Annotated in this window: 164 protein-coding genes, 1 tRNA gene and 2 riboswitches; of the genes, 94 read left to right on the top strand and 71 right to left on the bottom strand. The window is 67.4% G+C overall.

All coding sequences use genetic code 11. The annotated features are described in order from the left end of the window. Positions 1-71: 71 nt before the first annotated feature. The 3 genes from BA899_RS08270 to clpB all read right to left on the bottom strand — a co-directional run bounded on the left by BA899_RS08270 (position 72) and on the right by clpB (position 3426). Positions 72-458, bottom strand: a complete 387-nt coding sequence (locus BA899_RS08270) for a type II toxin-antitoxin system VapC family toxin (RefSeq protein ID WP_159300314.1) — start codon at positions 456-458, stop codon at positions 72-74. A 3-nt stretch (positions 459-461) separates the two neighbouring features. Then, a complete protein-coding gene (locus BA899_RS08265; RefSeq protein WP_110882492.1) occupies positions 462-731 on the bottom strand; it encodes a type II toxin-antitoxin system Phd/YefM family antitoxin in 270 nt (89 codons plus the stop codon). A 73-nt stretch (positions 732-804) separates the two neighbouring features. Continuing rightward, positions 805-3426, bottom strand: a complete 2622-nt coding sequence (gene clpB / locus BA899_RS08260; protein WP_159300313.1) for an ATP-dependent chaperone ClpB — start codon at positions 3424-3426, stop codon at positions 805-807. A 159-nt stretch (positions 3427-3585) separates the two neighbouring features. On the opposite strand from clpB, the gene BA899_RS08255 reads away from it, so the two are divergent. Continuing rightward, a complete protein-coding gene (locus tag BA899_RS08255) occupies positions 3586-4791 on the top strand; it encodes a glycosyltransferase (RefSeq protein ID WP_159300312.1) in 1206 nt (401 codons plus the stop codon). Between the two features lie 121 nt (positions 4792-4912). Continuing rightward, positions 4913-5737 carry a hypothetical protein gene (locus BA899_RS08250; protein WP_159300311.1) on the top strand — a complete coding sequence of 275 codons (825 nt, stop codon included), beginning with the start codon at positions 4913-4915 and terminating at the stop codon, positions 5735-5737. 84 nt (positions 5738-5821) lie between these two features. On the opposite strand, the gene pgeF is transcribed toward BA899_RS08250, so the two are convergent. Together pgeF and BA899_RS08240 are read right to left on the bottom strand one after the other, a co-directional pair. Next, positions 5822-6664 carry a peptidoglycan editing factor PgeF gene (pgeF, locus tag BA899_RS08245; RefSeq protein WP_235013336.1) on the bottom strand — a complete coding sequence of 281 codons (843 nt, stop codon included), beginning with the start codon at positions 6662-6664 and terminating at the stop codon, positions 5822-5824. Beyond that, positions 6652-7764: an RluA family pseudouridine synthase gene (locus BA899_RS08240; RefSeq protein ID WP_159300310.1), complete on the bottom strand. Its 1113-nt coding sequence runs from the start codon at positions 7762-7764 to the stop codon at positions 6652-6654. The genes pgeF and BA899_RS08240 overlap by 13 nt, the downstream gene beginning before the upstream one ends. A gap of 64 nt (positions 7765-7828) precedes the next feature. On the opposite strand from BA899_RS08240, the gene BA899_RS08235 reads away from it, so the two are divergent. Beyond that, the gene (locus BA899_RS08235; RefSeq protein ID WP_159300309.1) at positions 7829-8692 is read left to right on the top strand and encodes an outer membrane protein assembly factor BamD; all 864 of its coding nucleotides are present in this window, start codon (positions 7829-7831) and stop codon (positions 8690-8692) included. Between the two features lie 42 nt (positions 8693-8734). Here the strand turns inward: BA899_RS08235 and BA899_RS08230 are convergent, their stop codons facing one another. The 4 genes from BA899_RS08230 to sucC are packed head-to-tail and all read right to left on the bottom strand — an operon-like array spanning position 8735 to position 12828. Beyond that, entirely contained in the window at positions 8735-9073 is a 339-nt protein-coding gene (locus BA899_RS08230) for a P-II family nitrogen regulator (protein ID WP_110882487.1), read from the bottom strand. 36 nt (positions 9074-9109) lie between these two features. Continuing rightward, positions 9110-10756, bottom strand: a complete 1647-nt coding sequence (locus BA899_RS08225; protein ID WP_159300308.1) for an NAD+ synthase — start codon at positions 10754-10756, stop codon at positions 9110-9112. Continuing rightward, positions 10753-11625, bottom strand: coding sequence for a succinate--CoA ligase subunit alpha (gene sucD / locus BA899_RS08220; protein WP_110882485.1), 873 nt, complete (start codon positions 11623-11625; stop codon positions 10753-10755). The genes BA899_RS08225 and sucD overlap by 4 nt, the downstream gene beginning before the upstream one ends. A gap of 33 nt (positions 11626-11658) precedes the next feature. Beyond that, positions 11659-12828, bottom strand: a complete 1170-nt coding sequence (gene sucC / locus BA899_RS08215) for an ADP-forming succinate--CoA ligase subunit beta (RefSeq protein WP_110882484.1) — start codon at positions 12826-12828, stop codon at positions 11659-11661. A 214-nt stretch (positions 12829-13042) separates the two neighbouring features. Between sucC and BA899_RS08210 the strand changes: the two genes are divergently transcribed. From BA899_RS08210 to BA899_RS08185, 6 genes are all read left to right on the top strand, one after another. After that, entirely contained in the window at positions 13043-13519 is a 477-nt protein-coding gene (locus tag BA899_RS08210; RefSeq protein WP_159300307.1) for a pilin, read from the top strand. 30 nt (positions 13520-13549) lie between these two features. Further along, positions 13550-14296 (top strand): TadE family protein, encoded by a 747-nt coding sequence (locus tag BA899_RS08205; protein WP_159300306.1) that lies wholly within the window; start codon positions 13550-13552, stop codon positions 14294-14296. A 160-nt stretch (positions 14297-14456) separates the two neighbouring features. Further along, on the top strand, positions 14457-15473 hold the full coding sequence (gene dctP, locus BA899_RS08200) for a TRAP transporter substrate-binding protein DctP (RefSeq protein ID WP_159300305.1): 1017 nt from the start codon (positions 14457-14459) through the stop codon (positions 15471-15473). A gap of 93 nt (positions 15474-15566) precedes the next feature. Next, positions 15567-16151, top strand: coding sequence for a TRAP transporter small permease (locus BA899_RS08195; RefSeq protein ID WP_148121647.1), 585 nt, complete (start codon positions 15567-15569; stop codon positions 16149-16151). Between the two features lie 3 nt (positions 16152-16154). After that, complete coding sequence (locus BA899_RS08190; protein ID WP_159300304.1) at positions 16155-17438, top strand: TRAP transporter large permease; 1284 nt, start codon at positions 16155-16157, stop codon at positions 17436-17438. Between the two features lie 9 nt (positions 17439-17447). Next, entirely contained in the window at positions 17448-17897 is a 450-nt protein-coding gene (locus BA899_RS08185; protein ID WP_144347164.1) for a universal stress protein, read from the top strand. A gap of 27 nt (positions 17898-17924) precedes the next feature. Here the strand turns inward: BA899_RS08185 and ampE are convergent, their stop codons facing one another. Beyond that, positions 17925-18788 (bottom strand): regulatory signaling modulator protein AmpE, encoded by an 864-nt coding sequence (gene ampE / locus BA899_RS08180; protein ID WP_159300303.1) that lies wholly within the window; start codon positions 18786-18788, stop codon positions 17925-17927. Further along, on the bottom strand, positions 18785-19372 hold the full coding sequence (gene ampD / locus BA899_RS08175) for a 1,6-anhydro-N-acetylmuramyl-L-alanine amidase AmpD (protein ID WP_110882578.1): 588 nt from the start codon (positions 19370-19372) through the stop codon (positions 18785-18787). The genes ampE and ampD overlap by 4 nt, the downstream gene beginning before the upstream one ends. Positions 19373-19459: 87 nt before the next feature. Here ampD and BA899_RS08170 point away from each other — a divergent pair, with 87 nt between their 5' ends. After that, positions 19460-21466 carry a thioredoxin domain-containing protein gene (locus BA899_RS08170; RefSeq protein WP_159300302.1) on the top strand — a complete coding sequence of 669 codons (2007 nt, stop codon included), beginning with the start codon at positions 19460-19462 and terminating at the stop codon, positions 21464-21466. 99 nt (positions 21467-21565) lie between these two features. Beyond that, positions 21566-22648 carry a porin gene (locus BA899_RS08165; RefSeq protein ID WP_235013334.1) on the top strand — a complete coding sequence of 361 codons (1083 nt, stop codon included), beginning with the start codon at positions 21566-21568 and terminating at the stop codon, positions 22646-22648. A gap of 76 nt (positions 22649-22724) precedes the next feature. On the opposite strand, the gene BA899_RS08160 is transcribed toward BA899_RS08165, so the two are convergent. The 3 genes from BA899_RS08160 to BA899_RS08150 are packed head-to-tail and all read right to left on the bottom strand — an operon-like array spanning position 22725 to position 25287. Next, positions 22725-24281 carry a deoxyribodipyrimidine photo-lyase gene (locus BA899_RS08160; RefSeq protein WP_159300301.1) on the bottom strand — a complete coding sequence of 519 codons (1557 nt, stop codon included), beginning with the start codon at positions 24279-24281 and terminating at the stop codon, positions 22725-22727. Next, positions 24278-24406, bottom strand: a complete 129-nt coding sequence (locus BA899_RS08155; RefSeq protein WP_159300300.1) for a DUF2256 domain-containing protein — start codon at positions 24404-24406, stop codon at positions 24278-24280. The genes BA899_RS08160 and BA899_RS08155 overlap by 4 nt, the downstream gene beginning before the upstream one ends. Then, the gene (locus BA899_RS08150; protein WP_235013333.1) at positions 24406-25287 is read right to left on the bottom strand and encodes an NAD-dependent protein deacetylase; all 882 of its coding nucleotides are present in this window, start codon (positions 25285-25287) and stop codon (positions 24406-24408) included. Before BA899_RS08150 ends, BA899_RS08155 begins: the two co-directional genes overlap by 1 nt. A gap of 105 nt (positions 25288-25392) precedes the next feature. Here BA899_RS08150 and BA899_RS08145 point away from each other — a divergent pair, with 105 nt between their 5' ends. The 3 genes from BA899_RS08145 to BA899_RS08135 are packed head-to-tail and all read left to right on the top strand — an operon-like array spanning position 25393 to position 27970. Continuing rightward, positions 25393-26613, top strand: coding sequence for a Bcr/CflA family multidrug efflux MFS transporter (locus BA899_RS08145; protein WP_235013332.1), 1221 nt, complete (start codon positions 25393-25395; stop codon positions 26611-26613). A 3-nt stretch (positions 26614-26616) separates the two neighbouring features. Beyond that, positions 26617-27279 carry a hypothetical protein gene (locus BA899_RS08140; RefSeq protein WP_157809040.1) on the top strand — a complete coding sequence of 221 codons (663 nt, stop codon included), beginning with the start codon at positions 26617-26619 and terminating at the stop codon, positions 27277-27279. Beyond that, the gene (locus BA899_RS08135; RefSeq protein ID WP_159300298.1) at positions 27266-27970 is read left to right on the top strand and encodes a phospholipid-binding protein MlaC; all 705 of its coding nucleotides are present in this window, start codon (positions 27266-27268) and stop codon (positions 27968-27970) included. Before BA899_RS08140 ends, BA899_RS08135 begins: the two co-directional genes overlap by 14 nt. On the opposite strand, the gene BA899_RS08130 is transcribed toward BA899_RS08135, so the two are convergent. From BA899_RS08130 to BA899_RS08120, 3 genes are read right to left on the bottom strand one after another with little or no spacing between them, the layout of a single operon-like run. Then, on the bottom strand, positions 27964-29121 hold the full coding sequence (locus BA899_RS08130) for a lipocalin-like domain-containing protein (RefSeq protein WP_159300297.1): 1158 nt from the start codon (positions 29119-29121) through the stop codon (positions 27964-27966). The two genes, BA899_RS08135 and BA899_RS08130, sit on opposite strands and share 7 nt — an antisense overlap. Next, positions 29121-31613 carry an FtsX-like permease family protein gene (locus BA899_RS08125; RefSeq protein ID WP_159300296.1) on the bottom strand — a complete coding sequence of 831 codons (2493 nt, stop codon included), beginning with the start codon at positions 31611-31613 and terminating at the stop codon, positions 29121-29123. The genes BA899_RS08130 and BA899_RS08125 overlap by 1 nt, the downstream gene beginning before the upstream one ends. After that, positions 31610-32275, bottom strand: a complete 666-nt coding sequence (locus BA899_RS08120; RefSeq protein WP_144347153.1) for an ABC transporter ATP-binding protein — start codon at positions 32273-32275, stop codon at positions 31610-31612. Before BA899_RS08120 ends, BA899_RS08125 begins: the two co-directional genes overlap by 4 nt. A 74-nt stretch (positions 32276-32349) precedes the next feature. Between BA899_RS08120 and BA899_RS08115 the strand changes: the two genes are divergently transcribed. After that, positions 32350-32892: an NUDIX domain-containing protein gene (locus BA899_RS08115; RefSeq protein WP_159300295.1), complete on the top strand. Its 543-nt coding sequence runs from the start codon at positions 32350-32352 to the stop codon at positions 32890-32892. Next, complete coding sequence (msrA, locus tag BA899_RS08110) at positions 32893-33444, top strand: peptide-methionine (S)-S-oxide reductase MsrA (RefSeq protein ID WP_159300294.1); 552 nt, start codon at positions 32893-32895, stop codon at positions 33442-33444. It begins immediately after the preceding gene. On the opposite strand, the gene BA899_RS08105 is transcribed toward msrA, so the two are convergent. Then, positions 33420-33728, bottom strand: coding sequence for a DUF2288 domain-containing protein (locus BA899_RS08105; protein WP_159300293.1), 309 nt, complete (start codon positions 33726-33728; stop codon positions 33420-33422). The genes msrA and BA899_RS08105 overlap by 25 nt on opposite strands. A gap of 124 nt (positions 33729-33852) precedes the next feature. On the opposite strand from BA899_RS08105, the gene BA899_RS08100 reads away from it, so the two are divergent. Then, positions 33853-34740 (top strand): DMT family transporter, encoded by an 888-nt coding sequence (locus BA899_RS08100; protein WP_159300292.1) that lies wholly within the window; start codon positions 33853-33855, stop codon positions 34738-34740. Positions 34741-34759: 19 nt separating this feature from the next. Here the strand turns inward: BA899_RS08100 and BA899_RS08095 are convergent, their stop codons facing one another. From BA899_RS08095 to BA899_RS08060, 8 genes are all read right to left on the bottom strand, one after another. Continuing rightward, the gene (locus BA899_RS08095; RefSeq protein ID WP_159300291.1) at positions 34760-38008 is read right to left on the bottom strand and encodes a DEAD/DEAH box helicase; all 3249 of its coding nucleotides are present in this window, start codon (positions 38006-38008) and stop codon (positions 34760-34762) included. A gap of 45 nt (positions 38009-38053) precedes the next feature. Further along, positions 38054-38299: a MoaD/ThiS family protein gene (locus tag BA899_RS08090; RefSeq protein WP_144347147.1), complete on the bottom strand. Its 246-nt coding sequence runs from the start codon at positions 38297-38299 to the stop codon at positions 38054-38056. Positions 38300-38314: 15 nt separating this feature from the next. Further along, on the bottom strand, positions 38315-38860 hold the full coding sequence (locus BA899_RS08085; RefSeq protein ID WP_159300290.1) for a GNAT family N-acetyltransferase: 546 nt from the start codon (positions 38858-38860) through the stop codon (positions 38315-38317). 15 nt (positions 38861-38875) lie between these two features. Further along, positions 38876-39133, bottom strand: a complete 258-nt coding sequence (locus BA899_RS08080) for a hypothetical protein (protein WP_159300289.1) — start codon at positions 39131-39133, stop codon at positions 38876-38878. A gap of 289 nt (positions 39134-39422) precedes the next feature. After that, positions 39423-39496: transfer RNA gene (locus tag BA899_RS08075), tRNA-Gln, on the bottom strand. Between the two features lie 9 nt (positions 39497-39505). Then, on the bottom strand, positions 39506-39898 hold the full coding sequence (gene rpsI / locus BA899_RS08070; RefSeq protein WP_110882460.1) for a 30S ribosomal protein S9: 393 nt from the start codon (positions 39896-39898) through the stop codon (positions 39506-39508). Between the two features lie 19 nt (positions 39899-39917). After that, the gene (gene rplM / locus BA899_RS08065) at positions 39918-40346 is read right to left on the bottom strand and encodes a 50S ribosomal protein L13 (RefSeq protein WP_110882459.1); all 429 of its coding nucleotides are present in this window, start codon (positions 40344-40346) and stop codon (positions 39918-39920) included. A gap of 62 nt (positions 40347-40408) precedes the next feature. Beyond that, positions 40409-40852, bottom strand: a complete 444-nt coding sequence (locus tag BA899_RS08060; RefSeq protein ID WP_144347145.1) for an OsmC family protein — start codon at positions 40850-40852, stop codon at positions 40409-40411. 113 nt (positions 40853-40965) lie between these two features. Here BA899_RS08060 and crp point away from each other — a divergent pair, with 113 nt between their 5' ends. After that, entirely contained in the window at positions 40966-41604 is a 639-nt protein-coding gene (gene crp, locus BA899_RS08055; RefSeq protein WP_144347144.1) for a cAMP-activated global transcriptional regulator CRP, read from the top strand. On the opposite strand, the gene trpC is transcribed toward crp, so the two are convergent. Genes trpC through BA899_RS08040 form a run of 3 tightly spaced genes read right to left on the bottom strand, consistent with a single transcriptional unit; the run spans position 41605 to position 44016 of the window. After that, positions 41605-42411 (bottom strand): indole-3-glycerol phosphate synthase TrpC, encoded by an 807-nt coding sequence (gene trpC, locus BA899_RS08050; RefSeq protein WP_159300288.1) that lies wholly within the window; start codon positions 42409-42411, stop codon positions 41605-41607. Next, on the bottom strand, positions 42408-43436 hold the full coding sequence (gene trpD, locus BA899_RS08045) for an anthranilate phosphoribosyltransferase (protein WP_159300287.1): 1029 nt from the start codon (positions 43434-43436) through the stop codon (positions 42408-42410). Before trpD ends, trpC begins: the two co-directional genes overlap by 4 nt. Further along, positions 43393-44016, bottom strand: coding sequence for an aminodeoxychorismate/anthranilate synthase component II (locus BA899_RS08040; RefSeq protein ID WP_144347141.1), 624 nt, complete (start codon positions 44014-44016; stop codon positions 43393-43395). Before BA899_RS08040 ends, trpD begins: the two co-directional genes overlap by 44 nt. 183 nt (positions 44017-44199) lie before the next feature. Here BA899_RS08040 and BA899_RS08035 point away from each other — a divergent pair, with 183 nt between their 5' ends. Genes BA899_RS08035 through BA899_RS08020 form a run of 4 tightly spaced genes read left to right on the top strand, consistent with a single transcriptional unit; the run spans position 44200 to position 47027 of the window. Continuing rightward, positions 44200-45234, top strand: coding sequence for an ABC transporter substrate-binding protein (locus BA899_RS08035; protein WP_235013331.1), 1035 nt, complete (start codon positions 44200-44202; stop codon positions 45232-45234). After that, entirely contained in the window at positions 45227-45991 is a 765-nt protein-coding gene (locus BA899_RS08030; protein WP_235013330.1) for an ABC transporter permease, read from the top strand. The genes BA899_RS08035 and BA899_RS08030 overlap by 8 nt, the downstream gene beginning before the upstream one ends. After that, complete coding sequence (locus tag BA899_RS08025) at positions 45979-46731, top strand: ABC transporter ATP-binding protein (RefSeq protein ID WP_144347139.1); 753 nt, start codon at positions 45979-45981, stop codon at positions 46729-46731. The genes BA899_RS08030 and BA899_RS08025 overlap by 13 nt, the downstream gene beginning before the upstream one ends. Next, positions 46728-47027, top strand: a complete 300-nt coding sequence (locus BA899_RS08020) for a hypothetical protein (RefSeq protein ID WP_159300285.1) — start codon at positions 46728-46730, stop codon at positions 47025-47027. Before BA899_RS08025 ends, BA899_RS08020 begins: the two co-directional genes overlap by 4 nt. 10 nt (positions 47028-47037) lie before the next feature. Here BA899_RS08020 and trpE read toward each other — a convergent pair whose 3' ends face one another. The 5 genes from trpE to moaB are packed head-to-tail and all read right to left on the bottom strand — an operon-like array spanning position 47038 to position 51012. Further along, the gene (trpE, locus tag BA899_RS08015) at positions 47038-48528 is read right to left on the bottom strand and encodes an anthranilate synthase component I (RefSeq protein WP_110882449.1); all 1491 of its coding nucleotides are present in this window, start codon (positions 48526-48528) and stop codon (positions 47038-47040) included. Further along, positions 48525-49205, bottom strand: coding sequence for a phosphoglycolate phosphatase (locus tag BA899_RS08010; protein ID WP_159300284.1), 681 nt, complete (start codon positions 49203-49205; stop codon positions 48525-48527). Before BA899_RS08010 ends, trpE begins: the two co-directional genes overlap by 4 nt. Further along, positions 49202-49876 carry a ribulose-phosphate 3-epimerase gene (gene rpe / locus BA899_RS08005; RefSeq protein WP_159300283.1) on the bottom strand — a complete coding sequence of 225 codons (675 nt, stop codon included), beginning with the start codon at positions 49874-49876 and terminating at the stop codon, positions 49202-49204. Before rpe ends, BA899_RS08010 begins: the two co-directional genes overlap by 4 nt. 27 nt (positions 49877-49903) lie before the next feature. After that, positions 49904-50503, bottom strand: coding sequence for a TetR/AcrR family transcriptional regulator (locus BA899_RS08000; protein ID WP_159300282.1), 600 nt, complete (start codon positions 50501-50503; stop codon positions 49904-49906). After that, entirely contained in the window at positions 50500-51012 is a 513-nt protein-coding gene (gene moaB / locus BA899_RS07995) for a molybdenum cofactor biosynthesis protein B (RefSeq protein ID WP_159300281.1), read from the bottom strand. The genes BA899_RS08000 and moaB overlap by 4 nt, the downstream gene beginning before the upstream one ends. A 68-nt stretch (positions 51013-51080) precedes the next feature. Between moaB and BA899_RS07990 the strand changes: the two genes are divergently transcribed. Genes BA899_RS07990 through BA899_RS07975 form a run of 4 tightly spaced genes read left to right on the top strand, consistent with a single transcriptional unit; the run spans position 51081 to position 55718 of the window. Then, positions 51081-52367, top strand: coding sequence for an NAD(P)/FAD-dependent oxidoreductase (locus BA899_RS07990; RefSeq protein WP_159300280.1), 1287 nt, complete (start codon positions 51081-51083; stop codon positions 52365-52367). Further along, complete coding sequence (locus BA899_RS07985) at positions 52364-53146, top strand: DUF1365 domain-containing protein (protein WP_159300279.1); 783 nt, start codon at positions 52364-52366, stop codon at positions 53144-53146. Before BA899_RS07990 ends, BA899_RS07985 begins: the two co-directional genes overlap by 4 nt. Further along, on the top strand, positions 53143-54357 hold the full coding sequence (locus BA899_RS07980; protein WP_110882442.1) for a cyclopropane-fatty-acyl-phospholipid synthase family protein: 1215 nt from the start codon (positions 53143-53145) through the stop codon (positions 54355-54357). Before BA899_RS07985 ends, BA899_RS07980 begins: the two co-directional genes overlap by 4 nt. Continuing rightward, positions 54354-55718: an MFS transporter gene (locus BA899_RS07975; protein ID WP_255425114.1), complete on the top strand. Its 1365-nt coding sequence runs from the start codon at positions 54354-54356 to the stop codon at positions 55716-55718. Before BA899_RS07980 ends, BA899_RS07975 begins: the two co-directional genes overlap by 4 nt. Here BA899_RS07975 and BA899_RS07970 read toward each other — a convergent pair. Both BA899_RS07970 and BA899_RS07965 read right to left on the bottom strand, forming a co-directional pair. Next, positions 55655-56083, bottom strand: coding sequence for a nuclear transport factor 2 family protein (locus BA899_RS07970; RefSeq protein ID WP_159300278.1), 429 nt, complete (start codon positions 56081-56083; stop codon positions 55655-55657). The two genes, BA899_RS07975 and BA899_RS07970, sit on opposite strands and share 64 nt — an antisense overlap. Then, positions 56080-56856 carry an SDR family oxidoreductase gene (locus BA899_RS07965; RefSeq protein WP_159300277.1) on the bottom strand — a complete coding sequence of 259 codons (777 nt, stop codon included), beginning with the start codon at positions 56854-56856 and terminating at the stop codon, positions 56080-56082. The genes BA899_RS07970 and BA899_RS07965 overlap by 4 nt, the downstream gene beginning before the upstream one ends. 97 nt (positions 56857-56953) lie before the next feature. Here BA899_RS07965 and BA899_RS07960 point away from each other — a divergent pair, with 97 nt between their 5' ends. Then, the gene (locus BA899_RS07960) at positions 56954-58444 is read left to right on the top strand and encodes a deoxyribodipyrimidine photo-lyase (RefSeq protein WP_159300276.1); all 1491 of its coding nucleotides are present in this window, start codon (positions 56954-56956) and stop codon (positions 58442-58444) included. 1 nt (position 58445) lies between these two features. Beyond that, entirely contained in the window at positions 58446-59342 is an 897-nt protein-coding gene (locus tag BA899_RS07955; protein WP_159300275.1) for a phosphoribosylaminoimidazolesuccinocarboxamide synthase, read from the top strand. On the opposite strand, the gene pyk is transcribed toward BA899_RS07955, so the two are convergent. From pyk to tkt, 4 genes are read right to left on the bottom strand one after another with little or no spacing between them, the layout of a single operon-like run. Continuing rightward, complete coding sequence (gene pyk, locus BA899_RS07950; protein ID WP_159300274.1) at positions 59323-60765, bottom strand: pyruvate kinase; 1443 nt, start codon at positions 60763-60765, stop codon at positions 59323-59325. The two genes, BA899_RS07955 and pyk, sit on opposite strands and share 20 nt — an antisense overlap. A 14-nt stretch (positions 60766-60779) precedes the next feature. Next, a complete protein-coding gene (locus tag BA899_RS07945) occupies positions 60780-61949 on the bottom strand; it encodes a phosphoglycerate kinase (RefSeq protein ID WP_159300273.1) in 1170 nt (389 codons plus the stop codon). Further along, complete coding sequence (gene gap, locus BA899_RS07940) at positions 61949-62959, bottom strand: type I glyceraldehyde-3-phosphate dehydrogenase (RefSeq protein ID WP_159300272.1); 1011 nt, start codon at positions 62957-62959, stop codon at positions 61949-61951. The genes BA899_RS07945 and gap overlap by 1 nt, the downstream gene beginning before the upstream one ends. A gap of 14 nt (positions 62960-62973) precedes the next feature. Continuing rightward, a complete protein-coding gene (gene tkt / locus BA899_RS07935) occupies positions 62974-64974 on the bottom strand; it encodes a transketolase (RefSeq protein WP_159300271.1) in 2001 nt (666 codons plus the stop codon). 132 nt (positions 64975-65106) lie between these two features. On the opposite strand from tkt, the gene metK reads away from it, so the two are divergent. The 10 genes from metK to atzF all read left to right on the top strand — a co-directional run bounded on the left by metK (position 65107) and on the right by atzF (position 78470). Then, positions 65107-66267: a methionine adenosyltransferase gene (metK, locus tag BA899_RS07930; protein WP_110882433.1), complete on the top strand. Its 1161-nt coding sequence runs from the start codon at positions 65107-65109 to the stop codon at positions 66265-66267. Between the two features lie 19 nt (positions 66268-66286). Beyond that, positions 66287-66370: riboswitch (S-adenosyl-L-homocysteine riboswitch) on the top strand. 17 nt (positions 66371-66387) lie between these two features. Continuing rightward, the gene (ahcY, locus tag BA899_RS07925) at positions 66388-67800 is read left to right on the top strand and encodes an adenosylhomocysteinase (protein ID WP_144347125.1); all 1413 of its coding nucleotides are present in this window, start codon (positions 66388-66390) and stop codon (positions 67798-67800) included. A 19-nt stretch (positions 67801-67819) separates the two neighbouring features. Next, positions 67820-68524, top strand: coding sequence for a 16S rRNA (uracil(1498)-N(3))-methyltransferase (locus BA899_RS07920; RefSeq protein ID WP_235013329.1), 705 nt, complete (start codon positions 67820-67822; stop codon positions 68522-68524). 209 nt (positions 68525-68733) lie between these two features. Continuing rightward, positions 68734-68835, top strand: a riboswitch (guanidine-I (ykkC/yxkD leader). Between the two features lie 51 nt (positions 68836-68886). Further along, on the top strand, positions 68887-69975 hold the full coding sequence (locus tag BA899_RS07915; protein WP_110882430.1) for a putative urea ABC transporter substrate-binding protein: 1089 nt from the start codon (positions 68887-68889) through the stop codon (positions 69973-69975). A gap of 67 nt (positions 69976-70042) precedes the next feature. Next, complete coding sequence (locus tag BA899_RS07910; protein ID WP_110882429.1) at positions 70043-70864, top strand: ABC transporter permease; 822 nt, start codon at positions 70043-70045, stop codon at positions 70862-70864. Then, positions 70861-71655 (top strand): ABC transporter ATP-binding protein, encoded by a 795-nt coding sequence (locus tag BA899_RS07905; RefSeq protein WP_110882428.1) that lies wholly within the window; start codon positions 70861-70863, stop codon positions 71653-71655. The genes BA899_RS07910 and BA899_RS07905 overlap by 4 nt, the downstream gene beginning before the upstream one ends. Next, positions 71655-72395: an urea amidolyase associated protein UAAP1 gene (locus tag BA899_RS07900; protein WP_144347121.1), complete on the top strand. Its 741-nt coding sequence runs from the start codon at positions 71655-71657 to the stop codon at positions 72393-72395. The genes BA899_RS07905 and BA899_RS07900 overlap by 1 nt, the downstream gene beginning before the upstream one ends. An 11-nt stretch (positions 72396-72406) precedes the next feature. Further along, complete coding sequence (locus tag BA899_RS07895) at positions 72407-73048, top strand: urea amidolyase associated protein UAAP2 (RefSeq protein ID WP_110882426.1); 642 nt, start codon at positions 72407-72409, stop codon at positions 73046-73048. 2 nt (positions 73049-73050) lie between these two features. Beyond that, positions 73051-76677: an urea carboxylase gene (gene uca / locus BA899_RS07890; protein ID WP_159300270.1), complete on the top strand. Its 3627-nt coding sequence runs from the start codon at positions 73051-73053 to the stop codon at positions 76675-76677. Next, a complete protein-coding gene (gene atzF / locus BA899_RS07885; protein WP_159300269.1) occupies positions 76677-78470 on the top strand; it encodes an allophanate hydrolase in 1794 nt (597 codons plus the stop codon). The genes uca and atzF overlap by 1 nt, the downstream gene beginning before the upstream one ends. A 31-nt stretch (positions 78471-78501) precedes the next feature. Here atzF and BA899_RS07880 read toward each other — a convergent pair whose 3' ends face one another. Continuing rightward, positions 78502-78738 (bottom strand): plasmid stabilization protein, encoded by a 237-nt coding sequence (locus tag BA899_RS07880; RefSeq protein WP_159300268.1) that lies wholly within the window; start codon positions 78736-78738, stop codon positions 78502-78504. 133 nt (positions 78739-78871) lie between these two features. Between BA899_RS07880 and gshB the strand changes: the two genes are divergently transcribed. The 14 genes from gshB to BA899_RS07810 all read left to right on the top strand — a co-directional run bounded on the left by gshB (position 78872) and on the right by BA899_RS07810 (position 89599). Beyond that, positions 78872-79828 (top strand): glutathione synthase, encoded by a 957-nt coding sequence (gene gshB / locus BA899_RS07875; protein ID WP_159300267.1) that lies wholly within the window; start codon positions 78872-78874, stop codon positions 79826-79828. Between the two features lie 6 nt (positions 79829-79834). Further along, complete coding sequence (locus BA899_RS07870; protein WP_159300266.1) at positions 79835-80410, top strand: energy transducer TonB; 576 nt, start codon at positions 79835-79837, stop codon at positions 80408-80410. A gap of 16 nt (positions 80411-80426) precedes the next feature. After that, positions 80427-80840, top strand: coding sequence for a Holliday junction resolvase RuvX (ruvX, locus tag BA899_RS07865; RefSeq protein WP_159300265.1), 414 nt, complete (start codon positions 80427-80429; stop codon positions 80838-80840). Further along, positions 80837-81349: a bifunctional pyr operon transcriptional regulator/uracil phosphoribosyltransferase PyrR gene (pyrR, locus tag BA899_RS07860; protein WP_144347113.1), complete on the top strand. Its 513-nt coding sequence runs from the start codon at positions 80837-80839 to the stop codon at positions 81347-81349. The genes ruvX and pyrR overlap by 4 nt, the downstream gene beginning before the upstream one ends. Further along, entirely contained in the window at positions 81346-82314 is a 969-nt protein-coding gene (locus tag BA899_RS07855; protein ID WP_144347112.1) for an aspartate carbamoyltransferase catalytic subunit, read from the top strand. Before pyrR ends, BA899_RS07855 begins: the two co-directional genes overlap by 4 nt. Next, the gene (locus tag BA899_RS07850; protein WP_159300264.1) at positions 82311-83594 is read left to right on the top strand and encodes a dihydroorotase; all 1284 of its coding nucleotides are present in this window, start codon (positions 82311-82313) and stop codon (positions 83592-83594) included. Before BA899_RS07855 ends, BA899_RS07850 begins: the two co-directional genes overlap by 4 nt. Beyond that, positions 83591-84277, top strand: coding sequence for a hypothetical protein (locus BA899_RS07845; protein WP_110882416.1), 687 nt, complete (start codon positions 83591-83593; stop codon positions 84275-84277). The genes BA899_RS07850 and BA899_RS07845 overlap by 4 nt, the downstream gene beginning before the upstream one ends. A gap of 70 nt (positions 84278-84347) precedes the next feature. Continuing rightward, entirely contained in the window at positions 84348-85058 is a 711-nt protein-coding gene (locus tag BA899_RS07840) for a YggS family pyridoxal phosphate-dependent enzyme (RefSeq protein ID WP_159300263.1), read from the top strand. After that, positions 85055-85882, top strand: coding sequence for a pyrroline-5-carboxylate reductase (gene proC, locus BA899_RS07835; RefSeq protein WP_159300262.1), 828 nt, complete (start codon positions 85055-85057; stop codon positions 85880-85882). Before BA899_RS07840 ends, proC begins: the two co-directional genes overlap by 4 nt. 2 nt (positions 85883-85884) lie before the next feature. Then, entirely contained in the window at positions 85885-86463 is a 579-nt protein-coding gene (locus tag BA899_RS07830) for a YggT family protein (RefSeq protein WP_110882413.1), read from the top strand. Between the two features lie 2 nt (positions 86464-86465). Further along, positions 86466-87620 carry a homoserine O-acetyltransferase gene (locus BA899_RS07825; protein WP_159300261.1) on the top strand — a complete coding sequence of 385 codons (1155 nt, stop codon included), beginning with the start codon at positions 86466-86468 and terminating at the stop codon, positions 87618-87620. A gap of 5 nt (positions 87621-87625) precedes the next feature. Beyond that, on the top strand, positions 87626-88219 hold the full coding sequence (metW, locus tag BA899_RS07820; RefSeq protein WP_222103839.1) for a methionine biosynthesis protein MetW: 594 nt from the start codon (positions 87626-87628) through the stop codon (positions 88217-88219). 11 nt (positions 88220-88230) lie between these two features. Continuing rightward, on the top strand, positions 88231-88671 hold the full coding sequence (locus BA899_RS07815) for a DUF4426 domain-containing protein (protein ID WP_110882410.1): 441 nt from the start codon (positions 88231-88233) through the stop codon (positions 88669-88671). A 4-nt stretch (positions 88672-88675) separates the two neighbouring features. Continuing rightward, entirely contained in the window at positions 88676-89599 is a 924-nt protein-coding gene (locus BA899_RS07810) for a histone deacetylase family protein (protein WP_159300260.1), read from the top strand. Positions 89600-89819: 220 nt separating this feature from the next. On the opposite strand, the gene zapE is transcribed toward BA899_RS07810, so the two are convergent. Beyond that, the gene (gene zapE, locus BA899_RS07805; protein ID WP_144347104.1) at positions 89820-90920 is read right to left on the bottom strand and encodes a cell division protein ZapE; all 1101 of its coding nucleotides are present in this window, start codon (positions 90918-90920) and stop codon (positions 89820-89822) included. A 133-nt stretch (positions 90921-91053) separates the two neighbouring features. Between zapE and ilvD the strand changes: the two genes are divergently transcribed. Continuing rightward, positions 91054-92745 carry a dihydroxy-acid dehydratase gene (gene ilvD / locus BA899_RS07800; protein WP_159300259.1) on the top strand — a complete coding sequence of 564 codons (1692 nt, stop codon included), beginning with the start codon at positions 91054-91056 and terminating at the stop codon, positions 92743-92745. A 21-nt stretch (positions 92746-92766) separates the two neighbouring features. Here the strand turns inward: ilvD and BA899_RS07795 are convergent, their stop codons facing one another. From BA899_RS07795 to BA899_RS07785, 3 genes are read right to left on the bottom strand one after another with little or no spacing between them, the layout of a single operon-like run. Continuing rightward, positions 92767-93369, bottom strand: a complete 603-nt coding sequence (locus tag BA899_RS07795; RefSeq protein ID WP_110882406.1) for an SCO family protein — start codon at positions 93367-93369, stop codon at positions 92767-92769. Then, complete coding sequence (locus BA899_RS07790; protein ID WP_110882405.1) at positions 93362-94180, bottom strand: cytochrome c oxidase assembly protein; 819 nt, start codon at positions 94178-94180, stop codon at positions 93362-93364. The genes BA899_RS07795 and BA899_RS07790 overlap by 8 nt, the downstream gene beginning before the upstream one ends. Next, positions 94177-94488 carry a hypothetical protein gene (locus tag BA899_RS07785; RefSeq protein ID WP_148121600.1) on the bottom strand — a complete coding sequence of 104 codons (312 nt, stop codon included), beginning with the start codon at positions 94486-94488 and terminating at the stop codon, positions 94177-94179. Before BA899_RS07785 ends, BA899_RS07790 begins: the two co-directional genes overlap by 4 nt. A 92-nt stretch (positions 94489-94580) precedes the next feature. On the opposite strand from BA899_RS07785, the gene sohB reads away from it, so the two are divergent. Continuing rightward, complete coding sequence (gene sohB, locus BA899_RS07780) at positions 94581-95585, top strand: protease SohB (RefSeq protein ID WP_148121599.1); 1005 nt, start codon at positions 94581-94583, stop codon at positions 95583-95585. On the opposite strand, the gene BA899_RS07775 is transcribed toward sohB, so the two are convergent. Continuing rightward, positions 95557-95805, bottom strand: a complete 249-nt coding sequence (locus BA899_RS07775; protein WP_148121598.1) for a sulfurtransferase TusA family protein — start codon at positions 95803-95805, stop codon at positions 95557-95559. The two genes, sohB and BA899_RS07775, sit on opposite strands and share 29 nt — an antisense overlap. Before the next feature lie 68 nt (positions 95806-95873). Between BA899_RS07775 and BA899_RS07770 the strand changes: the two genes are divergently transcribed. Both BA899_RS07770 and lipA read left to right on the top strand, forming a co-directional pair. Next, positions 95874-96059 carry a hypothetical protein gene (locus tag BA899_RS07770; protein WP_159300258.1) on the top strand — a complete coding sequence of 62 codons (186 nt, stop codon included), beginning with the start codon at positions 95874-95876 and terminating at the stop codon, positions 96057-96059. Between the two features lie 19 nt (positions 96060-96078). Next, positions 96079-97086 carry a lipoyl synthase gene (gene lipA / locus BA899_RS07765; protein WP_148121597.1) on the top strand — a complete coding sequence of 336 codons (1008 nt, stop codon included), beginning with the start codon at positions 96079-96081 and terminating at the stop codon, positions 97084-97086. Positions 97087-97093: 7 nt separating this feature from the next. On the opposite strand, the gene BA899_RS07760 is transcribed toward lipA, so the two are convergent. Then, on the bottom strand, positions 97094-98821 hold the full coding sequence (locus tag BA899_RS07760; protein WP_200833079.1) for a cation:proton antiporter: 1728 nt from the start codon (positions 98819-98821) through the stop codon (positions 97094-97096). A gap of 57 nt (positions 98822-98878) precedes the next feature. Here BA899_RS07760 and BA899_RS07755 point away from each other — a divergent pair, with 57 nt between their 5' ends. Continuing rightward, complete coding sequence (locus BA899_RS07755) at positions 98879-99724, top strand: universal stress protein (RefSeq protein WP_159300257.1); 846 nt, start codon at positions 98879-98881, stop codon at positions 99722-99724. A 1-nt stretch (position 99725) separates the two neighbouring features. Here the strand turns inward: BA899_RS07755 and cyoE are convergent, their stop codons facing one another. From cyoE to BA899_RS07735, 4 genes are read right to left on the bottom strand one after another with little or no spacing between them, the layout of a single operon-like run. Beyond that, positions 99726-100679 carry a heme o synthase gene (cyoE, locus tag BA899_RS07750; RefSeq protein ID WP_159300256.1) on the bottom strand — a complete coding sequence of 318 codons (954 nt, stop codon included), beginning with the start codon at positions 100677-100679 and terminating at the stop codon, positions 99726-99728. Beyond that, positions 100676-101683 (bottom strand): heme A synthase, encoded by a 1008-nt coding sequence (locus BA899_RS07745; protein ID WP_159300255.1) that lies wholly within the window; start codon positions 101681-101683, stop codon positions 100676-100678. The genes cyoE and BA899_RS07745 overlap by 4 nt, the downstream gene beginning before the upstream one ends. Further along, a complete protein-coding gene (locus BA899_RS07740; protein WP_144347095.1) occupies positions 101680-102273 on the bottom strand; it encodes a hypothetical protein in 594 nt (197 codons plus the stop codon). The genes BA899_RS07745 and BA899_RS07740 overlap by 4 nt, the downstream gene beginning before the upstream one ends. Then, a complete protein-coding gene (locus BA899_RS07735; protein ID WP_159300254.1) occupies positions 102270-103034 on the bottom strand; it encodes an SURF1 family protein in 765 nt (254 codons plus the stop codon). Before BA899_RS07735 ends, BA899_RS07740 begins: the two co-directional genes overlap by 4 nt. Positions 103035-103091: 57 nt before the next feature. Here BA899_RS07735 and BA899_RS07730 point away from each other — a divergent pair, with 57 nt between their 5' ends. Further along, on the top strand, positions 103092-103307 hold the full coding sequence (locus BA899_RS07730) for a twin transmembrane helix small protein (protein ID WP_144347093.1): 216 nt from the start codon (positions 103092-103094) through the stop codon (positions 103305-103307). Positions 103308-103312: 5 nt separating this feature from the next. Here BA899_RS07730 and BA899_RS07725 read toward each other — a convergent pair whose 3' ends face one another. The 5 genes from BA899_RS07725 to BA899_RS07705 all read right to left on the bottom strand — a co-directional run bounded on the left by BA899_RS07725 (position 103313) and on the right by BA899_RS07705 (position 108359). Then, positions 103313-104173, bottom strand: a complete 861-nt coding sequence (locus tag BA899_RS07725) for a cytochrome c oxidase subunit 3 (RefSeq protein ID WP_144347092.1) — start codon at positions 104171-104173, stop codon at positions 103313-103315. A 148-nt stretch (positions 104174-104321) separates the two neighbouring features. Then, positions 104322-105896 (bottom strand): cytochrome c oxidase subunit I, encoded by a 1575-nt coding sequence (gene ctaD, locus BA899_RS07720; RefSeq protein WP_159300253.1) that lies wholly within the window; start codon positions 105894-105896, stop codon positions 104322-104324. Between the two features lie 28 nt (positions 105897-105924). Beyond that, positions 105925-106794, bottom strand: a complete 870-nt coding sequence (gene coxB, locus BA899_RS07715; RefSeq protein WP_159300252.1) for a cytochrome c oxidase subunit II — start codon at positions 106792-106794, stop codon at positions 105925-105927. Further along, positions 106791-107372 (bottom strand): DUF2244 domain-containing protein, encoded by a 582-nt coding sequence (locus tag BA899_RS07710; RefSeq protein WP_159300251.1) that lies wholly within the window; start codon positions 107370-107372, stop codon positions 106791-106793. The genes coxB and BA899_RS07710 overlap by 4 nt, the downstream gene beginning before the upstream one ends. 90 nt (positions 107373-107462) lie before the next feature. Continuing rightward, a complete protein-coding gene (locus BA899_RS07705) occupies positions 107463-108359 on the bottom strand; it encodes a methyltransferase domain-containing protein (protein ID WP_159300250.1) in 897 nt (298 codons plus the stop codon). Between the two features lie 86 nt (positions 108360-108445). Between BA899_RS07705 and BA899_RS07700 the strand changes: the two genes are divergently transcribed. After that, positions 108446-109168 carry a ComF family protein gene (locus tag BA899_RS07700; RefSeq protein WP_159300249.1) on the top strand — a complete coding sequence of 241 codons (723 nt, stop codon included), beginning with the start codon at positions 108446-108448 and terminating at the stop codon, positions 109166-109168. Here BA899_RS07700 and ubiA read toward each other — a convergent pair. The 7 genes from ubiA to gmk form a co-directional block, all read right to left on the bottom strand. Next, on the bottom strand, positions 109165-110046 hold the full coding sequence (ubiA, locus tag BA899_RS07695) for a 4-hydroxybenzoate octaprenyltransferase (protein WP_110882389.1): 882 nt from the start codon (positions 110044-110046) through the stop codon (positions 109165-109167). The two genes, BA899_RS07700 and ubiA, sit on opposite strands and share 4 nt — an antisense overlap. After that, positions 110043-110594, bottom strand: coding sequence for a chorismate lyase (locus tag BA899_RS07690; protein ID WP_159300248.1), 552 nt, complete (start codon positions 110592-110594; stop codon positions 110043-110045). The genes ubiA and BA899_RS07690 overlap by 4 nt, the downstream gene beginning before the upstream one ends. Before the next feature lie 12 nt (positions 110595-110606). After that, on the bottom strand, positions 110607-112685 hold the full coding sequence (gene recG, locus BA899_RS07685; RefSeq protein WP_159300247.1) for an ATP-dependent DNA helicase RecG: 2079 nt from the start codon (positions 112683-112685) through the stop codon (positions 110607-110609). A gap of 3 nt (positions 112686-112688) precedes the next feature. Next, on the bottom strand, positions 112689-113081 hold the full coding sequence (locus BA899_RS07680) for a RidA family protein (RefSeq protein WP_110882386.1): 393 nt from the start codon (positions 113079-113081) through the stop codon (positions 112689-112691). 32 nt (positions 113082-113113) lie between these two features. Continuing rightward, on the bottom strand, positions 113114-115282 hold the full coding sequence (locus BA899_RS07675) for a bifunctional (p)ppGpp synthetase/guanosine-3',5'-bis(diphosphate) 3'-pyrophosphohydrolase (RefSeq protein ID WP_159300246.1): 2169 nt from the start codon (positions 115280-115282) through the stop codon (positions 113114-113116). Between the two features lie 10 nt (positions 115283-115292). After that, positions 115293-115607 (bottom strand): DNA-directed RNA polymerase subunit omega, encoded by a 315-nt coding sequence (rpoZ, locus tag BA899_RS07670; RefSeq protein WP_144347085.1) that lies wholly within the window; start codon positions 115605-115607, stop codon positions 115293-115295. 110 nt (positions 115608-115717) lie between these two features. Then, positions 115718-116356, bottom strand: a complete 639-nt coding sequence (gene gmk, locus BA899_RS07665; RefSeq protein ID WP_159300245.1) for a guanylate kinase — start codon at positions 116354-116356, stop codon at positions 115718-115720. A gap of 61 nt (positions 116357-116417) precedes the next feature. Here gmk and rph point away from each other — a divergent pair, with 61 nt between their 5' ends. Genes rph through BA899_RS07645 form a run of 4 tightly spaced genes read left to right on the top strand, consistent with a single transcriptional unit; the run spans position 116418 to position 119068 of the window. Continuing rightward, positions 116418-117134, top strand: coding sequence for a ribonuclease PH (rph, locus tag BA899_RS07660; protein ID WP_110882383.1), 717 nt, complete (start codon positions 116418-116420; stop codon positions 117132-117134). A 1-nt stretch (position 117135) separates the two neighbouring features. Further along, on the top strand, positions 117136-117750 hold the full coding sequence (gene rdgB, locus BA899_RS07655) for an RdgB/HAM1 family non-canonical purine NTP pyrophosphatase (RefSeq protein ID WP_144347083.1): 615 nt from the start codon (positions 117136-117138) through the stop codon (positions 117748-117750). Beyond that, positions 117735-118886: a radical SAM family heme chaperone HemW gene (hemW, locus tag BA899_RS07650; RefSeq protein WP_148121587.1), complete on the top strand. Its 1152-nt coding sequence runs from the start codon at positions 117735-117737 to the stop codon at positions 118884-118886. The genes rdgB and hemW overlap by 16 nt, the downstream gene beginning before the upstream one ends. Beyond that, positions 118883-119068 carry a CPXCG motif-containing cysteine-rich protein gene (locus tag BA899_RS07645; protein ID WP_370456333.1) on the top strand — a complete coding sequence of 62 codons (186 nt, stop codon included), beginning with the start codon at positions 118883-118885 and terminating at the stop codon, positions 119066-119068. The genes hemW and BA899_RS07645 overlap by 4 nt, the downstream gene beginning before the upstream one ends. Here the strand turns inward: BA899_RS07645 and BA899_RS07640 are convergent, their stop codons facing one another. Then, the gene (locus BA899_RS07640; protein ID WP_110882380.1) at positions 119069-119449 is read right to left on the bottom strand and encodes a SirB2 family protein; all 381 of its coding nucleotides are present in this window, start codon (positions 119447-119449) and stop codon (positions 119069-119071) included. A gap of 140 nt (positions 119450-119589) precedes the next feature. Between BA899_RS07640 and BA899_RS07635 the strand changes: the two genes are divergently transcribed. Both BA899_RS07635 and BA899_RS07630 read left to right on the top strand, forming a co-directional pair. After that, complete coding sequence (locus BA899_RS07635) at positions 119590-119853, top strand: type B 50S ribosomal protein L31 (RefSeq protein WP_110882379.1); 264 nt, start codon at positions 119590-119592, stop codon at positions 119851-119853. Between the two features lie 35 nt (positions 119854-119888). Next, positions 119889-121187 (top strand): citrate synthase, encoded by a 1299-nt coding sequence (locus BA899_RS07630; RefSeq protein ID WP_144347081.1) that lies wholly within the window; start codon positions 119889-119891, stop codon positions 121185-121187. Positions 121188-121190: 3 nt separating this feature from the next. Here BA899_RS07630 and BA899_RS07625 read toward each other — a convergent pair whose 3' ends face one another. Both BA899_RS07625 and BA899_RS07620 read right to left on the bottom strand, forming a co-directional pair. Then, positions 121191-121814 carry a hypothetical protein gene (locus BA899_RS07625; RefSeq protein WP_144347080.1) on the bottom strand — a complete coding sequence of 208 codons (624 nt, stop codon included), beginning with the start codon at positions 121812-121814 and terminating at the stop codon, positions 121191-121193. 17 nt (positions 121815-121831) lie between these two features. Beyond that, on the bottom strand, positions 121832-124129 hold the full coding sequence (locus tag BA899_RS07620) for a penicillin-binding protein 1A (protein WP_159300244.1): 2298 nt from the start codon (positions 124127-124129) through the stop codon (positions 121832-121834). Positions 124130-124222: 93 nt separating this feature from the next. On the opposite strand from BA899_RS07620, the gene pilM reads away from it, so the two are divergent. The 14 genes from pilM to BA899_RS07550 all read left to right on the top strand — a co-directional run bounded on the left by pilM (position 124223) and on the right by BA899_RS07550 (position 141183). Next, a complete protein-coding gene (gene pilM / locus BA899_RS07615; protein ID WP_159300243.1) occupies positions 124223-125164 on the top strand; it encodes a type IV pilus biogenesis protein PilM in 942 nt (313 codons plus the stop codon). Then, a complete protein-coding gene (locus tag BA899_RS07610; RefSeq protein ID WP_159300242.1) occupies positions 125148-125714 on the top strand; it encodes a hypothetical protein in 567 nt (188 codons plus the stop codon). The genes pilM and BA899_RS07610 overlap by 17 nt, the downstream gene beginning before the upstream one ends. Continuing rightward, positions 125704-126600, top strand: a complete 897-nt coding sequence (gene pilO / locus BA899_RS07605; protein ID WP_159300241.1) for a type 4a pilus biogenesis protein PilO — start codon at positions 125704-125706, stop codon at positions 126598-126600. The genes BA899_RS07610 and pilO overlap by 11 nt, the downstream gene beginning before the upstream one ends. Before the next feature lie 3 nt (positions 126601-126603). Further along, positions 126604-127713, top strand: coding sequence for a type IV pilus secretin PilQ (gene pilQ, locus BA899_RS07600; RefSeq protein WP_159300240.1), 1110 nt, complete (start codon positions 126604-126606; stop codon positions 127711-127713). After that, complete coding sequence (locus BA899_RS07595; protein ID WP_144347074.1) at positions 127710-128243, top strand: shikimate kinase; 534 nt, start codon at positions 127710-127712, stop codon at positions 128241-128243. The genes pilQ and BA899_RS07595 overlap by 4 nt, the downstream gene beginning before the upstream one ends. After that, entirely contained in the window at positions 128233-129327 is a 1095-nt protein-coding gene (gene aroB / locus BA899_RS07590) for a 3-dehydroquinate synthase (protein WP_110882370.1), read from the top strand. The genes BA899_RS07595 and aroB overlap by 11 nt, the downstream gene beginning before the upstream one ends. Beyond that, positions 129320-130492 carry a deoxyguanosinetriphosphate triphosphohydrolase gene (locus tag BA899_RS07585; RefSeq protein WP_159300239.1) on the top strand — a complete coding sequence of 391 codons (1173 nt, stop codon included), beginning with the start codon at positions 129320-129322 and terminating at the stop codon, positions 130490-130492. Before aroB ends, BA899_RS07585 begins: the two co-directional genes overlap by 8 nt. 182 nt (positions 130493-130674) lie before the next feature. Continuing rightward, positions 130675-135129 carry a glutamate synthase large subunit gene (gltB, locus tag BA899_RS07580; protein WP_159300238.1) on the top strand — a complete coding sequence of 1485 codons (4455 nt, stop codon included), beginning with the start codon at positions 130675-130677 and terminating at the stop codon, positions 135127-135129. A 7-nt stretch (positions 135130-135136) separates the two neighbouring features. Beyond that, complete coding sequence (locus tag BA899_RS07575) at positions 135137-136543, top strand: FAD-dependent oxidoreductase (protein WP_159300237.1); 1407 nt, start codon at positions 135137-135139, stop codon at positions 136541-136543. Between the two features lie 14 nt (positions 136544-136557). Then, positions 136558-137622 (top strand): uroporphyrinogen decarboxylase, encoded by a 1065-nt coding sequence (hemE, locus tag BA899_RS07570; protein WP_110882366.1) that lies wholly within the window; start codon positions 136558-136560, stop codon positions 137620-137622. Further along, positions 137615-138070 carry an NUDIX domain-containing protein gene (locus tag BA899_RS07565; protein WP_148121578.1) on the top strand — a complete coding sequence of 152 codons (456 nt, stop codon included), beginning with the start codon at positions 137615-137617 and terminating at the stop codon, positions 138068-138070. Before hemE ends, BA899_RS07565 begins: the two co-directional genes overlap by 8 nt. Next, positions 138060-139076, top strand: a complete 1017-nt coding sequence (gene hemB / locus BA899_RS07560; protein ID WP_110882364.1) for a porphobilinogen synthase — start codon at positions 138060-138062, stop codon at positions 139074-139076. The genes BA899_RS07565 and hemB overlap by 11 nt, the downstream gene beginning before the upstream one ends. Before the next feature lie 25 nt (positions 139077-139101). Next, positions 139102-139920, top strand: a complete 819-nt coding sequence (gene aroE, locus BA899_RS07555; RefSeq protein ID WP_148121576.1) for a shikimate dehydrogenase — start codon at positions 139102-139104, stop codon at positions 139918-139920. A 9-nt stretch (positions 139921-139929) separates the two neighbouring features. Next, a complete protein-coding gene (locus tag BA899_RS07550) occupies positions 139930-141183 on the top strand; it encodes a cation:proton antiporter (protein WP_159300236.1) in 1254 nt (417 codons plus the stop codon). On the opposite strand, the gene BA899_RS07545 is transcribed toward BA899_RS07550, so the two are convergent. The 3 genes from BA899_RS07545 to BA899_RS07535 form a co-directional block, all read right to left on the bottom strand. Then, positions 141165-141692, bottom strand: a complete 528-nt coding sequence (locus tag BA899_RS07545; protein WP_144347065.1) for a gamma carbonic anhydrase family protein — start codon at positions 141690-141692, stop codon at positions 141165-141167. The genes BA899_RS07550 and BA899_RS07545 overlap by 19 nt on opposite strands. Positions 141693-141708: 16 nt before the next feature. After that, positions 141709-143073 (bottom strand): glutathione-disulfide reductase, encoded by a 1365-nt coding sequence (gene gorA / locus BA899_RS07540; protein ID WP_110882360.1) that lies wholly within the window; start codon positions 143071-143073, stop codon positions 141709-141711. Positions 143074-143158: 85 nt separating this feature from the next. Further along, complete coding sequence (locus BA899_RS07535; RefSeq protein WP_159300235.1) at positions 143159-145468, bottom strand: mechanosensitive ion channel family protein; 2310 nt, start codon at positions 145466-145468, stop codon at positions 143159-143161. A gap of 204 nt (positions 145469-145672) precedes the next feature. On the opposite strand from BA899_RS07535, the gene BA899_RS07530 reads away from it, so the two are divergent. Both BA899_RS07530 and selD read left to right on the top strand, forming a co-directional pair. After that, positions 145673-147712 (top strand): M3 family metallopeptidase, encoded by a 2040-nt coding sequence (locus BA899_RS07530; RefSeq protein WP_159300234.1) that lies wholly within the window; start codon positions 145673-145675, stop codon positions 147710-147712. 13 nt (positions 147713-147725) lie between these two features. Next, positions 147726-150005, top strand: coding sequence for a selenide, water dikinase SelD (gene selD, locus BA899_RS07525; RefSeq protein WP_159300233.1), 2280 nt, complete (start codon positions 147726-147728; stop codon positions 150003-150005). Here selD and senB read toward each other — a convergent pair. Then, on the bottom strand, positions 149995-150945 hold the full coding sequence (gene senB / locus BA899_RS07520; RefSeq protein WP_235013328.1) for a selenoneine biosynthesis selenosugar synthase SenB: 951 nt from the start codon (positions 150943-150945) through the stop codon (positions 149995-149997). The genes selD and senB overlap by 11 nt on opposite strands. 41 nt (positions 150946-150986) lie before the next feature. Here senB and senA point away from each other — a divergent pair, with 41 nt between their 5' ends. From senA to BA899_RS07480, 8 genes are all read left to right on the top strand, one after another. Continuing rightward, positions 150987-152306, top strand: a complete 1320-nt coding sequence (gene senA, locus BA899_RS07515; protein ID WP_159300231.1) for a selenoneine synthase SenA — start codon at positions 150987-150989, stop codon at positions 152304-152306. A 26-nt stretch (positions 152307-152332) separates the two neighbouring features. Continuing rightward, positions 152333-153187: a putative selenate ABC transporter substrate-binding protein gene (locus BA899_RS07510; protein WP_159300230.1), complete on the top strand. Its 855-nt coding sequence runs from the start codon at positions 152333-152335 to the stop codon at positions 153185-153187. Continuing rightward, positions 153187-153837 (top strand): phosphonate ABC transporter ATP-binding protein, encoded by a 651-nt coding sequence (locus BA899_RS07505; RefSeq protein WP_159300229.1) that lies wholly within the window; start codon positions 153187-153189, stop codon positions 153835-153837. The genes BA899_RS07510 and BA899_RS07505 overlap by 1 nt, the downstream gene beginning before the upstream one ends. Next, positions 153824-155344 (top strand): ABC transporter permease, encoded by a 1521-nt coding sequence (locus BA899_RS07500; protein ID WP_159300228.1) that lies wholly within the window; start codon positions 153824-153826, stop codon positions 155342-155344. The genes BA899_RS07505 and BA899_RS07500 overlap by 14 nt, the downstream gene beginning before the upstream one ends. Before the next feature lie 17 nt (positions 155345-155361). After that, entirely contained in the window at positions 155362-156294 is a 933-nt protein-coding gene (gene egtD / locus BA899_RS07495) for an L-histidine N(alpha)-methyltransferase (RefSeq protein WP_159300227.1), read from the top strand. A 76-nt stretch (positions 156295-156370) separates the two neighbouring features. Continuing rightward, positions 156371-157141, top strand: coding sequence for an exodeoxyribonuclease III (xth, locus tag BA899_RS07490; protein ID WP_144347060.1), 771 nt, complete (start codon positions 156371-156373; stop codon positions 157139-157141). A gap of 67 nt (positions 157142-157208) precedes the next feature. After that, positions 157209-158222: a CDP-6-deoxy-delta-3,4-glucoseen reductase gene (locus tag BA899_RS07485; RefSeq protein WP_159300226.1), complete on the top strand. Its 1014-nt coding sequence runs from the start codon at positions 157209-157211 to the stop codon at positions 158220-158222. A 4-nt stretch (positions 158223-158226) separates the two neighbouring features. Then, complete coding sequence (locus BA899_RS07480) at positions 158227-159009, top strand: VacJ family lipoprotein (protein ID WP_235013327.1); 783 nt, start codon at positions 158227-158229, stop codon at positions 159007-159009. Between the two features lie 3 nt (positions 159010-159012). On the opposite strand, the gene BA899_RS07475 is transcribed toward BA899_RS07480, so the two are convergent. Beyond that, positions 159013-159570, bottom strand: coding sequence for an HNH endonuclease (locus tag BA899_RS07475; protein WP_159300315.1), 558 nt, complete (start codon positions 159568-159570; stop codon positions 159013-159015). A 254-nt stretch (positions 159571-159824) separates the two neighbouring features. On the opposite strand from BA899_RS07475, the gene BA899_RS07470 reads away from it, so the two are divergent. The 5 genes from BA899_RS07470 to priA form a co-directional block, all read left to right on the top strand. Continuing rightward, the gene (locus BA899_RS07470; protein ID WP_159300225.1) at positions 159825-160955 is read left to right on the top strand and encodes an NAD(P) transhydrogenase subunit alpha; all 1131 of its coding nucleotides are present in this window, start codon (positions 159825-159827) and stop codon (positions 160953-160955) included. Next, positions 160955-161263, top strand: a complete 309-nt coding sequence (locus tag BA899_RS07465; RefSeq protein ID WP_110882348.1) for an NAD(P) transhydrogenase subunit alpha — start codon at positions 160955-160957, stop codon at positions 161261-161263. Before BA899_RS07470 ends, BA899_RS07465 begins: the two co-directional genes overlap by 1 nt. Further along, positions 161260-162753 carry an NAD(P)(+) transhydrogenase (Re/Si-specific) subunit beta gene (locus tag BA899_RS07460; RefSeq protein ID WP_110882347.1) on the top strand — a complete coding sequence of 498 codons (1494 nt, stop codon included), beginning with the start codon at positions 161260-161262 and terminating at the stop codon, positions 162751-162753. Before BA899_RS07465 ends, BA899_RS07460 begins: the two co-directional genes overlap by 4 nt. Positions 162754-162770: 17 nt before the next feature. After that, positions 162771-163184 (top strand): hypothetical protein, encoded by a 414-nt coding sequence (locus BA899_RS07455; protein ID WP_110882346.1) that lies wholly within the window; start codon positions 162771-162773, stop codon positions 163182-163184. A 57-nt stretch (positions 163185-163241) separates the two neighbouring features. Next, positions 163242-164912: primosomal protein N' (gene priA, locus BA899_RS07450; protein ID WP_159300224.1), on the top strand; the 1671-nt coding region annotated here is incomplete at its 3' end.

Raw genomic sequence — 164912 nt, 5'->3', positions numbered from 1 at the left:
CATGTGTTCAAAGCGCTACGCCGGCTTCTGCCGACGCGCGCCCTCGACACGATAATCCGCCGGGTGAACGGCTAGGCGCCGTCGGGTTTGAACACCTGGAGATCCAGTCCGCTGATCGGCACGTAGTGTTTACGGTTGGCGGTCAACAATGCCTCGCCTCGCCCCATCGCCGTTGCGGCAATCAACGCATCGGCCATACGAAGCCCGTCGCTTAGGGCATGCTGCTCGACGAGGTTCACAGCACGTGAAGAAGTATCCGCGTCGAGCGCAACGACACGGGCAGGCCAAAACCGCAGAGCTTGCCTCAGAGCGCGAAACTCTCGGGTATTTCTCAGCCCCTGGACAAGCTCCATGTAGGTGACAGCCGACAGCGAGAAGCCATTGAGCGTTTGTAACAGCTCCTCGGCTGGCCGATGGCCGCGCAGGCTCCAGATCAGTACATCGGTATCAACGACCATCAATCAAGGCGCCTCACCAAAAGGGCGCGGCGCTCTTAATTGGTCTATAACTGACTCGACGTCGACCTCCATCCGATCCCGCCAGAGCCCGAAGGCCGGGTTTTCGTCGGCATCGATCGCGCGCCCAAGAGAGGAACCCGCAACCTCTCCACCCATGCCGATCAACATTGCCCGCGGGCGACCGTGATAGGTGATCTGGATGGACTCACCCCGCTCCACCGCCGCTAGCAACTCGGCCGCACGAAGCCGCAGATCCCGAACCGATGCCTGCATTTTTCACCTCCTGCCTGTTTCACAAACTTTATGAAACAAACGCCGGACTGGCAATAATCCGCCGGGTGAACGGCTAGGCCGGCACGGGCTCGCTGACCCGCTCGAGGGTCAAGCCGCCACTGCCCTCGCCGTCCGTCGACGCCTCGGCATCCACCCGGATGCGATCGCCGGCCTGGAATTCGCCGGCAAGGATCCGCTGCGCCAGAGCATTCTCGACCCGCTGCTGGAGCACCCGCTTCAGCGGCCGGGCGCCATACATCGGGTCGAAGCCCGCTTCGCCGATCACATCCAGTGCCGCATCGGTGAGCTCCAGCGCCATGTCCCGCTCGCGCAGCCGCTCGGAGAGGTCGCGCACCTGGATCTCGGTGATCCGGCGGATCTGCTCGCGCTCGAGGGGGTGGAACACCACCACGTCATCGACCCGGTTGATGAACTCCGGCGGGAAGTGCTGGCCGACCACGCCCATCACCTCGCGCTTCATCTCGTCATACTGCGCCTCGCCGGCATGCGACTGGATGAGGTGCGAGCCGAGGTTGGAAGTCATCACGATCACGGTATTGCGGAAATCCACCGTGCGGCCGTGGCTGTCGGTGAGCCGCCCGTCATCGAGCACCTGCAGCAGGATGTTGAAGACATCGGCGTGGGCCTTTTCCACCTCATCGAGCAGCAGCACCGAGTAGGGCTTGCGGCGCACGGCCTCGGTCAGATAGCCGCCCTCTTCATAGCCGACGTAGCCCGGCGGCGCACCGATGAGCCGTGCCACGGAGTGCTTTTCCATGAACTCGGACATGTCAATGCGCACCATCGCCTCCTCGGTATCAAAGAGGAAGCTCGCCAGCGCCTTACACAGCTCGGTCTTGCCGACGCCCGTGGGGCCGAGGAACAGGAACGAGCCATTCGGCCGGTGCGGATCGGACAGCCCCGCCCGTGACCGGCGGATGGCATCCGAGACGGCCTGCACGGCCTCGGACTGGCCAATCACCCGCTCGCCCAGACCTTCTTCCATGCGCAGCAGCTTGTCGCGCTCACCCTCGAGCATCTTCGCCACGGGGATGCCGGTCCACTTCGAGACCACCTCGGCGACTTCCTCATCAGTGACCGCGTTGCGGAGCAGCTGCATGGCCGGTTGATCCTCGGCCTGCGTGGCCGCCTCAAGCTGCTGCTCGAGCTCGGGGATCCGGCCGTACTGGAGCTCGGACATGCGCGTCAGATCACTCGCCCGGCGGGCTGTCTCCAGCTCCTGACGGGCCTGCTCCAGGGCCTCCTTGAGCCCGGTGGTGCCCTCCACGGCGGCCTTTTCGCGATTCCAGACGGCTTCCATTTCGCTGTATTCATGCTCAATCTCGGCGATCTCGTCCTCAAGGGTGGCGAGGCGCTTTTTCGAGGCCTCGTCGGCTTCCTTATTGAGGGCCTCGCGCTCGATCTTGAGCTGAATCAGCCGCCGCTCGAGTCGATCCATGGCCTCGGGCTTGGAATCGATCTCGATGCGGATGCGGCTCGCCGCCTCATCGATCAGGTCGATGGCCTTGTCCGGAAGCTTGCGATCGGTGATGTAGCGCTGCGAGAGCGTGGCCGCGCTGACGATCGCCGGGTCGGTGATCTCGACGCCGTGGTGCACCTCATAGCGCTCCTTCAAACCGCGCAGGATCGCCACGGTGTCCTCCACCGAGGGCTCGTCCACCAACACTTTCTGGAAGCGCCGCTCCAGCGCGGCATCCTTTTCAATGTTGGTGCGATACTCATCCAGCGTGGTCGCGCCGATGCAGTGCAGCTCACCCCGCGCCAGGGCCGGCTTGAGCATATTGCCCGCATCCATCGAACCCTCGGCCTTACCGGCGCCGACGATGGTGTGAATCTCATCGATGAACAGGATGATCTCGCCTTCCTGCTTAGCCAGGTCCTTGAGCACGCCCTTCATGCGCTCCTCAAACTCGCCCCGGTACTTCGCGCCGGCCACCATCGCGCCCATGTCAAGCGAGAGCACGCGCTTTTCCTTCAGCGCCTCGGGCACCTCGTGGTTGACGATGCGCAGCGCCAGCCCCTCGACGATGGCCGTCTTGCCCACGCCCGGCTCGCCGATCAGCACCGGGTTGTTCTTGGTGCGCCGCTGCAGGACCTGGATCGTCCGGCGGATCTCCTCGTCACGGCCGATCACCGGATCGAGCTTGCCCTGCTCGGCCCGCTCGGTGACGTCGATGGTGTACTTCTCAAGCGCCTGGCGCTGGTCCTCGGCATTGGGATCGTCGACGTTCTCGCCGCCGCGGGTGGTGTCGATGGCCTTCTCCAGCGCCTCTTTATTGGCGCCGGCGTGTTTCAGCGCCTCGCCCACCCGGGTCTTGCCATCATCCACGGCCGCCAGCAGGAACAGCTCACTCGAGATGTAGCTGTCGCCGCGCTTCTGCGCGCGCTTGTCGGTCTGATTGAGCAGTCGGTTGAGGTCATTGCTGACATGCACATCACCGCCATCGCCGCTCACCGTGGGCAGCCGATCAACGGCCTCGCCGAGCTGCGAGCGCAGCAGATTGACGTTGACGCCCGCCTGCTGCAGCAGGTGACGCACGCCGCCACCCTCCTGATCGAGCATGGCGAGCGTCAGATGCTCCGGCTCGATCATCGAGTTGTCACGCCCCACGGCCAGCGATTGCGCATCCGCCAGGGCCATCTGGAATTTCGTGGTCAGTTTGTCCGTACGCATGGTGCAGACTCCTTCAGTAATCGGTATATGGACTTACTAACGGATGTGGGGACGGACAACACCCAATGCAAGTTTTTGTCAGCGCTGGTGGCTTCGTCTGGGATGAAAGCTTTAGTAGGCTCAGCGTACTCGTGGGCACATAACGCAGGGACCGCAGACTTGGCTGACCGCAAACCCCGCATTCTCTGGGCGAACCCGTACTGTCTTCTGGATCTGTCCAGTGGGGCGTCGATGACCGTTCGCGAGCAGCTTCGACAGCTGCACAAGCTGGGGTGGGATGTCCGCGTGATCGGCGCCACCATTTTCGACTCCCCCAGAGGTATCACACGCCTCGCCGATCACTGGGAAAAGATCGAACAGTCAAAATCAAAGGTCGTCCACGTCAAAGACGACCCACTCGTCCACAACCTGATCAGAACGCGATCCACCCAGCGCGCCGAGATGACGGCGGCTGAAGAGGCCATCTGGTATCAGACTTACACGAAAGCCCTCGATCAATTTAAGCCCGATATCGTTTACTACTATGGCGGCCGGACCCTCGATCTACTCATCGGTGACGAAGCGCATGCGAGAGGAATCCCGGTCGCCGCGTACCTCGCGAATGGCAATTTTGGGGGGAAACGGTGGTGTCGCGACGTTGATCGCGTGATAACCAACGCCAAGGCGACCGCCGATTACTACAGAGAAAAAGACGGCATAGATCCGATACCCGTTGGCGTCTTTATCGATCCCGCTCGTGTCATCGCTCCCCACCAGGAACGGAAGAACGTTTTATTCATCAATCCATCACTCGCTAAAGGTGCCGCTTTGGTCGTGAGGATCGCCATGCTGCTCGAAGAAAAACGACCTGACATCACGTTCGAGGTGGTCGAGTCACGAGGTGCCTGGCGGGGGTTACTGACACAGGTCTCCGCACAGTACGGCCCGACCCGGAGAGCGCTGAGCAACGTCACGCTGACCGACAACACGAATGACATGCGACCCGTCTATCAGCGGGCCCGCCTCCTTTTAGCGCCAAGCCTCTGGTGGGAAGCCTACGGACGCGTCATTGCAGAAGCCCATATGAACGGGATACCAACAATCGCCACCAACCGAGGTGGTCTGCCCGAGGCGACGGGTAAGGGTGGATTCCTGATCGATCTGCCGGATGCATGCTACACCCCTCCCTACAAAGAAATCCCCTCCGATCAACGCCTTCTAGAAATAATCAACCTTATCACCCGACTCCACGACGACGAGGACGAATTCAACCGAATGCAGGCGCAGGCCAAACTGGCGGGCACCTGTCACAGTCTGGAGGAAAGAGGGCAACGACTGCATACAGCCCTAACCGACATCATCGAGCATCGACCACATGCAACGTGACTAGCAACTTCCACCCATGGCCAGCAGACCAGCCCGGAATTTTGCACGACTTTATTGATATGACTAAAGAAATTACTAACTGTGAATATATTTTCTCGGCCGCTGCCGAAGGAACACACAATTGATATCGCCTAAACTGTGCATCCATCCAGGCCTCCCAAAAACTGGCACCACCAGTCTACAGAAAAACATATTCCCTTATTTTCCTCGCGCCGAAATCGCCTATCTTGGCAGGGGTATGCCCAACGAACGACAAGTCATTAGAATAAGAAAATTTTTTCAGCAGACTGGCGGAGAACTGCGAGTCCAGCGGATGGCGGACCGCAAAAAACACGTAGTAGTGTCTGATGAGAACATGAGCATGTCACCGGCTAACCCTTGGTCCGTTCATGCAGTGACGTTACCAGAGAGCGTAGCAGTAAATACTGCAAGGTTAGCCGAAAAGTTGGGTGGGCTTTCGCCAGCTTTTTTGATCACCATACGGCGGCAGGATACGTGGCTTGCTTCGCGCTACGCGGAATCTGCCAAGATAATGCATGGTGTCAATCAAAAAGACTTTGAGAGACGGCTCCGCAAAATCCTAAGTGACACCGCATCCGCACCAGGACTCAGTTGGTTGAGATATAATAGCCTGTGCGAGGTCTTCGCCTCTATCCGTCAAGCAGAAACATTAGTCGTCCCACTGGAGGGTTACCAAGAAGACCGATCATCCTACGCGGAAAAAATTTGTGCGTTTCTGGACGTGGAGACTGTAGTAGGGTCGTCAGCCGATGGCCATGAAAATAAGCTATCAATGGGTGATAGCAAATGGCAAACCAAAGGACATCAGGAATGCATTGAGCTGCGAGAAGACCTATCGAAATTGATCCTCAACCGGTTCCGGTCAGAAAATGAGCAGCTTTCCGAGAAGTTAGATATAGATTTATCCCAGTGGGGCTATTTCTGAAATGATTATCAAACGGTGGCAGATGAGCAGTCGCAGAGAAGCCGCGCAAAGCCCCGGCGACCGTGAAGGCGTCTTGCATGCGGCTTAAACGCACCTGGTGGAAGATTCGCTTGAGGTTCGTCCCGGTCGCCCGGCGAGACAGATATAGGCGGCGATGCGCCCACTGGTCTGGTCGCGGCGATAGGAGTAGAACCGATTGGGGTCGCTGCAGGTACATTGGCCCGCGCCCGTCACCGCGCGGGCGTGGACGCCAGCCTGTATGAGAACGGCCTTGGCGGTGGCCGCCAGATCAAGTTGAAAGCGCCCGCTGGGGGTCTCATGCGCTGGCGGGCCCTCTCCCGCGTTGTCGGTGTCGGTGGCCGACCGATATCGGGCAGCCACCCCTTCGCTTGCCATCGCCTCGATCACCTCACCGCCCACCGCATAGGCCTCGGGCCCGATACACGGGCCGATACAGGCCATGAGCTCAGACACCGGGACGGGCAGTGCCGCCAGGGTCTGCGGGATCACCCCTGCTGCCAGACCACGCCAGCCCGCATGGACCGCGGCCACACAGGTGCCGTCCCGTGCGGCCAGCAGGATCGGCACACAATCGGCCACCAGCACCGCGCAGACCTGGCCGGCCTGATCCGTCCACACCGCATCGGCCTCAGTGACGTCGGGCTCGACGGCGCTTGCATGCACCACACGGGTGCCGTGCACCTGGGAGAGCCATCGCGGCGCCTCGGGCAGGCCGGCCTGCTCAACCAGACGCCGACGATTTTCCTGCACCGCGGCGGGGTCATCGCCCACATGCATCGCCAGGTTGAGGGCGTCATATGGCGGCTCGCTGACTCCACCGTGCCGGGTCGTAAAGCCCGCGTTCACCGGCGCGGGCCAGTCCGGGCGCAGGATCGACAGGCCCGTCCCGGCGGTCACGGCCGCCACCGTCCGTCATCCTCAGCGGCCGACGCCATCTGAGCCTGATGCGCGCGCAGGGCGGCCAGCAGCACGGCAAAATCGTCCGGTGGCGGCGCCGACCAGGAAAGGGTCTCGCCGCTTGTGGGGTGCACCAGCGTAAGGGTCTCGGCATGCAGGGCCTGCCGGCGGAAGCGGCGCAGCACATCGGCCAGCGTGTGGACGTCGCGTGTGGATGACGAGTGTTCACTCGGCGCCGAAGCAACCCCACCATCCCCCTCGGCCGGGATTGCCGACTCGGCCCCTGACGGCAGCGCCAGCCGCCCGCCATATAGCGCGTCACCGACAATCGGATGGCGGATATGCGCCATGTGCACACGGATCTGATGCGTCCGCCCCGTCTCCAGCCGGCAGCGCAGCAGCGTATGGGCCGGGAAACGCGCCTCGATGCGGTAATGGGTGACCGCCGGCTTGACCCCCGCGCCGATGGGATCGCCGTTATTGTCCACGCCCTGGCGCACCGCCATCCGCAACCGGTCCCGCGGGTGCCGGCCAATGGGCGCATCCACGCTGCCGCCCGCGGTAAAGGTGCCGCCCACCACCGCCAGATACTCGCGGCCCACCGTGCGGGCCTGGAGCTGCTCAACCAGATGGGTATGCGCCTCGAGCGTCTTCGCCACCACCATCAACCCCGTGGTGTCACGGTCGAGCCGATGCACGATCCCCCCGCGCGGCAGCCCGCCAAGGCGCGCATCATGATGCAGCAGCGCATTCTGCAGCGTGCCGTCCGCATTGCCCGCGCCGGGGTGCACCACCAGACCGGCGGGTTTATTGATCACCAGGAGGGCCGTGTCCTCATGAACGATGGACAGCGGAATGGGCTCGGCCGCGACCACCCCCTCCTCCGAGGCGGTGGCGGCCAGCCGGATGCGCTCACCGCCCTTGACCGCCACACGCCCCCGCGGCGATCCGCCATCGACGGTCAGATCCCCATCGCGCAGCCAGCGCTGCAGCCGCGAGCGCGAGAACTCCGGGAACAGCTCGGCGAGCACGGCATCCAGCCGCCGCCCCGCGGCGGCCTCGGGGATCGTCGCGTCGCGCTCGATCCGGGTCACTGACGAGTCATTCATGCTGGGCGATGCTCCCCGTTTTCTCTAGACTGGGTGGATCAGACACACGATGGACACAGGTGCCATGACGCGCTTTCTCGCAATTCTACTGCTTATCGGCCTGCTCGCGGGCTGCGCCGGCAACACGCAGACCTCCAACCGGCTCGACAACACCGAGGCGGCGGCCCTCTACGAAGCCGCCAGCGAGGCGGCCGGGCGCAACGACTGGCAGACCGCCATCAGCGAGCTCGAGTCGCTGCAGGCGCAGTACCCGTTCGGGCTCTACGCCACCCAGGCCCAGCTCGACATCATCCACGCCTACTACCAGGCCGGCGAAGTGGCCTCCACCGTGGCCGCCGCCGAACGCTTCCGGCGCATCAACCCGCGCCACCGCGCCGTGCCCTACAGCTGGTACATGCAGGGCCTCGCGCTTGAGGAGAAAAACCGCGGGCCGGTCAAGGACTGGGTGGGCATCAACGACGTCCTGCGCGACCCGGTCCCACGGCGCCAGGCCTTCGCCGCCTACACCACACTGGTCGAGGACTATCCCGACAGCGAGTACACCGACATGGCGCGCGGAAGACTGGATGTGCTGTACGCCGAAGGCGCGGAGTTCCAGTTGAGCGTGGCGCGCTTTTATGCCGATCGCGATGCCTGGGTGGCCGCCGCCCGGCGCGCCATCACCGTGATCGAGGCCTTCGAGGGCACCGCCGCGGTCAGGCCGGCCACCGACCTGCTTGGCACCGCCTACCAGCGCCTCGGCCTGGATGCCCTGGCTGATGGCGTGCGCACGGCCCAGCGCGAGACCGACCGCGATGCCGGGGACCGCATCCCCGACACGCCGACACTCTACGAGGAAGAGACGATGGAAGTGCCACCCGCCCCCACGTCCGAAGGCCCCTCAGGCGGCTCAGGCGGAATGGGTGGCCCGATGGGCGGCGGCCTCTAGGGGAGTCCAGCGGCTTCTAACCGCCGCGGACGGCGTTCGCGATCAGAGCGCCTGTTCGCCGGAATCGCTGGTGCGGATCCGCACGGCCTGCTCCACCGGCGTGACGAATACCTTGCCGTCACCGATCTTGCCGGTATTGGCCGCCGCCACGATGGCCTCGACCACGCGCTCGACCTGATCGTCGGCCACCACCACCTCGACGCGCATCTTGGGCAGGAAGTCCACGACGTACTCCGCCCCGCGATAAAGCTCGGTGTGGCCCTTCTGCCGGCCAAACCCCTTCACCTCGGTCACCGTCATGCCGGTGATGCCCACTTCGGCGATGGCCTCGCGCACGTCATCGAGCTTGAACGGCTTGATGATGGCCTCGATTTTCTTCATTCCAATGCTCCGCTGTTGGCTGGAGGCGTGAGTGTATCAGGCGCCCGGTCCGCCCGGCTGACGACCGAACCCGGAGGTGATCGGATAGCGCCGGTCGCGACCGAATGCCTTGGTGGTCACCTTGACCCCCGGCGCCGCCTGACGGCGCTTGTACTCGTTGCGGTGCAGCAGCTTGACCACCTTGGCCACCGTCTCGCGGTCATGCCCCTGACCCACCAGGTCTTCGACGCTGGCATCGTCCTCGACATAGGCGGCCAGGATGGTGTCGAGCTCGGCGTAATCCGGCAGGCTGTCGCTGTCCTTCTGATCGGGGGCAAGCTCGGCGCTCGGCGCGCGGGTCAGGATCCGCTCGGGGATGACCGGGGCGTCGGCGTTGCGATAGGCGGCCAGGCGGTACACCTCGGTCTTGAAGATGTCCTTGAGCGGCGAGAACCCGCCCACCATATCGCCATAGAGCGTGGAGTAGCCCACCGCCATTTCGCTTTTATTGCCCGGCGCCAGCACCAGACCGCCCAGCTTGTTGGACACCGCCATCAGCATCGTCCCGCGGATCCGCGACTGCAGATTCTCCTCGGTGACATCCACGGGCCGGTCACCAAACACCGGCGCCAGCGTGGCGCAGAAGCCATCGAACACCGACTCGATGGCCAGCGTGTCGTAGCGAACGCCCAGCGCGTCGGCCAGCCCGGCGGCATCGGTCTGACTCATATCGGCGGTGTAGCGGGTGGGCATCATCAGGCAGTGCACCCGGTCCGAGCCCAGCGCGTCGGCGGCGATGCAGGTCACCAGCGCCGAGTCGACGCCGCCGGAAAGACCGATCACCACGCTCGGGAAGCCGTTTTTCTCGACATAGTCGCGCACCCCCCACACCAGGGCCTCATAGACCACCGCCTCGGGCGAGAGCGACGGCTCGATGGCCCCCTCCAGCGGTGTCCAGCGGCCATGGATGCACTCGACATCCACCGGATGCAGGCCCGTATCGAAGTGCGGCGCGCGCACCATCAGATCGCCGTTGCCGTCAAACGCGCAGGAGCCGCCGTCATAGACGACCTCGTCCTGACCACCGGCCATGTTGCAGTAGAGGATTGGCAGACCGGTCTCGGCGACGCGATCGCGCAGCACCGACTCGCGGGCGGCGCTTTTATAGTGATCGAAGGGCGAGGCGTTCAGGTTGACCACCACATCCGCGCCGGCCCCCGCCGCCTGGTTGACCGGCCCGCGGTGCCACGCGTCCTCACAGATGGTCACGCCCACCCGGCAGCCGTCGACGTCGATCACACAGGGCGATGTCCCCGGCGTGAAATAGCGCAGATCGTCAAACACGCCATAGGTGGGCAGCTCCTGCTTGGCGTAGCAGGCCTGCACCGCGCCGTCGCGGATCACGCAGGCGGCGTTGTAGAGATGGCCATCAGCAAGCTGCGGGGCGCCCACGATCACGGTGATGCCCCGGGCTGCCTCGGCGATGCGGCCCAGGCCGTGATCGACGGCAGCGATGAAGTCGGGCCGCAGCAGCAGATCATCCGGCGGATAGCCGGTCAGCGTCAGCTCCGGAAAGCACACCAACCGCGCACCCAGGTCGTCCCGCGCCCGCGTGGCGGCCGCGATGACCGCATCGGTGTTGCCTGCGACATCGCCGACCAGCAGGTTGAGCTGGGCCATGACCAGCCGCAGGTGCTGATTCATCCGGTAAAGGCGTCGCTCACGCGCTGACCGATCTCCGCCGGCGAGCGGACCGTGGCCACGCCGGCGCGCTCGAGGGCGCCGAACTTATCCGCCGCGGTGCCCTTGCCACCACTGATGATCGCACCGGCATGACCCATGCGCTTGCCGGGCGGCGCCGTAACACCGGCGATATAGGCGATCACCGGCTTGCGCACGTTGGCCTGGATGTACTCCGCGGCCTCTTCCTCGGCGGTGCCGCCGATCTCGCCCACCATGACGATGCCCTTGGTGTGGCGGTCGGCCTCGAAGCGCGAGATCACATCGATGAAGCTCATGCCCTGGATCGGATCGCCGCCGATGCCCACACAGGTGCTCTGACCCATGCCGATGTCGGTGGTCTGCTTGACCGCCTCGTAGGTCAGCGTGCCCGAGCGCGAGACGATGCCAATGGACCCCGCCTTGTGGATATGGCCCGGCATGATGCCGATCTTGCACTGATCCGGGGTGATGATGCCGGGGCAGTTGGGACCGATCAGCGTGGCGTCGTAGAAGTCCAGCGCCGCTTTCACCTTGAGCATGTCCAGCACGGGAATGCCCTCGGTGATGCAGGCGATGACCTTGATGCCCGCCTCGGCGGCCTCGAGGATCGCGTCGGCGGCGAACGCGGCCGGCACATAGATCATCGAGGCGTCGGCCCCGGTGCCGTCCACCGCATCGCGCACGGTGTTGAACACCGGCCGGTCAAGATGCGTCTCGCCGCCACGGCCCGGCGTGGTGCCACCGACGATGTTGGTGCCGTAGGCAATGCACTGCTCGGCGTGAAAGGTACCCTGCTTCCCGGTGAAGCCCTGGACGATGACCTTGGTGTGCTTGTCCACCAGAATGCTCATGTGTATTCCTCGTCGTTAGTCCGGGTTGCGGGATCAGGCGCTGACCGCGCCGACCACCTTGTCTGCGCCATCGGTCAGGTCATCGGCGGGGATGATATCGAGGCCGCTGTCAGCGAGCAGCTGTTTGCCCTGCTCGACATTGGTGCCCTCGAGCCGCACCACCACCGGGACGTTGACCCCCACTTCCTTCACCGCGGCGATCACGCCCTCGGCGATCATGTCGCAGCGCACGATGCCCCCGAAGATATTCACCAGAATGCCCTGCACATCGGGGCTGGCGGAGATGATCTTGAACGCCTCGGTGACACGCTCCTTATTGGTGCCGCCGCCCACGTCCAGAAAGTTGGCCGGCTCGCCGCCGTGCAGCTTGATGACGTCCATGGTGGCCATGGCGAGCCCCGCGCCGTTGACCATGCAGCCGATGTTGCCGTCGAGGGTTATGTAGTTGAGGCCGTGCTCGGCGGCCTGCACCTCGGTCTCGTCCTCCTGGCTCAGGTCGCGCATGTCGGCGATCTCGGGCTGGCGGTTGACCTCGATGGCGTTGTCATCGACGTTGATCTTAGCGTCCAGCGCCAGCAGTGAATCATCCGCGGTGACGATCAGCGGGTTGATCTCGATGAGGCTGAGGTCGCGGTCCTCGAAGCAGCGGTACAGGCCCTTCATGATCTGGGTCAGCTGCTTGATCTGGGCGGGCGTCAGGCCCAGCGCAAAGCCCATCTGGCGGCACTGATAGGGCTGCAGACCGGCGACGGGATTGACCCGAACGGTCACGATCTTCTCCGGCTCGGTGGCTGCCACCTCCTCGATGTCCATGCCGCCGGCGGCGGAGCCCATGAACACGACCCGCTTGCTGGCCCGGTCGACCAGGGCGCCGAGGTAAATCTCGCGGGCGATGTCCAGGCCTTCTTCGACCATCACCGCGTTGATCGGCATGCCCTGCTCATCGGTCTGATGGGTGACCAGCCGGGTGCCGAGCATGGCCTCGGTGTACTCGCCCACCTCGTCAATGCTCTTGGCCAGCTTGACGCCACCGGCCTTGCCGCGGCCGCCGGCGTGGACCTGCGCCTTGACCACCTGCACCGAACCGCCCAGCTCCTGCGCAGCGGAGCGGGCCTCGGCCGCGGAGCGGGCCACGAAGCCCCGGGGGATGGGAATACCGAACTGGCTGAAGATGTGCTTCGCCTGAAATTCGTGAAGGTTCATGGACGCTCCGCCTCCTCCAATAAAAGTGCCGACATTCTCCACGATTAAACGCACCGATTCAAAAGATCAGCGACCCCGTGATGACCGCCACTCGTCCGGCGCACCCGCGGGGCGGGTGGATTGTGTGACCCGGCCCGCAGATCGGCACCGGCACCTGGGGCTGAATGGACCGGCAGGCCGCAGTCTGGCCTGAGCATGACAATGGAGGTTTCCCATGCGAATGCGACAGAAGGGCTTCACCCTGATCGAGCTGATGATCGTGGTCGCGATCATCGGCATCCTGGCGGCGGTGGCCGTACCGGCCTACTCGGACTACACGGTGCGGGCGAAGGTCACCGAGGCCCTCACCGCCGCCGGCGCCGCCAAGACGAGTGTGGCGGATTACTACTATGCGAATGGCGAGTTGCCGACCAGTAACACCGAGGCGGGGTTAGCCGATGGGGCGACTTATGCGACGGACGTGATCAAGGATCTTTCTATTCACGGGGATGCGGTGCCGGGACAAACTCAGGGGACTATTGAGATCGAATTTGGCGATATCGGAGACTCTGCTGCGATAGATACCCTGCTGAACTTCGTACCGGACACCTCGAACAACGCCCTCGCCTGGAACTGCGAGATCCCCGACACCAATGGCCTCCCCGCTCAATACGCCCCGGCCAGCTGCCGTTCCACCTCGACCACTCAATAGCGACCCATCCTTCATAACCCGGCCCTGAGCATGCGCCGACGCGCAGGCCGGTCCACCCCAAGCGGCAGCGGGCGCATCACCGGCAGCATCATGCTGGAAACGGTGATCGCCCTGCCGGTTGTACTCGTGCTGGGCCTGTCGATCACCCAGTGGGCGCTCATCCATCAGGCCCGGGCCGTGGTCGATCACGCCACCCTGATGGCGGCGCGGACCGGGGCCCTCGCCAATGCCGAGACGGGCCCCATGCGCAATGCCTTTGCCCGCGCCATCGTCCCGCTGCATCTCAAAGACGCCACGGCCACCGGGTTCGAGACGGCCTTTTTCACCCGGGCCATGCCCGATGCCCGGCTCAACCTCGCGCTGCACATTCTTAACCCGACCCGCGAGGCGTTTGCCGACCACGGCCAGCGGGACGCCAACGGCAAGGTCTATCTGCCGTTCCGCCACCTCGATCGTGCGCCCAGCGGCATCGGCCGGCGCAGCGGCATCAGCCTCCAGGACGCCACCCTGCTACGGGTCCGGGCCACCTACGGCTACGCCCTTGAAGTGCCCTATGCCGGTGCATTCATTCTCCGGGCCCTGCGCACCGCCACGCGCTGGACTTCGGCGTACGGCGCGCGGGAGCGCGCCATGCTGGCCACCGGGCGGCTGCCACTGGTGACCACGGCCACGGTGCGGATGCAGACCCGAGCCTACCGCGGCGGGCGCTTTCCGCGTCGCAGCGAACTGCCGGAGGTGCCGCGACAGGCGCCGGATAACGGTAATAACGCGCCATGATCGTGCATGATTCGCGCCATTTTGAAGCATATGCCACTGACTTGACCCCCGCGAACAGCGCGGGATAGCTTTAACGGGTCTGTCACATCAGTGACGGCTGGTAATCGGCAAGTGCGCGGCATTCTGCCGTCACCCGAAACAGCAACAAGGAGACTCATTCATGAAGTCATCCGCGCTTTTCACGCGTACCGCCGCCGGTGCGCTCGCTCTCGGCCTGTCCACGGCCGCCTTCGCTGACACCTGGCGCTACGCGCATGAGGAGTATGAAGGCGACGTGCAGGACGTCTACGCCGTGGCCTTCAAGGACTACATCGAGGCCAACTCCGATCACACCCTCGAGATCTACCGCTTTGGCGAGCTGGGCGAGTCCGACGACATCATGGAGCAGGCCCAGTCCGGCATCCTCGAGTTCGTCAACCAGTCGCCGGGCTTCAGTGGCGCCTGGCTGCCACCGGCACAGATCTTCTTCGTGCCCTACCTGCTGCCCACCGACGAGCAGACCGTGCTCGAGTTCTTCAACGAGAGCGAGGCCATCAACGAGATGTTCCCCGAGCTCTATGCCGAGCATGACCTCGAGCTGCTGAAGATGTACCCGGAGGGCGAGATGGTGGTCACCGCCGACGAGCCGATCACCAGCCCGGAGGATCTCAACAACAAGAAGATCCGGGTCATGACCAACCCGCTGCTCTCCGAGACCTACGACGCCTTCGGCGCCAGCCCGACGCCCCTGCCCTGGGGTGAGGTCTATGGTGGCCTGCAGACCGGCGTGATCGACGGTCAGGAGAACCCGATCTTCTGGATCGAGTCGGGCGGCCTCTACGAGGTTTCGCCGCACCTGACGTTCACCGGTCACGGCTGGTTCGTGACGGCGTCGATGGCCAACCAGGACTTCTTCGAAGGCCTGTCGGACAGCGAGCAGCAGATGATCCGCGAGGCGGCCAATGTGGCTTATGACCACACCATGGAGCACATCCAGGGTCTGGCCGACGAGTCGCTTGAGAAGATCCGCGAGGACTCCGACGAGGTCACCGTGACACGTCTCACCGACGAGCAGATCGAGGCCTTCAGGGCCCAGGCGCCGCAGGTCGAGCAGGCGTATCTCGAGATGACCGGCGAGGATGGCGAAGCGCTGCTCGAGCAGTTCAAGGCCGATCTCGAAGAAGTCCAGTCCAACTGAGACTCTGACTGACTGATCGCCAGTCAGCCCCGGGGCGGCCCGCGTGGCGGGTCGCCCCCTTTATTAACCAGTGATCGAGGAGGCGGAGCGGGCATGAACGCCGAAGACGAAGCAGCGGAACGGGCCTATCGCTCGGACCTGCCGGGCCCACTTGGCCTGCTCGACACCTTTCTCGCACGACTGGAGGCCGTCATCCTGGCCTCGGGCGTGCTGCTCATGGCCACCAACACCATCGCCAACGTGGTGGGACGCTTCGCGCTGGGTCAGAGCATTTCCTTTTCCGGCGAAATCAACCGGATCCTGATCATCCTGATCACGTTCGCGGGCATCGGCTACGCGGCGCGCCACGGCCGCCACATCCGCATGTCGGCCATCTACGACGCATTCCCCGTCGGCGGGCGCAAGGTAGCGATGATCATCATCGCCCTGGTCACCTCGGCGACGATGTTCTTCCTGCTCTACTTCTCGGTGTGGTACATCATCGATGTCCGCGACAGCGGTCGGGTACTGCCGGCACTCGGCTTCCCCATCTGGACGGTCTACGTCTGGGTGCCGCTGGGGCTCGGGATCACCGCCATCCAGTACCTGCTCACCGCCATCAAGAACATCCGCGAGAAGGACGTCTACCTGTCCACCGCGGTCATCGACGGCTACCGCGACACCGAGACCGAGGTCTAGGCCATGAGCGCGATCATGTTCAGCGCCATGGTGATCCTGCTGCTGCTGGGATTCCCCATGATGGTGCCGCTGATCGCCGGGGCGGTGATCGGCTTCACCATGATGTTCGGCGGCTTCGGGCAGATGGAGACTCTCATCCAGCAGATGCTCGCGGGGATCCGGCCGGCGTCGCTGATCGCGGTGCCGATGTTCATCCTCGCCGCCGACATCATGACCCGGGGGCATTCCGCCGAGCGCCTGATCAACATGGTCATGAGCTTCATCGGCCATATCAAGGGCGGCCTGGCGGTCAGCACCGCCGCCTCCTGCACGCTGTTCGGCGCGGTCTCGGGCTCCACCCAGGCAACGGTGGTGGCCATCGGCTCGCCGCTGCGGCCGCGGATGCTCAAGGCCGGTTACAAGGACCCGTTCACGCTCGCGCTGATCATCAACGCCAGTGACATCGCGTTCCTGATCCCGCCGAGCATCGGCATGATCGTCTACGGCGTAATCTCCGAGACCTCCATCGGTGAGCTGTTCATCGCGGGCATCGGCCCGGGGCTGATGATCCTCACGATGTTCTCGATCTACTGCATCATCTACGCCCACATCAAGGGCGTCCCCACCGAGGACAAGGCCAGCTGGGGCGAGCGCCTTACGGCGGTGCGCCATGCACTCTGGCCGCTCGGCTTTCCGGTGATCATCGTCGGCGGCATCTACGGCGGCGTGTTCAGCCCCACCGAGGCCGCCGCGGTCTGCGTGCTCTACGCACTGATCCTTGAGTTCGTGATCTTCCGCTCGCTCAAGGCCAGCGAGATCTGGGCCATCGCCAAGTCCACGGGCCTGATCACCGCGGTGGTGTTCATCCTGGTGGGCGCGGGCAACGGATTTTCCTGGATCATCTCGTTCGCCCAGATCCCCGAGGCGGTGCTCGGCGCCGTCGGCATCAACGAAGCCGGACCCGTGGGCGTACTGATCGCGATCTGCGTGGCGTTTTTCATCGCCTGTATGTTCGTCGACCCCATCGTGGTCATCCTGGTGCTGACCCCGATCTTCATGCCAGCCATCGAGGCCACCGGGCTCGACCCGGTGCTGGTGGGCATCCTGATCACGCTGCAGGTGGCGATCGGATCGGCGACACCGCCGTTCGGCTGCGATATCTTCACGGCCATCGCGATCTTCAAGCGACCCTATATGGAGGTCATTCGGGGGACACCGCCGTTTGTCCTGATGCTGGTGTTCTCGGCGGCCCTTTTGATCATGTTCCCGCAGATCGCCCTGGGACTGCGCGACCTGATGTTCAACTAGAGGCGGCGTATGGCGTTATTCAACCGAATCCTGGTGCCCGTGGATGGTTCGAGCGGCGCGATGTCGGCGCTGCATACGGTGATCGGCCTGCAGCGACTGACCGACGCCGAGGTGTTCGTGCTGTGTGTGTTCAAGCACCACAGCCTGCGCGAGGCCTCGCTGTCCATGGTCCGGCCAAAGCGCATGACCATGCCCGACGACGCGCTCAAGGAATACGCCACCGACATCGCCATGTCGGCCAAGCAGTCGATCATCGACCACCACGTCCCCCGCGATCGGGTGCGGGCGTTCGTCAAGGGCGGGCGGCCGGCGAGCACCATCGTCCAGTTCGCCCGCCAGCGCGAGTGTGACCTGATCGTGATCGGCGCCCAGGGCACCACCGACGAGACCAGTATGCTGCTGGGCAGCGTCGCCCACCGTGTGGCAGGCGGGGCGCACTGCCCGGTCATGGTCGTCTAGCGATCGTTCCAGCGGGGGCCCGGCGGCTCAGCCGATGATCAGCAGCACGCCCGCCGCCACCAGCGCCAGCCACACATAAACCGTCCGCCGCAGCAGCGCATAGGCATCGTCCACGGCGTCGGCGGTCAGATCGCGGGGGGCGTTGGCCAGCGGCACACCCAGCGCCGCCATGCCGGTTTCCGCCAGGCGCCGCGGTGCGCCCGCCGCCGCCTCAGATTCCCAGACCGTCCAGGCCGCACTGAAGTGGCCCGCCAGCGCCAGTGTCAGCGCCATCAGCCGGTCGGGCAGCCAGTCCAGCCCCGCCACCAGGCGCGTCGCACGCCCGCAGTAGCCGGGACCGGCATTGTCCTGGCAGTCGCCGAACGCCCGCGCCAGCACCGCCAGTCGATAGCCGAACGCGCCCACAGGGCCCAGCAGCACAAACCAGAACACCGGCGCAAACAAGCGCGTCCGGGCGCGCAGCATCAGATGCCCCGCCGCCGCCTCGGGCATGGCCTCGAAGGCCATCGGCTCGTCCCGCCCCCCGGCCAGCGCCTTCAGGGCGGTCGCGGCGGCGGCGGTGTCCCCGCGCCGCCAGGCCGCGGTGAACGCCGCCACCTCGGCCTCGAGGGGCTCGCCCCCGCCAAACGCAAAGCACAGTGCGGCCACACTCAGCACCAGCCCCACGCCGCCGAACAGCGCGCCACCCAGGCTCCACTGCAGGATCGCCACCGGCAGTAGCGGCGGCAGCAGCACCAGCGCCACGCCCAGGCCATGGTCCCAGGCGCGCAGGCGCATCAGCCGCGGCTGCAGCCAGGCACTGTAGCGAAAGAACCCCCGCGCACTGCGCCAGCCCCCGGGTGGCAGGCGGCTGTTGATGAGCAGTGCGGCAATCAGGGCAAGCAGCTTCACAGGGTGAGCGCCCGGCGCTGGGTGATCGGGCAGCGGATCTCGAGGTTGCGGGCCAGGCGCTGCCAGTCAAATCCGGGGCCGGGATCGCTCTTGCGCCCGGGGGCGATATGGCAGTGCCCCACCACGCGGTCCGCGCCGATGGCCGGATAGGTCGCCCGCAGCCCGCGGATCAGCGCCTCAAGCCGGTCATACTGAATCGGCCGGTAGGGCTGGGTGTCGGTGCCCTCCAGCTCGATGCCAATGGAGAAGTCATTGCAGTCGCGCCGCCCCTCGAACACCGACTCGCCGGCGTGCCAGGCGCGCCGGTCAAACGCGACATACTGGGTCAGCCCGCCGTCCCGGGCGATCAGCACGTGGGCGGATACCCGCACGCCGGCCAGGTAATCGAAGCGGGCGTCACCGCGGGTGTTGAGCCGATTGGTGAACAGCTCGGTGATATGACCGCCGCCGAACTGGCCGGCGGGCAGGCTGATGCCATGCACCACAATCAGCTCCGGCGCCTGACCGGGCGGTCGCTCGCCCTGATTGGGCGATGCCACGAAGGCCGCCTCGGCAACCCGTCCGGTTGCCCCATCGATCCGCATGAGTGCCCGTTCCTGTGCGTCGAGACCCGTTGATGGCGAGGATGATAGCATCCAGCCCGCGTTATCACTGTCTGTCGGGATCATGCCATGGCCGAATCACCCCTCACCAGCAATCGACTGGGCGCGGCGAGCAGCCCCTACCTGCGCCAGCACGCCGACAACCCAGTGCACTGGCAGCCGTGGGACGACACCGCGCTGGCCGCCGCCCGCGATCAGGACCGGCCGATCCTGCTGTCCATCGGCTATTCGGCCTGTCACTGGTGCCATGTCATGGCGCATGAGTGCTTCGAGGATCCGGCCATCGCCGATCAGATGAATCACGGGTTCATCAACATCAAGGTCGACCGCGAGGAGCGCCCCGATCTTGACCACATCTACCAGACCGCCCATCAGCTGCTGGTGGGCCGCGGCGGTGGCTGGCCGCTGACCGTCTTCCTGACCCCCGATCAGATGCCGTTTTTTGCCGGGACCTACTTCCCCGCCAAGGCCAGCCAGGGCATGCCCGGCTTTGGCGATGTCATGGATCGCATCACCCGGGTGTGGCGCGACCACCGCGACGAGATCCACGAGCAGAACGCCGATCTCAAGCGCGTGCTGGATCGGCTGGGCACGGTCACGCCGCGTACTGCCCTGCCCGATGCCGGCGTGCTCGACACCGCCCGTCAGCAGCTGGGCGAGCGCTTCGACCCGGCCCACGGCGGGTTCGGCCCGGCGCCCAAGTTCCCGCAGCCCATGACCCTCGAGCGGCTGCTGCGCACCTATGCCCGCAGCCAGCAGCGCGGTGAGCCCGACCGCGGCGCCCTGCACATGGCCTGCCACAGCCTGCGGCGGATGGCGCTGGGGGGAATCTATGACCAGATCGGCGGTGGCTTTGCGCGCTACAGCGTGGATGCCGAATGGCGGATCCCGCATTTTGAGAAAATGCTCAGCGACAACGCCCTGCTGATCGGTGTCGCCAGCGACGCCTTCCAGGCCACCGGCGATCGGTTCTTCCGCCGCATTGCCCGGGAGACCGCCGAGTGGGCGCTGCGCGAAATGGAACAGCCGGGCGGCGGCTTCGCCACCTCGCTGGACGCCGACAGCGCCGGGGGCGAGGGCGCGTTCTATCTATGGACGCCCGAGCAGATGCGGGCGGTGCTCAGTGCCGACGAGGCGGAGCTGGTGATCCGGCGACTGGGCCTGGATGAAAAACCCAACTTTGACGGGCGCTGGCATCCACAGGTGCACATGGCCTTCTCGGAACTGGCCAAGGCCCTGCACACCCCGCGCGACGTCCTGGTAGCCCGTTGGAAGTCGGCGCAGCAGAAACTCCGTGATGCCCGCGACCAGCGCCCACGACCGGGCCGCGACGACAAGGTGCTGACCGCCTGGAATGCGCTGATGATCCGTTCCCTGGCGCGGGCCGGGCGCTTCCTCGAGCTGCCGCACCTCATCGATGCCGCCGAGCGCACCGAGGCGGCACTGCAGGCGCGCGGCGCGTTGACCTTCCTCGACGATCACGCCTTCCTGCTGGATGCCCTCATCGAGCTCCAGCAGGCGCGCTGGTCCGATGCCCGCACGGCGTGGTCGCGCTCACTGGCCGATGCCCTGCTTGAGGGCTTCGAGGATGCGGATGTCGGCGGGTTCTATCTGACCGCCCGCGACCATGCCCCCCTCATCCAGCGGCCCCGGCGCTGGACCGACGATGCCCTGCCCGCCGGCAATGGCATCGCGGCGCTGGCGCTCAACCGACTGGGTCACTGGCTGGGCGAGCCGCGCTACCTGAATGCCGCCGAGCGCACGCTGATGGCGGCCGCCGAGAGCATCGAGCAGGCACCGGCGGCGCACTGCACGCTGCTGGATGCCCTGGATGAGCAGCTCGTCCCCCCGGCGCTCGTGGTGATCCGCGGGGACACGCCAACGCGCCAGGCCCTGCGCGACGTCGCCGAGGGCGGCTTCGCCCCGGGCCGGCTGGTGCTGACCCCCGGGGACGGCCAGCGTGCCGGTGCCGCACCGGCCGAGGGCAGCGGCGCGTGGGTGTGCCGCGCCCGGGCCTGCCTGCCGAAGGCGGCCACCGCCGCCGAGCTCAAGGACCGCCTCAGCGAATCGCTGTGAACGCCCTGTTGCGTTGATACAACGGCTGTCACTCCAGCGTCATTGATTTGTCACGGATCTGTCACTGAACCCTCATCGCCTCGTCACATTGTCCCGGCATTGTCATCGCCAGTCGGGGCAGCGGCGGACGCCGCGGCTGTCGCGTCAACGCAACGCCACAATCAAACGAGGATTCAAGTGATGAAGCACGCACCCAAACTGGCCCTTCTGGTCGCGGCCGGCATGGCTTCCGCCGGCGCTCAGGCCGCCGATTTCGAAGTCTCCGAGAACACCACACTGACCCTGGGCGGCGAAGTGGTCCTCAACTACCTTTATGAGAAAAAGGCTGATGGGGACAACAGCACCGATTTTGTGGATGACGGTTCGCTCGTACTCCTCGGAGGTAGCCGTGACCTCGGTAACGGCGTCACCGCGTTCGCCGAAGCCGAATTCGAGTACAACGTGCTCGGACAGGGCGACGGCAACGTATCACGGGGGGCGAGCATCCTTGGTTTTGCCGGCGACTTCGGTGAAGTGGCGATCGGCGACGTCGACAACGTCTTTGAGGATTTGATCACCGACGCGGTCGATCCCTTTGAGAACGCCTCACTCAGCGACTCAACTCGGACTCCCGAGGACAGCATGATCGCCTATTACAGCCCCGATATGGACGGTTTTTCGTTCCGGCTGCAGGGACGCCACAAAAACGAGGATGCCAACCAGTCAAACACTGAGGTCAGCCTGGTTGCCGCGGCCGAGTATGACTTTGGTCCGATCGCCCTTGCGGCCGCCTATGACAGCCGCGGATCAATCGACGACGATGGCGGTACTGATACCAACGACCAGTTCAATTCGCAGGATCACCTGGTTGGTATCTCGGCTGTGGCCCAGCTGAGTGACCGTCTCGAGGTGAGCGCCCGCTTTGCTCAGGAGAACGACCAGGCCGGTAATGACAAGGACTTCACCGCCGTCGCCTTCTCTTACAACTATGGTGCCGGCGACGTCTACGGGGCGGCTCAGAGCTTTGATCCCAGCAATGGCAGTTCGAAGTCTGAGGTGGCAGCTGGCGTCAACTACGAGGTTGCCAGCGGCGTACTCATCTTCGCCGAGTACGGCAACCTTGACCGCGAGCTGAGCGACGGCGACGTCGTGGCCGATGACACCGACAAGCTGGGCGTCGCGGGTCTGATCTACGAGTTCTGATCCCACTCCCAGGGTTTCCCCCACACAACCGCTGACCGGCATCGCTACCCGGTCGGCGGTTTTTTTGTTCCAGGGACTAGAGATCCAGCGTGCCCTGTCCCGGCGGCGGGCGGCGCCGACCGGAGCGCGGCCGCTCGGGGGCGGGACTGCGGCTGGCGTGCTGGCGGCGTACTCGGGCCGATTCCCGGGCCAGATCCCGCTGCTCGCGGTGGGCCTTGATGCGCGCCCGGGCGTCCCGCGCGGCCTGCTCGTGATCCACCACCGGCCAGGGGTAATCCCGCCCCAGACGCACACCGTAGCGCCGCTGCAGCCCGCCGGGCATCCGCCAGGGCTCGTGAATCCACTCGCCGGGCACGGCGGCCAGCGCCGGCAGCCAGTGGCGGATATAGGCGCCGTCCGGGTCCTGGTCGCGGGACTGCTTGACCGGGTTGTAGATGCGCAGGGTGTTGATCCCCGTGGTGCCGGACTGCATCTGGAACTGGCAGTAGTGGATGCCCGGCTCGTAGTCGGTAAAAAGCCGCGCCAGCGCCTGTGCCGGTTCACGCCAGTGCATCCACAGGTGGTAGCTCGATACGGCGACGAGCATGGCGCGCATCCGGAAGTTGATCCAGCCCTCGGCCCGCAGCTGGCGCATGCAGGCATCGACGAAGGGCAGACCGGTGCGGCCCTCGATCCAGGCGGCGAGCCGCTCAGGGTCGGTCTGCGACTCGTCCCGCAGCCCGTCGTAGCCGCGGTGCATGTTGCGCCACTCAAGCGCCGGCTCGTCCTCGAGTTTCTGGATGAAATGGCAGTGCCAGTGCAGGCGGGACTCGAACGACTTGAGCGACCGCGCCCAGTGCGAGCGCGGCGCCTCGGCCTTCAGTGCCATCCAGCGGCGGCGATGGGTCTGCACGATCTCGCGCAGCGAAAGCGTCCCGTAGGCGATATGCGGCGAGAGCCGCGAGCAGACCTCGCCGGCGGACACCGGGCTTGCCATGCCCTGGCGGTAGGTCTCGCCGCGGGTGGCCAGAAAGCTGGCCAGCAGGGACTCGCCAGCGGCCCGACCGCCCGGCTGACGGCCCGGGCAGTCAATCCGCCCCCAGCCGCGCTCGGCCGGCAGCCGATCGATGGGGATGGCGGCGGCGTGCACCGCCGCGCCCGGGTCGAGCGCCCGGGCGGTTGCCGGCGGGCACACGGGCGGGGCCTTCATCCGCCGCTCCCAGTGTCCGGCCCATTCATCGCGGCTCGCCAGCGGGCGGACGACGCCGAACTGCGGCACCTCATGCAGCGCGATGCCGGCCTCGCGGCAGCCGCGTCGCACCGCCCGGTCACGCTGATGGGTCCAGGCGTTACCCGTCTCCTCGTGGGCGTGAAGGGTGATCCCGCCCAGCGCGGCATTCAGCCACCGAAAGATTGCCATGGCCTCGCCCTCGAACACCCACAGGCGCAGGCCCCGCTCGGCGAGGGCCGCATCCAGTTCGATCAGGCTCTCGCGGATGAACGCCCAGTGGCGCTGGGCGGTGTCCGGCTGGCGCCAGTAGTCGGGCTCGATGACATACACCGGCAGCACCGGCCCCTCGGCCATGGCGCGTGCCAGCGGCGCATGGTCGGCGGTGCGCAGATCGCGCTTGTACCAGACAAGCTGCGCGCTCATCGACTGCGCCGACAGCGTTCCGAGCAATAGCGCACGTTCTCCCAGTCACGCGCCCACTTGCGTCGCCAGTTGAACGGCCGGCAGCAGACCGGGCAGATCTTGCTGGGCAGCGGCTTTTTCGCCATCAGCCCACCGCCCGGCGGGGTGACAGGGACTGGATGATCGCGGCAAGCCCGCTCGCGCAGTCCGCGGTCACCCGGCCGCTGGCCTCGGCGTCGCCGCGGGTGATGCCAAGCCCCAGCACATACACCGGCTTGCCGGCCGCCGCCGCGGCGCGCACGAACCGGTAGCCCGACCAGACCATCAGGGAGGAGCCCACCACCCACAGCGCGCCGGCCGACTCAAGGGCGGCGAAGGCGGCGGCGACCCGGGCTTTGGGGACCGTCTCACCAAAAAACACCACCGCGGGCTTGAGCATGCCACCGCAGGCCTCGCACGCCGGCACCACGAAATCGTCGTAGTCGACATCGCCCAGCTCGGCATCACCATCCGGGGTCATCTGCGGGGACCGGGCCGCGGCCGCCCAGCCGGGGTTGGCCGCTTCCAGCTGGCTCTGATGATGGGCGCGGGGGATGACCCGGCCGCAGTCCAGGCACTCGACGCGATCGAGCCGGCCGTGGAGGTCGTGAACCGCCGGGCTGCCGGCGGCCTGGTGCAGGCCATCGACATTCTGGGTGATCACCGGGCCCACCACGCCCCGGGCGCCGAGTTCGGCCAGCCGCCGATGGGCGGCATTGGGTCGGGCCTGCTCGACGGTGCGCCAGCCCACCAGGCTGCGCGCCCAGTAGCGCCGGCGACCCGACTCGTGACCGGTGAACTCGGCCAGCTGCATGGGCGAGCCGCGCTTCCAGACGCCGCGATGGTCGCGATAATCCGGAATGCCCGAGCCGGTGGACACCCCGGCGCCGGTGATCACCAGCGCCGGGGCGTGCGCCTCGAGGGCCTGCGCCATGCGCTCGACGGGCCATTCATCGGCGGCTTCGGGAAGGGGTCGTGAACGTGCCACGCGAAGGAACTCCTCGGCCTGACTGGCCTCCACTACGCTACGGTATACTGACAGATGCAAGCGGCCGGAATTCGCTTGCTCTTTGGCGCCAGGAGGCCCTCACCCTTGTTCGGACCCATCCAGCCCGCCCGCCCCGACGGCGTGGCGATGATCATCATTCTAGGCGTGATCACCGCGTTCGCCCCGCTGTCCATCGACCTGTACCTGCCCAGCCTGCCGCTGATCGAGGCGGACCTGGGGGTCAGTGCCGGGCAGACACAGCTCAGCCTGGCGCTGTTCTTTGTGGGACTGGCACTGGGGCAGTTCTTCTATGGCCCGCTTGCCGATCGCTACGGCCGGCGCCGGCCGCTGCTGGCCGGTATTTTACTGTATGGCGCGGCGACGCTGATATGCGGTCTTGCGACCGGCATCGAGGCCCTGCTGGTCGGCCGGCTGATCCAGGGCTTCGGGGCGGCGGCCGGGCCGGTGATCGCCCGTGCCGTGGTGCGCGATCTGTACTCGGGCCGACGGGCGGCGCGCATGATGTCGTTCGTGATCCTGGTCATGACCATGGCGCCGCTCATCGCCCCGGTGCTGGGCGGCTGGATCAGCTCACAGCTCGGCTGGCGGGCGGTGTTCGCAGTGCTCGCCCTGTTCGCGGTGATCTGCACCGCGATGCTGCTTATCGCGCTGTACGAAACCCACCCTGCGGAGCGGCGCCCGGATGCCCGGCTGGGGCAGCTGTTCATGGCCTATGGCCCGATCCTGCGGGATCCGGTCAGCCTCGCCTATCTGGGCGCCGGCGGCATGGCCTTCGCCGCGCTGTTCGCCTATGTCGCCGGCAGCCCGTTCGTCTATACCGAGGTGTTCGGCGTCTCGCAGGCGCAGTTCGGCTACTACTTCGCTCTCAACGTGGTGGGGCTTTTGATTGGCAACCTCACCAACGGCCAGCTGGTCATGCGCTACGGCCACCGGCGCATGCTGAGTGCCGGGGTGCTGATCATGGCGAGCGCCACGGCCGCCCTGGTCGCGCTGGTGGCGGGCGGGGTGACCGCGCAGTGGCTGATCACCCCGCCCCTGTTCGTGGCGTTGGGCACGGTGGGCATCATCGCCGCCAACACCGTGGCCGGACTGCTCGATCGCTACCCGGCCCACGCCGGGGCGGCCTCGGCGCTGTTCGGCGTCGCCCAGTTCAGTCTGGGGGCGGTCAGTGCGGCGCTGGTGGGGCTCATCACGGCCGGGCCGCTGGTCACCATGGTCGGTGTCATGGCGGTCACCGCGGCGCTCGCCCTGGCGGCGGTCTCCGCACTCTGGCACCAGCAGCGCCGGCCGGCATCCGTCGCCTGAGCCATGGCCCGCGAAGACGACCGCATCGACAACCGCATCGCGTGCCTGCGCACCGATCGACTGCCCGCCACGCTGGTCTCCGACGCGGGTTATCACTGCGAGGTCTGGCGCAGCAGCGGCAGCGTCCGCCGGGACGGCGAGCGCCAGCCGGTGGACCGGATCATCAAGATCCCACGGACGGCCACGCCGGCCCGCGAGGTGGCCGTCCTCAACCGCGACCACCAGCGCCTGCGCGCCGCCCTGGGTGACATCGTCCCGCCCACGGTGTTCGTGCGCACCCACATTGACGGCGAGGCGAGCGTGATCGCCATGGCACCCAACATCCGCCGCTGGTTTGACGTGGCCAACCCCGGCAATGAGGCCGAGCTCGCGCCCATGATCGCCCGCGACCCCCGCCTGCGCGACGCCCTGGCGCATTTCATCGGCAGCGCCGAGCGCTGGTACCGCGAGGACGACCGGGTGCTCGACCTCTACGGCATCGACAATCTGGTCCTCGACCGCAATCACCACCTGCACTACATCGACAGTTTCGGCGTATTCTTTCATGCCGATCTGCTCGAGATCCTGCCCGACCCCGACCCGGGGCTGGCGACACGGATCCGTACCTCTCGGCTGCGGCTGGAGTACCTCAATCATCTGCTGGAGCGCGCCCATGACAAGATCTAGCCCCCTCGCCCGGACCCTGCTGGCCCTGATCGCCGCGCTGCTGATCCCCGCCACCGGGGTGCAGGCAAGCGCCACCACCCCCGACGAGGGGCCGCCCGAGGCGCCCAAGGCGGTGGTCAACTACGTGGTCACCGAAGCCCTCAATCGCATTGTCGACGAGCGCGAGACGCTGGCCAACGATCGCGCGGCGGCGGTCGAGCTGTTCAACAGCCGGGTGCGTCCCTGGGTAGATACCCAGCTGATGGCCCGGTTTGCCATGGGCCCGGCGGCGCGCACCGCTGAGCCGGCGGAGATCGAGCGGCTCGCCACGGCGCTTGCCGATCGGGTGGCCAACCTCTACGCCGGGGCGCTGCAGCGCTATGCTCAGGAGGCCGTGGATTTTGCCGAAAAGGGTGAGGTCGACCTGCGCCTGGTCACCCAAGAGGACGACCGCGCCATCGTCAACGCCATTGCCCAGGGCCCGGACATCGACACGCTCGAGCTGCGCATCCAGCTCTACAAGCGCGATGATCGCTGGCGGGTCTTCGACATCGAAACCCGCGGCGTGAGCATGCTGCTGGTGTTCCGCGACGCGCTGCAGGCCGAGGCCGGCCGTGACGGCGGCGTGGACGCGATGATCGCCGCCCTCGAGGAAGGCACGGTGGATGTCGAGGGCACCTGGGAGGAGGAGACCGGCGACGCCGATCAGTAGCCGGTCATCTCCAGATAGCCCACGCCGCTGGCGCTGCCGGTCACCGCGACGCTGCCCTCCCAGTAGCGCACGGTGGTGGGCATCGCCTGGTCATCCAGACGGGCATTGACCCGCAGGTCGATGCCCTCATCCGGCAGCTGAATGCGCCAGGCCACCGGATAGCGCGACCCGGTGCGCGGGTTCTGCCACTCCCGCGTCGGCGTCAGACGGAAGTCCTCGGCGCTCAGGCGCCGGCTCTGCCCGGCGGGCCCCACCAGGATCCCGGCGGAGTGGGGGTCTGTGCTGCCATCCTGCCGGCGCAGGCGATAGACCATCAGATCGCGGCCGTCGTCGAGCTGCAGCGCAAACCAGTCCCAACCCGCCTGATCGGCATCCAGCGCGCTGGTGGACCACTCACGATCCAGCCAGGCACTGCCGGTAACGGCATGGGTTTGATCGGCAAAGCGTACCTCGCCATCGGCAGCGAGACGCGTGTACGAGTAATAGCGCGAGGCATTGCCCGGTTCCTCACCCTTGCGGCTGTAGCCGCGATCCCCCTGCAGCACCCGCGGTTTCTGCGCGGCAATGGCCAGATCGATGCCAATCCCGCGCGACGGGGCGCTGGCGGTGACCCGCAGCGGGAACAGCGCCTCGCTGCCCTCGCTGCGGATCTGCCAGTCATCCAGCCACACCCGCACCGGTCGGGTAGTGGCGCCGGCCAAACCCAGGGCCCCGCGCTGGTAACGCTCCATCGCCCGATGCGTGCCGGCCGTCACATCGGTGACCGCGAAATGCCCCATCCAGACCTGCCGGGTCGCCCAGTCCGAGGGCCGATCGCCCGCCTGCGGCGCCAGGGCGGTGCGGAACAGCGTCAGCTGAAAGCCGTAGTCGCGGCCCGCCGGGCTGGTGAGGTTGCCGGTGAAATACCACCACTCGGTGCGATGGTCGGGATGCGCGCCATGATCGGCGGGAAAGTCGAGCGGCCGTGGGCCGGTGACCCGGGCGAAGGCATCGGCGTTGGCACTCGGGCCCATGGCGGCGGCCAGACTCTGGGCGCCGTCGCTGGCGGGCTCACCCGTCGGTGTGCCCCCAAAGCGCACCGCCCCGATCACGATGGCCGCCACCAGCAGTCCGACCAGTCCCAGCAGCCCCGCGTCCAGTCGATTGCGCATCACTCCCCCTTCAGCGCCGCGGCAATCCGCAGCCGTGTGGCCCGCCAGGCCGGATAGACCGTGGCGAGTAGCGCCGCGACCACCGCCAGGGCAACGCCCTCGACCACCGGCCCGGCCTGCAGCTCAAAGCCCATGGTCCAGCCATAGGCCCGGCGGTTGATGACAAACACCAGCAGCCCCGCCAGCGTCACCCCCAGCGGCACCGCCCAGAGCCCGGCGATCAGCCCCAGCAATGCGCTCTGCCCGCTGATCAGCCCGGCCAATCCGGCGCGGCCAAGCCCCACGGCCCGCAGCACCGCAAACTCGCGCAGCCGGTCGAGCTGCAGGGCCATCAGCGCCGAGATCACGCCGACGAAGGCCACCAGCCCGGCCAGCCAGCGCAGCACCTCGGTGATCGCGAAGGTACGGTCGAAGATGCGCAGCGACTGCTCGAACACCGCGGCATTGTCGGTGACCCGCGCGCCGGGCACCCCGGCCAGAGCCGATTCAAGGCGGCCGATCAGCGCCTCGCGGTCCGCGCCGTCACGGGCATGCACGCCGATCCCGGCCAGCCCGGCATCGTCGTAGAGATCGCGATACAGATCACGCCGCATGAGCACCGCGCCGGTGGGCGAGGCGTAATCGCGATAGACGCCCGCCACGGTCAGTGCCCGGCGCGACTCGCCCACCGGCAGCCGCAGGGTGTCGCCGGGCGCCAGGTCGCGGCGCTCGGCAAACGGTTCGCTGATCAGCACCGCCGTCTGCCCGCGATAGGCCGCCAGCGCCGCGGCACGCTCGGGCCGGCGGATGTCCACCGAGGGTTGGCGCCCCCGGGGCAGGCCCAGCGCCCAGATGGTCACCGGCCCATCCGCGGTGGCCAGGTCGTACCACTGCGAGCGGCTGACAAAGGCCACCTCATCCAGCGCCGCCAGCCGGTCGGCCCGGGAATCGCTGAGATCCGCCGGGGACGAAACATAGAAATCCGCGGCCAGCGAGCCTTCCAGCCAGTCCACCACACTGGCGCGGAAGCTCGCGATCATCACGGCCACCCCGATCACCGCCGCCACCGCCACCGACAGCGCGGCGACCGCCACCCCGGTGCGACTGAGTGAAGCCACCGCCCCTTCGACGATGAGCCCGCCCACCGGCCGGCCGCGCATCAGCGGTCGCAACAGCGCGCCGACGCCCAGGATGATGGCCGGGGCCATGAACGCGGCCCCCAGGATGACCGCGAACAGCCCGACAAAGGCGGCGACCAGGCCGTCGCTCGCCGCGATCACCAGCGCCCCCAGCAGCAGCGCGCTGCCACCGATCCAGCCGGCCCGACCCGCCAGGCGCCGGGCGCGCTGCTCCAGATCAGCTCGCGACAGGGCCGCCCGCGGGGGCGTGGCGGCGGCGTCCCGGGCCGGCGCGGCCGCCGCCAGCACCGATCCGCCCAGACCCACCAGCAGGCCCGCCGCCAGACTCCAGGGCGAGAGCACCAGATCACCCGCGGCGCGGGCGAAATAGACATCATTGACGGTCTGCAGGACCAGTCCCACCAGCCCATGCGCCAGCGCATAGCCAAGGGCGAGCCCGGCGAGCGTGCCGATCAACCCGATCAGCAGGGCGTCACCGATCATCTGCCCGATGATCTCGCGCCGCTGCACCCCCATGGCGCGCAGGATGCCGATGGCCGCCCGGCGCCGGACGCCGAGAAAACTCAGGGTGTTGAACACCAGGAACGCGCCCACCACGACGGCGAGCAGCGAGAGTGCGGTCAGGTTGATCTGAAAGGCGCGGCTCATCTGCAGCACCGACTGGGCGCTGGCCGCCGCCGGCACGATGCGCACCCCCGCGCCCAGGGTCTCGGCCAGGGCCGCGGCCCGGGCCTCATCCACCATCAGGTCAATGCGATCCAGCCGGCCGTGTTGATCGAGCAGCGTCTGGGCGGCGGCGATATCCGCTAGCACCAGCCCGCGGGCCTGATCGTCGGGATCGTCCACCACCGCCACGACGGTGACGGTGTGGCGCGCGCCATCGATGAGCAGATCGAGGGGGTCGCCGGCGGTCACGCCCAGGCGCTTGGCCTCGCCCTGGCCGACCACCACGGCATCATCGCGCAGCATCAGGTCGTTGAAGGCGTCCCCCAGGTTGTTGGTGGCGCCCAGCGGGCGCTGGAACGGGCCCTCGGCAAAGGCATCCACCCCCAGCAGGGTCAGGGCACGACCACTGCCGTCGGCGCGCACCACACCGCCCTGGATGACCGGTGCCGCGCGGCGCAGGCCCATCTCGGTGCGCAGTCGGGTGTATAGCCGTTCGTCGACGCCCGCCGGGCCGCCGACGATCTGGTGGGTGGCACTGCCGGTGACCGATTCCAGCGACACGCGCATGGCCTCGCGCGCCGAGTGGTTGGCCAGGTCCACGGCCACCACCACCGCCACGGCGATCGCCACGCCCAGCATGGCGAGCCCGGTCTGCAGGGGATGTCGCGCCAGATCCGCGCGGCCGATGCGCCCGATCAGTCGAGTCATTCGGCGTCGACCAGCCGGCCTTCACGGATGGTGAGCAGCTGATCGGCCAGCCCCACCACCTCCTGGGCGTGGGTGACCATGACCAGCGTGCGCCCCTCGGCGCGGCACAGCCGGTCGAGCAGCGCGACGATGCGCTCGGCGTTGTCCAGATCGAGGTTGCCGGTGGGCTCGTCGGCCAGAATGATATCCGGGGCGTGGATCAGCGCCCGGGCAATGGCCACGCGCTGCTGCTCGCCGCCGGAGAGGCGATCCGGCCAGTCGCCACCCCGCCCGGCCAGGCCGACCCGCTCGAGCCACTGCTCGACCCGGCCGTCTTCCGGCAGGCGGTTGAGGCTGAGCGGCAAGCGCAGGTTATCGGCCACGGACAGTGTCGGGATCAGGTTGTAGGCCTGGAACACAAACCCCATGCGCCGCCGGCGCAGGGTGGTGAGCGCCCGATCGTCCAGCCGGGCGATGTCGGTGCCATCGATGCGCACCACCCCGTCGCTGGGCGACTCCAGCCCACCGAGCAGGTTGAGCAGCGTCGACTTGCCCGAGCCGCTGCGCCCCACCACCACCGCGAATTCGCCCGCCCGGATGGTCCCCGAGACCTGGTCGAGGACCGTGCGTCGCGGGGTCTCGCCGTACCAGCGGCTCAGCGACTCAAAGGCAATATCGGCCATGCAGGCCCTCCCATCATGTTGGTGCGGCGGCTCTGTTATTCTCAGTGACCGACAACCGCGCAAGAGATTCCATTATGAGCGACTCCGAGCAGCCGACGGTCGGGCCCCGGCATTACCAGATCCCCGAGGGCGATGATCGTGAACGGCTCACCTGTCCCGACTGCGGTTTCATCGCCTACGAAAACCCCCGCATCGTGGTCGGCGTCGTGGCCCGCGCCGAGGATGAGCGCATCCTGCTGTGCCGCCGGGCCATCCCGCCGCGGATCGGCTATTGGACCCTGCCCGCGGGCTACATGGAGCTGGGCGAGACCGCCGAGACCGGCGCCCAGCGCGAGGCCTGGGAAGAGGCGCGGGCCCAGCTCAAACTCACCGGCCTGCTCGCGGTCTACAGTCTGGCACGCATTCATCAGGTCCAGCTGATCTATCGCGCCGTGCTCACCGACCCGCATGTCGAGGCGGGCCCGGAATCGCAGAGCGTGGGGCTGTTCCATTACTCGGAACTGCCTTGGGACGAACTGGCGTTTCCCACGGTGCGCTGGGCGCTTGAGCAGGACCATCAGGCCCACATGCAGGGCCACGGCGAGGCCTTTGCCAATCCAACCGCGGAGGAAGACTGAATGGCGACAGCAACACTGGGCGGCGGCTGCTTCTGGTGCATCGAAGCGGTATTCCAGCGCCTCGACGGCGTTCATTCGGTGACATCCGGCTATGCCGGCGGCGATACCCCCAACCCGGACTACCGCAGCGTGTGCACCGGCCGCACCGGACATGCCGAGGTGGTGCAGGTGGACTACGACCCGGCAATCATCGACTTCGACACCCTACTTGCGGTGTTCTTTGCCATCCATGATCCGACCACCCCCAACCGCCAGGGTGCGGATGTGGGGCCGCAATACCGGTCCATCGTGCTCTATGCCGATGACGCGCAGCGCCGGACCGCCGAGGCGCACATCCAGCGCCTGACCGACGAGGGGGCATTCCGGGCGCCCATCGTCACCGAGGTCAAACCGCTGACGGCGTTCTACCCGGCCGAGGGCGATCATCAGGACTACTACCTGCGCAACGCGCCCATGCCCTACTGCCAGATGGTCATTGACCCCAAGCTGGACAAGGCCCGGTCACTGTTCGCCGATCGCATGCGCGATCAGGCCCCCACCGCCGGCTCCTGAACCAGCACCCACGGGGCGGCCACCACCGCCCACAGGTCAGGGTCGCGCTGGTGCCAGTCCTGGGCCTCATCAGTACTGGCCCGGGCGACCTGCCCGGCGGTCATCCAGCTCATCACTGTCGGCTCGTCATCGCGCACGAACGCCGCCGCCACCACCACCAGATCCAGCGCCGGGTCCACCCGCACCACCACCCCGCGGGCGAAGTGGCGTTCAAGTTCGGCCCAGCGAATGGGCTCGGTTTCGGTGTTCAGCTGGGTCTCAAGCGGGACACCTTCAATCTCCATAAGAAATCTCTAATCACCAAGCGTTTTCGCTGATTAACAGACTAACTGCAATCATCGGTGGCTCAACCCTTAAACCTCCAGAGTCGCTGGACGCGGCGGGGTTGGCGGCCTAGGCTTGCCCGCCATGAACACCCGCGACTGGTTACTCCTGATTGTCCTCTCCAGCGTCTGGGGCGGATCATTCTTTTTCTTTGAGCTGGCGCTGCAGACCCTGCCGCCGTTCACGGTGGTGCTGGGGCGGGTCAGTCTGGCGGCGGTGACGCTGCTGGTAATCGCCCGGCTGCGCGGTGTTCCGCTGCCCTTCAATGCTTCGCTGGTCCGCCGCTATCTGCTGCTGGGCCTGATCAGCAACGCCATGCCGTTTTCCTTCATTGTCTGGGGGCAGACCCAGATCCCCAGTGGCCTCGCCTCGATCATCAATGCGATGACGCCCATCTGGGCGATGCTGGTGGGATTGCTGATCGGCAGTGACGAGCGGCTCACCCCGGCCCGGGCCATGGGCATCCTGCTGGGGTTCTCCGGGGTGGCGGTGCTCATTGGCCCGGATCTGCTGCGCAGGATCGATCCCTACAGCCTGGGTCAGCTCTCGGTGCTGGGGGCGACGATCTGCTATGGCTTCGCGGTGCACTACGGCCGGCGCTTCAAGGACACCCCCTCGCTGGTGAATGCGGCTTACATGCTGACCGCCGCCACCGTCTGGCTCACGCCCGTGGCGCTGGTGGTCGATCAGCCGTGGACACTCTCGCCGGGGCTGTCGGGCTGGGGCGCGCTGCTGGGGCTCTCGCTGCTATGCACCGCCGTGGCCTATCTCCTCTACTTCCGCCTGCTGGCCTCGGCCGGCGCCAACAATATGTCGCTGGTGACGTTTCTGGTGCCGGTCTCCGCCATCACCCTGGGGGCGGTTTTCCTTGACGAGCGACTGGGGTCCTCCGCGTTTGCGGGCATGGGGATCCTGTTCGTGGGCCTGGCGGTCATCGACGGGCGCCTCTGGCGGCGGCTGCGGGCGGGCTGAGGCTGCGTCCTGTGCCCGCTCAGTCCTGGGCCGGGTCCTCGCCGCCCAGGGGCTGGAACAGGGTCTCGAGGATGGAGGCATCGAGAGCACTCACCGCCGAGGCATCCTGATCACCCAGCAGGCGCTCGCCCAGATCGGCCTTGTCCCGCTGCATCGCCATAATGCGGTCTTCCACCGTATCGCGGGTCAGCAGGTGGTAGACGAATACCGGCTGATCCTGGCCGATGCGATGCGCGCGGTCCGTCGCCTGGCGGGTGACGGCCGGGTTCCACCAGGGGTCATAGTGGATGACGCTGTCCGCCGTGGTCAGGTTGAGCCCCGTCCCGCCGGCCTTGAGACTGATCAGAAAGATCGGCACCTCGCCCGACTGAAAACGCTGGACGGCGCCCTCGCGATCGCGGGTCTCGCCGGTCAACCGGGCATAGGTCATGCCACGGGCGGTGAGCGCCGCACCGATCAGATCGAGCATGCGCGTGAACTGCGAGAACACCAGGATGCGGCGGTCGTACTGGCGCAGGTCGTCGATCAGCGTGAGCAGCCGCTCGAGCTTGGCCGAACGATGCGCGGTCTGCGGTGCATCGCGCACCAATCGGGGGTCACAGCAGGCCTCGCGCAGCTTGAGCAGGGCGTCGAGGATCTGGATCCGGTTCTGGGGCTGATCGGGGCGCGCCAGGGCTTCCCGAATGCGCGGCTCCTGCCCCAGGCGCAGCTGCTCGTAGAGGGCGCGCTGATCGCCACTGAGCTCGGCGTAGACCGGGATCTCGGTCTTCGCCGGCAGTTCTTCAGCGATCGCGGCCTTGGTCCGGCGCAGCAGAAACGGCGCCACCCGTGCTCGCAGCGCCGCCAGTCGGCTGTCGTCGCCGTCATCCTCGATGGGCCGGCGATAGACCCGCTTGAACGCGGCCGCATGCCCCAGTAGTCCCGGGAGGACGAAGTCGAACTGCGACCAGAGCTCGCCCAGGTGATTCTCCAGCGGCGTGCCGGTCAGGCTCAGGCGCTGCCCGGCGCTCAGCGTGCGCACTGCCCGGGCGGCCTGGGCGCGGGGGTTCTTGACCGCCTGCGCCTCGTCCAGCACCAGTAGGTGCCAGGCCTGTGCCTGCAGCCGCTCGATGTCGCGCACCACCAGACTGTAGGTCGTGAGCACCAGATCCTGCTCACCCAGACGGGCATAGTCGGCGTGGCGCTGCGGCCCATGCAGCCGCAGCACGCGCAGTGTCGGGGCAAACTGCTCGGCCTCGCGCTGCCAGTTGAACAGCAGGCTGGTGGGCACGACGATCAGGCTGGGCGCCTGGGTGCGGCCGGCGGCCTTTTCCATGAGCAGGTGACTGAGCACCTGCAGGGTCTTGCCAAGCCCCATGTCATCGGCCAGCACCCCGCCCAGGCCCAGCCGCGCGAGGTGCTGCAACCAGCCGACGCCCTCGCGCTGATAGGGCCGCAGTTCGCCGCGCAGGCCCGGCGGCGTCACCGGTACTTCGGTCTCCGCCGGCGGATGCCTCAGGGCCTGCCCCAGACCCCGCACCTGCGCCTCGTCCCGCCAGCGCAGGGCATGGCCCTCGGCCTGCTCGAGATCATCCAGCACCGCCGCGCGGGCGGTGGGCAGGACGAGCTGACCGTCACGCAGCTGCGTGGTCGGGTCATAGAGTTCGGTCAACCCCTTGAGCAGAGGCACCAGCCGGCGCGCGGGAACCGGCGCGAGGCGCCCATCACCCAGGTCCACCAGCAGGCTACTGTCGGGATCGATGGCGTCCAGATGGCGGGTGGCCATGGCCTCGGGGTGATCGCGGATGAGCGCCAGCAGAAGGGGCATCAGCGGGTGCTGCTCGCCCTCCACCTCAAGGGTCATGCCAAAGCTGAACCAGCCGGGCTGACTGGACCGGGTCTCGGCCTGCCATTGGTCGGGGGTCACCACCCGCCAGGGAAAGCCGCGCTCCACACTCACCCGCCAGCCCTCGGCCTCCAACTCGGGCAGGGTTTCCACGACGATCTTGCGCCAGTCGCGGGTGTGATCCGGCACGCGGCGGCCCTCGGCCATGGTGCCGGTGGCATGCAGGCCTGCCTGGGTGAGGCGCTGCAGGGCGCGGGTCTCGGCGCGGGTGTCGCGCGGGTAATCAAGGATCTCGCCACCCTCGAACACCGACAGCCAGTCGCCGCCGGTCTCGGCATCGATGCGATGCTGATGGTAATCAAAGTGCAGTTCCGCGACGGCCTCGCCCCGCTCGTCGCGGGCCGGCCGGCGGGCATCGCCGAGGCGCGTCAGGCGCAGCACGGGGACCGGCTGTACGCCCTCCACACGGCGCCGTTGCGGGGCTTCGGGCACCGGAATGGGCAGACGCCCGTCGGACAGCTTGGCGGCCACCGCCGGGACCTCCTCGGGGGCGACCACCGGGCCGGCCTGGAGTTCGGCCACCAGCGCCGGCGCCAGACCCGTGTCGATGACACCAAAGGTGCCGCTTGCCGGCGCCAGCCAAAGTGGCGGCTGCGCGGCCAGGGCCAGGCGCCCGGCGCCGGCATCCACGGCCAGGCGCTGACTGCCATCGGCAAGGGTCTGCCACGCGAAGGCCCCCTCAATCGCCGGTGCGGCCTGGATGGCGGCGGCGTCGGGCTGCTGCCAGTGGGCATGCCCGGTGGCGGCCAGCGCCTGCAGCAGAAAGTACGCATCGTCCGGGTTCACGGGACAGCCGGTCTCGGGCAGCAGGCGCAGCAGGCGCCGGTCGGCGGCCGTCAGCAGGCCCTCGGGCGCCCGGCGCATCCCGGCAAACGGCAACAGCCGCCCGTAGCCGCCGTGCCGGCGCAATCGGGCGCGTTGGGGGGTCACGGTCAGGCGACCACTGGCGTCGCGGTCAAGCAGATAGATCAGCGCTTCGCCGCGTGGCGTCGCCGATGAATGCGACTCGGCGGCAAGCCGGCGCGCGCGATCCAGCCACTGGGTGACGGCCGGGTTGGCGCGGGTCAGCCCGGCCGGTGCCGTGCGGCCCAGGTAGTGCAGGATCGCGGCGACGGCATGCCCGCAGGCGCCGCCCTCAGGGCAGCTGCAGAGCGAGGTCAGGGGCCGGTGCGAGGGCAGTGGATGGACCCGGATGTCCACCGAGTGGATGTGGCGGCGATCGGCCTGGACGCGGGCGAAAAACCCCTGACCCCCGGGGCTGCAGTCGAGCACGGCCCGTGACTGGATCAGGCGCTCACCGGCCTCCAGTGCCTCGCGCGGGAAGTCCGCCCATAGGACGGCCTCACCGTGGGTCGAGATCCATTCGGCAAGAGGATCGGTCAAGGCGGCTACTCCCGGGCGTCTGCATGCACAACCTCACAGCATACATCAGCCGCCGCTCACCGGCGGCAATAACACCAGGGTTTCGTCGCCCTGCAGGATGTCCTGGCGGGTTCGCATCTCGTCGCCCACCGCACACGCCACACGCGGCAGAGTGTCGGCCAGCGCCGGATACTCGCGGACCAGCGCGGTCAATGCCTCGGCAATGGTGCAGGGCGTGTCGACGGACAACTCCACGGTCTGAGTGCTGGCGACTTCGCGGAGCCGGCCATAGAGTTCGATTTTCTGCTTCAACTCTCGTCCCTATCGTTACACGTGAGGATGAAGATCCAGGAAAAATACTGGACTCCCCTGATCCTCATGACTTTCCTGTATCGGTGTAAAACCGTACTTCAGATAAAACTCCACGGACGGCCTTTTGGCATCCACCACAAGGAAACGACATCCCACGACAGGCATCACATCACCCAGCGCGATCCCCAACGCCAGATCCAGGAACTGTCGCCCAAGCCCGCTCCCTCGGTATCGCTTATCAATGGCGAGGCGAGCGACCTTGATTGACGGAAAAGAGTCGTAACGGATCCGCCGATTATCGACTTCAGGGCGGTGTTGTTCTTGAGAGACCTGAATCTGGCTACATATCAGGGTGACGTAACCTCGAACGCTACCTCCGGCATCGACGGCAACATAGGTCCTGGCAACATTCTCGCGATGGAACGTGAAAGCTTCATTTCTCAGGAAGGCTTTCAGAGGAGCGAACTCGGCCTCGCCCAGGGACAGGGCTCCTGTCTTATCTTGCAGCCCTATGTGGCGAACTGTCAGCTCGTGTTGGCCGCCCTGACCTCTGACCCCCATCGTAAAGAGAGGTCGCTATTCGTCGGAGACCTTCACGTGGACTCTGAGGCTTCTGACGCCATTCGCATCCCAATCCGCAATCAGCTCACGGGCCCGCTTGACGGCTTGGGCAGAACGGGCGTTCGGCTGATTTTCATCACGGACATATCGGTCCAGACGGGCCGCATCCTTACCGGTCACTCGCACACTGCCGAAAGTATCGGTCTTTACACTCATATCATCCTCCAGCCCGTAGGCGAGCGAGCCGGTCAGGCTCTCGCAGGTAAAGGCCATGACGGCCAGGAACACGGTAGGTAAAGATTAACAAGAAGGGCTCCGGCTGGCGATGTCCGTTGGTCGCTTTCATAGCCGCCCGATAATAAAAAACCCCGCTGGGGAGCGGGGTCTTTTATGGATGGCTGGGGGACCAGGATTACTCGGCCTGCGGCCTCGCCCTTCGGGCCGACACGCGCTGTGCGCGGTCGTTCTGCTCCCTCGCGGTCGCAGTCGAACCTTCCAGCTTCGAACCCTGGCACTCAATTATCCATAAAAAACCCCGCTAGGGAGCGGGGTCTTTTATGGATGGCTGGGGGACCAGGATTCGAACCTGGGTTGACGGATTCAGAGTCCGTAGTCCTACCGCTAGACGATCCCCCAATAAACCCTTTAGCGCTTTGAGAACTGCGTGGCGCGGCGCGCTTTGTGCAGGCCGATCTTCTTACGCTCGACCATCCGGGCGTCGCGGGTCACGTAGCCGGCCTTGCGCAGGCCGCCCTTGAGCGCTTCGTCGTAGTCGATGAGCGCGCGGGTGATGCCATGCCGGATGGCGCCGGCCTGACCACTCGAGCCACCACCAAAGACGCTCACCTTGATGTCAAGTTTTTCCGTCGTGTCGGTCAGCTCGAGGGGCTGACGCACTACCATGCGAGCGGTCTCGCGGCCGAAGTACTCGTCAAGGGGCTTGCCATTGACGGTGATCTGGCCGTTGCCGGGCCGCATGTTCACACGGGCCGAGGACTTCTTGCGCCGGCCGGTGCCGTAATACTGTTGGACTGCCATCGGTTATCGTCGCTCCGATTCAGATTTCCAGCGCCTGAGGCTGCTGGGCATGGTGCTGATGTTCGCCACCGCTGTAAACCTTGAGCTTGCCGAGCATCTGCCGGCCGAGAGGGCCCTTGGGCAGCATGCCCTTGACCGCGAACTCGATGGCCCGCTCCGGGTGCTCCTGGATCAGCGTCGCAAAGTTCGTCGACTTCATGTTGCCGACATATCCCGTGAAACGGTGATACATCTTCTGCTCCGCCTTGCGGCCGGTGATATCGACCTGCTCGGCATTCACCACAACGATATAGTCGCCCGTATCAACGTGCGGCGTGAATTCCGGTTTATGCTTGCCCCGAAGCCGATAGGCGATTTCAGAGGCGAGTCGTCCGAGGGTCTTGCCGGTGGCGTCGACGACATACCAGTCACGCTGGACCGTCTCGGCTCTGGCGCTAAACGTTTTCATGGGTGCTGTTTCTCCGAAGTCAACGCGCCCGAATTAAGATTGTGGAGTGTACAGAAACCGGTTTACGGCGACAAGCCATCCCCGGTGCCCGGGGCCGCGACCACCTCATGGCTGTGGGTGACCGTGCAGGCCTTGGCCAGCATGATCGACGCCGAGCAGTATTTCTCGGCGGACAGCTTCACGGCCCGCTCCACCGCAGCGTCCTTGAGCGCGTGCCCGCTGATCCGGAAATGCAGATGGATCGCGGTGAACACCTTGGGGGGTGTCTCCGCGCGACTTGCCTCGATATCCACCTCGCAGCCCGTCACCGCGTGGCGACCGCGCTCGAGGATATACACCACATCCACCGCCGAGCAGGTCCCCAGGCCCTGGAGCATAAGCTCCATCGGCCGCGGGCCCCTGCCCTGGCCGCCCAGATCCGGTGGGCCATCCACCGTTAGTCGGTGGCCACTGCCGGATTCCGACTCGAATGCCATCCCATCAAGCCAGCGTACATGCGCTTTCACGGTTCACCCCCCATTCTGGACCCCTCCATATGGGTCATATCCGATTACCGCCGGTGAGTATAACGTCCAAGAACCGATTGACCGATGCGATTCCAGGAAACAGGGAGGTTCCCATGTCACCGGCCAGCTACCGATTTTTCCAGCGCCCATCGATCATCGAGCTGCTGCGCCACTGCGGCCGCAGCCGCTATCGCCCCCATTCCACGCTGATCCATCAGGGCTCGAGCAGCGACCGGCTGTTCCTGCTGCTGAGCGGATCGGTGAGCGTGCTCGAGGAAGAGCCCGACGGGCGTGAGCTGATTCTGGCCTATCTCAACCCGGGGGATTTCATTGGCGAGATGGGGCTTTTCCTGGAGGCGCCGCAGCGCAGCGCCTGGATCCGTACCCGCACCACCTGTGAGTTCGCCGAGATCAGCTATGCCGGTTTTGCGCGGGTGCAGGCCGAGCATGCCATTGTGCTGCAGCCGCTGATCGAGCAGATCTCGAGCCGGCTGCGCGACACCAACCGCCGGTTCCGCTCACTGGCCTTCGAGGACGTCCGCGGCCGGGTGCTCGCCACGCTCCACGACCTCGCCCGCCAGCCCGATGCCATGACCCACCCGGCGGGCATGCAGCTGAAGATCACCCGCATCGAGCTCGGCCGGCTGGTGGGCTGCTCGCGGGAGATGGTCGGCCGGGTACTGCGCGACATGGAGGCCGATGATCTGATCTCGGCCCGCGGCCGGACCATCGTGGTGCACGAGGCGCGCTGATCAGCCGAACAGCGCGGCCAGCTGATCACCGGGGGAATCGGCCCGCATGAAGGCCTCCCCCACCAGGAAGGCGTCGATGCCCCGCGCGCGCATGGCGCTGACATCGTCGCGGTGATGAATGCCGCTCTCGGTCACCAGCCGCACGCTGTCCGGGACGGCGGGCGCCAGCCGGGCGGTCGTCTCGAGGGTGGTCTCGAAGGTGCGCAGGTCGCGGTTGTTGATGCCGATCAGGTCCGTGTCCAGCGCCAGCGCCCGATCCAGCTCGGCGGCATCATGCACCTCCACCAGCACATCCATGCCCAGCGCCCGGGCCTGGTCGTGGAGCCCGCGCAGTCGCGCGTCATCCAGCGCAGCCACGATCAGCAGGATGCAGTCCGCACCCAGCACCCGGGCCTCAAGCACCTGGTAGTCATCGAACAGGAAATCCTTGCGGATCACCGGGCAGTGGCAGGCGGCGCGGGCCTGCTCGAGATGCGCGTCCGCGCCCTGGAAAAACGCCGATTCGGTGAGTACCGACAGACAGGCCGCACCGCCGTGCTCGTAGCTGCGGGCGATGGCGGCGGGGTCGAAGGCCTCGCGCAGTACCCCCTTGCTGGGCGAGGCCTTCTTGACCTCGGCGATCACCCCCGCATGGCCGGCGCCGATGCGCGCCTCGAGGGCCGCGCGAAAACCCCGCACCGGCGATGCCTCGCCCAACCGGGCCTCAAGCGCCGTGGCACTGACCTGGCGCTGGCGCTCGGCCACCGACTCGGCCTTGCGGGCCATGATCCGGCGCAGGATATCGGGGGTATCCGGGCCACCGCTCATGGCGTTGCCCCCAGTCGCTGGCTGGTGGCGATGAACCGGTCGAAACGGGCCCGCACTTCGCCACTCGCAAGCAGCCCGCGGGCATGGGCCACAGCGTCGCCAAGGTGGTCGGCAAGGCCCGCCACATGGATGGCCGCACCGGCATTCAGCGCGAGTAGATCCGCCGCCGGACCGGGCAGGCCGTCAAAGATCGCCTTGATCACCTCGAGGCTGCGCTCCGCGGAATCCACCCGCAGCGACTCGAGCGAAGCCGACTCCAGGCCGAAGTCCTCGGGACGGATCGTGTATTCACGCACCTCGCCAATGCGCAGTTCCGCCACCCGGGTGGGGGCGGCGATGCTGATCTCATCAAGGCCGTCTTCGGAGTGCACCACCATCACCCGCTCGCTGCCCAGGGTGCGCAGCACTTCGGCGATGGGCCGCACCCAGGCGGCGTCATAGACGCCCAGCAGTTGATTGGGGGCGCCCGCGGGGTTGGTAAGCGGGCCCAGCAGGTTGAACAGGGTGCGCACGCCCATCTCGCGGCGCGGGCCGATGGCATGGCGCATGGCCTGGTGGTGCTGCGGGGCGAAGATGAACCCCACGCCCTCGGTGTCGATGCACTCGGCCACGGCCGCGGGCTCCAGATCGAGACGCGCCCCGGCGATCTGCAGCAGATCGGCACTGCCCGAGGCGCTCGAGACCGAGCGATTGCCGTGCTTGGCCACCCGACCGCCGGCCGCCGCCACCACAAACGCGGTGGCCGTGGAGATATTGAACGTGCCGCGGGCGTCGCCGCCGGTGCCGCAGGTGTCCACCAGATGGGTGCGGTCCACTTCGACCCGCATGGCCAGCTCGCGCATCACCGCCGCCGCCGCGGCGATCTCGGTGACCGTCTCGCCCTTCATCCCCAGACCGATCAGAAACCCCCCGATCTGTGCCCCCGTGGCCTCGCCGGTCATGATCCGCTGCATGACCGCGGTCATTTCGGCGTGGTCAAGATCAGCGCGGGCCATCACCCGTCGGATCGCCGCCTGCATCTCCATGCTGACTCCTTAGAAAATTGCGCAATAGATCGTGCCCGGTGCGGGTGAGGATGGACTCGGGATGGAACTGCACCCCTTCGACATCCAGCTCGCGGTGGCGCACGCCCATGATCTCCTCGCGATCGCCGTTGGCATGTTCGGTCCATGCCGTCACCTCGAGGCAGGCCGGCAGGGTCGCCGCCTCAAGCACCAGCGAGTGATAGCGGGTGGCCTCGAGCGGGTTGGGCAGCCCGGCGAACACCCCCTGATCGCGGTGATGCACCCACGAGGTCTTGCCATGCATCACGGTCTGGGCGCGGATCACCGCCCCGCCAAACGCCTGGCCGATGGCCTGATGGCCCAGACAGACCCCCAGGATCGGCAGCCGCCCGGCAAAGCGCTCGACCACCGCCATGGAGACGCCCGCTTCGTCAGGCGTGCAGGGCCCCGGCGACAGGACGATGCGCTCGGGCTGCAGACGCTCGATGGTCGCCAGATCGATGGCGTCATTGCGATAGACCTCGACATCCGTGCCCAGCTCGCCCAGATACTGGACCAGGTTGTAGGTGAACGAGTCGTAGTTGTCGATCATCAAGAGCATGGCGTTCGCTCACGTTACTGGCACTGACTGACACCCGACAGGATAACCCGGATGGGCCCCGGCGCGAGTCCCAGGGCGGCGGGAATATGGATATTCCAGTTCGTTATTTAACGCGGAGTGCTCAGACTGAGTAAGCTTTCGGGTTTAATCAGCGATGGAATCCGTATGTCTGCCCATCAGCGCTTGAACCGCCCGACCCGCAACCCACTGATCGCCCTCGCCCTGGGGGCGGTGCTGGCCCTGACGGCGGCCGCCCCCCGGGCCGAGTCGCCGGTGACCCTCGAGGTGGGCTACATGCCGATCCTGCCGGTGGCGCAGCTGTTCGTGCTCGAGGAAGCGGGCTGGGCGGACGAGGCGGGGCTGGATCTGTCCCTGACCCGTTTTGGCAGTGGACCGGCCATGGTGCAGGCCCTCGCCTCGGGCGAGCTCGATGTCATGGTGTTCGGCATTGGCCCCGCCATGGTCAGCCGCAGCCGCGATATCCCCATCCAAGTGCTGGCCGCGAGCATTCAGGAGCAGATCGGGCTGATGGCCACCGGCGAGCTGGCCGAGGCCTTCGCCGATGAACCCGATGATGCCGCGGCGGCGTTCGAGCTGTTCGAGGAACGCACCGGCAGCCGCCCGCGCATCGCCACCTTTCCCCAGGGCTCGGTCCCGGACACGGTCCTGCGCCACTGGCTGATCGAGGAACTGGACGTGGGCGTTGATGCCGTGGACATCCTGCCCATGGGCGCCGACCGGGTTCAGCAGGCGCTGCTCGCCGGCGCCGTGGACGGGGCGTCGACGCTTGAGCCGATCCTGACCACGGTCCGCGAGCGGGTGGATGGCGCGCGGGTGGTGGCCACCGCCGGCGACATGCTGCCCGGCCAGCCCGGCGCGGTGCTGGCGGCGCGGGAGTCGGTGATCGCCAACGAGCGCGAGGCCCTGATCCGCCTGCTGGCCCTGCATGAGCGCGCCACCCGGCAGCTCAACGACCAGCCCACCGAGGTCGCGCCCTATGTGCGTGAATTCGTGGGCAAGCGCCTGATCCCGCTGGCCACCGTTGAGCGCGCCCTGCAGTCGCCGGCGTCCAACTACGTCGCCGATCCGGCCGCCATCCGCGAGGGCACCCGCCGGATGCATGACTTCCAGATCCGCCAGGGCAGCCTGGTCAAGCCGGTCGATCTGTCGGCGCTTTTCAACGACACGCTCTACGAGGCGGCGACCGACGGTGATTGACGCCAGACCCCGTGGCAGGCGGCTGGTCGCGAGCGCGGCAGGACTCGCCGGGTTCCTGCTGCTGTGGGAGGGCATCCTGCGGCTGGGACTGCTCCCGAACACTCTGGTGCCGCTGCCCTCAGCGATCCCCGGCGTGCTCGCCCAGGAGATCCGTGACGGCATCTGGCAGACCATGGTGGTCTCGAGCCTGCAGCACTACGGGATTGGTCTGCTGCTGGGCTCGAGCCTGGGCATTGCGGTGGGCATGAGTGCGGCGATGTTCCCCGCCTTTGATGCGGTCCATGCCTGGCTGGCGCGGCTGCTGCGCCCGATCCCGCCACTCGCCTGGATCCCGTTCGCCATCATCTGGTTTGGCATCACCCCGACCGCGGCGGCCTTCATCATCAGCATCGGTGTGTTCTGGATCAATTACTTCGCCAGTTACAGCGCGGTGGATGCCATTGACCCGGGTTATCAGGAGCTTGCCGCGGCGTTCGGGCAGAACCAGCCGCTGGTGCGGCTGCGCAAGATCACCCTGCCCGCCGCGGCGCCCGGCATCCTCGGCGGGCTGCGTGCCGGCCTGGGCCAGGGCTGGATGACGGTGGTGGCCGCGGAGCTGTTCGGCATCACCGGCATCGGTCAGCGCATGATGGAAGCCTCGAGCCTGCTCGCCACCGACATCGTGGTGGTCTACATGCTGACCATCGCCGGTCTCTATGCCCTGGTGGACGCGGTGTTCGTCATGCTGCAGCGACGGATCCTGCAATGGCAGTACTGAGCGCCGAGCAGCTGGCCGTGGGCTTCGGCGACGCCCCGGTTCTCGAGGGGGTCGATCTGACGCTTCAGGCCCAGGGGCTGATCGCCATCGTCGGACCCTCGGGGGTGGGCAAATCGACGCTGCTGCGCGCCCTCGCCGGCCTGCTGCCGCCACTGGCCGGCCGCATCGAGCGCCCCCGCCACGCGCCGCGCAAGGCCCGCGACAGCGCCATGGTGTTTCAGTCGCCGCGCCTGCTGCCGTGGCGGCGTGTCCTCGGCAACGTCGAGCTGGGGCTGGAGAACCTCGGCGTGCCACGCGCCGAGCGCCAGTCACGCGCCCGTCACCACCTCGAGCAGGTCGGCCTGGGCGAGTTCCTCCATCGCTGGCCCCACCATCTGTCGGGCGGTCAGCAGCAGCGCGTGGGCCTGGCCCGGGCGCTGGCGGTCGAGCCGCGGGTGCTGTTCATGGACGAGCCCTTCTCGGCCCTCGATGCGATGACCCGCGGGCGGCTGCAGCAGGCCCTGATCGCCCTGCGCCGCCAGACCACGGCCGCCATCGTGTTCGTCACCCACGACATCGAGGAGGCCACCCTGCTGAGCGACCGCATCATGGTGCTTGGCCACGCCGGCCCCCGTCAGCCGGCGCGGGTCCGGGCGCTGCTTGAGGTGGATCTGCCGCTGGATGAGCGCCGCGATGATCCCGGCTTCCGGCGGACCGTCCACGAGGTCGAGCGCCTGATCGGCGAAGGGGCCGCGCCATGACCGACCGGGTGATCTTTCATGCGCCGACCGCCGGGTCGCTGACCCGGGCGCGCCGCAATCTGCTCAATTTCAGGGCCATGGCGCCGGCGGCGGAGCTGCGCATCATCGCCAACGCGGCGGCGGTGGCCGCGGCGCTGGAACACCCCGACCCCGACACCGACGCGCAGCTGGTGCTCTGCCGCACGAGCCTGACCCGTCAGGGCCTGAACAATGACGCTGGCGTGGCCGAGACCGATTCAGCGGTGGTGGCGATCGCCCGTCTGCAGCAGGCGGGCTGGCAGTACATCCGCGCCTAGCCGGGGACGTTCAGCGCGGCTCGAGCCCCGCCTCGGCCATGGCCACCGCCCGGAACAGCGCCCGGCCCTTGTTCACCGTCTCCTCCCACTCGGCCTGGGGGTCGGAGTCGTGGACGACGCCGCCACCGGCCTGCACATGCACGCGTCCGTCCTTGATCACCGCGGTGCGGATGGCGATGGCCGTGTCCATGTTGCCCGACCACGACAGATACCCCACCGCGCCGCCATAGACCCCGCGCTTGACCGGCTCGACCTCGTCGATGATCTCCATCGCGCGGATCTTGGGCGCACCGCTGAGGGTGCCCGCCGGGTGGGTCGCGCGCAGCAGATCCATGGGCCCCAGGCCCTCGCGCAGCCGCCCGGTGACGTTCGAGACGATGTGCATGACATGGCTGTAGCGCTCGATGGTCATGCGGTCGGTCAGCCGCACGCTGCCCAGTTCGCTGACCCGGCCGATGTCGTTGCGGCCCAGATCGATCAGCATCAGGTGTTCGGCGCGCTCCTTGGGATCGGCCAGCAGTTCGGTCTCGAGGGCGCGATCCTCCTCGGCGGTGGCACCGCGCCGGCGGGTGCCGGCGATGGGACGCACCGTCGCCTCGCCGTCCTCGAGCCGGGCGAGGATTTCCGGCGACGAGCCCACCACCTGAAAGTCGCCAAAGTCCAAAAAGAACAGATACGGCGACGGGTTGGTGCCGCGCAGCGCGCGGTACAGATCCAGCGGCCGGCCGTGGTAGTCGGCGCTCATGCGCCGTGACGGCACCACCTGCATGCAGTCGCCGTCGATGATGTACTGCCGGATGCGCTCGACGATGGCCTCGTAGTCGTCGCGGCCAATGGACGAGTCGAAATCCTCCTCGGCGACCACCCGCGGTGTCGCCGGGGCGGCGTCCTGCAGGGTCCGGGTGCGCAGCTGCGTGGCCAGCCCGTCGAGCCGTGCCTCGCCGCGGGCCAGGCCGTCGGCCTCGGCGGGATCGATGTTGACCACCACATAGAGCCGGCCGGCGAGGTTGTCGAACACCAGCACCTCCTCGGACTCCATGAGCAGAATGTCGGGCACGCCCAGCGGATCCGGGTTGGGACACTCGGCGAGCCGCGGCTCGATGTAGCGAATCGTGTCGTAACCGAAGTAGCCCACCAGCCCACCGATGAAACGCGGCAGTCCCGGCAGCCCCTCGGGCGGTGCGGCGCGCACGGCGCGGTGCCGGTGCTCGACCCATTCCAGGGGATCATCGACGGTCTGGGTGGCGGTGCACTCGCCGTTCTCCCAGGTCTCGATGCGGTGACCGTGGATGCGGTACTGGCGCTGGCAGGGCAGCCCGATGATCGAATAGCGCCCCCACTTCTCGCCGCCCTGGACCGATTCGAACAGATAGCTGCCGGCATCGGCGGCCAGCTTGAGATAGGTGGAAAGCGGCGTCTCGAGGTCGGCGAGCAGCTCGCGCACCAGCGGCACGCGGTTGAAACCGTGCTGGCGGTGCTCGGCGATGGTGTCCTGGTTCATGATGCGTTCGTGAGCCCTGTTGCGAGCTGGTCGATGGTCAGCGTCATCGCCGCTGGGTGATCGGCGAAGATAGCATCGTCGCCGGGATAACCGTAAGGCACCCGCACCAGCGGCATGCCCGCCGCCGCGGCGGCCCCCTGGTCCGCGGCCGAATCACCCACATACAGGCAGTCGCCGACGGCCACTCCAAGCTGATCGGCGGCATGGATCAGGGGCGCGGGGTCGGGCTTTTTGACCCCCAGCGTGTCGCCGCTGACCGTCGCCCCGAAATACCCGGCGATGCCCAGCGCCTCGAGCAGCGGCCCGGTGAACGCCGCCGGCTTGTTGGTGACCACCGCCATCGGCCGGCCCAGCGCCCGGAGACGATCAAGCCCGTCGCGGACCCCGGGGTACAGCTGGCTGCGATCGCACAGACAGTCGTGGTAGTGGACGAAAAACCGCGCCAGCGCGGCCTCGGTCTCCGGCGGCTCGGCATCAATGTCGCGTCGACCCGCGATCGCCCGGGCCACCAGCCGGCGGGCGCCATCACCAATCCACTGCCGCACCCGAGTCTCGCTCAGCGCGGCATGGCCCAGATCGGCCAGGCTGTGGTTGACCGCGGTGGCCAGATCCGGAGCGCTGTCCACCAGCGTGCCGTCAAGGTCGAACAGCAGGCCGCTGGCTCGCAGCGGCTTCATGACGTCGCCCGGGCGGCCCGCTGGCGCAGGGTGTCGATGACCGCGGCATAGTCCGGCTGGCCGAAGATCGCCGAGCCGGCGACCACGGTGTCAGCACCGGCGGCGACCACCGCTTCGATGTTATCCGGGCCGACACCGCCGTCCACCTCAAGCCGAATCGGGCGCGATTGCGCATCAATCAGCGCCCGGGCCTCGCGCAGCTTCTCGAGGGTGACCGGCAGGAACTTCTGGCCGCCGTACCCCGGGTTCACCGACATCAGCAGGATCAGGTCGACCTTGTCGATGACATAGCGCAGGGCATCCAGCGGGGTCGCGGGGTTGAATACCAGCCCGGTCTGGCAGCCCTGGTCGCGGATCAGCTGCAGGCTGCGGTCGACGTGCGCCGAGGCCTCGGGGTGAAAGCTGATCAGATCGGCGCCGGCAGCGGCGAAATCGGGGATGATGCGATCCACCGGGCTGACCATCAGGTGGACATCGATGGGCGCCTTGATGCCATGCCGGCGCAGGGCCTGGCAGACCACCGGCCCAAAGCTCAGGTTGGGCACGTAATGGTTGTCCATGACATCAAAGTGGACCCAGTCGGCACCGGCGCGGATCACCTGGTCCACCTCGTCGCCCAGACGGGCGAGGTCGGCGGCGAGGATCGAGGGGGCGATAATCAGATCATTCATGGCCGGGAATGCTAGCAGAAGCCGGGCCTAGACGCTGCTGCCCGCGAGGTTGGCCAGCAGCGCCCGGCGGACGGCCGCAAAGTCGCCACGACCGTGCAGCCGGGCCAGCTGCAGACCGCCCTGGGCGGCCGCCATCACCACCCGGGCCTGATCGCGGGCCGGGCCCGGAAACTCCAGCGTGCCGGCCCTGCGCCCGGCGTCCAGGGTGGCCGCTAGCCATTCCAGCAGATCGTCGCGCAGGCCCTCGGCCTCGGCGCAGGCACCGGCGGGCAGGCTGGCGTACTCCACCGCCGCCACCCCCAGCGGGCAGACGCGCTGGTCATCCAGGTGGCGGGCCTCCAGGTCCAGAAACCGCTCGATCTGCTCGCTGGCCTCCAGCGGGCTCGCGCTCATCTGCTGGCACCACCAGACGAGGTCCTCGCGATACTGGCGGAACAGCGCGGTGGCGAGATCCGCCTTGGCCGGAAAGTGATAGTGAATGGCGCTGCTGCCCACCTCCAGCGCCTCGGCCAGCTGGCCAAAGCTGAAGCCATGATAGCCGCGGGTCTGCAGCCATTCACCGGCGAGACGCAGAATCCGCCGCCGCATTTCGCCACGCGGGCGGGCCTGGGGCGGCGTCCCGCTCACAGTCCCAGCGCCAGTTCCGCCAGGTTGCAGGGGCGGTGGGTGACATCGAGCTGCTCGCTGAGCAGTCCCGACCAGCCATCCCGGCAGGCGCCGGTCGAGCCTGGCAGCGCCACCACCAGGGTGCGGTTGGCGATACCGGCCAGCGCCCGCGACTGCAGCGTCGAGCTGCCCACGCTGGCGTGGGAGAGCTGTCGAAACCGCTCGCCAAAGCCGGGGATGGTGCGATCGAACAGCACCTCGATGGCCTCCGGGGTCACGTCCCGCTGCGAAAACCCGGTCCCGCCGGTGCAGATCACCACGTGAACGCCGGGATCGGCGATCCACGCCGAGACCACGGCACGAATGGCGTAGCGGTCGTCGGTGACGATCCGGTGGTCGGCGATTCGATGGCCATCGGCCGCCGCCAGCTCGCGCAGGGTCTGCCCGGATCGGTCGTCCGCCGCGGTGCGCGTGTCGGAGACCGTCAGCACCGCCACACTGAGCGGGGTGAATTCACGGGGTTCGGTCACGGTCTACTCCGGTGTCTTCCGGCCAAAGGCTGTAGAATATAGCGCTTCAGACAACAGTGAGTCATTGCATGCAATCTCGGAGAATCGCGGTGGTGGGGAGCGGCGTTGCGGGCATCAGCGCCGCCTGGATGCTCTCGCAACGCTATGAGGTGACGCTTTTCGAGGCCTCGGACCGGCTCGGCGGCCACAGCCATACGGTGGACTGCGACCTGCCGGAGGGCCGGGTGCCGGTGGACACCGGCTTCATCGTCTACAACGAGCCCAACTACCCGCAGCTGAAGGCGCTGTTCGAGCATCTCGCAGTGCCGACCCTTGACTCGAACATGTCGTTCGCCTTCGCCGCCCGCGATATCGACCTGGAATATGCCGGCAGCGGGCTCGGCACCCTGTTCGCCCAGCGCCGCAATCTGATCCGCCCGCGTTTTCTGGGCATGGTGCGCGACATCCTGCGCTTTAACAAAGCCGCCCACGAGCGCCTGACGGACGATACCCGCGGCGATGACATCAGCCTGGGCGCGCTGCTCGACGAGCTGGGCATGGGCGAGGCGTTCCGGCGCTACTATCTGCTGCCCATGAGTGCCGCGATCTGGTCCTGCCCGCAGGACGTGATGCTGGCCTTTCCGGCGCGCTCGTTTCTGCAGTTTTTCTACAACCATGGCCTGATCCAGCTCAAGGACCGGCCGCAGTGGCGGACCGTAGCGGGTGGCAGCCGCGAATACCTCGAGCGCCTACGCCCGGCCATCGCGCATATCCACACCGGGACCCCCGTGGGCTCGGTCCGGCGCACGGACGCGGGCATACGCCTGGCAGGTCCCGGCGGCGATCTGGGCACTTTCGATGAGGTGGTGCTGGCCGCGCACGGCGACCAGAGCCTGGCCATGCTCGATGCCCCGCGCGATGACGAGGCGCGGCTGCTGGGTGCGTTCCGCTACCAGATGAACGAGGCGTTTCTGCATACCGATGCCCAGCTGATGCCCCGACGCCGCGCCGTCTGGTCATCGTGGAACCATCTGACCACTGAAAGCGTCGACGGGACACGACCCGTTTCCGTGACCTATTGGATGAACCGACTGCAATCCCTGCCCACTGACACCGATGTCTTCGTGACGCTGAACCCGCTCGAGACCCCGCGGCCGGCGAGCGTCATCCAGCAACAGACCTACGACCATCCGGTGTTCGACCGCGATGCCATCGCCGCACAGGCCGGACTGGGCGACCTCCAGGGCAATGATCGGCTCTGGTACTGCGGCAGCTACCATGGCTATGGCTTCCACGAAGACGCCCTCGCCAGCGCGGTGCGGGTGGCCGAGCGCCTCGGCGCCCCCGCGCCCTGGCAGCGAGACGCGGTGGCATGAGCGCCGACGACGCGCTCACCCTGTATGCCGGCCGGCTCTTCCACGAGCGCCGCATCGCCCCGTTGTACCGGTTCCGCTATCGGGTGTTCAGTCTGCTGCTGGACATCGACCGGTTGGATGAGGCGGACCGGCGCCATCGGCTGTTCTCGTACAACCGCTTCAACCTGATCGGGTTCCGCGACCGCGATCACGGGCCCAAGGATGGCTCGCCGCTGCGGCCCTGGATCGACGCGCGGCTGGCCGAGGCGGGCATCGAGCTGGCGGGCGGGCGCGTGCAGCTGCTGTGCTACCCGCGGGTCCTGGGGTATGTCTTCAATCCCCTGTCACTGTGGTACTGCCGGCACGCCGACGGCAGCCTGCGCGCGGTGCTGGCCGAGGTGCGCAACACCTTCGGTGAATGGCATGGCTACCTCATCCACGACCAGGGCACGGCGCTGTCCGAGCGCCTGCACGACCGCGCCCACAAGGTTTTCCATGTCTCGCCGTTCCTGCCGCGGAACGGTCACTACCGCTTCCGCCTTCAGGCGCCGGGCGAGCGCTATGGCGCCACCGTGAACTGGCACAGCGCCGAGCAGCCCGAGACACCGGCGCTGATCGCGGTACAGACCGGCGAGCGCCGGCGGGGCGGCGATCTGGGCTTGCTCCGCATCGCCGTGACGGTACCCTTGATGACCCTGAAAGTGATCACTGCCATTCACTGGCAGGCCCTGAAAATCTGGCTCCGGGGCGGACGTTTCCACCGCAGACCGGCGCCGCCGGATTCGGAGATCAGTCAATGACGAGTCAGCAGCAATCGATGATCGATCTGCCGTCGCCGCTGCCGCTTGCCGGCCGCATTCTGTTGGGGTGGTTCGCGCGCCTGCGCCGCGGCCGCATGGAAGGCCGGATGCCCAACGGCGACGCCTTCGTCATCCAGGGCGGTGAGGCGGGACCCACGGGCACGCTGCGGCTGCACCGCCCGGCGCGGATGGTGGCCCGCATCGCGACCCGCGGTTCGGTGGGCTTTGCCGAAAGCTACATGGCCGGCGAGTGGTCAAGCCCCGACACCGCGCACCTGCTCGAGCTCATGCTGGTCAACGAGGACGCCTTCCAGCAGCGCATGGAACCGTCCTGGCTGCACCGTCTGCGTCTGTCGCTGCACCACCGCGGGCGGCGCAACACCCAGCGCGGGAGCCGGCGCAACATCGCCGCGCACTATGACCTGGGCAACGAGTTCTACCGCCACTGGCTTGACGAGACCATGACCTATTCCGCGGCGATCTTCGATCACCCGGGGCAGTCCCTCGCCGAGGCCCAGCGCAACAAATACGACCAGCTCCTCGACACCCTGGGCGCGCAGCCCGGCGAGCATATCCTCGAGATCGGCTGCGGCTGGGGCGGGTTCGCGATGGCGGCGGCGCGGCGTGGCATCAAGGTCACCGGCCTGACGCTGTCCACCGAGCAGCTCGCCTGGGCGCGGCGCCAGATCGCCGAGGCGGGCCTCGCGGAATGGGTCGACCTGCGGCTCGAGGACTATCGCGACACCCGCGGGCGGTTTGATCACGCGGTCTCCATCGAGATGCTCGAGGCGGTGGGCGAAGACTACTGGCCGGCCTATTTCCGCATGCTCCACGACCGGGTCCGGCCCGGGGGGCGGATCGGCCTGCACGGCATCACCATCGCCGAGGATCGGTTCGAGGACTATCGCCGGCGGCCGGACTTCATCCAGCGGTACATCTTTCCCGGCGGCATGCTGCCCACCCCGCAGCGGCTGGCCGAGGAGAGCAACCGCGGCGGACTGGCGGTGGTCGAGTCCACCGGCCTCGGCCAGCACTATGCCACCACCCTGCTGCAGTGGGACGCGCGCTTCGTCCAGGCCCTCCCGCAGATCCGGCAGCTGGGCTTTGATGATCACTTCATCAACATGTGGCGTTACTACCTGGCCTACTGCTACGCGGGGTTCCGCACCGGCAGCATCGACGTCAAGCGCCTGCTGCTGCGCCGGCCGTGAGCCTGAGCCGCGGCCAGATCCTGACCTACGGGCTGCCGGCCGTGCCGCTGGCGGTCATGGGCGTTCCCATGTACGTCTTCCTGCCGGGCTTCTACGGCGAAACCCTGGGTCTGGCGGCGGTGGGCGCCGCGCTGTTGCTGGCGCGCCTGTGGGATGTGGTCACCGACCCGCTCATCGGCAGTCTGGGCGATCGCCTGCAGACCCGCTGGGGGCGGCGTCGGCCGCTGATCGCCGCGGGCCTGCCGATCCTGCTGGTCAGCGCCTGGGCGCTGTTCCGCCCGCCCGAGGCCGTGGGCCTGGGTTACCTGCTGGGCTGGGGGTTGGCCGCCTATCTGGGCTGGACGCTGATGTCGCTGCCCTACACCGCCTGGGGCGCGGAGCTGTCCGAGGACTATGACCAGCGCGCCAGCCTGACCGCCAGCCGCGAGGGCTTCATGCTGGCCGGCACGCTGCTGGCCATCGCCTGGCCCACCCTGGTGGGGGCCGGCCGCGCCGATGCCGAAACCCTCTCCGGGCTTGCCTGGCTGCTGGTCCTGCTGCTGCCGCCGGTGGTGGCACTGGCCCTCTGGCGGGTGCCGGAGTATCGGCTGACCGCCCACTCGGTCGGCTGGCGCGAGGGCTGGCAGCTGCTGCGCCACAACCGCCCGTTCCTGCGGCTGCTGGCCGCCTATGTCATGAATGGCCTGGCCAACGGGCTGCCCGCATCGCTGTTCACATTGTTTGTCATCCATGTCCTGCGCGCCGAGGCCTGGACCGGACCGCTGCTGCTGGTCTACTTCGTGGTCGGGATCGCGGCACTGCCGGGCTGGCTGTGGCTGTCGCGGCGCATTGGCAAGCACCGCGCCTGGGCGCTGTCGATGCTCTGGACGTCTCTGATCTTTGCGGCGGTGCCGTTTCTGGGGCCGGGGGATACCACCGCGTTTCTGATCATCTGCCTGCTCTCGGGCGTGGGCGTGGCGGTGGATATGGCCCTGCCGGCGGCCATCCAGGCCGATCTGGTGGACATCGATACCGCCGCCGGCGGCGGCCGGCGCACGGGGCTGTATTTTGGGATCTGGAACATGGCCACCAAGCTGGCCCTGGCGCTGGCGGTGGGCATCGCCTTTCCGCTGCTGGAGTGGTTCGGGTTTGATGCCACCCGGGTCGAGGATCGCGACGGCACCTTCGCCCTGGCGCTTTTCTATGGCGCCGTGCCCATCGGCTTCAAGCTGGCGGCGACGGCGCTGATGTGGCGCTTTCCCCACGACCGGCGGGCCCAGGTGGCGACGCGGGCGCGGATGCACGACACCGAACAGGCCTATGCGTCCACCGACAGCCGGGCGCGCAGCCAGCGCATCAGCCCACCCAGCACCGGGAACTGATCATAGAGCTCGCCGGCGGCGTCCCAGTAATCAATGTGCTCGCGCACCCGGCCATCTTCGGCCAGCACCACCCGCGAGACGCCATCGATGGGGCGGCGGTCGTGACGGTCACGCTTGAGGCGAAAATGAAAGCGCCAGCGCAGATAGCCCGTCGCCCCCTCACCCACGATTTCCAGCACCTCGAAACGGGCGGCCGCGCAGTTGGCGTACATATGCTCGAACACCGCCCGGATCCCCGCCAGGCCCTCGACTTCATTGAAGGGATCACGAAACCGCGCGTTCTCGACGAACACCGCGTCCAGCCGATCCAGATCCGCCGGCTGCATCGCGGCGAAGAACTCGCCATAGCGCTCGAGGGCCGTCACGACTGCACCATGCGCCGGGTCAGCGCAAAGTAGAGCTTGTAGGGCAGCAGCCGCAGTAGCTTTAGGGTGTAGCCGAAGCGCTTGGGAAAGACGATCTCGAAGCCGGCGTCATCGATCTCGTCGTGGATATACTCCGCGGCGCGCTCGGCGGAGATCAGCTGCGGCATATGGAAGCGGTTTTTCTCGGTCAGCCGGGTTTTGACGAACCCCGGGTTGATCACCCGCAGGGTCACGCCGGTGCCCTCGAGCGCCGGGCGCAGGGACTCGGCCATGTTGAGCACCGCCGCCTTGCTGGCGCCGTAGGGCGCCGCCTGCGGCAGCCCGCGATAGGCGGACAGGCTGGCGGTCACCAGAATCTGGCCGCGGCCGCGCGGCCGCATCCGCGCCAGCGCCGCCCCCACGCCATTGACGGTGCCCAGGTAATTGACTTCGGCCAGGCGCCGGAACACCGCCGGGTCAAAGTGGTCGAGGGGCATCGGGTCGTAGTCACCGGCGTTGAGGATCAGCGTATCGATCTCGCCCACCTCGGCTTCCACGGCGTCGAACACCTGCTCACAGGCCGCCGGATCGGTCACGTCCAGGGGATAGGGATGCAGTCGCCCGGCGATGTCGGGGTGCGCCTCGCCAATCGCCTGCAGGGCGGCCTCGCGGCGAGCGCTGACCACCACCTGCCAGCCATCCCGCGCCAGTCTGATGGCGAGCGCCTCGCCAATGCCGGCACTCGCGCCGGTGATGAGGGCGACGCGGCCCCCCTCGGTTGTTGCTGCGGTCATGCTTTTCCTGTGCCCCCGGTTGGACGGTTGAGTACAATTATGGGCTCAGACAGCCACGGCTGGCCAACGACTCCACCCAACCAGAGGATGCCGCGCCATGCACCCTGCCCTGTACTGGATCCGCCGGGACCTGCGCCTTGCCGATAATCCGGCCCTGCACGCCGCCGCCCGGTCGGGTCGACCGGTGGTCCCGGTGTATGTGCATGCCCCGGACGAGGCCGGTGCCTGGGCGCCGGGCGGCGCCAGCCAGTGGTGGCTGCATCACAGCCTGCAGGCACTGGCTGAAGCGCTTGCCGGTCACGGCCTGACGCTGATCATCCGCCACGGCGACAGCCTTGCGGCACTGACCGAGCTGATCGCCGAGACCGGCGCGACGGCGGTGCACTGGAACCGGCTCTATGAACCGGCCCGGGTACAGAGTGATATCCGTGTCAAGCAGGCCCTCAAGGCGAACGGGATCGAGGCGCACAGCCATAACGCCGCTCTGCTGCACGAACCCTGGACCATCCAGACCGGCAGCGGCGGCGACTACAAGGCCTTCACGCCCTTCTGGCGGGCCTGCCGGCGCCAACAGCCTGAACCACCGGCACCCCTACCGGTTCCGGTGGCGCTCACGGCGCCGGCCGGCGCCGACGCCCTGCCCGGCACGGTGGACCCGGGTCGCGGCCGTACCGCCGCCCTCGACGCACTGGGCCTGCTGCCTCGGGTGGACTGGGCGGAGGGCCTGCGCGCCACCTGGCAGCCCGGCGAGGCGGGCGCCGGACAACGCCTGAGCGCCTTCCTGGATCAGGCCCTCGCCGGGTATCACGACGGCCGCGAGCAACCCGCCGTGGCCGGCACCTCGCGACTCTCGCCGCATCTGCATCACGGTGAAATCGGCCCGCGTCAGGTCTGGCAGGCGGTTCAGATCCGGCTCGCGGAGCACGGCAGCGCAGACGGCCGCGGCGAGAGCGCCGAGACGTTTCTCTCGGAGATCGGCTGGCGCGAGTTCGCCCAGCACGTGCTCTATCATCACCCGGCCTTTCCCGATGAGCCGCTCAACCCGCAGTTCGCGGCATTCCCTTGGCAGGATGACCCCGGCGATCAGCTACTGGGCGCGTGGCAGCGCGGCGAGACCGGCATCCCGCTGGTGGATGCCGGCATGCGCGAGCTCTATGCCACCGGCTGGATGCACAATCGTGTCCGCATGGTGGTGGGCTCGTTCCTGGTCAAGAACCTGCGTCTGCCCTGGCAGGCCGGCGAGGCCTGGTTCTGGGACACCCTGGTGGATGCGGATCTGGCCAGCAACAGCCTGGGCTGGCAGTGGGTGGCGGGCAGCGGCGCCGATGCCGCGCCGTTTTTCCGGGTGTTCAACCCGATCCGTCAGGGCGAGCGCTTCGACGCCGAGGGCGCCTATGTGGCCCGGTGGCTGCCGGCCCTCGCCGGGCTGCCGGCCAAACACCGTCACGCCCCGTGGCAGGCCCCGGCAGCGACGCTGGCGGCGGCCGGGGTTACGCTGGGGATCGATTACCCACATCCGCTGGTCGACCTGAAGGAAAGCCGTCAGGCTGCCCTCGCCGCGTTCGAGCAGATCAAGAAAGGAGCCTGAAGTGCCCCCCGAGCGCCTCTATCAAAGTGAACTCAAAAGCCTTGAGCTGCTGCAGCGGGGCAAGGTCCGTGACGTCTATGCGGTGGACGACCGCACCCTGCTGGTGGTGACCACCGATCGCCTGTCGGCGTTTGATGTGGTGCTGCCCGACCCGATCCCCGGCAAGGGCGCGGTACTCAACCGCCTGTCGGCCTTCTGGTTCGAGCGGCTGGCCGGCCGCCTGCCGGATCAGCGCCTGGATCTGCCCCTCGAGGCGGTGCTGAGCGACCCGGCGGAGCGCGAGGCCGTGGCCGGCCGGGCGAGCCTGGTCAGGCGCGTCCAGCCGCTATCCTTCGAGGCCATTGCCCGCGGCTATCTGATCGGCTCTGGCTGGAAGGACTATCAGGCCACCGGCCAGCTCTGCGGCCTACGCCTGCCGGCCGGCCTGCGCCAGGCCGATCGCCTGCCCGAGCCGCTGTTCACCCCCTCGACCAAGGCCGAGGTGGGCGATCACGACGAGAACGTGGGCTTTGAGGCGGTGGTCGCGGCCCTGGGCCGGGATCTGGCCGAGCGGCTGCGGCGGATCACCCTGGCGCTCTACACCGAGGCGGCCGAGCACGCCCGCCGGCAGGGGCTGATCATCGCCGACACCAAGTTCGAGTTCGGCCTCGACAGCGCCGGCGATCTGGTCTGGATTGATGAGGCCCTGACCCCCGACTCAAGCCGCTTCTGGCCGGCCAGCGAGTACCGCCCGGGCAGCTCGCCGCCGAGCTTTGACAAGCAGTACATCCGCGATTACCTGGAGACCCTGGACTGGGACAAGACCGCGCCGGCCCCCGCCCTGCCGGCCACCGTCATCGAGCGCACGGCGGCCAAGTACCAGGAGGCGGAGGCCCGGCTCAGCGGACGATCTCGCTGACCTTGACCACCTTCATGGCGTTGGTGCCGCCCTGCTCACCGGCCAGATCGCCCTTGGTGATCACCACCCGATCGTCATCGCCGACCGCGCCCAGGCCCTTGAGCTCGGCCACCGCCTCGCGGTTGACCGCATCATGCTCGCGCTGGGTGGGATCGAAGCGGATCGGGTTCACGCCGCGGTAAAGGGTCACCTTGCGCCGCGTGCGGGGCTGCTCCGAGAGGGCGTAGATCGGGATGTCGGTGCCGATGCGCGACATCCACATCGCCGTGGCGCCGGACTCGGTCAGGGCCGCGATGGCCTTCGCGCCCAGGCTGTTGGCGGTGGTGATGGCGGTCTTGGCGATCGCCTCGTCGATGCGGTCAAAGTGCACGCCGGGTTTCAGTCCGCCCGACGGCCGCGTCTCGTCGGCATAGGTCTCGGCCCCGATGCAGACCCGGGACATGGCGCCGACCGTCTCGGCCGGGTACTGCCCCATGGCGGTTTCCTCGGACAGCATCACCGCGTCGGTCCCGTCGAGCACCGCATTGGCCACGTCCAGCACCTCGGCCCGGGTGGGCATGGGGCTGTCGACCATGGACTGCATCATCTGGGTGGCGGTGATCACCACACAGTCCCGCTCGCGGGCCATGCGCATGATGCGCTTCTGCACGCCGGGCAACTCGGCATCACCGATCTCCACGGCCAGGTCACCGCGGGCGATCATCACCGCATCGGCGGCCTCCATGATCTCATCGAGGGCCTCGACCGCCTCGTGGCGCTCGATCTTGGCGACGATGCCCCCGTGGCCCCCGGCCTCGCGCAGCAGTGCCCGCGCCTCGTCGATGTCCGCGCCGTCGCGGGGGAAGGACACGGCCATGTAGTCGGCCTCGAGCTCGGCGGCCAGCTTGATGTCAACCCGGTCCTTGTCGGTGAGCGCACGCACTGACAGCCCCCCGCCCAGGCGGTTGATGCCCTTGCGGTCGCCGAGCGTGCCGCCCACCGTCACCCGGGTGTGGATGCGGGTGCCCTCGATGCGCTCGACCTCGAGCCGGATCAGGCCATCGGCCAGCAGCAGGATGTCGCCCGGGGCCACGTCGGTGGGCAGCCCGGCGTAGGCCACGCCCACCCCCTCGGCAGTGCCGGCATCGCCATCAAGCTGCGGGTCCAGGAAAAACGCCGCGCCTTCGTCAAGCTCGACGGATCCGCCGGCAAAACGCTCCACCCGGATCTTGGGGCCCTGCAGGTCGCAGAGCATGCCCACCACCCGGCCGGCATCGCGGGCGGTGCGCCGCAGCGTCTGCTCGCGCGCCCGGTGCTCGTCATGATCGCCATGTGAGAGGTTCATGCGCACGACATCGACGCCGGCGTCGACGATCCCCCGCAGCGCCTCCACGTCGGTGGTCGCCGGTCCCAGCGTTGCCACGATTTTGGTTTGACGGCTCATCGTCGATTGTCTCCCTATCGATCCAGCACGGCCACGGCAGGCAGCTCACGACCCTCGAGAAACTCGAGGAAGGCGCCACCGCCGGTGGAAATATATGAAATGCGATCCTCGACGCCGTATCGGGCCACAGCGGCCAGCGTGTCGCCGCCGCCGGCGATGGAAAACGCCCGCGAGTCGGCGATCGCCTCGGCGAGCGCCCGGGTACCGGCACTGAACGCGTCGATCTCGAACACCCCCACGGGCCCGTTCCAGACCACCGTGCCCGCCTGGCGCAGGCGATCGGCATAGGCGGCCGCCGTCTTCGGCCCCACATCCAGGATCATTTCGTGATCCTCGACGGCGTCCACCGCACGCACCCGCGCATCGGCGCTGTCACTGACCTCGTCGGCCACGATCACGTCCTCGGGGATGGGGATCTCGCCGCCGGCGGCGCGGGCACGGGCCATCAGCGTGCGGGCGGTGTCGACGAAGTCCGCTTCGATCAGTGATTTGCCCACCGGGTGGCCGGCGGCGGCGATGAAGGTATTGGCGATGCCGCCGCCCACGATCAGCTGATCGACCCGCTCACTGAGCTGATCCAGCACGGTCACCTTGCTCGAGACCTTCGAGCCGCCGATGATCGCCACCAGCGGCCGGGCCGGTGACTCCAGCGCCTTGCCCAGCGCCTCGAGCTCGGCGGCCAGCAGCGGCCCGGCCACGGCATCGGGCGCGAAGCGCGCGACGCCATGGGTCGAGGCCTGGGCGCGATGGGCGGTGCCGAAGGCGTCCATGACGAACAGGTCACAGAGCGCGGCCATCCGCCGCGACAGGGCCTCGTCGTTGTCGGTCTCGCCGGCGTTGAAGCGCACGTTCTCGCAGAGCACGATCCCGCCCGGCGCCGGCACGGTGTCGCCCTCCAGCCAGTCCCGCACCACCGGCACGGGGCAGTCCAGCAGCTCGCCCAGCCGCGCGGCCACCGGCGCCATCGAGGCCTCGGGGTCAAAGGCCCCGGCCTTGGGACGGCCAAGATGGCTCATCACCATGACCCGGGCGCCGGCGTCCATCAGCCGCCGCAGGGTGGGCAGTGCGGCCCGCAGCCGGGCTTCATCGCCGATCCGCCCGTCCTTGATCGGCACGTTCAGATCCTCGCGGACCAGCACCCGCTGGCCGTCGAGGGTGACATCATCGAGGGTGCGGACCGCCATTATTTGGCCTTCATCATGGCCAGTGCGGTATCGAGCATCCGGTTGGAGAAGCCCCACTCGTTGTCATACCAGGCACAGGCCTTGACCAGCCGGCCGCTGACCTTGGTCAGGGTGGCGTCAAAGGTCGAGGAATGCGCATCGTGGTTGAAGTCCACCGACACATAGGGCCCGTCGCTGTACGCCAGCACGCCCTTGAGCGCCCCCTCGCTGGCCTCGCGGACCACGCGGTTGACCTCGTCGACATCGGTATCCCGCGAGGCGATGAACGACAGATCCACGCTCGAGACGTTGATGGTCGGCACGCGCATGGCGTAGCCATCCAGCCGGCCGTCGAGCTCAGGCAGCACCAGGCCGACCATGGCCGCGGCACCGGTCTTGGTGGGGATCTGCGACATGGTCGCGCTGCGCGCCCGGCGCAGATCCTTGTGGTAGACGTCGGTGAGGACCTGATCGTTGGTGTAGGCATGAATGGTGGTCATCAGCCCCTGCTCGATACCGATGGCATCATTCAGCGGCTTGACCAGCGGCGCCAGGCAGTTGGTGGTGCACGAGGCATTGGAGACCACCTGATGCTCGGCGCGCAGCACGTCGTGGTTGACGCCGAACACCACCGAGGCGTCGACGTCGCTGCCGCCGGGCGCGGAGATCAGCACCTTGCGCGCACCCGCCTGCAGATGCGCCGAGGCCTTCTCCTTGCTGGCGAACAGCCCGGTGCACTCCATGACCACATCAACCCCCAGTTCGCCCCAGGGCAGCCGGGCCGGATCGCGCTCGGCCATCACCCGGATCTCGTCGCCGTTGACGACCAGGTTGCCGTTGCTGACCTCGACCGTGCCCGGGAAGCGGCCGTGGGCCGTATCAACGCGGGTCAGGTGGGCGTTGGTCTCGGCATCGCCCAGGTCGTTGATGGCCACGACGCGGATCTCATCGCTGCGGCCATTTTCGTAGAGTGCCCGCAGCACGTTACGGCCGATGCGGCCATAACCGTTGATTCCTACCTTGATCGCCATGCTTCGAACTCCTGTTATTGCTCTAATTGCTGCTCAAGCGCGCTGACCACGGCATCGGTGGTCAGCCCCATGTGTTCATAGACCCTATCACCCGGCGCCGATGCGCCGAACTGACGCAGTCCGACCAGCCCCACGTCGTGGCGCACCAGCGCCCGCCAGCTGTCGGGTTGTGCCGCTTCCACCGCCGCCCGGGCCTGGATGGCCGCCGGCAGGACCGATTCGCGATAGGCGGCGGGCTGCGCCAGAAACCGCTCGAGGCACGGCACCGAGACCACGCGGATGGCATGTCCCCGGGCCTCGAGGGCGTCGGCCGCGTCCATGGCCATGCCCACCTCCGAGCCACTGGCCATGATGATGCCCTGCGGCTCGACCGCCGGCTCGCGCAGTATATACCCGCCCCGGCGGATGCCTTCGATCTCATCGTTCTGACGCGACTGGTGGGGCAGTTTCTGGCGCGACAGCGCCATCGCGCTGGGCCCATCGCTGCGGGTCAGCGCCATCTGCCAGGCCACGGCGGTTTCGGTGAGGTCGCAGGGCCGCCAGACATCCAGATTGGGGATCAGGCGCAGGGCGGGGAGCTGCTCGATGGGCTGATGGGTGGGCCCGTCCTCGCCCAGACCGATGGAGTCGTGGGTGTAGACCAGGATGCTGCGCACCCCCATCAGCGCCGCCATGCGCACCGCGTTGCGGGCATAATCGGAGAACACCAGGAACGTCCCGGCGTAGGGGATGAGCCCGCCATGCAGCGCCATGCCATTCATGATCGCGGTCATGCCGAACTCGCGCACCCCGTAGAACAGGTAATTGCCGCCCGGGTCCTCGGCGCTCACCGCCGAGCAGTCCTTCCACCAGGTGTTGTTTGAGCCGGTGAGATCGGCGGAGCCACCGGTGAGCTCGGGCAGATGCGGGCCAAAGCCGTTGAGCACCGCCTGCGAGTGCTTGCGGCTGGCATCGTCGCCGCCCTCGGCCTGGGCCTTCTCGATGAAGGCCTGGGCATGCGCGGCGAAGGACGAGGGCAGCTCGCCGGCCATCCGGCGCTCGAAATCGGCGGCCAGTTCGGGATGCGCTTCGCGGTAGGCGGCCAGCGTCTGGCGCCACTGCGCCTCGGCGGCGTTGCCGCGGGCGCGGGCGTCCCAGCGATCGTAGACGCTGTCGGGGATCTCGAAGGGCGGGTGATCCCAGCCCAGGAACTCGCGACTGGCCTGGATCTCGTCATCGCCCAGGGGGGCCCCGTGCACGCCGTGGGTGCCACAGACATTGGGGGCACCGAAACCGATGGTGGTCTTGGCACAGATCAGCGACGGCCGGTCGGTGACCGTGCGGGCGGTCTCGATGGCGGCGCGCACCGCCTCGGCATCATGGCCGTCCACCGCTTCGACCACATGCCAGCCGTAGGCACGGAACCGCGCCGGGGTGTCGTCGGTGAACCACTGCCGCACCTTGCCGTCGATGGAGATCCCGTTGTCGTCGTACACCGCCACCAGCTTGCCCAGCCCCAGCGTGCCGGCCAGCGAGCAGGCTTCGTGGGAGATCCCCTCCATCAGGCAGCCGTCGCCGAGGAAGCAGTAGGTGAAGTGGTCCACCAGCGGATGACCGGGCCGATTGAACTGCCCTGCGAGGATGTGCTCGGCAAGCGCCATGCCCACCGCGTTAGCCAGCCCCTGGCCCAGCGGGCCGGTGGTGGTCTCAACGCCCGGGGTGTCGCCCACCTCGGGATGGCCGGGGGTACCCGAGTCAAGCTGACGGAACTGCCGCAGTGCCTCCATGGGGACGTCATAGCCGGTCAGGTGCAGCAGCGAGTAGACCAGCATCGACCCGTGGCCGTTGGACATCACGAACCGGTCGCGGTTGGGCCAGTGCGGGTTGGCGGGGTTGTGCCGCAGGAAATCGTTCCATAGCACTTCGGCGATGTCGGCCATGCCCATCGGGGCGCCGGGATGCCCCGACTGGGCGGCCTGGACGGCGTCCATGGACAGGGCGCGGATGGCGTTCGCGAGCTCGCGGCGGGTGGTCATGGGGCGGAGTCTCCGGCGCAGGGGCGGTGGATGAAAGGCCTCAATTCTCCAGAACTTCCCGCACGCAGGCAACCGACGGTACACTCTGGCGCTAATACGCGTGTCATCGTCACAGGGAGCCAACGGCCAAGCATGGGCAGTCAGTACCTCTTCACGTCGGAATCGGTCTCGGAAGGCCATCCCGACAAGGTCGCCGATCAGATCTCCGACGCCATTCTCGACGCCATCCTCGCGGATGACCCCTCAGCGCGCGTCGCCTGCGAGACCCTGGTCAAGACCGGGATGGTCATCGTCGCCGGCGAGATCACCACGTCGGCCTGGATCGATCTCGAGGATCTGGTCCGCCAGCGCATCACCGAAATCGGCTACAACAACGCCGATGTCGGGTTCGATGGCGCCACCTGCGCGGTGCTCAACGCCATCGGCAAGCAGAGCCCCGACATCAACCAGGGCGTCGACCGCGCCTCGCCCGAGGAACAGGGCGCCGGCGACCAGGGCATGATGTTCGGCTATGCCTGCCGCGAGACCGATGTCCTCATGCCCGCCCCGATCACCTACGCCCACCGGCTGGTCAAGCGCCACAGCGACATCCGCCGTAACGGCGTGCTGCCGTGGCTGCGGCCCGATGCCAAGTCCCAGGTGAGCTTTGTCTATGAGCAGGGCCGGCCCGTGGCGGTGGACACCATCGTGCTGTCGAGCCAGCACGATGAGACGGTCTCGGCGGCGGACCTGCGCGAGGCGATCATGGAAGAGATCATCCGCCCGGTGATCCCGGCGGAGTGGATCAGTGACCGGACGCGGTTTTTCATCAACCCCACCGGCCAGTTCGTGATCGGCGGGCCGGTCGGCGACTGCGGCCTCACCGGGCGCAAGATCATCGTCGACACCTATGGCGGCATGGCCCGGCACGGCGGCGGCGCCTTCTCGGGCAAGGACCCGTCCAAGGTGGACCGCTCGGCGGCCTACGCCTGCCGCTACGTGGCCAAGAACATCGTCGCCGCCGGCCTGGCCGAAAAGTGCGAGATCCAGGTGGCCTACGCCATTGGCGTCGCCGAGCCGATGTCGATTTTCATCGACACCTTCGGCACCGGGCGGATCGCCGAAGACCGGCTGGTGGAACTCGTGCGGGCGCACTTCGATCTACGCCCCTATGGCATCCTGCGGATGCTTGATCTGGTGCGGCCGATCTATCAGCCCACCGCCAGCTTCGGCCACTTCGGCCGCGAAGAGGACACATTCACCTGGGAGCGGACCGACCGGGCCGAGGGCCTGCGCGAAGCGGCCGGGCTGTAACAACCGATTTCACGACCCGGGCATCGAGGAGCGCTGCACCGCACCGTCTGACGGCGCGGGAGGCTCGATGCCGGCGGTCCAATACCAACGGCGCTCAACCGCAACCCATGGAGTCAAGCCATGAACGCTGTCGTTGAGACGAAGCTTTCCGGATCGATCATCAAGGACCCGTCACTGGCCCCCTTCGGCCGTCGGGAAATGGATATCGCCGAAACCGAAATGCCCGGCCTGATCGCCCTGCGCGAGAAGTATGCCGGCGAACAGCCCCTCAAGGGTGCCCGCGTGGCGGGATCCATCCACATGACCATCCAGACCGCGGTGCTCATCGAGACCCTCGAGGCCCTCGGTGCCGAGTGTCGCTGGGCGAGCTGCAACATCTACTCCACCCAGGATCATGCCGCCGCCGCCATCGCCGAGAGCGGCACCCCGGTGTTCGCCTACAAGGGCGAGTCGCTGGAGGAGTACTGGGAGTTCACCCATCGGATCCTCGAGTGGCCCAATGCCGAGCCCAACATGATCCTCGATGACGGTGGCGATGCCACGCTGGCCGTCACGCTGGGGGCGCGGGCCGAACAGGACCCGTCGCTGCTCGATCACCCGGACAGTGACGAGGAGCGCGCCCTGTTCGCGGCGATCCGCCGGCGGCTGAAGGACAACCCCGGCTTCTATGCGCGCACTCAGGCGGCCATCCGCGGTGTCACCGAGGAGACCACCACCGGTGCCAAGCGCCTCTACGAGATGCAGCAGACCGGCGAGCTGCCCTTCCCGGCCATGAACGTCAACGACTCGGTCACCAAGACCAAGTTCGACAACCTCTATGGCTGCCGCGAGTCGCTGGTGGACGGCCTCAAGCGCGCCACCGACGTCATGATCGCCGGCAAGATCGCGGTCGTGGCGGGTTACGGCGATGTCGGCAAGGGCTGCGCGCAGAGCCTCAAGGCCCTGGGCGCCAGTGTCTGGGTCACCGAGATCGATCCGATCTGCGCCCTGCAGGCGGCCATGGAAGGCTATCGCGTGGTGACCATGGAAGAGGCCGCCGACAAAGCCGATATCTTCTGTAGCGCCACCGGCAACTACAACGTGATCAACCATGACCACATGAAGGTCATGAAAAACGAGGCCATCGTCTGCAACATCGGCCATTTCGACAACGAAATCGATGTGGCCGGGCTGCGCCAGTACGAGTGGGAGAACATCAAGCCGCAGGTGGATCACGTGATCTTCCCCGACGGCAAGAAGATCATCCTGCTGGCCGAAGGGCGCCTCATGAACCTGGGCTGCGCCACCGGGCATCCGAGCTTTGTGATGTCGGCGAGCTTCACCAACCAGGTGCTCGCGCAGATGGCGCTGTTCAACAACGACGGCAGCTACGAGAAAAAGGTCTACGTCCTGCCGAAGGACCTGGACGAGGAAGTCGCCCGTCTGCATCTGGATAAGATCGGCGCTCAGCTGAGCACGCTGCGCGAGGATCAGGCCCAGTACATCGGGGTCACCGTCGATGGGCCGTTCAAGCCCGAGCACTATCGCTACTGATCCCGCGACCCGCCTGCATGTGACAGGCATCCCGCCGGTCGGAGAGGTCATCGACCTCCCCGACGCGGCGGTCCGACATATACAGGCCCGTCGACTGCGAAGCGGTGACGGGCTTGTGCTTTTTGATGGCAGCGGCGGCGAATACACCGCCCGCATCGAAGCCCTGGAAAAGCGCCGGGCGCAGGCACGGATCGAGGCCTTCTCGGCCCGCGAGGCCGAGGCACCGGTGGGCGTCACCCTCCTGCAGGGCATCAGCAAGGGCGAGCGCATGGATTACTCCATGCAGAAGGCCGCCGAGCTGGGCGCGGCGCGCATCATCCCGGTCATCAGCGCGCGCTGCGTGGTCCGGCTTGACGCTGAGCGCTGGGCGAAAAAACAGCGCCACTGGCAGGCCGTGGTGGTGGCCGCCTGCGAGCAGTGCGGCCGCAATCGCATTCCAGCGGTGGAAAAACCCTGCGCGCTGGACGAGGCCCTGGCCACCGTGGCCGGCCTGCCCGGCGTCATCTTTGACACCGAGGGTGACCGCGCCGCGCAGGACCTCGAACCCACCGCCGAGCTGGCGACCCTGATCGGCCCCGAAGGCGGGCTGGCGCCGGACGAAATCCAGCGCGTCGCCGACCTCGGCTGGCAACGCATCCGCCTGGGCCCGCGCATCCTGCGCAGCGATACCGCCCCGGTCGCCGCGCTCGCGGTTATCCAGACGGTCATCGGCGATCTGGGGTAGCGCTCCTTCATGGTGCTGACCGACCCCTTGCTGAACCAATACAGTGCAAACCCAGCGACCGCCGGCGCGTCGCTCGACACGCTCCATCGGTGCCCGGGCTGCCCGCAAGGCAGCGGCAGGAAACTGGCAGGGATATTGCAGGGTATTAATCGGGTACACGGGACCCTCGGCGGATTCGCCTCGGGCGATCAGCCGCTACAATCAGGTCACCAATAGGACGCTAGGGTTCCGATCCGCTCTGCGGGTGTCTGGTCCGAGAGCATCCGACCTCTCCGGAAGGGGTTACACGGCGGGATAAAAGCCCGGGAGATTCGTTGAGAGGCTCCCGTGTGACATCCCGACCAACCTCATAGGAGACGGTCATGAAACGTCCAAACCGCACCCGTTCCACCGCCCGGCGCGTTGCCGGCGCCGGCCTGCTTGCCGCCATGCTCGCCCTGCCCGGGCTCGCCAGCGCCCAGGAAAAGGACAGCTTCCGCATTGCCTGGAGCATCTACGTGGGCTGGATGCCCTGGAGCTATGGCGACAGCGCCGGCATTGTCGACAAGTGGGCCGATCGCTACGACATCGAAATCGACGTCGTCCAGATCAACGACTACATCGAGTCCATCAACCTCTACACCGCCGGCGAGTTTGACGGCGTCACCATCACCAACATGGATGCCCTCGCCATCCCGGCGGCAAGCGGCGTTGACACCACTCTGCCAATCATCGGCGACTTCTCGAACGGTAACGACGGCGTCGTGCTCAAGGACACCGATGAGCTGACCGACATCGAGGGCCAGCGCGTCAATCTGGTCGAGCTGTCGGTCTCGCACTATCTGCTGGCCCGTGCCCTCGAATCAGTCGGCATGAGCGAGCGGGACGTCACCGTCGTCAACACCTCGGATGCGGACATCGTCGGTACCTTCTCGACGCCCGACGTCACCGCCGCGGTGACCTGGAACCCCCAGCTGAGTGAACTGCGGGCCATGCCAGAGGCCAACGTGGTGTTCGACTCCTCGGATATCCCCGGCGAGATCATCGACACGCTGGCACTCAACACCGAGGTGCTCGAAGCCAACCCCGAGCTGGGCAAGGCCCTGACCGGTGCCTGGTACGAGATCATGGCGCGGATGTCCGGCGACGATGAGACCGGCGTCGATGCCCGCACCCGCATGGCCGAGGCCGCAGGCACCGACCTGGCGGGCTACGAGGCACAGTTGGCCAGCACCCAGATGTTCTACGACGCCGCCGACGCGGTGGAATTCGTGACCAGCGACCAGCCCGAGGCAACCATGGATAACGTCCGTCAGTTCGCCTACGACCGGGGTCTGCTGGGTGCGACCGCCACCAGCCCCGACTTCGTCGGCATCGAGTTCACGGACGGATCGGTGCTGGGCTCGGAGGACAACGTCAAGCTGCGCTTTACCAGCGAGTACATGGAGATGGCTGCCGAGGACGCCCTGTAACGCGTCCCGCCCCGTCCGGGGGTGTCATGGGCACCCCCGGGGCTTTCCGCCCGCGCAGGTCATACCGATGAAGCGACTGATCAACCAACGTCCGGGCCGAGCCATGGGCGGTCTGCTGATGCTACTGCCGTTCGTGCTGGTGGTTGTCGCCTATATGGCGGCCTCAATGGCCCGGCTGGCCGATAATCCGGACGACAAACTTCTGCCCTCCCTGATGACCATGGCCGACTCGTTCGCGCGGCTGGCCACCGAGCCGTCGCGGCGTACCGGCGAGATCCTGCTGTGGGCGGACACCGCCGCCAGCCTCAAACGACTGCTGGCAGGGGTGGCGATCAGCATGGTGGCGGCGATCATCATCGGCACCACCACCGGTCTGATCCCTTACCTGCGACGCACCCTCTCACCGTTCATCGCCGCGCTCGCGATGATCCCGCCACTGACCATCCTGCCGATCCTGTTCATCGCGTTCGGCGTGGGGGAGCTCTCGAAGATCATGCTGATCGTGTTCGGGATCCTGCCGTTCATGATGCGTGACATCCAGCAGCGGGTGGAGGAAATCCCCGACGAGCAGCTGGTCAAGGCGCAGACACTGGGGGGCTCGACCTGGCAGATACTGCTGCGGGTCACCATCCCGCAGACGCTACCCCGTCTGTTCGATGCCACGCGGCTTGCCCTCGGCGCCGCCTGGCTGTTTCTGATCGCCTCCGAGGCAATCGCCGCCGAACAGGGGCTCGGCTATCGGATCTTTCTGGTCCGGCGCTACCTCGATATGCAGACCATCATCCCTTATGTGGCCTGGATCACGCTGCTGGCGTTCTCGCTCGACTGGTCGCTGCGCCGGCTCACGGCGTGGCTGTTTCCATGGTACGTCGCGGGGCGGTCGGCATGAGCACGATCGAAGCCAGAGCCCTGTGGAAAACCTACGGTCAGGATGTCGTGCTGGAGGATATCCACCTGCGGGTTGAGACCGGCGAGTTCGTGACCGTGGTCGGCGCCTCGGGCTGCGGCAAGAGCACGTTCCTGCGCATGCTGCTCGGCGCCGAGTCGCCCAGCCGCGGCCAGTTGCTGCTGGATGGCGCGCCCATGGCCGCCGAGCCCGGTCCCGACCGCGGCGTGGTGTTTCAGAAGTATTCGGTGTTCCCGCACCTCACGGCGATCGCCAATGTGCTGATCGCCGAAGAGATGGAAAAGGCCCCGGCGCTGGGGCGGCTGTTTGGCCGCGCCCGGCACGAGGCCGTGGCGCGGGCCCGGGACATGCTGGGGCGCGTGGGGCTCGCGGACGCCGCCGATAAATACGCCAGCGAACTGTCAGGCGGTATGCAGCAGCGCCTCGCCATTGCCCAGGCGCTGATGAAAAACCCGCGCATCCTGCTGCTCGACGAGCCCTTCGGCGCCCTCGATCCGGGCATCCGCAAGGACATGCACGCGCTCATCCTTGATCTGTGGGCCCGCAGCGGCATCACCGTGTTCATGGTCACCCACGACCTCAAGGAGGGCTTCGATCTGGGCACGCGGCTGCTGGTGTTCGACAAAGTGCGCCACGATCCGCAGGCCCCCGAGGCGTTCGGCGCCAGCATTACCTACGACCTGCCCCTGCAGCACGGCGAGGCGCGTGACGCCGCGCTGGCACCCGAGCTGCGTGAGCAGCTTTCCTCCCCCAACCGTAAGGAGAACGACTGATGCCTGCGACTCCGATCGCCGAATCGCGCATCGTCCATCACGAGCGCGTCCCCGGCGGGCGTTACTGGTCGATGGTGGTGCGCCGCGGCTTCACGCTGCGCCTGGTGGATACCGACGGCACCGCGAATGCGGCGCTGCTGGCGTACAACCCGTCCAACCCGCTCGAGCGCTACAACATGGCCGACACCCTGAAGGGTCAGCACGTCAGCCGACTCAGCCGGGGCAACATGCTGTTCTCGGACATGGGTCGGGCGATGCTCTCCATCGTCGAGGACACCGTGGGCTGGCACGACCCCATTGGCGGTATCAGCGATGCCGAGTCCATTCAGCGGCGTTTTGGCGAGGCGCGCTTCCAGGAGCACTGGAACGACTTCTACCGCAACGGCCGCGAACTGTTCCTTATCGAGCTCGCCAAGTGGGGGCTGGGACCGCGCGATCTGGTCAGCCCGGTCAATTTCTTCCAGAAAGTCAGCGTCAACGACGACGGCGATCTGCATTATGCCGCCGAGCACAGCCACCCCGGGGCCAGCGTCGACCTGCGCGCCGACAGCGATACGCTGGTGGTGCTGACCACCGCGCCCCACCCCATGGCACCGGGGCCGATCTATCAGCCCGGGCCGGTGGACGTCTCCATCTACCGCTCCGCGCCGGTGCGCGATGACGATGCGTGCATCCATCACCGCCCCGAAAACGCCCGGGCCTACGCCAACACGCTGATCGCCAACTGCCAGGAGGGCTGACCGTGCCTGCGATGAACCTCAAAACCAGCGAGCTTGATCCCACCACCGCGCTTCAGCGCACCGTCGTCCCCGCCGGTGACTGGTGGATGGCGGAAATCCGTCGCGGTCAGCATCTGCGCATCGTCGATGTGGAAGGCAACGAGGCCGCCGACACCCTGTTCTACAGCCTGAGCGACCCACGTCACGAGCACTACAGCGCCGTCGACACCACCACCCGCCAGGGCAATGTCTATCTGACCACCGGTACGCAGCTCTACTCCAATCAGGGACAGGTCATGCTGACCATCACCGCCGACACCTGCGGCCGTCACGACACCCTGGGCGGCGCCTGCTCGGCCGAGGCCAACCAGATGCGCTACGCGCTGGAGAAAAAGCCCATGCATTCGTGCCGGGACAATTTCCTGCATGCCATCCAGGAGAGCGGCTATGGGCTGACCAAGCGGGATGTGCCCAGCAACATCAATTTCTTCATGAATGTGCCGCTGACCGGAGAGGGCGGCCTGAGCTTTCAGGACGGGATCTCGGGGCCCGGCAAGTACGTCGAGATGCGCGCCGAGATGGACGTGATCGCCCTGATCTCGAACTGCCCGCAGCTCAACAACCCCTGCAGCGGCTTCAATCCGACGCCGCTCGAGATGATCATCTGGGATTGAGCATGTTCTCGAAAGTACTGATTGCCAACCGCGGCGCGATTGCCTGTCGCATTGAGCGCACCCTGCACCAGCTGGGGATCACCGCCGTGGCGGTATACTCCGAGGCCGACCGGGCCTCGGCCCATGTCCGCAACGCCGATGAGGCCATCCCCATCGGCGGGGCGCGGGCCAGCGATTCGTACCTGGATGCCGGGCGCATCCTTGCCGTCGCCCGCGAGCAGGGCGTCGACGCCATCCATCCCGGCTACGGCTTTCTCTCGGAGAATGCCGAATTCGCCGAGGCCTGCGAGCAGGCGGGGATCGCCTTCATCGGCCCCACCCCGGACCAGATCCGGCGTTTCGGGCTCAAGCACACCGCCCGCGAGCTGGCCGCCGCCAATCAGGTCCCCCTGCTCCCCGGCAGCGACCTGATCAGCGATGTCGAGGCGGCCGCCAGCGAGGCCGCCACCATCGGCTATCCGGTCATGGTCAAGAGCACCGCCGGCGGCGGCGGCATTGGCATGGCGATCTGCGACGATGAGGCCGCCCTGCGCGCCGCCCATGCCTCGGTGGAGCGCGTGTCACAGAACAACTTCGCCAACGCAGGCCTGTTTGTGGAGCGCTTCATCCGCCGCGCCCGCCACATCGAGGTGCAGATCTTCGGCGATGGCGCGGGCACCGTGATTGCCCTGGGCGAGCGCGACTGCTCGCTGCAGCGCCGCAACCAGAAAGTCGTCGAGGAGACACCCGCGCCGGGTATCGATGCCGAGACCCGTGCCGCGCTGATGGAGGCCGCCGAGCGCCTGGGTCGCAGCGTGGCCTACCGCTCGGCCGGGACCGTGGAATTCATTGTCGACGCCGACACCGGGGCGTTCTTTTTTCTCGAGATGAACACCCGCCTGCAGGTCGAGCATGGCGTGACCGAGGCGGTCACCGGCGTGGATCTGGTGGCGTGGATGGTGCAGGCGGCCGCCGGCGAACTCGATGACCTGGCCGCCCGACGACCCGGGCCCGCCAACGGTCACGCCATTCAGGCGCGGGTTTACGCCGAAGACCCGGGCAAGGACTTTCAGCCGGCGACCGGTCTTATCACCGAGGTCATCTGGCCCGAGGCAATGCGTGTCGACACCTGGGTGGAGGCGGGCACCGAGGTCACCCCCCACTACGACCCCCTGCTCGCCAAGATCATCAGCCACGGGAGCGATCGCGAAGACGCCCGCCGGGCGATGGGCGAGGGCCTGGCGGCAACGCGCATCGACGGGCTCATGACCAACCTCGCCTATCTGCGCGCGATCATGACCGACCCGGTGTTCATCGAGGGCCGCGCCACCACCACCCGACTCGCCGACTTCCGGCCCGCCGAGCCGCGCATCGACGTGATAAGCGCCGGCACGCTCACCACCGTGCAGGACTGGCCGGGACGGACCGGCTACTGGGACATCGGTGTCCCGCCCTCGGGCCCGATGGACGAACTCTCGTTTCGGCTGGGCAACCGGCTGCTGGGCAACCCGGACAGCGCCGCCGGGCTGGAGATCACCGCCCAGGGGCCGACCCTGCGCTTCGCCGAGGCCACCCATGTGGTCGTCACTGGCGCCACGGTCTCCCTTGACTGCGATGGCCAGCCGCTGCCGGCCGGCGAAGTGGTACGTCTGCCCGCCGGCGCCACCCTGACCGTGGGCAGTGCCCGCGGCGTGGGCATCCGCAGCTATCTGCTCATCGAGGGTGGCATCGATGTGCCGCTGCACATGGGCAGTCGCGCCACCTTTACCCTGGGGCAGCTGGGCGGGCACGGCGGCCGCGCCCTGCGGGCCGGCGATGTCCTGCACCCGGTCGCACCGGCCACCGACCGCCCCTCACCCGGCGGGCGGCGGCTGCCCGCCGGGCTGCAGGCCGAGGCGTTGATGCCCGGCGCCGATGAGCCCTGGACACTGCGCGCCATGTCCGGCCCCCACGGCGCGCCGGATTACTTTACCCGCGAGTTCATCGAGACCTTCTTCGGGACCGACTGGACGATCCACTACAACTCGAGCCGTACCGGCGTGCGGCTCATCGGACCGGCCCCGGCGTGGGCCCGCGAAGACGGCGGCGAAGCGGGACTGCACCCCTCCAACATCCATGACAACGCCTACGCCATCGGCACGGTCGACTTTACCGGCGACATGCCTGTCATTCTGGGTCCGGACGGCCCCAGTCTCGGGGGCTTTGTGTGTCCGGCCACGATCATCGAGGCCGATCGCTGGAAGATCGGTCAGCTGCGCCCGGGCGACCGCATCCGCTTCTGCGCGGTGGATCGCAGTGAAGCGGCCATGGCCGAGGCCGAGCGCACCGCGATGATCACCACCCTGCAGCCGCCCGCGCCACGGACCACCGCCGCACTGGCGCCGCCCGATCCGGTCGCCCTGCATCGCCCCGACCGCCCGCATGCACCGCAGGTCACCTACCGGGTCGCCGGCGATCGCTATCTGCTGGTTGAATACGGGCCGATGATGCTCGATCTGGGGCTGCGGTTCCGCGTCCAGGCGCTGCTGGACTGGCTGAGTGCGCGGCCCATCCCCGGCGTCATCGAAATGACTCCCGGCGTGCGCAGCCTGCAGATCCACTTCGAGCCCCGGCAGCTGCCCGCCGAACGGTTGATGGAAATCCTCGAGCAGGCCGAGCGCCACATCGAGGCCATGGCCGACAGCGCGCTGCCGTCACGGATCATCCATCTGCCGCTCGCTTGGGACGACAGCCAGACCCGGCTGGCCACCCGCAAGTACATGCAGTCAGTCCGCGAGGATGCCCCCTGGTGCCCGGATAACATCGAATTCATCCGCCGGATCAACGGCCTCGAACACCGGGAGGACGTCAAACGCATCGTCTTTGACGCCTCTTACCTGGTCATGGGCCTGGGGGATGTCTACCTGTCCGCGCCGCTCGCCACGCCGGTGGATCCGCGGCACCGTCTGGTCACCACCAAGTACAACCCGGCCCGCACCTGGACGCCCGAGAACGCCGTGGGCATCGGTGGCTCGTACATGTGCATCTATGGCATGGAGGGCCCCGGAGGGTATCAGTTCGTCGGCCGGACATTGCAGATCTGGAACCGCTATCGCACCACGCCCGAGTTCCAGCAGCCCTGGCTGCTGCGGTTTTTTGATCAGGTGCGCTTCTACGAGGTCTCGGAAGACGAGCTCATGGAAATGCGTGCCGCCTTCCCGGCGGGTGGCCTGCGTCTGGACATCGAGGAGACCCGCTTCTCGCTGGCCGAACACGAGGCCTTTGTCGCTGCCAACGCCGGGTCCATCGACCGCTTCAAACGTCACCAGCAGAGCGCCTTCGAGGCCGAGCGCCAGCGCTGGATCGACAGCGGCCAGGGCGATTTTGCCGCGAGTGTGCAGGCGACCCCCGATGTCGATGCCGAGGCCATCGAGCTGGCCGACGACGAATCCGCCGTCGAGGCTGGCGTCCAGGGCAGTGTCTGGGCCATTGAGGCGCGGGTCGGCGAGCGTGTCGAGGCCGACGCGACCCTGCTGGTGGTGGAGTCCATGAAAATGGAAATCCCGCTGCCGGCGCCCTGTCCAGGCACGGTCAGCCGTGTCCTGTGCAAGCCCGGCACCGCGGTGGCGCCGGGTCAGACCCTTGTCATCATCCGCCGGGAGTCCACCTGATGGAAACCATCGCCGCCCGTCTCAGTGCCTATCGCGACGCCGGGGATTCGGTGCGCGATCACCTGCTCGAACGCCGGGACGCCATCGTGGGCGCTGATCCGCACAATGCCTGGATCAGCGTCATCGACACGACCACCCTGAGCGGCATGATCGACTGGCTCGAGCAGCAGTCCCCATCACTGCCGCTCTGCGGCGTGCCATTCGCGGTCAAGGACAACATCGATGTGGCCGGCCTGCCCACCACGGCCGGCTGCCCGGCCTATTGCTACTGGCCCGACGCCCATGCAGCGGTGGTCGAGCGGCTCATGCGCGCTGGTGCGATCCCGCTGGGTAAGACCAATCTCGATCAGTTCGCCACCGGCCTGGTGGGCAGCCGGTCACCCTACGGCGCCTGCCGCAATGCCTTTGACCGCCACCGCGTCTCGGGCGGTTCGAGCGCCGGCTCGGCGGTGGCGGTGGCGCTGGGTCAGGTGGCCTTCGCCCTGGGCACGGATACCGCCGGCTCGGGTCGGGTACCGGCGGCGTTCAACAACCTCATGAGCCTCAAACCGACCCGCGGCCGGCTGAGCACCCGCGGGGTGGTGCCGGCGTGCCGCAGTCTCGACTGCGTCAATATCTTTGGCCTGTGCGGCGACGACCTGCGCCGGGTCTTCGAGGTGGTGGACGGCTTCGATCCCCGCGACCCGCAGTCCCGTCCTCCGCAGCCCCCGGCGCCCCTGCGGGCGGCCATCCCGCCGGGGCGCTTTGCGTTGGGTGTCCCCCGTGATGAGGATCTGGAGTTTTTCGGCGACGACCAGACCGCCACGGCGTTCCACCGCAGCATCAAGGCCCTCGAGGCCCTGGGGGGCGAGGTCCGCCGGATCGATCTGACGCCCTTTCTCGAAGCCGCTCGCCTGCTCTACGAAGGCCCCTGGGTGGCCGAGCGCTACAGCGCCATCCGTGGATTCATCGAGTCCCAGCCCGACGCCCTGCTGCCGGTCACCCGCCAAATCATCGGTGCCGGCGCCGAGCCGCTGGCCTGTGACCTGTTCACTGCCCAGCACCGGCTGGCCGAACTGCGCCGGGCCACCGAATCGGCCTGGGCCGGGATCGACTGCCTGGTCACCCCGACCGCCGGCCACCTGCCGACCCTGGAGGCGGTGGAAGCCGATCCGGTGGGCGTCAACAGCCAGCTTGGCTACTACACGAATTTCATGAACCTGCTCGACCTCAGCGCCGTCGCCGCGCCCGGCGGGTTTACCCCCGACGGCCTGCCGTTTGGCCTGACCCTGTCGGCCCCGGCGTTCATGGATCGGGCGTTGATCGATCTGGCCGAGCGGCTGCAGCGTCACTGCCAGCTGCCACTCGGCACCGGTCGCCAGACAGCGCCCGCGGCGGAGGCCCTCGACGCCGACCATGGCGAGCATCGCCAGGCGATCGCCGTCTGCGGGGCCCATATGAGTGGTTTACCCCTGAACGAAACACTGATCGAGCGGGGCGGGCGCCATTTGCAGACCACCCGCACCGCCGCGCTGTACCGACTCTATGCCCTGCCCGGCGGACCGCCGGCGCGACCCGGGCTGGTGCGGGTCGACGCCGACGGCCATGCCGTGGAGGTCGAGGTCTGGACCCTGCCACGGCATCGCGTCGGCGATTTCCTCGACACCATCCCGGCGCCGCTGGGCCTGGGTCGCATCACACTGGAGGATGGCCGCGAGGTGACCGGCTTTATCTGCGAGGCCTGGGCCACCGCATCGGCCGAGGATATTTCGGCGCTGGGATCGTGGCGGCGGTATCTGACGCGTCCGGCGTGACGCCCAGCGCGCGAGGCGGCTGCCGCTGCGATCATGGCATCGAGCTGACTGACCCGCGTTGCGGAACATCCAGCTCCACGCCACCCAACGGTTCGATACGACGACGGATTGCCTCATAGAGCGATCCCGTCTCGGCATCTTCGCTGGTCAGGGCAACCCGCAGGATGTCCCGGGCTTCATCCTCCATGGAACGCCCATGCACAGCCGCCTGAATGCGCAAGCGGCGCTTCAGTGCTTCATCAAGGTGACGAATTGTCATTGCCGCCATTACACACTCCACTCTGCAATCAATGGGTGATGATTATCCTTTGATAAAAATTTGGCAAGGCGCTGGCGACAGGCGCTGGCGACGCACTCGCGGTGATGGCTTATACTGCGCGCCTGCTAAAGGAGTGCCCGCTATGCCCCACCGCCTCGGCGTTGTCATGGATCCCATCGAGGGGATCACCCCGTACAAGGACACCACCCTTGCCATGCTGCTCGAAGCGCAGCGGCGCGGCTGGATAATCCATTACTACACCCTGGCCGACCTGGCCCTGCGCGACGGGGTTGCCTACGGGGACGGGGCCGAACTGACGGTGCGCGATGACAATCACGACTGGTTCAGCCTGGGCGAGCGCCGCGAAGCCCCGCTCGACGAGCTCGATGCCCTGCTCATGCGCAAGGACCCGCCGGTGGACAGCGCCTTTGTCTATGCCACGCAGATCCTCGAAGTGGCCGAGCGCGCCGGCGTCCAGGTCGTGAATCGACCGGCCGGGCTGCGCAATGTCCAGGAAAAGCTCGCCATCGCGATGTTCCCGCAGTGCTGCACGCCCACCGTTGTCGAAATGAAGGCCGCCCCACTGCGGGCATTCATCGACGCCCAGGGGCAGGCGGTGCTCAAGCCGCTGCATGGCATGGGCGGCGAGGCCATCTTCGTGGTGCAGGCCGGCGATCCGAATACCAGCGTCATCATCGAGCAGCTCTCCGAACGGGGCACGCGCTACGTCATGGCGCAGCGCTACCTGCCGGAGATCAGTGACGGCGACCGCCGCATCCTGGTGATCGATGGTCAGCCCGTGGATTATGCCCTGGCGCGCCTGCCCGCCGCCGGCGAGAGCCGCGGCAACCTGGCCGCCGGCGGGCGCGGCGTTGCCCGCCCCCTGACCGATCGCGAGCGCTGGATCGTCGATCAGGTGCGACCGCTGCTGATCGAGCAGGGGATCCTGTTTGCCGGGCTGGATGTGATTGGCGGCTATCTCACCGAAATCAACGTCACCAGTCCCACCTGCGTGCGCGAGATCGACGCCCAGCAGGAGATCTGCATCGCCGGCGAGCTGTTCGCGGCCATCGAGCGCGCGCTGCCCGCCGCATCCTGATCGATTATGGAGGATGCCGCCCGGGTCCGCGATCGGCTGATCATGGCGATACTGATTTCGGCGGTGATCCACCTGATCGTGATCATGGGCCCGCTCGGGCCCATGCCACCAACACCTGCGACGCGGACCGCCGAGCGCCCCCTGGCACTCAACGTGCAGCCCGCCAGCCCGGCCGGCGGGCCGGTGTTGCGGCTGGTGGCCGGGGACGGACCGGCGAGCGAATCCGTCCGATCGTCCGCCGATCCCGCGCCGCGTGTCATCGACGGCACCCAGGATGACGACGCCCGAGCGCGGTATCTGCGCGACTGGATCGTGCACACCGAAACCCTTGGCAACCGCGCCTATCCGGCCGAACTGATCAACGCCGGTATCCGTGGCCGGGTGGTGATGGCCATCACCCTCAACGCCGCCGGCGAGGTGCGCGGGGCGCGTATTGTCGGTGGCAGCGATAACCCGATGCTGCGCCGGGCCGCGCGATCCCTGGTGGAGGCCGCCGCGCCCTATCCCCCGGTGCCCGAGACCGTCCTCGAGGACCGGGACACGCTGGTCATCACCCGCAGCTGGTCATTCGGCGGGGACTGACGGATACTGGCGGGCGATGAGCGCGACCGGCACCTATCTGGGCTTTGATGCGGGCGAAAAACGCCTGGGCGTCGCCGTTGGCGAGACCGTCACCGGGCATGCCCGGGCGCTGGCGGTGATCACCTGCCGTCAGGGGACGCCCGACTGGTCACGCCTTCAGGGGCTGATCGACGGCTGGGGCCCGGAGGGCCTGATCGTGGGCATTCCGCGACATGCCGATGGCCGCGACTCGCACAGCACCCGGCTTGCCGAGCGGTTTGCAGGCGAGCTCGCCCGGCGCAGCGGCGGCAGCGTCCATCGCATCGACGAGCATCTGTCCAGTCACGCCGCCCGGGACGCCGTGCGCGGCCGGGGCCAGCGCCCCGAGGTGATCGATGCCGAGGCGGCGCGTATCATCCTCGAGACCTGGTTAAGCGAGCATTTCCCGTGAGCACCGATCTGCCTGATATCGAACCGCTGCTCGAGCAGCTGACCACCCGCGTCGCCGCGCTCATCGATGCCGAGGGCCGCGAGCGCTGCACCCTGGTGGGCATCCATCAGGGCGGTGCCTGGCTGGCCCGGGCCCTGCAGCAGCGCCTGGGACTGGACACGGCCCCGGGCACCCTCGACATCGCCTTCTACCGCGACGACCTGAGCCGCGCCGGTCTGCCCGGCGATATCCAGCCAAGCCGCATGCCGCTGGATATTGACGACCGAGTGATCATCCTGGTCGACGATATCCTCTACACCGGCCGCACCATCCGCGCGGCCCTCAACGAGATCTTCGACTATGGCCGCCCGGCCGCGGTGCGCCTGGCGGTGCTGCTGGAGCGCTCCGGCCGTCAGCTGCCCATCGCGGCGGATATCGCCGCCGCGCCCATCGACCTTGCCCCGCGCCAGCGCGTCAAGCTGCGCGGTCCCGACCCCCTGCATCTGGTGATCGAGGAGGCGAGCCCATGAGCGTGCAGATCGACACCCAGGGCAATCTGCGGCATTTCCTGACCACCGAAGGCGTCGATCCGCGCCTGCTCGGGCGCATCCTCGACACCGCCGAATCGTTCGCCGGCGTGCTGGGCAAATCGGTGAAGACCGTCCCGTTGCTGCGCGGCCGCACCGTGGTCAATCTGTTCTTTGAGTCGAGCACGCGCACCCGCACCACTTTCGAGCTGGCCGCCAAACGGCTCTCGGCCGATGTACTCAACATCGCCGTCGACACCACGACCACCAAGGGCGAGAGCCTGCTCGACATGCTGCGCAACCTGCAGGCCATGCAGGCCGACATGTTCGTGGTGCGCCACCACCAGAGCGGCGCCGCGGAGTATTTCGCCCGGCATGTCGACCCGGGCGTCGCGGTGCTGAATGCCGGCGACGGCTGGCACGCCCATCCAACCCAGGCCATGCTCGATGCCTTCACCATCCGCCGCCACAAGGGCGCCTTCGAGCCCCTGCGCATCGCCATCGTCGGGGATATCCGCCATTCGCGGGTGGCGCGCTCGCAGATCCATGCCTTCAACGCGCTGGGCGCCGGCGAGGTGCGGGTCATCGCCCCCGACACCCTGCTGCCCGCCGACATCGACAGCCTGGGCGCACAGGTCTACAACGACCTTAATGCCGGCCTGCGGGATGCCGACGTGGTCATCGCCCTGCGCCTGCAGCGCGAGCGCATGCAGGGCGCGCTGCTGCCGGGCGAGTCGGAGTACTTCCGCCACTACGGACTCACCGAGTCGCGCCTGCGCGGCGCCCACCCCGAGGCGATCGTCATGCACCCCGGGCCCATCAACCGGGGCGTCGAGATCGACTCGGCGCTGGCCGACGGGCCGCGCTCGGTGATCCTCGATCAGGTCACCAACGGCATCGCGGTCCGCATGGCCGTCATGACCATGGTCCTGGGCGTTCAGCCCGACACCCCGCGGGAGGCATCATGACGCGCATACTCATCCGCCAGGGGCGGTTGATCGATCCCGAGAGCGGACTCGACGAGGTGGGCGATCTGGCCGTCGCCGATGGCCGCATCGTCCAGCTCGGCGGCATAGTCGACGACTTCACCCCCGACCAGACCATCGACGCGACCGGCCAGTGGGTGATGCCGGGGCTGATCGATCTGAGCGCCCGGCTGCGCGAACCGGGCCTGACGCGCAAGGCCGACATCGCCAGCGAGAGCCGCGCCGCGGCCGCCGCCGGGATCACCACCCTGGTCATGCCACCGGACACGACGCCGGTCATGGACAGCCCGGCGGTGGTCGAGCAGGTCACGCACCGGGCCGAGCAGGCCGCCGGCGCCCGGGTCGTCCCGCTGGGTGCCCTGACACTGGGGCTGGCCGGCGAACAGCTATCGGCCATGGCGGGGCTGGCCGCGGCCGGCTGTCCGGCCGTCTCCGACGGTGGCCGGCCGGTGCAGGACTCGCGGGTGCTGCGCAATGCCCTGGACTACGCCTGCACCTTCTCGCTGCCGGCGCTGCTCACACCGGTGGATCCGTTCCTGGCCACGGGCTGCCTCAACGAAGGTCCCACCGCCACCCGGCTGGGCCTGCCCGGCGTGCCGGCCGCCGCCGAAACCGCCGGTCTCGGGCGCCAGCTGGCGGTGGCCGGCGCCACCCGGGCCCGCGTGCATGTCGGCCGGCTGTCCAGCGCCGAGGGCGCCCGCCTGCTGACCGATGAACAGGGCCGCCAGCGCCGGCTGAGCGCCGATGTCGCGATCCATCAGCTGTTCCTGACCGATCAGGACGCGATGGAGTACGACACCCGTTTTCACCTGGACCCGCCACTGCGCGATATCGTCGACCGTCAGGCGCTGCGCCAGGCCGTGGCGGATCGGGTCGTGCGCATCATCTGCTCCGACCATCAGCCCCACGACGGCGACGCCAAGGATGGCCCCTTCGCCAGTACCGAGCCGGGCGCCAGCGGCATCGACACCCTCCTGCCCCTGGTGCTGCGGCTGGTGGAAGACGAAGTCCTCCCCCTGCACCGCGCCCTGGCGCCGGTGACCGTTGAGCCGGCGCGCCTGCTGGGGCTCGAGGGAGGGCGCCTGGGCCTGGGCGGTGTTGCCGACCTGGTCGTCGTCGACCCGGTGGCCCCGTGGTTCTGCACCCGCGAAACGCTCACCAGCCGCGGCCACAATTCGCCGTTTCTGGGCTGGGAGTTCAGCGCCCGCGCCACGCATACGCTGGTGGGCGGGCGCCTGATCCGCGCCGCCGACCGGGCATGACACCGGGCCGGCTCATCGATGCCACGCCGGTCATCGATGACTGGTGGCTGCTCCGGCTCGAGTGGCGTGCCGGCCGCCCCGCACCCGGTCAGTGGCTGTGGCTTGACCTCAATGGCCAGCGCCTCTGCCTGCCGATCCGTGACGCCGATACCGGCGAGGGTTGGGTGGCCGGCATCCTGCCCGGCGCCTGCCTCCCCGACGGGCTGCGACCGGGGCTGACCGTGTCGGTGTCGGCCCTGCAGGGCCAGGCCGTGCAGCCCCGGGCCGACGACACCCTGCTGATCATCGGCGAGAACCTGGGGGTGGGCCCGGCCATCGCGCTGGCCGAACGGCATGCCGATCAGACCCGGCTCGCCCTGCTCGGCGGCCGGCACGGCATCCCGGGCCGGCTGGTGCCGTCGCGGTTTTTCGTGCCGGCGCTGAGCGAGGTGGCCATCGCCGGGCTGACGGCGCTGGAGCAGGCCGGTGTCCCGGCCCGGGTGGCGCTCGACGAGGAGCGCCCCGGTGTCCATGAGGGCAGCGTCATCGAGCTGACCAGCCGCTATCTGGGCGACACGCCGGCGGACCAGCGCGATGGGCTGCGTGTCATCGCCTTCGGTCCGTGGCAGAGCCTGCACCCGTTCCGCCAGGGTGCCGCCGCCAATGTCGGCGAGGCCGAATGGGTGGAGCTGCCGAGTCGCTAGGTAACCGCCGGGATCGGCCCGCGGCCTGCAGCATTCGACGCCATCACACCTCCCGCCGTATCATTCGGTCATGACGACAACCCCGGCTCACGACATCGCCCGACGCCTGGCGGCGGTCCGCCAGCGGATCCGCACCGCCGAGGCCAGCTATGGCCGTCAACCCGGCAGTGTGGCGCTGCTGGCGGTCAGCAAGCGCCAGCCCGTCGAGGCCCTGCGGGCGGCACTGGCCGAGGGTCAGCAGGCGTTTGGCGAGAACTATCTGCAGGAGGGGGCGGAGAAGCGCGAGGCGCTGGCCGACACCCCCATCGAATGGCATTTCGTCGGGGCCATCCAGTCCAATAAGACCCGCGCGGTTGCCGAGGGCTTTGACTGGGTGCACACCGTCGACCGGCTCAAGATCGCCCGGCGGCTGTCCGAGCAGCGCCCCGCAGACCGTCCGCCGCTGCAGTGCTGTCTGCAGGTCAATGTCAGCGGCGAAGCCAGCAAATCCGGCGCCGGGCCGGAGCAGGTGCACGAGCTGGCCCACGCCATTGCCGAACTGCCCCACCTGACCCTGCGCGGGCTGATGACCCTGCCCGAGGCGGTGACCGACTTCGACGCCCAGCGCGCCGCATTCCGGCAGCTGCGTGAGCTGCAGGCTGGTCTTGTCGACGGGGGCCTGAGACTCGATACCCTGTCCATGGGCATGTCCAACGATCTGGAGGCCGCGGTGGCCGAGGGCGCCACGATGGTCCGCCTGGGCACCGCCGTTTTCGGACCCCGACCGGAGAAAACGCCTTGAATGAAAAGACCATTGCCTTCATCGGTGGCGGCAACATGGCACGCAGCCTGATTGGTGGGCTCATCGCCGATCGCCATCCGGCCGCCGGACTGCGCGTCGCCGAACCGGACGCCGAGCGCCGCGAGGCCCTGATCGCGGACTTCGAGGTGCAGGCGTTTCAGGAAAACGCCACGGCCGTGCGCGGCGCCGACGTGGTCATACTGGCGGTCAAGCCCAACCGCGTCGCCGATGTGGTGCGCGAGCTGGCGCCGCAGATTCAGGCCCAGGGCAGCCTGGTGATCTCGGTGGCGGCCGGCGTGCGCTGCGCCGACATCGACAGCTGGCTGGGCGGCGACCGGCCGGTGGTGCGGGCCATGCCCAACACGCCGGCCCTGGTGCAGACCGGCGCGACGGCACTGTTCGCCAACGCGGCGGTCAGCAACGAGCAACGGGATCTGGCCGAGACCATCCTGCGCGCGGTGGGGCTGATCGTGTGGCTCGAGGACGAACGCGACATGAACGCCGTCACGGCGATCTCCGGCAGCGGCCCGGCGTATTTCTTCGCGACCATGGAGGCGATGCAGTCCGCCGGCGAGTCGCTGGGGCTGGATGCGCGGACGGCGCACCTGCTGACCCTCGAGACCGCCCTGGGCGCCGCGCGCATGGCGCTTGAGAGCGCCGAGGATGTGGATGAACTCAAACGCCGGGTCACCTCGCCGGGCGGCACCACCGCCGCGGCCATCGACGAGCTCGAGGCCGGGGATCTGGCCGGGGCCTACCACCGCGCGCTGCACGCCGCCGCCCGACGCGCCGAGGAACTGGGCCAAGAGCTGGGAGATCAGTAGCCATGGGCCCGGGCTATCTCACCAATCCGCTGGCGTTTCTGGTCGACACGCTGTTCAGCCTCTACATCATGGCGGTCATGCTGCGGTTTCTGCTGCAGTGGTCGCGGGCGGATTTCTATAATCCGCTGGTGCAGTTTCTGGTGCGCGTCACCCAGCCGGCGCTGCAGCCCCTGCGCCGCCTGATCCCGTCATGGGGCGGCGTGGACATCGCCGCCATCGTGCTGATGGTGATCCTGCAGATGATCGCGATCAGCCTGCTCATGAGCATCGCCGGCGTCACGCCACGCATCGACTACCTGCTGCTGCGCACGCCCGCGGAACTGATCAGCCTGCTGCTGAATGTCTACCTCATCGCCATCGTGGTGCGGGCGATCCTCTCGTGGGTCAGCCCGACCGACTACAACCCCGCCACCACGGTGCTGCTGAGCCTGACCGAGCCGGTGATCCGGCCGTTTCGGGCCATCCTGCCGGACATGGGCGGGATTGATCTGTCGCCGCTGGCGGCGATCCTTGCCCTGCAGGTGGTGAAGATGCTCGTGCTGCCGCCGCTTGATCGCATCGCCCCCGGCCTGATGATGTAGCCATGGCCGCGCCTGCCGAGGAGACATCGGTCGGGGTGATCGTCCCGCAGACCGTGCATTTCGATGAACCCCTGGCGCTGGACTCGGGCCGGGTGCTGCCGGGCTATACCCTGGCCTACGAGACCTACGGCACGCTCAATGCCGACGCCAGCAACGCCATCCTGGTGTGCCATGCCCTGTCCGGCAACCACCATGCCGCGGGCTATCACCACGCCGGCGAGCGTAAGCCGGGCTGGTGGGAGGCCTGTATCGGCCCGGGCAAACCGCTCGACACCAACCGCTTCTTTGTGGTCTGCAGCAACAACCTGGGCGGCTGCCACGGTTCCACCGGCCCCACCTCGATCGACCCCGAGACCGGCGAGCTCTATGGCGCCGACTTCCCGCTGGTCACCGTGCGCGACTGGGTGCGCAGCCAGGCACGCCTCGCCGACCACCTGGGAGTGGCGCGCTGGGCGGCCGTGGCCGGCGGCAGCCTGGGCGGCATGCAGGCCATGCAGTGGGCCATCGATCAGCCGGAGCGCCTGCGCCACGCGGTGGTCATCGCCGCCGCACCCCGCCTGTCGGCACAGAACATCGCCTTCAACGAGGTCGCCCGTCAGGCGATCCGCTCCGACCCGGATTTCCAGGACGGCCGCTACGCCACCACCGGCGATCGGCCGCGGACCGGACTGATGCTCGCGCGCATGCTCGGCCACATCACCTATCTTTCGGAGGCGGCCATGGGCGAAAAATTCGGGCGCGAGCGGCGCGACACGCGGGGCGGCTATCACTACAACTACGATGTCGAATTCGAGGTGGAAAGCTACCTGCGCTACCAGGGCGAGTCATTCGTCGACCGGTTTGACGCCAACACCTACCTGCTCATGACCCGGGCGCTGGACTACTTTGACCCCGCGGCCGCCACCGATGGTGATCTGTCGGTGGCACTGAGCGGCGTGACGGCGCCGTTTTTCGTCGCCTCGTTCACCAGCGACTGGCGCTTTCCGCCGGCCGCCAGTCATGAAATCGTCCGGGCGCTGCTGGATACCGACAAACGCGTGAGCTATGCCGAAATCCGCGCCAACCACGGCCACGACGCCTTTCTGATGCCGGTGCCGCGCTACCGCGAGGTCTTCTCGACCTATATGCAGCACATCGCCGAGGAGGTCGGGGTATGAGCCCACTGCGTGCGGATCTCGAAATCGTCGCCAACTGGGTGGGCCGCGGTGACCGGGTACTTGACCTGGGCTGCGGCGATGGCCGGCTGCTGCGCTATCTGTTCGATCGCCGCCAGGCCACCGGCTATGGGCTGGAGATCGATCCCGACGGCATCACCCGGAGCCTTGCCAACGGCATCAACGTCATCGAGAGCGATATCGACGAGGGCCTGTCCGATTTTGACACCAATGCCTTCGATCAGGTCATCCTCACCCAGACACTGCAGGCCGTGCAGCGGCCCGACCAGCTGCTCTGGGAAATGCTGCGGGTGGGGCGCACCGGCATCGTGACCTTCCCCAACTTCGCCTATTACCGGCTGCGCTGGCACCTGGCGGTCAAGGGCCGCATGCCGATGAGTCATGCCCTGTCCTATGCCTGGTACGAGACGCCCAACATCCATTTCTGCACCATCGATGATTTTGAAGCACTCTGCGAGCAGCTGAGTATTCACATTATTGAGCGCCGCGTGTTATCTCATGACTACAAGAGTCCGCGACTGGCGCGCTGGATGCCCAACCTGTTCGGAGAAGTGGCGCTGTACCGGATCTGTCGGGCGTAAAGGAGAATGACATGAAGCATCCCGGACATCGGCTGGCCCGCTGGGCGGCCGCCCTGCTGGTCGCCCTTCCCCTGCTGGCATCGGCCCAGCAGTCGGAGCGCTTCGGTGACTATGAGATCCACTACAGCGCCATCCCCACCGGCATGCTCAATGCCGACGTGGCCCGCGAATACGGACTGGTGCGCAGCCGCACCCGCGGCATGGTGATGGTGACGATCCTGCGCAATGGCGAGGCCGTGTCCGGCGCCGTCGACATCGTCGCCCGCGATGACAATGACGAGCTCACCGAAATCCCCGCCGAGCGGGTCCGCGAGGACGGCTGGGTCTCCTATGTCGGGACGTTCCCCATCGAGCCCGGCGATGCGCGTATCTTCGAAATCGACGTCAACCCCCATGCCGGTGGCGAGGTGTACTCCGTGGCCTTTCGGCAGACCTTCCACCCGGGGGAATAGGCTTGTGTCGACCTGGCTGATCACCCACGAGGCCTGCCTGCAGCATGACACCGGCAGTGGCCATCCCGAGCGCATCGAGCGGCTTGAGGCCATCCTCGCCGCCCTCGACACCCCGGCGTTTGCCGACCTGCAGCGCCATACCGCGCAGTCGGCGTCGCGGGCGGTGCTCGAGCGCGCCCATAGCCCCGGGTATATTGATGAGGTGATGGCGGCCGTGCCGGCCACCGGGCGGACGCAGCTCAACGCCGATACCACCCTGTCGGCCGGTTCGGGAGAGGCCGCACTGCGAGCCGCCGGTGCGGCGACCCAGGCGGTGGACGCCATCCAGACCGGCGAGGCGCGGCGGGTGTTCTGTGCCGTGCGCCCGCCCGGGCATCATGCCGAGACCGGTGAGTCCATGGGTTTCTGCCTGTTCAGCAATGCCGCCATCGCCGCCCTCCACGCGCAGGTGGCACACGGCGTCCAGCGCGTCGCCATCGTCGATTTCGATGTACACCACGGCAACGGGACCCAGGCGGTGGTGGCCGAGCGCGAGGGGCTGTTCTACCTGTCCACACATCAGTATCCGCTGTTCCCCGGCACCGGCAGCCGCAAGGAAAACCGCCCCGGGCATATCCTGAACATCCCCATGCCCGAGGGCACCGGCTCGGCGGACTACCGCGAGCAGTTCCACCGCGAGGCGATTTCAGCGCTGATCGACTTTGACCCCGAGCTGATGATCATCTCGGCGGGATTTGATGCCGCCGTCGAGGATCCGCTGGCCGGCATGGCGCTGACCACGGAGGACTTTGCCTGGATCACCGACGAGCTGGTGGCCGTGGCCAACTACTGCTGTGGGGGGCATATCTGCTCGGTGCTCGAAGGCGGCTACGACCTCGATGCCCTTGCCCGGGGCGCGGCCGCGCACGTCGCCGGGCTGATGAAATAGGGCTTGACAGCGGCGGTTGTGCACATCCAGCGCGCCGCCGGACGGTCACGACGCCGCTAACTCCCTGATACCGCCGGATAAACCGTAAGTACCTGTTTTTAAAGCTTATTTAAAACTGGTCAAGAATTCGCCAGTCTGAGAAAAGCCGCATCACGCGGGCCTGTCCGGCATTCATCCCCGGGTTCCTCCACAGACTTGTCCACAGGGTCTGGGGAAAACCCTAGGGCCGGTGGGGCAGGGCCAGATACTCCCGGGACTGCATCTCGCGCAGACGCGAAATGATGCGCCGAAACTCAAAATGCAGGTGCCGGCCGCGGTACAGCCATTCGGGCTCGGCGGTGGCGGAGATGATCAGCTTGACGCCGCGATCATAGAACTCGTCGACCATCGCCGCGAAGCGCCGCGCTGCGTCTTCGCGGTCGCGATCCATAATCGGCACGTCCGAGATCAGCACGGTGTGAAAGCGACGGGCGATCTCGACATAGTCATCGGCGCTGCGCGGCCCCTCGCACAAGGCACCGAAGCGCACCCAGAGCACGCCGTCGCCAAGGGCCAGCACCGGGATGTCGCGCTGGTTGATGGCCAGTCCATCGGTTTCATGATCACGCTCGGGGCTGAGGCGCTCGAAGGTCTCGGCGAGGGCGGTGCGGGCATGCGCGTCGGCGGGCACATGATAGACCGGTGCGCGGCTGAGCAGCCGCAGGCGATAGTCGGTGCCACCATCCACATTCATCACCTGCAGATGGCGCTCCAGCAGATCGATGGCGGGCAGGAAGCGATCACGCTGCAGACCGCCCGGATAGAGCCCGTCCGGCGGCAGGTTCGAGGTGGCCACCAGCGTCACGCCCTCGTCGATCAACCCATGCAGCAGTCCCGAGAGGATCATCGCGTCGGCGATGTCGCTGACGAAGAACTCGTCAAAGCAGAGCACCCGCGCCTCGCCGGCCCATTCAGCGGCCAGGGTGCGCAGCGGATCCGGCTGTTCACGCAGCCAGCGCAGACGGTAATGGGCGGACTGCATGAAGCGGTGGAAATGCACCCGGCGCCGGGGGATGGACGCGGGCAGGCATTCATAGAAGGTGTCCATCAGATAGGTCTTGCCGCGGCCCACCCCGCCCCACAGATAGAGCCCCGGCACCGCGGCGGGGGCAGCGCCGCGGCGACGCTGCCACCAGCCGCGCAGGCCGGTGGCCGGCGGCGGCTGGTCCTGCAGCGCCGCCTGCAGGGCATCCAGCGCCTCCACCGCGGCGCGCTGCGCCGGATCGTCGACGAAATCACCGCCGGCCAGATCGGCCTCGTAACGGATACTCGGCGTTGTCACCGCCCCTTGCCTGCCCTGTCGCTTTCCTCACTTGCAGAGTATGCCATTGCAGGGCGTGGCGACGATTGCCACCCGCCCCGGAGTTTCGTATTTTGTCGGTTGACCGATCACTACCCATCATCGAGGAATCACCATGGCCGACAACCGCCGCAGCCGCGCCGTTACCGAAGGACGCGCCCGCACCCCCAACCGCGCGATGATGCGGGCCGCCGGCTTTACCGACGAGGACTTCGCAAAGCCCATCGTCGGCGTGGGCAATGCCCATAGCACCATCACGCCCTGCAACATGGGCATCGGCGCCCAGGCCGAGCGCGCCAGCGACGCGCTGCGTGCCGCCGGTGCGATGCCGGTGAGCTTTGGCACCATCACCATCTCCGATGGCATTTCCATGGGCACCGAGGGCATGAAGTACTCGCTGGTCTCGCGGGAAGTGATCGCCGATTCCATCGAAACCGTCTGCAACGGCCAGAGCCTTGACGGCATTCTCGCCACCGGCGGCTGCGACAAGAACATGCCCGGAGCGATGATCGGCATCGCCCGGCTGAACATCCCCGCGATCTTCGTCTATGGCGGCACCATCAAGCCGGGCCACTACAAAGGCCAGGACCTGACCATCGTCAGCGCCTTCGAGGCGGTGGGCCAATCCGCCGCCGGCAACCTCTCGGACGAGGACCTCAAGGGCGTGGAAATGAACGCCTGCCCGGGCGCCGGCTCGTGTGGCGGCATGTTCACCGCCAACACCATGTCGAGCGCCTTCGAGGCAATGGGCATGAGCCTGATGGGCTCAAGCACGGTCTCGGCCGAGGACGACGAGGCGCGGGACGTGGCGGCACGCGCCGCCGAGGTGCTGGTGGATGCCATCCACCAGCAGCGCCTGCCCCGCGACCTGATGACCCGCAAGGCCTTCGAGAACGCCGCCAGCGTGGTCATGGCACTGGGCGGTTCGACCAATGCCGTGCTCCACCTGCTGGGTATCGCCAGCGCCTGCGAGGTGGAGTTCTCCATCGACGATATCGAGCGGATCCGCCAGCGCGTGCCGGTGCTCTGCGATCTGAAGCCCTCGGGGCGCTATGTCACCAGCGAATTCCACGCCGTTGGCGGCACCCCCCAGGTCATGAAAATGCTGCTGGCGAATGGGCTGCTGCATGGGGACTGCATGACCATCACCGGGCAGACCATCGAGCAGCTGCTGGAATCGGTCCCCGCCACGCCGTCGCCGGATCAGGACATCATCCGCGACTTCGACAACCCGGTGTATGCCGAGGGCCATCTCGCGATCCTGCGCGGCAACCTGGCCAACGAGGGCGCCGTCGCCAAGGTCAGTGGCATTAAAAAGCGCCGCATCGAAGGCCCCGCCCGGGTGTTCGACTCCGAAGAGCTCGCCATGGATGCGATCCTCGCCGACCGGATCCAGGCCGGCGATGTCCTCATCATCCGCTACGAGGGCCCGCGTGGCGGCCCCGGCATGCGCGAAATGCTGGCGCCGACCTCGGCGATCATCGGCCGCGGGCTGGGTGACGCCGTGGGCCTGATCACCGACGGGCGGTTCTCCGGTGGCACCTACGGCATGGTCGTCGGCCATGTCGCCCCCGAGGCGGCGGCCGGCGGCAACATCGCCCTGGTCGAGGAAGGCGATACGGTGATCATCGATGCCGACCAGAACCTGCTTGAGGTGCAGATCGACGAGGCCACACTCGCTGAGCGCCGCGCCCGGTGGAGCCCCCGGCCGCCGAACTACCGCCGCGGCGTGCTGGGCAAGTTCGCCCGGCTGGTCAGCTCGGCGTCGTATGGCGCGGTCACCGACAAGGACCTGTTCGAGGACTGAGCGCGCCGAGCTGACCCCGGGCTAACCCCGGGCGATGCGCCGCAGATCCGCGGCCATTCCCGTCACACTGTCGCTCGGGCGGAACAGCGCCCGGGCGTGACCCTCGGCATCAAACACGTACATCGCGCTCGAGTGCGAGACGTTGTAGTCGCCGAACTCATTGGGCTCGCCGTAGCCGAAGGTGGCGCGGTAGCGCTTGGTGAGCTCGCGGAGTCGCTCCACCGGTGCCGTGGCGCCGGTGACGCGATCACTGAAAAAGTCCGTGTAGTCGGCAAGCCGCTGGGGCGTATCCCGGCCGGGATCCACCGAGACGAACAGCACCTGCAGATCGCCGTCGAGGCTCTCGCCGGCCGCCTCCGTGGCCGCCGCAATCCGCGCCATGGCCGTGGGACAGACATCGGGACAATGGGTGAAGCCGAAGAACACCACCGTGGGCGCGCCCCGCAGATCGGCGGCGGTCAGCGTTTCGCCAGTCTCACTGGTCAGGCGGAAGGCGAGATCCGGCAGCAGCCCCTCGATGCCCTTGGTCTGATAGCCACTGCCGCCGCAGGCGCTCAGCAGCGCGGCCATCATCACAACCAGCGCGGGGCCCGGCCAGCGGCGTTTTCTGGGGTGCTCAGGCATCCGATTCCCTCCCGTGCAGACGGAATGCGAGGACAATGATGGCAGCCATCACGCTCATCATTGCCGCCGGTATCCATGTAATCAGGCCGCCGATCTGCTGATCAAGCAGCGGATCGATGGGAAACGCGCGGCCGCAGACATCGTAGATTTCGAACAGATTCTGGCCGCTGAATGTGATGTACGCCCCCAGTGCGATCTGCGGCGGCATGATCAGCGCCAGCAGCAGAATGCGCCGACCGGGGCTCAGGCGGGGTGTGACGGCCTGATCACTGCGCTCGAAAATGAGCCACCAGAACAGCAGCCCGTCGAGCAGCATCGTCCAGTTCATGAACCAGTACAGGTCGATGCTCAGCATGGCGTCAAAGTGAATCTCGGGCGTCAGCCAGAAGTAGATCACCCCGACGAACAGCACACCGGCGATGAACGGCTGCTGGAGCACGCGATACACCCGGCGCAGGGCACCGAAAAGCGGTGCCGCCGGCCCCCGCGGCCAGGCCCGGACCCGCGCCGGCAGGGCAGTCGCCAGCACGCCCGCCGGCATTGCCAGCGCGATCAGGAACGGCCCCAGGTGATGCAGCACCAGATGCTGCAGCCGGTGCGCCGAGAACAGATACTGCGAGTAGTAATCATAATGGGTCTGGGTGACGGCATAGATCAGCGCCACACCAGCGAAATACGACAGCGCCGGCCAGAACCCGGGCGAGGCCCCCCGGATCAGACCGATGGCGTACAGGCCGACGGCCAGCGCGCAGGCCAGAAAGACCGGCAGCGAGGGCTCCCACGGCTGCAGCCAGGTGACCAGGGTATTCATCGGCCGTCAGACCCCGGCATGACCGGTAACCGCGAGCAGGCCGCGCGGGACAGCAGAATGGCCACGTGGCTGCTCGGGTAGAGTCTGCCGTCGGCGCGCAGGCGCTCGATCAGCGCCGCGGCGGCGGCATCGGACGGGGCATCGATGGGCTCGACAAAAAAATCCCGCTCCTCGACCAGTCCCGCCTGACAGCGCTTGAAGGCGCGAAAGGCGGTGCCCTTGGGCGCCGCCGCCCATTGATCGAGCTGGCGAAGCGTCGCCACATCGACGCCGCGATGGCGGTAGAGTGCGGTGCCAGGTGGGTTCATGCCCCTCCCCTGCGGCGGGTGGCTTCTTTCATCGGTTGGCTCGCGTAGACTTGCAGTCCAGTCGTATTCGGCATTCATGAAAGGATAACGCGATGGAATTCCTGCAGGATTATGCCCTTTTCCTGGCCCGTGTGCTCACCCTGGTGGCGGCGTTCGCGGTGGTGCTGGGCATGATCGGCGGCATGACCAGCCGGCGGCGCGGTCGTCACCGCGAACAGCTCGAGGTCGAGCCCCTCAACCGCCGCTACGAGGCCATGAGCCGGCGCATCCAGCGCGGTCCCGACGCCCGTCGGTCCAACCTGCTCCAGCGCCTGCGGGAGCGCCGCCAGAAGCGCCGCGGACAGGATGGCGAAGGTCGCCTGCCGCGGTTGTTCGTGCTCGACTTCGACGGCGACATCCGCGCCACTGCGGTCGACTCGCTGCGCGAAGAGGTGAGCGCGATCATCGCCAGCGCCCGACGCGATGACGAGGTGCTGCTGCGCCTTGAAAGCCCCGGCGGCATGGTGCCCGGCTACGGCCTTGCGGCCAGCCAGCTGGCACGGCTGCGCGAGGCCAATATCCGCCTGACCATCGCGGTGGACCGGGTCGCGGCCAGCGGCGGCTATCTGATGGCCTGCGTGGCCGACCGCATCGTCGCCGCCCCGTTCTCGATCATTGGCTCGATCGGCGTGGTCGGCCAGCTGCCCAACTTCCACGGCCTGCTCAAGCGCCACGACATCGAGTTTGAGCTGCACACCGCCGGCGCGCACAAGCGCGATCTGACCGTGTTTGGCGAGAACACCGACGAGGGCCGCGAGCATTTCCGCGAGTCCCTGCAGGCGGTGCATGACCTGTTCCGCCACCACATCGGCCGCTACCGGCCACGCATGGACGTCGACCGTGTCGCCACCGGCGAGCACTGGATGGGCGAGCGCGCCCTTGAGCTGGGGCTGGTGGATGATCTGGGCACCAGCGACGACCTGCTGCTCGAGCGGCGCGAGCGCATGGAGCTGATCAGCCTGTCCTGGCATCAGGCGCCGTCGTTCAGCCGACGGCTGTCCGTGGTGGCCGAGTCGCTGCTGGCGCGCCTCAGGGGCCCTTCTCAAGCCAGAATGTGAGGACATCGCCGGACTCGGTCTCATGCAACAGCTGATGCCCAGTGGTGTCACACAAGGCACGGAAGTCGATCACCGCATGCGGGTCGGTGACCTGCACGGCGATGCATTCGCCCACCGCCATGTCCCGCAGCGCCTGTTTGGTGCGCAGGATGGGCAGGGGGCAGTTCAGTCCCCGCAGGTCCAGTTCACGATGGGCATGAGGGTATGAGGCAGCGGCCATGGAGGCGGTCCGGTTTCAAACGTATACTGGATTTTACATGACACAGTCAGGATGCGGAGGGTGCCGTCATGAGTGATGAACGGCCAGACAGGCAGGATAAAGACGATACCGAGGGATATGATCCGCGGCCGGTCAGCGATGGCCGTCTGCGCGAGGAAATGACCCGTGAGGAGGTTGAAGCCTACCGGGAGGACGCCGATCGGGCGCACGCCAACTGGTTTTCGGTGATGAACAACCCCTACGGCAAGGACTGAACGAGGCAAGGAGTCGGACATGCCCGAACTCAAAGGCATCCCCGTTGTGGTCAGCGGCCAGAAGGTCGACAAGGACAACGGTATCCGCGCGATCAAAAATGGCGTCAAAGCCCAGCGCGACACCGCGCCGGTGGGGCGCGGCGACAAGCCGGACTGGCTGCGCGTCAAGGTCCCCACCGGTGAGACCTATCAGAAGGTCCGCAACACGGTGCGCGAGCACAAGCTTGCCACCGTCTGCGAAGAGTCCATGTGCCCCAACATGGGCGAGTGCTGGAGCGCCGGGACAGCGACCATCATGCTCATGGGCGATGTCTGCACCCGGGCCTGCAGGTTTTGCGCGGTGGACACCGGCAACCCCAAGGGCTGGCTTGACGACAACGAGCCCAATGGCGCCGCCACCACTGTTGAACTGATGGGCCTTAAGTATGTGGTGCTGACCTCGGTGGACCGCGATGATCTGGCCGACGGTGGGGCCCAGCACTACGCGGACTGCATCCGCGAGATCAAGCGCCGCAACCCCAACACCGCGGTCGAGGCACTGACCCCCGACTTCAACGGCCGCCACGAAGCGATCGACACCGTGGTCGACACGGGGCTCGAGGTGTTTGCCCAGAACGTCGAGACGGTCAAACGCCTCACCCACCCGGTCCGTGACCCGCGGGCGGGCTATCAGCAGACGCTGGACGTACTGGCGTATGCCAAAAAGCGCCGGCCGGGCGTGCTCACCAAGACCAGCCTGATGCTGGGCCTGGGCGAGACCGATGAGGAGATCATCGAGACCATGGACGATCTGCGCGCCATCGGCGTCGATATCGTCACGTTCGGCCAGTACCTGCGCCCCACGGTCAATCATCTGCCGGTGGACCGCTACGTCACGCCCGAGCAGTTCGAGCGCTACCGCGAGATCGGGCTTGGCAAGGGTTTTCTCGAAGTGGTCTCGGGCCCGCTGGTGCGCTCGAGCTATCGCGCCGACCGCGTCCTCGAGAAAAACAACGTCGGCCTGGACAGGGCGGCGGGCGAAGGCTGAACGCCCCTCAGTCACCCGCGTCGCCGCGATCCTCCGGGGTAATCGGGGGAATGGGCGTGCGCTGGGTTGGCGGGGCGCCGCTGATCAGATCCACTGCCCGATCGGCGGCGTCCTGAAAGGGCTCCATGACCGTGTCCGCGCCGCGCGCGAGCAGTTCGTCCATCTCACGGGCGTTATGCGAGGCCACCGCCACCTGGCCACGGAATGGGGTTGAGCGAACGATCTGCATCAGCGTGTGGCGACTGTCCTCGTGGCTCAGGCCCGTCGGGTGCCGCGGCACCGTGCTGACCACCCACTGGGCCTGTTCGAGGGGCAGCGAGGCGATGAACTCCGGGTCGGTCGCATCGCCGTATTCAGCCCGCAGCCCCAGACTGGTGGCGCGTGCGATGGCACGCGGATCAAAATCCACGCCGATCACTCCAAACCCCCGGCGCTGGAGCCGCAGCGCCATGGCGGTGCCAAACCGCCCCATACCAAAGATGAGGACGTCGGCGGCCGCCTGACTCGCCCCCGCGTTGCCCTTCGGTTCACGCGGCGTCCCGGCGCGCTCGAATATCGATAGATGGCGCCCGACGTGTTCGTAGAGCCAGTGCGAGTAGGTGATCATATAGACCGAAACCGCGATCGTGATCAGCCCTACCAGCGTCACCAGGCCGAGGGCCTGCTCACCGACATGACCCAACGCCAGTCCCATGCTGATGAAAATCAGCGAGAACTCCGAGATCTGCGCCACCGTCAGGCCCGCCAGAAATCCGGTTCGCCGACGGTAGCCCATCGCCCCCATGATGGCGAGCACGATCAGCGGATTACCGATCAGGACGAAGGCCGAGAACACCAGCGCCTCGCGCAGACTGTCCCCCAGCAAGGCAAGATCCAGTGTCGAGCCCAGCGAGATGAAGAAGAACAGCAACAGGAAGTCGCGCAGCGGAGCGAGCCGCGCCGAGATGGTCTCGCGGTAGGGCGTTGACGCCAGTGAGACCCCGGCCAGCAGGCCGCCCAGCTCCTTACCGAGGCCAATGACGTCGGCCACAGTGGCAAAAACGGTCGCCTGGGCAATGGCGAAGATCACCAGCAGCTCCGGGGCATGGGCCAGCCGGGCACTGAGCGGGTTGGCCACATAGCGGACGAAGAGGATCACCAGGCCGACCAGCGCCACGCCGGCCAGCAACACCATGGCGATTTCAGCAACGCCGCCGCCATCGGCGCGACCACCGATCCCCACCGTGGACAGGACGATCATCGCCAGGACCACCACCAGATCCTGGACGATCAGAAACCCCAGCGCGATCTGGCCGTGAAGCGAATCGATCTCGCGCTTGTCCGAGAGCAGCTTGACGATGATGATGGTACTGGAGAAAGTAAGCGCGACGGCGACGTACAGCGAGGTGACCGCCTCAAGCCCCATGGCGAGGCCAAGCAGAAAGCCGATCCCGGCGGTGAAAGCCACCTGACCGAGCCCCGTGACCAGCGCCACGGCGCCGAGAGACCGAATGAGCTTGATATCCAGTTTGATGCCGACCAGAAACAGCAGCACGGCAATGCCGAGTTCGGAAAGCAGGTCAATCTGCGCCTCGGCATGCACCACATCGAGCATGGAGGGGCCGGCCATGATGCCAACCGCGATAAAGCTCACGATCAGTGGCTGGCGCAGGAGGATGCCGGCAAAGCCGACCACCGCCGCCAGCATGAGCAGGGTGGCGACCTCCGCGAAGGCGGAATGCAGCATCAAGTCCATGATCAAACTCCTCCCCGCCGGCCGTTTGCGTCATCGGCAGGACGCGGAACCCCGCTGATGCGCCGGATTGTCCTGGCGACCGACCTCAGTGACCGTGCCGAGCGCGCGCAACGCATGGCGCTGCTACTGGCCCGTGAGCATCGCTACGGCCTCAAGCTCGTCTACGCCATCGATACCGACCAGCCGACGGCCATGATCGATGCGCAGCGCGACACCGCCAACTTCATGCTACAGCGTCTCGCCACCACGATCGAGACGGTGGATGGTGTGGCCTGTTCCGTCGCGGTCGTGAGCGGCCGGGGGCCCGATGAGGCCATCCGATCCGCCGTCGACGACACGACACCGCTGATCGTGTTGGGCAGCCACCGCAAACGCCAGCTGCGTGACCTGTTCCTGGGCGGCACCTCGGAGCGCATCATCGCCCATACCGACTGCCCGGTACTGGTCGTTCGGGCGGCTCCGGTCGAGCGCTATCGCCGGCTGCTCCTTGCCACAGATCTCTCGGAAGGCTCCATGGCCAGGGCGCGCGCTCTGGGCGCGACTCCCGTCAGCGCCGGCACCTCCACGACGGTGGTGCATCTGGTCGGCACCCAGGAGCAGTCCGCCGTGCCGGCCGGCCGAATGACGGATGACGCGCGCGATCGACTGCTCGCCCACGATCAGGCGGTGGCCCGGGAGCGGTTGGAAGGATTCGTCCGCAATGCGGACCTGGGGGCTGTCGGTATCCGGGTCGAGGCGGATACCCGCCCCACTGCCACTGCCCTGATGGACATCGCGGCGCATGAGGGGGCGGATCTGATCGTGCTGACCCCGCGTCAGGGCGAAGGCCTGGATCACTTTCTGCGCTATCGCACCACCACCCGGCTGCTGAATGCCTCGCCGGTGGATCTGCTGATTCTGTGATTCAGCCCAGCAGAGGCGCCAGGATCACCGGCAGATAGGCGTCCAGCAGCAGCACCGCGAACAGCGCCATCAGATAGACGATGCTGAAGCCGAACGACTTCATCGGTAGTGACCGGTCGTCGGGGCGGGCGAGCAGTGCGTAGCCAAACCACAGATAACGCGCTCCCAGTCCCACAGCGCCCACCAGATACACCCAGCCACTCATCCCGGTGGCAAACGGCATCAGCGTCACGCCCACCAATAGCACGGTGTAGAAAAGGATCTGCCAGCGCGTGAACCGATCGCCGTGGGTGACCGGCAGCATCGGGATGTTCACACTCGCGTATTCCTCGCGCCGATGAATGGCCAGGGCCCAGAAATGCGGTGGCGTCCAGGTAAAGATGATCAGGAACAGCAGCAGGGCGTGGGGATCGATGCTGCCGGTGACCGCGACCCAGCCCAGCACCGGCGGTGCGGCCCCCGCCGCGCCGCCGATGACGATGTTCTGCGGCGTCGCACGCTTGAGAAACAGGGTGTAGATGAACGCATAGCCAATCAGCGAGCCGAAGGTCAGCCAGGCGGTGAGCGGGTTGACCAGAAAGTACAGCATCGACAGGCCCGCCAGCCCCAGCACCCCGGCAAACAGGCTGGCGTCGCGGGTGCGCAGTCCGCCGGTGGGCAGCGGGCGCCCTTCGGTACGCTTCATGCGGGCATCGATGCGCCGATCGACCAGATGGTTGATCGCCGCCGCCGAGCCGGCCGCCAGCGCGATCCCCAGGTTACCCACCGTGAGTGCTGTCCAGGGAATGGCACCGGGGCTCGCCAGCAGCTCGCCCACCAGCGCGGTGAACACCATCAGCGCCACCACCCCGGGCTTGGTCAGCTCGTAGTAATCCCGCCAGTGCTGGACGGCATGCTGCAGGACGGCCGTAGCGCCCGTGGCAGGGTTGGAAGTGGCGTCGAAATATCGGCTCATGATCGCGCTATGGGTCGCCGGACGTGAATGGCGGTGACCAGCACCAGCATCAGCAGCGCTGCACCCGCATTGTGCGCGACGGCCAGTGTCAGCGGCAAGCTGTAGATGACATTACCAATGCCGATCAACACCTGCAGACCCAGCGCCCCGGCAACCGCGACGCCCATGACGCGGCCCAGCCCGCCCGCACGCCACAGCCAGAACGCCAGGCCACCGAGCACCAGCGTGACGGCGATGGCGCCGATGCGGTGGACCAGATGAATGGCCATGCGCGCTGGATGGTCCAGCACGCCGAACTCGTAGTTCACACCCAGGCCGCGCCACAGCACAAAGCCCTCGCTAAAGTCGGCATTATCCGGCCAGTACTCGCCGAGGCTGCAGGCCGGAAACTCATTACAGGCAAGCGCCGCGTAGTTGGTGCTTGTCCAGCCGCCCAGCGTGATCTGGCCGACCGCCGCCAGCACCCCGACGGCAAGGAACACCCCCAGCCCCCGGACCTGCGAGAGCCGTCCGGCCCCCAGACGATTGCTGCGCAGCGTCACCCACCAGAGCAGTGACAGCGTTGTCAGGCCGCCCAGCAGATGCGCCGTGACCACCGCGGGCTTGAGCTGCCAGGTCACCGTCCACGCGCCCAGCAGACCCTGAAAGCAGACCAGCGCGACCAACAGCAACGGCACCCGCCACGGCTGGCCGGGGCGATGCCGCTGGCGCCAGGCGAACACCCCCATCCCCACGATCAGCAGGCCCAGGCCGCTGGCGAGATAACGGTGCACCATCTCGCGCCATCCCTTGCCCACATGCACCGGCGTATCGGGGAATGCCTCATTGGCCGCGGCGATCGCCTCGGGCGTGTTGGGGACATCCCACTGCCCATAGCAGCCGGGCCAGTCCGGGCAACCCAGTCCGGCATCCGTCAGCCGCACCCAGGCACCCAGCACCACGACGCAGAGCGCCGTCGCAGTCGCCAACAGACTCAGGCGGTAAAACCAGGGATGGGAGTTCATTCGTTGACAGCCTCCTCAAGGGCGCGGCGCTCGGCCTCCTCTTTGGCCAGACTGAGGAGGTTTTCCAGATCATCCAGCAGGCCGGATGCATCCAGCGGCCGGGGGTAGCGCATGACGTGATAACCGCGATAATCGACAATATGCGCGGCCATCGGTTCACCGTTGTGGACCGCCAGTCGATCCACCACGGCATCGGCCGCCGACAGATTGAGGATGCCGGGAACGGGTTCGAACACCGGAGCCTCGAGGCTTTCGGGCTGCAGCACCACCAGGCGCACCCGCTCAATGTCGCGGTCCAGTGCGATCTGCACCCGGTTGAGGCGATCGACCCGCTCGCGGCAGGCCTCGCCACAGGACTCGCGCTGCGGCGTCACGATCAGCCAGTCGCCGGCGAGGATCGGCGCTGCCTCGACCACGCCCTGCCACTGCCCGGGGTTGATCTGCTCAGCGGGCTGCACCAGATCGCCATTGTTGGTGAATGATTCAGGTCGCCAGTCGCTGAAGACCATGATCATGGCCGCGGCGGTGGGCAGGATGAAGACCGCCAACAGCGCGAACGGCTGCCAACGGCCCTTGAGTCGATCGATCAACTGCTCTCTCCTCGTGTTGGCCGGCGCGTATTGACCACCAGCCAGATCACCGTCAGCGCCGCGGCCAGTGAGAACCACTGCACCGCATAGCCCTGGTGACGCTCGGGCCCGAAGCGCCAGGCATCCCGATCGCTGCGCCGGGCGACCGCGTCGGTGGAAAGCGATCCCTCGACCAGTACATAGTCGCTGAGCGGATAGTCGAGCATCGCGTTCATGGCCTCAAAATCAATGTATTGCAGGCGCCGCGGCCAATTCCCGCTGCCATCCGCCGCCTCGCCCAGACGCATGCCCACGGACGGCCCCGACCCGATCTGGCCCGTGACCCGCGCGGGCGAGTCCACCGGCGGCAGCTCGGGCAGCGTCTGGCGGCTGCCGGCGATGGGCACGAATCCCCGCTGAACCAGCACCGCGGCGTCCCGACCCGTCAGTCGCAACGGCGTCAGCACCCGGTAACCGATACGCCCGTCCTGGACCTGGTTGTCCAGCAGGAACTGGTGGTCCGTGTCATAGCGCCCCTCGGCGGTGGCCCGCCGGTATTCGTGGCGGGCCAGGCTCGCCGGGCGGTCATTGAGCGCCATCACCGGGGCATCCGTGGCGTCGGCCCTGGCAGCCAGTGCCGAGCGCTTCTCCGCCGCCCGGTCGAGCTGCCACTGACCCAGCCCGATCAGCAACCCCAGGAGCACCGCATAAACCAGCGTCGGCAGGGGGCCGGGTGCGAACACCCAGCCGCCGAAGCGAATCCCCCGGCGGGCGGTGATCAAGCCAGCTGCCGCCCGTATCTTCCTTTACAATGCGCGCAAAGCGACAGGGAATAGCTCATGGATTTCGCAATTCGCATCACGATTCTGCTCACATTGTTCGTCATCGTCGCGAGCCTCGGCTCGGGTCTGTTCTATCTTATCCGCGACCGGGGCGAATCGCGCCGCACGCTGAACGCCCTGACGGTGCGCATCACGCTGTCGATCATCCTGTTCGTGCTGATCCTGGTGGGCTTTCTGACCGGGGCCATCGCCCCGAACGGCAGCCCGTTGTAGCCGCGCTAGAGGATGTAGACGAAGATAAAAAGGCCCAGCCAGACGACGTCGACGAAGTGCCAGTACCAGGCCGCTCCCTCGAAACCGAAGTGTGACTTGGGATCGAAGTGGCCTTTCATGCACCGCAGCGTGATCACCAGCAGCATCAGTGTACCGATCACCACATGCATGCCGTGGAAGCCGGTCAGCATGAAGAACGTCGACCCGTAGATGCCGGTGTCCATGCGCAGATTCAGGTGGACGTAGGCTTCGTAGTACTCATAGGCCTGCAGGCCGACGAACAGTGTGCCCAACAGCACCGTGGCCCACATGAAACCGATCAGCTTGGTGCGGTTGTCGTCCTTGAGGGCATGATGCGCGATGGTCAGCGTCATCCCCGAGGTGAGCAGGATCAGTGTGTTGATGGTGGGCAGCGGCCAGGGGCCCATCGGCCGCCACTCCATGGCCGCATTGGCCGGCCCGGCGGTGGGCCAGTTGAGCGCCATTGAGTCCCACAGCAGGCGGCTGGTGGCCGGGTCTTCGCCGGACAGCCACGGTACGGACAGCATCCGGGCGTAGAACAGCGCGCCGAAGAACGCGGCGAAGAACATGATCTCGGAGAAGATGAACCAGATCATCCCCCAGCGCAGCGAGCGGTCGACCTGATCGCTGTAGAGGCCCCTGACGCCCTCACTGACCACGTCACTGAACCAGCCGAACACGAACCAGGCGGTGATCAGGCCGCCACCGCCCATCACCCACGTCCCCAGTGCCATGCCCTCGAGGTACATCGCGATTCCGACCACCAGGGCGGTCACGCCGATGGTGCCGATGATCGGCCAGTAGCTTTGATGCGGGACGTAATACCCGCCCTGTGCCTGTGCCATTGTCTGCTCTCCCTCTCCCCCGGTCGGATCGCTAGAGACGATCGAGGAAAACCCCCAGATAGATGCCCAGAACGAGCAGCACGAGCAGGACCACCGTCCAGCGGATCCTGCGTCGTGTGCGTCGATCGACTTCGCGGTTGATCATTCCCTAGCGGACGACCGGTGGCGTCTCGAAGGTGTGGTGCGGCGCCGGTGAGGGCACATCCCACTCAAGGCCGTCAGCGCCTTCCCAGGCCTTGGCCTCGGCCTGCTGGCCACCACGGATGCACTTGTAGAGCAGGTAGACGAACAGCAGCTGGGCGAACCCGAAGCCGAACCCGCCGATGCTCGAGACCATGTTCCAGTCGGCGAACTGCACCGAGTAGTCCGGGATGCGGCGCGGCATGCCGGCGAGCCCGAGGAAATGCTGCGGGAAGAACAGCACGTTCACGAACACCACGGACAGCCAGAAGTGCCACTGCCCCAGCCGCTCGCTGTACATGTGCCCGGTCCACTTGGGCATCCAGTAGTAGGCCGCCGCAAGGATGGCGAACACCGCCCCGGTCACCAGCACATAATGGAAATGCGCGACCACGAAGTAGGTGTCGTGGTACTGGAAGTCGGCCGGCGCGATCGCGAGCATCAGCCCGGAAAAGCCGCCGATGGTGAACAGGAACACGAACGCCAGCGCGAACAGCATGGGCGTTTCAAACGTCATCGCCCCACGCCACATGGTCGAGACCCAGTTGAACACCTTCACCCCCGTGGGCACCGCGATGAGCATCGTCGAGTACATGAAGAACAGCTCGCCGGCGAGCGGCATGCCGACGGTGAACATGTGATGCGCCCAGACAATGAACGACAGGAACGCGATGGACGCCGTGGCGTAGACCATCGAGCTGTAGCCAAACAGCGGCTTGCGCGCGAAGGTGGGGATGATCGTCGAGATGATGCCGAATGCCGGCAGGATCAGGATATAGACCTCGGGATGACCGAAGAACCAGAAGATGTGCTGATAGAGCACCGGATCGCCGCCACCCGCGGCGCTGAAGAACGTGGTCCCGAAATACTGATCCGTCAGCAGCATGGTCACGGCGCCGGCCTGCACCGGCATGACCGCGATCATCAGATAGGCGGTGATGAGCCACGTCCACACGAACAGCGGCATCTTCATCAGGCTCATGCCCGGCGCGCGCATGTTCAGGATGGTGGCGATGACGTTGATCGAGCCCATGATCGAGCTGATCCCCAGCACGTGGATCGCGAAGATCACGAACGGGAAGGCGGTGCCGGTCTGGAGCATGAGCGGCGGGTACATGGTCCAGCCACCCGCCGGTCCGCCGCCGGGCATGAACAGCGTCGACAGCAGCACGGCAAAGCCGAACGGCAGCAGCCAGAAGCTCCAGTTGTTCATGCGCGGCAGCGCCATGTCCGGCGCACCCACCATCAACGGGATCATCCAGTTGGCCAGCCCGGTGAACGCCGGCATAACGGCCCCGAAGATCATCACCAGCGCATGCATGGTGGTCATCTGGTTGAAGAAGTACGGATCCACAAGCTGAAGGCCGGGCTGGAACAGCTCGGCGCGGATCACGAGGGCCATGGCGCCGCCCACCAGGAACATGGCCAGCGAGAACAACAGGTACATGGACCCGATGTCCTTGTGGTTGGTGGTCACCAGCCAGCGTGTGATGCCGGTCGGCTCTCCCTCGTGCGATGCGTCGTTGTAGGTCGTTGCCGTCATCTCAACCATCTCCCCTGTCTGATTCTGTTTACCGGGCGGCCAGTTCGGCGTCGGTGTCCGGCGTCGCGTCGGCGTCGGCCGTCATGCCCTCGCCACTGGCCTGGCGGTTGGCGAGCCAGGTCTCGAACTCCGCCTTGGGCAGCGCCTCGACCACGATGGGCATGAAGCCGTGGTCACGTCCGCACAGCTCGGCGCAGCGGCCGCGATACACGCCCGGCTCTTCGATCTCGGTCCACATCTCGTTGACATAGCCCGGGATCGCGTCCTTTTTCCAGCCCAGGTCCGGCATCCACCACGAATGGATGACGTCCGCGCCGGTGATCTGAAAGCGGATGCGGGTGTCGACCGGCAGCACCAGGCGCTGGTCGACGTTCTGCAGGTAGTTATCCACCGAGGCCGGCTTGATCCCTGAGTCGAGCCGCCGTGCCCGGTCGCTGTCCGTCGACAGGCGACTGAGGAACTGGACATCCTCGCCGCGGTACTCGTAGCCCCAGAACCACTGGTAGCCGGTCACCTTGACCGTCATCTCCGAACCACTGGTGTCATCGAGGTCGATCAGCACCTGGGTGGCGGGCACCGCCATGGCCACGAGAATGACCAGCGGAATCACCGTCCAGACGATTTCCATGGTGGTGCTGTGATGGAACTTCGAGGGCTTCACGCCGCGCGACTTCCGATGCCGGAAGATCGAGTAGAACATCGCCCCGAAAACGCCCACACCGATCACCACGGTGATCATGAAAATGGTCATGTGCAGGCCATAGATCTCGCGGCTCGACTCGGTGACCCCCTGGGTCATGTTGAGCAGGCCAAAGTCGGCGCTGGCCGGTACGGCGGCGAGTGCCGCCGCCAGGGCGGTCAGTTGACCCACGCGCTTCATCGCGGTTGCTGCAGTCATCCCGATTTTTCTCCAACGTTGGCGGTGAGCCCCGGCGTCCAGGACCTCTCCGGCGCATTCGATTCAGTGGCCGTCACCGGGCGCGCATCACCCCACCGGGCCATCGGCCCGATGCAGGCCCTGAGCGCCCGCTCGAGGCTGCGTCGCTCGTCGGCGTCAAGAAACGCGCCGATCACCAGTGACCGGTCCCGCGAGCGCAGCAGCAGCTGGGTTTCATCCCAGCGCCGGGACCGCCGGCGGAGCTGCACGTCGGTCCACGTGCGGTCCATTTCGAAGCGCTCCTCGACCCGGCCGCAGCCTTTTTCCACGACCACGGCGTTATCCACTACGTGAATGACCTCGCGGTCGAGCGAGCGCCGCGCCGACTTGTAGAGCGCCCAACCCAGGGCCGTCACCTCAATGCCCGCGAAGGGCAGGATCGGCCACAGCCCGAACGACGCGCAGACCACGCCAATCCCCAGACACACTGTACTGATGCCGGCGAAGATCAGCATGGTCTGCCGCCAGTCGGGCGCGATATTGGGCGCCAGAACAAAGCGGCGGCCGTGATTCGGCTCGCTTTCCGTCCGGGTACTCATGGGCCCGCCCCGCTCGGGTTGAAACTAATATTCATCAAGTTTAGTGAATTCCGCGCGCGGAGGAAAGCAATCGCTCGGGTGGCGATCGCCTCAGCGCTGCCGATGGGGCATGGACAGGGTATCCAGCGGTACCCGCACGGCGCCGTCGTCGCCGGTGATCTGGCGCTGGGCATCGGTGCCCCAGGCATGCCCATAGGCGATTTCCCAGGTTGCCGGCAGACGACCCTCGGCGTCGGCCAGGGCCTGATAGGCGGTTTCCATCGCCTGCCAGCGCTGCCGCGACGTGAGCCCCGACTGACGGGCCATCAGCGCGTTGCGCAGCCCCAGTGCATCGAGGTCGCGGATCAGCGCGGGCACGTCCGCATAGGTCAGCGTGAAATGCTCCATGTCCATCACCGGATCCGCCAGACGGGCGTTGACCAGGGCATCGCCAATATCATGCATGTCCACAAAGCCGTGCACATGGGGCGTCTCATCGGCCGCCTGCCAGGCCGTCCGCAGCTCGTCCAGCGTATCCGGCCCGAAGGTCGCGAACAGCAGCACCCCATCGGGGCGCAGCACACGTTGCAGCTCGCGGGCAGTGGGCGCCAGGTCGGGCACGCGGTGCAGCGCCAGGCTCGAGACCACCAGATCAAAGCTGTCATTGCGGAACGGCAGCTGATCGAGCCCGGCGCAGACACCCGGCGGCCGGCGCCAACGGCCGGCGCGTCGCCGCGTCTGGGCCACCAGCGGGGCGACCAGATCCATGGCGTAGTAATCCGCCCGGGGATAGCGCTTGCGCAGCGCCTGGGTGTTCAGCCCGCTGGCACAGCCAAGATCGAGCATTGCCGTCGGTTGCAGGCGGATGTAATCGAGTCGCTCCACCAGTCGCCGACTGACTTCGCGGTGGAGTACCGCGGCGTCGTCAAAACGCGGGGCGGCACGCTCCAGCCGGCGCCGAAGGACGCGGGGGTCAAGCTGCAGGGGATCGTTGGCGGGCTCTGACATACGCTCATCCTGACATAATCCACCGCCGGTCGGCAGCGCCCGGCGGCGCACTGGCCGCAACGCGGCCGCCGCGGCAGTCTGCCCGCATGACCCTGCCCGTCCCGCCACCTCAGGCGCGCACGCCCTGGCGCCCGCCCGGCCGCGGCGCCGCTTTTCTGCACAACCTGCTCAGCGGCCGCTGCCGGTTCTGCCAGGCCCGCAGCCTTGAGTGCCCCCTGTGCCCCGGCTGCCGCGAGGACCTGCCCTGGATCAGCGCCGCCTGCGAGCGCTGCAGCCTGCCACTGGCCTCGGGCGAGCCGCTCTGCGCCGGCTGTCGCACCGCGCCGCCGCCATTTGACCGGACCCGCGCGATCTGGACCTACGGCGAGGGTGTCGACGACCTGATCCGCGCATTCAAGCTGCACGAGGATCTGGCCGCCGGCCGTCTGCTGGCCGAGCTGGCCGCCGCGGCACTGCATCAACGCGGCACCCCCTGCCATGGCCCGCTGGTGCCGATGCCGCTGTATGCGGCCCGCTATCGCCGGCGCGGGTTCAACCAATCGGCGCTGCTCGCCCGCTGGCTGGGGCCACCGGTGGCCCCGTCACTGATCCAGCGCCACCGCCATACCGCCCCCCAGCGCGGTCAGACAGCCGCCGACCGGCGCGCCAATCTGCACGGCGCTTTCCGGCTGCAGCGCCCACCACCGGCCGCGGTCACTCTGGTGGATGATGTCGTGACCACGGGGGCCAGCCTGGCGGCGGTGGCGGACTGCCTGCGCCGCGGCGGGGTCAGGCGGATCGAGGTCATCGCCCTGGCCCGGGCGATTTAGGCGCCGGTCAGATAGGCCAGCGCGATCCCCGCAAAGACCACACCGCCGTACAGATTGTTGTTGAGAAACGCCCGGAAACTGCCATCACGACTGCGGTCGCGGATCAGCCACTGCTGGCGCAGGAACAGTCCCGTGGCCAGCGCCAGCGCCAGGTAATAGACCGGCCCCAGCCCGGCACGCCAGCCGATCACCGCCAGCAGCAGGGTCAGCAGCCCCTGCAGCAGCCCGATCATGGCGCGGTCGTAGCGCCCGAACAGCACCGCCGTGGACTTGATGCCCACCTTCAGGTCGTCATCGCGATCGACCATGGCGTACTCGGTGTCATAGATGGTCGCCCATACCACCGATGCGGCGAACACCAGCCAGGCAAGCACCGGCACACCGCCGGTCTGGGCGGCGAAGGCCATGGGGGCCGCCCAGCCGAACGCGGCCCCCAGGTGGACCTGGGGCAAATGGGTATGGCGTTTCATGAACGGATAGGTGGCGGCGAGGATGACACCGCCCAGCGAGAGCAGGATCGTGAGCCGGTTCATGAGCAGGACCAGCGCGAAGGCGATCAGACACAGGCCAGCAAACAGCAGCAGCGCCTCGCGCTCGCTGACCTCGCCGGTGGTCAGCGGCCGCGTGCGGGTGCGTTTGACGTGACGGTCAAAGTCGCGATCGGCGTAGTCATTGATCACGCAGCCTGCGGCGCGCATCACCACCACGCCCAGCACGAACACCACGAGGACATCGAGGCGCGGCTCGCCAGTGCCCGCCAGCCACAGCGCCCAGAGCGTGGGCCAGAGCAGCAGGAAGTTGCCGATGGGCCGGTTCAGGCGCGCCAGCCGGGCATACAGCGTCAGCCGATGCGGCCAGCCGGTGGCGGATGCCGTCATGGGTGGAGCTCCTCAATCAGGGGTTGCAGGAAAACTTCGGTCACCAGCAGCGGGCGGCCGGCGATTGAGAACACCGAGCGCCGTGCCCAGCACGGCTCGGCTCCCGGCGCCCGGGCCCGGGCGCCGAGGCGCGAGCTGGCGTCGAGTGGCGCCACCTCGATAGGCCCGCGGGCCACCGGGTAGCGGCCGAACAGCAACGCCCCCAGCGGCTGCCGCCCCAGGGTGCGCAGACGGCGCAGCGGGCCTTCGAGGCTGTGGCGCGGGATGACGCTGCGGGCATGGATCCAGGGCTGGTCACCGGTGCCCAGCCTGACCTCGCGGATCCACAACCAGGCCGGCGCGCGCACGCCCAGCCGCCGGCGCTCGTCCGGCCAGGGCCGACCCCAGTACTCGCGCAGCACCTGCACCCGGAAGGCGCCACCGGCCTGTGCCCGCAGCCGCCGGGTCAGTGAACCGGGCTCGTCCAGCCAGTCACGGACGGGCCCCGGCCGCGGGCGGGCGCCGGGCACACCCCGCGGTCGCCAGTGACGCAGTCCCGGCTCAGCCATGCTGGAATCCCCTCATACCTGTGCGTAACGCTCGCCCTCGCCCACCCAGCGGCGGATCAGCTCGGACACCGCCACCGGATCCTCGTCGAGCAGCGTGCGCGCCGCCGCCTGGACCGCGTCCAGCAGATCGGCGTCACGGGTCAGATCGGCAATGCGATAGGTCAGCGCGCCGGTCTGGCGCGTGCCCAGCACCTCGCCGGGACCGCGGATCTCGAGATCGCGCCGGGCGATGCGAAAGCCGTCGTTGCTCTCACGCAGCACGCCCAGCCGCGCCCGGGCGGTGTCGCCCAGCGGGCCATGGTACAGCAGCACGCAGCTGCTTCGGGCATGACCGCGCCCCACCCGGCCGCGCAGCTGATGCAACTGCGACAGGCCCAGCCGCTCGGCGTTCTCGATGATCATCAGCGAGGCGTTGGGCACATTGACTCCCACTTCGATCACCGTGGTCGCCACCAGCAGATCGATCGCGCCGGCCTCGAACTGCGCCATGACGGCCTCCTTGGCCGTCGCCGGGAGACGCCCGTGCACCAGCCCGATGGTCAGCTCCGGCAGCTGTTCGCGGAGTCGATCGGCAGTGGCTTCGGCCGCTTCGGCTTCGAGCCAGTCCGAGTCCTCCACCAGCGTGCAGACCCAGTAGGCCTGCCGGCCCTGCGCCCCCACCGCCCGAATGCGCTCGATGACGGCGTCGCGGCGGGTGTCGGGCAGGGCGACGGTCTGCACCGGCAGGCGCCCCGGCGGCAGTTCGTCGATCACCGAGGTATCCAGATCGGCGTAGGCGGTCATCGCCAGCGTGCGCGGGATCGGCGTGGCGGTCATCACCAGCTGATGGGGCTGGTGATGATCGCTGCCCTTATCCCGCAGCGCCAGGCGCTGATGGACGCCGAAGCGGTGCTGCTCGTCAATCACCACCAGTCCCAGCGCGCGGAACACCACATCAGCCTGGAAGAGCGCATGGGTGCCCACCACCACCTGGATGTCGCCGGCGGCGAGCCCGGTCAGCGTCGCCCGCCGCTGGGCGGCGCCGGCCCGGCCACTGAGCCAGCCCACCCGCAGGCCAAGCGGCTCGAGCCAGTCCCGGAAGCTGCGCTCGTGCTGCTCGGCGAGCAGTTCGGTGGGCGCCATGATCGCCACCTGCCAGCCGGCCGCCACCGCATGCAGTGCCGCCAGCGCGGCGACGACGGTCTTGCCCGAGCCGACATCGCCCTGCACCAGGCGCAGCATGGGCAATGGCTGGCCCAGATCGGCCACCACCTCGGCGTGCACACGCTGCTGGGCGCCGGTCAGCGCGAATCCCAGTCCATCCAGAAAACGCGCGACTCCCCGGGCGTCCTCGCCGATCGCCGGCGCGGGCATGACCTGCTGCTGGGCGGCGCGCAGGCGCAGCAGGCTGAGGCGGTGGGCCAGCAGTTCCTCGAAGGCCAGGCGCCGCACGCTCGGATGGCGCCCGTCCAGCAGGGCGTCGACGTCGCTATCCGCTCCCGGCGCATGGACCTCGGCCAGGGCCGTGTCCAGTGGCACCAGATCGAGCGATGCGCGCAGCGGGGCCGGCAACCACTCGGTGACCGCGCCGGGTTTTGCCAGCGCCGCCGCGATGGCGCGCCGCAGGGCCGCCTGAGTGATCCCCTCGGTGGCGGGATAGACCGGTTTGAATTCGCCCTGGGCCGGTGGGGCACCCGCCTCGACGCGCTGCCAGTCGGGGTGGACCATCTGCATGACCACCGGCCCGGCACGGGCCTCGCCAAACACCCGCAGCGACACACCGCGCGCCATCTGACGCTGCTGACTGGCGTAGAAATGAAAGAACACCAGCTCGAGACTGCCGGTGCCATCGCTGATGCGGCAGATCAGCCGGCGGCGTTGCCCGCCGACGACCTCCACGGCGGTCACCGTGCCATCCACCAGCGCCGCGACGCCGGGCACCAGCTCGCCGATGGCCCGCACCCGGGTGCGGTCCTCGTAGCGGTTCGGCAGGTGAAACGGCATGTCCTCGACGCGCTCGAGCCCCAGCCGTGCGAGTTTCTCGGCGAGCCGTGGGCCGATCCCCGGCAGGCGGGCCACCGGCGTGCCCGACGCGGCGGCGCCCTCAGCCATGGCTCAGGCGTCTTCGGCCAGGCTCAGGATCGCCTCGACCTCGACCATCGCCCCCTTGGGCAGCTCGCGCACGCCCACCGCGGCTCGCGCCGGGTAGGGCTCGGCGAAGGTCTCGGCCATGATGTCATTGACCGTCGCGAAGTGGCCGAGGTCGGTCAGAAAGATCGTCAGCTTGCAGATCGAGGCCAGATCGCCCCCGGTGGCAACGCAGACATGGCGCAGATTATCGAATACCTGGCGGGTCTGGACGCTGATGTCGCCCTCGACCAGGGTCATGCTGGCCGGGTCGAGGGGGATCTGACCCGAGATGAAGGCCAGATCGCCCACCTGCACCGCCTGCGAGTAGGGCCCGATGGCCGCCGGTGCCTGATCGGTCTGAATGATACGGCGTGTCATGGCTTGCTCCGTTGTGGGATGACTCGAGGCGCTCAGCCGCGCCGCCGGGTGATGCGCTGCACCGCTGACAGGCCCCGCAGCCGCCGCATGATACGCGCCAGATGGGCGCGGTCACGCACCCCCACCACCAGCCGCAGGGTAGCGATCATGTCAGCCTTTTCGTCGATCTCGACGGCATCGATGCTGGAGTCGAGATCGGAGATAACCGCCGCCACGCTGGCCAGCACGCCGCGGTTGTTCATTACGTCCATATCCACGGCCACCGGATAATCGCCCTCGGCAATGGCGCCCCAGCGCACGTCCACCCACTTCTCCGGGTGCTTGCGGTACTCGCGGATGTTGTTGCAGGCCTCGTGGTGCACCACCACGCCCCGCCCGGCGCTGGCAAAACCGACAATGGGGTCACCCGGGATCGGCCGGCAGCAGCGCGCAAACGCCACCACCGCCCCTTCCGTGCCCTGCAGGGTCAGCGCGCCACCGGCGCCGGCGGTATCGGGCCGATCCGCGCCATCGTCGCCCCCGGCCAGATAGCGGGCCACGAACCAGGGCAGCCGCCGCCCGAGACCGACTTCCTCGAACACCTCGTCGACGCGCTCGACGCCGAACGACTCGAGGGCCGTCGCGATCTGCTCGTCGCTGAGATCGCCCAGGCTCAGATCCATGGCATTCAGCCCCCGCTCCACCAGACGCCGGCCCAGATCGGTGGCCTCGGCCCCCTGCAGTCGCTTGAGGCTCTGACGGATGGCCGAGCGCGCCTTCGCGGTCACCACGAAGTCCAGCCAGGCGGGATTGGGACGGGCGACGGGGGCGGAGATGATCTCGACGGTCTCGCCGGTCTTGAGCGGCGTGCGAAGCGGGGCCAGGCGGTTGTCGATGTTGGCGGCGATACAGGCATCACCGATCTCGGAGTGCACCGCGTAGGCGAAGTCCACCACCGTCGCGCCCTTGGGCAGCTCCATGATGTCGCCGCCGGGGGTGAACACATAGACCTCGTCGGGGAGCCGATCGATCTTGACGTTCTCGATGAACTCCAGCGAGTTGCCCACGTTTTCCTGGATCTCGAGCAGCCCGTGGACCCACTCGCGGGCCCGGGTCTGGGCGACATTGCTGGGCTGGCCCGGGTCCTTGTACAGCCAGTGGGCGGCGATCCCGGCCTCGGCGACCCGGTCCATCTCGGCGGTGCGGATCTGCACCTCGAGCTGAACCCGGCGCGGCCCCAGCAGGGTGGTGTGCAGGCTCTGGTAGCCGTTCACCTTGGGAATCGCGATGTAGTCCTTGATGCGCCCCGGCAGGGGTTTGTAGCGCCCATGGCAATGGCCGAGCACGCGGTAGCAGGTATCCACGTCCGCCACCACCACGCGGAAGCCATAAACGTCGAAGATGTCCTCGAAGCCGGCCTGCTTGCTGCGCATCTTCTGATAGATGCTCCACAGGTGTTTCTGCCGGGCGCTGATCTGCGCATCGATGCCGGCTTCGGCAAGGCTCGCCTGGATCTCGTCGCGGACGTTGTCGAGCAGCTCGCGGCGCGATCCGCGCTGCTGGCGCACCCGCTCCTTGAGGACCCGGTAGCGCATCGGATGCAGGGCGGCGAAGCCCAGGTCCTCGAGCTCGACCCGAATGCTGTTGATGCCCAGTCGCTGGGCGATCGGCGCGTAGATCTCGAGGGTTTCGCGGGCGATGCGGGCCCGCTTGCTGGGCGGCATCACGAAGATGGTCCGCATGTTGTGGAGCCGGTCGGCCAGCTTGATCAGAATGACCCGGATGTCCTTCGACATCGCCAGGATCATCTTGCGGAAGTTCTCGGCCTGGGCCTCGGCCTTGCTGCGGAAGTTGATCTGGGTGAGCTTGGAGACGCCATCCACCAGCTGGGCCACTTCCGGGCCGAACGCCTCGGCGATCTCGACCTTGGCGGTGGGCGTATCCTCGATCACATCGTGGAGGATGGCGGCGCAGAGGCTCTCGGCATCCAGGCCCATCTCTCCCAGCGTGCGCGCCACCGCCAGCGGATGGGTGATGTACGGCTCGCCGGAGAGTCGGCGCTGACCCTGATGGGCCTGGGCGCCAAACTGATAGGCCCGATAGACCTTCTGGACGTTGTGCGGGTCGAGGTAATTCTCGAGCAGCGAGCACAGGTCGGCCGCCCGGGCCGCGGAGTCGTATCCCAATGTGTCGGGGGTGACTACTGCCTCGCTGCTGGCCATGGCTCCCCGGTCAGTCGCCGGTCTCCGCCCCGTCATCCGCCGGCGGCGTCGCCGGGGTGTCGGCCGCTTCCGGCTCGGCCTCGCGGCTGGCGTCATCCAGCGCGCCCAGCGCCTCGGCCGCCTCCGCCTCGACATTCAGGATGTCGGCGGTGACATAGCCCTCGGCAATCTCGCGCAGCGCGACCACGGTGGGCTTGTCATTTTCCCAGTCCACCAGCGGCTGGGCACCATGGGCCACCTGACGGGCGCGCCGGGTGCCGGCCAGCACCAGTTCGAAGCGGTTATCGATGTTGTCGAGGCAGTCCTCGACCGTGACTCGTGCCATGGCGGCGTTCTCCAGAATGAATACGCTGTGGAATGGCGAACAGTCTAGCCTGAAAGCCGGGTTGCAATAAAGGCTTGATTGTGCGGCCAGAAAAGCCCGCCCGCGCGGAATCAGCCCGCCGCGTCACTGCCGGTGAGCTGCGCCAGCGCCGCCGCGTGGGCGCGCGCCTGCTGATCGGTGGCCAGGCGCCGCGCCCGGATGATGGCCTCGAGGTCGGCCAGCGCCACCGCAAAGTCGTCATTCCAGACCAGGTAATCGTACTCGCGGCAATGACTCATCTCGCTGACCGCTTCGGCCATCCGGGCCGCGATCACCGCGTCGCTGTCCTGCCCCCGACCGCGCAGCCGTGACTCGAGCACATCCCGCGACGGCGGGAGGACGAAAATGGACACACAGTCCGGCAGACGCTCGCGGATCTGGCGCGCCCCCTGCCAGTCGATCTCCACCAGCACGTCGCGACCGGCGGCCAGATCCTCGTCCACCGCCGCCCACGACGTCCCGTAACGGCGATCGAAGACGTGCGCATGCTCGAGAAAGGCATCGGCGTCGATCAGGCGCCGAAACCCCTGCTCATCGACAAAGTGATAGTCGCGGCCGTCGCGCTCGCCGGGTCGCGGCTGGCGCGTGGTGTGCGACACCGAGAAGCACAGCCGCGGGTCGCGCTCCATGAGCGCGCGCAGCAGCGAGGTTTTGCCGGCGCCCGACGCCGCCGAGACGATATACAGAGTGCCCGTTGTGCCCGATTGCATGCCCGCGATGTTACCCTGCGCGCTGTTTTTTCGCATCTTGCCAACCACCCGGGAGATCCGCATGCGCCCCAGCGGCCGAAGCCCTGACCAACTCCGCACCGTTCGCCTGACCCGCGACTTCACCCGACACGCCGAAGGCTCGGTGCTGGTGGAGTTCGGTGACACCCGGGTGCTCTGCACCGCCTCGGTCGAAGAGCGCGTGCCGCCGTGGCTGCGCAACAAGGGCCGCGGCTGGGTGACCGCCGAGTACGGCATGCTGCCGCGCGCCACCGGCAGCCGGACGGATCGCGAAGCGGCCCGGGGCCGTCAGCAGGGCCGCACCATCGAGATCCAGCGGCTGATCGGCCGCAGCCTGCGTGCCGTGGTTGATCTGGAGGCGCTGGGCGAGCGCCGCGTGGTGGTGGACTGTGACGTCCTGCAGGCCGACGGCGGGACCCGTACGGCGGCCATCACCGGCGGCTATGTCGCCCTCGCCGACGCGGTGCAGACGCTGGTGCGCGCCCGCAAGCTGCGCCGTAACCCGCTGCATGGTCACGTTGCCGCGATTTCGGTGGGCATCCATCAGGGCACGCCGGTGCTTGATCTGGACTACGCCGAAGACTCCGAGGCCGAGACCGACATGAACGTCATCATGAACGACGCCGGGCACTTCATCGAAGTCCAGGGCACGGCCGAGGGCCACGCCTTCCGCCGTCCCGAGCTCGATGCCATGCTGGATCTCGCCGGCGCCGGCATCGCCGAACTGATCGCCGCGCAGCGCACCTCGCTGGAGGCCTGATATGGCGCTCATCGAACGACTGGTACTGGCAAGCGGCAATGAGGGCAAACTGGCCGAGCTCACCGCCCTGCTGCGCGGCCCCGTCGATGAGATCGTCCCGCAGTCCTATTACTACGTCCCCGAAGCGGCGGAGACCGGGACCACATTCGTCGAAAACGCCCTGATCAAAGCGCGCAACGCCGCCGCCCACACCCGGCTGCCGGCCATCGCCGATGACTCGGGGCTCGAGATCCCGGCGCTGGACGGGGCTCCCGGGGTGCGCTCCGCCCGCTGGGCCGGCGATGACGCCGGCGATGCCGAGAACAACGCCCGGTTGCGCGATGCACTGATCGATCTTGGCGAGGATGAGCGCGGCGCCGCCTACCGCTGTGTGCTGGTGGCACTGCGCCACGCCGATGACCCCGCGCCGCTGATCGCGGAAGGGGTATGGACCGGGCGGCTGATCGAAACGCCCCAGGGCAGCGGCGGATTCGGCTACGACCCGCATTTCTATCTGGTCGAGTCCGGCTGCACGGCCGCCGAACTGCCCGCCGATACCAAGAACATGCTGAGCCACCGCGGCCAGGCGCTGAGTGCCCTGCGCCGGCGGCTGGAGCAGGAATGGCAGCCACGCTGATCCCGCCACCGCTGGGGCTGTACGTCCACCTGCCGTGGTGCGTGCAGAAATGCCCCTACTGCGATTTCAACTCCCACGCCCTGCGCGGCGAGCTGCCCGAGGCGGACTACACCGCCGCCCTGCTGCGGGATGCCGGGCGCGAGGCCGCCGACGCCGGCGGCCGGCGCATCGACAGCGTGTTCATCGGCGGCGGCACGCCGAGCCTTTTCAGTGCCGGGGCCATTGGCGGGCTACTGGACGGCCTGCGAGAGCGGCTCAACCTGTCCCCGACTGCCGAGATCACCCTTGAGGCCAACCCCGGCACCGGCGAGGCCGGCCGCTTCGAAGGGTTTCTGGCCGCCGGCGTCAATCGCCTGTCCATCGGGGTGCAGAGCTTCCAGGGCCATCACCTCGAGCGCCTCGGTCGCATCCATGGCGGTGATGAAGCGGCGGACGCGGTCAGGACGGCCCAGCGCGCAGGGTTTGAGCGCATCAACGTCGACCTGATGCACGGTCTACCCGGGCAGACGGCCGCCGAGGCGCTGGATGATGTCGAGCAAGCGCTGGCACTGGGTGTTGAACACCTCTCGCACTACCAGCTGACCCTCGAGCCCGGCACCGCCTTTTTCGCCCGCCCGCCGACACTGCCGGACGACGACCAGCTCGCCGACATCGAGGCGGCCTGCGCCGAGCGGATCGAAGGCGCCGGACTGCAGCGCTATGAGGTCTCCGCCTGGGCGGTGCCCGGCGAGGAATGCCACCACAATCTGAACTACTGGCGCTTCGGGGATTACCTGGCGATCGGTGCCGGTGGCCATGCCAAGCTGAGCCGGCCGGAGGGCGGCATCCGCCGCACCCACAAGCAGCGGCTGCCGCGGCTCTATCAGGAACTGGCGGGCACTGATGCGGCCACCGCGGGGGAACGCGACATCACCCCTGACGAGCGGCCGCTGGAGTATCTGATGAATGCCCTGCGCCTGACCGGAGGCACATCCATGGCCGACGCCCGGGCCCGCACGGGCCTGTCGGCAGCGGCCTTCGAGCCGGGGCTGAGCGAGGCCCGACGCCGCGGGTTAATGGTGACCGACCCCGCGCGACTGCAGGCGACGGCGCTGGGGCAGCGTTTCCTCAACGACCTTCTGGGGCTTTTCCAATGATGATCGAGACGCTCACCATCGACTGTCCTTACTGTGGCGAGACATTCTCCACCGTGGTCGACTGCTCCGCCGGCGATCAGGCCTATATCGAGGATTGCGTGGTGTGCTGCCGGCCCATCGAGTGCCGGCTGACCGTCACGCCCGATGGCCCGGTCCTGACGGTGCAGCGCGACGACGACTGATCAGATCGGCAGCGGGGTCTTGTACAGCGCCACCATGACGATATAACCGTAGACCACCAGCGCGGCCACGAAGGCCGTGACGCGGATGGTGGCGGTGCGCCCGCGCTTGAGTGCGATGATGCCGAGCACGATATAGACCACCAGCGCAACCACTTTGGCCGTAATCCAGTCATGCGGCACCACCGGGTAGCGCCAGCCGATCCAGGCCACCGCGAAGGCGGTGATCAGCAGTGTCGTGTCGATCACATGCGGCAGGATCTTCACCCATTTGCGCTGCAGCATCGCCGAGCCGGCGACCATCCAGCCCCCCCGCAGGATGAACAGCAGGACCGTCAGCGTGGCGACGGTGGTGTGCAGATGCTTGAGCCCGATGTAGAGCATGAACGCGATTCCTGTTCGACGGCCGAGTTGACCGCGTCATCCTACCGGCGCGACATGGGCCGGTCGAGCGCGTCTCTTGTACCGCCGGCAGCGACCGCCTAACATACGCGCATCTTTTAACCAGTGTTTCGAGAGACGGAATGAAGAAAGACATCCATCCCGAGTACCGCCAGGTGGTGTTCCAGGACATCTCCGCGGATTACTCGTTCCTGACCCGCTCGACGGTGAAAACCGACGAGACCATCCAGTGGGAAGACGGCAACGAGTACCCGTTGGTCAAAGTCGAGATCTCCAGCGCCAGCCACCCCTTCTACACCGGCAAGCAGCGCGTGCTGTCGAGCGGTGGCCGGGTTGATCAGTTCCGTCGCCGTTATGGCGGGATGGCGAAAGGCACCAAGAGCTGAGACCGGACAGCGCCGAACGAACAGGAGGCGTCTCGATGGCCGACAAGACCGTTACCATCACCGACAACGAGACCGGCCGGCGGGCGGATATGCCGGTACGCCAGGGCACCCACGGCTCTGACGTCATCGACATCCGCTCACTGCAGAGCGATCTCGGCTACTTCACCTACGATCCGGGCTACGGCACCAGCGGCAGCTGCCAGAGTGACATCACCTTCATCGATGGTGAGCGCGGCATCCTGCTGTATCGCGGTTATCCCATCGAGCAGCTGGCCGAGCACGGTTCGTTCCTCGAGGTCGCGCGGCTGCTGATCCACGGTGATCTGCCGAATAAGCGCGAGCTCGAAGAGTTCGACGAGGCCATCACCCGGCACACGATGGTCAACGAAAGCCTGCGGATCTTTTTCAACGGTTTTCACTACGACGCCCACCCAATGGCCATGCTGACCGGCGTGGTCGGATCGCTGTCGGCGTTCTACCACGACGCCATGGACATCACCGACCCCGAGAGCCGCCTGCTGTCGGCGCACCGCATCATCGCGAAGATGCCCACCATCGCCGGCGCCTCGTTCAAGCATATGGTCGGCGAGCCGTTCGTCCACCCGCTCAACCGTCTGTCCTACACCGGCAACCTGCTGAACATGCTGTTCGCGCGACCCAGTGAGGACTACGCGATCAACCCGGTGGCCGAGCGTGCCCTCGATCAGCTGCTGATCCTGCATGCCGATCACGAGCAGAACGCCAGCACCTCCACGGTGCGGCTGGCCGGCAGCACCGGGACCAACCCGTTCGCCGCCATCTCGGCCGGCTGCGCCGCCCTCTGGGGCCCCGCCCACGGCGGTGCCAACGAGGCGGTGCTCAACATGCTGAGCGAGATCGGCAGTGTCGAGCAGGTGCCGAAGTACATCGAAAAGGCCAAGGACAAGAACGACCCGTTCCGGCTGATGGGCTTTGGTCACCGGGTCTACAAAAACTACGACCCGCGGGCGACGATCATCCGCAAGACCTGCCACGAGCTGCTCGATGAGCTTGGCGTCGGCAACGACCCGCAGCTCGAACTGGCCATCCGGCTTGAGGAGATCGCCCTCGCCGATGATTACTTCGTCGAGCGCAAGCTCTACCCCAACGTCGACTTCTACTCGGGCATCATCTACCGCGCCCTGGGGATCCCCAAGGAGTTCTTCACGGTGCTGTTCGCCATCGGCCGCACGCCGGGCTGGATCGCCCAGTGGATGGAGATGCTCTCCGACCCCGAGCAGCGCATCGGTCGGCCGCGCCAGCTCTACACCGGCCCGGCCCGCCGCGACTATATCCCGCTGCACCGCCGCGGCTGAACCCTAGTCGACGGCGCTGGCGTCCTCGGCGATCAGCGCCTCGACGTCGCGACGGCTCGCCCGCTGCATGGGCCGGCCGTCGATCGGGCTTTTCGGCGGCTGATGATTGCCGCGCCCCGCGAACACCGCCACCGTGATCGGCGTATCGCCGGCGACGAAGTGGTGCACGGGAATCGTCTCGTAGTCATCCTCGAACCGAAACCGCTTTTCCTGGGTATCGAAAGGGATGTCGTGATCCATGAGAAAGAACACGACGTCCTCAGGGGTTTCGGCGAAGCAGTGCAGGTCCACGGCGCTCTGATCACCGGCGGTGCCATCCAGCACCGAGCCCGTCAGCCGCGGCCGGAACGCCGCGAAAAACGTCATCGCCTCGAGGGCCGCCTCGCGCAGCGACTGCAGGGCCGTTAGCTGGCGCTCGCCGCCGAACAGCCGCTGATAATCCTGCAGGGCGGCCTGAATCTCGCGGTTCTGCGGCAGATTGGTGGTCCGCGGGGCGTTCAGCTGCAGCGCCGCCTTGCGCTTCGCGATTGAAAAGTCCCGGATCCCTTCCACCGCCATGATGCGGGCCGACTCCTGAACCAGGCGCTCGCGCATGCGGGCATCACGGTTGGCTTTTCCTCGGGCCATGGGGGTGTACTCCCAGATCAGAACAGGGGGGTGTCCGCTTCCCCGCCGCTGCCCGACGACCCCTCGTCGCTGGGCGCCGGTGGCGGCGGGAGATTCTCGGTACGGAACGTCTCGTAAATGGCGTCGGGGGCGTCACCGCTGACCCGCTCACCGGTCTCGGGATCGATCTTCACCGTCACCAGACCATTAGGCCGCGACCACTCGGATGCCGGCCGCCCCGCCAGCGCCTCACCCATGAAGTCCATCCAGATGGGCAGGGCCGCCCGGCCGCCGGTTTCATAGCGGCCCAGGCTCTGGCGCTCGTCAAAGCCCACCCAGACCGTCGCGACCAGGTCAGCGTTGAACCCCGAGAACCAGGCATCGTTCTGGTCATTGGTGGTGCCGGTCTTGCCGGCGATGTCCGAGCGGCCCAGTTCCCTGGCCCGCCGGGCGGTGCCCTCCTCGACCACATTGCGCAGCATCGAGCGCATCAGCCAGGCGTTGCCGGCGCTGATCGCCCGGCGCCGCTCGGCGGATTCAGTCTTCGGGGCTTCATGCACGGTTTCGCCGTCGTTATCGACGATGCGCTCGATGACATGCGGCTCGACGGCATAGCCGCCGTTGGCGAACACCGCATAGGCCCGCGCCAGCTCAAGCGGCGTGACCTCGGCCGCCCCCAGCGCCAGCGACAGGTTGCGCGGCAACCGCCCGCGAGGCAGGCCAAAGCGCTCGAGGTGAACCAGTGTGGGGCTGATGCCGATCTGGCGCAGCACCCGGATCGAGACCAGGTTGCGGGAGCGGGTCAGGGCCTCGCGCAGGCGGGTCGGCCCGAACACGCGGCCGCTGTAGTTCTCGGGACGCCAGACGTCCTCCAGCGCGGCATCCGTGAACACCACCGGGGCATCGTTGATCAGCGTCGCCGGTGTCAGGCCGTTGGCGAGCGCCGCCGAGTAGATCAGCGGCTTGAAGGCCGAACCGGGCTGGCGGGCGGCCTGGGTCACGCGGTTGAACTTACTGAATGAAAAGTCATAGCCGCCCACCAGCGCACGGATGCCGCCGGTATCGGGATCCAGCGCCACAAGACCGCTCTGGGGCTCAGGCGGCTGGGCCAGGCGCCAGCCGTCATCCGTCTCGCGGGCGTGCACCACATCCCCCACCGAGAGCACCAACTGCGGTCGCGCCCACTGCATGCCCGCCTCGGGCAGCGCGATCCGTTCGTCCGCGGCGGTCAGCAGCGTCGCGCCCTCATCATCGACCCCGGTCACTACGCCCACGCGAAGCGCCCCCGGGCGCGGAAACCCGGACAGCCGATCCAGCAGGGCCTCGCGCGGCCCGTCGATGAGCGCCGGTTCAAGCTGCGCGAGTGGGCCCCGGTAGCCGTGACGCTCGTCATAGGCATGCAGCCCCGAGCGCAGTGCCCGACGGGCCTCGGCCTGGCGATCGGCGGCGACGGTGGTGTAGACCGAATAGCCCTCGGTGTAGGCGGCGGTGCGACCAAAGCGCTCGACCACCCGGGCGCGCGCCATCTCCGCGACATAGGGCGCATCCACGCGGCTCTGGCGGCGATGCCGGTCCGCGGTGATGGGCGCCGCCATGGCAATGTCGTAGCGGTCCTGGTCGATCACGCCGGTGGCGAGCATGCGCCCCAGCACATAGGCCCGGCGACTCAGGGCCTCGTCCGGATCGGCGAGCGGATTGGAGGCCGACGGCGCCTTGGGCAGCCCGGCGATCATCGCCTGTTCGGGCAGCGTCAATTCCGCCAGTGGGCGGCCGTAGTAGGCCTCGGCCGCCGCCGCCACCCCATAGGCACGCTGACCCAGGTAGATCTTGTTCAGATACAGCTCGAGGATCTTGCGTTTGTCGAGCTCCTGCTCGATGCGCAGCGCCAGAAAAATCTCGCGGAGCTTGCGCAGATAGGTCTGTTCCGAGCTGAGGAACAGGTTGCGGGCGAGCTGCATGGTGATGGTGCTGCCGCCCGGTCCTTTCTCGCCGGTGCGAACCAGGTACCAGACCGCCCGGGCGATGCCTTCATAATCAACGCCGGGATGTTGATAGAAGCGCTGATCCTCGGCGGCGATGAAGGCCTCCACCATGCTCGGCGGGATGGCTCCAAGGCCGACGGGCGTCCGCCGCACTTCGCCGAACTCGTCGATGAGCTCGCCCTCGGCGGTGTAGACGCGCAGCGGCACCTGCAACTCGACATTGCGCACCGACTCAACGCTGGGCAGCCCGGGCGCCAGCACGATGTAGGCGGCAATCATGCCGCCGGCCGCCAAGAGCCCTAGCGAGGCCAGCCCCGCCAGCATTTGCAGTGAGCGCCGAATGATGACCGACATGAACCTTCTTGCATGCACTGACCCGTCGAGGGCCGAGTATATCACCGCCGGCGGCGGCGACGGGGCGCCGGGGCCCACCACATCATGATGCCAGTGCGACGCCGGAGCCGCGGAGGCCCCGCCGTCATCGGCATCGACTGCGGCACCACGGCGGTCAAGGCCGTTGCGCTGCGCCGGGCCGGCGGGCGGATGATCCTCGCCGGCCATGCCATCGAGCCCTATCCGGCCGACGACCCGTCACCCGCCTCGGTGGCCGCGACCATCGCCACGGCCGCCCGGCGCGCCGCCCCCGACGCGCGACTGGCCGCCACTGCGCTGGCCGACGAACAGGCCATCACCCGAGTGATCAAGGTCCCGGCGGGTCTCGACGAGGCGGCCCTCGAGACCCGGGTCCAGCTCGATATCGAGGCGACCCTCAAACAGTCCCCCCAGGCGCTGGCGTTTGACTTTCGACGACTCGCCGCCGAGCCCGACGGGGATCAGCAGGCCGTTCTTGTGGTGGCCGCCCGGGACAAGGCCATTGCCGAGCGGCGGCGTCAACTCAAGGCAGCCGGACTGCGCTGCCAGCTGATCGACCTCGACGCCCATGCCAGCGTTCGCGCCGCGTTGCGGGACGATCGCCTGCCGCTCGGCCCCACCAGCGCCCCGGTCGCGCTGCTTGATATAGGGGCGCGCCTGCGACTGGGCATCTTCGATCGTCAGCGTCTGCACTACTGCCAGACCCACGAGCTGAGCGATACGCCGGGCGACAGCGACTGCCTGCGCCGCATTGAGCAGGCCCTCGCCATGCACCACGGCAGTGCCTCAACCCGCGTCCCCGATGCCATGGCCCTCATCGGCGGCGGCGCCAGCCAGACGCTGGCGGCGGCCATTGCCAGCCGGCTGGGCAGCGACTGCTACCTGCCGGACCCGCTGCGCGGCCTGGAACTGGCCGACGCCGGCGATGCCGATGCATTCGCCGCCGACCAGTCACGGCTTGTCACGGCCATCGGGCTGGCCCTTCATGCCGGAGACCGTTATGCCCATTGGCGTTAACCTGCTGCCCTGGCGCGCCCGACAAGCCCGCCGGCGGCGTTGGCGGCTGGCGCTGATCGGCCTTGGCGGGGGCCTGGCGGGGCTGATGGCCCTCGCCATCATCGCCACCCGCGTCGATCAGCAGAATGCCGCGGACCGGGCGCATCAGGCCGAGCTCGAGGCGCAGCTCGCCGAGCTTGCCCCGGCGATCGAAGCCCAAGGTCGCCTCGAGCGCACCCGCGAGCGCCTCGATGCCCGCCATGCAGTGACTGAGACACTGGGCGAGCAACGCCGCCGCGCGCCGGATGCACTGACCCAGACGCTGGCCGCGCGCCCGCCGACGATCGCCCTGACCCGGTTGCGGATCCACGCCGAAGAACGCGTCATCGAGGGCCACAGCCGACAGCCCGATGCCCTGCCGCGGCTCATCGACTCGCTGCGTGCCGCGCCGGCGTTCGCCGGGTTTCACCTGCAGCGGCTGACTCACCTGGCCACCGAGGGCGGGGAACGCCGCGGGTTCCGGCTGACCCTGACGCGCCCGTCAACGCCGACGGTGGACGATGACGGTTAAAGCACTCAAGACCGCGGGCGTGGGGCTGTTACTGGGGCTGATCGCCGGCTGGCTGATTGCCCTGCGACCGGCGCTGGCCGAGCGCGACCGGCTGGCCGAAAGCCGCGCCCCCCTTGCCCAGCGTCTGGATGCCGAGCAACGCCGCCTCGCCGACCGCAAGGCGGTCACAGCGGCGATCGAGCGGCGGCGCAGCGCCCTCCGCCATCACCCCATGCGCCTGCCGGCAGCAGCGGATGAGTCCCGGCTGGTGAGTCATCTGGCGGGACTGGCTGCCGACAACGGCGCACGTCTGGTCGACATCGAGCCCGGCACCACCCGAGCGACGCCCGCCTACCATCAACGCCGCCTGGTGGTGCGCCTCAACGGCGGGTGGACGCCCCTGATGCGGTTTCTGGCCGGCGTCGAGCAGACCACCCGCGGGATCGCTCTGACCGGCCTCGAATTCAACGATGGCGATGCCGATGCGCAACCGGGCGGAATCGTCCTGACGCTGAACCTGGACGTCTACTGGCAGCCGTCGGTGCCGGGGGCGTCCCAGCCCGCGGAGACCAGCGCGGGCTGGATCGCCGAAACCCCGCGACCGGATGCCGTGCCCCCGGGGAGGCCGCCGGCCAATCCCTTCGCCAGCGCCCGCCCCTCCATGCCCATCGCCGACACCGATATCCGCTACATCGGCCGGATCATCCGCGGCGATCGGCAGTGGGCACTGATCCGCCGGGCCGACGGTCCGCTGCAGCGACACCAGCGCGGCGACCCGATCGCCGGGCTGGGGCAGCTGGCGCGCATTCAATCCGGTGCGATCAGCGTAGCGCCCGGCCCCAGCAACCCCGACGCCCCCATGCGGATCATTCCCCGACAGCCGGGACCGCCATCGGCAGGAGAATAGCGGATGCCCCTTCCCCTCATCCGGCCGCTACCCGCGGCGCTCATCGCCCTGATCACGCTGCATGGCGTGGCCCTGCCCGCGGTCGCCCAGCCGGTTCAGCTGGACGTCGACTCGGTGACCCTGCCGGAGGTGCGCGAGCACGTCGAAGCCATCACCGCCGAGCCGGGGCCCGCCACCGACGCGCCGGCCACCACGCCGGCACGGACGGTGTTCATGCCGATCCGTTATGCCAATGCCGGCGAGCTCGCCAGTCTGCTCGACGATGCGCGGGTCAGCGTTGATGGGCGCACCAACACCCTCATCATCCGCGGGTCGGATCGCGCCATCCAGCAGGCCCGGACGCTGGTCGAGCGTCTTGATGTGCCGGTGAGGCAGGTGCTGATCGAGGCGCGGATCGTGATCGCGAGTGACGATTTCAGTAACGAGATCGGCGTGCGCTTCAATGCCGCGCGTCGCAATCAGACCGGCGACACCCGCATCACCAGCGGCGGCACGCTGGATGCCGACGGCCTGATGGTGGATCTGCCCGCCAGCAATGTCGCCGGCGGCGCCGGGGTGGCCATCGGCAAGATCGGCAGCTACCTGCTCGAGCTCGAGCTCTCGGCCATGGAGAGTGAGAACAAGGGCGAGATCATCTCAAGCCCACGCGTGGTCACTGCCAGCAACCAGCAGGCCGAAATCAAGCAGGGCGTGCAGATCCCCTTCGAGCAAGCCACCTCCAGCGGCGCCACCAGCATCGCCTTCCGGGAAGCGGTTCTGGGGCTGGTGGCGACACCCCAGATCACCCCGGATGACCAGGTGCAGCTGACCCTGGCGATCAACCAGGACAGCCGCGGCGAGGAGACCCCGGAGGGCCCGGCCATCAACACCCAGGCGGTGCGCACCCACGTGCTGGTGGCCGACGGCGAGACCGTGGTCCTCGGCGGCGTGTTCGAACAGACGCGCCGCGATGGCGTGCGCCGCGTCCCCGGACTGTCGGATCTGCCACTGGTGGGACAGCTCTTTCAGCGCCGCACCGCCGTCAACGACCGCAGCGAATTGCTGATCTTTGTCACACCCCGCATCCTCGAGGCTCCGGGCACACCCACAAACGCGATAGAATCAGAACCATGAGCAGGATTGACCGGGTATTCCTCGTCGGCCCCATGGGCGCGGGCAAGAGCACCATCGGCCGCCGCCTGGCGGCGCGGCTGGCGCTGTCGTTCGTCGACCTGGACGCCGCCATCGAGGCGCGGACCGGCGTCGACATCCCACGCATTTTCGACATCGAGGGCGAGGCCGGCTTCCGACGCCGCGAGTCGGAGCTGCTTGAGACACTGACCCGGCAGCCGCGTACCCTGCTCGCCACCGGCGGCGGCGCCGTGCTCGACCCGGCCAATCAGCGCTGTCTGCGCGAGCGCGGCCAGGTGGTCTATCTGCGCGCCGATGTGGCCACGCAGATCGCACGCACCCGGCATAGCGATCGCCCGCTGCTACGCGGCGACGACCCGGCCGGACGGCTGGCGGCGATCCTCGAGGCACGAGCGCCGATCTACGAAGCCATCGCGGATATCAGCATCGATACCCGGGATGGATCACCGGAGCGGATCGCCGAGCAACTGGCCCGGCGACTGCAGCAGACGGAGCCCTCGCATGACGGATGAACCCCGCCGCGTCGACGTCGCCCTGGGCGAGCGCAGCTACCCCATCCTGATCGGCCGCGGCCTGCTCGATGATCCCCGCTGCCTGCGCGATTCCATCGACGCCCGCGAAGTCATGGTGGTCAGCAACGAGACCGTCGCGCCGTTGTACCTCGACCGACTGCGTGCGGCATTCGCGGACCGTCGCCTGGCCAGCGCCTGCCTGCCGGACGGCGAACAGGAAAAACAGCTCGAATCGATGCTGCCGGTGTTCGACACCCTGCTGGTCAACGGCTTCAGCCGCGACTGCCAGGTGGTGGCCCTGGGCGGCGGCGTCATCGGCGATCTGGCGGGGTTCGTCGCCGCCACCTACCAGCGCGGGGTGGGCTTTGTTCAGGTGCCCACCACGCTACTGGCCATGGTCGACTCATCCGTGGGGGGCAAGACCGGCGTCAACCATCCCCGCGGCAAGAACATGATCGGCGCCTTCCACCAGCCCCGCGCGGTCATCGCCGATCTGGCCGTGCTGGACAGCCTGCCGCAACGGGAGCTGCGCGCCGGCATGGCCGAGGTCATCAAGTACGCCCTGCTGGGCGACGCCGATTTCCTTGCCTGGCTCGAAGCCCACCTCGACGCGGCGATGGCGCGCGATCCCGCCACGCTGGCCCATATCGTCGAGCGCTGCTGCCGTAACAAGGCCGCCATCGTCGCCGCCGACGAGCGCGAGGCCGGCCAGCGTGCCCTGCTCAATCTGGGGCATACCTTCGGCCATGCCATCGAAGCGGCCCGCGGCTATGGCGATTGGCTGCATGGCGAGGCGATTGCCGCCGGCATGTGTATGGCGGCGCGCCTGTCCGCGCGGCTCGGCTGGATCAATGCCCGCGACCGCGACCGGGCCATCGCCCTTATCGAGCGCGCCGGGCTGCCGGTGCATGCGCCCGCCGACATGGGCGCCGGGCGCTTCCGCGAATTCATGGCCCGCGACAAGAAAAACCGCGACGGCGCGTTGCGCCTGGTGCTCTTGCGGGCCCTGGGGGACGCCACGGTCACCGCCGATTATGACCCCGATGCCCTCACCGCAACACTGGAGGCGGAAGGCCATGACTGAGCCGGCCAGTGACCCCCTCGGCCTGGCGGCGTTTGCCTGCCGCCCGTCCACCAGCCGCGGCCGGCGTCATGCGGACAGCCGCCCCGACCTGCGCAACGCCTTTCAGCGCGACCGCGACCGGATCATTCACAGCGCGGCATTCCGGCGCCTTGAGTACAAGACCCAGGTATTCGTCAATCACGAGGGCGACCTGTTCCGGACGCGCCTCACCCACAGCCTCGAGGTGGCGCAGATCGCGCGCACCATCGCCCGGGCACTGGGCCTTAACGAGGATCTGACCGAGGCGATCGCACTGGCCCACGACCTGGGCCACACGCCCTTCGGACATGCCGGGCAGACCGCGCTCAACGACTGCATGGCCGAGTACGGCGGGTTCGAGCACAACCTCCAGTCGCTGCGCGTGGTGGATCAGCTCGAGACCCGCTATCCCGAGCACGATGGGCTCAACCTGACCTTCGAGACCCGCGAGGGACTGGTCAAACGCTGCCCGCTCGCCCATGCCGAGCGGCTGGGCGATGTCGGCCAGCGCTTCATCGACGGGACCCAGCCATCTCTCGAGGCGCAGCTCACCAACGTCGCCGACGAAATCGCCTACAACAGTCACGACGTCGATGACGGCCTGCGGGCCGGACTGCTGGATATCGATGCGCTGCGCGAGGTGGAGTGGATCGACGCGCTCGACCGCCATGTCGAAGCCGAACATCCCGCCCTCGGCGGCCGGCGGCGGGTCTATCGCATCGTCCGCGAGCTGATCGCCGGGCAGGTGAACGACCTGCTGACCACCAGCCGCGAGCGGATCACCCGGGCCAACCCCCTCGGACCCGACGATGTGCGCGCGAGCGGGCAGCCACTCATCGCCTTCAGCCCCGGCATGCAGGCGCGTCATCGGGCGCTCAAGGATCACCTGATGGCCAACCTCTACCGGCACTACCGGGTGCACCGCATGACCACCAAGGCGGACCATGTGGTCCACAGCCTGTTCGAGCGCTTCATGGCCGACCTCCAACTGCTGCCCCCGGAGTTCGCCGAGAGCGCCCGCGAGCGGGCCGGGCGCAACGGCCGACGCGGTCAGGCACGGGTGATTGCGGACTATATCGCGGGCATGACCGACCGCTTTGCACTGGAGGAATACGAGCGCCTGACCGACCCCGCCAAGCTCACCTGACATTGCCGCAAAACGCCGCCCGCGCTATATTGTCCAACCATTTGCCCGCTGACATGGAAGTCGCACATTGATTGAGGACGTCAACTGCTGGCGCCGCCGGAGGCGTCGTCCGCACCGGGCCCCGATGCGGCCCGAACGCCGGGCGACGCCCAACTCCAGCCAATAACAGAGAGGCAGTTAGCGTGGAGCAACTACCCTTCAACGGTCCGACGCTCTATCAGCCGGAATTCGAGCGAGACAACTGCGGCTTTGGCCTGATCGCCCACATGGACGGCCAACCCAGCCACTGGCTGCTGGAAACGGCGATTTCCGCCCTGGCGCGGCTCACGCATCGCGGCGCGGTCGCCGCCGACGGCAAGAGCGGCGACGGCTGCGGTCTGCTGATCAAGCCGCCGGTGGCGTTCATGCGCCAGGCGGGCGCCGCAGCGGGCATCGATCTGGCCGAGCGCTTTGCCACCGGCTGCGTGTTCCTGTCCCGCGACGCCGAGGCGGGCCGCCATGCCCGCAGCGTGCTCGAGCATGCACTGGCCCACTACGAGGTGCCGGCGGCGGGCTGGCGCGAAGTCCCGGTCGACACCAGCGCCTGCGGCGAACAGGCCCTGGCGACGCTGCCGGACATCGCCCAAGTGTTCGTCAACACGCCCGATGACATGGAAGAGTCCGAGTTCGAGCGGCGCCTGTTCATGGCGCGCCGGCGTGCCGAGAAGGCGCTGGAGGGCGTCGATCCGGTCTTCTATATCCCGAGCCTGTCGGCGCGGGTGCTCTCCTACAAGGGCCTGGTCATGCCGGAGAACCTGCCGGTGTTCTACAAGGACCTGCAGGATCCCTCCCTCGAGACCTCGCTGGCGGTCTTCCACCAGCGCTTTTCCACCAACACGCTGCCGCAGTGGCGGCTGGCGCAGCCGTTCCGCTATCTCGCGCACAACGGTGAGATCAACACCATCCAGGGCAACCGCAACTGGGCCATCGCCCGGGCGTACCGGTTCAGCACCCCGCTGCTGCCCGACATCGAGGCGATCCAGCCGCTGGTCAACCTGACCGGCTCGGATTCCTCGAGCCTCGACAATATGCTCGACGTGCTGATCACCGGCGGCATGGATATCTTCCGGGCCCTGCGCCTGCTGATGCCGCCGGCCTGGCAGAATGTCGAGACCATGGACGCCGACCTGCGCGCGTTCTACGAATTCCACTCCCAGCATATCGAGCCCTGGGACGGGCCCGCCGGCATTGTCCTCACCGACGGCCGGCATGCCGCCTGCGCCCTCGACCGCAACGGCCTGCGACCGGCGCGCTGGGTGATCACCAAGGACCGCCATATCACGCTGGCCTCCGAAGTGGGCGTGTGGGATTACGATCCCGATCAGGTGGTCGAAAAGGGCCGTCTCAAGCCCGGCGAGATGCTCGCGGCGGACACCGAGACCGGCAACCTGATCCTGCCCGAGGACGTCGACGAGCGGCTCAAGAACCGCGCGCCCTACAAGCGCTGGCTGGCCGAGCACTCCCGCGATGTGCCCTCGGTGGGCGACACCGGCGAGTCACGTATCGGCCACTCGCTCGACACCTATCAGAAGCAGTTCGGCGTGACCTTCGAGGAGCGTGACATCGTCACCCGCGCACTGGCCCAGGGCGGCCAGGAAGCGGTCGGCTCCATGGGTGATGACACGCCGATGCCGGTGCTCTCGCGCCAGGTGCGGCCGCTCTACGACAACTTCCGCCAGCAGTTCGCGCAGGTGACCAACCCGGCCATCGATCCGCTGCGCGAGCAGATCGTGATGTCGCTGGAGACCGTGTTCGGCCCGGAGAAGAACCTCTTCGAGGAGGTCGAGGATCATGCCCGGCGCCTGGTGCTCGACTCGCCGATCCTCTCCGACGGCAAGTTCAGCGGCCTGATCGAGGCCCATCGCGAAGGCGAGTGCGTCCACCACATCGACCTCAGCTTTGCCGCGGACGGTTCGCTGGAGGCGGCCATCCATGCTATCCGCGACGAGGCGGCCGAGGCCGTCCGCGGCGGCGCCACATTGCTGGTGCTCACCGACCGAGAGCTGGCCCGCGATCGCATCCCGGTGCATGCCCTGCTCGCCACCGGCGCCGTTCACCATCACCTGGTGCGCACCGGTCTGCGCTGCGACACCAACCTGGTGGTGGAGACCGGCACGGCCCTCAACAGCCACGAGTGCGCGGTGCTGATCGGTTACGGCGCCACCGCGGTGTACCCGTATCTGGCCTTCGAGGTGGTGCAGGATCAGCTGCGCACCGGCGAGATCAAGGGCGCGGAGCTCTCCGACCTGCTGCGCAACTATCGCAAGGGGCTGAACAAGGGGCTCTACAAGATCCTCTCGAAGATGGGCATCTCGACGATCACCAGCTATCGCGGCGCCCAGCTCTTCGAGATTGTCGGCCTCGGCGACAGCGTGGTGGACCTGTGCTTCACCGGCACCACTTCGCGCATCCAGGGCGCGGATTTCGCGGACCTCGAGGAGGACCAGCGCAGTCTCCACGAACAGGCCTGGCGGGCCAGCGTGCCCCTCGCCCAGGGTGGGCTGCTCAAGTACGTCCACGGCGGTGAGTATCACGCCTACAACCCCGATGTGGTGGCCGCCCTGCAGGAGGCCGCCTACACCGGCGATTACGCCCGTTATCAGGCGTACGCCGAAACGGTGAACACACGCCCGGTGGCCGCCATGCGCGACCTGTTCCAGGTCACCGACCAGACACCGATCCCGCTCGACGAGGTCGAGCCGCTCGAGAACATCATCCGCCGCTTCGACTCGGCCGGGATGTCACTGGGCGCGATCTCGCCCGAGGCCCATGAGGCCCTGTCGATCGCCATGAACCGCCTCGGCGGGCGCTCCAACTCCGGCGAGGGGGGCGAGGATGCCCACCGCTTCGGCAACGAGCGGATGTCCAAGATCAAGCAGGTGGCCTCGGGCCGCTTCGGCGTCACGCCGCATTACCTGCGTAACGCCGAGGTACTGCAGATCAAGGTCGCCCAGGGTGCCAAGCCCGGCGAGGGCGGACAGCTGCCCGGGCATAAGGTCAACGAGATGATCGCCCGGCTGCGTTACTCGAAGCCCGGGGTGGCGCTGATTTCGCCACCGCCGCATCACGACATCTACTCCATCGAGGACCTCGCCCAGCTGATCTACGACCTCAAGCAGGTCAATCCGCAGGCGCTGGTCTCGGTCAAGCTGGTGGCGGCGCCCGGTGTCGGCACCGTCGCCGCCGGCGTGGCCAAGGCGTATGCCGACCTGATCACCATTGCCGGCCATGATGGCGGCACCGGCGCCAGCCCGCTGACCTCGGTCAAGTACGCCGGAACGCCCTGGGAGCTGGGCCTCACTGAGACCCATCAGACGCTGCGCGCCAACGACCTGCGTGGCAAGATCCGGCTGCAGACCGACGGCGGGCTCAAGACCGGGCTCGACGTCATCAAGGCAGCCATCATGGGAGCCGAGAGTTTCGGCTTTGGCACGGCACCGATGATCGCCATGGGCTGCAAGTACCTGCGCGTCTGCCATCTCAACAACTGCCCGACTGGCGTGGCGACGCAGGAGAAGGTCCTGCGGACCAAGCACTTCATCGGTACCCCCGAGCGGGTCGCCAACTACTTCACCTTCGTGGCCATGGAAACGCGGGAGTGGATGGCGCGGCTGGGAATCCGCTCGCTCGAGGAGCTGATCGGCCGGGTGGATCTGCTCGAGCAGCGCACCCCCGAGACGGCCCGGCAGGCCAAGCTCGATCTCTCGCCGATCCTCTCCGACGGCGGGCTCGATCCGGCCAAGCCCACCCACTGCGTCACACCCAGCAACGTGCCGTTCGACCGCGGCGAGCTCGCCGAGCGCATGGTCGCCGACGCCCTGCCGGCCATCGAGTCGGCCTCGGGCGGGGTGTTCGAGTACGCGGTGCGCAACGACGACCGCTCCATCGGTGCGCGGCTGTCCGGCGAGATCGCCGTCCGCCACGGCAACCTGGGCATGAGCGGCTCGCCCATCCGTCTTAACCTCTCCGGCAGCGCCGGTCAGAGCTTTGGCGTGTGGAATGCCGGTGGGCTCAACATGGTGCTCGACGGTGATGCCAACGACTACGTCGGCAAGGGCATGGCCGGTGGCAAACTGGTCATCCGCCCGCCGGCAGGCAGCGGCTTCGCCAGTCAGGACACCACCATCATCGGCAACACCTGCCTCTACGGGGCCACCGGCGGCAAGCTGTTTGCCGCGGGCCTGGCCGGTGAGCGGTTCGCGGTGCGCAACTCCGGCGCCCATGCGGTGGTGGAAGGCGTCGGCGATCATGGCTGCGAGTACATGACCGACGGCGTGGTCTGCGTGCTCGGGCCGACGGGGCTCAACTTCGGCGCCGGGATGACCGGTGGGATCGCCTTCGTACTGGACATGGACAACCAGTTCGTCGATCGCTACAACCACGAGCTCATCGACATCCGCCGCGTCCAGACCGAGCCCATGACTGCGCATCGGGAGTTCCTGCGCGATACCATCGCCGAGTACATCGACGAGACGGGCTCGCCCTGGGGGCAGGAGATCCTCGACAATTTCCGCGATTACGTCGGCTGTTTCTGGCTGGTCAAGCCGCGGGCTGCTGACATCAACGAGGTACTGAGCACGCTGCGGCAGGCAGCCTGAGAACGCTATGGGTAACTACTTCCAGTTTATCGACGTCCCGCGTCAGGACACCGAGAAAGAGCCGGCGCGTGCCCGGGTGCAGAAGTTCACCGAAATCTACGGTGACTTCAGCACCGAGCATGCCGCCGCCCAGGCCGACCGCTGCGTGGAGTGCGGCAATCCGTACTGCGAGTGGAAATGCCCGGTCCACAACTACATCCCCAACTGGCTCAAGCTGATCGCCGAGGGCAACCTGTTCGAGGCCGCCGAGCTCTCGCACAAGACCAACACCCTGCCCGAGGTCTGCGGCCGGGTGTGTCCGCAGGACCGGCTGTGTGAAGGTGCCTGTACGCTGAACGACGGCTTCGGCGCCGTGACCATCGGCTCGGTCGAGAAGTACATCACCGACGAGGCCTTCAAGCAGGGCTGGCGGCCGGATATGACCGGCGTGGTCCCCACCGGCCGGCGGGTGGCCGTCATCGGTGCCGGCCCGGCCGGCCTGGGTGCCGCCGACATCCTCGTGCGCAATGGCGTCGAGGCGGTGGTCTTTGACCGCTATCCCGAGATCGGCGGGCTGCTGACCTTCGGGATTCCGCCGTTCAAGCTCGAAAAGGAAGTCATCGCCAAGCGCCGCGAGATCATGGAGTACATGGGCGTCGAGTTCCGTCTGGGCGTGGACGTCGGCACCGACGTCACCTACGCCGAGCTCGAGCGCGAGTACGACGCGGTCTTCCTTGGCATGGGCACCTACACCTACATGCGGGGCGGTTTTCCCGGCGAGGACATGCCCGGCGTCTACGAGGCGCTCCCCTATCTGGTCTCCAACATCAACCGGCTCATGGGCTTCGAGAAAAGCCCGGAAGAGTTCGTTGACATGGCCGATCAGCGCGTGGTGGTGCTGGGTGGCGGCGACACGGCCATGGACTGCAACCGCACCGCCCTGCGTCAGGGCGCGAGCAGCGTGACCTGCGCCTATCGACGCGACGAGCAGAACATGCCCGGATCGCGGCGCGAGGTCTACAACGCCCGCGAGGAAGGCGTCGACTTCCGCTTCAACCGTCAGCCCGTCGAGATCGTCGGTGATGGCCAGGTGGAGGGCGTCAAGGTGGTCGAGACCCGCCTCGGCGCCCCCGACGAGCGCGGTCGCCGGCGCCCCGAGACCGTGCCGGGCAGCGAGGAGATCATCCCCGCGGACCGCGTCATCATGGCCTTCGGCTTTCGCCCCGATCCGCCGGAATGGTTCGACGAGCACGGCATCGGCGTCGACGAGCGCGAGCGGGTCCGCGTCAAAAAAGGCGGCAAGCACCCCTTCCAGACCGACAATCCCAACGTGTTCGCCGGCGGCGACATGGTGCGCGGCTCGGACCTGGTGGTCACCGCCGTCTATGAAGGCCGCGAGGCCGCCAAGGGCATCCTCGCCTACATGGGCGTCTAGGCCGGCCCGTGGTCATGAGCGAACTGCACAACGACCGTCTCCTGCGGGCCCTCGCCCGCGAGCCCGTCGACCGCACCCCGGTCTGGATCATGCGCCAGGCCGGGCGCTACCTGCCCGAGTACCGCGAAATCCGCGCCCAGGCGGGCAGTTTCATGAACCTGTGCCGCAATCCCGAGCTTGCCTGCGAGGTGACCCTGCAGCCGCTGCGGCGCTTTGACCTGGATGCCGCCATCCTGTTCTCGGACATCCTCACCGTGCCCGATGCCATGGGCCTGGGGCTCTATTTTGAGCCCGGCGAGGGCCCGCGCTTTGAGCATACGGTGCGTGATGCCGCCAGCGTCGACCGCCTGCCGGTGCCGGATGTGGACGCCGAACTGCGCTACGTCACCGATGCCGTGAGCCGGGTCCGACAGGCGCTGGAGGGCAGCGTCCCGCTGATCGGCTTCGCCGGCAGCCCCTGGACGCTGGCGACCTATATGGTCGAGGGCGGCAGCAGCAAGGACTTCCGCCATATCAAGGCGCTCGCCTACGACGAGCCCCAGGTCATGGCCCGTCTGCTCGAGAAAACCGCGCGCGCCGTCACCGCCTATCTCAACGCGCAGATCGAGGCGGGTGCCCAAGCGGTGATGATCTTTGACACCTGGGGCGGCGCGCTGGCGCACGATGTCTATCCGCGGCTGTCACTGCAGTACGCCCAGCAGATCATCGACGGGCTGATCCGCAGCCGCGAAGGCCGGCGCGTGCCCGTGACCTTCTTCACCAAGGGCGGCGGCATCTGGCTCGAGACCATCGCCGACAGCGGTGCCGACGCGCTGGGCATCGACTGGACGCTGTCAATGGACGAAGCGCGGCGCCGGGTGGGCGATCGCGTGGCCCTGCAGGGCAATCTCGACCCGAGCATTCTCTACGCGCGCCCCGAAGTCATCCGTCGCGAGGTCGAACGCGTGCTGCGGGAGTTCGGCCCCGGCAGCGGTCATGTCTTCAACCTCGGTCACGGCGTACACCCCCAGATCCCCCCGGAACATGTCGAGGCCATGGTCGATGCCGTCCGCTCTCTGAGCCCGGCCTGGCATGACTAGACAGAACCCGCGCATCCTGTCCGCCGGCGTCGTTCTGGTGCGCGCGGAACACCGCCGCTGGCGGTTTCTGCTGCTGCGCGCCTACCAGTACTGGGACTTCCCCAAGGGCCGGACCGAAACCGGCGAGACGCCCCTCGAGGCCGCCCGGCGCGAAGTGGCCGAGGAGACCGGCATCACCGACATGTGGTTCAACTGGGGCGAGGACTACACCGAGACCGGTCCCTACGCCCGCGGCAAGGTGGCGCGCTATTACCTGGCGGAAACCCCCATCCGCGAAGTGACACTGGGTATTGCCCCTGAGCTTGGCACCCCCGAACATCACGAATGGCGCTGGGTGGACCAGCCCACGGCCTATCGCATCACCGCGCCCCGGGTGCGGCGGGTGCTGGACTGGGCGGTGGCCCGCCTGCCCGAACAACCGAGCGGAGGATTCAAAGGTGACGCATGAATCAGCCCACGGGCCGGGATTTCCCGCCAGCCGTCCGCGGCGGCTGCGGCGCGACGACGCCACCCGGCGACTGGTGCGCGAGAACGGCCTGTCGGTCAACGATCTGATCCAACCGGTCTTTGTCATCGAGGGCCACGATCACAGCGAACCGGTGCCATCCATGCCCGGCGTCGAGCGCCTGACCCTGGATCGCCTGCAGGCGGAAGCCGCCGAGCTGGAGCGGCTGGGGGTGCCGGCCATCGCCCTGTTTCCGGTCACGCCGGCGGCCGCCAAGAGCGATGATGCCGCCGAGGCCTGGAATCCGGAGGGGCTCGCACAGCGCGCAGTCCGCGCCATCAAGGCCCGGACGCCGGAGATTGCCGTGATCACCGACGTCGCCCTTGATCCGTTCACCGTCCACGGCCAAGACGGGCTGCTGGATGCCAATGGCTATGTCGCCAATGACATCACCCTGGAGGCACTGGTCCGCCAGGCGCTGTCGCATGCGGCGGCCGGGGCGGACATCGTTGCCCCATCGGATATGATGGATGGACGGGTCGGCGCCATCCGCCGGGCACTTGAGGCCGATGGCCACCCCGAAACGCGCATCCTTGCCTATGCCGCCAAATACGCATCGGCCTTCTACGGGCCATTCCGCGACGCGGTCGGCTCGGCCGGCAATCTGGGCGGCGGCGACAAGCGGACCTACCAGATGGACCCCGGCAATGGCGCCGAGGCGCTCCGCGAGGTGGGGCTCGATCTGGCGGAAGGCGCCGACATGGTCATGATCAAGCCGGGCATGCCGTATCTGGATATCATCCGGCGGGTGCGTGAGCGCTTCGACGTGCCGACCTTCGCCTACCAGGTCAGTGGTGAGTACGCCATGCTGAACGCCGCTTTCGACAACGGCTGGCTCAGCCGCGAGGCCTGCGTGATGGAGTCGCTGCTCGGTTTCAAGCGGGCCGGCGCGGATGCCATCCTGACTTATTTCGCGAGGGACGTTGCCGGCTGGCTGGCCGAGCACTGAACGCCCCGACCTATCGGAGGTCCCCATGGATTCCTATGCCGTTTTCGGCCACCCCATCGATCACTCCCTGTCACCGCGCATCCACGCGCTGTTCGCCGAAGAGACCGCCCAGCAGATCGAGTACACCCGGCGCGAACCACCACTCGATGGACTCGCCGAGGCGATCGCGGCCTTTCGCGCCGAGGGGGCGCATGGCGCCAACATCACGGTGCCGTTCAAGGAACAGGCCTGGGCGCTGGCCGACCAGCGCAGTGACCGGGCCGAGCGGGCCGGTGCGGTCAACACCCTGATCTTTGGCGAGAGTGTCTATGCCGATAACACCGACGGCGAGGGACTCATCAACGACCTGCGCAACAACCTGGGCGTCGGCCTTGCCGGCAAGCGCATCCTGCTGATCGGTGCCGGCGGCGCCGCGGGCGGCGTGCTGATGCCGCTGCTCGACGAGAACCCGGCCACTCTGGTGATCGCCAACCGCACCCCCGAGCGGGCGCAGACCCTCGCCCGGGCCTTCGCCGACGCCGGCAGCATCGAGGGCTGCGGGCTCGATGACCTGAGCGGCGAGCGCTTCGAAGTGGTCATCAACGCCACCTCGAGCGGGCTCGAGGGCGACGTGCCCGACCTCCCGGCGAGTATCGTCGGCGACGGGGCCACTGCCTTCGACATGCTCTATGGCGCCGAGCCCACGCCGTTCCTGCGCTGGGCCGAAGCCAATGGCGCCTATCGCACCCGTGACGGACTGGGCATGCTCGTCGAGCAGGCCGCCGGGGCCTTCGAGCTCTGGCGCCGCATCCGGCCCAGCACCGCTCCGGTGATCGAAACCCTGCGCAACGACACCCGTCCCTGACCCGCGTGGATGATCCAGGCCAGCGCCACACCTGACTCGCTACTGGTGCTGCTGGTGGGCGGCGTCACGCTGCTCGCCATCGTGCTGAAACACCTCTGCGAGCGCTTGAGGATCCCGGCCCTGGTGGGCTATATCCTCATCGGCCTGGGGCTACGGCTGCTCCACGACGTCGTGCCGCTGCTGAGCCCGGCGGTGCAGGGGGCCTTCGACCTGCTTGCCGCCCTGGGGCTGGTCGCCCTGCTGTTTCGGGTGGGGCTGGGCAGCAACCCCCGACGACTCCTCGACAAACTCCCCGGCGCCAGCCTGATCTGGCTGATCAGCGTGCTGGTCTCAGGGGCGGTGGGCTACTACGCGGCGCGCTGGGCGGGTTTTGATAACGTGCCGGCGCTGGTCGCCGGCGTGGCCCTGACCGCCACCAGCATCTGCGTCGCCCTGCCGCCGTGGCAGGCCGCCGGTGCGCTCCGCAGCGAGCAGGGTGCGCTGGTGCTGGACGTGGCCGAGCTCGACGACATCTCCGGTGTGGTGCTGATGGCACTGCTGCTGGCGATCATCCCGACCCTGACCGGTGGCAACGGCGTCGACTGGATGGCGGCGAGCACCACCGGCGCCGGCCTGCTGGCAAGCCTCGCCGCCTTCACCGCAGGCTGCTATGCCTTCGCGCACTGGGTCGAGCCTCCCATGACCCGGGCGCTCATCCGCCGCGAGCGCTCGCCAACGCGCATGCTGATCGTCGTGGCGGTGGGCAGCCTGATCGCCGCGCTGGCGGGCATGCTCGGATTTTCGCTGGCGGTGGGGGCGCTGTTCGCGGGACTGGTCTTCAGCAAGGCACCGCGAAAGATCCGGCAGGATCGGGGTTATCGCGTGCTCTACGACTTTCTCACGCCGTTCTTTTTCATCGGCATTGGCCTCAAGCTCGAGCCCGAGGCCCTGACCGGCGCGCTCAGTGCGGGTGCCATCCTGCTGCTGGCGGCGGTCCTCGGCAAGCTGGTCGGCACTGCCCTGCCGGCGCGGTTCATGGCACCGCGGTCGAGCGCGCTGGTCATCGCCATGAGCATGGTGCCCCGGGCCGAGATCGCGATGGTGATCGTCGACCAGGCCGGCCGCTACGGGCCCGGCGTTGTGCCGCCGGCGCTCTACGGCGCGATGACCGTGGTCACCCTCGCCACCTGCGCGATCACCCCCAGCATTGTCCAGCGCCAGTTGGCCGCCAACCCGATCACGCCCCCCAACCTGACCGGGCCCGATCAGCCGCCGTCGCGGTGACGCCCCATCAGTGACTCGTAATGGCGGGCGGAGTAGGCCAGCTGTTCGCGCTCGCGATCATCGAGCGCACGCACCGCCCGCGCCGGGCTGCCCAGGTACAGATAGCCACCCTCGAGCTGCTTGCCCGGGGGCACCAGCGCCCCCGCACCAAGGATCGCCTCGTCCCCGACATGGGCGCCGTCCAGCACCGTCGCGCCCATGCCCACCAGCACACGATCACCGATGTGGCAGGCATGAATGATGGCCCGGTGCCCCACGGTGACGGCCGCACCGATGATCGCCGGATGACCGGATTGATAAGGCCCCTCATGGGCTACATGGACGATCGCGCCATCCTGGATATTGGTCTGCGCGCCCACGTCGATGTGGTGCACATCCCCCCGCAGCACGGCCGTCGGCCAGACCGACACCGACGCCGCGAGCCGCACATCACCGATCACCACCGCGCTGTCATGGATCCAGGCCGAGGCCGCCACCTGCGGGGTAATGCCCTGATAGGTCTCAATCATCGCGACACCACCTGTCTCAGGTCAGGGTGACCAGCTCTTCGGCGCTGGTCGGATGGATGGCGACGGTTTCATCCAGGTCGTGCTTGGTGGCGCCCATGCGCACCGCCACGGCAAAGCCCTGCAGCATTTCGTCGCTGCCGACTCCGAACAGGTGCACGCCCACGACCCGCTCGTCATCGCCCACGCAGACCAGCTTCATGGTGCTGCGCTGCTTGGCCTCGGCGGGCGCCAGAGCAAAGTCCATGGGCACAAACCGCGTTTCATAGACGCGCACCGCATCGCCATGGGCCGCGCGGGCATCGGCCTCGGTCAACCCGACGCTGCCGATGGGCGGATGCGTGAACACCACCGTGGGGACATCCCGATACTCCAGCCGGCGCTCATGCTGACCGCCCCACACCCGATCGGCCAGGCGCCGGCCGGCGGCAATCGCCACCGGCGTCAGCGGGTAGGGATTATCGGTGACATCGCCCAGCGCAAAGATATGCGGCTGATTGCTCGACTGCCATTCATCCACCGGGATGGTGCCGGCGGCATCCATACGGACACCCGCCGCGTCCAGCCCCAGCTCGTCGGTATTGGGCAACCGCCCCACCGCCCAGATCACCTGATCGAGACCTTCCAGCGTGCGGCCGTCGGCTCCATGCAGCGTATAGCCGCCCCAGGCGGCCTCCAGCCCCGCCGGTGTGAAATGATTGACCAGCGTGGGGCCATGCGCCGCGATGGATTCGACGAAGGCATCCTGAATGGCGGCATCAAAACCGCGCAGCGGCTTTTCCCGTCGCACCACCAGCTGCACGTCGCTGCCCAGCTGATGCAGGACGCCCGCCAGCTCCACGGCGATATAGCCCGCGCCGACCACGGCCACCTTCTCGGGCCGATCGGTCATCTCAAAAAACCCGTCCGAATCTATGCCCAGATCGCCACCCGGGATGCCGGGCCGTCCCGGCGTGCCACCGGTGGCGATCACGAAGCGCTCGGCCCGATAGGACTGACCGTCCACCTCAACGGTATGCGGATCGGTGAAGCGCGCCTGACCACGGATGAGGTCCACGCCGGAGTTATCCAGGTTGCGGTCGTAGATGCCGTTCAGGCGCTCGATATAGGCCTCGCGGGCATTGACCAGAGCGCCCCAGTCAAGGCTTGGCGCGACACCGCTGAAGCCATAATCCGCGGCCCGCGCCATGACCTCGCGGCTGTGCGCGGCCTGCCACATGACCTTCTTGGGCACACAGCCGACGTTCACGCAGGTGCCCCCCAGCCGCGACGCCTCGATCACGGCGCAGCGTGCGCCATGGGCGGCCGCACGCCGCGCGGTGGCGATCCCGCCACTGCCGCCGCCGATGCAGATCAGGTCATAGTCGTATTGCTCGCCGCTCATTGCCGGCTCCTGCTGTCGATGAATGTCTCGACCGCCATTTTGACATAGTCATGACTCAGGACCGCGAGTCGGGATCAGACAGGGGTCAGACCGGGGAAAGCCCACTGTCCCGAGCGGTATAAATGACGCTGGCGGGAACCGCGAAACGGGTACCGGAAGCCTCGACGATCCGCTTGATGTGGAAGTTCACGTCCTCGCGAATGGCGTGATACTCGTTCCAGTCGCGGGTGAGTGCATAAATGCGCACGCTGACATCGAGCGAGGATTCGCCATAGCCCGCAAAGCGGACACGGATCGTGGACTCCTCGATCCGAGGGTGGCCGTGCAGCATTTCGCGAATGCCGATGAGGACGTGGCGAAGCTGATCGGCCGAGGTCTCGCAACGCAGCCTGAGGGTCTGTTCGATCAGCATGGCGTCGCATCGCGCCCAGTTGACGATTTCCATATCAACGAACTTCGCATTGGGCACCGAGATCAGCGCCCGGTTGAGGGCGCGGATCTGGGTCGACCGGATGCCGACCCCTTCGACCGTGCCACTCATGTCCCCGAAGGTGCAGAAGTCGCCAACACGCACCGGCTTGTCGCTGAACAGGATCAGCCCACCGATGAGGTTTTCCAGCGTCGGCCGGGCCGCCAGCGCCACGGCCAGACCGCCCACCCCCAGACCGGCCAGCAACGGCACCACATCCACGCCCAGTCGCCCGAGTCCAAAGGAGGCGACGCCAATGCTTGCGGCCACGCCGAGGATCCCGGACAGCAGCCGGACCAGGCTGGCATCGAAACCGCGATTCGACAGGGCCGACGACGCCAGTATTGTCGTGGCGAACGCGCTGGACAGACGCCAGACCGCCCAGACAAGCAAGCCCAGCTCAGCCAGCCCCGATGCGAACAGCAGATATTCGAGCATCGTGCCGCTGAAATTCAGGTCGTAATCGATGAAAAGGGTCGTGCGGTGGGTCAGGAAAGCGGCGAGCAGCGGGGCGGCAATCGCCATCCAGGCGGCGATTCCACTGTCCGGGTGGTGCCGGGCAGGCCAGTCGATGACGCGAAACGCAAGCCAGATGGCAAGGACCAGGACCGCCAGCGTCACCACGGATCCGCCCCACTGCCAGACGGTTTGATCCATGATCACCCGCTCGGACCAGTCGGGCAGTCGGTCGACGATGGCGCCCAGCGGATGGGCGCCGGGCACCAGATAACCCGGACCCGTGATGTAGAAATCATAGAATCCCGGCGTGATCCCGGCCGCGGGAAAGGCCGCGAGGGCAAGGGCCGTCGGATCACGGTACTCAAGGTCACGCAGCGCCGCGTAGCTGTCCCGCAGAATGCTGACCGTATTGGCATCGAACAGGAAGCTTCCGGCGTGGGGGCCCGACTGCATGCGCTCGATCCGAATCTGCGTGCCCGGTATTCGCCAGTCGTAATCCGCCCCGGCGGGCAGCCCGGCCAGATCGATTGCGTCGGGTATCGTCTCCGGCCGTGGTAGCGGGATCCGGTCGAGGATCTCCTTGAGGAGCAGCGCGGCCTCGATCCCGGTATCCCGTCGCAGCGCTTCAGGCACTTCCGACAGATCAAAGACCGATACCGCCTGCTGGAGCTGGTCGGTGGCGATGGCCTGCTGGCGTCGCGCCGCCTCGATGGATATCTGCGGCGGATCGCTGTCGAGCTGGCGGGCCGCGGTCCGCGCCACCCGGTAAGCGTCAGTCATGTTGCCGAGAAAGCTCTCCATGGTGTCGCGCGGGCTGGTGGTGCCAACGACATGCAGGCGGCTGGCGATCAATGCCTGACTCAGCCCCATCGCGCCCGCACCGGCGTCGACGTCGGCGATGTAGCGCTGATAGGCATCGGGCACGCCGTCGAGCCTGGGCCTGTCGCTGATCCGACGATACAGATCATCGATTTCCGCGATGGTGGCGGCATCAAACCTGAATGCCCCCTCGTGGCGGGTACCGGTCATGCGCCGCATGCGCAGCTGGGTCCCGGGAACGGTCCAGCTGCGCAGATCCGTCTCCGTCACCCGGGCTCGGTCGGGGATCGTATCCAGCGGCGGCATGGGCAGACGCGCGATGATCTCGCGGGCCATCAGGATCCGGCGGCTCTGCTCGGCGGTCGATGAGGCATGGGGCGTCGCGTCAAAATCGAAACTGCCGGCCGCTGCACGAAGACGGGGGACCTGCTCGCTCACCGGCGCCCCGTCGGCGCGGAGGCCGATCAACGCGTCGGTGTTGCGGATGAAACGGTCGAACGAGGCACGGGGACTGAAATAATCGACCGAGAGCAGCGACGGGGAGTCCGACGCATCCGCGCGAGCGGTGCCGGGCAGCAACAGGACCAGTGAGGCCAGCGCGAGTCCGGCAGCAAACGTGGCCGCGCGGAGGCGTTTCGTGCTGATCATCGAGTGTTCATTGTTATGGCATGTCCCGGATGCAGTCCCCCAGACGGTATTGCAAGGCACTGACACAAAGCAACGGCTGGCCGGAACCATCGAACTTCCGAGCGAGGATTCGGTTCGAACAGGCCAAGCCGAATCGACTACCCTGATGATCTGTCCGCAACGGGGAATCTTCCCCACTGACCTACGGAGCACAACGGCATCACCATGACCAACCCATTGCTCGCTGAATCCGGCCTGCCCCGTTTCTCGGAGATCCGTCCCGAACATGTCCAGCCCGCGGTCGACCAGGTGCTGGCCGACAACCGCGCCGCCATCGACGCGATCACCCGCGATGGCGGGCCTTACACCTGGCACAACCTGGTTGCCCCGCTGGAGCGGCTTGAAGACCGGCTCGAGCAGATCTGGGCGCCCGTGTCGCACCTGAACGCCGTCATGAACAGCGAGGCGCTGCGCGAGGCCTACAACGCCTGCCTGCCGGCGCTATCCGCCTACCATACCGAGATGGGGCAGAACACGGCGCTCTACAGCGCCTTCCGGGCGCTGCGCGACAGTGATGAATACGCGCATCTCGATCAGGATCAGCGCCAGAGTGTGGACAATGCCCTGCGTGACTTCGAGCTGGCCGGCGTTGCGCTGGAAGACAGTGCCAAGCAGCGCTATACCGCCATCGCCGCCCGCCTTGCCGAGCTGTCATCGCGGTTCCAGGAGCACCTCATGGATGCCACCGATGCCTGGTACCGCGATACGGACGATGCCGACGAGCTGGCCGGCCTGCCCGACAGCGCGCTGGGGGTCATGAAGCAGAATGCGGAGCAGGCGGGGGTCGAGGGCTGGCGCATCAGCCTGGACATGCCAGTCGTGCAGGCCGTCCTGGCGCATGCCCATGATCGCGGGCTGCGCCGCGAGGTCTACGAGGCGTTCACCACCCGGGCGTCGGATACCGGCCCGCAGGCCGGCCAGCGGGACAATCACCCGATCATGGCCGAGATCCTCGACCTGCGGCAGGAGCAGGCGGAGCTGCTGGGCTATCGCGACTATGCCAGCCTGTCACTGGCGCCCAAGATGGCCGACTCGGCCGCCGAAGTGATCGCCTTTCTGGAAGACCTTGCCGAGCGCGCCAGGCCCGTCGCGGAGCAGGAGTATGCCGGGCTCCAGGCCTTCGCCCGCGAGCGGGATGGGCTGGCGTCGCTGGAGGCCTGGGATGTCGGCTATTACAGCGAGCGGCTGCGCGAGGCGCGCTTTGACCTGTCGCCCGAGGATCTGCGCCCCTGGTTTCAGGCCGACCGGGTGATGGCCGGGCTGTTCGCGGTGGTGGAACGGTTGTTCGGTGTGCGCATCGCCGAGCGCGAAGGTGTCGACACCTGGCACCCGGATGCCCGCTTCTATGAAATCCGCGACGCGGATGGGGCACTGCGCGGGCAGTTCTACACCGACCTCTACGCCCGTTCGCACAAGCGTGGCGGGGCGTGGATGGCCCCGGCCCGGGGTCGCATGAATCACAGCGGCCAGACCCGGACACCGGTGGCGTTCCTGACCTGCAACTTCACCCCGCCGGTGGGGGATCGCCCGGCGCTGATCACCCATGGCGAGGTCGAGACGCTGTTCCATGAGTTCGGCCACGGCCTCCACCACATGCTGACCCGGGTGAATGCCGCCAGCGTGGCCGGCATCAACGGCGTCGCCTGGGATGCCGTGGAGCTGCCCAGCCAGTTCCTCGAGAACTGGTGCTGGGAGCGCGAGGCGCTGGATCTGTTCGCCCGCCATCATGAAACCGGCGAGCCGATCCCCGATGCCCTGTTCCAGCGCATGACCGCGGCGCGCAACTTTCACGCCGCCATGCAGATGGTCCGCCAGCTCGAGTTCTCGCTGTTTGACCTGCGCCTGCACGTCGAGCATGACCGCCAGCGGGGCGAGCGGATCTTTGCCCTGCTCAACGAAGTCCGCGAGCAGGTGGCCGTCGTCCAGCCACCGGCCTTCAATCGCTTTCCAAACAGCTTCGCGCACATCTTTGCCGGTGGTTACGCCGCCGGTTACTACAGCTATAAGTGGGCCGAGGTGCTGTCGGCGGACGCCTTCGCGCGTTTTACCGAGGAAGGCATCTTCAATCCGGTCACCGGCCGGGCGTTTCTCGAAGCCATCCTCGAGCGCGGTGGCTCGGTGGATGCCGCGACGCTGTTCAGGGACTTCCGCGGCCGGGCGCCGAGCATCGAACCGCTGCTGAAGGCCAGCGGCCTGGCCGCCTGAGCAAGGACGACCCATGCAGGATTCCACACAACCCGTCCTCCGGGACATCATCCTCATCGGCGGCGGCCACAGCCATGTCGGAGTGCTGCGGCGCTTTGGCATGAAGCCGGTACCCGGCGTACGCCTGACGCTGATCTGCCGCGACACCCACACCCCCTACTCGGGCATGCTCCCCGGGTATGTCGCCGGGCACTACAGCTACGATGACGTCCATATCGACTTACGCCGACTGGCCGAATTTGCCGGTGCCCGATTCTTGCGCACCGAGGCGATTGGCGTGGATCGCGAAGGCCGCCGCGTCCTATGCAGCGACCGCCCTGCCGTCCCCTACGATCGGCTGTCGATCAACATCGGATCAACGCCCCGGGTTACCGATAGCGCCGGTGCGGCGGATCATGCCGTTGCCGTCAAACCAATCCACCGCTTCAACGATCGCTGGCTGGCACTGCTTGAGCGGGTGCGCACCAACCCCGGCCCCATGCATATCGCCGTGGTGGGAGGCGGTGCGGGTGGGGTCGAACTGTTGCTGGCCATGCACCACCGGCTGCGCAACGAGCTACAGGCACTAGGCTGTGACCCTGATCTCCTCGCGTTCACGCTGTTCACGCGCGGCGGAGCGGTACTCCCCACGCATGCCCCGAACGTTCGCCAGCGCTTCACTCGTGTCCTCGCCGAGCGCGGTATCGCCGTCCACTGCAATGCTGAAGTCACGGGAGTGGACGCCACCGGACTCAGCACCCTCGACGGTCAGCATCATGCGGCCGACGAAGTGGTCTGGGTGACCCGGGCAGGTGGCGCTGACTGGCTGCGGGACACGGGACTCGCACTGGACGACAGCGGCTTTATTCAGGTCACTGATACCCTCCAGACCGTTACCGACGCCAATGTATTCGCCGCCGGCGACATCGCCAGCATGGTCAATCACCCGCGCGAGAAGGCGGGTGTCTTTGCCGTGCGCCAGGGGCGTCCGCTTGCCCGCAACCTGCGACTCTCGCTGATGGACCGCGAGCCAGTTCCCTATCGACCCCAACGCCACTGGCTCGCCCTGATCAGCACCGGCGATCAGTACGCGGTGGCGTCGCGCGGGCCGTTCGGTGCCGAGGGTCGAGCGCTCTGGCGCTATAAGGACTGGATCGATCGGCGCTTCATTGCGCGCTTCAATGACCTGCCCGCCATGGAGGAGCGCGGCTCGACGGGACCGCGCCCGCGCGTGCCGCTGGAAGGCGAGGAAGCCCGGCAGGCGATCTCGGCGGTCGCGATGCGCTGCGGCGGGTGTGGCGCCAAAGTCGGCGCCTCAACGCTGTCGAATGCGCTGGGCGCCCTGCAGCCCGTTGCCCGCGATGATGTGCTGATCGGCCTCCATGCCCCGGACGATGCCGCCGTTGTGCGCGTCCCTCCGGGTAAGGCGATGGTGCATACCGTTGATTTCTTCCGGGCGTTCGTCGACGACCCCTATGTCTTTGGTCAGGTGGCGGCCAATCATGCGCTTGGCGACATCTTCGCCATGGGCGCCGAGGCGCAGACCGCCACCGCGGTCGCTACGGTCCCCCAGGGCCTTGAGGCGAAGGTCGAAGACACTGTCTATCAACTGATGGCGGGCGCTCTTGATATCCTCAATGACGCCGGCTGCGCCCTTGTCGGCGGCCATACCGGGGAAGGGCGCGAGCTTGCTCTGGGGTTCGCGGTCAACGGACTGATCGATGACGAGCCAGGTCGGATCATGCGCAAAGGCGGCATGCAGGCCGGAGATGTCCTCGTGCTTACCAAACCGATCGGCACCGGCACGCTGTTCGCCGCCCATGCCCGCCTCGCCACCCGGGGGCGGTGGATCGATGAGGCGCTGCAGTCGATGCGCCACTCCAACCGCCTGGCCGCCGAGTGCCTGCACCGGCGCGGCGCCAACGCCTGCACCGACCTGACCGGTTTCGGACTGCTCGGCCATCTGGTGGAAATGACCCGGCCATCGGCGGTGGATGCCACTCTCGAACTCTCCGCGCTGCCGATCCTCGAGGGCGCGGAGGAGACCGTCGCCGCCGGCATCCTCAGCTCATTGCAGCCCGCCAATGTCCGGCTGCGGCGGGCCATCCGCAATCCCGAGACAGTGATTGATCACCCCCGCTATCCGCTGGTCTTCGATCCGCAGACCGCTGGCGGTCTGCTGGCGAGCATCCCCGCCGATCAGGCGCAGGCCTGCGTGAGTGAACTCAAGGCGCTCGGCTATCACCGCACGGCGGTTATCGGTCATGTCGATGCGCAGGGCGACGCCCTTGAACCGATTCAGCTCAATCCATGACGCCGGCAATCACCCGCGACAGCGCTTTGCGCTCGGCATCGGGCGTGAAGCGTGGGGCGAGTGCCCGGCAATGCGCCGCAAGCGTGGCGAGGTGATCGGGGTCATGCTCTATTCGGCGCATCAGCCGGCTCAGTGCCGCGGTGTCTCCGACCGGGTAGAGTCCGGGGTAGTCATCGCCGAGCAGTCCGGTATTCCCCGGGATATGACTGGCGAGAATCGGCAGACCCGCGACACAGGCCTCGGAGACGACATTCGCACCGCCCTCCATCACCGAGCTTATGATCATGGCGCGACTTCGCGCGTAGAGGCGTCGGATCGCGCCCTGGCCGATCTCGCCATACCAGGTGTAGCGCGGATTAGCCGCCATTTCCGCCTCTGCAGCCGCGGCCCAGTCCGGCGTATGGGCACGACCGGCCTGCAGGACGTGGACCCGGGACCCGACGGGCAGGCTGCGTGCGGCCAGCGCCGCTCGCAGGCTATCCTTTTCGTCGCGCAGGTGGCCGACCACACAGAGCTCGAAACGGCGACGGACCGGACCGCGGTAACTCGCCGGAAGAGGCGTCGCCGATTGGCGCACCGTGTGCAGGATGGTACGGAAACGCGCGGGAATATCCCGGCCGACATGATCATGCAGACCGATGAGCGCATCCGCCCGGTCGAGACTGGCGACGGTGACCGCCGGGTCACTGTGCTGGAACTGATAGATATCGGTGCCGGTCAGTACGACGATCAGCGCCCGCGCGGGATATCGCTCGGCAAAGGCGGTAATGCTTGGGGCGCTGCGCCAGGCATGGAGCGCGAGCATGACGTCGAACGGCGCATCGCCAGGCCGCCATTGCTCGAGCACGCTCACCTGATGCCCGGCCGTGCGCAGCAGTCGCGCCCAGCGTGTGGCAGTGGCTCGATTGCCCGCCCGCGATCGGGGCCCCGCCGGGGTCACCAACCCGATCCTCATAGCATTCTGCCGACAAGGAGAACTCGATGATCCAGACGCCGCCCACTCATCCTGTCGCCTCCGAAACCCTGATTGCCATGCTTGATGACGCCCGGCAGCGGACTCTGGAGCTGACCGGCGACCTGCCTGCGGAACGTCGACTCGGGCCGAAGCTTAGCATCGTGAATCCGCCGCAGTGGGAGATCGGCCACGTCGGGTTTTTCTACGACCACTTCTTTCTCCATCACCGACACGGCCTGCCGGACTATCAGATCGCCGACGCCGAGCGGATTTATGACTCGATGGGCGTCGCCCATGATGACCGCTGGGATCTGGCGCTGCCGACGATGGACGACACCCTCGCCTATCTGCGCCAGGTTCGAGCGCAGATGGTTGAACGCCTGCCCCAGGGCACGGCGGATGCCGTCACGAGCTATGTCTGGCAGCTCGCCGTCTTTCACGAAGACATGCATGGCGAGGCCTTCACCTACACACGCCAGACGCTGGCGGACCCCGCCCCTGCCATCGTGTCCCCGGCGCCACTGCCGGCCGTCGACGGTGGCCCGCTGGAGGGCGATGTCGCCATCCCTGGCGGAACACACACGCTGGGCGCCGATGAGCAGGTGCCATTCCGCTTCGACAACGAAAAACCTGCCCATCGGGTCAGCGTTGCCCCCTTTCAGATCGCTCGTGCCCCGGTCACGGGAGCGGACTTCGCCCGCTTCGTGGAGGCCGGCGGCTACCGTGATCGAGCATTCTGGTCCGAGGAGGGCTGGCGCTGGCGCGAGTCGAACGGGTTCGAGGCGCCGGTGTACTGGCGGGCGGGCGCCGACGGCTGGGAGGTGCGGCACTTCGACGAATGGCACCCACTGCAGCCTCACGCCCCCGTCGCTCATGTCAGCTGGCACGAGGCAGAGGCTTACTGCCGTTGGGCCGATCGACGGCTCCCGACCGAGGTGGAGTGGGAAGTCGCTGCGAGTCGCGTGCCGGACGAAGCAGGACTTGCCCCTGAAAAACGCCTCTACCCCTGGGGCGATTCAAATGGCGACGGCCGGCATGCGAACACGGACGGCTATCGCCTGGGCAGCGTCGATGCGGCAGCGCTTGCCCACGGCGACAGCGCCTTTGGCTGCCGGCACATGCTGGGCAATGTCTGGGAATGGACGGCTTCGCCTTTCACTCCCTACCCGGGCTTTGAGGCCGACCTATACGCCGATTACTCCGAGCCGTGGTTCACGGACGGCCGCTATGTCCTGCGCGGCGGCAGTTGGGCCACGCGGCGACGGCACCTCAATAACAACACCCGCAATTTCTTTCCGCCGGGACGTAACGACATCATCGCCGGTTTCCGGACCTGCGCACGCTGAACATCTCCCTAAAAAAGGAACTTCCCATGCGTTTCATTCACTCAATCGCCCTACTCGCCCTGTTCGCGGTCGCCCCGGCGCAGGCGCAGGTCTTTACCTTCACGGCGATCCCCGATCAGGACGAAAGCAGACTTGAGGCGCGTTTCAACGCCGTTGGCGAGTATCTCGAGGAGCAACTCGACGTCGACGTCCGCTATGTCCCGGTCAAGTCCTATGCGGCCGCCGTCAGTGCATTTCGCAACAACCAGGTGCAGCTCGCCTGGTTCGGCGGCCTTTCGGGCGTACAGGCCCGCGCCCGCGTTCCGGGGTCCCGGGCCCTGGCCCGCGGTGAGGAGGATCAGGGCTTTCGATCCTACTTCATCGCCCATGAGAGCACTGGGCTGATGCCGGCCGACACCCTGGAAGAGGCGCTACGTGGCCGGACCTTCACGTTCGGGTCGAAAAGCTCGACCTCCGGCCGCCTCATGCCGGAGTTTCACCTGCGTGATCAGTTCGGCGAAGCGCCGGACGAGGTCTTCGAGCGGGTCGGCTACAGCGGTAATCACAGCCGCACCCTCCGATTGGTGGAAAGTGGCAGCTATCAGGTCGGGGCGCTGAACTACGCGGTCTGGGAGCGTGAGCTCGCCGCCGGCAATATCAACACCGACGCCGTTCAGGTGATCTGGGAAACGCCGGGTTATCTGAACTACCAGTGGAGCATCCGCGGTGACGTCGACGAGCGCTTTGGCGACGGTTTTGTCGAGAAGGTCCGGACCGCACTCCTGTCCATGGATGACCCTGATCTACTCGAGCGGTTTCCACGGAGTGGCTTTGTGCCGGTGTCCAACGACGATTATGCGGGGCTGGAGCAGACCGCACGGGCGATCGGCCTGATCGACTGATGAGCCCACTCGTACTCCGAGGCGCGCGGGCCGATTATGGCGATACGCCCGTACTCGGTCCGCTTGACCTGGACATTGCCGCCGGCGAGCGAGTGGCACTGGTGGGGCGCAGCGGCGCGGGCAAATCCACGCTGCTCGCGCTCCTGCACGATCGCGAGCGACCGGACATCGCGCTGATGCCTCAGGACCTCGGGCTGGTGGACACGCTGAGCGTCTTCCACAACGTCTACATGGGGCGCCTCAGCCATCACTCGACGGCCTACAACCTCGCCAACCTGATCCGCCCGTTCCGGCGTGAGGTCACAGCGGTGACGGCAGTGCTGGAGCGGCTCGACATGACAGCAACGCTCTGGGCGCGCACCGGCGAGCTGTCCGGCGGTCAGCGGCAGCGGGTAGCGGTAGCGCGCGCCCTTTTCCAGGCGGGCAACGTCCTGCTCGCTGATGAACCGGTCTCAGCGCTGGACGGACCCCGCACCGAGCGGGTCATGGAGGCGCTGACCGAGCAGTATGAAACGGCCGTGATCGCTATGCATGATCTGCCGCTTGCCCGCCGGTACGCCGATCGCTTGATCGGCATCCGCGATGGTCTGATCGCTCTCGACGGCCCGGCGGATGCGGTCGCGGCCGAGTCCCTGGATGCACTTTACTGAACGCCGCCCCATCGGGGGCTCCGCACTGTCCTCTCCGACCGTACGCACGAGCCTATGGCTGGTCGCCATTGCGCTGGTCTGTGTGGCAATGGCGGATTTCGAGATCCGATCAATCTCGCCGTGGGCGGAGCTCGGCCGGTTCGCCGGTGGGCTGGTGCAGCCGGATTTCAGCACGCTGGATACCGCGGCAACGGCGCTATTGCGCACGGTCACATTCGCCTTCACCGGGGTCGGCCTGGCAGCGGTGCTGGGCATGGGCCTGGCGCTGATCTTTCACAGCCGCTTCGTGCGCGGAGCCTGTGCGTTCGTCCGGGGCATCCATGAGCTGTTCTGGGCGTTGATCTTTCTGCAGTTCTTCGGACTCCACCCGCTGACCGGTGTCCTCGCGATCGCCCTGCCCTATGCGGCGGTCTTCGCACGCGTCTACAGCGAGATACTCGAGGAGGGTGATGAACGTCCGGCACGTTCACTGCCAGCAGCCAGCGGTCTGATCTCGACCTTCTGGTATGCGCGGGTCCCGGATGTCTGGCCTCATCTGATGAGCTATACGAGCTATCGGCTCGAATGCGGCATGCGCTCAAGCGCCATCCTCGGGTTCGTGGGCATGCCGACCCTCGGTTTCTATCTCGAGAGCGCCTACGGCGAGGGACTCTACGGCGAGGTAGGGATGCTGTTGCTGATCTTCCTGGGCCTGATCGCCAGTCTGCGATTGTGGGTGCGGCCGCGCCTGGTGCCCTTCTACCTGCTTGCGGCGCCGTGGTTCCTCGGCAATGGGCTGCCCATCGTCTGGGGCAACGCCACGCGGTTTTTTACACAGGATATCGTGCCCGCACCGCTGCGCAGCGGTGAAGGACTCAGCGGGCTGGGCCCATGGCTCTGGGAGCTGCTTGTCCATCAGGCGCTACCGGGGATCGGGGCGACACTGCTGCTGACCCAGATCGCGCTGGTGGCGACCGGCGTGCTGGCGCTCGCCAGCTTTCCGTTGATCTCGCGCCTTTTCGCCGGGCGATTCACCCGCTGGGGCGGTAATGCCCTGCTGATCATCGGCCGCTCGACGCCGGAGTATCTGCTTGCCTATATCCTGCTCCAGCTCTGGGGGCCCTCGATGCTGCCAGCAGTGGCGGCGCTGGCGATCCATAACGGCGCGATCATCGGACACCTGATCGGTCGTCAGAGCAATCGGCTCACACTCCGGCCCGATGCCGTCAGCGGATTCGATCGCTACACCCACGAGGTGGTGCCAAGGCTTTACCGACCGTTTCTGGCGTTTCTGTTCTATCGCTGGGAAATCATCATGCGGGAGACGGCAATCCTCGGCATTCTCGGTATCACCACGCTCGGCTTTTATGTCGACAGCGCCATCCAGGCCCTTCGCTTCGATCGCGCCATGGTGCTGATCCTCATCACCGCGCTGCTCAATATCGCCGTTGACGCGGTTGCCAGGCGGATCCGCCGGCATCTGCAGCTGCGTACGACGCCCACGGCCTCCACGCCACCCACCCCATGAATGGACGTTCCCACGCCATGACCGACACCCTGCAGAACGCCGTGCTCGCCGCCCTGCGCGACCCGTCCCACCGTATTTCCTCGGCGTGGCTGTACGACCAGCGTGGATCCGCACTGTTCGAAGCCATTACCCAATTACCCAGCTATTACCCGACGCGCACGGAAATCGACATCCTCGACACGCATCTCCCCAAGATCACGGCGGCGATCCCTGAGCACACTCTCGTGGTGGAACTCGGCAGCGGCTCGAGTCGCAAGACCGTTCCGCTGCTCAATAGCCTTCACCAGCCCGCCGGGTATGTACCGCTGGATATCTCCGCGGATTATCTCGCGGATGCCGCCAATGGGCTCAGCGCACAGTTTCCCGGATTGCCTGTCCTGCCCCGGGTCGCCGACTTCACCAGCGCGTTCGATCTGCCCGCGGATCTGCCTGAGCACGGATCGCGGCTCGGTTTTTTCCCGGGCTCCACCATCGGCAATCTGGATACCGGGAACGCGCGGGATCTGCTGCGGCATTGCCGCATGCTATTGGGTGGGGATTCGATGTTTCTGGTGGGAATCGACCTCGACAAGTCCCCTGACATCCTGATTCCAGCCTACGACGATCCAGAGGGTGTGACGGCGGCGTTCAACCGCAATCTGCTGGTGCGTATCAACCGCGAGCTCGGCGCCGATTTCGATCCGGATGATTTCCGGCACGAGGCCCGCTATTTCGAGGCGCCCGCCCGCATCGAGATGCACCTGGTCTGCGAGCGGGCGATCACGATTCATGTCGCAGGCGAGCGTTTCGAGCTGATAGCCGGTGAGAGCCTGCACACCGAGACCTCGCGGAAGTACAACATCGAGGCGTTCAGCACCCTCGCCGCCGGGGCCGGCTGGTCGGTCAGCGGACATTGGATTGATGCGCGGGGGCGCTTCGCGGTGATGCTCATGCACGCGACACAGCTTTAACGGAATTGTGCACTGCGCCGGAGACCGGCAGCCGGTATAATCCAATGACCGTGATCAATCATCGGAGCCATCCTCTGTGAAAATCGCCTCCTGGAACGTCAATTCGCTCAACGTCCGCCTGCCCCATGTCCTCGACTGGCTCGAGACCGCCGGGCCCGACATTCTGGGGCTGCAGGAGACCAAGCTGCCCGACGAGCGATTCCCGGTGGAGGCGATACGCGAGGCCGGCTACGAGGTGGCCTACTCGGGCCAGAAAACCTACAACGGCGTGGCGGTGCTCGCACGCGCGCCGCTTGAGGCGGTCAGCCTCGACATTCCAGGTTTCGAGGACCCGCAGCGTCGGGTACTGGCCGCCACCGTCGATGGCGTGCGCTTCATCAACCTGTATGTGCCCAACGGCAAGGCGGTGGGCGACGACAAATACCAGTACAAGCTGGAGTGGCTCGCGCATCTGCGCGGCTGGCTGCAGGACGAGCTGAGCCGCCACGACCAGGTGGCGGTGGTGGGCGATTTCAACATCGCGCCGGCGGATGCCGATGTCCACGATCCCGAGGAGTGGGCGGGAAAGATCCTCTGCTCCGATGCCGAGCGCGATGCCCTGTCGGCCATCACCGCACTGGGCTTCAGCGACAGCTTCCGACGCTTCGAGCAGCCGGCTGACCGCTTCTCGTGGTTCGACTACCGGGTCAACAACTTCAAGCGCAATCGCGGCCTGCGCATCGATCTGATCCTGACCAGCCCCGCCCTCACCCGGCGCCTGACCGCCAGCGCGGTGGACCTCGACCCCAGGCGCTGGGAAAGGCCCTCGGACCATGCCCCTGTGCTGGCGGAGTTCACGCAGGCGTGAACGTGATCGGCACCGTCAATGTCTGTCCTGCCACAAGCCACGACTCGCTGACTGAGGGAGACAACCGATGAGCTACCAGGTCCGCATCGCCGACAGCGATCACGCCTTTGACGTGGATGATGGCGAGAGTGTCATCGATGCCGCCCTGCGCGCCGGGCTCATGCTGCCCTACAGCTGCCGCGGCGGTACCTGCGGGAACTGCATGGGCGATGTGGTCGAAGGACGGATCGCCTATCCCGACGGGCTGCCCCCGGCCATCGACGCCGACCAGGATGAGTCGGGCAAAGCGCTGTTCTGTCAGGCCCGACCGACCAGCGATCTGGTGATACGGGTGAAGGAAGTCCGCGAGGCCGGCGATATCCGCCCCCAGCGCCTGCCGGCCCGGGTGGAGGCCATCGAGGAATGCGCGCCGGACGTGCGCCGGCTGTTTCTCAAGCTGCCGCGGGACAAGCGCCTGGCATTCCTGCCCGGGCAGTACATCGACTTTCTGCTGCGGGGCGGCCAGCGGCGCAGCTTTTCGCTGGCCAACACCCCCTACGACGACGATCTGCTCGAGCTGCATATCCGCCACCTGCCGGGGGGCGTATTCTCGGGGCATGTATTCAATGACCTCAAGGAAGGGGCGCTGCTTCGTTTTGAAGGCCCGCTGGGCAATTTCTTTCTCCGCGACGACAGCGATCGCCCCATGATCCTGATGGGCGGCGGCACCGGCTTTGCCCCGGTCAAGGGCATCATGGAGCAGGCCCTGCACCTGGGCCTCAAGCGGCCCATGCACATTTTTTGGGGGGCCCGCCGGCCGGCCGATCTCTATCTCGATTCGCTGCCGCGCCAGTGGGCCGGGCAGGCTTCGAACATCGCCTACACCCCGGTGCTCTCCGATCCGGAACCCGCCGATGAGTGGCGCGGCGCCACCGGCTTTGTCCATGAGCAGGTGGTGCGCGATCACCCGGATCTGAGCGGCTTCGATGTGTATATGAGCGGACCGCCGCCGATGATCAACGCCGCCCGCGAGGCCTTTGCGGCGGCGGGGCTGCCCTCGGACCGGCTGTTCTACGACTCCTTTGAAGCGGCACCGGAGTAGTTCAGTGACCCGGCAGCATCATCCGAACCACCCGCCCACCGGCATCATGCGGCTGGTCGCCCTGCTGCTGATCACCCTGGTGGTGAGCGGCTGCGCCAGCACCGGCAGCAACTCGGCCAATGACCCCATTGAGGGGTTCAACCGGGGTGTCTACGACTTCAACGAGGGCGTCGACACCTACGCCCTCGAGCCCGCCAGCGAGGGCTGGACGCGCATCACCAGTCAGGGCGTGCGGGACAGCGTTGACAACTTTTTCACCAACCTCGAGGCGCCGGGCTACATCCTCAATGACCTGCTCCAGGGCAAGGCGGGGGATGCCGGTCGCGAGAGTGTCCGTTTTGTGGTGAACACCACGGTGGGGCTGCTGGGACTGTTCGACCCGGCGCAGGCCTGGCTGGGCATCGAGGGCCGCGCCGAGGACTTTGGCCAGACCCTGGGCGTCTGGGGCGTCGATGCCGGCCCCTATCTGGTGCTGCCGCTGTTCGGTCCCTCTGACACCCGCGACGTCACCCAGTACCCGGTCGCCTATTACACCAACGTGATCACCTACGTGACCCTGGATACGGTGACCTTCGGCGCGCTGACCGCCCTCGAGATCGTCAACACCCGCGCCCGGATGGCGGGAGCGGCCCGCTTCCGCGATGACGCCGCGGTTGACCCGTACGTCTTCACACGCTCGGCCTATCGCCAGTACCGACGCTCGCAGGTCGTTGACGGCGACGTGTCCCTGGAGGACGACGCCTACTCCGACTTTTTCGAGGAAATGGGCCGCCTGCCCGGCGAGTAACGCCTAGCTGGCGCTTGCGGCCAGCCGCTCGCGCAGCGGACTGCGACGCGGGAAATGCGCACGCAGGAAGGCCATCTGATCGGCCAGGATGCGTCGCCCCTGCAGATAGACATACTCGGCATGGGTGGGGGCGAATGGCACCGCCAGCAGCTGCATGCCGGCCTGCTCCGGCGTGCGGTTGCCCTTGAGGTTGTTACAGCGCTTGCAGGCCGTAACCACATTGGTCCAGGTGTCGATGCCCCCGCGACTGATCGGCTTGATGTGATCACGGGAGAGCTCGCGGACCGGCCGGCGCTCGCCGCAGTACAGGCACAGATGATCGTCCCGGCGGAACAGCGTGGCGTTATTCAGGGGCGGTCGATAGGCGGCGTGATCCTTGAGGCTCGCCTGCATCGCCCCTGCGGTCGCGATGATCGAGTTGACGTCGACCACGCTGCGTAGACCTGTCCGGGCGCTGTAGCCGCCGTGGACCCGGTAGAGGGTGTGGCCGCAGGTATAGGCCACCTGGTCGAGGTGGTAGAGGCGGACCGCCGCCTGGTAGGTCATCCACTCCAGTGGCATGCCGGAGACATCGGTCCGTAGGATGGGCTGCTGCAAGCTGATCACGCCAGGGTCCCCTTGTCACGCGCGTCACCGCACCTGAATGACTGACTTCGATCATCCGATGCTTGACGTTACTGTGCAAGTGTGACTGCTTGATTACCGTGGCGGTTCCGGGATACCCCGATGGGCGTGGGGGTGTTTAGCCGTAAAGATGTTGTAGAATCGCGGATTCGACGGTTCAAGTGGACCGCCAAAGGACAGGAGTTAACTCGATGAGCATCACCATCGCCGTCCCCAAGGAAACGGCCAACGGAGAAAAACGCGTCGCCGTCGTGCCCAGTGTTCTCAAGCAGTTCACCAAGCTTGGCGTCGAGGTGCGGATTCAGCGGGGCGCCGGCGAGTCGGCCGGTTTCCCCGACGAGCTCTACGAAGGGGTCAGCTGGGCCGACGATCAGGCAGCACTCTACAAGGATGCCGATGTGGTCCTTCGGGTCGAGCCACCCAGCGCCGATGAAGCCGGCAAGCTCCCCGAGAAAAGCCTGCTGCTCGGGTTTCTTACGCCCCACGAGGGCGACACCCGCATCCGCAACCTCAACAAGCGCCACGTGACCAGCTTCGCGCTGGAGCTCGTGCCGCGCATCACCCGCGCCCAGGGCATTGATGCCCTGTCGTCGCAGGCGAACATCGCCGGCTACAAGTGCGCGCTGCTGGCCTCGCACCTCTCGCCCAAGCTGTTCCCGATGCTGACCACCGCCGCCGGCACGGTGCGCCCGGCCAGGGTGGTGGTTGTCGGCGCCGGCGTGGCGGGCCTGCAGGCCATCGCCACCGCCAAGCGCCTGGGTGCGATTGTCGAGGCGTACGACGTGCGCTCCGCCACCCGCGAGCAGGTCGAATCGCTGGGCGGCAAGTTCATCGACACCGGCGTCAGCGCGGAGGGCGAAGGGGGCTATGCCCGCGAGCTCACCGACGAGGAAAAGGCCCAGCAGGCCGAGGTCCTCGCCCGCCACATCGCCCAGGCCGACGCGGTGGTGACCACCGCATCGATCCCGGGGCGGCCGGCGCCGACCATCATCGACCGGGCCACCGTCGAGCGGATGAAGGCCGGTGCGGTGATCGTCGACATGGCCGCCGAGACCGGCGGCAACTGCGAGCTGACCGAGGCCGGCAAGGAGATCACCCACCAGGGCGTCATCATTGCCGGGCCCAGGCACATTCCCAGCATGGCCGCGACCCATGCCAGCGAGATGTACGCCCGCAATCTGGTCAACCTGCTCGGGCTGATCATCAAGGACGGCGAGATCCACCTCGACTGGGACGACCAGGTCCTGGCCGACAGCTGCCTGACCCACGACGGCGAGACCCGGCATGCGCCGACCCGCGAGCGCATGGAAGGAGATAAATAATGGCGATCGAAGGATTTGTCGCAATCTACATATTCATGCTGGCGGCGTTCGCCGGCTTCGAGGTCATCAGCCGTGTGCCGGTCATCCTGCATACGCCACTGATGTCCGGCTCCAACTTTGTCCACGGCATCGTGGTGGTGGGCGCCATGGTGGTGCTCGGCCATGCCGGGACGGTGACCGAGCAGATCATCGGCTTCATCGCGGTGCTGCTCGCCGCGGGTAACGCCGTGGGCGGCTATGTCGTCACCGAGCGCATGCTCGAGATGTTCAAGAGCAAGGATGAGCAGAAGAAGGGGGCCGAGGAATGAACTTTGTTGTCCAGCTGAGTTACCTCCTCGCGGCGGTCCTCTTCATTCTTGGCCTCAAGGCCATGAGCTCCCCGCGGACCGCCCGCAAGGGCATCATGTGGGCCGGTGCCGGTATGGTGCTGGCCACCCTGGTCACCTTCCTGCACCCGGCGGTGCATGGGCTGACCAATTATGTCCTGATCGTGATCGCGATCGCCGCCGCCGGTGGGCTCGCGTGGTGGTCGGGGCGTCGTGTGGGCATGACCGAGATGCCCCAGATGGTCGCGCTCTACAACGGCATGGGTGGTGGCGCCGCCGCCGCCATCGCCGCGGTCGAGATGCTGCGCGCCCTGCGCACCCTGCCCAATGACCTCCAGGTACGGGCCGAGGCGCTGGCCGCCGATGCCGACATCAGCGTTCAGGCGGCCACCGCCGCCCTGCGCGCGGAAGGCGCCGGCAGCGTCGGCATCGCCGGTGCCCTCGGGGCCGACGTCGCCATCCTGGCGATTCTGGGTGCGTTCATCGGCACGGTGGCGTTCTCAGGATCGCTGATCGCCTGGGCCAAGCTTGACGGCCGCATGAAGCGCAGCCAGCTGGTCCCCGGCCAGCAGATCGTCAACATTGTGGTGTTCGCCCTGGCGGTGCTGTTCGGCATTCTGACCTTCTTCACCGACAGTGCGCTGGTGGTGGCGGTATTCTTTGCCCTCGGCCTGCTGTTCGGCGTGTTCGTCGCGGTACCGATCGGCGGCGCCGACATGCCGGTGATCATCTCACTGTTCAACGCCCTGACCGGTCTGGCCGTGGGCTTTGAGGGCTATGCCATCGGCAACCCGGCCATGATCATCGCCGGTACGGTGGTGGGTGCCGCCGGTACGCTGCTCACGCAGCTGATGGCCAAGGCCATGAACCGTCCGCTCACCAACGTCCTGTTCGCCGGCTGGGGCAGCAGCGAAGGGGCGAGCAGCGAAGGCCCCGCGGGCGAGATGAAGGACATCTCGGCCGAGGACGCGGGCATCATGATGGCCTACGCCGAGCGCGTGATCATCGTGCCCGGTTATGGCATGGCGGTGGCCCAGGCGCAGCACAAGATCTGGGAATTCGTCGAGCTGCTGCAGGACCGCGGGGTTGAGGTCAAGTTCGCCATCCACCCCGTGGCCGGACGTATGCCGGGTCACATGAACGTCCTGCTCGCTGAGGCCGGTGTGCCCTATGACATGATCTTCGACATGGAGGACATCAACGAAGAGTTCGCCATGACCGATGTCGCCGTGGTGATCGGCGCCAACGACGTCGTCAACCCGGCGGCGCGGGACGATCCGTCGAGCCCGATCTACGGCATGCCGATCCTCAACGTCGACGAGGCCGAAAACGTGATGGTCATCAAGCGCGGCGGTGGCGCCGGCTTCTCGGGCGTCGAGAACCATCTGTTCTACGGCGAGAACACACGCATGGTGTTCGGCGACGGTCAGAAGGTCGCCGGTGGCATGGTTCAGGCCGTCAAGGGCCTGTAACGGCAAAAGGAGTCAACATGACGGATGCCGAAAACGCGGACACCCTGGATCAGCTCACGCTGAATGCGGACGGGCTGTACCAGGAAGAAAACTTCACCGATCGTCAGGTCGGCAGCATCCAGCGGCTGAGTCCGGTCACCCGTGACGGGAAGCCGGACGACAGCCGTCCGGTGCTCTACCTGGGCAGCACCCAGGTCATGACACCGGCCGGTGCCCTGCCGCTCAACTTTGAGCTCGAGGCCAACAGCCTCGAGGAGGCCATGAATGCTTTCCCGCCCGCCGCCCAGGCAGCGCTGGAGCAGACCATGGAGCAGCTCAAGGAGATGCAGCGTGAGCAGGCGTCACGCATCATGACGCCCGATCAGATGGGCGGCGGGGGTGCCCCGGGTGCCGGTGGCGGCATGCCCGGCGGCGGCATCCAGATGCGCTAGCGCCCCGTGGCCGTCGGGGCTGCCGGCCCCGGCGGTCCGACGACGTCCGCCCCGCCCATGACCGATATCATCCGAGTCGCGGTGGCGGGGCCCTTCACTGAGGCCCTCGACTACCTACCCCCCGCCAACGGTCCCGCGCCCGCCGTGGGCGTCCGTGTCCGGGTTCCGCTGGGGCGCCGCGAGCGGGTGGGGATCGTCACCGCCGGTCCCACCGCCAGCGATCTGGCCGCAGACCGGCTGCGACCGATCATCGATGTCATCGACCCGACGCCGCTGCTCGATCCCGCCACCATGGCCCTGATCGAATGGGCCGCCCGCTATTATCACCACCCGCCGGGCGAGACCTATCTCACCGCCCTGCCCACACGGCTGCGCCGTGGCGACCCGGCGACGCCCGGCCAGTCCACCGCCTGGCACCTGACCGACGCGGGTCGTGCGGCTCAGCCCGACGCCCGGGCGCGACGAGCACCCCGTCAGCGCCAGCTGCTCGAGGCCCTGCAGCGCAGCGGCACGCTGACCCCCGTGCAGCTCGCGGGCATCGGTGGCGACGCCCGCAGCGTGCTCAGGCGTCTGGTCGAGCAGGGACTGGCGGCCACCGATACCGCCCCCGACTACGGCCTGTTGCCGGGACGCGCCGATCAACCCGGCGCCGCCCTCAATGACGAGCAGCAGGCCTGCGCCGCCGCCATCCGCCCGACGGCCGGGCATGCCGCCATCCTGATCGACGGTGTGACTGGCAGTGGCAAGACCGAGGTCTATCTGGACGCCATCGCCCGCAGCCTCGAATGCGGGCGGCAGGTCCTGGTCATCGTCCCCGAAATCGGCCTGACCCCTCAGCTCGTGCAGCGCTTTCAAAGCCGTCTCAGCGGGCGGATCGCCATCCTCCATTCGGGGCTGGCCGATGGCGAGCGCCTCAATGCCTGGCTGGCGGCGCGGGCGGGCGTGGCGGACGTGGTCATCGGCACGCGATCGGCGGTGTTCGTGCCGCTGGCCCGGCCCGGATTGATCGTCATCGATGAAGAGCACGACGCCTCGCTCAAGCAACAGGAGGGGTTTCGCTACTCGGCGCGGGATCTGGCGGTGCTGCGCGCCTACCGCAGCGACATCCCCGTTGTCCTCGGCTCGGCGACGCCCTCGCTGGAAAGCCTCGCGAATGCCGCGCAGGGGCGCTATCAACACCATGCGCTGACCCAGCGGGCCGGTCATGCACGGCCGCCCTCAATGCAGCTGCTGGACATGCGCGGTCAACCCACTCGGGAAGGCCTCTCGCAGCCGCTCATCGACCGGGTACAGAGCCATCTGGATGCCGGCGGTCAGGCCCTGCTGTTTCTCAACCGACGCGGCTTTGCCCCGACACTGATCTGCCATGAATGCGGCTGGCTCGCCGAGTGCGATCGCTGCGACGCCCGCTATACCTATCACCGCGGACGTGGCCGCCTGCACTGCCATCACTGCAATCGCGAGCAGCGCCTGCCACACCACTGCCCGAGCTGCGGCAGCGTCGATCTGCGCGCACTGGGATTGGGTACCGAGCGGATCGAAGCGGCGTTGACCGAGGCCTTCCCGCAGACCCCGCCGGTGCGCATCGACCGCGACAGCACCCGCCGCCGCGGCAGCTTCGAGCAGGCCATGCAGCAGGCGCAGACCGGCGAGACGCGGCTGATCCTGGGCACCCAGATGCTCGCCAAGGGCCATCACCTGCCGGCGGTGACGCTGGTCGCCATCGTT

The sequence above is a fragment of the Spiribacter sp. SSL99 genome, from assembly GCF_009805925.1.
GTDB classification, from domain to species: Bacteria; Pseudomonadota; Gammaproteobacteria; order Nitrococcales; family Nitrococcaceae; genus Spiribacter; species Spiribacter roseus.
Note: the sequence above shows the minus strand (reverse complement) of the source record. Positions and strands in the feature narration are given on the sequence as shown.

Bases quoted from the DNA above. Each gene is read 5' to 3' on its own strand.
- BA899_RS07945 (WP_159300273.1), bottom strand. From the start codon at position 61,949: ATGGCGGTCCGCACCCTCGATGATGTCACCCTCGACGGCCAGCGGGTG.
- tkt (WP_159300271.1), bottom strand. From the start codon at position 64,974: ATGACCACCCGCCGCGAGCTCGCGAACGCCATCCGCGCCCTGTCCATG.
- BA899_RS07895 (WP_110882426.1), top strand. From the start codon at position 72,407: ATGAACCTCAAAACCAGCGAGCTTGATCCCACCACCGCGCTTCAGCGC.
- BA899_RS07595 (WP_144347074.1), top strand. From the start codon at position 127,710: ATGAGCAGGATTGACCGGGTATTCCTCGTCGGCCCCATGGGCGCGGGC.
- BA899_RS07965 (WP_159300277.1), bottom strand. From the start codon at position 56,856: ATGACCGCAGCAACAACCGAGGGGGGCCGCGTCGCCCTCATCACCGGC.
- BA899_RS08210 (WP_159300307.1), top strand. From the start codon at position 13,043: ATGCGAATGCGACAGAAGGGCTTCACCCTGATCGAGCTGATGATCGTG.
- metK (WP_110882433.1), top strand. From the start codon at position 65,107: ATGGGCAGTCAGTACCTCTTCACGTCGGAATCGGTCTCGGAAGGCCAT.
- BA899_RS07475 (WP_159300315.1), bottom strand. From the start codon at position 159,570: ATGCCACTGGAGTGGATGACCTACCAGGCGGCGGTCCGCCTCTACCAC.
- BA899_RS07465 (WP_110882348.1), top strand. From the start codon at position 160,955: ATGGCGATCGAAGGATTTGTCGCAATCTACATATTCATGCTGGCGGCG.
- recG (WP_159300247.1), bottom strand. From the start codon at position 112,685: ATGGCTGAGGGCGCCGCCGCGTCGGGCACGCCGGTGGCCCGCCTGCCG.
- BA899_RS08160 (WP_159300301.1), bottom strand. From the start codon at position 24,281: ATGAGCGCGCAGCTTGTCTGGTACAAGCGCGATCTGCGCACCGCCGAC.
- gshB (WP_159300267.1), top strand. From the start codon at position 78,872: ATGCCCCACCGCCTCGGCGTTGTCATGGATCCCATCGAGGGGATCACC.
- BA899_RS08170 (WP_159300302.1), top strand. From the start codon at position 19,460: ATGGCCGAATCACCCCTCACCAGCAATCGACTGGGCGCGGCGAGCAGC.
- BA899_RS08195 (WP_148121647.1), top strand. From the start codon at position 15,567: ATGAACGCCGAAGACGAAGCAGCGGAACGGGCCTATCGCTCGGACCTG.
- BA899_RS08240 (WP_159300310.1), bottom strand. From the start codon at position 7,764: ATGAATGACTCGTCAGTGACCCGGATCGAGCGCGACGCGACGATCCCC.
- pilO (WP_159300241.1), top strand. From the start codon at position 125,704: ATGACGGTTAAAGCACTCAAGACCGCGGGCGTGGGGCTGTTACTGGGG.
- rdgB (WP_144347083.1), top strand. From the start codon at position 117,136: ATGGCGCTCATCGAACGACTGGTACTGGCAAGCGGCAATGAGGGCAAA.
- ubiA (WP_110882389.1), bottom strand. From the start codon at position 110,046: ATGACGGCATCCGCCACCGGCTGGCCGCATCGGCTGACGCTGTATGCC.
- BA899_RS07905 (WP_110882428.1), top strand. From the start codon at position 70,861: ATGAGCACGATCGAAGCCAGAGCCCTGTGGAAAACCTACGGTCAGGAT.
- BA899_RS07620 (WP_159300244.1), bottom strand. From the start codon at position 124,129: ATGTCGGTCATCATTCGGCGCTCACTGCAAATGCTGGCGGGGCTGGCC.
- BA899_RS08105 (WP_159300293.1), bottom strand. From the start codon at position 33,728: ATGGAGATTGAAGGTGTCCCGCTTGAGACCCAGCTGAACACCGAAACC.
- BA899_RS08235 (WP_159300309.1), top strand. From the start codon at position 7,829: ATGACGCGCTTTCTCGCAATTCTACTGCTTATCGGCCTGCTCGCGGGC.
- BA899_RS07915 (WP_110882430.1), top strand. From the start codon at position 68,887: ATGAAACGTCCAAACCGCACCCGTTCCACCGCCCGGCGCGTTGCCGGC.
- hemW (WP_148121587.1), top strand. From the start codon at position 117,735: ATGGCAGCCACGCTGATCCCGCCACCGCTGGGGCTGTACGTCCACCTG.
- egtD (WP_159300227.1), top strand. From the start codon at position 155,362: ATGACCGACACCCTGCAGAACGCCGTGCTCGCCGCCCTGCGCGACCCG.
- BA899_RS08225 (WP_159300308.1), bottom strand. From the start codon at position 10,756: ATGAATCAGCACCTGCGGCTGGTCATGGCCCAGCTCAACCTGCTGGTC.
- BA899_RS07880 (WP_159300268.1), bottom strand. From the start codon at position 78,738: ATGGCGGCAATGACAATTCGTCACCTTGATGAAGCACTGAAGCGCCGC.
- BA899_RS07680 (WP_110882386.1), bottom strand. From the start codon at position 113,081: ATGACACGCCGTATCATTCAGACCGATCAGGCACCGGCGGCCATCGGG.
- BA899_RS08115 (WP_159300295.1), top strand. From the start codon at position 32,350: ATGAGCGACTCCGAGCAGCCGACGGTCGGGCCCCGGCATTACCAGATC.
- dctP (WP_159300305.1), top strand. From the start codon at position 14,457: ATGAAGTCATCCGCGCTTTTCACGCGTACCGCCGCCGGTGCGCTCGCT.
- BA899_RS07645 (WP_370456333.1), top strand. From the start codon at position 118,883: ATGATGATCGAGACGCTCACCATCGACTGTCCTTACTGTGGCGAGACA.
- trpD (WP_159300287.1), bottom strand. From the start codon at position 43,436: ATGGAGATGCAGGCGGCGATCCGACGGGTGATGGCCCGCGCTGATCTT.
- pyk (WP_159300274.1), bottom strand. From the start codon at position 60,765: ATGAGCCGTCAAACCAAAATCGTGGCAACGCTGGGACCGGCGACCACC.
- aroE (WP_148121576.1), top strand. From the start codon at position 139,102: ATGGATTCCTATGCCGTTTTCGGCCACCCCATCGATCACTCCCTGTCA.
- sucC (WP_110882484.1), bottom strand. From the start codon at position 12,828: ATGAACCTTCACGAATTTCAGGCGAAGCACATCTTCAGCCAGTTCGGT.
- BA899_RS07700 (WP_159300249.1), top strand. From the start codon at position 108,446: ATGACCCTGCCCGTCCCGCCACCTCAGGCGCGCACGCCCTGGCGCCCG.
- BA899_RS07585 (WP_159300239.1), top strand. From the start codon at position 129,320: ATGACTGAGCCGGCCAGTGACCCCCTCGGCCTGGCGGCGTTTGCCTGC.
- BA899_RS08085 (WP_159300290.1), bottom strand. From the start codon at position 38,860: ATGGGGGTCAGAGGTCAGGGCGGCCAACACGAGCTGACAGTTCGCCAC.
- rpoZ (WP_144347085.1), bottom strand. From the start codon at position 115,607: ATGGCACGAGTCACGGTCGAGGACTGCCTCGACAACATCGATAACCGC.
- lipA (WP_148121597.1), top strand. From the start codon at position 96,079: ATGCCCGAACTCAAAGGCATCCCCGTTGTGGTCAGCGGCCAGAAGGTC.
- BA899_RS07710 (WP_159300251.1), bottom strand. From the start codon at position 107,372: ATGAGTACCCGGACGGAAAGCGAGCCGAATCACGGCCGCCGCTTTGTT.
- BA899_RS07730 (WP_144347093.1), top strand. From the start codon at position 103,092: ATGGATTTCGCAATTCGCATCACGATTCTGCTCACATTGTTCGTCATC.
- BA899_RS08270 (WP_159300314.1), bottom strand. From the start codon at position 458: ATGGTCGTTGATACCGATGTACTGATCTGGAGCCTGCGCGGCCATCGG.
- BA899_RS08135 (WP_159300298.1), top strand. From the start codon at position 27,266: ATGACAAGATCTAGCCCCCTCGCCCGGACCCTGCTGGCCCTGATCGCC.
- BA899_RS07485 (WP_159300226.1), top strand. From the start codon at position 157,209: ATGAGCTACCAGGTCCGCATCGCCGACAGCGATCACGCCTTTGACGTG.
- BA899_RS07990 (WP_159300280.1), top strand. From the start codon at position 51,081: ATGCAATCTCGGAGAATCGCGGTGGTGGGGAGCGGCGTTGCGGGCATC.
- BA899_RS07770 (WP_159300258.1), top strand. From the start codon at position 95,874: ATGAGTGATGAACGGCCAGACAGGCAGGATAAAGACGATACCGAGGGA.
- selD (WP_159300233.1), top strand. From the start codon at position 147,726: ATGCAGGATTCCACACAACCCGTCCTCCGGGACATCATCCTCATCGGC.
- BA899_RS07960 (WP_159300276.1), top strand. From the start codon at position 56,954: ATGCACCCTGCCCTGTACTGGATCCGCCGGGACCTGCGCCTTGCCGAT.
- atzF (WP_159300269.1), top strand. From the start codon at position 76,677: ATGGAAACCATCGCCGCCCGTCTCAGTGCCTATCGCGACGCCGGGGAT.
- BA899_RS07550 (WP_159300236.1), top strand. From the start codon at position 139,930: ATGATCCAGGCCAGCGCCACACCTGACTCGCTACTGGTGCTGCTGGTG.
- msrA (WP_159300294.1), top strand. From the start codon at position 32,893: ATGGCGACAGCAACACTGGGCGGCGGCTGCTTCTGGTGCATCGAAGCG.
- rpsI (WP_110882460.1), bottom strand. From the start codon at position 39,898: ATGGCAGTCCAACAGTATTACGGCACCGGCCGGCGCAAGAAGTCCTCG.
- trpE (WP_110882449.1), bottom strand. From the start codon at position 48,528: ATGAACCAGGACACCATCGCCGAGCACCGCCAGCACGGTTTCAACCGC.
- BA899_RS08100 (WP_159300292.1), top strand. From the start codon at position 33,853: ATGAACACCCGCGACTGGTTACTCCTGATTGTCCTCTCCAGCGTCTGG.
- BA899_RS08010 (WP_159300284.1), bottom strand. From the start codon at position 49,205: ATGAAGCCGCTGCGAGCCAGCGGCCTGCTGTTCGACCTTGACGGCACG.
- BA899_RS07785 (WP_148121600.1), bottom strand. From the start codon at position 94,488: ATGAACCCACCTGGCACCGCACTCTACCGCCATCGCGGCGTCGATGTG.
- BA899_RS07825 (WP_159300261.1), top strand. From the start codon at position 86,466: ATGGCCGCGCCTGCCGAGGAGACATCGGTCGGGGTGATCGTCCCGCAG.
- BA899_RS07840 (WP_159300263.1), top strand. From the start codon at position 84,348: ATGACGACAACCCCGGCTCACGACATCGCCCGACGCCTGGCGGCGGTC.
- BA899_RS07790 (WP_110882405.1), bottom strand. From the start codon at position 94,180: ATGAATACCCTGGTCACCTGGCTGCAGCCGTGGGAGCCCTCGCTGCCG.
- BA899_RS07850 (WP_159300264.1), top strand. From the start codon at position 82,311: ATGACGCGCATACTCATCCGCCAGGGGCGGTTGATCGATCCCGAGAGC.
- BA899_RS07985 (WP_159300279.1), top strand. From the start codon at position 52,364: ATGAGCGCCGACGACGCGCTCACCCTGTATGCCGGCCGGCTCTTCCAC.
- BA899_RS08265 (WP_110882492.1), bottom strand. From the start codon at position 731: ATGCAGGCATCGGTTCGGGATCTGCGGCTTCGTGCGGCCGAGTTGCTA.
- BA899_RS08230 (WP_110882487.1), bottom strand. From the start codon at position 9,073: ATGAAGAAAATCGAGGCCATCATCAAGCCGTTCAAGCTCGATGACGTG.
- BA899_RS07640 (WP_110882380.1), bottom strand. From the start codon at position 119,449: ATGCTCTACATCGGGCTCAAGCATCTGCACACCACCGTCGCCACGCTG.
- BA899_RS08140 (WP_157809040.1), top strand. From the start codon at position 26,617: ATGGCCCGCGAAGACGACCGCATCGACAACCGCATCGCGTGCCTGCGC.
- BA899_RS07690 (WP_159300248.1), bottom strand. From the start codon at position 110,594: ATGGCTGAGCCGGGACTGCGTCACTGGCGACCGCGGGGTGTGCCCGGC.
- rpe (WP_159300283.1), bottom strand. From the start codon at position 49,876: ATGAATGATCTGATTATCGCCCCCTCGATCCTCGCCGCCGACCTCGCC.
- BA899_RS07760 (WP_200833079.1), bottom strand. From the start codon at position 98,821: ATGGACTTGATGCTGCATTCCGCCTTCGCGGAGGTCGCCACCCTGCTC.
- BA899_RS07530 (WP_159300234.1), top strand. From the start codon at position 145,673: ATGACCAACCCATTGCTCGCTGAATCCGGCCTGCCCCGTTTCTCGGAG.
- BA899_RS07755 (WP_159300257.1), top strand. From the start codon at position 98,879: ATGCGCCGGATTGTCCTGGCGACCGACCTCAGTGACCGTGCCGAGCGC.
- BA899_RS07845 (WP_110882416.1), top strand. From the start codon at position 83,591: ATGACACCGGGCCGGCTCATCGATGCCACGCCGGTCATCGATGACTGG.
- sohB (WP_148121599.1), top strand. From the start codon at position 94,581: ATGGAATTCCTGCAGGATTATGCCCTTTTCCTGGCCCGTGTGCTCACC.
- BA899_RS07900 (WP_144347121.1), top strand. From the start codon at position 71,655: ATGCCTGCGACTCCGATCGCCGAATCGCGCATCGTCCATCACGAGCGC.
- BA899_RS07910 (WP_110882429.1), top strand. From the start codon at position 70,043: ATGAAGCGACTGATCAACCAACGTCCGGGCCGAGCCATGGGCGGTCTG.
- BA899_RS07745 (WP_159300255.1), bottom strand. From the start codon at position 101,683: ATGAACTCCCATCCCTGGTTTTACCGCCTGAGTCTGTTGGCGACTGCG.
- rplM (WP_110882459.1), bottom strand. From the start codon at position 40,346: ATGAAAACGTTTAGCGCCAGAGCCGAGACGGTCCAGCGTGACTGGTAT.
- BA899_RS08040 (WP_144347141.1), bottom strand. From the start codon at position 44,016: ATGCTCTTGATGATCGACAACTACGACTCGTTCACCTACAACCTGGTC.
- BA899_RS07535 (WP_159300235.1), bottom strand. From the start codon at position 145,468: ATGATCAGCACGAAACGCCTCCGCGCGGCCACGTTTGCTGCCGGACTC.
- BA899_RS07630 (WP_144347081.1), top strand. From the start codon at position 119,889: ATGGCCGACAAGACCGTTACCATCACCGACAACGAGACCGGCCGGCGG.
- ahcY (WP_144347125.1), top strand. From the start codon at position 66,388: ATGAACGCTGTCGTTGAGACGAAGCTTTCCGGATCGATCATCAAGGAC.
- BA899_RS07855 (WP_144347112.1), top strand. From the start codon at position 81,346: ATGAGCGTGCAGATCGACACCCAGGGCAATCTGCGGCATTTCCTGACC.
- BA899_RS07610 (WP_159300242.1), top strand. From the start codon at position 125,148: ATGCCCATTGGCGTTAACCTGCTGCCCTGGCGCGCCCGACAAGCCCGC.
- BA899_RS08080 (WP_159300289.1), bottom strand. From the start codon at position 39,133: ATGGCCTTTACCTGCGAGAGCCTGACCGGCTCGCTCGCCTACGGGCTG.
- BA899_RS07470 (WP_159300225.1), top strand. From the start codon at position 159,825: ATGAGCATCACCATCGCCGTCCCCAAGGAAACGGCCAACGGAGAAAAA.
- gorA (WP_110882360.1), bottom strand. From the start codon at position 143,073: ATGAGCGGCGAGCAATACGACTATGACCTGATCTGCATCGGCGGCGGC.
- BA899_RS07725 (WP_144347092.1), bottom strand. From the start codon at position 104,173: ATGGCACAGGCACAGGGCGGGTATTACGTCCCGCATCAAAGCTACTGG.
- rph (WP_110882383.1), top strand. From the start codon at position 116,418: ATGCGCCCCAGCGGCCGAAGCCCTGACCAACTCCGCACCGTTCGCCTG.
- BA899_RS07830 (WP_110882413.1), top strand. From the start codon at position 85,885: ATGGGCCCGGGCTATCTCACCAATCCGCTGGCGTTTCTGGTCGACACG.
- BA899_RS07815 (WP_110882410.1), top strand. From the start codon at position 88,231: ATGAAGCATCCCGGACATCGGCTGGCCCGCTGGGCGGCCGCCCTGCTG.
- BA899_RS07795 (WP_110882406.1), bottom strand. From the start codon at position 93,369: ATGCCTGAGCACCCCAGAAAACGCCGCTGGCCGGGCCCCGCGCTGGTT.
- BA899_RS07510 (WP_159300230.1), top strand. From the start codon at position 152,333: ATGCGTTTCATTCACTCAATCGCCCTACTCGCCCTGTTCGCGGTCGCC.
- BA899_RS07575 (WP_159300237.1), top strand. From the start codon at position 135,137: ATGGGTAACTACTTCCAGTTTATCGACGTCCCGCGTCAGGACACCGAG.
- coxB (WP_159300252.1), bottom strand. From the start codon at position 106,794: ATGACTGCAGCAACCGCGATGAAGCGCGTGGGTCAACTGACCGCCCTG.
- BA899_RS07980 (WP_110882442.1), top strand. From the start codon at position 53,143: ATGACGAGTCAGCAGCAATCGATGATCGATCTGCCGTCGCCGCTGCCG.
- BA899_RS08190 (WP_159300304.1), top strand. From the start codon at position 16,155: ATGAGCGCGATCATGTTCAGCGCCATGGTGATCCTGCTGCTGCTGGGA.
- BA899_RS07565 (WP_148121578.1), top strand. From the start codon at position 137,615: ATGACTAGACAGAACCCGCGCATCCTGTCCGCCGGCGTCGTTCTGGTG.
- BA899_RS07705 (WP_159300250.1), bottom strand. From the start codon at position 108,359: ATGTCAGAGCCCGCCAACGATCCCCTGCAGCTTGACCCCCGCGTCCTT.
- BA899_RS07625 (WP_144347080.1), bottom strand. From the start codon at position 121,814: ATGGCCCGAGGAAAAGCCAACCGTGATGCCCGCATGCGCGAGCGCCTG.
- ctaD (WP_159300253.1), bottom strand. From the start codon at position 105,896: ATGACGGCAACGACCTACAACGACGCATCGCACGAGGGAGAGCCGACC.
- gap (WP_159300272.1), bottom strand. From the start codon at position 62,959: ATGGCGATCAAGGTAGGAATCAACGGTTATGGCCGCATCGGCCGTAAC.
- BA899_RS08125 (WP_159300296.1), bottom strand. From the start codon at position 31,613: ATGACTCGACTGATCGGGCGCATCGGCCGCGCGGATCTGGCGCGACAT.
- BA899_RS08130 (WP_159300297.1), bottom strand. From the start codon at position 29,121: ATGCGCAATCGACTGGACGCGGGGCTGCTGGGACTGGTCGGACTGCTG.
- cyoE (WP_159300256.1), bottom strand. From the start codon at position 100,679: ATGAGCCGATATTTCGACGCCACTTCCAACCCTGCCACGGGCGCTACG.
- uca (WP_159300270.1), top strand. From the start codon at position 73,051: ATGTTCTCGAAAGTACTGATTGCCAACCGCGGCGCGATTGCCTGTCGC.
- BA899_RS07545 (WP_144347065.1), bottom strand. From the start codon at position 141,692: ATGATTGAGACCTATCAGGGCATTACCCCGCAGGTGGCGGCCTCGGCC.
- BA899_RS07675 (WP_159300246.1), bottom strand. From the start codon at position 115,282: ATGGCCAGCAGCGAGGCAGTAGTCACCCCCGACACATTGGGATACGAC.
- ilvD (WP_159300259.1), top strand. From the start codon at position 91,054: ATGGCCGACAACCGCCGCAGCCGCGCCGTTACCGAAGGACGCGCCCGC.
- hemE (WP_110882366.1), top strand. From the start codon at position 136,558: ATGAGCGAACTGCACAACGACCGTCTCCTGCGGGCCCTCGCCCGCGAG.
- trpC (WP_159300288.1), bottom strand. From the start codon at position 42,411: ATGAGCGGTGGCCCGGATACCCCCGATATCCTGCGCCGGATCATGGCC.
- BA899_RS07460 (WP_110882347.1), top strand. From the start codon at position 161,260: ATGAACTTTGTTGTCCAGCTGAGTTACCTCCTCGCGGCGGTCCTCTTC.
- BA899_RS08155 (WP_159300300.1), bottom strand. From the start codon at position 24,406: ATGGCGAAAAAGCCGCTGCCCAGCAAGATCTGCCCGGTCTGCTGCCGG.
- senA (WP_159300231.1), top strand. From the start codon at position 150,987: ATGATCCAGACGCCGCCCACTCATCCTGTCGCCTCCGAAACCCTGATT.
- ampD (WP_110882578.1), bottom strand. From the start codon at position 19,372: ATGCGGATCGATGGGGCAACCGGACGGGTTGCCGAGGCGGCCTTCGTG.
- ruvX (WP_159300265.1), top strand. From the start codon at position 80,427: ATGAGCGCGACCGGCACCTATCTGGGCTTTGATGCGGGCGAAAAACGC.
- BA899_RS08120 (WP_144347153.1), bottom strand. From the start codon at position 32,275: ATGGCCGATATTGCCTTTGAGTCGCTGAGCCGCTGGTACGGCGAGACC.
- BA899_RS08185 (WP_144347164.1), top strand. From the start codon at position 17,448: ATGGCGTTATTCAACCGAATCCTGGTGCCCGTGGATGGTTCGAGCGGC.
- BA899_RS07870 (WP_159300266.1), top strand. From the start codon at position 79,835: ATGGAGGATGCCGCCCGGGTCCGCGATCGGCTGATCATGGCGATACTG.
- BA899_RS07505 (WP_159300229.1), top strand. From the start codon at position 153,187: ATGAGCCCACTCGTACTCCGAGGCGCGCGGGCCGATTATGGCGATACG.
- sucD (WP_110882485.1), bottom strand. From the start codon at position 11,625: ATGAGCATTCTGGTGGACAAGCACACCAAGGTCATCGTCCAGGGCTTC.
- BA899_RS07500 (WP_159300228.1), top strand. From the start codon at position 153,824: ATGCACTTTACTGAACGCCGCCCCATCGGGGGCTCCGCACTGTCCTCT.
- BA899_RS08020 (WP_159300285.1), top strand. From the start codon at position 46,728: ATGACCGACCGGGTGATCTTTCATGCGCCGACCGCCGGGTCGCTGACC.
- gmk (WP_159300245.1), bottom strand. From the start codon at position 116,356: ATGCAATCGGGCACAACGGGCACTCTGTATATCGTCTCGGCGGCGTCG.
- pilQ (WP_159300240.1), top strand. From the start codon at position 126,604: ATGCCCCTTCCCCTCATCCGGCCGCTACCCGCGGCGCTCATCGCCCTG.
- BA899_RS08025 (WP_144347139.1), top strand. From the start codon at position 45,979: ATGGCAGTACTGAGCGCCGAGCAGCTGGCCGTGGGCTTCGGCGACGCC.
- aroB (WP_110882370.1), top strand. From the start codon at position 128,233: ATGACGGATGAACCCCGCCGCGTCGACGTCGCCCTGGGCGAGCGCAGC.
- BA899_RS07775 (WP_148121598.1), bottom strand. From the start codon at position 95,805: ATGGCCGCTGCCTCATACCCTCATGCCCATCGTGAACTGGACCTGCGG.
- BA899_RS08205 (WP_159300306.1), top strand. From the start codon at position 13,550: ATGCGCCGACGCGCAGGCCGGTCCACCCCAAGCGGCAGCGGGCGCATC.
- crp (WP_144347144.1), top strand. From the start codon at position 40,966: ATGTCACCGGCCAGCTACCGATTTTTCCAGCGCCCATCGATCATCGAG.
- BA899_RS07635 (WP_110882379.1), top strand. From the start codon at position 119,590: ATGAAGAAAGACATCCATCCCGAGTACCGCCAGGTGGTGTTCCAGGAC.
- BA899_RS07455 (WP_110882346.1), top strand. From the start codon at position 162,771: ATGACGGATGCCGAAAACGCGGACACCCTGGATCAGCTCACGCTGAAT.
- clpB (WP_159300313.1), bottom strand. From the start codon at position 3,426: ATGCGTACGGACAAACTGACCACGAAATTCCAGATGGCCCTGGCGGAT.